At 59.0% G+C, this 211,160-nt stretch carries 196 protein-coding genes and 9 pseudogenes (1 of these 205 cut by a window edge); 113 read left to right on the plus strand and 92 right to left on the minus strand.

All coding sequences use genetic code 11. The features are described 5' to 3' along the window. From NCHU2750_RS26975 to NCHU2750_RS26990, 4 genes are all read left to right on the plus strand, one after another. Nucleotides 1–1,691, plus strand: the 3' portion of a protein-coding gene (locus NCHU2750_RS26975) for a PAS domain S-box protein (RefSeq protein WP_119944890.1). The gene continues 127 nt to the left of window position 1, outside the view; the window shows 1,691 of its 1,818 coding nt (coding positions 128–1,818); its start codon lies beyond the left edge, outside the window; the stop codon is at nucleotides 1,689–1,691. A gap of 61 nt (nucleotides 1,692–1,752) precedes the next feature. Then, on the plus strand, nucleotides 1,753–2,880 hold the full coding sequence (locus NCHU2750_RS26980) for a PAS domain-containing protein (protein WP_119944891.1): 1,128 nt from the start codon (nucleotides 1,753–1,755) through the stop codon (nucleotides 2,878–2,880). Next, a complete protein-coding gene (locus NCHU2750_RS26985; protein ID WP_119944892.1) occupies nucleotides 2,877–3,302 on the plus strand; it encodes a response regulator in 426 nt (141 codons plus the stop codon). The genes NCHU2750_RS26980 and NCHU2750_RS26985 overlap by 4 nt, the downstream gene beginning before the upstream one ends. A 48-nt stretch (nucleotides 3,303–3,350) precedes the next feature. Beyond that, nucleotides 3,351–3,560, plus strand: a complete 210-nt coding sequence (locus NCHU2750_RS26990) for a hypothetical protein (RefSeq protein WP_162939817.1) — start codon at nucleotides 3,351–3,353, stop codon at nucleotides 3,558–3,560. A 41-nt stretch (nucleotides 3,561–3,601) separates the two neighbouring features. Here NCHU2750_RS26990 and tkt read toward each other — a convergent pair whose 3' ends face one another. The 3 genes from tkt to NCHU2750_RS27005 all read right to left on the minus strand — a co-directional run bounded on the left by tkt (nucleotide 3,602) and on the right by NCHU2750_RS27005 (nucleotide 6,886). Beyond that, nucleotides 3,602–5,629, minus strand: a complete 2,028-nt coding sequence (tkt, locus tag NCHU2750_RS26995) for a transketolase (protein ID WP_119944894.1) — start codon at nucleotides 5,627–5,629, stop codon at nucleotides 3,602–3,604. Between the two features lie 168 nt (nucleotides 5,630–5,797). Further along, nucleotides 5,798–6,505 carry an MgtC/SapB family protein gene (locus tag NCHU2750_RS27000; protein ID WP_502703884.1) on the minus strand — a complete coding sequence of 236 codons (708 nt, stop codon included), beginning with the start codon at nucleotides 6,503–6,505 and terminating at the stop codon, nucleotides 5,798–5,800. Between the two features lie 66 nt (nucleotides 6,506–6,571). Continuing rightward, nucleotides 6,572–6,886, minus strand: coding sequence for a plasmid stabilization protein (locus NCHU2750_RS27005; protein WP_119944895.1), 315 nt, complete (start codon nucleotides 6,884–6,886; stop codon nucleotides 6,572–6,574). 165 nt (nucleotides 6,887–7,051) lie between these two features. Between NCHU2750_RS27005 and NCHU2750_RS27010 the strand changes: the two genes are divergently transcribed. Continuing rightward, the gene (locus tag NCHU2750_RS27010) at nucleotides 7,052–7,300 is read left to right on the plus strand and encodes a DUF2934 domain-containing protein (RefSeq protein WP_119944896.1); all 249 of its coding nucleotides are present in this window, start codon (nucleotides 7,052–7,054) and stop codon (nucleotides 7,298–7,300) included. Nucleotides 7,301–7,382: 82 nt separating this feature from the next. On the opposite strand, the gene NCHU2750_RS27015 is transcribed toward NCHU2750_RS27010, so the two are convergent. Beyond that, a complete protein-coding gene (locus tag NCHU2750_RS27015; RefSeq protein ID WP_119944897.1) occupies nucleotides 7,383–7,589 on the minus strand; it encodes a hypothetical protein in 207 nt (68 codons plus the stop codon). 26 nt (nucleotides 7,590–7,615) lie between these two features. Then, on the minus strand, nucleotides 7,616–8,473 hold the full coding sequence (locus tag NCHU2750_RS27020) for an SDR family oxidoreductase (protein ID WP_119944898.1): 858 nt from the start codon (nucleotides 8,471–8,473) through the stop codon (nucleotides 7,616–7,618). A gap of 229 nt (nucleotides 8,474–8,702) precedes the next feature. On the opposite strand from NCHU2750_RS27020, the gene NCHU2750_RS27025 reads away from it, so the two are divergent. Both NCHU2750_RS27025 and NCHU2750_RS27030 read left to right on the plus strand, forming a co-directional pair. Then, nucleotides 8,703–9,053 carry a response regulator gene (locus NCHU2750_RS27025; protein WP_162939818.1) on the plus strand — a complete coding sequence of 117 codons (351 nt, stop codon included), beginning with the start codon at nucleotides 8,703–8,705 and terminating at the stop codon, nucleotides 9,051–9,053. Nucleotides 9,054–9,207: 154 nt separating this feature from the next. Beyond that, entirely contained in the window at nucleotides 9,208–9,357 is a 150-nt protein-coding gene (locus tag NCHU2750_RS27030) for a hypothetical protein (protein WP_162939819.1), read from the plus strand. A gap of 88 nt (nucleotides 9,358–9,445) precedes the next feature. Here the strand turns inward: NCHU2750_RS27030 and NCHU2750_RS30715 are convergent, their stop codons facing one another. Next, nucleotides 9,446–9,685 (minus strand): hypothetical protein, encoded by a 240-nt coding sequence (locus NCHU2750_RS30715; RefSeq protein ID WP_205583930.1) that lies wholly within the window; start codon nucleotides 9,683–9,685, stop codon nucleotides 9,446–9,448. A gap of 406 nt (nucleotides 9,686–10,091) precedes the next feature. Between NCHU2750_RS30715 and NCHU2750_RS27035 the strand changes: the two genes are divergently transcribed. From NCHU2750_RS27035 to NCHU2750_RS27080, 8 genes are all read left to right on the plus strand, one after another. Then, on the plus strand, nucleotides 10,092–11,750 hold the full coding sequence (locus NCHU2750_RS27035; RefSeq protein ID WP_162939821.1) for a sensor histidine kinase: 1,659 nt from the start codon (nucleotides 10,092–10,094) through the stop codon (nucleotides 11,748–11,750). Nucleotides 11,751–11,753: 3 nt separating this feature from the next. Continuing rightward, entirely contained in the window at nucleotides 11,754–12,134 is a 381-nt protein-coding gene (locus NCHU2750_RS27040; RefSeq protein WP_119944902.1) for a response regulator, read from the plus strand. Nucleotides 12,135–12,275: 141 nt separating this feature from the next. Continuing rightward, nucleotides 12,276–12,536: a hypothetical protein gene (locus tag NCHU2750_RS27045; protein ID WP_119944903.1), complete on the plus strand. Its 261-nt coding sequence runs from the start codon at nucleotides 12,276–12,278 to the stop codon at nucleotides 12,534–12,536. A gap of 1,144 nt (nucleotides 12,537–13,680) precedes the next feature. Next, nucleotides 13,681–13,941, plus strand: a complete 261-nt coding sequence (locus NCHU2750_RS27060) for a GCG_CRPN prefix-to-repeats domain-containing protein (RefSeq protein ID WP_119944906.1) — start codon at nucleotides 13,681–13,683, stop codon at nucleotides 13,939–13,941. A gap of 72 nt (nucleotides 13,942–14,013) precedes the next feature. After that, nucleotides 14,014–14,430, plus strand: a complete 417-nt coding sequence (locus NCHU2750_RS27065) for an EF-hand domain-containing protein (RefSeq protein WP_119944907.1) — start codon at nucleotides 14,014–14,016, stop codon at nucleotides 14,428–14,430. A gap of 29 nt (nucleotides 14,431–14,459) precedes the next feature. Beyond that, the gene (locus NCHU2750_RS27070; protein WP_245480550.1) at nucleotides 14,460–15,014 is read left to right on the plus strand and encodes an RNA polymerase sigma factor; all 555 of its coding nucleotides are present in this window, start codon (nucleotides 14,460–14,462) and stop codon (nucleotides 15,012–15,014) included. Then, nucleotides 15,007–15,408 (plus strand): hypothetical protein, encoded by a 402-nt coding sequence (locus NCHU2750_RS27075; protein WP_119944909.1) that lies wholly within the window; start codon nucleotides 15,007–15,009, stop codon nucleotides 15,406–15,408. Before NCHU2750_RS27070 ends, NCHU2750_RS27075 begins: the two co-directional genes overlap by 8 nt. A gap of 3 nt (nucleotides 15,409–15,411) precedes the next feature. Beyond that, entirely contained in the window at nucleotides 15,412–15,858 is a 447-nt protein-coding gene (locus NCHU2750_RS27080; protein WP_119944910.1) for a periplasmic heavy metal sensor, read from the plus strand. Between the two features lie 271 nt (nucleotides 15,859–16,129). Here the strand turns inward: NCHU2750_RS27080 and NCHU2750_RS27085 are convergent, their stop codons facing one another. After that, a complete protein-coding gene (locus NCHU2750_RS27085; protein ID WP_119944911.1) occupies nucleotides 16,130–17,149 on the minus strand; it encodes a LacI family DNA-binding transcriptional regulator in 1,020 nt (339 codons plus the stop codon). Between the two features lie 229 nt (nucleotides 17,150–17,378). Here NCHU2750_RS27085 and NCHU2750_RS27090 point away from each other — a divergent pair, with 229 nt between their 5' ends. The 11 genes from NCHU2750_RS27090 to NCHU2750_RS27140 all read left to right on the plus strand — a co-directional run bounded on the left by NCHU2750_RS27090 (nucleotide 17,379) and on the right by NCHU2750_RS27140 (nucleotide 28,279). Beyond that, entirely contained in the window at nucleotides 17,379–18,671 is a 1,293-nt protein-coding gene (locus NCHU2750_RS27090; RefSeq protein WP_119944912.1) for an ABC transporter substrate-binding protein, read from the plus strand. Between the two features lie 101 nt (nucleotides 18,672–18,772). Then, nucleotides 18,773–19,648: a carbohydrate ABC transporter permease gene (locus NCHU2750_RS27095; protein WP_119944913.1), complete on the plus strand. Its 876-nt coding sequence runs from the start codon at nucleotides 18,773–18,775 to the stop codon at nucleotides 19,646–19,648. 11 nt (nucleotides 19,649–19,659) lie between these two features. Continuing rightward, nucleotides 19,660–20,487: a carbohydrate ABC transporter permease gene (locus NCHU2750_RS27100; protein ID WP_093004475.1), complete on the plus strand. Its 828-nt coding sequence runs from the start codon at nucleotides 19,660–19,662 to the stop codon at nucleotides 20,485–20,487. A 5-nt stretch (nucleotides 20,488–20,492) separates the two neighbouring features. After that, nucleotides 20,493–21,491, plus strand: coding sequence for an alcohol dehydrogenase catalytic domain-containing protein (locus NCHU2750_RS27105; protein ID WP_245480551.1), 999 nt, complete (start codon nucleotides 20,493–20,495; stop codon nucleotides 21,489–21,491). A 3-nt stretch (nucleotides 21,492–21,494) separates the two neighbouring features. After that, nucleotides 21,495–22,571 carry an ABC transporter ATP-binding protein gene (locus tag NCHU2750_RS27110; protein ID WP_119944914.1) on the plus strand — a complete coding sequence of 359 codons (1,077 nt, stop codon included), beginning with the start codon at nucleotides 21,495–21,497 and terminating at the stop codon, nucleotides 22,569–22,571. After that, nucleotides 22,568–23,509, plus strand: a complete 942-nt coding sequence (locus NCHU2750_RS27115; protein WP_119944915.1) for a sugar kinase — start codon at nucleotides 22,568–22,570, stop codon at nucleotides 23,507–23,509. The genes NCHU2750_RS27110 and NCHU2750_RS27115 overlap by 4 nt, the downstream gene beginning before the upstream one ends. Next, nucleotides 23,493–24,539 carry a tagatose 1,6-diphosphate aldolase gene (locus NCHU2750_RS27120; protein WP_119944916.1) on the plus strand — a complete coding sequence of 349 codons (1,047 nt, stop codon included), beginning with the start codon at nucleotides 23,493–23,495 and terminating at the stop codon, nucleotides 24,537–24,539. Before NCHU2750_RS27115 ends, NCHU2750_RS27120 begins: the two co-directional genes overlap by 17 nt. A gap of 75 nt (nucleotides 24,540–24,614) precedes the next feature. Beyond that, the gene (locus NCHU2750_RS27125; RefSeq protein WP_119945080.1) at nucleotides 24,615–25,349 is read left to right on the plus strand and encodes an SDR family NAD(P)-dependent oxidoreductase; all 735 of its coding nucleotides are present in this window, start codon (nucleotides 24,615–24,617) and stop codon (nucleotides 25,347–25,349) included. An 18-nt stretch (nucleotides 25,350–25,367) separates the two neighbouring features. Next, nucleotides 25,368–26,522, plus strand: coding sequence for a mandelate racemase/muconate lactonizing enzyme family protein (locus NCHU2750_RS27130; protein WP_119944917.1), 1,155 nt, complete (start codon nucleotides 25,368–25,370; stop codon nucleotides 26,520–26,522). Continuing rightward, nucleotides 26,522–27,274: a TSUP family transporter gene (locus tag NCHU2750_RS27135; RefSeq protein ID WP_119944918.1), complete on the plus strand. Its 753-nt coding sequence runs from the start codon at nucleotides 26,522–26,524 to the stop codon at nucleotides 27,272–27,274. Before NCHU2750_RS27130 ends, NCHU2750_RS27135 begins: the two co-directional genes overlap by 1 nt. A gap of 66 nt (nucleotides 27,275–27,340) precedes the next feature. After that, nucleotides 27,341–28,279, plus strand: coding sequence for an SUMF1/EgtB/PvdO family nonheme iron enzyme (locus tag NCHU2750_RS27140; RefSeq protein WP_119944919.1), 939 nt, complete (start codon nucleotides 27,341–27,343; stop codon nucleotides 28,277–28,279). A gap of 7 nt (nucleotides 28,280–28,286) precedes the next feature. Here NCHU2750_RS27140 and NCHU2750_RS27145 read toward each other — a convergent pair whose 3' ends face one another. After that, the gene (locus NCHU2750_RS27145; RefSeq protein WP_119944920.1) at nucleotides 28,287–28,958 is read right to left on the minus strand and encodes an SDR family oxidoreductase; all 672 of its coding nucleotides are present in this window, start codon (nucleotides 28,956–28,958) and stop codon (nucleotides 28,287–28,289) included. A 145-nt stretch (nucleotides 28,959–29,103) separates the two neighbouring features. Here NCHU2750_RS27145 and NCHU2750_RS27150 point away from each other — a divergent pair, with 145 nt between their 5' ends. Beyond that, on the plus strand, nucleotides 29,104–30,600 hold the full coding sequence (locus NCHU2750_RS27150; RefSeq protein ID WP_119944921.1) for a sulfatase family protein: 1,497 nt from the start codon (nucleotides 29,104–29,106) through the stop codon (nucleotides 30,598–30,600). Nucleotides 30,601–30,604: 4 nt separating this feature from the next. Here the strand turns inward: NCHU2750_RS27150 and NCHU2750_RS27155 are convergent, their stop codons facing one another. Then, on the minus strand, nucleotides 30,605–31,675 hold the full coding sequence (locus NCHU2750_RS27155; protein ID WP_119944922.1) for a LacI family DNA-binding transcriptional regulator: 1,071 nt from the start codon (nucleotides 31,673–31,675) through the stop codon (nucleotides 30,605–30,607). Nucleotides 31,676–31,867: 192 nt separating this feature from the next. On the opposite strand from NCHU2750_RS27155, the gene NCHU2750_RS27160 reads away from it, so the two are divergent. The 4 genes from NCHU2750_RS27160 to NCHU2750_RS27175 all read left to right on the plus strand — a co-directional run bounded on the left by NCHU2750_RS27160 (nucleotide 31,868) and on the right by NCHU2750_RS27175 (nucleotide 35,944). Further along, complete coding sequence (locus NCHU2750_RS27160; protein WP_119944923.1) at nucleotides 31,868–33,304, plus strand: sulfatase family protein; 1,437 nt, start codon at nucleotides 31,868–31,870, stop codon at nucleotides 33,302–33,304. Nucleotides 33,305–33,418: 114 nt separating this feature from the next. Then, entirely contained in the window at nucleotides 33,419–34,153 is a 735-nt protein-coding gene (locus NCHU2750_RS27165; RefSeq protein ID WP_205583932.1) for an ABC transporter permease, read from the plus strand. Next, the gene (locus tag NCHU2750_RS27170) at nucleotides 34,150–34,923 is read left to right on the plus strand and encodes an ABC transporter ATP-binding protein (RefSeq protein ID WP_119944925.1); all 774 of its coding nucleotides are present in this window, start codon (nucleotides 34,150–34,152) and stop codon (nucleotides 34,921–34,923) included. The genes NCHU2750_RS27165 and NCHU2750_RS27170 overlap by 4 nt, the downstream gene beginning before the upstream one ends. 46 nt (nucleotides 34,924–34,969) lie before the next feature. Beyond that, the gene (locus NCHU2750_RS27175; RefSeq protein ID WP_502703886.1) at nucleotides 34,970–35,944 is read left to right on the plus strand and encodes an aliphatic sulfonate ABC transporter substrate-binding protein; all 975 of its coding nucleotides are present in this window, start codon (nucleotides 34,970–34,972) and stop codon (nucleotides 35,942–35,944) included. A gap of 267 nt (nucleotides 35,945–36,211) precedes the next feature. Here the strand turns inward: NCHU2750_RS27175 and fhuB are convergent, their stop codons facing one another. The 5 genes from fhuB to NCHU2750_RS27200 all read right to left on the minus strand — a co-directional run bounded on the left by fhuB (nucleotide 36,212) and on the right by NCHU2750_RS27200 (nucleotide 43,313). Beyond that, entirely contained in the window at nucleotides 36,212–38,197 is a 1,986-nt protein-coding gene (fhuB, locus tag NCHU2750_RS27180) for a Fe(3+)-hydroxamate ABC transporter permease FhuB (protein ID WP_162939823.1), read from the minus strand. A gap of 29 nt (nucleotides 38,198–38,226) precedes the next feature. After that, a complete protein-coding gene (locus NCHU2750_RS27185; RefSeq protein ID WP_162939824.1) occupies nucleotides 38,227–39,144 on the minus strand; it encodes an ABC transporter substrate-binding protein in 918 nt (305 codons plus the stop codon). Nucleotides 39,145–39,154: 10 nt separating this feature from the next. Further along, nucleotides 39,155–41,608 carry a TonB-dependent receptor gene (locus NCHU2750_RS27190; protein ID WP_162939825.1) on the minus strand — a complete coding sequence of 818 codons (2,454 nt, stop codon included), beginning with the start codon at nucleotides 41,606–41,608 and terminating at the stop codon, nucleotides 39,155–39,157. Between the two features lie 130 nt (nucleotides 41,609–41,738). Further along, nucleotides 41,739–42,689, minus strand: coding sequence for a FecR family protein (locus tag NCHU2750_RS27195; RefSeq protein ID WP_119944929.1), 951 nt, complete (start codon nucleotides 42,687–42,689; stop codon nucleotides 41,739–41,741). A 108-nt stretch (nucleotides 42,690–42,797) separates the two neighbouring features. Beyond that, entirely contained in the window at nucleotides 42,798–43,313 is a 516-nt protein-coding gene (locus tag NCHU2750_RS27200) for an RNA polymerase sigma factor (RefSeq protein ID WP_119944930.1), read from the minus strand. A gap of 301 nt (nucleotides 43,314–43,614) precedes the next feature. Between NCHU2750_RS27200 and ku (NCHU2750_RS27205) the strand changes: the two genes are divergently transcribed. Then, nucleotides 43,615–44,421 (plus strand): non-homologous end joining protein Ku, encoded by an 807-nt coding sequence (ku, locus tag NCHU2750_RS27205; RefSeq protein WP_119944931.1) that lies wholly within the window; start codon nucleotides 43,615–43,617, stop codon nucleotides 44,419–44,421. Nucleotides 44,422–44,424: 3 nt separating this feature from the next. Here the strand turns inward: ku (NCHU2750_RS27205) and ligD are convergent, their stop codons facing one another. From ligD to NCHU2750_RS27220, 3 genes are read right to left on the minus strand one after another with little or no spacing between them, the layout of a single operon-like run. After that, a complete protein-coding gene (ligD, locus tag NCHU2750_RS27210) occupies nucleotides 44,425–46,956 on the minus strand; it encodes a DNA ligase D (RefSeq protein WP_119944932.1) in 2,532 nt (843 codons plus the stop codon). A 3-nt stretch (nucleotides 46,957–46,959) separates the two neighbouring features. After that, nucleotides 46,960–47,808, minus strand: coding sequence for a non-homologous end joining protein Ku (gene ku / locus NCHU2750_RS27215; RefSeq protein WP_119944933.1), 849 nt, complete (start codon nucleotides 47,806–47,808; stop codon nucleotides 46,960–46,962). A gap of 1 nt (nucleotide 47,809) precedes the next feature. Next, nucleotides 47,810–48,076 (minus strand): hypothetical protein, encoded by a 267-nt coding sequence (locus tag NCHU2750_RS27220; RefSeq protein ID WP_245480524.1) that lies wholly within the window; start codon nucleotides 48,074–48,076, stop codon nucleotides 47,810–47,812. A gap of 278 nt (nucleotides 48,077–48,354) precedes the next feature. On the opposite strand from NCHU2750_RS27220, the pseudogene NCHU2750_RS27225 reads away from it, so the two are divergent. Next, nucleotides 48,355–49,262: pseudogene (locus NCHU2750_RS27225) on the plus strand (3'-5' exonuclease). A 15-nt stretch (nucleotides 49,263–49,277) separates the two neighbouring features. Here NCHU2750_RS27225 and NCHU2750_RS27230 read toward each other — a convergent pair. The 4 genes from NCHU2750_RS27230 to NCHU2750_RS27245 form a co-directional block, all read right to left on the minus strand. Then, on the minus strand, nucleotides 49,278–49,802 hold the full coding sequence (locus tag NCHU2750_RS27230; protein ID WP_119944935.1) for a 2'-5' RNA ligase family protein: 525 nt from the start codon (nucleotides 49,800–49,802) through the stop codon (nucleotides 49,278–49,280). A gap of 389 nt (nucleotides 49,803–50,191) precedes the next feature. After that, a complete protein-coding gene (dinB, locus tag NCHU2750_RS27235) occupies nucleotides 50,192–51,298 on the minus strand; it encodes a DNA polymerase IV (RefSeq protein ID WP_119944936.1) in 1,107 nt (368 codons plus the stop codon). Between the two features lie 121 nt (nucleotides 51,299–51,419). After that, a complete protein-coding gene (locus tag NCHU2750_RS27240) occupies nucleotides 51,420–52,193 on the minus strand; it encodes an SOS response-associated peptidase (protein ID WP_119944937.1) in 774 nt (257 codons plus the stop codon). A gap of 38 nt (nucleotides 52,194–52,231) precedes the next feature. After that, on the minus strand, nucleotides 52,232–52,798 hold the full coding sequence (locus NCHU2750_RS27245) for an ATP dependent DNA ligase (protein ID WP_119944938.1): 567 nt from the start codon (nucleotides 52,796–52,798) through the stop codon (nucleotides 52,232–52,234). Between the two features lie 281 nt (nucleotides 52,799–53,079). On the opposite strand from NCHU2750_RS27245, the gene NCHU2750_RS27250 reads away from it, so the two are divergent. From NCHU2750_RS27250 to NCHU2750_RS27260, 3 genes are read left to right on the plus strand one after another with little or no spacing between them, the layout of a single operon-like run. Next, nucleotides 53,080–53,856, plus strand: coding sequence for an ImuA family protein (locus tag NCHU2750_RS27250; protein WP_119944939.1), 777 nt, complete (start codon nucleotides 53,080–53,082; stop codon nucleotides 53,854–53,856). Beyond that, nucleotides 53,777–55,288 (plus strand): Y-family DNA polymerase, encoded by a 1,512-nt coding sequence (locus NCHU2750_RS27255; protein WP_119944940.1) that lies wholly within the window; start codon nucleotides 53,777–53,779, stop codon nucleotides 55,286–55,288. Before NCHU2750_RS27250 ends, NCHU2750_RS27255 begins: the two co-directional genes overlap by 80 nt. After that, nucleotides 55,285–58,542, plus strand: a complete 3,258-nt coding sequence (locus tag NCHU2750_RS27260) for an error-prone DNA polymerase (protein ID WP_119944941.1) — start codon at nucleotides 55,285–55,287, stop codon at nucleotides 58,540–58,542. The genes NCHU2750_RS27255 and NCHU2750_RS27260 overlap by 4 nt, the downstream gene beginning before the upstream one ends. Before the next feature lie 45 nt (nucleotides 58,543–58,587). On the opposite strand, the pseudogene NCHU2750_RS31325 reads toward NCHU2750_RS27260, so the two are convergent. From NCHU2750_RS31325 to NCHU2750_RS27270, 3 genes and pseudogenes are all read right to left on the minus strand, one after another. Beyond that, nucleotides 58,588–58,704, minus strand: a pseudogene (locus NCHU2750_RS31325) (hypothetical protein); the annotation flags it as partial. Nucleotides 58,705–58,801: 97 nt separating this feature from the next. Further along, a complete protein-coding gene (locus NCHU2750_RS27265) occupies nucleotides 58,802–59,599 on the minus strand; it encodes an IS3 family transposase (protein ID WP_119944942.1) in 798 nt (265 codons plus the stop codon). Next, nucleotides 59,596–59,958: a transposase gene (locus tag NCHU2750_RS27270; protein WP_119944943.1), complete on the minus strand. Its 363-nt coding sequence runs from the start codon at nucleotides 59,956–59,958 to the stop codon at nucleotides 59,596–59,598. Before NCHU2750_RS27270 ends, NCHU2750_RS27265 begins: the two co-directional genes overlap by 4 nt. 229 nt (nucleotides 59,959–60,187) lie before the next feature. Here NCHU2750_RS27270 and NCHU2750_RS27275 point away from each other — a divergent pair, with 229 nt between their 5' ends. The 3 genes from NCHU2750_RS27275 (at nucleotide 60,188) to NCHU2750_RS27285 (ending at nucleotide 62,172) form a co-directional block, all read left to right on the plus strand. Then, complete coding sequence (locus tag NCHU2750_RS27275) at nucleotides 60,188–61,369, plus strand: Fic family protein (RefSeq protein ID WP_119944944.1); 1,182 nt, start codon at nucleotides 60,188–60,190, stop codon at nucleotides 61,367–61,369. A 129-nt stretch (nucleotides 61,370–61,498) separates the two neighbouring features. Beyond that, nucleotides 61,499–61,753, plus strand: a complete 255-nt coding sequence (locus NCHU2750_RS27280) for a type II toxin-antitoxin system Phd/YefM family antitoxin (protein WP_119944945.1) — start codon at nucleotides 61,499–61,501, stop codon at nucleotides 61,751–61,753. Beyond that, nucleotides 61,750–62,172: a type II toxin-antitoxin system VapC family toxin gene (locus NCHU2750_RS27285; protein ID WP_119944946.1), complete on the plus strand. Its 423-nt coding sequence runs from the start codon at nucleotides 61,750–61,752 to the stop codon at nucleotides 62,170–62,172. The genes NCHU2750_RS27280 and NCHU2750_RS27285 overlap by 4 nt, the downstream gene beginning before the upstream one ends. 341 nt (nucleotides 62,173–62,513) lie before the next feature. On the opposite strand, the gene NCHU2750_RS27290 is transcribed toward NCHU2750_RS27285, so the two are convergent. The 6 genes from NCHU2750_RS27290 to NCHU2750_RS27315 all read right to left on the minus strand — a co-directional run bounded on the left by NCHU2750_RS27290 (nucleotide 62,514) and on the right by NCHU2750_RS27315 (nucleotide 69,512). Then, nucleotides 62,514–63,842: a four-carbon acid sugar kinase family protein gene (locus NCHU2750_RS27290; RefSeq protein ID WP_119944947.1), complete on the minus strand. Its 1,329-nt coding sequence runs from the start codon at nucleotides 63,840–63,842 to the stop codon at nucleotides 62,514–62,516. Next, the gene (locus tag NCHU2750_RS27295) at nucleotides 63,839–65,113 is read right to left on the minus strand and encodes a ribulose-bisphosphate carboxylase large subunit family protein (protein ID WP_205583929.1); all 1,275 of its coding nucleotides are present in this window, start codon (nucleotides 65,111–65,113) and stop codon (nucleotides 63,839–63,841) included. Before NCHU2750_RS27295 ends, NCHU2750_RS27290 begins: the two co-directional genes overlap by 4 nt. Beyond that, the gene (locus NCHU2750_RS27300; RefSeq protein ID WP_119944949.1) at nucleotides 65,113–65,670 is read right to left on the minus strand and encodes a VOC family protein; all 558 of its coding nucleotides are present in this window, start codon (nucleotides 65,668–65,670) and stop codon (nucleotides 65,113–65,115) included. The genes NCHU2750_RS27295 and NCHU2750_RS27300 overlap by 1 nt, the downstream gene beginning before the upstream one ends. 24 nt (nucleotides 65,671–65,694) lie before the next feature. Continuing rightward, nucleotides 65,695–67,569 carry a TRAP transporter large permease gene (locus NCHU2750_RS27305; protein WP_119944950.1) on the minus strand — a complete coding sequence of 625 codons (1,875 nt, stop codon included), beginning with the start codon at nucleotides 67,567–67,569 and terminating at the stop codon, nucleotides 65,695–65,697. Then, nucleotides 67,569–68,594 carry a TRAP transporter substrate-binding protein gene (locus NCHU2750_RS27310; protein WP_119944951.1) on the minus strand — a complete coding sequence of 342 codons (1,026 nt, stop codon included), beginning with the start codon at nucleotides 68,592–68,594 and terminating at the stop codon, nucleotides 67,569–67,571. The genes NCHU2750_RS27305 and NCHU2750_RS27310 overlap by 1 nt, the downstream gene beginning before the upstream one ends. A 111-nt stretch (nucleotides 68,595–68,705) precedes the next feature. Beyond that, nucleotides 68,706–69,512, minus strand: coding sequence for an SDR family NAD(P)-dependent oxidoreductase (locus NCHU2750_RS27315; RefSeq protein WP_119944952.1), 807 nt, complete (start codon nucleotides 69,510–69,512; stop codon nucleotides 68,706–68,708). A 117-nt stretch (nucleotides 69,513–69,629) separates the two neighbouring features. Between NCHU2750_RS27315 and NCHU2750_RS27320 the strand changes: the two genes are divergently transcribed. Then, complete coding sequence (locus NCHU2750_RS27320) at nucleotides 69,630–70,691, plus strand: LacI family DNA-binding transcriptional regulator (RefSeq protein WP_119944953.1); 1,062 nt, start codon at nucleotides 69,630–69,632, stop codon at nucleotides 70,689–70,691. A gap of 220 nt (nucleotides 70,692–70,911) precedes the next feature. On the opposite strand, the gene NCHU2750_RS27325 is transcribed toward NCHU2750_RS27320, so the two are convergent. Then, on the minus strand, nucleotides 70,912–73,266 hold the full coding sequence (locus NCHU2750_RS27325; protein WP_119944954.1) for a hypothetical protein: 2,355 nt from the start codon (nucleotides 73,264–73,266) through the stop codon (nucleotides 70,912–70,914). A gap of 201 nt (nucleotides 73,267–73,467) precedes the next feature. On the opposite strand from NCHU2750_RS27325, the gene NCHU2750_RS27330 reads away from it, so the two are divergent. Further along, entirely contained in the window at nucleotides 73,468–74,574 is a 1,107-nt protein-coding gene (locus tag NCHU2750_RS27330; protein ID WP_119944955.1) for a Fic family protein, read from the plus strand. 124 nt (nucleotides 74,575–74,698) lie between these two features. Here NCHU2750_RS27330 and NCHU2750_RS27335 read toward each other — a convergent pair whose 3' ends face one another. Further along, the gene (locus tag NCHU2750_RS27335; protein WP_119944956.1) at nucleotides 74,699–75,598 is read right to left on the minus strand and encodes an Abi family protein; all 900 of its coding nucleotides are present in this window, start codon (nucleotides 75,596–75,598) and stop codon (nucleotides 74,699–74,701) included. 665 nt (nucleotides 75,599–76,263) lie between these two features. On the opposite strand from NCHU2750_RS27335, the gene NCHU2750_RS27340 reads away from it, so the two are divergent. The 4 genes from NCHU2750_RS27340 to tnpA all read left to right on the plus strand — a co-directional run bounded on the left by NCHU2750_RS27340 (nucleotide 76,264) and on the right by tnpA (nucleotide 78,444). Further along, the gene (locus NCHU2750_RS27340; protein WP_119944957.1) at nucleotides 76,264–76,545 is read left to right on the plus strand and encodes a ribbon-helix-helix domain-containing protein; all 282 of its coding nucleotides are present in this window, start codon (nucleotides 76,264–76,266) and stop codon (nucleotides 76,543–76,545) included. Continuing rightward, nucleotides 76,535–76,846, plus strand: coding sequence for a type II toxin-antitoxin system RelE/ParE family toxin (locus NCHU2750_RS27345; protein ID WP_119944958.1), 312 nt, complete (start codon nucleotides 76,535–76,537; stop codon nucleotides 76,844–76,846). Before NCHU2750_RS27340 ends, NCHU2750_RS27345 begins: the two co-directional genes overlap by 11 nt. 102 nt (nucleotides 76,847–76,948) lie before the next feature. Further along, the gene (locus tag NCHU2750_RS27350; RefSeq protein ID WP_119944959.1) at nucleotides 76,949–77,899 is read left to right on the plus strand and encodes a HEPN domain-containing protein; all 951 of its coding nucleotides are present in this window, start codon (nucleotides 76,949–76,951) and stop codon (nucleotides 77,897–77,899) included. A 194-nt stretch (nucleotides 77,900–78,093) separates the two neighbouring features. Further along, a complete protein-coding gene (tnpA, locus tag NCHU2750_RS27355; RefSeq protein WP_119944960.1) occupies nucleotides 78,094–78,444 on the plus strand; it encodes an IS66-like element accessory protein TnpA in 351 nt (116 codons plus the stop codon). Nucleotides 78,445–78,470: 26 nt separating this feature from the next. Here the strand turns inward: tnpA and NCHU2750_RS27360 are convergent. From NCHU2750_RS27360 to NCHU2750_RS30990, 3 genes are all read right to left on the minus strand, one after another. Continuing rightward, a protein-coding gene (locus NCHU2750_RS27360) for an IS3 family transposase (protein ID WP_119944961.1) occupies nucleotides 78,471–79,597 on the minus strand; the annotation gives its coding sequence in 2 pieces (ribosomal slippage) (nucleotides 78,471–79,360 and nucleotides 79,360–79,597; 1,128 coding nt in all). A gap of 133 nt (nucleotides 79,598–79,730) precedes the next feature. Beyond that, entirely contained in the window at nucleotides 79,731–81,044 is a 1,314-nt protein-coding gene (locus NCHU2750_RS27365; RefSeq protein WP_162939826.1) for an amidase, read from the minus strand. 113 nt (nucleotides 81,045–81,157) lie between these two features. Continuing rightward, nucleotides 81,158–82,189, minus strand: a complete 1,032-nt coding sequence (locus NCHU2750_RS30990; RefSeq protein WP_245480525.1) for a response regulator transcription factor — start codon at nucleotides 82,187–82,189, stop codon at nucleotides 81,158–81,160. Nucleotides 82,190–82,377: 188 nt separating this feature from the next. On the opposite strand from NCHU2750_RS30990, the gene NCHU2750_RS27375 reads away from it, so the two are divergent. The 7 genes from NCHU2750_RS27375 to NCHU2750_RS27405 are packed head-to-tail and all read left to right on the plus strand — an operon-like array spanning nucleotide 82,378 to nucleotide 89,742. Next, the gene (locus NCHU2750_RS27375; RefSeq protein ID WP_162939827.1) at nucleotides 82,378–83,511 is read left to right on the plus strand and encodes an ABC transporter substrate-binding protein; all 1,134 of its coding nucleotides are present in this window, start codon (nucleotides 82,378–82,380) and stop codon (nucleotides 83,509–83,511) included. Between the two features lie 31 nt (nucleotides 83,512–83,542). Next, a complete protein-coding gene (locus tag NCHU2750_RS27380; protein ID WP_162939828.1) occupies nucleotides 83,543–84,274 on the plus strand; it encodes an aspartate/glutamate racemase family protein in 732 nt (243 codons plus the stop codon). Beyond that, complete coding sequence (locus NCHU2750_RS27385) at nucleotides 84,274–85,185, plus strand: ABC transporter permease (protein WP_162939829.1); 912 nt, start codon at nucleotides 84,274–84,276, stop codon at nucleotides 85,183–85,185. The genes NCHU2750_RS27380 and NCHU2750_RS27385 overlap by 1 nt, the downstream gene beginning before the upstream one ends. After that, entirely contained in the window at nucleotides 85,182–86,009 is an 828-nt protein-coding gene (locus NCHU2750_RS27390) for an ABC transporter permease (protein ID WP_162939830.1), read from the plus strand. Before NCHU2750_RS27385 ends, NCHU2750_RS27390 begins: the two co-directional genes overlap by 4 nt. Continuing rightward, nucleotides 86,006–87,097, plus strand: a complete 1,092-nt coding sequence (locus NCHU2750_RS27395; protein WP_119944967.1) for an ABC transporter ATP-binding protein — start codon at nucleotides 86,006–86,008, stop codon at nucleotides 87,095–87,097. The genes NCHU2750_RS27390 and NCHU2750_RS27395 overlap by 4 nt, the downstream gene beginning before the upstream one ends. Nucleotides 87,098–87,124: 27 nt before the next feature. Continuing rightward, nucleotides 87,125–88,207, plus strand: a complete 1,083-nt coding sequence (locus NCHU2750_RS27400; protein WP_119944968.1) for an S-methyl thiohydantoin desulfurase family protein — start codon at nucleotides 87,125–87,127, stop codon at nucleotides 88,205–88,207. Continuing rightward, nucleotides 88,204–89,742 (plus strand): hydantoinase/oxoprolinase N-terminal domain-containing protein, encoded by a 1,539-nt coding sequence (locus NCHU2750_RS27405; RefSeq protein ID WP_119944969.1) that lies wholly within the window; start codon nucleotides 88,204–88,206, stop codon nucleotides 89,740–89,742. Before NCHU2750_RS27400 ends, NCHU2750_RS27405 begins: the two co-directional genes overlap by 4 nt. A gap of 144 nt (nucleotides 89,743–89,886) precedes the next feature. Here NCHU2750_RS27405 and NCHU2750_RS27410 read toward each other — a convergent pair whose 3' ends face one another. Genes NCHU2750_RS27410 through NCHU2750_RS27430 form a run of 5 tightly spaced genes read right to left on the minus strand, consistent with a single transcriptional unit; the run spans nucleotide 89,887 to nucleotide 94,519 of the window. Further along, complete coding sequence (locus tag NCHU2750_RS27410) at nucleotides 89,887–90,687, minus strand: ABC transporter permease (protein WP_119944970.1); 801 nt, start codon at nucleotides 90,685–90,687, stop codon at nucleotides 89,887–89,889. Between the two features lies 1 nt (nucleotide 90,688). Further along, nucleotides 90,689–91,483, minus strand: a complete 795-nt coding sequence (locus NCHU2750_RS27415; RefSeq protein WP_119944971.1) for an ABC transporter ATP-binding protein — start codon at nucleotides 91,481–91,483, stop codon at nucleotides 90,689–90,691. Between the two features lie 24 nt (nucleotides 91,484–91,507). Further along, nucleotides 91,508–92,224: a M24 family metallopeptidase gene (locus tag NCHU2750_RS27420; RefSeq protein WP_119944972.1), complete on the minus strand. Its 717-nt coding sequence runs from the start codon at nucleotides 92,222–92,224 to the stop codon at nucleotides 91,508–91,510. Between the two features lie 4 nt (nucleotides 92,225–92,228). Continuing rightward, complete coding sequence (locus NCHU2750_RS27425) at nucleotides 92,229–93,218, minus strand: ABC transporter substrate-binding protein (RefSeq protein ID WP_119944973.1); 990 nt, start codon at nucleotides 93,216–93,218, stop codon at nucleotides 92,229–92,231. Further along, entirely contained in the window at nucleotides 93,215–94,519 is a 1,305-nt protein-coding gene (locus tag NCHU2750_RS27430; protein ID WP_119944974.1) for a hydantoinase/carbamoylase family amidase, read from the minus strand. The genes NCHU2750_RS27425 and NCHU2750_RS27430 overlap by 4 nt, the downstream gene beginning before the upstream one ends. A 175-nt stretch (nucleotides 94,520–94,694) precedes the next feature. Between NCHU2750_RS27430 and NCHU2750_RS27435 the strand changes: the two genes are divergently transcribed. The 3 genes from NCHU2750_RS27435 (at nucleotide 94,695) to NCHU2750_RS27445 (ending at nucleotide 97,050) form a co-directional block, all read left to right on the plus strand. Continuing rightward, a complete protein-coding gene (locus NCHU2750_RS27435; RefSeq protein ID WP_119944975.1) occupies nucleotides 94,695–95,300 on the plus strand; it encodes a cupin domain-containing protein in 606 nt (201 codons plus the stop codon). 83 nt (nucleotides 95,301–95,383) lie between these two features. Then, on the plus strand, nucleotides 95,384–96,154 hold the full coding sequence (locus NCHU2750_RS27440; RefSeq protein WP_119945083.1) for a glutamine amidotransferase: 771 nt from the start codon (nucleotides 95,384–95,386) through the stop codon (nucleotides 96,152–96,154). Between the two features lie 65 nt (nucleotides 96,155–96,219). Continuing rightward, nucleotides 96,220–97,050, plus strand: coding sequence for a nitrilase family protein (locus NCHU2750_RS27445; protein WP_349509044.1), 831 nt, complete (start codon nucleotides 96,220–96,222; stop codon nucleotides 97,048–97,050). 122 nt (nucleotides 97,051–97,172) lie between these two features. On the opposite strand, the gene NCHU2750_RS27450 is transcribed toward NCHU2750_RS27445, so the two are convergent. Continuing rightward, nucleotides 97,173–97,556 carry a type II toxin-antitoxin system VapC family toxin gene (locus tag NCHU2750_RS27450; protein ID WP_119944976.1) on the minus strand — a complete coding sequence of 128 codons (384 nt, stop codon included), beginning with the start codon at nucleotides 97,554–97,556 and terminating at the stop codon, nucleotides 97,173–97,175. After that, nucleotides 97,553–97,753: a type II toxin-antitoxin system VapB family antitoxin gene (locus NCHU2750_RS27455; protein ID WP_119944977.1), complete on the minus strand. Its 201-nt coding sequence runs from the start codon at nucleotides 97,751–97,753 to the stop codon at nucleotides 97,553–97,555. The genes NCHU2750_RS27450 and NCHU2750_RS27455 overlap by 4 nt, the downstream gene beginning before the upstream one ends. Nucleotides 97,754–97,904: 151 nt before the next feature. Between NCHU2750_RS27455 and NCHU2750_RS27460 the strand changes: the two are divergent. From NCHU2750_RS27460 to NCHU2750_RS31000, 11 genes and pseudogenes are all read left to right on the plus strand, one after another. Continuing rightward, nucleotides 97,905–98,264: pseudogene (locus tag NCHU2750_RS27460) on the plus strand (transposase); the annotation flags it as partial. 158 nt (nucleotides 98,265–98,422) lie between these two features. After that, nucleotides 98,423–99,337 carry a MurR/RpiR family transcriptional regulator gene (locus NCHU2750_RS27465; RefSeq protein WP_119944978.1) on the plus strand — a complete coding sequence of 305 codons (915 nt, stop codon included), beginning with the start codon at nucleotides 98,423–98,425 and terminating at the stop codon, nucleotides 99,335–99,337. A 40-nt stretch (nucleotides 99,338–99,377) separates the two neighbouring features. Beyond that, the gene (locus NCHU2750_RS27470) at nucleotides 99,378–100,472 is read left to right on the plus strand and encodes an ABC transporter substrate-binding protein (RefSeq protein ID WP_119944979.1); all 1,095 of its coding nucleotides are present in this window, start codon (nucleotides 99,378–99,380) and stop codon (nucleotides 100,470–100,472) included. Nucleotides 100,473–100,482: 10 nt separating this feature from the next. Next, nucleotides 100,483–101,610: an ABC transporter ATP-binding protein gene (locus tag NCHU2750_RS27475; protein ID WP_119944980.1), complete on the plus strand. Its 1,128-nt coding sequence runs from the start codon at nucleotides 100,483–100,485 to the stop codon at nucleotides 101,608–101,610. Next, nucleotides 101,607–102,455, plus strand: a complete 849-nt coding sequence (locus tag NCHU2750_RS27480) for an ABC transporter permease (RefSeq protein WP_119944981.1) — start codon at nucleotides 101,607–101,609, stop codon at nucleotides 102,453–102,455. Before NCHU2750_RS27475 ends, NCHU2750_RS27480 begins: the two co-directional genes overlap by 4 nt. Beyond that, complete coding sequence (locus NCHU2750_RS27485; RefSeq protein WP_119944982.1) at nucleotides 102,452–103,243, plus strand: ABC transporter permease; 792 nt, start codon at nucleotides 102,452–102,454, stop codon at nucleotides 103,241–103,243. The genes NCHU2750_RS27480 and NCHU2750_RS27485 overlap by 4 nt, the downstream gene beginning before the upstream one ends. Nucleotides 103,244–103,261: 18 nt before the next feature. Next, nucleotides 103,262–104,380, plus strand: coding sequence for a M24 family metallopeptidase (locus tag NCHU2750_RS27490; RefSeq protein ID WP_119944983.1), 1,119 nt, complete (start codon nucleotides 103,262–103,264; stop codon nucleotides 104,378–104,380). A gap of 134 nt (nucleotides 104,381–104,514) precedes the next feature. Continuing rightward, nucleotides 104,515–105,213, plus strand: a complete 699-nt coding sequence (locus tag NCHU2750_RS27495; RefSeq protein WP_119944984.1) for a type 1 glutamine amidotransferase — start codon at nucleotides 104,515–104,517, stop codon at nucleotides 105,211–105,213. 93 nt (nucleotides 105,214–105,306) lie between these two features. Then, nucleotides 105,307–105,834: pseudogene (locus NCHU2750_RS27500) on the plus strand (IS6 family transposase); the annotation flags it as partial. 453 nt (nucleotides 105,835–106,287) lie between these two features. After that, nucleotides 106,288–106,524 carry an IS110 family transposase gene (locus tag NCHU2750_RS30995; protein ID WP_245480526.1) on the plus strand — a complete coding sequence of 79 codons (237 nt, stop codon included), beginning with the start codon at nucleotides 106,288–106,290 and terminating at the stop codon, nucleotides 106,522–106,524. Between the two features lie 140 nt (nucleotides 106,525–106,664). Then, nucleotides 106,665–107,030 (plus strand): transposase, encoded by a 366-nt coding sequence (locus NCHU2750_RS31000; RefSeq protein WP_245480527.1) that lies wholly within the window; start codon nucleotides 106,665–106,667, stop codon nucleotides 107,028–107,030. 309 nt (nucleotides 107,031–107,339) lie between these two features. Here NCHU2750_RS31000 and NCHU2750_RS27510 read toward each other — a convergent pair whose 3' ends face one another. The 3 genes from NCHU2750_RS27510 to NCHU2750_RS27520 form a co-directional block, all read right to left on the minus strand. Further along, nucleotides 107,340–108,017, minus strand: a complete 678-nt coding sequence (locus NCHU2750_RS27510) for a DUF1028 domain-containing protein (protein ID WP_119944985.1) — start codon at nucleotides 108,015–108,017, stop codon at nucleotides 107,340–107,342. Between the two features lie 118 nt (nucleotides 108,018–108,135). Beyond that, a complete protein-coding gene (locus tag NCHU2750_RS27515) occupies nucleotides 108,136–108,549 on the minus strand; it encodes a RidA family protein (RefSeq protein WP_119944986.1) in 414 nt (137 codons plus the stop codon). Between the two features lie 70 nt (nucleotides 108,550–108,619). Continuing rightward, the gene (locus NCHU2750_RS27520; RefSeq protein ID WP_119944987.1) at nucleotides 108,620–109,870 is read right to left on the minus strand and encodes a flavin-containing monooxygenase; all 1,251 of its coding nucleotides are present in this window, start codon (nucleotides 109,868–109,870) and stop codon (nucleotides 108,620–108,622) included. Between the two features lie 215 nt (nucleotides 109,871–110,085). Between NCHU2750_RS27520 and NCHU2750_RS27525 the strand changes: the two genes are divergently transcribed. The 6 genes from NCHU2750_RS27525 to NCHU2750_RS27550 all read left to right on the plus strand — a co-directional run bounded on the left by NCHU2750_RS27525 (nucleotide 110,086) and on the right by NCHU2750_RS27550 (nucleotide 118,457). Beyond that, nucleotides 110,086–111,030, plus strand: coding sequence for a LysR family transcriptional regulator (locus NCHU2750_RS27525; protein ID WP_119945085.1), 945 nt, complete (start codon nucleotides 110,086–110,088; stop codon nucleotides 111,028–111,030). Nucleotides 111,031–111,197: 167 nt separating this feature from the next. Next, a complete protein-coding gene (gene argE, locus NCHU2750_RS27530) occupies nucleotides 111,198–112,379 on the plus strand; it encodes an acetylornithine deacetylase (RefSeq protein WP_119944988.1) in 1,182 nt (393 codons plus the stop codon). Between the two features lie 275 nt (nucleotides 112,380–112,654). Beyond that, nucleotides 112,655–113,752 (plus strand): ABC transporter ATP-binding protein, encoded by a 1,098-nt coding sequence (locus NCHU2750_RS27535; RefSeq protein ID WP_349509039.1) that lies wholly within the window; start codon nucleotides 112,655–112,657, stop codon nucleotides 113,750–113,752. A 67-nt stretch (nucleotides 113,753–113,819) separates the two neighbouring features. Next, on the plus strand, nucleotides 113,820–114,890 hold the full coding sequence (locus NCHU2750_RS27540; protein ID WP_245480528.1) for an ABC transporter substrate-binding protein: 1,071 nt from the start codon (nucleotides 113,820–113,822) through the stop codon (nucleotides 114,888–114,890). Nucleotides 114,891–114,921: 31 nt separating this feature from the next. Further along, entirely contained in the window at nucleotides 114,922–116,892 is a 1,971-nt protein-coding gene (locus tag NCHU2750_RS27545) for an ABC transporter permease subunit (RefSeq protein WP_245480557.1), read from the plus strand. A gap of 233 nt (nucleotides 116,893–117,125) precedes the next feature. Further along, complete coding sequence (locus tag NCHU2750_RS27550; protein ID WP_119944989.1) at nucleotides 117,126–118,457, plus strand: LLM class flavin-dependent oxidoreductase; 1,332 nt, start codon at nucleotides 117,126–117,128, stop codon at nucleotides 118,455–118,457. 281 nt (nucleotides 118,458–118,738) lie between these two features. Here the strand turns inward: NCHU2750_RS27550 and NCHU2750_RS31330 are convergent, their stop codons facing one another. After that, nucleotides 118,739–119,119 carry a transposase gene (locus NCHU2750_RS31330; RefSeq protein WP_162939832.1) on the minus strand — a complete coding sequence of 127 codons (381 nt, stop codon included), beginning with the start codon at nucleotides 119,117–119,119 and terminating at the stop codon, nucleotides 118,739–118,741. Nucleotides 119,120–119,192: 73 nt separating this feature from the next. On the opposite strand from NCHU2750_RS31330, the gene NCHU2750_RS31015 reads away from it, so the two are divergent. Both NCHU2750_RS31015 and NCHU2750_RS27570 read left to right on the plus strand, forming a co-directional pair. After that, on the plus strand, nucleotides 119,193–119,627 hold the full coding sequence (locus NCHU2750_RS31015) for an oxidoreductase (protein WP_245480529.1): 435 nt from the start codon (nucleotides 119,193–119,195) through the stop codon (nucleotides 119,625–119,627). A gap of 270 nt (nucleotides 119,628–119,897) precedes the next feature. Continuing rightward, on the plus strand, nucleotides 119,898–121,832 hold the full coding sequence (locus NCHU2750_RS27570; protein WP_162939833.1) for a methyl-accepting chemotaxis protein: 1,935 nt from the start codon (nucleotides 119,898–119,900) through the stop codon (nucleotides 121,830–121,832). A gap of 422 nt (nucleotides 121,833–122,254) precedes the next feature. Here NCHU2750_RS27570 and NCHU2750_RS27575 read toward each other — a convergent pair. From NCHU2750_RS27575 to NCHU2750_RS27610, 8 genes and pseudogenes are all read right to left on the minus strand, one after another. Then, nucleotides 122,255–122,518: pseudogene (locus NCHU2750_RS27575) on the minus strand (DNA polymerase thumb domain-containing protein); the annotation flags it as partial. 150 nt (nucleotides 122,519–122,668) lie between these two features. Beyond that, nucleotides 122,669–123,022, minus strand: a complete 354-nt coding sequence (locus tag NCHU2750_RS27580; protein WP_119944991.1) for a cupin domain-containing protein — start codon at nucleotides 123,020–123,022, stop codon at nucleotides 122,669–122,671. A 62-nt stretch (nucleotides 123,023–123,084) separates the two neighbouring features. After that, on the minus strand, nucleotides 123,085–124,419 hold the full coding sequence (locus NCHU2750_RS27585) for an NAD(P)/FAD-dependent oxidoreductase (protein WP_119944992.1): 1,335 nt from the start codon (nucleotides 124,417–124,419) through the stop codon (nucleotides 123,085–123,087). A 19-nt stretch (nucleotides 124,420–124,438) separates the two neighbouring features. Beyond that, nucleotides 124,439–125,314 carry an ABC transporter permease gene (locus NCHU2750_RS27590; protein WP_119944993.1) on the minus strand — a complete coding sequence of 292 codons (876 nt, stop codon included), beginning with the start codon at nucleotides 125,312–125,314 and terminating at the stop codon, nucleotides 124,439–124,441. Continuing rightward, entirely contained in the window at nucleotides 125,311–126,315 is a 1,005-nt protein-coding gene (locus NCHU2750_RS27595) for an ABC transporter permease (protein ID WP_119944994.1), read from the minus strand. The genes NCHU2750_RS27590 and NCHU2750_RS27595 overlap by 4 nt, the downstream gene beginning before the upstream one ends. Further along, on the minus strand, nucleotides 126,312–127,415 hold the full coding sequence (locus tag NCHU2750_RS27600) for an ABC transporter ATP-binding protein (protein ID WP_119944995.1): 1,104 nt from the start codon (nucleotides 127,413–127,415) through the stop codon (nucleotides 126,312–126,314). The genes NCHU2750_RS27595 and NCHU2750_RS27600 overlap by 4 nt, the downstream gene beginning before the upstream one ends. 100 nt (nucleotides 127,416–127,515) lie before the next feature. After that, complete coding sequence (locus tag NCHU2750_RS27605; protein ID WP_162939834.1) at nucleotides 127,516–127,920, minus strand: extracellular solute-binding protein; 405 nt, start codon at nucleotides 127,918–127,920, stop codon at nucleotides 127,516–127,518. 29 nt (nucleotides 127,921–127,949) lie between these two features. Beyond that, nucleotides 127,950–128,684: a substrate-binding domain-containing protein gene (locus NCHU2750_RS27610; RefSeq protein WP_119944997.1), complete on the minus strand. Its 735-nt coding sequence runs from the start codon at nucleotides 128,682–128,684 to the stop codon at nucleotides 127,950–127,952. Between the two features lie 231 nt (nucleotides 128,685–128,915). Here NCHU2750_RS27610 and NCHU2750_RS27615 point away from each other — a divergent pair, with 231 nt between their 5' ends. Continuing rightward, on the plus strand, nucleotides 128,916–129,641 hold the full coding sequence (locus tag NCHU2750_RS27615) for an IclR family transcriptional regulator (protein ID WP_119944998.1): 726 nt from the start codon (nucleotides 128,916–128,918) through the stop codon (nucleotides 129,639–129,641). A gap of 48 nt (nucleotides 129,642–129,689) precedes the next feature. Here NCHU2750_RS27615 and NCHU2750_RS27620 read toward each other — a convergent pair whose 3' ends face one another. From NCHU2750_RS27620 to NCHU2750_RS27640, 5 genes are all read right to left on the minus strand, one after another. Further along, on the minus strand, nucleotides 129,690–130,637 hold the full coding sequence (locus NCHU2750_RS27620) for an NAD(P)-dependent oxidoreductase (protein ID WP_119944999.1): 948 nt from the start codon (nucleotides 130,635–130,637) through the stop codon (nucleotides 129,690–129,692). Between the two features lie 9 nt (nucleotides 130,638–130,646). Then, entirely contained in the window at nucleotides 130,647–132,122 is a 1,476-nt protein-coding gene (locus NCHU2750_RS27625; RefSeq protein WP_119945000.1) for an aldehyde dehydrogenase, read from the minus strand. Between the two features lie 51 nt (nucleotides 132,123–132,173). Then, entirely contained in the window at nucleotides 132,174–133,244 is a 1,071-nt protein-coding gene (locus tag NCHU2750_RS27630; protein ID WP_119945001.1) for an AbrB family transcriptional regulator, read from the minus strand. 100 nt (nucleotides 133,245–133,344) lie between these two features. After that, nucleotides 133,345–134,721 (minus strand): aminotransferase, encoded by a 1,377-nt coding sequence (locus NCHU2750_RS27635; protein WP_245480530.1) that lies wholly within the window; start codon nucleotides 134,719–134,721, stop codon nucleotides 133,345–133,347. 324 nt (nucleotides 134,722–135,045) lie between these two features. Next, entirely contained in the window at nucleotides 135,046–136,299 is a 1,254-nt protein-coding gene (locus NCHU2750_RS27640) for an ATP-binding protein (RefSeq protein ID WP_119945003.1), read from the minus strand. A gap of 566 nt (nucleotides 136,300–136,865) precedes the next feature. On the opposite strand from NCHU2750_RS27640, the gene NCHU2750_RS30725 reads away from it, so the two are divergent. The 4 genes and pseudogenes from NCHU2750_RS30725 to NCHU2750_RS27655 all read left to right on the plus strand — a co-directional run bounded on the left by NCHU2750_RS30725 (nucleotide 136,866) and on the right by NCHU2750_RS27655 (nucleotide 143,976). Next, nucleotides 136,866–137,078 carry a hypothetical protein gene (locus NCHU2750_RS30725; protein WP_162939835.1) on the plus strand — a complete coding sequence of 71 codons (213 nt, stop codon included), beginning with the start codon at nucleotides 136,866–136,868 and terminating at the stop codon, nucleotides 137,076–137,078. Next, the gene (locus NCHU2750_RS27645; protein WP_162939836.1) at nucleotides 137,075–138,112 is read left to right on the plus strand and encodes a DUF3991 and toprim domain-containing protein; all 1,038 of its coding nucleotides are present in this window, start codon (nucleotides 137,075–137,077) and stop codon (nucleotides 138,110–138,112) included. Before NCHU2750_RS30725 ends, NCHU2750_RS27645 begins: the two co-directional genes overlap by 4 nt. 64 nt (nucleotides 138,113–138,176) lie before the next feature. Next, nucleotides 138,177–138,781 (plus strand): annotated as a pseudogene (locus NCHU2750_RS27650) (DUF1419 domain-containing protein). A gap of 89 nt (nucleotides 138,782–138,870) precedes the next feature. After that, complete coding sequence (locus tag NCHU2750_RS27655; protein ID WP_119945004.1) at nucleotides 138,871–143,976, plus strand: helicase-like domain-containing protein; 5,106 nt, start codon at nucleotides 138,871–138,873, stop codon at nucleotides 143,974–143,976. Nucleotides 143,977–144,156: 180 nt separating this feature from the next. Here the strand turns inward: NCHU2750_RS27655 and NCHU2750_RS27660 are convergent, their stop codons facing one another. Both NCHU2750_RS27660 and NCHU2750_RS27665 read right to left on the minus strand, forming a co-directional pair. After that, nucleotides 144,157–146,598, minus strand: coding sequence for a S8 family peptidase (locus NCHU2750_RS27660; RefSeq protein ID WP_245480531.1), 2,442 nt, complete (start codon nucleotides 146,596–146,598; stop codon nucleotides 144,157–144,159). Beyond that, the gene (locus tag NCHU2750_RS27665) at nucleotides 146,504–147,586 is read right to left on the minus strand and encodes an AAA family ATPase (protein ID WP_119945006.1); all 1,083 of its coding nucleotides are present in this window, start codon (nucleotides 147,584–147,586) and stop codon (nucleotides 146,504–146,506) included. Before NCHU2750_RS27665 ends, NCHU2750_RS27660 begins: the two co-directional genes overlap by 95 nt. A 469-nt stretch (nucleotides 147,587–148,055) precedes the next feature. Between NCHU2750_RS27665 and NCHU2750_RS27670 the strand changes: the two genes are divergently transcribed. The 7 genes from NCHU2750_RS27670 to NCHU2750_RS27700 all read left to right on the plus strand — a co-directional run bounded on the left by NCHU2750_RS27670 (nucleotide 148,056) and on the right by NCHU2750_RS27700 (nucleotide 154,424). Then, nucleotides 148,056–149,810: a ParB/RepB/Spo0J family partition protein gene (locus tag NCHU2750_RS27670; protein WP_119945007.1), complete on the plus strand. Its 1,755-nt coding sequence runs from the start codon at nucleotides 148,056–148,058 to the stop codon at nucleotides 149,808–149,810. After that, complete coding sequence (locus NCHU2750_RS27675; protein WP_119945008.1) at nucleotides 149,807–150,751, plus strand: DUF7007 domain-containing protein; 945 nt, start codon at nucleotides 149,807–149,809, stop codon at nucleotides 150,749–150,751. Before NCHU2750_RS27670 ends, NCHU2750_RS27675 begins: the two co-directional genes overlap by 4 nt. Continuing rightward, nucleotides 150,696–151,007 carry a hypothetical protein gene (locus NCHU2750_RS27680; protein WP_119945009.1) on the plus strand — a complete coding sequence of 104 codons (312 nt, stop codon included), beginning with the start codon at nucleotides 150,696–150,698 and terminating at the stop codon, nucleotides 151,005–151,007. Before NCHU2750_RS27675 ends, NCHU2750_RS27680 begins: the two co-directional genes overlap by 56 nt. Nucleotides 151,008–151,401: 394 nt before the next feature. After that, the gene (locus NCHU2750_RS27685; protein ID WP_119945010.1) at nucleotides 151,402–151,989 is read left to right on the plus strand and encodes a hypothetical protein; all 588 of its coding nucleotides are present in this window, start codon (nucleotides 151,402–151,404) and stop codon (nucleotides 151,987–151,989) included. A gap of 84 nt (nucleotides 151,990–152,073) precedes the next feature. Beyond that, nucleotides 152,074–152,226 (plus strand): hypothetical protein, encoded by a 153-nt coding sequence (locus tag NCHU2750_RS30730; protein WP_162939837.1) that lies wholly within the window; start codon nucleotides 152,074–152,076, stop codon nucleotides 152,224–152,226. A 310-nt stretch (nucleotides 152,227–152,536) separates the two neighbouring features. Next, nucleotides 152,537–153,463, plus strand: a complete 927-nt coding sequence (locus tag NCHU2750_RS27690) for an ArdC family protein (protein ID WP_119945011.1) — start codon at nucleotides 152,537–152,539, stop codon at nucleotides 153,461–153,463. A 652-nt stretch (nucleotides 153,464–154,115) separates the two neighbouring features. Beyond that, complete coding sequence (locus tag NCHU2750_RS27700) at nucleotides 154,116–154,424, plus strand: DUF736 domain-containing protein (RefSeq protein ID WP_119945013.1); 309 nt, start codon at nucleotides 154,116–154,118, stop codon at nucleotides 154,422–154,424. Nucleotides 154,425–154,484: 60 nt separating this feature from the next. On the opposite strand, the gene NCHU2750_RS27705 is transcribed toward NCHU2750_RS27700, so the two are convergent. Further along, nucleotides 154,485–155,060, minus strand: coding sequence for a hypothetical protein (locus tag NCHU2750_RS27705; RefSeq protein WP_119945014.1), 576 nt, complete (start codon nucleotides 155,058–155,060; stop codon nucleotides 154,485–154,487). A 133-nt stretch (nucleotides 155,061–155,193) separates the two neighbouring features. After that, nucleotides 155,194–155,607: a hypothetical protein gene (locus NCHU2750_RS27710; protein WP_119945015.1), complete on the minus strand. Its 414-nt coding sequence runs from the start codon at nucleotides 155,605–155,607 to the stop codon at nucleotides 155,194–155,196. A 424-nt stretch (nucleotides 155,608–156,031) separates the two neighbouring features. Between NCHU2750_RS27710 and NCHU2750_RS27715 the strand changes: the two genes are divergently transcribed. Next, nucleotides 156,032–156,487, plus strand: a complete 456-nt coding sequence (locus NCHU2750_RS27715) for a hypothetical protein (protein ID WP_119945016.1) — start codon at nucleotides 156,032–156,034, stop codon at nucleotides 156,485–156,487. Between the two features lie 100 nt (nucleotides 156,488–156,587). On the opposite strand, the gene NCHU2750_RS27720 is transcribed toward NCHU2750_RS27715, so the two are convergent. Continuing rightward, nucleotides 156,588–156,845 (minus strand): WGR domain-containing protein, encoded by a 258-nt coding sequence (locus tag NCHU2750_RS27720; RefSeq protein ID WP_119945017.1) that lies wholly within the window; start codon nucleotides 156,843–156,845, stop codon nucleotides 156,588–156,590. A 437-nt stretch (nucleotides 156,846–157,282) separates the two neighbouring features. Beyond that, complete coding sequence (locus NCHU2750_RS27730; RefSeq protein ID WP_119943808.1) at nucleotides 157,283–158,239, minus strand: LysR family transcriptional regulator; 957 nt, start codon at nucleotides 158,237–158,239, stop codon at nucleotides 157,283–157,285. Nucleotides 158,240–158,513: 274 nt separating this feature from the next. Between NCHU2750_RS27730 and NCHU2750_RS27735 the strand changes: the two genes are divergently transcribed. The 6 genes from NCHU2750_RS27735 to NCHU2750_RS27760 all read left to right on the plus strand — a co-directional run bounded on the left by NCHU2750_RS27735 (nucleotide 158,514) and on the right by NCHU2750_RS27760 (nucleotide 163,592). Then, a complete protein-coding gene (locus NCHU2750_RS27735; RefSeq protein WP_245480532.1) occupies nucleotides 158,514–159,464 on the plus strand; it encodes an agmatinase in 951 nt (316 codons plus the stop codon). Between the two features lie 30 nt (nucleotides 159,465–159,494). Continuing rightward, nucleotides 159,495–160,358, plus strand: a complete 864-nt coding sequence (locus NCHU2750_RS27740; RefSeq protein WP_245480461.1) for a transporter substrate-binding domain-containing protein — start codon at nucleotides 159,495–159,497, stop codon at nucleotides 160,356–160,358. A 77-nt stretch (nucleotides 160,359–160,435) separates the two neighbouring features. Next, nucleotides 160,436–161,098 (plus strand): amino acid ABC transporter permease, encoded by a 663-nt coding sequence (locus NCHU2750_RS27745; protein ID WP_119945019.1) that lies wholly within the window; start codon nucleotides 160,436–160,438, stop codon nucleotides 161,096–161,098. A gap of 10 nt (nucleotides 161,099–161,108) precedes the next feature. After that, nucleotides 161,109–161,825, plus strand: coding sequence for an amino acid ABC transporter permease (locus tag NCHU2750_RS27750; RefSeq protein WP_119945020.1), 717 nt, complete (start codon nucleotides 161,109–161,111; stop codon nucleotides 161,823–161,825). Further along, nucleotides 161,822–162,592: an amino acid ABC transporter ATP-binding protein gene (locus NCHU2750_RS27755; protein WP_119945021.1), complete on the plus strand. Its 771-nt coding sequence runs from the start codon at nucleotides 161,822–161,824 to the stop codon at nucleotides 162,590–162,592. Before NCHU2750_RS27750 ends, NCHU2750_RS27755 begins: the two co-directional genes overlap by 4 nt. Nucleotides 162,593–162,617: 25 nt before the next feature. Next, on the plus strand, nucleotides 162,618–163,592 hold the full coding sequence (locus tag NCHU2750_RS27760) for an arginase family protein (RefSeq protein WP_119945022.1): 975 nt from the start codon (nucleotides 162,618–162,620) through the stop codon (nucleotides 163,590–163,592). A 109-nt stretch (nucleotides 163,593–163,701) separates the two neighbouring features. Here NCHU2750_RS27760 and NCHU2750_RS27765 read toward each other — a convergent pair whose 3' ends face one another. Continuing rightward, nucleotides 163,702–164,676, minus strand: a complete 975-nt coding sequence (locus NCHU2750_RS27765; protein ID WP_119945023.1) for a LysR family transcriptional regulator — start codon at nucleotides 164,674–164,676, stop codon at nucleotides 163,702–163,704. A 403-nt stretch (nucleotides 164,677–165,079) separates the two neighbouring features. Here NCHU2750_RS27765 and NCHU2750_RS27770 point away from each other — a divergent pair, with 403 nt between their 5' ends. From NCHU2750_RS27770 to NCHU2750_RS27805, 8 genes are all read left to right on the plus strand, one after another. Further along, on the plus strand, nucleotides 165,080–165,874 hold the full coding sequence (locus NCHU2750_RS27770) for an ABC transporter ATP-binding protein (protein ID WP_119945024.1): 795 nt from the start codon (nucleotides 165,080–165,082) through the stop codon (nucleotides 165,872–165,874). A gap of 27 nt (nucleotides 165,875–165,901) precedes the next feature. After that, nucleotides 165,902–166,759 carry an ABC transporter permease gene (locus tag NCHU2750_RS27775; protein ID WP_119945025.1) on the plus strand — a complete coding sequence of 286 codons (858 nt, stop codon included), beginning with the start codon at nucleotides 165,902–165,904 and terminating at the stop codon, nucleotides 166,757–166,759. Next, nucleotides 166,663–167,799, plus strand: a complete 1,137-nt coding sequence (locus tag NCHU2750_RS27780; protein ID WP_245480533.1) for an ABC transporter substrate-binding protein — start codon at nucleotides 166,663–166,665, stop codon at nucleotides 167,797–167,799. The genes NCHU2750_RS27775 and NCHU2750_RS27780 overlap by 97 nt, the downstream gene beginning before the upstream one ends. Before the next feature lie 35 nt (nucleotides 167,800–167,834). Then, the gene (locus tag NCHU2750_RS27785) at nucleotides 167,835–168,611 is read left to right on the plus strand and encodes a cysteine hydrolase family protein (protein ID WP_119945027.1); all 777 of its coding nucleotides are present in this window, start codon (nucleotides 167,835–167,837) and stop codon (nucleotides 168,609–168,611) included. Nucleotides 168,612–168,811: 200 nt separating this feature from the next. After that, a complete protein-coding gene (locus NCHU2750_RS27790; protein ID WP_119945028.1) occupies nucleotides 168,812–170,086 on the plus strand; it encodes an MFS transporter in 1,275 nt (424 codons plus the stop codon). Continuing rightward, nucleotides 170,083–171,426: an amidase gene (locus NCHU2750_RS27795; RefSeq protein WP_119945029.1), complete on the plus strand. Its 1,344-nt coding sequence runs from the start codon at nucleotides 170,083–170,085 to the stop codon at nucleotides 171,424–171,426. Before NCHU2750_RS27790 ends, NCHU2750_RS27795 begins: the two co-directional genes overlap by 4 nt. 21 nt (nucleotides 171,427–171,447) lie before the next feature. Next, nucleotides 171,448–171,924, plus strand: coding sequence for a RidA family protein (locus NCHU2750_RS27800; protein ID WP_119945030.1), 477 nt, complete (start codon nucleotides 171,448–171,450; stop codon nucleotides 171,922–171,924). 204 nt (nucleotides 171,925–172,128) lie between these two features. Beyond that, nucleotides 172,129–173,028: a LysR family transcriptional regulator gene (locus NCHU2750_RS27805; protein ID WP_245480534.1), complete on the plus strand. Its 900-nt coding sequence runs from the start codon at nucleotides 172,129–172,131 to the stop codon at nucleotides 173,026–173,028. Nucleotides 173,029–173,345: 317 nt separating this feature from the next. Here the strand turns inward: NCHU2750_RS27805 and traG are convergent, their stop codons facing one another. Genes traG through NCHU2750_RS27820 form a run of 3 tightly spaced genes read right to left on the minus strand, consistent with a single transcriptional unit; the run spans nucleotide 173,346 to nucleotide 175,732 of the window. Beyond that, complete coding sequence (gene traG, locus NCHU2750_RS27810; protein WP_119945032.1) at nucleotides 173,346–175,262, minus strand: Ti-type conjugative transfer system protein TraG; 1,917 nt, start codon at nucleotides 175,260–175,262, stop codon at nucleotides 173,346–173,348. Next, entirely contained in the window at nucleotides 175,252–175,464 is a 213-nt protein-coding gene (traD, locus tag NCHU2750_RS27815; protein WP_119945033.1) for a type IV conjugative transfer system coupling protein TraD, read from the minus strand. The genes traG and traD overlap by 11 nt, the downstream gene beginning before the upstream one ends. 4 nt (nucleotides 175,465–175,468) lie before the next feature. Then, nucleotides 175,469–175,732, minus strand: coding sequence for a TraC family protein (locus NCHU2750_RS27820; protein ID WP_119945034.1), 264 nt, complete (start codon nucleotides 175,730–175,732; stop codon nucleotides 175,469–175,471). A 255-nt stretch (nucleotides 175,733–175,987) separates the two neighbouring features. On the opposite strand from NCHU2750_RS27820, the gene traA reads away from it, so the two are divergent. From traA to NCHU2750_RS27840, 4 genes are read left to right on the plus strand one after another with little or no spacing between them, the layout of a single operon-like run. Further along, a complete protein-coding gene (traA, locus tag NCHU2750_RS27825) occupies nucleotides 175,988–179,314 on the plus strand; it encodes a Ti-type conjugative transfer relaxase TraA (RefSeq protein ID WP_119945091.1) in 3,327 nt (1,108 codons plus the stop codon). Next, nucleotides 179,311–179,877, plus strand: a complete 567-nt coding sequence (gene traF / locus NCHU2750_RS27830) for a conjugative transfer signal peptidase TraF (protein WP_119945035.1) — start codon at nucleotides 179,311–179,313, stop codon at nucleotides 179,875–179,877. Before traA ends, traF begins: the two co-directional genes overlap by 4 nt. After that, complete coding sequence (locus NCHU2750_RS27835; protein WP_119945036.1) at nucleotides 179,867–181,033, plus strand: conjugal transfer protein TraB; 1,167 nt, start codon at nucleotides 179,867–179,869, stop codon at nucleotides 181,031–181,033. The genes traF and NCHU2750_RS27835 overlap by 11 nt, the downstream gene beginning before the upstream one ends. 13 nt (nucleotides 181,034–181,046) lie before the next feature. Beyond that, nucleotides 181,047–181,718, plus strand: a complete 672-nt coding sequence (locus tag NCHU2750_RS27840; RefSeq protein WP_119945037.1) for a TraH family protein — start codon at nucleotides 181,047–181,049, stop codon at nucleotides 181,716–181,718. On the opposite strand, the pseudogene NCHU2750_RS31335 reads toward NCHU2750_RS27840, so the two are convergent. The 7 genes and pseudogenes from NCHU2750_RS31335 to NCHU2750_RS27875 form a co-directional block, all read right to left on the minus strand. Continuing rightward, nucleotides 181,678–182,811 (minus strand): annotated as a pseudogene (locus NCHU2750_RS31335) (Fic family protein). The gene NCHU2750_RS27840 and the pseudogene NCHU2750_RS31335 overlap by 41 nt on opposite strands. Nucleotides 182,812–183,229: 418 nt before the next feature. Beyond that, nucleotides 183,230–184,075 carry a lysine/arginine/ornithine ABC transporter substrate-binding protein gene (locus tag NCHU2750_RS27850; RefSeq protein WP_119945038.1) on the minus strand — a complete coding sequence of 282 codons (846 nt, stop codon included), beginning with the start codon at nucleotides 184,073–184,075 and terminating at the stop codon, nucleotides 183,230–183,232. A gap of 28 nt (nucleotides 184,076–184,103) precedes the next feature. Beyond that, nucleotides 184,104–185,264 carry an alanine racemase gene (gene alr / locus NCHU2750_RS27855; RefSeq protein ID WP_245480535.1) on the minus strand — a complete coding sequence of 387 codons (1,161 nt, stop codon included), beginning with the start codon at nucleotides 185,262–185,264 and terminating at the stop codon, nucleotides 184,104–184,106. Beyond that, complete coding sequence (locus NCHU2750_RS27860; RefSeq protein ID WP_119945039.1) at nucleotides 185,261–186,019, minus strand: ABC transporter permease; 759 nt, start codon at nucleotides 186,017–186,019, stop codon at nucleotides 185,261–185,263. Before NCHU2750_RS27860 ends, alr begins: the two co-directional genes overlap by 4 nt. A 10-nt stretch (nucleotides 186,020–186,029) precedes the next feature. Further along, nucleotides 186,030–186,677: an ABC transporter permease gene (locus NCHU2750_RS27865; protein WP_349509041.1), complete on the minus strand. Its 648-nt coding sequence runs from the start codon at nucleotides 186,675–186,677 to the stop codon at nucleotides 186,030–186,032. Between the two features lie 26 nt (nucleotides 186,678–186,703). Continuing rightward, the gene (locus NCHU2750_RS27870; protein ID WP_119945041.1) at nucleotides 186,704–187,513 is read right to left on the minus strand and encodes an ABC transporter ATP-binding protein; all 810 of its coding nucleotides are present in this window, start codon (nucleotides 187,511–187,513) and stop codon (nucleotides 186,704–186,706) included. Between the two features lie 532 nt (nucleotides 187,514–188,045). Continuing rightward, the gene (locus NCHU2750_RS27875) at nucleotides 188,046–188,825 is read right to left on the minus strand and encodes a substrate-binding domain-containing protein (RefSeq protein WP_119945042.1); all 780 of its coding nucleotides are present in this window, start codon (nucleotides 188,823–188,825) and stop codon (nucleotides 188,046–188,048) included. 189 nt (nucleotides 188,826–189,014) lie between these two features. Between NCHU2750_RS27875 and NCHU2750_RS27880 the strand changes: the two genes are divergently transcribed. Then, nucleotides 189,015–190,394, plus strand: coding sequence for an MFS transporter (locus NCHU2750_RS27880; RefSeq protein WP_349509042.1), 1,380 nt, complete (start codon nucleotides 189,015–189,017; stop codon nucleotides 190,392–190,394). 43 nt (nucleotides 190,395–190,437) lie between these two features. On the opposite strand, the gene NCHU2750_RS27885 is transcribed toward NCHU2750_RS27880, so the two are convergent. Next, a complete protein-coding gene (locus NCHU2750_RS27885) occupies nucleotides 190,438–191,610 on the minus strand; it encodes a LysR family transcriptional regulator (RefSeq protein ID WP_119945043.1) in 1,173 nt (390 codons plus the stop codon). Nucleotides 191,611–191,812: 202 nt separating this feature from the next. On the opposite strand from NCHU2750_RS27885, the gene NCHU2750_RS27890 reads away from it, so the two are divergent. Then, nucleotides 191,813–192,547: a PIG-L deacetylase family protein gene (locus tag NCHU2750_RS27890; protein ID WP_119945044.1), complete on the plus strand. Its 735-nt coding sequence runs from the start codon at nucleotides 191,813–191,815 to the stop codon at nucleotides 192,545–192,547. A 45-nt stretch (nucleotides 192,548–192,592) separates the two neighbouring features. Further along, the gene (locus tag NCHU2750_RS27895; RefSeq protein ID WP_119945045.1) at nucleotides 192,593–193,264 is read left to right on the plus strand and encodes a 4-carboxy-4-hydroxy-2-oxoadipate aldolase/oxaloacetate decarboxylase; all 672 of its coding nucleotides are present in this window, start codon (nucleotides 192,593–192,595) and stop codon (nucleotides 193,262–193,264) included. A 390-nt stretch (nucleotides 193,265–193,654) separates the two neighbouring features. Here the strand turns inward: NCHU2750_RS27895 and NCHU2750_RS27900 are convergent, their stop codons facing one another. The 3 genes from NCHU2750_RS27900 to NCHU2750_RS27915 all read right to left on the minus strand — a co-directional run bounded on the left by NCHU2750_RS27900 (nucleotide 193,655) and on the right by NCHU2750_RS27915 (nucleotide 197,457). Then, nucleotides 193,655–194,545 (minus strand): helix-turn-helix domain-containing protein, encoded by an 891-nt coding sequence (locus NCHU2750_RS27900; RefSeq protein WP_119945046.1) that lies wholly within the window; start codon nucleotides 194,543–194,545, stop codon nucleotides 193,655–193,657. A 680-nt stretch (nucleotides 194,546–195,225) separates the two neighbouring features. Continuing rightward, entirely contained in the window at nucleotides 195,226–196,413 is a 1,188-nt protein-coding gene (locus tag NCHU2750_RS27910) for an MFS transporter (protein ID WP_119945047.1), read from the minus strand. A gap of 108 nt (nucleotides 196,414–196,521) precedes the next feature. Then, nucleotides 196,522–197,457 (minus strand): AraC family transcriptional regulator, encoded by a 936-nt coding sequence (locus NCHU2750_RS27915; protein ID WP_245480536.1) that lies wholly within the window; start codon nucleotides 197,455–197,457, stop codon nucleotides 196,522–196,524. 215 nt (nucleotides 197,458–197,672) lie between these two features. Between NCHU2750_RS27915 and NCHU2750_RS27920 the strand changes: the two genes are divergently transcribed. Together NCHU2750_RS27920 and traR are read left to right on the plus strand one after the other, a co-directional pair. Beyond that, on the plus strand, nucleotides 197,673–198,674 hold the full coding sequence (locus NCHU2750_RS27920) for a class I SAM-dependent methyltransferase (protein WP_119945048.1): 1,002 nt from the start codon (nucleotides 197,673–197,675) through the stop codon (nucleotides 198,672–198,674). Between the two features lie 191 nt (nucleotides 198,675–198,865). Then, complete coding sequence (gene traR / locus NCHU2750_RS27925; RefSeq protein WP_245480537.1) at nucleotides 198,866–199,570, plus strand: autoinducer-binding transcriptional regulator TraR; 705 nt, start codon at nucleotides 198,866–198,868, stop codon at nucleotides 199,568–199,570. 11 nt (nucleotides 199,571–199,581) lie between these two features. Here the strand turns inward: traR and NCHU2750_RS27930 are convergent, their stop codons facing one another. Beyond that, entirely contained in the window at nucleotides 199,582–199,878 is a 297-nt protein-coding gene (locus tag NCHU2750_RS27930) for a transcriptional repressor TraM (RefSeq protein WP_119945050.1), read from the minus strand. Between the two features lie 242 nt (nucleotides 199,879–200,120). Here NCHU2750_RS27930 and NCHU2750_RS27935 point away from each other — a divergent pair, with 242 nt between their 5' ends. The 3 genes and pseudogenes from NCHU2750_RS27935 to NCHU2750_RS27945 all read left to right on the plus strand — a co-directional run bounded on the left by NCHU2750_RS27935 (nucleotide 200,121) and on the right by NCHU2750_RS27945 (nucleotide 201,211). Further along, a complete protein-coding gene (locus NCHU2750_RS27935) occupies nucleotides 200,121–200,270 on the plus strand; it encodes a hypothetical protein (protein WP_162939838.1) in 150 nt (49 codons plus the stop codon). Between the two features lie 91 nt (nucleotides 200,271–200,361). Next, nucleotides 200,362–200,670 carry a type II toxin-antitoxin system TacA family antitoxin gene (locus NCHU2750_RS27940; RefSeq protein ID WP_119945052.1) on the plus strand — a complete coding sequence of 103 codons (309 nt, stop codon included), beginning with the start codon at nucleotides 200,362–200,364 and terminating at the stop codon, nucleotides 200,668–200,670. Further along, nucleotides 200,670–201,211 (plus strand): annotated as a pseudogene (locus NCHU2750_RS27945) (GNAT family N-acetyltransferase). The gene NCHU2750_RS27940 and the pseudogene NCHU2750_RS27945 overlap by 1 nt, the downstream one beginning before the upstream one ends. 21 nt (nucleotides 201,212–201,232) lie before the next feature. Here the strand turns inward: NCHU2750_RS27945 and trbI are convergent. From trbI to trbB, 11 genes and pseudogenes are all read right to left on the minus strand, one after another. Beyond that, nucleotides 201,233–202,534, minus strand: coding sequence for an IncP-type conjugal transfer protein TrbI (trbI, locus tag NCHU2750_RS27950; RefSeq protein WP_119945053.1), 1,302 nt, complete (start codon nucleotides 202,532–202,534; stop codon nucleotides 201,233–201,235). A 15-nt stretch (nucleotides 202,535–202,549) separates the two neighbouring features. Beyond that, nucleotides 202,550–202,996 (minus strand): conjugal transfer protein TrbH, encoded by a 447-nt coding sequence (trbH, locus tag NCHU2750_RS27955; RefSeq protein ID WP_119945054.1) that lies wholly within the window; start codon nucleotides 202,994–202,996, stop codon nucleotides 202,550–202,552. A gap of 2 nt (nucleotides 202,997–202,998) precedes the next feature. Further along, nucleotides 202,999–203,816: pseudogene (gene trbG, locus NCHU2750_RS27960) on the minus strand (P-type conjugative transfer protein TrbG). 22 nt (nucleotides 203,817–203,838) lie between these two features. After that, nucleotides 203,839–204,501 (minus strand): conjugal transfer protein TrbF, encoded by a 663-nt coding sequence (locus NCHU2750_RS27965; RefSeq protein WP_119945055.1) that lies wholly within the window; start codon nucleotides 204,499–204,501, stop codon nucleotides 203,839–203,841. A 24-nt stretch (nucleotides 204,502–204,525) separates the two neighbouring features. Continuing rightward, entirely contained in the window at nucleotides 204,526–205,704 is a 1,179-nt protein-coding gene (trbL, locus tag NCHU2750_RS27970; protein ID WP_119945056.1) for a P-type conjugative transfer protein TrbL, read from the minus strand. Further along, the gene (gene trbK, locus NCHU2750_RS27975) at nucleotides 205,698–205,901 is read right to left on the minus strand and encodes an entry exclusion protein TrbK (RefSeq protein WP_119945057.1); all 204 of its coding nucleotides are present in this window, start codon (nucleotides 205,899–205,901) and stop codon (nucleotides 205,698–205,700) included. The genes trbL and trbK overlap by 7 nt, the downstream gene beginning before the upstream one ends. Then, nucleotides 205,898–206,707 carry a P-type conjugative transfer protein TrbJ gene (gene trbJ, locus NCHU2750_RS27980; protein ID WP_119945058.1) on the minus strand — a complete coding sequence of 270 codons (810 nt, stop codon included), beginning with the start codon at nucleotides 206,705–206,707 and terminating at the stop codon, nucleotides 205,898–205,900. The genes trbK and trbJ overlap by 4 nt, the downstream gene beginning before the upstream one ends. Next, nucleotides 206,700–209,135, minus strand: a complete 2,436-nt coding sequence (locus NCHU2750_RS27985; protein WP_119945059.1) for a conjugal transfer protein TrbE — start codon at nucleotides 209,133–209,135, stop codon at nucleotides 206,700–206,702. The genes trbJ and NCHU2750_RS27985 overlap by 8 nt, the downstream gene beginning before the upstream one ends. Nucleotides 209,136–209,145: 10 nt before the next feature. Next, complete coding sequence (locus NCHU2750_RS27990) at nucleotides 209,146–209,445, minus strand: conjugal transfer protein TrbD (RefSeq protein WP_119945060.1); 300 nt, start codon at nucleotides 209,443–209,445, stop codon at nucleotides 209,146–209,148. Then, entirely contained in the window at nucleotides 209,438–209,827 is a 390-nt protein-coding gene (locus NCHU2750_RS27995) for a TrbC/VirB2 family protein (protein ID WP_119945061.1), read from the minus strand. The genes NCHU2750_RS27990 and NCHU2750_RS27995 overlap by 8 nt, the downstream gene beginning before the upstream one ends. Then, complete coding sequence (gene trbB, locus NCHU2750_RS28000; RefSeq protein WP_119945095.1) at nucleotides 209,817–210,782, minus strand: P-type conjugative transfer ATPase TrbB; 966 nt, start codon at nucleotides 210,780–210,782, stop codon at nucleotides 209,817–209,819. The genes NCHU2750_RS27995 and trbB overlap by 11 nt, the downstream gene beginning before the upstream one ends. Nucleotides 210,783–211,160 lie beyond the last annotated feature (378 nt).

Raw genomic sequence — 211,160 nt, forward strand, 5'->3', positions numbered from 1 at the left:
TCGATATCATGCTTCCCGCGATGGCCCAGATCGTAATGTTCTGGGGCCCCGATCTGGTTGCGCTCTACAATGAGCCCTACGCTCCGACGATCGGCCAACGACATCCCAGGGCGTTCGGCCGTCCGGCGCGCGAGAATTGGCCCGAGCTCTGGGATGATCTCGAGCCGCTTCTGCGCCGGGTAATGGAGACCGGCGAGACGCTGGCGGCAAAGGATCGTCCCTTCTACATCGAGCGGCACGGCTACCCGGAGACCGTCTATTTCGACATTTCGTACTCAGCCATTCGCGATGAGTATGGAGCAGTCCGCGGCGTCTTTTGCATCGTCAACGAAACGACCGACCGTGTCCGAGCCGATCAGGCACTGCAGGCCAGCGAGGAGCGGCTTCGGGCAGTCATATCCCAGTCGGCTGCCGGCATTGGTCAGGGCAGCCTTCAAGGCGAGATCATGCACGTTAATCGACGGTTCTGTGAGATCGTCGGCTATGAAGAGGGAGAACTTCTCGGGAAAAACATCGCCGACATTACCTATGCCGGTGACATGCCCGAGCAAACCCGCCTGTTCAGCCGGCTGGCCGCGACCGGCGAAAGCTTCGATATGGAGAAGCGCTACGTCCGGAAGGACGGTGGCCTCATCTGGGTGAACAATACGGTTTCCGCGCTGCGCGATGACCAAGGGCGAATCCATCAGGTTGCCGTCATCTCGGTCGACATCAGTGAGCGCAAGAAAGCTCAGGAAGCCGAGCGCCGCCTGGCTTCTATCATTGCATCCTCTAACGATGCGATCCTTGCCATCGACCTGGACATGACGATCACGGCCTGGAACGGAGGCGCTAAGCGGCTCTATGGATACACGGCCGAGGAGATTGTCGGTCAGTCTGTCTTGATGCTGGTGCCGAAAGACAGGGTCGATGAAGAGCCGGCTTTGCTCGAGCAGGTCAAAGCTGGCTTGGTGATTGAGGCCTATGAGACCAAGCGCCGCCACAAGGACGGCCATCTGGTCGACGTTCTATTGAGCGTCTCACCCATTCATGACACCGCCGGCAAAGTTGTCGGGGCCTCGAAAATCGCTCATGATATTTCCGCGAAAATGGAAGCTGACCGGCTTCAGGCGGTGCTGATCGGCGAGTTGCATCACCGGGTCAAGAACGTATTCGCGACGGTGATCGCCATTGCGCGTCAGACTTTCGCGAAGGCGACCGATACACAGGACGCGGTCGCCGCGTTCGAGGCGCGCCTCTCGGCAATGGCCCACGCTCACGATCTGCTTGCGGAAGGTGACTGGCAGAGCGCGGACCTCGCTGCGGTGGTGGAGCAGGCCGCTGCCCCTTACCCGCCAGAGCGATTTACGATCTCCGGTCCATCGGTTCTTCTGCCGCAAAAGGCTGTTGCAACATTCTCGCTCGCCCTCCATGAACTTGGAACGAACGCGGCCAAATATGGCGCGCTGTCCGTCCCAACGGGACGGGTGTCGATCATCTGGACCTATGACCCTGAAACCTCGGCTCTCAGTCTCCGGTGGCAGGAGAGCCACGGGCCGAAAGTGGATATCCCGACCAAGAAGGGCTTCGGATCGCGACTCGTCGAGCGCTTACTAGCGGCGGAGCTTAACGGGGCATCGACCATCATCTACGACCCTGCCGGGGTCATCTGCGAGATCGAGGCATTGCTCCCGCCGCATGGCAGAGCATAACCAGCAGGAACGAATTCTACCGCCATGACTTCTGTCGTGACGTAACGCAATCAGGACCGCTATGCAGGAAAAGGATCAAAATCGACACGACGCGCGCAACGCGGGTGATCGCCTGGTCGCCGGACATGTGAGTGAAGATCCATTCGCGGCGGCGTTCAAAGCCACGCGCATGCCGATGATCGTCACGGATCCCAGCCAGCCCGATAATCCGATCATTTTTTGCAATGAGGCATTCCGGAAACTGACCGGCTACAGTGATGACGAAGTGATCGGCCGGAATTGTCGCTTTCTGCAGGGGCCGGAGACGGACCGGGACACCGTCGCTAAAATTCGCGACAACATTGCCGCCGGCCAGGATGTGGCAGTGGATATTCTGAACTACCGCAAGGACGGCAGCACGTTCTGGAACGCCGTCTTTATCAGCCCCGTGCGGGACGAAGCGGATAAGATCATCTATTTCTTTGCCTCCCAGCTTGATTTCACGACAGTCAAAAGCCGGGAAGCGGATCTCGCAGCGGCTCGACATCAGGCCGAGGCAGAGGTGGCAAAGCATACCGCCAACCTTCGCGCGGCGCTGGATGCGCGTACACTGCTCGTCCACGAGGTTGATCATCGGGTGAAGAACAACCTGCTGACCATGGCCTCGATCGTTAAAATGCAAGCGCGCGTCACCAAAGACGATCGGCAGAGGCATACACTGATGTCGGTCCTCAATCGCATCGAAGCGCTCAGCACGGTGCAACGCAAGCTGTTCACGCTCGATGACGTCTCCAAATTCGACATGTCGGAATTCACCCGAGAGCTGGTGACGGATCTGGTGGATGCCACCGGCCGCAAGGACATCCGGTTGTCTCTGGATCTCTCCCCGCTTCTCGTACCGGCCGTGAAGGCAACGCCGCTGTCCCTGATCGTCAACGAGCTTGTCGGGGATGCCGTCCGGCGTGGTTTGAGCGATGGCGGCGGCGATATCCATGTTGTCGTTCGGCGCCTGAACGGTCATTTCCTGATCCGTGTCGAAGACACGTCGGAACCAGTCGAGCCGGACAGCGAGAGCGCTGAGCTCGGCAAAATGTTGCTGGAAGCATCGGCCTTGCAGTTGGGCGCTGAAATCGAACGGAAACAGGACGGTCGAAAGACCGTCGTCGATGTGGTGCTGCTCGTTGGCGACCACCAGGAGAATGCGCATTGAAAGTCATGATTGTCGAAGATGAAATGCTGCTTGCCATGGAGCTTGAGAGCGAAGTGGAAATGGCAGGCCATCAGGTGACAGGTCTTGCCATGAGCAGCACTCAGGCACGCGAACAAATCGATGCCTCGAAGCCCGACTTCGCGTTCGTCGATATCCACCTGATGGACGGTCCGACCGGAATCGACGTGGGGCGCGAGCTTGCGGCTGCCGGTATCCCCTATGTCTTCGTCAGCGGAAATATCAAACGGATACCGCAAGATTTTGCCGGCGCGCTTGGAGCAATCGAAAAGCCCTATACGATGAACGGCATGAAGAATGCCCTCGCCTATATGTCGGCGATTATTGGAGGTGAAGAAAGCGGCGCGCCGCCAGCGAGCCTGGTCCTGGCGGAGGATGCGAACGCAGGAAAGCGCTTCGGCTAATGCTTGGAGGAGCATTTGCCAGAGGCGGATAACACGTGGGAGGAAATAATGAGCCAAAATCAGAACATTCTGAAAGAGGTCAAGCCAAAGCTTCTGGCTCTGGTTGATGAGCTCGTCGCCAGGGGTGCCGAGCGGTCTGCGGTTATTTATATGATCGAGCAAGAATCTGCCCAGCTGCGTGACGGGTTGGACAATCGATCCGATCATCAGGTTGAGGAGCCCTCAAACGATTGGCCGGCGGCAGGCAGATCCCAGTAGATCTTGCCTGCCATTCGATTTTGGCGGTTTGGTCCGGGCGATCAGACCCGGGCCAATGTTTTTCGCGCTGCGCGCACCACGGCGTCTGTCGTGATGTCGAACTTGGCGTAGACGTCGCCGATTTTGCCCGATGCGCCGAACTCATGCATGCCGACGAATTCGCCATCGAGACCAAGATAGCGATCCCAGGAATCGCGGACAGCCGCTTCGACTGCCACACGCGCGCGGGTTTCGCCAAGCACCTGGCGCTGATAACCGGCATCTTGCCGTTCGAACACGAGACGGCACGGCATCGACACGACAGCTGTTGGAATCCCGTCTTTCTGCAGGGCATCCCGCGCCCCGACCGCCAAGTGAAGCTCCGAGCCTGTTGCCAAAATCGTCAGCTGCCGCTCACCGCCCTCCGCCTCGAGCAAGACGTAACCACCTTTCGCCGATTGGTTTTCCGAGGAAGAGTCCCGGCGGAGGAGCGGCATAGGCTGGCGAGAGAGGGCGAGCAGCGCTGCCTCACGCGGGGTATCGAGGATCGTCTCCCAGCACTCTGCAGTCTCGATCGGATCTCCTGGTCGGTAGACGGCCAGCCGCGGAATTGCCCTGAGCGCGCTGAGATGCTCGATCGGCTGGTGGGTCGGACCATCCTCACCAAGTCCGATGGAATCGTGGGTCATGACGAAAATCGAACGGATTTCCATCATCGCAGCCAAGCGGATCGAAGGACGGCAGTAGTCGGAAAATGTCAGGAATGTACCGCCATATGGGATAATGCCACCATGTAGCGCCAGACCATTCATGGCGGCCGCCATGACATGCTCACGGACGCCGTAATGAATATACGAACCCTCGAAATTCCCGGGCCTGATTTCAACCTGGTTTTTCGCCTTGGTGTTGTTCGATGGCGTGAGATCTGCCGATCCGCCAAGAAGTTCAGGGATCGCGTCGAATAGATGGTTTAACACGATGCCGCTGGCCTGTCGGGTCGCCAGATCCTTCTCGGATGCGAGAAGCTCGGTCTTGGCTGCGCCGATCGCCGATTTCCAGTTCTGAGGCAGCTCGCCTTTCATCCGCCGCTCGAAGTCGCGGTTTCCGCTTCCCTCAACCCTGCTTGCCCAGGCCCCGCGCTCTGTGCCACCCTTTCCGCCGATCTTCCGCCATGCTTCGAGCAGGTCCTTCGGAATCTCGAAAGGCGGAGACGTCCAGCCTAGGATTTCCCGGGCTCCGGCGATCTCGTCTTCGCCGGGCGCATCACTATGGGCTTTCTGCGTGCCCGCCTTGGTCGGGAATCCGAACCCGATGACCGTTTTGCACGCGATCAGCGATGGGCGGTCTGTCACCTTCTGGGCTTCGATAATGGCTGCCCGAATGGCGTCGGTATCATGACCGTCGATCTCCTGGACATGCCATCTGGCTGCCCGGAAGCGAGCAGGCTGATCGTCGGACTCGGCGAGGCTTGTCGCGCCATCGATCGAAATCGAGTTGTCGTCCCAGAATGCGATGAGCTTACCGAGCTTCAGGTGGCCTGCCAGCGAAATGGCCTCGTGGCTGATGCCTTCCATGAGGCAACCGTCACCTAGAAAGACATAGGTGTGGTGATCCACCAGCTCATCGCCGAAAGAAGCGTTCAGGATCCGTTCGCCGAGCGCCAGGCCGACCGAATTCGCGATGCCCTGGCCAAGTGGCCCGGTCGTCGTCTCGATACCGGTCGCATGATGATATTCCGGATGGCCAGCGGTGCGGCTGTCAATCTGGCGGAAGCGCTTGATCTCCTCGATCGTCATATCCTGATAGCCGGTCAGGTAGAGCAGGCTGTAAAGCAGCATCGACCCATGGCCGTTGGAGATGAGAAAGCGATCCCGGTCGAACCAATGCGGATCGGCGGCGTCAAACTTCAGGAAATCGGAAAACAGCACCGTTGCGATATCGGCCATGCCCATAGGCATGCCGGGGTGACCGCTTTTGGCCGCCTGAACCGCATCCATCGACAGGAACCGGATGCAATCGGCCATATCGCGCAAATGTTGATCTTTGGGTGTGGGGACGGTTTTGCGGGTCTGGTCAGCGATGTCGGACATGATCACTCCTCTTACGTGCCTTACCCCGCGTGCGAGCCGCGGGTTAAAGGCATCTTTCTTGGAAGGGTTTTGTCGGTACGTGTTTGAAAACGACAGGATAAGCGGCAAGTTCCTTGGCCAATAACGCTCACCCGTGCATCACCTTGCAGCCGGCGCTGTTGCTCTATGTCAGGTGACGGTTGTGCGATGTTCAAAGCTTTTGACGTCATGATGAGCGCGAATGGCAGTCACGAGCTCGGTCGACGTGGGCTTGCCTGCATTCGTCTTCCAGCGCAGTTCGAACAGGACTTCTTCGTGATGCGTATCGATCGGACGAATAGCGATAAAACAGGCCTCGGCGCCGGGTGGCAGTGACGAAGCAATGTCTGGGAGCTTGTCGCCCGCCGGGACCTTTATACCGACCGATCCCTTCTGCTCGCTGGATAACCAGAGACCGAACGCCTTCAGTGGAGAAAGCGTGACAAAGGCGATCGCCGAGGCGATAGTGCCGATGATCAGCTGCCCACCACCGAAGCACAGGCCAATGGCCGTCATCAGCCAGAGCGTGGCTGCAGTCGTCACGCCCGTCGCGACATCGCCACGCCTCAGAATGGCCCCGCCGCCGATGAAGCCGACACCGGTCAAAATGCCGAGCGGCAGTCTCAGAGCGTCCATCGACCCATTCGCCGCCTGACTCGTCGACAGGAGCAGATTGGCCTGAAGCATCGAGATACACGCCGCTAATCCGACTAATACTGTGGTCCTGAGGCCTGCTGCATGACCGCCGCGTTCCCGGTTGATGCCGATAAGGACGCCGGCAACCAAAGTGGCGGCGATCCGCAAGCCAAGATCCGGCCAAGTGGGTATGATCGGCATCAGCTCGTCGAAGAACATCATCGTTACCGTCGTTCGGGCGGTGTCTGTCCAAATCGGCGTGGACGTGTATCAGCGCCGGCTGCTATGTCAGTGATGCGCATGGTGCTCGTGGCGCTTGCGCGTTGCAGCAGCCTTCTTTGCCGAGGCGGATCGCTCTTCCTTCGTTCGCGCAGCAGAAGCCTGGCCTCCTTTGCGGCCCCCTCTTTCCGAAGAGGCATGGTTTTCGGCATGACCGCGACCGGAACCGAACTTGTTGCCACCACCGCTCTCCTTGTTCACGGTCGCCCAAGCGCGACGTTCGGCCTCTTTTTCCGGGACACCGCGATCCTCATAGCCTTCCTCGATGTGTTCGGCTTTTCGTTTTTGCTTGTCGGTGTAAGCGGACTTATCGCCACGGGGCATGAGGACATCTCCCAAGTTCATCAGACGCAAGAAAAACTTTGAAGGCCTGATGAAGTTCCGCGATGCAGAGTGAGCAAGTAGGATTGATCCTTGGCGCAACAAAAGGATGCCCTAATTTAGTTGGTCCGCGGAGGAATTCGGTAGCCAAAATCAGGAGGAGATCTAATGAGTAAAGAGGAAATCAGCAGACAGGCCTATGCACGATGGGAGGCAGAGGGCCGGCCGGATGGCCAGCATGAGCGTCACTGGCGTGAAGCTGAGGAAGCGACGCGATCAACTGGGATGCCGCAGACTTGGTCTTCCGATCACGCTGGCGGGGTGTCTCCAAAAACAAAGGTCTCGAAAAGAAATCCGGCAAAGCCCGCCCGCACCGCAGCAAAATCGAAGCCCGGCGATCAAGCGACCGCTGCATAGCCGCAACGAAATCCTGAGCCATCCACCCGAAAGAGACATGTCGGGCGGATGCTAATACGGTGTAGCGGACGACGATCTATCGTTATCTTTCGTCCGTGCCGCTGGTCTCGGTGGGATCATAGTTCAGATCAAAGTCTTTCTCTTTTTTCTCGCCGGGCGGGGTGCGGTTGACCGTCGCGTCCTCGGATCCGGTCACGACGGTTGGCTTGGCACTATGAACGCCAGTGGCCTTCCGGTCCGCTTGTGACGGCGCGTACTGGCCCTTTGCATCATCTTCTGGCTTGCCCATCGCTTCCTCCTTGTTCGACTAGGTGATCAGAGAATTGGTTTGCCGCCCGTGACGGCAATAGTTGCGCCCGAGACGTAGCTCGACAGCGGATCGGCGAGCATCACATAGGATGTTGCGAGCTCCGCCGGCTGACCCGGCCTCTGCATCGGGACCTGCTTGCCGAAATTCTTCACGTTTTCATCCGGCATGGTCGACGGAATGAGCGGCGTCCAGATCGGACCCGGCGCGACAGCGTTCGCGCGGATGCCCTTGTCGGCCAGCATCTGCGCAAGGCCTGCGGTAAAATTCTGGATCGCGCCCTTGGTGGTCGCATAAGCGAGCAGGTGAGGGCTTGGGCTATCTGCATTGATCGAGGCGGTGTTGATGATCGCACTGCCTGGTTTCATATGGGGAACCGCTGCCTTCGTCAGGTAGAACATCGCGTGGATGTTCGTCCGGAACGTCAGCTCCCATTCCTCATCGCTGATATCGCCGATCTCGGAGAAGCTCGCCTGGTGTGCGGCATTGTTGACGAGGATATCGATCCCTCCGAGCTGCGAGACGGCGCTATCGATGATTTCCTTGCAGTGCGGCGCGTACTGGATATCACCCGGTACCAGGATCGCCTTGCGCCCAGCCTTCTCGACCCAGGCTTTGGTCTCCTCGGCATCTTCGTCCTCGTCGAGATAGGATATCAGGACATCGGCGCCTTCACGCGCATAGGCGATGGCAACGGCGCGACCAATCCCGCTATCGCCACCGGTAATGACCGCCTTCTTGCCGGCAAGCCGCCCTGACCCTTTGTAGGTTTCTTCTCCGTGATCCGGGAGCGGCGACATCGCACGTGTCGAGCCTGGCATAGGCTGACGCGGCGTGTCGAACGGGGGTGTCGGATAGGTCGTCATCGCTTTTCCTTCCTGGAAGCGGTTTCCAATCATTACCGGCCATCAGCGCTCTCATCCTGCGGGTGAAATGCCGTGGAGCGCAGTCGGTTCGCAGGCCGGTTTCACAAACTGGAAAACCGACGGCGCAAACGGAATGTTCCAGGCGTCTCCAAAGAGGCCGTGACATCAGCAGGAAGCGTCCTAAATTATCGGGCCGAGACGTGTTTTTGGACAGCGAGCGGAGGAGCCGGTGACATCACGCATCCTGATCGTCGACGACGAGCCTCTGATCGCGCTGACCGCGGTCGATATGGTGGAGGCGCTGGGTTACGAGGCAATCGAAGCCCATTCGGGAGCTGAGGCCCTCGAAATCCTCGGCCAAGGACAGAAGATCGACCTGTTGATCACAGACCATTCGATGCCCGGGATGTCAGGTGCCGCGCTGGTGCGTGAGGCACGACTGATCAAACCCGAACTCGCCGTCATGGTCTCCACGGGCTATGCGGAATTGCCAGAAGGGTTTGAGGAAGGGACACAGTTCCTCAGCAAGCCTTACTCCGAGTTTGATCTGTCTGCGAAAATCGAAGCGGCTATCCGGTAGATCCAGCACGAACACTGCATGAACGATGTGCTGGATCACAGCATGCATCTGATAGATGTCGGCAATATCGTCTATTGTCGTAAACGCAGGATGCCGCTACCGTTCCAGCATGCGTGGACGACTGCCAGCCAATGTTATCCTCAGGCCTGCCGATTTGGCGATGCTCGAACGCGTTTTTGCCCAGGTTATACCGGAACATGATACCCACCCCGATGAGTTGGCCATGTTGCTGGTTCGGCTGTTCCAGGACGGCATTACGGATGAGCAAGAACTGCTGACCGCAGCCGAAAAATGGTTTCGGTGATTTTCTGCCCGTCGGTGAGCGATAAAGAGCGCTGTGTCTGCGCTGCTTAGCAGCGAGGGCTGGGCGACGAAAAAGATGTTGCAAGCCGCTACAAAAAGACCGAGATGCCTTCGGTGTTGACGACATAAATGAACTCGTCCAATGCTTCTTGATCGGAAGAGAACGTTTCATTCCAGTCTGTCAGCTGGTCTTCCAAACTCGTCACTTCCATCCGCCAAGCGACGCTTTCTAAACGGCGGAAGATTTCCACGATGACCGTAGTGCCGTTCTCAGTGTAGCGACCGGAGAGCTGTGAGCGTTCAGGCGAGGGTCTGTATGTCGGGTCCATGGGGGTGTTCTGATTGATGGATGAGCGGGGATTATTGTGAGTATTCCAGAGGGTTGCAAGCTCGGCGCGCGCATTATGATACCGATCCCGAGCACCAGACATGCTCAAATGCTGACAAATCTAATCGGCCGCCCGCTCAAGGGCGACAGCAATCAAAGAACCATTCGTGGCAATGAGACGAGGGAAGCGGGTGATACCCCGTTTCAACTAAAGGTATGCTTCTCTCAGAAGCCACCACAACGGCAGGGCGCTCACAACGACAGCCGCAACCAATGCCAGAGAAAGTTTTATCATACTTGTCCGGTGGGCTTTGATTGGATCCCATTGATAGACCACGAGATGCTCCTTCCAGTTGTAGGCAGGAAAACACGGCCATCTCGAAGAGTCGAGCGACGGACGGGCAACAGTGGCGGTAAATGCGACTTCGCCGCGACCAACGAAACAATCCACGAGCTTAGGAATTATTTTAGAAGTTTTGCACAGACGTTCTCGAGATGCGTGTCGGCTGGTTCATAATTCTCCAGCTTACTTTCGTCTTTCATTGAATGCGCCGGAGTCCGCGCTATTTAAAAGTCTCTATCGGGCGGGTGCCGGACGCCCGCATGTTCATCGGGATCAGGACTGTCGATTGGAAGCTCATAGTAAGACGCTGTCGCCTGCGCCAATGCAGCAGGTCGTCGCCGAATTCGACTGGTCGAAGACATCCCTCGGTGCAATGGAGAACTGGCCGATATCCCTGAAGACCATTGTCGATATGGCCCTCGCTTCCAGCTTCCCGCAGGCGGTGATCTGGGGACCAGATCTGATCACCATCCACAATGATGCCTTCCTGCCTATCCTTGGTGAAAAGCCGCTCGCGATCGGTCGGTCATTCGCAGATATCTGGTCGGAGGCCTGGGAGCAGATCGGGCCGATCGCGACGGAAGCGTACCAGGGAAGGCCGACCTTCATCGAGGACTTCCCGCTCGTCATCAATCGCCATGGCTATGATGAGCAGGCCTATTTTACATTCTGCTACAGCCCCTTGCGCGATGATCAGGGCAATATCGCCGGCATGATCGATACCGTGGTCGAGACAACCGACACGGTCTTAGGTGCCGAACGTTTGCGACAGAGCGAAACGCGTTTCCGGGCATTCACCACGGCGACCAGCGACGTCATCTATCAGATGAGCGCCGATTGGAAGGAAATGCGACGGCTCGATGGCCGCAGCTTTTTGGCCAATACCCATGAGCCAAGCGTGCAGTGGCAGGATGCCTATCTTCTCTCAGAAGACGTCCCATCAATCCAGGCTGCGATCGATCGGGCGATTTCCGAGAAAGATGTGTTCGAGTTCGAGCACCGCGTCCGGCAGGCCGATGGCCAGATCGGTTGGACATTATCCCGCGCTGTCCCTGTTCTGGACGAGCAGGGGGCCATCATTGAATGGTTTGGCGCCGCGACCGACATCACCGAGCGGAAGCGGGCCGAGCAGCAGCAGAGCGTGATCAATCGCGAAATGGGCCATCGGCTCAAGAACACGCTTGCGATGGTTCAGGCGATCGCCAAACAGACGCTCAAGCCGGTGAAAGAGCGTGAGCCGGTCGAGGCGCTCGAAAAGCGCGTGCAGGCGCTGAGCTCCGCCCACGACATTCTGTTCGATCAATATTGGCATACGGCGCCGATCGGGTCACTGATCGCTGCGACGCTGCAGCGCCTCGTGCCGAGCGAACGGCTCCATGCCAGCGGTCCAGATATCGCAATCGGGCCGAAGGGCGCGCTATCGCTTTCGCTCGTCCTGCACGAGCTGGCCACCAACGCGCTCAAGTACGGAGCCCTGTCCAATGACGTTGGAGGGATCGACCTGACATGGAGCGTGGTTGGCGGCAATGATGGCGAGATATTCAAGCTGAGATGGGAGGAAAGTGGAGGCCCTCTAGTCCAGCCTCCGTCGGGAAGCGGTTTTGGCTCCAAACTCATTCGCATGGGCCTGATTGGAACCGGCGGGGTGACCGTGAGTTATGAGCCGGCAGGGTTCAGGGCCGAAATGACGGCCGGCCTTCACCAGATACAACATACGGAATGATGGATGGGGCAGTTGAACCAGCCAAATGGGAGGGCTGTCCTTGTCGTCGAGGACGAACCGCTCTTGCGCATGATGGCCATGGATATGGTCGAGGATGCCGGCTTCGAACCCGTCGAGGCGCGCGATGCCGACGAAGCAATCGCGTTGCTGGAAGCCAGAACCGACATCACCATCGTGTTCACCGACGTCGATATGCCCGGCTCGATGGACGGCCTGAAATTGGCGGCCGCAATACGCGACCGCTGGCCGCCAATCGAAATTGTGATCACATCCGGGCATTTCAGGCTGGACGATAGCGCAATCCCGGCCAGAACGGTGTTCTTCCCAAAGCCGTATGATCATCAGGAAGTGGTGGCAACGCTCCGCTGGATGGCCGGTGTCTGAGTACAGCCAGTTCCATTCAATGCCTGAGCGACATGGTTGACCTCATGTGATCAAATTAACGTCAGATCTCAATCGTTCGGCCCGAGCTTGAATTCCAGCTCGTGTCCACCACATGGCTTTGCGCCGTGAAGGAATACCGAAATGCCATCCTTTTTCGAAACCACGTTCGGCCCGGTCGAACTGGAAATCATCGACATCGCCTTGAAATTCTGGAGAAGCCGACACGGGTTCTCCAAGGATGATCCCGACACGGTAATCGCTGCCGAAATCTGCCTCAACCTTTTCCGTGAAGGCCACAACACGCTACCGGCTCTGCTTCAGGCCATGGACGCCCACAAAGCGTTAGCCGACATTGCTGCGGCTCATGACCTGACCGAGATTCGCAGGCTTGCGACCGGGTAATGAGACGTCGACCACGCTTTGAACTGGCTCGATCATCGGCTCCTCGATATGGGGTTTCGAGAAGATTCAGCCTCCGCCGGTCAGAAATCAGCTGGATCTTCGAGATGGTTACAGACGGCGATAATCTTGATCTGTTGGAACCGTTCTCGCTCACCGCAGGTTAGCGGTCCACGTTCTCTGTGAACGCAACGCTAGCGACAGTACACCAGGACATGACTCAGGAACTTGACCCGACCAGCGACGCCGCGCGGACAAGCGAAGATGCTGATGCAAATCGCGAAACGCTTGTGAAAAATGCCGACGCTGCTCTGCATCGGGTCGATCACTGTGGCGAGCAGACCTTCCGATCATCGTCCGATGTCCCTGACCTCGTAGAGGTCAGGGAGTTCTCACGCAGTTCGAACGGCGATACCTGGTCGATCGGGAAGGATCGTCAGGGCTCGATGATGGTGCTCCACCGTGGAAACTTGCCATCCGCGGCCATCAGACGGTGAAGCCAGTCAGCGCTTTCCTCAATACCGGCCCCAGAGGTCCCCAGCATGATGCTCTGGTCGTGACGCTGAGGAACACCGAAGACCGTGGAGACGTCGAGCGAACTGGGGTAATGAGCAGCCTATTGACTGAACTGGGATTAATTTCGCCTGACACCCGGAGAGGATAGCCTAGCGGTCAATCGGATGGCGGTCGTTGAAGCTTATCGGTTAAGCGATACAGACATGGAAACGTTGTCTGACATCGGTGTCAGTCGTCGCTGATCAGTTTCTCGCAACCCATCGCGGCCATCCTCCGCAACCGGGCGAAGGTAATCCCGGCGCCATGCTTACGAACAAGGACTTTGCGCTCCAGTTCGTCTGAGCGCTTGCACAACCGGCATTCCACCGCAATGACAGGCACCCTCACCTGCCGGAGCGTCGTGGTCAGATCAAGTGTGTGGGGTGGATCGCGTTTCAACGGGCAACGTCGCCATCTGTATTGTGCCCTATCAGGTCGTCGAAATTTTCTTGCAACCCTGATTAAACGAATGGGCGCTTGCCCATCTTTCTCGGAAAAATCCTCAGTTGACGCGACGGAAACGGCGGTGGCTGCCGTGTAACGGATATGCCCGGTCGTAAGAGTGTCGGGCTATGCGAAAGTGAGGATACCCATGAAGAAGTTTATTTCGTTGGCCCTGGCGGGTCTCGCAGTCTCTGCTGCCGTCTCTGTTGCGCCGGCTGAGGCGCGCCAGGGATGTGGTGTCGGTTTCCATCGCGGCCCGGCCGGATACTGCCGCCCGAACCGTCCTGCTGTCGTCGTCCGACCCGGTCTTCCCAGGGTCGGTATCTTTTACGCCGGGCGCGGTTACTGGGATGGTCATCGCTACTGGGCGCATCGCTATTGGCACCAAGGCGGCTGGCGCTATCGCTGAGCATACTGCCATCACATCTGCTGTCTGGTCTCATGGCCGGACAGCAAGAGGATCACGACTGAGGAAATTTCGATGATGAAGCGATTGAACCTTATCCGCGTTGCCGGGTTGAGGACTGGATCTGCCGCGGCCCTTCTGCTCATCGCAGGCCACGGGGCCCTGGCGGCAGACGGTAATGGATCGAAGGAAGTGACCCGTGCGCAGTTCGAAACCCGTCAGCAAGCGGTTTTCTTCAAGGCTGACAAGGACAACAATCATCTCGTCAGCCGGGACGAATTTATTGCGGCGCGGCCGGCCGGAGACCCCACCAAGCTGGGGAAACGTTTCGACCGCATGGACGCAAATCACGATGGATCCGTTGATGCCGGGGAACTTACGGCGATGCTCGACCGTCGGTTCAAGCGGCTCGATAAAGACGGGAATGGCGTGCTGTCCGTTAGCGAGCGTGCGGCTGGACGAAAGCAGGTCGACAAACCGACAGACGGTTGAAACAACGTATCGTCCGAAAGCGGTCGCCTTTGCGTGATATCGATCCGGACCTTGACTTGATGGGGCGCATCGCAGCTGGAGATGCCGGCGCGGTGCGCCAACTGGTCTCAACCTCAACCCCGCGAATATGGTTGCTCGCGTGCCGTGTACTGCATGATCAGGCGGCGGCAGAGGACATCGTACAGGAGACGTTGATCCGCGCGGTCCGCACGGCGCCGAAATGGAAAGCAGGAAGCGCGAGGCTTGATACATGGCTCCACACGGTGGCGCTCAATTTGTGCCGCGACACGTTGCGGCGACGAAAGGAAGTTGCCATGCCGGAGCTTCCCGAACGGGCAGATCCGGCCTCCGGAGCGGAGGCATCGCTGATCGACGCCGAGCGTTCTGCTCAGGTAGCAGTTGCGATTCAGGGCCTGCCTGATCGTCAAAGAGAGGCGATTATCCTCGTGCATTACCAAGGGCTTTCATCCAATGAGGCAGCGACCATCCTCGAGGTCAGCATCGAAGCGCTGGAATCGCTTCTCTCGCGTGGTCGCAGACATTTGAAACAGCAATTTTCAAAGCAGGAGCATGACGATGCATGACGGCCTCGATATTGAACGCTTCCGCGATCTCGCCGAATGCTATGGTGCCAATATCGATTGCTGGCCGCAGGAGATCAGGCGGCCGGCCGCCCGACTTATCGCCCGCCTGCCTGAAGCCCGCGATATTATCGCTGGGGAGAAGGCGCTCGATATCACGTTATCCGCGTGGTCGGTCCCCGCGATTCCTCACGACCTTGAAAGGCAGATGAGCAGGATCGCGACCGCGTCCGGGCAGCAGTTCATACGCAAAATGAAAATCTGGTGGGCAAGCATCGGAATAGCGGCCGCCCTGTCCGGTGTCACCACCGGAGCGATGGCGACCGTGCTGTTCTCGCAAGCACCCCAATCTTACAGCAGCACGGTTTTCGGCGATGTCGATGATGGGGACAACTGATACATGAACAAACCTGGTCTCGCACTCACTGTCTCGATCATCGTCAACCTGTTCTTGATTGGAGCCATCGTCGGAAACCTGTCATGGCAACGGTTCGGGCACCGCATGATCGCTGCCGGATCGCTCCGTGTCGCGGGTGCTGAACTGCCCGCGGAGGACGGAAAGGCGTTCCGCTCGGCGATCCGGGAGGCTCGGACAGGGCTTGCGGAGACGATCAAGAAGAGCCGAGAGGCCAAGGCCCGGGCTGCCGACTTTCTTAAGGCGCCACAGGTTGATGGGGCGGCCGTGCTCGACGCTTTACAGGAGGCGCGGGCTGCCGATTTTTCCGTGCGGGAGGGTATCGAGAAGCGGGCTGTCGCGTTCGCCATTGGCCTTCCGGCGGACGATCGCGCGCGACTGGCCGACGCGATCAATGATCGGCTCCAGCGAGCGATGGAAAGGTCGCAGTAAACCGGCCAAATCCGGCTCGGCTGAAGGGACCACACTATGGACGGCACTTCGGAATTTGATCACAGTCGAAAACGACGATGCCGAATAAAACAGCCTTTATCTTGATCCGCTCTTTTAATCCCGAGAGAGTTGTTTTCTCGTGTCATCCGCGAAGTGCCGCGTTCCAACAGCAGTTAGGGTCGTGTTATTTCAGAGGCTTGCCCGTAGTCTCGTGGTGAAACGCCGCGGTCGACAGTTCGGATCTGTTCAAGAGCGGGATGTCGCCTGTCACTTAGACAGGAGCCGAAGTCGATTCACGGACAATGAGTGAATAGTCGATCTCATAATGGTTGGGCACCCTGTGCCCATCCAATCTGGCAAGCAGATATTCTCCGGCGCCGCGCCATGTGACATCGGTCGGCACATGCAAAGTGGTGAGGGCAGGTCTCAGGTGGCGGCTCCAGTCCAAGTCGTCAAAGCCAACGACGGAAAGATCTTTCGGCAGTTGCATGCCTCGCCGTTCGGCTTCCAGCATAACGCCATAGGCAAGCACGTCGTTGCCACAGGCGATTGCGGTCGGAGTGGTCTTCCCTGTGAGAAGTTGGCGAGCGGCCTCGCGCGCATCATCCAGAGTGTAGCGCACCTCGATATGCCATTCGCCCGGGACGTCTAAACCGTTTTCCGCCAAGGCGCGCCGAAAGCCACGGATACGGGCGCTGGCCCGGTCGTTGTTTCGCTGGAGCGCGCTGACGATGCCGATTTTCTTATGACCGAGCGAGATCAGGTGCATCATCGCCCGGTGGGCGGCCGCCTCGTTGTCGACGCCGATGCTCGCCGCCGCTCCATTCGGGTTGTAGACGCCGACATTGATCGAGGGCATGTCGCGCGCGACGAGCAGGTCCCTCAAAACCTGATGATGACAGTCGCCACGCAGGATCAGTCCGTCTATGCCGCGGCCGATAAGGTTGCGCGCCTGCTCCAGCTCCACATCTATGTCGTATTCGTTGGTGGCGAGGATCAGCATGTAGCCGCGCGAAGACAGGAATTTCTGCAGCGCCTCTATGCCGCGTGCGAACATGGCATTGTCGATGGTCGGGATGATGGCGCCGATCGTGCGCGTACGGTTGCTGGAAAGCGCCCGCGCCATGCCATGCGGCACATAACCCGTCTCTTCGACGATAGATTGGATGCGCAGTCGCAGCTCTTCGCTGACGCTTTGCGGATTATTGAGCGCGCGCGAAACGGTTGCAGTGGAAACCCCTGCCAGCCGCGCGATGGCTCTTATCCCGGTCTTCTCTTTTTCAGCGCTCATCCGTGCACTCGTCTGTAACGTTACATAGCTTAGCAATGCTTTCCGCGCGGCTGTCAAACGAATAATACGCCGCAATGCAACCAGAATTTATATATTTGATGCGGTTGACAGGGTCGAAATAGAGGGTCTATGTAACCGGTTACATGATCTAAGCTTGGGAGAAGCAAGGTTGTGTCGCTCGAGGAGGAGCGCTGGAACACCGCCTTTGGGCGGCCAAGTGGAGGAAAGCATGCCAAAAATCTCCGCAGCCCGTATTCTGATTGCATCCTGCGTGCTTGCCGGCGCCACCAGCCCTGCATTTGCGTTCGACTGGAAGGCGCATGACGGCGAAACGGTTTCGTTTCTCGCCAACAACAATCCCTGGTCCCAGGCCGTGCTCTCCTACAAGGACGAGTTCACCAAACTGACCGGCATCGAGCTGAAGGTCGATTCCTATCAGGAACAGCAGATGCGCCAGCGTCTGGTGACCGTGATGAATTCTAAGAGCGACGAAGTCGACGTCTTCATGACGCTGGCATCGCGCGAAGGCGAGCAGTTTGCCGCTGCCGGATGGTATGCCGACCTTACGGCCTCCGCACAGAAAGATGTCTCGCCTGACTATGATTTCGCCGGCATCAGTCCGGCGCTGGTCAAGGCTGCCACCTTCGGCGGCAAGCTGACCAGCATTCCGCTCAATCTCGAAGGCCCGCTGCTTTATTACCGCACCGATATCTTCGAAAAGTGCAAGATTGCCAAGCCGACGTCGCTCGCCGATGTACAGGCGGCGGCCAAGACGCTGAAAGAGTGCGACAGCAGCATCACGCCCTTTACATCGCGTGGCCTGAAGGCGGCGATCGCCTATACGTTCAGCAATGTCCTGCATAACATGGGTGGCAAGTATATTGTCGACGGCAAGTCGGCCCTGTGCTCGCCGGCCAGCCAGAAGGCGATCGGCTATTACGGTGAGCTGCTCAAGGATTATGGCCCGCCCGGCTCGTCGAATTACAGCTTTTACCAGATCTCGGCGCTCTATCGTGCCGGCCGCGCGGCGATGGCGTTCGAATCCTCGAACGAGCTGCGCACCATCATGGAAGGCGGCGAACGTCTGAAGGATACGGATGTGATCCCGCTGCCGGCGGGTGACGCGGGCAGCGTGCCGACGGCGATCGGCTGGGGCCTGTCGGTCTCCGCCAACAGCGCCCACAAGGATGCCGCCTGGTATTTCGTGCAATGGGCATCCAGCCCGGAAATGCAGAAGCGTCTTGCCATCCAGGGTGTTGCCGCGCCGCGTGCCTCGGTCGCCGATGATCCGGAATACAAGAAGTGGATTTCCGAGGCGCCGGTGCGCGCCAGCTGGCAGTCGGCGCTTGGCGAGCTTGCAACGAAGGGGTCTTCCGAAGTCGGTTACCCGATCATCGCCAACCCGGAATCGCGTGATTACATCGGCCAGGCCGTGCAGGATATTCTCCTCGGCCAGAAACCGGTCGCCGAGGCCTGCGCCGCGGCAGACAGCGCGCTCGATGGGCTGATCGCCCGCAAATAATCCGGTCTGATTTTCGACCGATACCAAACTTAAGTCGCGACCCCGATCGTCGGGGTCGCCAGTCCCCAGATCCTGCCCCGATACCGATTGGAGAGCCCTCCATGAAACCAGGCTTGAACGACAGCCAGGGACGGCAGCTTGCTGCCTTGTCCGCACCGGCGGTGATTTTTACCGTCGCGATGATCGCCTTCCCGGTCGTTTATACGATCTGGCTCGGTTTCCGGTCGTTTTCCAGCACCGGCGCCTCCAGCTTCACGGGGCTTGCCAACTACACGGCGCTGATCAAAGACGGCGAGTTCTGGAACGGGCTCTATGTCACCTTCGCGCTCTATATCCTTTCCATGGTGCTGCAGCTCGTTTTCGGCATCTATCTCGCCATGCTGCTCTTCCATTCCAAGCGGCTTTCCGGCTTCCTGCGCTCGCTTCTGATCTCGCCTTTCATGATGCCGCCGGTTGTGGCCGGCATGATGTGGCTGGTCATTCTCGATCCGTCGCTCGGCGCTGCCAATTATATCCTTCAGTCGCTCGGCCTGCCGCCGTCCGAATGGCTGGCCTCGCCGACCTGGGTCATCCCGACCGTGGCCTTGATCGATACCTGGCAATGGGCACCCTATGTGGCACTGATCGTGCTCGGCGGCCTGCAGTCACTGCCACCCAGTGTCTATGAAGCCGCACAGATCGACGGCGCCTCGCCGGCCCGCATTTTTCGCCGCATCACGTTGCCGCTGCTCCTGCCGACCATCGTCACCGCCGCGGTGCTGCGCAGCGTCGATCTGCTCCGCTTCTTCGACATCATCTACATCACCACCCAGGGCGGGCCGGGCAATGCGTCGAACACGCTCAACATCTACGGTTTCCGCGTCGGTTTCGAGTTCTTCAACATCGGTTACGCCAGCGCCCTGATGATCACGCTTTCGGCCATCGTGCTGGTCGCCGTGCTGATGCTCAACCGCCTGCGCTCTGCCGTGGCCTGGTGAGGGAGACAGCCATGAACGCTACCCAAAATTCAGATCGCTGGCTCCACTGGCTGAACACGATCCAGCTCACCATTGCCGGCATCCTGATCCTCGCGCCGACCGTCTGGATGGTTCTCTCCTCCTTCAAGCCGTCCTTCGAGGTCACGTCCTATCCTCCGACGCTGTTTTTCCAGCCGACCTTCGAAAACTATGAAACGCTGTGGCAGACAACGCCGTTCTTCTCCTATGCGTTCAACAGTTTCGTTGTCACCATCGGCTCGACCCTGCTCGGCCTGATCTTCGGCATTCCGGCCGCCTTCGCGGTCTCCTGGTCACGGGTCACCTGGCCAGCGATCCTGACGCTCGCCGCGCGCATGGCGCCGGGCACGCTGTTTCTTCTGCCCTGGTACATCATGTTCCGCGAGGTCGGTCTCATCGGCTCCTATACGGCGCTGATCCTCAGCCATGCGGTCATCACCATGCCGATCGTCATCTGGGTCCTGCTGCCTTTCTTCGACAACATTCCGCGCAGCGTGTTCGAGGCGGCGCAGATGGATGGCTGTTCGGTGACACGGGTGCTCTGGAAGATCGCGCTGCCGCTGGTCGGCTCCGGTGTCGCCGTCTCCTCCATTCTCGCCTTCGTCTTCTCCTGGAACTTCTTCCTCTTCTCGTTGATCCTGTCGAATTCCGACACGAAGACACTCATCGCAGCCGCATTCAATTTCGTCGGAGAGGGTTCTACGCAATGGGGATCGCTGATGGCCGCCGCAACGCTGATCGCGCTGCCGCCACTTGCGCTCGCCATTCTGGTGCAACGCTGGCTGGTCGCCGGCCTCACTCTCGGCGCCGTTAAAGGATGATCATCATGAGCGACAGACAAAACTCACGCATGCGGGCCTCGGTTTTTCACGGAGACCGCCGCATCACCATCGAAGACCAGGATATTCCAGCCGTCAGTGAGGGCGAGGTTCTGGTCAAGGTCAGCCGCACGGCTCTGTGCGGCTCGGATTTCAAGCTCTGGCACAAGGGCGCGGAATTCACCGCCGGCCACGAGATCTTTGGAACGGTCGAACAGCCGGGCCATCCGCGCCACGGCCAGCGCAATGTCGTTTATATCCCGCTGCATTGCGATCACTGCGAGGCCTGCAAGGCCGGTGACACGCAGATGTGCCTGGAAGTGTCGAGCCTGATCGGCTGGAACCGGCCGGGCGGTTATGCGGAATATCTGCCGGTGCCGGAAAACTGCCTCCTGCCGGTCCCCGACGATATCGAGGATGATCTGGCGCCGCTTCTGCTCGATACGATCGGCACGTCCGCGCATGCGGTCCGTTTCGCCATGCCGCTGGTGCCGCCGGAAGAGAATGCGCCCGTGCTCGTCATGGGTGCCGGCCCGGTTGGCCTCGGCGTTCTTCTGGCGCTGCAGAGCCTCGGTTACACCGACATTCATGTCGCCGATCCCATTGAGGAACGGTTGCAGATCGCGCTTTCCTTCGGTGCCAAGGCCCACCCGGTCGGGTCGCGGGAAAAACGCTTCAAGCTGATCTTCGAATGCTCGGGTGCGCATGCAGCCCGTAATCTCGGCATCGAACTCGTCCTGCCGCGCGGCGCGCTGATGCTGGTCGGCGAGAATGCCCAGCCCTGGACGATCGAGGAGGGCAAGATCTTTCGCCGAAAGGATTTTTACATGATCCGGACTTTCTATTTCCCGATCCGGGATTTCGAGCCGAATATCGAGCTGCTCAGGAGGAACAGGGAGAAATACCGGCGCTTCGTCGATGCAGCCTTCGGGCTCGACGCGCTGCCGGAAAATTTCGCCCGCTTTGCCGAAGGCAAGCTGATCAAACCTGTCCTGTCCTTCGGGTGATCCATGGCCTCCATCAGCATCAAGAACCTGTCCAAAAAATTCGGTGAACTCACCATCATTCCGGGTCTCGACCTGGAGATTGCCGATGAGGAGTTCGTGGTTTTCGTCGGCCCATCGGGCTGCGGCAAGTCCACGCTTCTGCGCATCATCGCCGGGCTCGAGCCGTCGAGCGGCGGTGACATTTTCATCGGCGATACCAAGGTCAACAACGTGCCGGCCTCCAAGCGCGATATCGCCATGGTCTTCCAGGATTATGCGCTCTATCCGCATATGACGGTCTACGGCAACATGGCGTTTGCGCTCGAACTGCGCGGCATGACAAAGCCGGAGATCGACCAGCGCGTGCGCCGCGCCGCCGGCCTTCTGCATATCGAGCCCTTCCTTGAGCGCAAGCCGAAGGCGCTTTCGGGCGGCCAGCGCCAGCGTGTCGCCATGGGCCGCGCCATCGTGCGCGATCCAAAGGTTTTCCTGTTCGACGAACCGCTGTCCAACCTCGACGCAAAACTGCGCAACCAGGTGCGCGCTGAGATCAAGGCACTCTCCCAGGAACTCAGGACGACGATGATCTTCGTCACCCACGACCAGGTCGAGGCGATGACGATGGCGGACCGCATCGTCGTCCTGAAGGGTGGCGAGATCCAGCAATATGGCCGACCGGAAGAGGTTTATGAAACGCCGGCCAACCAGTTCGTCGCGGGTTTCATCGGCTCTCCGGCCATGAACTTTTTCGACATCCGCCGCGCGGGTGACGGTTTTGCTCTCGTGGGTGCGGACGGGCTGAAGGCACCGGTGCCGGATGCCGCAAAGGTGGGACTGGGCGCGATGGAGGAAGCCGTCATCGGCATCCGCCCCGAACATTTCCTGCATGCGCCCGATGATCCCGCGGCCTTTGCCGTGACCATCGATCTGGTCGAACCGCTCGGCTCCGACACGCTGGTGCATTTCAATCTCGCAGGCGTCAGGACGGTGGCAAGGGTCAATCCCGAACTGCGTCCGAAGGTTGGCGAACAGCTGAAACTCGCCGCCCAGCCGGGCAAGGCGCATGTCTTCGACAAGGCGTCCGGAAGGGCGATCCGATGATTGGAGAGATCACAATTCCCGATGCGAAGGTGCCGAAGGTCGTCTGCCTCGGCCTTTCCGCCCTCGACCGCATCTGGCGGGTGGAGACGGGATTTTCCGGCGGCGGCAGCGAGAAGATTAGGGCGGCCGAACATCTGACCGAGCATGGCGGGCTGGCGGCCAACGCTGCCGTCACCGTTGCCAGACTGGGCGGCACGACCGCGTTCTGGGGCAGGGCGGGCGACGACGATGCCGGACGCTTCATGGCCGGTGCCTTTGCCGCCGAAGGCGTCGATGTCGAACATTTCCGTCTCTTAGAGGGCGGAGCCTCCTCGGTTTCCGCCATCATTGTCGACGGGAATGGCGAGCGGCAGATCGCCAATTTCCGCGGCGCCTTTCCGACAGACCCTTCCTGGCTGCCGCTCTCCACGCTCGATGCCGATTGTGTTCTCGGCGATCCGCGCTGGCCGGACGGGGCGGATGCCTTGTTCCGCAGCGCCCGGCAAAAGGGCATTCCGACGATCCTCGACGGCGAAGTCGCCGACAGCGAGATCTTCGAGCGTCTTTTACCGCTGACGGATCAGGTGATTTTTTCGGAGCCGGGACTGTCGGGTTTTGCCGGGCCGGACATAGCCTCAGCCCTTCAACACGCCGCTTCCTTCGGCAGCAAAATGGTGGCGGTGACGCGCGGCAACAAGGGCCTCGTCTGGCTGGAGGATGGCCGTATCCAGGAAATGCCCGCACCGAACGTGGTTGCGATCGACACCACCGCTGCCGGCGACGTTTTTCACGGCGCCTACGCCTTTGCGATCGGCGCCGGCGCCGCGATCGAAGACAGCCTGACCTTTGCCAGCGCGGTTGCCGCGCTGAAATGCACCCGCGCCGGCGGCCGCGCCGCCATCCCGACACTTGATGAACTCAGATCCTTTGAAAGGAAGACCCATGCTTACACTCGGTAAATCCCGCGGCCTTGCGCGCCTTGCCAATAAGGAAGGTCATTTCTGCATGGTCGCCCTCGACCAGCGCCCGCCGCTTTTCGAAGCGATCGCGGCTGCCCGCGGCATCGACAAGACGAAAGTGCCGTTTTCCGACGTCATCACTGCTAAGCGCCTGCTGGTGGAAAAACTCTCGCCGCATTGCAGCTCGATGCTGTTCGATCCGAACTATGCGATCCCGGCTGCGATCGATGTTCTGCCGGCCGATTGCGGCCTGATCGTCACGCTCGAAGATCACCGCACCGAAGAGACCGAAGGCGGCCGCAAGTCGAAGGTGATTGCCGACTGGAGCGTCGAAAAGATCCGCCGCCTCGGTGGCGATGCCGTCAAGGTTCTTGCCTGGTATCGCCCGGATGCTTCGCCGGATGTGCTCGAACATCAGAAGAATTTCGTCCGCCAGATCGGCGAGGACTGCAAGCGCTTCGATATCGCCTATGTGCTCGAACTGCTGGTCTTCCCCTTCCTCGGCCAGGCCGGCCATACGGCGGACTATGTCGAGTCTCCGACCAAGCTACCGGAACTGGTGATCGACAGCGTGCGCGAATTCGCCAAGCCGGAATATGGCGTCGATCTCCTGAAGCTGGAAAGCCCGCTTGCCGCAAACAGCCTGCCGGCCCGTGACGGCAGCGCGGCCGCCAAGGCTGCGCAGAACGAATTCGACATGGTCGGCAAGATCTGCGCCGATGCCGGCATTCCCTGGGTGCTTCTCTCCGGCGGTGCCGCGCCGGAAAAATTCGAACTCGTGCTGGAATATGCCTATGCGGCCGGCGCCGGTGGTTTCCTTGCCGGTCGGACGATCTGGCTCAATTCGATCCGCACGCATTTCCCCGACACGGCTGCCGTCGGCAAGTCGCTGGCGCATGAAGGGGTTGCTGTTCTCGATAGCCTCAGCCGCCTGACGGCGGAAAAGGCGCCGAAGTGGAAAGCACCGGCGCCGGCCTTCGAGGCGATCAAGAACGAAGGCGATTTCGCCCAGAGCTACGCCGCGGCCTGAGACCGAACCTGTCGGGCGCCGTGAGCTGATCATGGCGCCCGGTCAAAATTCCTAAAAAAATGCGAGGCTAGGATGATCCAGGACCCGTTCAGTTTTCCACCCGGCTTCCATGCCATCGTCATTGGTGGGGCGGGCGATATCGGCTCGGCCATCGCCGAACTCTTTCACGCCCGCGGTGCAACCGTCACCGTGACCGGCCATGACCAGCCCGCAGTCGATCGCTGCCGGCTGAATGGCATGCAGAGGATATCGGGCGCGGTTCTCGACGTCACGTCCGATGCCGATGTCACAGCCTTTGCCACTGGTTTCGAGCGGGTCGATGCCGTGGTCAATTGCGCCGGCATTCTGGCCCGCGACGAGGAATTCAAGATCGAGATGTTCCAGAAGGTGCTGGACGTCAATCTGACCGGCACGTTCCGTATCTGCATGGCCTTCAAGCCGCATCTCGCCGCCTCGAAAGGCTCGATCGTCAATATTGCTTCCATGAATGCTTTTGCCGCACTGCCGCGCATCCCCGCCTATTGCGCCAGCAAGGGCGGCGTCGTGATGCTGACCAAGGCGCTTGCACTCGCTTGGGCGGAAGAGGGTATTCGCGTCAATGCCGTCGCGCCCGGTTATATCGAGACGGCGATCAACGCCGAGGGACGCAAGGACAAGGCGCATCACGACAGGATTGCCGGCCGCACGGCGCTCAAGCGCTGGGGCAAGCCAGAAGACGTCGCGGGAATGGCCGTTTTCCTCTGCATGTCGGCCTCCGAATATGCGACAGGCACCGTTTATGCGATCGACGGCGGTTTTCTGGCAGGATGACGAGGGAAGGGGTTTTCCATGCAAGATGAGACTAGGATCATCTCGGCCGAAGCGCTGGTTTTTCGTGTGCCGCTGGCAAAACCGGTCTCGACCTCGTTCGGCACCATGCTCGACCGCCCGGCGGTCTTCGTGCGCCTCGAGGACGATCGCGGCACGGTCGGCTGGGGCGAGATCTGGTGCAACTGGCCGGCCTGTGGTGCCGAACACCGGGCGCGCCTGCTTGTCAGCGATATCGCGCCGCGTGTTATCGGAAAACCTCTGCCGCCTCCATCGGAACTCTTCCGGCAATTGACGGCGTCGACCGAAATTCTCGTCCTGCAGACCGGCGAGGTCGGCCCTTATGCGCAGGTTATTGCCGGTTTCGACATGGCCTATTGGGATCTGACGGCACGCCGTTCCGGTTTGTCATTGGCGAGGGCGATTAGCGACACGGCCACCGGCCGGGTACGCGCCTATGCCAGCGGCATCCATATTCTTGATGCGGAACGCATGGTGGCCGAGGCTCGCTCCGCTGGGTATCGCGATTTCAAGGTGAAGGTCGGTTTCGATTTCGACCGTGATCTCGATCTTCTGCGCCGCCTGCATGCTGATCTCCGCCCCGGCGAGACGCTGCATGCCGACGCAAACCAGGGTTTTTCCGCCGAACAGGCCCGCGCCTTTTTACGCGCGACAGACAATCTTGGCCTCGGCTGGATGGAAGAACCGGTGCGGGTGGACTCTTCCGAAACTCTCTGGGCGGATCTTGCCGGGTTCACATCGACGCCGCTGGCCGGTGGTGAGAACCTGATCGGCGAGGCGGCCTTCCATTCCGCTATCGAAGCCGGCAGCCTCGCCGTCATCCAGCCCGATGCGGCGAAATGGGGCGGGCCGAGCGGCTGTTTTGCTGTTGCGCAGGCCGCCCGCGCAGCCGGAAGACGGTATTGCCCGCATTTCCTCGGAGCCGGCATTGGGCTGGTAGCCTCAGCCCATATTCTCGCGGCTGCCGGTGGGGACGGCATGCTGGAGATCGACGTCAATCCCAATCCGCTGCGCGATGCCATCCAGCCACGCTGGCCGGTGGTTCACGACGGCTGGGTCGAGTTGCCGGAAGGTGAGGGGCTCGGTGTCGAGCCGGATCTGCAACAACTGGCGCCCTTCGAGACGATGCGGCTTGTTGCGGAACAGCGGACGTGATGCCTTCAGGCGGCATCGCCCTTTTCATCCTTCTGTCTTTCGTCGCCGCCTATATGCAGACGCTGACCGGTTTTGCCTTCGGCCTGCTTTTGATGGGTGCGGTGGCTTTGACCGGGCTCATCCCCCTGCCGGAAGCCGCGATCATCGTCAGCCTGCTGACACTCGCCAACGCATTGATGGTTCTGGTCAAAGGATGGCGGGAAATCGCCCGAAAACCGTTCCTGCTATCGCTTTGCGGCGCCATTCCGCTGATCTTGGTCGGCTATGTGCTTCTCGACTTGCTGGCCTCGTCGTCGCTCGCCGCCCTGCGGCTGATCCTCGGCCTCGTCATCATCGTCTCCAGCCTGCAGCTGATCTTCAGGCCCAGTCCGCGTGAAACCCTGTCCTCGGGGCCGAGCTTCGTGTTCTTCGGCGCGCTTGGCGGCATCATGGGCGGGTTGTTTTCCACCGCCGGGCCACCGCTCGTCTATCATCTCTATCGGCAACCGCTGCCGCACAGCACGATCCGTGAAACGTTGGTGGCGGTGTTTTCGATCAATGCCATGTTCCGCCTCGTGCTGGTAACGGCTTCGGGAGAGCTGCCGTCCCATGCGATCGTCTGGGCTGCCGCCGGCCTGCCAAGCGTGTTGATCGCCACCTATGCTGCCCGTCGCTGGCCGCCGCCTCTGTCACCAGCGGCTCTCCGGCGACTGGCTTTTGTCCTACTGCTGATGTCGGGATTATCGCTGGCCCTGCCGGTGATAATGGGATGAAGTGTTGTATCACGCGCCTCGACGGCTGATATAGGCCTCTGGTTGGAGTGCTTTCGGGAGATTGGCATGGAGGGATGTTGTTCAGGAGCGGCGCGAAATGGGCAAGGTTTAGCGCCGACCGAAACGGCAGGTTCCAGCATCCGTGGCCGGCCGGGCCAGACGATTGCAGTCAAGGGCGGCGAGAGCTTTGTCGGCACCGACGATCCGGTGATATCCGGCGATGGCGAAGGGCCGGCGCGAAAGATCCTGCTTCAGGATTTTCATCTTGAGGTCGAGACGGTGACGGTGCACCGTTTTGCCGAATTCGTCGAGGCAACGGGGCATGTGACGGAATCGGAACGGTTCGGCATGTCGGCCGTGTTCGCACCGCTCCTGAAGGATCAGGGCATGGTGACCGGCGGTGTCGTCAACACGCCCTGGTGGACCCGGATCGATGGCGCGAGCTGGAAGAAGCCGGAAGGGCCGGGCAGTTCGATCGACGACCGGCTGGACCATCCGGTAACGCAGGTTTCGTGGAATGATGCGGTCGCCTTTGCCACTTGGGTCGGCGGGCGCCTGCCGAGCGAAGCGGAATGGGAGCATGCGGCGCGTGGCGGCAACCGGCGCCGGCGGTTTGCCTGGGGTGACGAGGAACCAACCGACGAAAAGACTTTTTGCAATATCTGGCAGGGTGAGTTTCCGCGCCACAACACCCTTGCCGACGGTTATTTCGGCACGGCGCCGGCGCGCAGTTTCGAGCCGAGCGAGGCGGGCTTCTACAATCTGGCCGGCAATGTCTGGGAATGGAGCGCTGACGCCTTCAAGGTTCGCTCGCTCTCCAAGGCGGCAAAGCTGCGCAACGACCAGGCGAAAAAATCCGCCGACAAGGTTTTGAAGGGTGGCTCGTTCCTTTGCCACAAGAGCTATTGTTATCGCTACCGGATCGCCGCCCGCATGGGCCTCTCCGCCGATAGCGCGGGCAGCAATACTGGCTTTCGTGTCGCTTATGATCGCCTGCCGTTGTGAGCAAAATCTACCAGGGCAGGATCTGGCCGTTATAATTGTAGAATGTGCCGGTCTGGTGAGGTCCGGAATGGTCGATGACCTCGCGCATGCGGGAAACGCTTTCAGAGACGGTCATTCCACGGCCGCCGGTGGTAGCCACATTGCCAGGATGGATGCCGAGCACGCAGATCTGGCGCGGACCGAGATCGATCGCGAGGCTTTTCATCACCATGTTGAGGCCGGCCTTGGACGAGCGGTAGGCATAGGATTTTCCGGTATTGTTGAGGGAAATCGAGCCCATGCGGCTGGTGACGAAGGCGATCACCTTCTGCTCGCTGCCCGCCACATGCGCGGCAAACGCCTTCGAGATGACGAAGGGGGCAATCAGGTTGACCTCCAGTATCTGTCGCCAGAGTTCTGTATCCGTGCCCTCGAGCGGCGGATGCGGGCCGGGAATGCCGGCATTGTTGATGAGAATGTCGATTGCCGTCCCGTGCAGCCGTGTCGCGAGCGCAAGAACCGCGCTTTCGTCGGTTACGTCGAGTTTTTCGACTTCGATATTCGCAATGTTCGGATGGCCGGAGGAAAAAGCGTCAGGGTCGAGGCAGGTGGCGATCACCCGGTCTCCCTTTTCGGCATATTGAAGCGCGAATTCCTCGCCGAGGCCGCGGTCGCAGCCGGTGATCAGCACGGTTGCCATCGGTTCTCCCTTGTCCCTTAGGCCGGTGATGCCGTGTTAGAGGCTTTTCGCTGCCGGGCATAGCGGATAGTTGTGGGTGCAGGAGCGGTCGGGGAGGCCGTTATCGCAGGCAGGCATGGCAATAGGCATGAACGGGAGGAAAGACGTGTCAGACAGCAGCAAGAAGCCGAACATCATTTTCGTCATAACTGATCAGCAGCGGTTCGACACGATCGCCGCCGGCGGTTTTGCCTATATGAAGACGCCCAATCTCGACCGCATGGTGCGCGAAGGCACCTATTTCCGACAGACCTACGTCACCTCGCCCTCCTGCGCGCCATCACGCGCGAGCCTGTTCACCGGCGTCTATCCGCATACGAACGGTGTCTTTCGCAATGACGAGCCCTGGGCGTTCAGCTGGGTGCAGCTGATGGCGGATGCCGGCTATCGCTGCGTCAATGTCGGCAAGATGCATACGTCTCCGTTCGAAGATTCTTTCGGTTTCCATGAGCGGCATGTGGTGGAAAACAAGGACCGAGCCACCGCCCGCCTGCCGTTCTTTCTCGACCAGTGGGACAAGGCGATCTGGACGCGGGGTTTCGAAAAACCGAGCCGCGTCACCTATCGCCGGCGCGAGGATTACAAATCCTCCCTCGGCGCCTTCGTCTGGAGCCTTCCCGAAGACCTGCATTCCGACAATTTCGTTTCCGCGCTCGCCCAGATGTGGCTCGACGCCTATACCGGAAACGAGCCCTTTTTCCTACAGATCGGCATTCCCGGCCCGCATCCGCCCTATGATCCGACCCAGGAATACCTGGACATGTATGCGGATGCCGAGCTGCCGGAGCCGATCCTCAGTGCCGAGGATATCGAAGCCCAGCCAGCGGCGCTAAAGGTGCTGCGCGGCCAGCATCTTGCCGTCGATCACGATGCGGTCGTGCATCTGCCGGATCCGACGAAGGAGCAGACGCGCCGGCAAAGGCAGCATTATTTCGCCAATGTCTCGATGATCGATACGCAGATGGGCAAGCTGATCGAGGCGGTGGAGCGGCGCGGCGTCCTTGACGATACGATCATCATCTTCACCTCCGACCATGGAGACAGCCTGAACGACCACGGGCACAGCCAGAAATGGTCGATGTATGAACACAGCGTCCGGGTACCGGCGATCGTCTGGGCGCCGGGCAAGGTAGCGGAAGGCAGGGTGGTGGACGACCTCGTCTCGCTCTTCGATTTCGCGCCGACCATTCTGGACATGGCCGGCGTGCCGGTGCCGGACTGGATGGAGGCGCAGTCGCTGATGCCCTATCTCAACGGCGAGGACTGCACGCCCCGGAAATACGTCTTTTCCGAACATGCCGGCGACCGGATTTTCAGCGGCACCACATTCATGACGATGATCCGCAGCGAACGATACAAGCTGGTGCATTTCGTTGACAGCGATGAGGGGCAGCTGTTCGACATGCAGGCGGATCCGACCGAGGTGAACAATCTCTGGTCCGACCCGGCAGCTCGGGCGATAAAACAGGAGCTGATCAACGCGATCCTCACCTGGCGCATCGAAAGCGCGCTGAAGACGCAAGGGTGGACGCTCGCCAGCGTAAAACTCGGCGCCAATTCCAGCCGCACGCCGGAAAGCAGGTCTAGGCAGGGCGGGGCATGAGTGCCTAGGCTGGGCCCTGCCTTGTGCTGTCGCGCAACACCAGCTGCCAGTCCACGACCGTCGTCTGCGGTTCGCCGCCATTGATGCGGGCGAAAATCGCGTCGGCGGTGAGGCGGCCGATCTTTTCGCGGTCGGGGCGGATGGTGGTGAGCGGCGGGGTGACGCAGGCTGCCGCCTCGTTGTCGCCGAAAGCGATCACGCCGATATCTTCGGGCACGCGTCTGCCGCGTTTGCGCAGCGCTCTCAGGACACCGAAGGCGATGATGTCGCTGTTGCAGGCGATCGCATCGATATCGGGGTGGTTTTCGAGCAGGTCTTCGGCCAGCCTTTCGCCAAGATCCGGGCTGCCGCCCTGCTGTGCTGTGCGTTTGGCGATCGGCGCGAGGCCGGCCTTCTCGGCTTCCGTTTCCAGACCGATAAGACGTTTTTGCGCGCGCCGATCGTTTTCGCGCAGGCTGCCGACGAAGGCGAGTTTCTTGTAACCCTGGTCGATAAGGTGTCTCGCCTGTGCCGCGCCGACGGCGCGATGGTCGAAACCGATCGCGGTGTCGATTACGCTGCCGTCCGTATCCCACATCTCGATGATCGGAATGCCGGAGGCTTTCAGCAACTCGACGACTTTGGGTGGATGATCGACGCCGATGATCGCCACGGCCGCCGGCCGCCAGCTGAGGATCGAGCGCACCAGCTTCACTTCCTGCTCGGGATTGTAACGGGTATTGGCCAGCATGACCTGCAGGTCGCGTTCGAGCAGCGAAGATTGCAGCGTATCGATGATACTCGCGAATTCCGAATAATAGAGCGAGGTGACGACGACGCCGACGATATCGGTGCGCATGCCCGAAAGACCGCCGGCCAGCCGGTTCGGCACATAGTTCAGCTCTTCCATCGCCGTATTGATGCGCTTGCGCAATTCGGCGCGCACCGTGTTCGGCGCCCGCAAGGCCCGCGACACCGTGTTGACGGAGACACCGACCTTTTCGGCGATCGAGGCGAGCGTCGGCACAGGGCGGGTCTCCCGCTCAGTATCGGGCTTGTTCCCGTCAAGGCGCTTGTTATCCATGTCGATCGTCATAGGTCATAACCTGCCGGATACGCTTTTATTCGCAGACACGAGATTGATCGGAACGGTGAGAGTGATCGTTGCGTTAACGATAACTTTGTGCCATCAATTGCCGTGAGAGGCAAGTAAAAGGCGGGAAGAGGGCCTTTTGCCTGATGGAAATGGCCGTCGTAGGCACGCTTGCGACGGAGAGGAGCAGGATTGATGGCTGACAGGCCGAACATCATTTTGATCATGACCGATCAGCAGCGTTACGATTCCATCGCAGCGCTCGGTTACCCCTATGCCCATACCCCGAATATCGACGCGATGATCGAAAAGGGCGTGGCGCTGACCAATTGCCACATCACCGCGCCGAGCTGCGTGCCCTCGCGCGCGAGCCTGTTCACCGGCTATTATCCGCATACGACCGGCGTGCTCGCCAATGGCCAGAAATGGCAGCATACCTGGGTCGAGAGCCTGCGCGACGCCGGTTATCGCTGCGTCAATGTCGGCAAGATGCACACCATTCCCTACAATTCCGACAGCGGTTTTCACGAACGTTACGTGGTGGAAAACAAGGACCGCTACATGGAAGGGCGCTGGTATTTCGACGAATGGGACAAGGCGCTCGCCGCCAATGGTCTCGTTAAACAGCAGCGCGAATTTTATCGCGAGCGGGAGGATTATCGGGAAAGGCTCGGCTGTTTCGACTGGAAACTGCCGGAGGCGCTGCATTCCGACGCCTTTGTTGGCAATATGGCCAAGTGGTGGGTGGAGACCTATCCACCGACCGAGCCGCTTTTCCTGCAGGTCGGTTTCCCCGGTCCGCATCCGCCCTTCGATCCGCCGGCGCATTACACGGAGCGTTACCTGAAGCGCAACGACCTGCCGCTGCCGAAGCCGACAAAAGAAGAACTCGACAGCCTGCACCAGGAGCTGAAGGACAAACGTCAGCACGATGTCGAGGTCGATCACGATTCCGTCGTCTGGAGCCTCGATCCGACCGAAGACCAGATGCAGCGGCTCTGGGCGCATTATCTCGGCAATGTGACGTTGATCGACGAGAAGGTCGGCGAGCTGCTCGCGTCGCTGAAGGAGCGCGGTTATCTGGAAGATGCGATCGTCATCTTCACCTCCGACCATGGCGAGTGCCTCGGCGAACACGGGCTGATCCAGAAATGGTCGATGTATGATATCGTCACCCGCGTGCCGACGGTGATCTGGTCGACGTCGGGCCGTTTCGAAGGCGGCCGTACCGTCGATGGATTGTGCCAGCTTTTCGATCTCGGCCCGACCATTCTCGATTATGCCGGCATCACCCCGCCGAAGACGTTCGAGGCCAAAAGCCTGCGGCCGGCGCTGGAAGGAAAAGACTGGACGCCGCGCGCGCACGTCTTCTGCGAACAGATCGGCGATGTGGCCATGGCCGGCGGCGTCGAATTTATGACCGGGGTGCGCAGCGACCGATGGAAGCTCGTGCATTTCAAGGGTTCGGCCGACGGTCAGCTGTTCGATCTCGAAAACGATCCGAAGGAGGTGAAAAACCTCTGGAGCGATCCGGCTTACGATGATCGCAAGCGCGAGCTTCTCGACGTGATGCGCGACTGGCTGATCGAATCCAATTTCAAGACACGGGATGTCATGGCGGCGGCACGCTAAGCCGCTGCCGACGGACTGGCCAAAAGCTCGGGAGGAGTGATCTTGGCGGTGATGGAAAACGAAACGACACATCAAGGCGCAAGCGGGCTTTCCCCGTTATCGCGCCCCTTCGGCATGCTGACGATCAATATCGTCGCCGTCGTCGTCGGCATCTTGCTCTGGGCGCTGGTGACGTCCTTCGGCGTGGTCGGGTTGCCGACACCGCTTGCGGTCGCCAAACAGGCGGTGATCCAGGCGGAAAACGGGCTTTTGTGGTCGGATGCGCTGGCCAGCCTCGGCCGCGTCTTCACCGGTTTTGCGCTCGGCATCCTCGTCGCCATCCCGGTCGGTTTCCTGATGGGCTGGTACAGAATAGCCCGCGCCATCATCGAGCCTTATGTGCAGTTCTTCCGCACCATTCCGCCGCTCGCCATCATTCCCCTGGCGATCGTGACGATGGGGATCGACGAGATGCCGAAGATTTTCGTTATCTTCCTCGCCTCGTTCCTGTCTTCCGTCGTCGCCACCTATCAGGGCGTCATCAGCGTCGACAGGACGATGATCAATGCCGCCCGCGTGCTCGGCGCCAATGATTTCACCATCTTTCGCCGGGTCATCGTGCCGGCCTCGCTGCCCTATATCATGGTCGGCGTGCGCATCGGCCTCGGCTCATCCTGGTCGACCGTGGTTGCCGCCGAACTGATCGCCGCGCAATCCGGCCTCGGTTTTCGCATGCAGCAGGCGCAGCTCTATTACGACCTTCCGACCATTTTCGTCAGCCTGATCTCGATCGGCATTCTGGGCCTGATCATGGATCGGATCGTCATGGCGATCGATGGTGTTCTGACCGCATGGCAGGAGAAGCTATGACCCCGAAAATCTCGTTCAGAAACGTCCGCAAGACCTTCGACATCGCCGGCAAGACGGCGTTTACCGCGCTTGAAGGGCTCAACCTCGATATCGAGGATGGTGAGTTCATCACCGTTGTCGGCCCCTCCGGCTGCGGCAAGTCGACGGCGATGAATATTGCTGCGGGCCTCACCATGCCGACATCAGGACAGGTTCTCGTCGATAATGCACCGGTCAAGGGGCCGGGGCCTGAGCGGGGCGTGATTTTTCAGCAATATGCGCTGTTCCCCTGGCTGACGGTGCGCGAAAACGTCGAGTTCGGCTTGCAGATCTCGGGCAAGCCGAAGGCGGAGCGGCGGCGGATCGCCGATCACTTCATAGAGCTCGTCGGTCTCTCGGACTTTGCCAATTCGCTGCCAAAGACTTTGTCGGGCGGTATGAAGCAGCGTTGCGCAATTGCCCGCGCCTATGCGGTCAATCCGAAAATCCTGCTCATGGATGAGCCTTTCGGAGCACTGGATGCTTTGACCCGCGTCCAGCTTCAGGATCAGCTGCTTGCCATGTGGAGCAAGGAGCGGCGCACGGTGATGTTCATCACCCATGATGTGGACGAGGCGGTCTATCTCGCGAGCCGCGTCATCGTCATGGCGGCGCGTCCGGGCCGGCTGCACAAAATCGTCAATGTCGATCTGCCTTATCCCCGCACAGAGGACATGCGGCTTTCGACCGAATTTTCAGAATTGCGCAACGAGGTCTGGCGGTCGGTCTATCACCCGGCCGCTGCCGCCTGATCGCTGCGAAAGAATGCATCAGCCCGTCAAAGGAGGAATGACCATGCTGACGAGACGTAATCTTATGGTGACCAGCGCCGCTCTTGCCGGCGCAAGCGTGTTTTCGATCGGTGGCAAGGCCAGGGCCCAGTCCGCCGACATGAGCATCGGTTACATTGCCGATTTCCCGAATGCGAGCGTGCTGGCGATCGCCAAGGAACAGAAGCTTTGGGAAGCCGAAGGCATCGAGCCCTCGGTAAAGGTCTTCACCAACGGCCCGATCCAGATCCAGGCCATGGGCGCGGGCAGCCTGAATTTCGGCACGATCGGCCCCGGCGCGCTGTGGCTGCCGGCAAGCGGCCGCGCCAAGGTTGTCGGCGTCAACGATATCGGCTTTTCCGATCGGGTTATCGCGCAGGGCAGCATAACGTCCATGGCTGACCTCAAGGGCAAGAAGGTCGGCGTGCCGCAGGGTACTTCGGGCGACATGATCCTGCGGATGGCGCTGACCAAGGCCGGCCTGACCATCAACGATATCCAGATGGTGCCAATGGATCCGTCCACCGTGGTCGCCGCCTTCACCTCGAAACAGATCGAGGCGGCCGGCATCTGGTATCCTCTGATCGACACCATCAAGCCGCGTGTGCCCGACATGAAGGAATTGGCCTCCAACCAGGATTTCTACCCGCGAACCTCGTTCATCAACACCTTCGTGGCGCGCAATGAAGTGGTCGAGCAGAACCCGGATCTCGTCAAGAAATTCCTCCGTGTGATGAAGAAGGCGATGGATTATCGTGTCGCCAATCTCGATCATTCGATCGAGATCACCACGGCCTTCCTCAACGCACCGAATGAGGCGACCGACAAGGTGGCCCGCAGCCGCAAGATGCTGACCTCGAAGGAACTCGACGCCTTCACCAAGGACGGCACGGTCAACAAGTGGCTGACGGATTTCAACAAGATGTTCCAGGAGTTCGGAACGGTGAAGGAGCCGCTTGCGCCGGAGATGTTCTATACTGGTGATCTATTTATCAGCGCCTGATTGCCACAGCTGGTGACAATTAACGGAATCCCATCGAAGCGATGGTCGGGAATGGTTCCCGACCATTCCAATCCTCTGGTAATGCAATAAGAATTTTCTTTGAAAACAAAATCCCCTCGCTTACTGTCTCTCCTTTCAAAAGCTGAGGTTTTAGGGATCTCGAAGCAGAAGCTCTCGAGTAGTCCAGAAAATCAAACGACGAGTCAGAGGTTCCTATCTATTCAAGACCATCACTATTCCAGTGCCGTAGCAGCAGAGTTAAGACGCTCATCGTTTCGACTTTTGCATTAGCCATAGAAAGATCGGAGCACCGATAACGGCTGCGACAAGGCCTGCCGGGATCTGCCAGGGATAGACGAGGTTACGTCCCAGCCAGTCAGCGACCATGAGCAAGACAGATCCGATGGCCGCCGCGGAAGCAATTTCTTCGCGTGGCTTCCGATTGCCGGTGATCTTGGCGATATGCGGAGCAACGAGGCCGACGAAGGTGAGGGGGCCGACGATTACGGTCGCTGTCGCCGTAAGAACGCCCGCTATAATCAGGATGGCCGAACGTGCCTTCGATAGATCCACTCCGAGCGAGGTCGCAGTGCCATCGCCCAACGAGAGCAGTGTCAACCATCGGGACAGCATGCTTGCCAGCGGTATGGCTGCGAGCGCGCTTATCAAAGCTGCATAGGCCGCTGTCTCGCTAACGCGATAAGTCGATCCAGACATCCATGTGAGAAGAATTGCGGACCTTGGGTCGCCGCTGGTGAGCAGGACACCGGAGCAGGCGCTCAGCAGTGTCGCAAGTGAGATACCAACCAGAAGCAGCCGGTTGGGCGTGACGTGGGTGCGCTTGGTCAGCACGAGAAGTGCGGCAAGGCTGAGAATTGCCCCGGCGGTACTGGCGACAATCGACATCTGTGCCGAATAGCCGGAAACGCAAAGGAGCAGCATGATGACACCAAGTGCCGCACCCGAGGAGATTCCAAGCACTTCGGGACTTGCCATCGGATTTCCCGTCATCCGCTGCAGAAGCACACCAGAAATGGCGAGCATAGCTCCTGCGGATCCGGCGGCAACGACGCGCGGCAATCTCCAGGGCAAGATTTCGGCGGCCGTTTCAGGAGACAGCCATGCCCAGCCGGGAGGGGAGTGCCCGAAGCCGATCGCAAAGGCCAGAGCGGTCGCGAACAGAAGCATGGCGGGTTTCCTACCGGATACAACCACCCACGCATGGAAATGACCGCCCGGAGGCGGTTCGGGTGGCAAGGTCTCGGGTGCCCTGCGCGCAACGAGCAGGATCAGCAGACAGAGACTGCCGATCAGCGCCGTCGCCGTGCCTGTCGATATCTCCTGTCGCAGATGCAGGACCTGCACGCATTGATCGGTCAGCCACAGCAGAAGGCAACCGATCAGCGGCGACCAGATCAGGCGACGGCCAAACGTATTGGCCCCCATCAGGCGGGCGATCTGCGATGCCATCAACGCGACAAAGCCAAAAACCCCGACACCAGCAACACATAAGGCAGCAAGCGCCGAGGCAATCCCAAGTCCCGCGACCCTTACTAGGGAGACTCTCACTCCTCTGCTAGCGGCGATTTCGTCGCCGAGCGTGAGCATAGCGAGAGGGCGGGCGATCACGGCGATGACAATGGTCCCCGCCAGCATGCGCGGTGCGAGAAATTCAACAGTCCCCCAGCCGTTCTGGATCAGCGAACCGCTTTGCCAGATCGACAGCGAACTCAGGTAATCATGGTTGAGCACGGTCAGAACCGCGCCGATCGCGCCGAAGAACAGGTTGATCGTTAGTCCACCGATGACAACGGCATTCGGAGAAAATCGCTGCCGGCGGCAGATCGCCAGAACCAGGCCGGCGCTGATCAGGCCACCGCCAAGCGCAATCAGCCCCCCGCCATCAGCAAGCAGCGAAGGAAACCATAGCGACGTGACTGCAAGGGCGACGTAGGAGCCTCCCGAAATTCCGACGGTCGCTGGCTCGGCAATCGGGTTCTGCAAGACCTGTTGAAGGATCACGCCCGACAAGGCCAGGCCTGCCCCGACGATCCAACTGACGACGATACGCGGGAGTGCCACGTCGACAAAAACGAGCGCCGCGACATCCGCCTGCGGGTCGCGAATGCTTGAAAGCCACAGTGATGGTTCCTGGATGGCGGCCAGTGTCCCTAACGAAAGACCGATCGCCAGGCACACCGCCAAAATCAGCGCCGTCGCGGCGGACAAGCGCGGCGACGACGAGCCAAGCAAACGTACCCCTGAAGGCCTACCCGGTCGCATCATCTACCCTCGCCGGTTGACAGAGCAGCCTGGGCCAAGATCTCGATGAATCTCTGGACGGAGGGAACACCGCCCAGCGGATAGAAGACCGGGATGGGCCGAACACGTCCTGCCGCGACCATTGGGATGCCGTTCCACACAGTGCTCCCTGCAAGTGCGACCTCGGCCCGGCGAGTGCGCTCCCCCTGGTCCAAATAGAGCAACCGCGCCTGTGGCATTTCGGTCAGTTCGGCAATATCGATCAGGGCATTTCCGAAGCGGGACGTCGGCGCGCGAAGAGCATTGTTCAGCCCCAGGAGTACGATCATTTCATGCACCCAGCTGCCCGGGCCGTAGGCATAGATCTGACGACCATTTTCGTGGAGAACGCCGATTATCACATCCCGCAAATTCAGCATTTTTAGGCTTGCCGCGGCAGCCTGCTGCGTGCGGTCGAAGCCGGCGAGCCAGTGGCTTGCCGCCTCTTCCGCCGAGAGCAACCGGCCGATCTCGACAAGCGCCTTTCTCGCATTGGCAATCGGTGATGCAGGCGGATCAATGATGGTGACCGTCTGGACGGGGGCGATGCGTTCGAATTGCCCGATGAGACTGGTTTGCCAGTTGGAGATCAGGATCCTGTCGGGACGCAAAGCGGACAGAAGTTCGAGATTGGGTTCGGCGCGCGAACCCAGATCCGCAACACTTTCGGGCAGCGGGATAGTCTCCATCCATTGCCGGTAGACTGCCGTGTCCGGGACTGCGATCGGCACGGCACCTAGCGCCAGAAGGCATTCGGCCGCCGCCCAATCGGTTGTCGCAATCGAAATCGGCGTCGCGGCATGAGCCGTTCGCCACGAACCTGCCGCCAGAGCCGCACACGCCGCCAGCATCCGGCGGCGCGAGATTATTGTCAATCTGGTATCGGAATGCGGCCTCATTCCGCCTTCCTCAAAAGTCGAATGTCGTGGAGACCAGGAAGGTTCGCGGCGCGCCACGCGCGAGGCCGAAACTCGAAGAGGCCGCGGCCCAGTAGTCGCGGTCGAAGACATTTTCAACGCTGGCACGAACTGTGATCGGCTTACCGTTTTCCCGCTCGTACCTGTAACGTGCGCCGAGGTCGAAGCGCGTCCAGTCTGGTATTTTCTGCGTGTTGTCGACGCTGGCATATTGGGAAGAGGTATGGATGACCCGCCCCGATAGCGTTAGCCCGTCAATGAACGGGGTATCCCATTCCGCTCCCATGTTGAGCTGCACGTCTGGCACGCCGATCGCCTTCTTGCCATCGTTCGTGCCGCCTGCCGTCTTGGTCTGAACGCCGTCCATGAAGGCGACGCCGCCGAGAACGCGGATACTTTCCACCACTTCGCCGAAGACGTTGAGCTCGAGGCCGCGATTGCGGGTCTCGCCATCGACGCCATAGGCGTTCGAGGCATCAAGCGCACCGCTTGGCTGCTCGATCTGGAACAGGCTGGCGGTTGCCGTCACATCGCCGAGATCGACCTTTGCGCCGATCTCATACTGCTTCGACCTGAGCGGCGCAAAAGCCTCGCCTGCATTCGTCGCTCCGGTCGGCGCGACCGGCCCCTGGCTCAGGCCTTCGATATAGTTGGCATAGAGCGAAACGCTTTCCCAAGGTTTTACGACAATCCCGAGTGCTGGCGTGAAGGCGTCTTCGTCGTAATCGGCCGTCTGCACACCGGTTGTGACGTTCCACGCCTTTTGTCGCACTTTCTGCTGCCGGCCGCCGACGATCAACTGCAGCCTGTCGTCCAAGAAGAACAGACTGTCTGTAATCGCGAAACTCTGCAGGGTTACGGCATTGGTTTTGGGGGTCGTGTCGAATAGCCCCGACAGGTCCGGCTTGTCGATCCGGATGGGATCGTAAAGGTTCGAGGAGTAGCTGGAAAAATTTTGAGACCGGTTACCGAGTTCGCTATAGAGATCGGAAGCGCTCAGCGTGACTTCATGACGAACCGGGCCAGTTTCAAACTTTGCGTTTAAGCCGATTTCGCCCGTCACGACACGATTGTAGGTCGGCTGATAGAAATTTCTCGCGTCGAAGTCGCCAGCTGAGTTCTTTATATATTCGAAGTTATAAAGGCCGAGCAATTCGTTGCGATGCGCGCCGAATGTCGCATAAGCCGTCACATTGTCGGTGATATCGTACTCGGCCCGCAAAGACGCCAGATAGTCCTTGCCATGTGCGTAATACCAGTTCTGACCGAGATCGGCCGAGGCATCGGGCGCATGCGGTATTTTTACGCCGGCATTCGCATAGATGGGGCGCACCGGATTATCGGAATAATTCTTTTGGTAGACAAGGTCGGCCGACAGTCTCACTCTGTCGCCATTGTAGTCGAGGCCGAGCGAGGCGCTGCCAAGCTGATTGGATTGCCCGTCAACGGCCGTATGCCCGTCGGAATACGAGCCGTTGAAACGGATGCCGAAAGCGTTGTCATCCCCGACACGGCGGGCGAAATCGACACCCGTTCCGATCTGCCCGTCCGAAAGATAGCTCGTCGTCACCCGATTGATCGGATCATCTGGCGCGCGCTTGGGAACCAGATTTATGACGCCGCCGATACTGCCGCCCGGCGCCATGCCCGATAGAAGAGCGCCGGGGCCTTTGAGAACCTCGACGCGGTCGATCCAGGATGTTCCCGCCATCTGATAAGGTGCGAGACCGTAGAGTCCGTTGATCGCCATGTCAGGATTTCCGACCGGGAAGCCACGGATGAAGAACTGGTTGGAATAACTCCCGTCAGCCCAGGTCGTGCGGACCGAAGGATCGTTCTTGACCACGTCCCCGACGCTGCGCGCCTGCTGGTCCTGGATCGTTTTTGCTGTGTAGCTCGTTACGTTGAACGGCGTATCCATGACGTCGCGATTGCCGAGAATGCCGAGGCGCGCGCCGGTCGCCACTTGCCCTCCAGCATAAGCGACAGGTGGGGTGCCGAGCGGAGCATCGCCCTGCAGCACGATCGGTTGCAGTTCGGTTGCGCTTCGCGTCCCCGAACTGTCACCGGAGGCTGCCGGCTGGCTCGGATCGACGAGCACGACGGATCGGTCCGCCGAGACCCGGTAGCGGATGCCGGTGCCAGCAAGAAGCCTGCCGATCGCCTCCTGCGGCGTCATCGTTCCCGAAAGCGGCTTGCTGCGGCTGCCGGCCGGAAGCTTGAACGGATAGGCGATGCGCCAGCCGCTGACCGCGCCGACATCCGCAATGGCCGATGCGAGCGATTTAGAGGGAATGTCGAAGCGAAAGCTGGAGGCATTGGCGGAATTGCCATTGGCTGGCATCTGCTGACCGACGGCCGGTTGGCAGACCATCGCCAGCATTGCCGTCGTCGCCATCAGCAATGCGATCCCATGCACCTGTTTCGAAATTACGCGCCCCACCATCAACTTGCTCCCCTGCATCTTTGCGAGCGGGCCGCCCCCGGCAGTCCCTGATAGGTAGAACGGACGAGCGGGCCTGCGCCGTGTCTCCTCCGGCGAAAAACTTTCAGTTTAGGCACAAGTTTTTCGCTGATCAGTGCAGGATGGTAAGAAGTGGCGTGACCCGGGTGATCGAGCCATTGACAGCAGAGGCTATGGTGGCAAGCGACGCATCGACATCCGTCAGCGGGAAGGTGCCCGATATCTGGTGGTCTGCCAAACTTCCACGCACGACGATGCGGCTGGTGGTATGACGCTGCAGCGCCCGCACGACGTCGTCAATGCGGGCACCCTCGACGACAAGCCGTCCTGTCAGCCAGGACAGCACCAGCTCGGGATCGGCTTTACGGATGCCCGCAGTGCGGCCGGCGGCTATCGCCACCTGGTCACCCTGAAACAGGGTCATCGCGGTCGCGTCATGCGTCCCCATCACCTCGACGGCGCCCTCGGAAACTGTCACCTCGGTCTTGTCATCCTCATGCTCGACATTGAATTTCGTGCCGATATCGCGGATCCGGTCACCATCCACCAGGACGGTGAAGATGCCGTCCGCGCCGTGGCGGACCTCGAAATAGGCTTCGCCGCGGAGGAGCCGAACCTGTCTTCGCCCCGCGCTGAAATCCAGAGCGATGGCGGTGTCAGCGCCGAGGCGAGCGCTCGAGCCGTCGGGCAGGGCAACAACGGAGACGACATTGCGGTCGGTTACGACATCAGCCTGCCAGTTTTGGATGACGGTAGGATTCAGCCACCAGAGGCAACAGAGTATCGCCACACCGGAGGCAGGCGGGATCGTCCAGCTCCAGCGAGGCCGGAGCCAGACCGCCACCTTGCGCCGAAAGGGAGTCCTTGCGGCAAGACGCGCGGCCGGTGCTTCCAACTGCGCGTAAAGGACACGCAGTTCGTCGAAGGCGCGGCGATGACGAAGGTCTTCGTTCAGCCATGCATCAAATCTCTCGGCCTCCTGCTCTCTTAACGAGCCGCCGGTTCGTTTCGCAAGCCAAAGCGCCGCCTCATCGCGCTGTTCTTCTGTCGGTTTATCGCTCATCCTGCTCCGTCAGACCGGCATTTGGGTCGCGGCTTGTCGTTCAACTCCGCTTCTGTAGAGGATAACGGGCGAGTGTGGAAATGCCGTGTCTGCCCCTTCGCGAGAATTTCAGCTCTCGCGAAGGTGATCCGCGAGGCGAGCCTGGCAATGTCGCAAGGCACGGGCGATATGTTTTTCAACGCTGTTGATCGAAATCCCGTGCCGGCGGGCGATCTCCTCGTTCGAGACGCCTTCGACGCGTCGCAGGATGAAGATCTCGCGGCAGCGGGGCGAAAGCTGGGTCAGCGCTTGATCGAGCGCCGAAAGCGTCTGCCGGGCCTGCAGGGTTGCTTCCGGAGAGGCGGGCGGAGCCGCAAACTGTTCAGGTACCACTCGCGAGATGATCTCGCTGCGACGACGCTGGCTTCTATGGTGCTCCGTCGCCGCATTGCGTGCGGAGGCATAGAGCACACGTTGATCATCTGCCTCGGTGTGACGAGGGCCCGCCGCCAGCGTGCGGAGGAAAACATCCTGAACGAGATCGGCAGCAATTTCCGAATTCCCAACGCGCTTGCGTAGCAACGCTTCAAGCTTGCTATGGTGTCCTTGAAAGAGGCAGCTTACTTTTGTACGCCAATTCGACATTGCGATTCCAATATGCGGAGAGGACGCGTAAAGCGTCATGTACGGATCTACAGCTCATAGTCGCTCCTGCGACACACTATCGTCTGCTATCTGAAACAGACACTTTATTCTTGATAGTTAAAGTCAAGGTTTTTCTCGTGTTGCGACCGGGCAACAATATTTGCTCACGTAGGCGCCGGAAAGAGATTGGGATCAACCGACTAAGCACAGTGAGGCCCTCAACAGCCGGCCGCTCCTTCGATTCCATCACGAGCCCAACGTTATGCGCGGAACTCGAACATCGTTATCACGTTTCTGACGCATGGCGCGAAACACGTTCTGGAAAGGCTATCTCAAACTGTCGCTGGTCACGGCGGTGGTAACGCTGACGCCGGCGACGACCGAGAGCAACAAGGTGCGGCTTCATGTCTTGAACCGCAAGACGAATAACCGTGTCGAAAGCCGTTATCTCGACAGCGTGACCCACAGGCCGGTGGCCGAAAAGGATCAGGTTAAAGGCTACCCCAAAGACGATGGGGACTACGTACTGCTCGATGATGACGAGATCGATGCAGTTGGGCTCGAGAGCACGCGTTCAATCGAGATCGACACATTTGTCCCGCGTGGCTCGATCGATTGGATCTGGTACGACAAGCCGCATTTTTTGAGCCCTGCTGACAAGGTCGGGGCGGAAGCCTTTTGTGTTATTCGAGAGGCGATGGAAGCAAGTGGCGTTGTCGGCATTGCGAGACTAGTGCTCTATCGCCGCGAACGAGCGGTCCTTCTGGAGCCGAAAGGGAAGGGCATCGTGTTGTGGACGCTCCGCTATGGCGACGAGGTCCGCGAACCCGCCGATACGATCGATACCAAGGCAAAGGTAGACCGCAAGCTCCTCGCGCTGATGACCGGCATGGTGGAAAAGCGCACCGAAACCTGGTCGCCGAAGCTGGTACAGGATCCGGTCCAGAAGCGGATGAAGGCGCTGATAGGAAAAAAGCAGAAGACATCAAAACCAGCCAAGCGATCGAAGAGCCCGGCGCCAGTGAAGACGGAAGGCAATGTCATCAACATCATGGACGCGCTGAAGAAGAGTCTTGCCAAAGAAGTTGGAAAGCGCAGTTCAAAGTAACCTCTACCGGTTGCGAGCAGTCAGCGGTCTCGCTGCCGCAAAGAAGCCATCCCACGGATCTTTCGACAGCGCATCAAGCCGTGCCGGCGCATTGTCGATTGTGAAGCGCGCAGGACCGATCTCGGTACTCAGTTCATCCCAGGCAAGTGGCGTCGAGACAGCAGCCCCCGGTCGCGCCCGTGTCGAATAGGCCGCAACGGCCGTATTGCCCCGGCCGTTGCGTAGATAATCGATGAAGATGCGCCCCTTGCGTTTCGCCTTGGTCGCCGTGGCGAGGTAGAGACTGGGGTTATCAGCTGACATATCATCCGCGAGGCTTTTCGCGAAAGCTTTCATTTGCAGCCAGGTCGCCTTCGGTTTGAGCGGCGAGACGACGTGCAGGCCCTTACCGCCGGATGTCTTGACGAAGGCTGCAAGCCCCGCGGCCTCGATCCGCTCCTTCAACTCATATGCGGCGGCGATGACGTTTTCCCATGGCACATCGCCGCCTGGATCGAGATCCATGGTCAGCATGTCGGGCTTTTCCCAATGATTGACGGTGGTCCCCCAGGGATGGATCTCCAGGGTTGCCGACTGGACGAGAGCCGCGAGGCCATCGAAATCGACGATCTTCAGCAGCTTGTCGCCGGTCTTGTCCTTCGGATCAGTGACCTCGTGGACATGGGCATTCATGCCCTTCCAGCCATGTTTCTGGAAAAAGTGCTGGCGACCGGTGATGCCATCCGGCGCGCGCAGAAGAGACAGAGGTCGATTGACGATAAAGGGCGCCATGAAGCGCCAGACCTGCGCGTAATAATCGACGAGGCCCTGCTTGGTGACGCCGTCGTCAGGCCAGTAGATGCGGTCGGGATGGGTGAGTTTGACGGTAGAGGTCGGCGTTTTCCGCTTGGGCGCGGCACCTTGCGTCTCGCGAACCACATCCTTCGGCTTCTTGTCGTCTCGCAGCCCGCGGAACGAGGCATGCCGGAGGTTACCGTCGGCGGACCAGGCCCGGAACTCGACCTCCGCGACCAACTCCGGCTCTACAAAGACCAGATCGCGACGTGCCAGCGCACTGAGCTTGTCATCGAACGAGCTTGTCTTCTGTTCAAGCCTTTGGAGCTTGCCATAGAGATCCTGCGCCATGGCCGCGCTGTAGCCGGTCCCAACTCGGCCGACATGAATGAACTTACCGTTCTCGTAGACGCCCATAGCCAGTGAGCCGATTGCGTCAGGCATCGCGGTCGAGGGCGCATAGCCACCGATGACGAACTCCTGGCGCTCGGAGCATTTCGACTTGATCCATTGGCCCTTGCGACCAGAGACATATTTACCGTCACGCTTCTTCGAGACCACGCCTTCAAGGCTCAGCCGGCAGGCATGGGTGAGCACCAGGCCACCGCTTTCCCCGAAATGCGCGCTGTAGCGCAGGATGGAGCCTTCCCTTTGATCGCCGAGCAACTGTTCCAGAAGCGTCTTGCGGTCGATCAAGGCTGCATTGGCGAGATTGCGGCCATCGAGATGCAGGAGATCGAAGGCGTAGTAGGCAAAGCGATCACTGCGTCCTTCGCCCAGATCGTTTTGCAAGGCGGAGAAGTCCGATGCGCCATTGTCGCGCTCGACGACGATTTCGCCGTCGATGATCGCCGTCGAGACGGGCAGTGAGGCGAATGCTTTGCTGATCTTTGTGCCGAACCGTTCGGTCCAGTCGAGACCGCTGCGGGTCAGTAAGGTAACTCGGCCATCTGCGACATGCGCTTGCAAGCGGTATCCGTCGAACTTGATTTCGTGAAGCCAGCCATCGCCGGCTGGTGGCTTTGGTTTCAGCTTTGCCAGGGCCGGTTCGATGAAGCCGGGCATTTTTGCCTTACGCGCGCCCGTGGGCCACTCGACGTCATCGGACGTCTGGGTTGAGGGGCCGGATTTGCGTTTCGCGACCGGCTTGGCCTGTTTTGCTTTACCGTCGGTTTCCCAGACTGAATCGGGGTTCTTCGCGACCGCTTCGATCTTGCGGCCGGTCTTGGCGGATTTCGGCAGCTCGTCGAGAATGTCTTTGCCGCCATGTCGGGCTTCATCATCGTCGGCCTTAATCAGCAGCCAGTTCTCGCGCCTTTCTTCCGGCTTGCCGTGCATGCGCACCAGATGCCAGCGTCCTTTCAGCTTCTCGCCGTGCAGTTCGAATTCGAGGTGGCCTTTCCGATAGCCCTTCTTCGCGTCGCCGATCGGCGCCCATGTGCCGCGATCCCAGACAATGACCGTGCCGCCGCCATATTGGCCTTTCGGAATGATGCCTTCGAACTCACCGTAGTCGAGCGGGTGATCCTCGACATGGACGGCTAGTCGCCTTTCCTCGGGATCGAGGCTCGGGCCGCGTGTGACGGCCCAACTCTTGAGGACACCGCCCATCTCCAGGCGAAAATCGTAGTGAAGCCGCGTGGCGTCATGTTTCTGGATAACGAAGCTGTTGCCTTTCGCAGCGCCCTTGACCGCTCGGCGCCCCCGCGGCTCTGACGTTTGCTTGAAATCCCGTTTGGAATTGTAGGTCTGCAGCGCCATGGATCAGCTTGCCTTGCGCTGTTTCGTGGCAGACTTTCTGGCTGGTGTAGCCTTGCGTTTGCCACCCGATTTTCCGGCCATCCTGGCGCTTTCGCGCAGAGCATCCATGAGATCGATAATCTTGCCTTTCGGTTCGGCATTGCGTTTCGGCGGCTTGCGGCCTTCCATCTTGGCCTTGACCAGTTCGACTAGGGCCGCGTCATAGCGGTCATGATAATCCTCGGGCTTGAAGCTGCCGGACTTGGTCGAAATGATATGCTGGGCGAGCGTCAACATCTCCTTTTCGAACTTGATTTCGGGGATGTTCTTGAAGGTGGTCCCCGCCGAGCGCACCTCGTAGTCGAAGTTCAGCGTTGTCGCGATGATCGCACCGTGCCCGTCGGGGCGGATCAGCAGCGTCCGGTTCCGTCGAAACAGAACACCCTCGGCGATCGCGGCGACATTCTCGTCCGTCATTGCCCTTGCCAGCAACCGCAATGCCTCCGCGTCCTCCGATTCGACGAGTGCAAGATAATAGGGCCGATCGAAATACAGTTTGTCGATGTCATTGCACTCGATGAAGCTCGAAACGGTCAGCAACTTGTCGCTTTCCGGCATCAGGTCGGCGATCTCGTCAGGCTCGAGCACGATGTGACGACCGCCTTCAATCTCATAACCCTTGACCTGGTCCTCGCGATCGACCGGCTTTCCCGTTTCGCTGTCGACAAACTGCCGCTCGACACGATTTCCGGTCTTCTTGTTGAGGATGTTGAAGGACAATTTTTCGCTGGTGGAGACCGCGGTGTAGAGCGCAACGGCACAGCCGATGTCGCCGATCTTCAGGTGGCCCTTCCAGCTCGCCCGCGCTGCCATCTCAGTGCCTGTCTGTTGGGGCTGCCATGTAGTGCAGCGACAAGGCCTGCTCGATTGCCGCAAGATCCTCGCTGGTAACGCCATCGCCCGTCATTGCAGGGACCGGATCGCCCGCCATTGCTTCCAGCACCTCGCTGAAGGTGGCGCCGTTGCGGATCGCGAGTTCGATGGCCTCACGGGTCTCGCGTTCGGCTTTCAACTGAGCGAAGAGTGCTGCGATGACGCGGTCGCGCGGATCAGTCGGCTTTGAAGGGGTTGGATTGCTCACGTGATGGAACGCCATAATAGCCACCGATTTTGATGTTTGGATCAGCCGGAGTAACAGGTGAGCACGGGTATTGGTTCCCCGCCGGACAGAGAGCTGTGGGGTAACAAGCGTTGGAGCATGCCCGGCAATGACGTGATGGCGACCCTTGTGATAGGCATTCGATGATCAGGAAGCAAGGATCGGACGCAATGAAGGCGCAGTACGACATGTTTGCGAGCGACAATGCGCCGGCGGAAAAGCCTCTCGTTGAACGGCTATTGCCCATGAAGCCCAGGGAGATGGAAGGCAGGCTGGCTGCGGCCCCCGGCATAAGCGAAGAGCAGATGGCTGCCCATTTGACCGAGACCGGGCGCTACCGCATCCTGCGGAAACTCGAACCCCGGCCTGTCGCCACATCGATCAGGCCTGAATTTCCGCTGAGGGGCGTGATCCTCGATACGGAAACAACGGGGCTCAACCACCGCAAGGACGAGATCATCGAGATTGGCGCCATCGCTTTCACCTTCAACGATCAAGGTGTGATCGGCGATGTTACAGGCGTCTATGCCGGGCTTCAGCAGCCGACAGTGTCGATCCCCGCGGAGATCACCAGACTGACCGGCATCACCGACGCCATGGTGGCGGGTCAGGTGATCGACATTGCCGGACTGCGGACTCTGATTGATCCCGCAGATCTCATCATCGCTCACAATGCCGGCTTCGACCGGCCGTTCTGCGAGGCGTTTTCGCCGATTTTTTCCGACAAGGCCTGGGCCTGTTCGAACACCGAAATCGATTGGTCCGCCCGCGGCTTCGAAGGCACAAAGCTTGGCTATCTGATTGGGCAGGCGGGGTTTTTCCACGACGGGCATCGCGCGGTCGACGACTGCTTTGCGCTATTGGAAGTGTTGGCCCGCCGGGATGAAGCCCAATCGTCGACCGCTTTTGCCGAGCTTCATTTGGCAAGCCAGCGCTCGAGGGTGCGGATCTTCGCTGAGAACAGTCCCTTCGATCTCAAGGACCATCTGAAGGCGAGGGGGTATCGCTGGTCGGACGGGAGCGAAGGACGACCAAAATCGTGGTGGGTCGAAGTCGATGAGGCCGCGCTTGCCGAGGAGCTCCATTATTTGCGCACGGACATTTATCGTACCCGGAAGCCGATCCACCGACCCGGCCCCTCACCGCCTTCGACCGGTTCAGGGGCTGAGATCAGGGTTTCTGATCACGCTTGAGGCCTGGAGCCGAAAGGCGCAAAAGCCAGATGCTGCCACGGGCCGCCGAGATAGGCCCAGAGATCAAGCCCGGCAATTAAAATGGACCAAGGTTGGAAGCGCGCGCACAGGTCACGGTGAAGTTCATCTGCCTTAGCTCGCGGCACCTTGTTCTGGATCGTAATATGTGGCCGCCATGTCTGCATGTCCTGTGAGCCGAGCCAGGATACAAACGCGCTCTTCAACGCTCCACGGATTGCCTCAAGGGCCGGGCAAGCAATCATGTAGGCGACACCTGCGCCGAGATGCCTGACGCCGCTGACCTCGGCTGTCGAGGCAGGCATCCTTTCTGCCGCAAGGTTGAGTGCGTTGACAATCCGCGCTTCATATTCACCGGGCAACCGATGAAACATCGTCAGATGGGCGCGCAGGAAGTTTCGATCCGAGGGGAAATGCGCCTGTCGCAGCCGGTCGAATGGCTCGAGGTCTTCTTCCGCGATCCGGGCTGTAAGAATGAGCGGATGGCCTGTCTTCAATCGATGCTCCTGCTTCGGCGTGTGCTTGGTGAAACTTTCCTACCTACGCACAGAAATCTATCGCTATCCGGAAGCGGATCCGCCCACCAAGCATTTAACCGCCTTCGACCGTTTTTTCGCTTAATGGCGTCAAATTAGGCGGCCTTGATGCTCGGCTTGCATCCAGCGCATGGCTGAACTGCGGTGATGCCGCTAACTCACCTGAGAGGATGTTTGTATAGATCATCCCAACGAAGCGATGCACCTCCTCCCGCAAAGCTTCGTTCCTCAGGCGGCCCACTCCTCCTCCCAAGGGTAGCCTGAATGGACAGCGGCACTCCTCCTCCCAGCCGATGTCCAATCATTTCGAAAAGCCTGCGCTCCTCCCGCGCAGGCTTTTTCGTTTTTGGCTACATCCCGAAATCCAGTTGCGACTGACCCTCAGGGCCCTCTTCGCCCTGATCATTGGTGAGCGACGATAGCGTGACGCCGAGCAGACGCACGGCCCGCTTGAACGGATAGGCGGTCGCAAGCAGCCCGGTTGCCGCCTCAAGGATCTCATTGCCATTGGCGAACGGCAGGGCGGTGGTCCTGCTGCGCGTCGCCTGGGTGAAATCGGAATATTTGATTTTCACGGTAACGGTCTTGCCGCTAAATCCCTTTCCCTCGCAGTAACCCCATACCTTCTCGGTCAGTGGTCTCAGTTCGGCCGCCGCGAGATCAAGGTCATCGATGTCCTGCATGAACGTATCCTCGGCGCCGATGGATTTTCGCACTCGGTCCGGCCGGACCTGGCGATTGTCGATGCCGCGGGCGATGCCATAAAAATAGGGCCCGGATTTGCCAAAATGCTGCGTCAGAAACGCCAGCGACTGAGCCTTCAGGTCCGCCCCAGTCTCGATCCCGAGCCGGTGCATCTTCTCGGCGGTCGCCGGCCCAACGCCATGGAATTTCTTGACGGCGAGCTGTTCGACAAAGACCGGGCCGATCTTTGGCGTGATCACGGCTTGGCCGTTCGGCTTGTTAAGATCCGACGCCATCTTGGCGAGGAACTTGTTATAGGAAATTCCGGCGGATGCGTTCAGGCCGGTCACGGCCTTGATCCTAGCCCGAATTTCCAGCGCGATCTCCGTGGCGATCGGCATGTCCTTGAGGTTTTCCGTCACGTCGAGATAGGCCTCATCCAGCGATAGGGGTTCGATCAGCGGGGTATATTCGGCAAAGATCTCGCGGATCTGCTGCGACACAGCCCGATAGACCTCGAATCTCGGCTTCACAAAAATCAAATCCGGGCACTTGCGGGCCGCCGTGACCGACGGCATGGCGGAATGGACCCCGAACTTGCGAGCCTCGTAGCTGGCGGCAGCCACCACACCGCGGGCGGCGGCACCACCGACGGCCAGCGGTTTGCCGCGCAGCTCCGGATTGTCCCGCTGCTCGACCGAGGCGTAGAAGGCGTCCATATCGATATGGACGATTTTGCGAGTGGTCTCTACTGCCTGGATCGTGTCTGTCATGGTGCTGCCGGAAGGTCCGGTGTGAGGCTTGATTAATCGGAACGGAAAGTGAACATATCACCGTTTCCGACAATCGCAAACCGCTGGATTAGGCCTCGAACCGCCCGCCGACCATGCCGATTTAAAGGAGGCTACCCTGCGTGACCGGCTCGCCCGATTTCGAGACGATTGAGGAGCCATAGGGCTCGCGCGACGAAATGATCAGCGCATCGTCGGGCAGGGGCCGGGCGAGATCCTTTGCTTCGTCCCATGGCGCCCGCAGCCAGGTCGCGGTTGCCTCTTTGGTTAGCAGCAGGACCGGCATGGCCTTCTCATGGATCGGCTTCACAAGCCCATTCGGGTCCGTCGTCAGAAAACCATAGAGGTCGTCGGTGGTCAGGCCGTCTTTCACCTTGCGGACACTTTGCCAGCCGAGCACATGGATGCCGGCAAAGAACATCAGGGACTTTTGCTCGTCGCGCGCAAACCAGGCGTTCGGCACTTTGCCGCCGGGCTCCTGGGCTCCAGGATCAGGTTCGGCAAAGCTGGTGACCGGCACGATGCAGCGATGCTCGACGCCCAACCAGCGCTTCCAATGGGGAAGGGTCAGCTTCCGGACATTGGTGACGCCGCGATCCGGCTCCATGCGGATCAGCGCGTCCATATCGACAGCCTGGCCCTTTGCCCTCATCTTGTCGGCGCGTGCCTCTGCCGCCTTCTTCTGGACGAAGATCGGGGAGGGCAGGCCCCAGCGTGCATTGGTGAGTTGCCGGCGGCCGTCGGCCGTATTGCGGATGATCGGCCCGGACTGATCCGGGTTCATCTGATAGGCGGGCATGAGGTTGATCAGGCTCTCGACATCCTTGGCCCAAGCCGCAACATGATCCTTGTCTTCCATCCGAAAAAGGTTACACATCGCGGGCTATCTACTCCGACGAGATTGTACATGATAATCTAACGCCGGCTATTGGTTTGGCCAGCCTGGACGAGACTTTCCAGCCGGAAGACGTCGGCATTGTCCTGCCGCGATGCCAATCCTTGATAGGTCGCCTGTTCGACCATCCCTCCGTCGGAGAAACCCCGAAACGCGATCTCGGCAATCAGCGTCGGATAGGCCCAGAAGATGTCGGCGCCACCGAGTTTTGCGATCTCGCAGATCACCGGCGGCTTCTTCTGCTTCCAGCGCAGCGTGTCCAGCATCTTTCTGAGCTTGCGTGCCTCGGCGTCGTTCAGTACGGGTCGGACGCTCCCGACATGAATGAAGTCGTGCCCTTGGCAGGCGGCCAGCAGCAGCGTTCCGATTTCAGATGGCGCATCGGGTGCCCGCTCGTATCCGGCGATGAAGAAGGCGCCGCGGAGAGACTGCGCCGGTGGTGCCGGCGCGTTCGCTCGATCATCGTCATCGGGTCCGAGATCGTGGAAGATCTGGGGCGCTTCGATCTGAAGCGCCTTGCGCGGCCGCGGGCGACTAGGCGCATCGGTCCTGGATGTGAGGGGCTGCGATCGCAAAACTTTCGTCATGGTGCCAACTCAACAACAAAACGTATGAACACTGTGACGGAGCCGCATTTGTCCCCGTTATCCACCAAACGTGGTGCTTTGGCGGAGAAATGCCAAAAATATTTCTGCCTCTTGTACGTCCCTGATTCCCAATGGATTCTTCTAAATGGTCAAGTCGAGGAAGATATTCCCAGGGCCTGCCCCGCTTGACTCTCTGCCGTCAACGGAACAGATAGTGAACATATAAGCCTTTTGCGACATGACGTCGAGGTGCAACACGACCTTGCAGGGAGCCGTGAAAGATGACTGCTGCCCGCGCCCCAAGGGGGGCCGTCGGTGTCTCCGATGTGATTGCCGATCTGCGCGAGCGGATTTCAGCCTTGGAAGGATCGAGCGCGCGGAAAGCCGGCTGTCTGGCCTTCGGCGTGCCGGAGATCGACGAGAAACTCCCCGGCGGCGGCCTTGCCTATGGCGCCCTGCATGAATTTGCCGGGGGTGGTGCCGGGACGGTCGATGGTGCTGCGGCAGCACTTTGCGCCGCCGGCATCGCCGCGCGCACCAAAGGCCCGATCGTTTGGTGCCTGACGCGCCCGGATCTGTTCTGCCCGGCGCTGGCACAGGTCGGGCTACATCCGGATCGGGTCATCTTCGTTGAATCCGATCGGGATGAGGATGTTCTGGCCAATATGGAGGAGGGGCTCTCCTTCGGCGGCCTCGGCGCTGTTGTCGGCGAGCTGGTCCGCCTGCCGATGGTCGGCTCGCGCCGGCTGCAGTTGGCGGCCGAAAAGACAGGGACAATGGCACTGGCCGTCCGGCGCTGGCGCCGACAGACGGAGGCCAATGATTTTGGCCAGCCGACGGCTTCGACCACGCGCTGGCGTGTCAGCGTCATGCCGTCGGAAGAATTACCGGTACCGGGCGTGGGGCGGGCCCGATGGTTTCTGGAGTTGATGCGGTCGCGTGCGGGCGAGTGTGCTGAGTTTCTCGTGAGGGCATGTGATGACCAGGGTCGTCTCGATCTATCTTCCGGATCTGCCGACGGATCGCATTCGTCGCGCCGATCCGTCCATTCCGCCTGAACAGGCGATCGCCGTGATCGCCAAAAGCGGATCGAAGCGCTGGGTTTCGGCCGCAGATACCGCCGCACGCAAGGCCGGCGTCCATGTTGGCATGCCGGCGGCGAAAGCGCAGGCGCTGTTCCGAGGCCTGATGCTGGTCGATGCCGATCCGATTGCGGATGCCGCAGCGCTGGAGCGCATCACCCTCTGGGCTTTGACCATCTATTCCCCGATCGTTGCCGTCGATGGGACCGACGGGATCGTCATGGATACGGAGGGCGCCGATCATCTTCAGGGTGGCGAGTTGCCGATGGTGACGATGATCGCGAATCGCTTCCTGTCCAGAACGCTGACGGCACGGGTTGCCGTCGCCGATACGTGGGGCGCGGCCCATGCCTGTGCCCGCGCCATTAGCCGCGAGACGGTGATCGTGCCGATCGGCCAGACCGTGAAGGCCGTCGAAAAGCTGCCAATCTCCTTACTGCGCCTTCCGCCCAAGATCATTGGTGATCTGCGAACCCTCGGCTTCCAGACAATCGGCGAATTGGCCAATACGCCGCGTGCGCCGCTGACCCTGCGTTTCGGGCCAGAGATCGGCCGTCGGCTCGACCAGATGTTCGGCCGCGCGGCCGAGCCGATCGACCCGATCCGCACGCCGGATCTCATCGAGGTCAGCCGCGCCTTCTCCGAACCGATCGGGGCGGCAGAGACCATCAACAAATATGTCGGCCGGCTGATCGTCCAGCTGATCGATGAGTTGCAGAAGCGCGGGCTCGGCGTGCGCCGCGCCGATCTGATCGTCGAAAAGGTCGATGGCACGAGGCAGGCGATCCGGGCCGGTACGGCCAGGCCGGCGCGCGATGTTGCCTGGCTGACAAAACTGTTTCGCGATCGGACGGAAAAGATCGAGCCGGGCTTCGGCATCGAGAAGCTGACATTGGTCGCTGTCATGGCCGAACCACTGGAGGAGACCCAGAAAGTTTCGTCGCTGGTCGAGGACGAGGTCACCGACGTCACGCCGTTGATCGACATTTACGGCAATCGCGGTCAGCGGGTCTATCGATGGGGACCGGTTGCCTCCGACATCCCCGAGCGGTCCGTCCAGCGCATTGCCGCTGCGGCGGACCCGATCGCTGCCGTCTGGGTGGGCCATTGGCGCCGGCCGGTCCGGCTTCTGGCCAGACCGGAGCTGATTACCGCGATCGCGCTTCTCCCCGATCGGCCGCCGGCATCGATCGTCTGGCGCGGCAAGCGCCGCAAAGTGGTGCGCGCCGACGGGCCGGAGCGGATTTTTGGCGAGTGGTGGCAGCGCGACGCCGAGATGGAGGCCGTGCGGGATTATTTTGTCATCGAGGACGAGGCAGGCGAGCGCCTCTGGGTTTACCGGGCTGGCGATGGTGTCGACCCCGAGACCGGTGATCGACGCTGGTTCTGCCACGGTATCTTCGCATGACCTATGCCGAGCTCCAGGTCACAACGCATTTCTCGTTCCTGCGTGGTGCATCGTCGGCGCAGGAGCTGTTCGAGACGGCGGTGGCATTGGGCATCGAGGCAATCGGCGTCGTCGACCGCAATTCTCTGGCCGGGATCGTCCGGGCGCTGGAAGCGTCGCGCGCCACCGGCCTGCGGCTCGTTGTCGGCTGTCGGCTCGATCTGGCCGACGGCATGTCTCTCCTCGTCTATCCAATGGATCGCACCGCCTATTCCCGGCTGACGCGGCTGATCACGCTCGGCAAGAGCCGCGGCGGCAAGAACAACTGCATCCTCCACTGGGACGACGTCATCGCCTATTCGGCCGGCATGATTGGAATCCTCGTGCCCGATCTTGCCGACGAGACCTGCGCCATCCAACTTCGGAAAATGGCGCAAGTGTTTGGCGACCGCGCCTATGTTTCGCTCTGCCTGCGCCGGCGGCCGAATGACCAGATGCGGCTCCATGAGATCGACGGTCTTGCTGCCCGCTTCAGGGTAAAGACCGTCGTCACCAATGACGTCCTGTTCCATGAGCCCGGCCGGCGGCAGCTGCAGGACATCGTCACCTGCATTCGCAAAAACACGACTATCGACACCGTCGGTTTTGATCGCGAGCGGCATGCCGACCGCTACCTGAAGCCGCCTGAGGAGATGGAGCGGCTGTTTTCGCGCTATCCGGAGGCATTGGCCCGGACAATGGGGATCGTCCGCCGTTGCACGTTTTCGCTCGAAGAGCTGACCTACCAGTATCCCGAAGAGGCGATCGTGCCGGGCAAGGATGCCCAGGCCTCGCTCGAGCACTACGTCCGGCAATGTATCCCCGATCGCTATCCGGAGGGTCTGCCACCGGACGTGCTGAAAACCGTGCGCCACGAGCTCGATCTTATCCGCACCATGAAATATGCGCCGTATTTCCTCACCGTCTTTTCGATCGTCCGGTTTGCCCGAAGCCAGGGGATCTTGTGCCAGGGCCGCGGCTCGGCGGCCAACAGCGCCGTCTGCTATATCCTCGGCATTACCTCGATCGATCCGATCGGTGGTAACCTCCTCTTTGAGCGTTTCGTCAGCCAGGAGCGCGATGAACCGCCCGATATCGATGTCGACTTCGAACATGAGCGGCGCGAGGAGGTGATCCAGTGGATCTATAAAACCTATGGGCGGGAGAAGGCAGCGCTCTGCGCCACCGTCACCCGCTACCGCGCCCGCGGTGCCATCCGCGATGTCGGCAAGGCGCTCGGCCTGCCGGAAGACGTCATCAAGGCACTGTCGTCTGGCATGTGGTCCTGGTCGGAAGAGATCTGCGACCGCAATGTCCGCGAGCTCAACCTCAATCCAGAAGATCGGCGCCTTGTCCTGACACTGAAGCTCGCGCAGCAGCTGATGGGCGCGCCACGCCATCTCGGTCAGCATCCAGGTGGCTTTGTTCTCACCCATGACCGGCTCGACGATCTCGTGCCGATCGAACCGGCTACCATGAAGGACCGGCAGATCATCGAATGGGACAAGGATGATGTCGAAGCCCTGAAGTTTATGAAAGTCGATGTCCTAGCGCTCGGCATGCTCACCTGCATGGCCAAGGCTTTTGACCTGATCCGCGACCACAAGGGCGAGCCGATCGATCTGGCATCAATCCCGCAGGAGGATCCGGCGACCTACGCGATGATCCGCAAAGCAGACACGCTCGGGACTTTCCAGATCGAGAGCCGGGCACAGATGGCCATGCTGCCGCGTCTCAAGCCCCGAACATTTTACGATCTGGTGGTCCAAGTTGCGATCGTCAGGCCCGGCCCGATCCAGGGTGACATGGTCCATCCCTACCTTCGCCGGCGCGAGGGAAAGGAACCGGTGGACTATCCAACGCCGGAGCTGGAGGCGGTACTCGGCAAGACGCTCGGGGTCCCGCTTTTCCAGGAAAGCGCGATGCGGGTGGCGATGGTCTGTGCCGGCTTTACCGGCGGCGAAGCCGACCAACTGCGCAAGTCGATGGCCACCTTCAAGTTCACCGGTGGCGTCAGCAAGTTCAAGGGCAAACTGGTCTGCGGGATGGTCAAGAACGGCTATACGCCGGAATTTGCGGAAAAGACCTTCTCGCAGCTGGAAGGCTTCGGGTCCTACGGTTTTCCGGAAAGCCATGCGGCCTCGTTCGCGCTGATCGCCTATGCGTCGAACTATATCAAGCGGCACTATCCGGAGGCCTTCTGTGCGGCCCTGATTAATTCCCAGCCGATGGGTTTTTATGCACCGGCCCAGATCGTCGGCGACGCCCGTGCCCACGGCGTCGAGGTCCGACCGGTCTGCATCAACCGGTCCCGGTGGGACTGCACATTGGAGAAGGTTGGGCATACCGGCCGCCACGCGGTTCGGCTCGGGTTTCGAAGGGTCGCCGGCCTGGCTGTCGCCGATGCGGCGCGGATCGTCGCTGCCCGTGGGACTGGATCGTTTGCCTCCGTCGATGACATATGGCGCCGATCGGGCGTGCCATCGGAAGCCTTGGTGCAGCTTGCCAAAGCTGATGCCTATCTGCCGGCCCTCAAGCTCGAACGACGCGACGCGCTCTGGGCAATCAAGGCTTTGCGTGATGAACCCTTGCCGCTATTTGCTGCGGCTGCCGAACGTGAAGCAACAGCGATCGCCGAGCAGAATGAGCCCGGTGTCGCCCTTCGCCAGATGACCGACGGGCACAACGTCATCGAGGACTATAGCCATATCGGACTGACCCTGCGGCAGCATCCAGTGTCCTTCCTGCGCAAGGATCTTGCCACTCGCAACATCATCACCTGCGCCGAGGCGATGGGCGCGTGGGACGGGCGCTGGGTTTATACGGCCGGCCTCGTCCTGGTCAGGCAAAAGCCGGGCTCTGCCAAGGGCGTCATGTTCATCACCATTGAGGATGAGACCGGGCCGGCCAACCTCGTCGTCTGGCCGTCCTTGTTTGAGAAGCGCCGGCGGATTGTGCTGGGATCGTCCATGCTGGCGATCAATGGCCGAATACAGCGGGAAGGCGAGGTGGTGCATCTGGTGGCGCAGCAGCTGTTCGACTTGACGGCTGATCTATCGGGCCTCGCGGACCGGGATGCCGAGTTCAAACTGCCGGCGGGCAGGGGCGACGAGTTCGCCCATGGTGGTGGGCCGGATCCGCGTGATACGCCGCGTCCAATTCCGCGGGCGAAGGAGATGTATGAACCTGACAGGAGAATTGAGACGCTGAAGGTGAAGGCTCGGAATTTTCAGTGAAACCTAAGCCGGATAGCGGGTCGAGGGCTCTATATGGTTCAAGCCTTATTGTTCTGGCGCAAGCGCAATGCTTGTCCGCGGCTTACCCCTCGCGAGCAATCGCTGCAGTGTCCGTCGGTGCATGTTCAAACGCTGAGCCGTTTTCATAACGTTTTGCCCGTAGATCTCGAAGATCGCTGTGACGTGCTGTTGATTGCCACTGAGAACTGACCCGGCGTTGGAGTGAACCCCTCGGGCTGGACCAGCGAGGCGTCTCAAACTAAGCCGCCTGCTGGGCGAGTTGAGTTTCGAATTCTGCTGGCGACAAGTAGCCAAGGGCTGAATGCAGCCGCTTGGCATTGTAAATCTGCTCGATGAATCTAGGCAAGTGTTCGGCAACCTCAGCGAACGTTTCGTAGCCTGCGGGGTAGATATCCTCGACTTTCAGGGTCTTCATGAAGCTCTCTGCTTGAGCATTGTGATAGGGGTTGCCGACGGCGCTCATGGAACCCTGCAGACCGGCGGCATCGAGAGCTCGTCGATAGGTTTCACTCGCGTATTGGCATCCGCGGTCCGTGTGGTGGATGCAGCCGGGTGGAGGTTTTCTGTTCTCAAGCGCCGAACGCAACGCTGCCAATGCCAGCGGCGTATCCAGGCGTTTTGACAGGCCATAGCCGACGACTTTCCGGCTGCAAGCGTCGAGAATGACGGCGAGATAGCAAAAGCCGACGGCTATGCGGATGTATGTGAAGTCAGCCACCCAGACCATGTCAGGCCGCGACGGGATCACATTACGATAAAGGTTTGGGTAGATCGGTGAATCGTGGTTGCTATCCGTCGTGCGAACATACCTCTTGCGAGGCTTGATCCCAAGGCCATTGGCCCGCATGACGCGGGCTACCCGCTTATGGTTGACGACGTGCCCTCGCCTCTGGAGCTCGTGCGTTACGCGTCGGTAACCGTAGCAGGGCAGCTCGTCCTGAATGTCCTCGATGATTGCAACTAGTTCCGCATCCCCAAGGTTCAACGCTCTCGCAGTTGATCGGTAATAGTAAGTGCTTCTCGGCAGATCGATCATTTTGCACCCCCGTCTGACAGAGCAGGTCGAGGACCGGTTATGATGGAGGAGCTCCCGCTGTCGCCGGCGATCTGCTGGCGCGGTGTTTTTTTAACCAGGTCCAGCTCCATCGTGAGCTGTCCGACTTTGCGTTCCAGCGCCGCAATGTGGGCCTCATACTCAGCAATGACGCTGGCCTCGGCCTCCTCATCATTCAGCTCCCCACGATCGAACTGCGTGAGCCATAGCTGGATGAGGTTGGCCGAAACACCGTAGGTGCGCTGCGCGTCGCGCCGTCCGATGACACCGTTTCGGATATCCTCGCAAAGCTGCAATTTGAACGGCGTCGAATGCCGTCGATATGGACCTCGGGACTTCATGAGCCTTCTCCGATTGAGGCCCGCAGAGTGTATCAGTTTTTCCGTGTCCCGTGGTCCAGCCCGAGGGGTTCACTCCAACGCCGGGTCAGTTCTCAGTGGCAATCAACAGCCTGGATCAAATCTCAGGAATTCAGTGTCAGCGCGTTAATTAAGCGCGCTTATCTAAGTCTGCCGCTTAATTAAATGAAGTGCCCCTTGTTTAAATAAGGCGCGCGCCTGATATTGGGTTATGTCTGATTCCCAACCTAAAAACCGCCTGAGTCGCTTCGTCGAAACGGTTGCTGCCAATGAAACAGTGCGGGCGTTCGTGCCTCCACCATTGCCACCCGAGCCAGCGATTGATGTGCTTTCTTTGCTTGAGCGCCTCAGCCTAGCAGAGCGAGCGCTAGGACGCCTGGATGGTATCACAATGCTACTGCCGCGACAGGAGCTGTTTCTCTATATGTATGTGAGAAAGGAAGCTGTTCTTTCCTCGCAGATTGAAGGTACGCAGTCGACGCTCTCCGATCTTTTGCGGTCCGAAACTGAAGCTCAGGCTGGGCAGCCGGTTGATGATATTCGTGAAGTCTCCAACTATGTCGACGCCATGATGTATGGTTTGGAGCGGCTGGAAACGCTGCCCATGTCGTTGCGTCTGATCCGCGAGATGCATGCAAGACTCCTGCACAGTGGGCGAGGAGGCACCAAGGATCCCGGAGAGTTCCGCCGCTCGCAAAATTGGATTGGTGGCACGCGGCCCGGTAACGCACTTTTCGTGCCACCACCCGTCACTGAAATGGCAGGTTGTCTGGATGCGTTCGAGCGCTTCATGCATGATGATCAATCGCGGTTGCCGGCACTCATAAAGGCTGGCCTGCTGCATGTGCAGTTCGAAACAATCCATCCGTTTCTCGATGGTAACGGTCGTATCGGCCGCCTGCTTGTAACCCTGTATCTTTGTATGAACGGCGTGCTGCAAAAGCCGCTACTCTACCTCAGCCTCTATCTGAAGTCCCATCGGAGAGAATATTATCGGTTGCTGCAGGAGGTTCGCGAAAACGGAAACTGGGAAGCCTGGTTGGACTTTTTCCTCTCCGGCGTCGCCGACACTGCCAATCAGGCATTTGAGGCTGCCACTCAGATCGTCGATCTTTTCAAGGAAGATCGGGAGAAGATCACGATGGAAAGTGAAAGAGCAGGGTCGGCCCTTCGCATTCACGAGCTATTCCAGAAAAACCCCTTTCACACGGCGAACCAGATTGTTCAGATAACAGGTCTGTCCGCACCAACGGTCAACGCCGCACTCGCAGATCTGGAGCGACTGGGCATCATCGATGAGGTCACTGGCCGCAAGCGTGGCCGTGTGTTCAGTTATCGACGATATCTTGCAATCCTGAGCGAAGGCACTGATCCACTACCGCTCAGTTCATGACGAATAAGGGGGCCAAAGGTTCGATCTTCATCAAGAGCTTGAAAGGCTGGGCAGCCGCGGTGCCAGAAAGGGATTGCGCGATAAGAACGTAGGCACTATATGTAGGTATGTTCCTACATGGAGGCGCCAATGGCTACTACTAGCTTGACCAGCCGTGAACTGAACCATGATGTTGGCAGAGCGAAAAAAGCTGCTGAGGCCGGACCTGTCGTCATTACAGATCGAGGCAGGCCTTCGCACGTGTTGATGACGTATGGCGAGTTTGAGCGTCTGACAGGTAAGCGTCACAATCTTGTCGATGCGCTTTCAATGCCGGGATTGTCGAACATCGATTTCGATCCGCCTCGGTCTGTCATTGCAACTCGCGAAGTTGATCTCTCTTGAAATATTTGCTCGACACAAACGTTGTCTCCGAGCTCCGTAAAGTGGGTGACGGTAAGGCTGATCCGAACGTGACGGCTTGGTTAAGCGCGCAGGATGCTCGTGATCTGTATGTGTCTGCGATAACAATTTTGGAGCTTGAGCGTAGGATACTCAGCATCCAGCGGCGTGACATTGAGCAGGGCTCTCGCTTACGAGCCTGGATGGATAGCCGCGTTCGTCCGGAGTTCGCTGAGCGTATCATCTCTATCGATGAAGCAATTGCCACGCGATGTGCCCACTTGCATATTCCGGATCGCCGCAATGAAGCAGATGCACTCATCGCTGCGACAGCGATCGTGCATGGGCTCGTGGTTGTCACACGCAACATTCAAGATTTCCAAGGTACAGGCGTTGTTCTCGTAGACCCGTGGCGTGCCTGAGAAACGGCATGCGGGGCGCCTCGACATTGTTTCTGCCAATTCAGCAAGAACCTATTTGAGTTCTTCGCAATGTGGAGGTCGGCCGTTGAGATCCTATCAAGAACGTAAAGGGCGGAACTAGGGTACCGGGAAGGACGATCATGGCGGCCTCTCCCTCTCCCGACCCGAAACCTTTTCGGAACCGCTCCGTTAGGCGTGGCTTCGTCAGGCAGTAGCGTTCTCCGACAACGACCTCGATCGCCGGAACAAAGGGGTGCTTGCTCATCGTTCTTTACACACTTTGACGCGTTGTTCGCGCCAACGCCTTCAGTCGTGATCCTGCCACCTTAGCAATGCGCTATTTACCGCACACCGCCCAGTAACTTTTCAAATAGATCCGGGCCGCCCATCTGGCCACCTTTCAGCATCAGTTCGAGGCCGTCGATGCGTATGTCTTCGGAGTTGGCCCTAGTCAGGGTGACGCCTTTCGACAGTGTTCCGGCAAACCCGAGCGCCCAGATGTCAAGGGCCTCGACTGCAAGGCTCGACGTATCGCCGCCTGCTACACCTGCCCTGCGAACGAAAGGCGCACGCTTTAGCACGTCGGCGAGCAGCCGGCCCCCGGCTTGCGCGACCGAAAGCTGCGACGGGCCGCCGTCCATCATCCTGCCCGTATGGGCAATGACCGAGTGGCCCTGCCGCAACAGGCTCGCACACTGTTCGGCGGTGGTGGCTACAGCGCCGCCATCTGATACGATCGACGGGATATCGAGCGCCACCGATCGGTAGCGTGCATTTGATCCACCGGCGAGTGCGGCCTCCACCTGGACTGCGGTCAAAGCGGATTGGCTGCCTGCGAGCACGAAGACCGGATCGCGCGCCGGAGCGATTTCCAGCGCAGGCACGTCTGCGTTGCAGAGCCCGATCTCGCGCCAGTGCGCAATCACGGCTTCCGCAACGCTGCTCGCGCCGACCACAAGCAACGGGGCCAGATGTGCCGACTGCCAAAGTTGCCTGCCAATGCGCTGGAGATGCCCAGTCTGGAGCACATCGAACAGGGTGGCGCGGCCCTCTCTTACGGTAATCCTCGCATCGAGCGCTTCGTCTGACTTGCCATCGAGTTGGCGCCAGTCCACCAGATCGATATTCGGCACGCCCTGCTTTGACAGATGCAGCCGCAGATCGGCTTCCGACATCGGCGTGACGGGATGATGGGCCATGGTCGGATGGCGGTCGATGCGAAAAACCTCGCCATCCGTGCCGGCGCCGGCAAACAGGTTGCCGAAGGCACAATACCGCCCAAGGCTCGGCTGTCCGCCGACGATGGCGCGGAGCGGATTCGGCATGTAGTGCTCAAGGGTCCGAATAGCCTCGCCAAGACTGCCAACTGTTGGAGAACTGTCGAAGGTCGAACAGCATTTGTAATGCAAGAGCGGAACCCGTAGGACTTGCGCAAACCGGCCGACCGGATCGACTTCCCGGCGGAGCGCCTCTGGCGACATAGATCGGGCGGCGCCGGCAATACCCAGCGCGTCAAGCGGTCCGACGGCAGCCAGGTGCGTGGCATCCGGCACGCCGAGGCAGAGCAGAGCCTTCAGGCCGGCAATGGCGAATGTCGCCAGCGTGTCGGACGCACCGGTAAAGTCATCGCCATACCAGAGGTATTTGATGGCTTGCCCGCCGCCAGTCACTTCGACCTCCCGAAGAACGATAGCGCCGCAGCAAGGCTGGGCGCGTCAACTGCCGCCGCCTCGGCCAGCGTCCGACCTGCCGCGAGCGCTGCCCAGGCCTCGTGCAGGCTCCTGACGCCTGCCGTCGGGCCGTGGGGATGGGCGAGGATGCCGCCGCCGCACATGAAAAGAAAGTCGCCGCTCGGCACGGCTTTCGCCGTCTGGGGCAGGGTGCCTGCCCACTGGCCCGAGGAAAAGGCGGGCATGACGATGTCGTCGCTGTCGGCTGGATCCGCCAGGGGCGCCAGACTGTTATGCGCGCCCTCGATCACTTCCGAATTCGGCTGCGAGAATTTGCCGTCCAGACCGTGGACATGCATGTGATCGGTGCCGGTCAGCCTCCACAGCGTCTGATAGGGCTGGAAATCCATGCCGAGCGCTGGGTGGCGGGACATCATGCCGAAACCATTGCGGTGCCCGTGGATAACGAGGTCGGTGTGCCGCCGCAGCGCCTGCACGGACGAAAACCCGGCCCAGTTCAGGCTTACCATCACACAGGTGCCGCCTTCGCGGGCGACGAGATCCGCATGCCTCAGCATCGCCTCGTGCTCATCGCTGATGTTGAAGGCGACCATGACCGCCTTGCCTGTCTTGTCCTGCCAGCGCCGGACGTGATTCATCACGGCCGGGATGCGCTGAGCGATCGGGGCATGCTCGGAATCGGCGTTGCACTCGTCGTCCTTGATGAAGTCCACACCCGCTTCACAGAGTTCACCAACGAGCGTACCCGTCTCCTCCGCAGACAGTCCGACATTCGGCTTGATGATCGTTCCAATCAGCGGCCGTCCCTCGACCTGCGTCAGCATGCGCGTCCCGCGCACGCCGTGGCGGGGACGTTCGAAGCGGTTGCGGAACTCCGACGGCAGATCGATATGCTCGAGGCGCAAGCCCGTCGTCTCACCGAGATCATAAAGGTTGCCAGCAAGTGTCGCCGCGAGCGTCGGCAGGTTGCGGCCGATATTGGCGGGCGGGAAGGATACGGTTACGCGCGCCCGCCGCCAGGGTCCGCCACGCCCCTGCCGGGAAAGAAGAGCATTCGGCAAGCTCTGCTCGGACAAGGGTTGCAGTTCCTCGATCGCCTCGACCGTGGCACGGGTCAGGGCCTTGAGATCCTCGCTCTCGTTGGCAACCCTCACGAAGGTTCCGCTGCTCTGCTCGCCGGCCAGAACCTCGGCAACATGCATCGGCTCATCGGGCGTCTCGATGAGATAACGCGCCCTGATCCTTTGCATCAGAGCGTTCCCAGATCCGGGAATGCCCGCACCGGGTCGGAACCATCCCATCCGATGGAGGCTTCGCGGATCAGGTTGAAAAGGCGCCCCTTCGGACCTGCAACTTCAGAGAGTTCGATCACCGTGCCGGGATAGACGTTATTGTCGCCAGGCGTCTTCTTCTCGAAATAGACAAAGCGACCGTTGCTTCCGACCTCGCCGCTCATGCAGACTTCGAAACCTTCCTCTGCCGCGTGGGCCAGATCGGCATCGAAATCCTCGGTCCAGTAGGCGAAATGCTGCACGCCGGTAAACCCGGCACGTTGAAAATCGCGATACATGGAGGGCACGTCGTTGCGGGTCTGGAGCAGCTCGATCTGCAACCCGCCGGCATTGGCAAGTGCGACGGAATTGTGCGGCTCATGGGGCTCGCCACGATAGGTGTAGTTTACGATCGGAACCTTGGGATTGTAATAGAAAGGCCCGACGCCGAGCACTTCCGTCCAATAGCGCATCGCTTCCTCGATATCCGGGACGAGATAGGCTACCTGCCGAATTTCACCAAAAAACCTGCTCATGCGTAAATCCAGTTCTGTAAAATGTCAGAGAAATCCGATGGAAAGCCAGGGCCAGGCGGCGATCACGACGATGCCGATCGCAAGTGCTGTCATGTAGCCCCAGATGGGCCGCATCCCGAGGCTCGGATCGACCTTGCCGATGGCGCAGGCGGTGTAATAACCGACACCGAATGGCGGCGCGAAAAGCCCCAGACCCATCGAAAGCACAACGACGATTGCATAATGCACCTCGTGCACCCCCACTTGATGGGCAATCGGGAACATCAGCGGGCCGAACAGCACGATCGCCGGAATGCCTTCCAGAAGGCTGCCGAGAATGACGAAAACGAGGATCGACACCGCCATGAAGGTGACCTGTCCGCCGGGCAGGCTGGCGATGAAGGTCGCCAGGTTCGAAGCAAAGCCGGATTGGGTCAGAGCCCAGGCCATGCCTGTCGCCGCGCCGATGATGAAGACGATTGCTCCGGAAAGAGCAGCGGTCTCGATCAGCATCGGGATGAGCCGTTTTGCGTCGAAGCAGCGATAGACGAAAATCCCGACGATCGTGGCATAGGCGATGCCGATGGTCGAAACTTCGGTCGCGGTCGCGACACCCTCGACCACCGCCGTGCGCACGATGATCGGAAGTGCCAAAGCCGGAAGCGAATAGAGGAAGCTCCACCAGATTTCCTTGCGGCTTGCGCGGACGATGCCGGAGAGATCTTCCTTGCGGCACCGCCACCAGACGACGAGGCAAAGGGCCAGTCCCAGCAGCAGACCCGGAAGCATGCCGCCGGTGAAAAGTGCCGCGATCGATACGCCGGTGACCGAACCGATGGTAATCAGAACAATCGATGGAGGCACTGTTTCGGTCTGCGCCCCGGTTGTTGCGAGAAGTGCAACGAGATCGCCCTGGTTAGCGCCGCGTGCCTTCATTTCCGGAAACAGGACCGGCGCAATGGCCGCCATGTCGGCGGCCTTTGAGCCTGAAATGCCGGAGACCAGATAGATAGCGCCGATCAGCACATAGGAGAGGCCGCCACGCACATGGCCGAGAAGATTGGCCAGAAAGCGTATCATGGCGCGCGCCATGCCGGTCATTTCGATCAGCAGACCGAGAAAAACGAATAGTGGCACGGCAAGAAGGATCATGTGCGACATGCCTTCGTCCATACGCCCGACCAGCACGACCATGGGGGTGCGGGTGGTCAGAGCCAAGAAGCCGAAGGTCGACAGCGCAAAGGTGAAGGCGATGGGCACGCCGGCAAACACGCCTGCGCCGACGATAACCACGAAGAAAACGATGAGATTGAGCTTGCCGAGCGGGACCAGAATGGGGCTGGCGAGCCACATGGCGGCGCACAGCACTGCGACCAGGCTCACCGCCTTGGCGACGGTGGTAAGATCGGCGCGCGTGACAAGCCGCAGAACGGCAAGAACAATCATCAGGCCGACACCGACGGGCAGGGCGGCTGCACGCCAGGCATTGCTGATCTCGAGTGCCGGCGTGGAAACGATCGCCTCGCGGCCGGCATATTTATAGGCCGGATAGGCGATCAGCAGGAGAAAGGCGAGTGCAGCACCCTGCGCCACTATTTCCAGAAACACGCGCGTCTGAGGTTTTGCATAGGAGACGAAGGCCGTCATGCGCATATGTTCGCCGCGCCGCAAGGCGACGGCGGCCCCCAGCATGGACAGCCACAGGAAGAAGATCCCCGCCAGCTCGTCCGACCAGACTATGGGTGCGCGAAAGATGCATCGCGCAACCACGCCGCTCAGGAGAATCGCGATATCGCCGAAGGCAAGCGCCGCGGCTGCGATCTCCACGCAGCCGCCGACGCCCCGTTCCACCTGGCCGATGACAGCCCGCCATCCCGAGGCGGGCCGACTGCCGGCTTCAAGCAAGATCCCGCCGCTCATCAGAGCTTCTTGCCTACGCTGGCTTCCAGCAGTGCCCAGGCTTCGTCACCGAACTTGCCCTTCCATTCGTCGTAGAACTTGGCCTTCTGGAGCTTTTCCTGAAAACTGTCGGCGGACGGTGCGTTGAAGACCACGCCCTTGGCGGAAAGATCGCCTTCGATGCCCTTGTTGATCTTCTCGAGATCGGCGCGCTGCTGGATGCCTGCCTCGTTGAAGGCGCGTTCGATGATCGTCTGCAGATCGTCCGGCAGCGAGCTCCAGGTGTCGCCGTTGAAGGTGAAATGATAACCGTCCCAGCTGTGATTGGTCTTTGAGCAGTATTTCTGCACTTCATAGAGTTTGGCCGTCTGCATGATGGCCAGCGGATTTTCCTGTGCCTCGACGATCCTCGTCTGCAGCGCCGAATAAACCTCGCTGAATTGCAAGCTGGTCGGTGAGGCGCCGAGCGACTTGAACAGCGAAACGCCCATGGCGCTGACCGGAACGCGGATCGTCAGACCGGAAAGATCGGTGGCATTGGTGATCGGCTTGCTGCTCGTGGTGATCTGACGGAAGCCGTTGTCCCACATTTTCGAGAATGTATGCAGGCCGATCTTGGTGAAGGCGTCGCGGATATGATCCCCAAGCTTGCCGTCCACCGCACCCCAGATCTGGCTGTAGTCGCTGAAGGCGAAACCGACCGCCGTGATGGCGCTGATCGGCGCAATGGTGGCGATCACCATCGTGCCGGGCGTGAACATGTCGACGCCTCCGCTGCGAACCTGGCCGAGCATATCGGTGTCGCCGCCGAGCTGGTTGTTCGGGAATATCGCGATTTCCACCCGGCCATTGCTTTCCTTGGCGACACGCTGTGCAGCCTCGGCGGCACGAATGTTCAAGGGGTGGCTGAGCGGCAGGTTGTTGGCGTATTTCAACGAGAATTCAGGTGTCGCTGCAAGGGCCAGATGTGGTGCGCCGAGCACCATTCCGGCAACCGGCAGGGCTGCCATCTGCTTCAAAACCGTGCGACGGGTAAACGTGGTCATCTTAATCCTCCTCCAAAGATCACATTTTCAATTCGGATGATCCGCCGGAATGGAAATCTCCTACCCACATTCCAACGGAAACCATCAATCTAAATCAAAAACCATCAATGATCAGCCGCACCTTGCATGCATGCCGCCATCGACCAGCAATTCAACGCCATTGATATATTTCGCCTCGTCGCTCGCGAGGAAGACCGCGGCATGGGCAACATCCCAGCCATCCCCCATGCTGCCGGTTGGCGAAAGCCGGTTACGGGCGGCGACCATCTCGTCGCGGTCAGCATAAAAACCCGAGATCTGACTATATATATGCGGGGTATCCATCACGCCCGGTAGAATGCAGTTGGCGCGAATGCCCTTTGCTGCATATTGCAGGGCAACGCTCTGGGTAAAGCTGTTCACGGCGCCCTTGCTGGCGGCATAGGCGCAATAGGCATAACCGGTCCAGCGAACCCCGCCGAGAGCACCGATATTGACGATCGCGCCGCTTGCCTGAGCTTCCATCACAGGCAAAACTGCCTTGCAAGTCAGGAACATGCTCTTGACATTGACCGCCATGACCTTGTCCCAGGTGGCCTCTTCGGTCTCGACCGGGCCGCCTTGCGACGTGATGCCGACATTGTTGTGCAGGATATCAATCCGCCCAAACGCATCGAGCGTCTTGTCGATGCATGACTTGATGTCCGAAAACGAAGTCGCATCGGCGGCCATGGCCTGAGCGGTGCCGCCTTCTTCCCGGATAATCTTCTCGGTGACGGCGGCCGCATCGCCATTCACGTCGATCACGGCGACTTTGGCGCCCGCCCTCGCAAATGCAACGGCAACCGCCTTGCCATTGCCCCATCCCTCTCCAATCGAGCCGGCACCGAACACTACGGCAGTTTTGCCGCGCAGCCGCCCCGCAAGCGCATTTTCCACCGCAAGCCTCCTCGCCTATTTGGTGAAACATAGATATCTTGTTGATTGAAATAACAGGCTTGAAATGCAGAAGCAATCAAATTATTTGATGTAATTTGATTGAATTAGAGGTGAGAGATGACGACTGAACCCGCTGGCGCCGAGATATTGGGACGCAAGGTGAATATCGCCGAGCTTGCGGCGGCTGCGGGCGTTTCCACCGCCACGGTCGATCGCATCCTCAATCAGCGCGGCGGCGTACGCCAGCCGACGATCGACCGCGTCGTTCTGGCGGCCGACCAGCTTGGCTTTGCGCTGCCGGCAACAATGCGCAGGCAGGCACCGGCAATGCGTCTGTCCTTCGTGCTGCCTGTCGCCAACAACAAGTATCTCCGGCTCCTTGCTGACACGATCCGGCAATCGGTCGAGGAGCTGGAGCAGTATAATGTTCGCTGTCAGGTTATCCCGATCGAAAGCTTCAATCCTGCCGTGCTGGCCGAGCATCTGATGCAACTCGCAGCGACGGAGGATGGCATCGCCTTCATGGCGCTGGAGCATCCGCTTGTACGCGAGGCGGTGAAAACTCTCTCGGGCCGCGGCATTCGTCTGCTGACCCTCATATCCGACCTCTCCAATGCGCCACGGGCAGCCTTTGTGGGTATGGACAATCGTTCCGCCGGCCGCACCGCGGGCCTGCTTCTCGGCCGTTTCGTGGGAACTTCCACGCAGGCTGGAAACAAAGTAGTAATGTTTGCAGGCTCGCTCAGCTATCGCGGCCATGAGGAACGCGAGATGGGTTTCCGGCATATCCTGACAGAGGCCTATCCGAGACTTGAGATCATTGGGTTGCGCGAGGGGCATGACGATGCCAACAGTAATTACAAGATCGCATCGGCTCTGCTCGAGCAGCACCCGGAAATTATCGGTATCTACAATGTCGGGGGCGCCTCGGAGGGTATTGCGAAGGCGCTGGTGGAGGCGAACCGCCAGCAAGATGTTGTCTTCATCGGCCATGGTCTGACAGCAGAGACCCGTGCGTTGTTGGTACAGGGAACGCTGGATGCCGTGATCAACGTGACGCCGCTGACACTGATGCGAAATGCCATACGAATCTTCAACAATCTGCGCGACGGCCGCGAACCAACGGTTGGCGTGGAGGCAGCGCCGATCGGTATCGTACTACGGGAGAACCTGCCTTGAGCCTTTGCGAATTGACATCCGCAACCCCGCATCGTTGTTGTGGGTGACCGACGATATGCGCGGTGCCGGAACGAAGGCTTAATCGGTCAGTCATCTATAAATCACCTTATTGATTAGGCCTTCGCCGTGTCGACAGCTCGGTTCCCTTCAAGACCGAAACGAGGACGCACGGCTCAGTCGCAACATGGTTTGCGCGCCCGAGCCGGCACCTCATTCGAGCCTACGCAGCCTCCCAAACCTGGTTGAGGATTTTTGCAGCCAGAGCTGCCTTGTCCTGTGGCAAGAAGCGACCATAGTGTTGTTGAACGACATCAGGCGTGTCCTGAATGGCGTAGCTCGCCTGCTCGTATGATCCGGTCTGCTTCAAAATATGCGTCGCAAGAATGTCTCGCAGGTTATGGGGTCCGTGCGGTAGCAAGCCCCTGATCGCACCGCGTCCGGTGTAGGGATTGTAGATGCCGTAACGTTGGATGACAGTCCGCCAAGCCTCGTAGAACGTAGTCGAGTTGTAGGCAGCATCGATGCTGGTTGTCTTCACCGTCTTGACGAAGAATGTTCCAGGGTCTCTGGCACCGCTAAGCAGAACGCCGCGATGGCGGTCGATGTAAGCGTCGAGGTATTTGTAGAGATCTAGCAGGTCTGGCAGGATCAGCCGGAACGGCTTTTGACCGAAAAAGGATGAGCCGGAGTTCTTGAATGCGACCGACGGGATAAGGACCTCCCATCCATTGTCACGATCGCTCCAGCGCAACTCGCTGCATTTCATATTTGCAAGCCGGCGTTCCGACGTTGGATAATGTCCACGCGGGCAAACACGCAGTTGACGAGGGTTTTTTTGCCGCAGCCCGAAGTGCAGGCCAAGCCGAAGCAGCATGAATGATCTGACGGCCTCAGCCGCCGGCCGTGGATATCTTCTTTCATCCGGCATGCGTGCAAGGATCTCGTCGGTGATTTTGCGATATTCCGCCAACGGGCTCTCGGCTTCGAGGACACACATGATCGGCTCGAACGGGTCGCGATGAACACGCATGACGCGTTGGATTTCTTTGGATCTGTTAGCGGCATGTCGATGAAACGCATCACAGGCGCCATGCCAATCGCGGGCTGCGAATTCGATTTCTTCCTGTTCAATCAAGCCTGCGATGGGTCGGACATTCTGAAGCAGCTCCGGGTGCTGCCGTATCCAGCCTACATCCGCGCGGGAAAGGGCTTGGGCAACCATCAGCATGTCTTCTTCCCATTTGGTATAGAAGCCACGCCGCTGTTCCCGCCACTGCAGGTACCAGTCCCAAACACCGGGAAAGATCAGAAGGCCAAAGCTCAGTTGGCTGAGTGGAACGCCGTAGCCCTTTACTGCACTATTCGGTGACGCGGCCAAAGCGCCGAACATCAGGCCAAGGTGCCCGATCTTCTGAGAAGCCGTTTCCTCTCCCCAAACGCCATTCCGCTGAAATCCAATTGCCGTTAACGTCGAGGTTTTGAAGCGGATAAGATCTGCCATTTCCATGGCAAGCCGCGGCGGCGCGTCGACGACGCCGGAGAGCAGATCAGGATCATCGAACTCGGCCGCTTGATTCTGATTGGCGCCGGCCACGGATGCCAAGGATCTGGCCGACAAAGCTCTTCCGCCATAAGTGACGCCGGGAAAGCGGATCGCATAACGTTGCTTGCTGGCCGCCGCCTGATAGCGACGATACTCTGTCGATCCGGAAATGATCACCCGGCGCACCCAATCGAGGATCTCTTCGCGCTTGGTGAAGTCATCCGGAAGGTGTAATGAGATCCTGCGCCGCTCAGCGGGGCTAACATCACCGAGATCGTGACCGTGAAGCGAACGTGCCTGATGCGGCAGTTTATCTTTGAAATATCCCTCCGAAAGTCGATAGCGCCGCTCGATCCTGCGAAGGATATCGAAACTGGCGATAGATCGTGGCATACGCTCGCCCTGGACCCAGGAAAGCAGCGTCTTGTTGTCGAAGGTCTCGTTGAGATGAACAACGGCGCGATAGAGCTGCCAATATGTGTCGCCGAACCGCCGCATGTGATAGGTCAACGCGTCCTGAAAGCTCGCTGGATCTTCTGTCGCTTCGAAAAGCGGCTCGGGGTAAGGGCTGATCGGCTTCGGTGCAGGTCCAGGCCGTGTCGACTTAGACCGGACAAAGGAACCGTCGGCCGCTTTGAGTTGCCGCTTTCTGGTTTTGGACGCCGCAGCTGCTTTATCGGCTGTTTTTGTTTCGGTCTTTTTCGGGCGAACGGCCCGTTTCGGTGGCCGTCGCTCTTCGGCTGCCGGTGGTGCGCCGAGCCATCGGATGATTGCATTCAAGCCTGGCTGGAGCTGCTTTTTCAGTTCTGCCGTCAACTCGGTTTCAATCCCGCAGGCCTGACCAATCGTCATCCAATCGATATGGCCATTCAAGAGCGGTGGTGATTTTCGGTAGATAATCAAACTGGCCAGGTAGGGCCGGATATTCTCCAACACCCGCCAGGATGCGATTGGCGCGATACGCAGCTCGCAGAATTCGGATATCTTTCTCTGAAAATGACGTGATCCAAGTTCGTTTTTGGTCATGCTCATTCCGTTTCTCTCGGCGCCAATGCCGAGGGCGAGCGGGAATATGAGGCGAGCTTTAAGAAAATATGTTCAGGCTAGGTCGATAACCTTTCGATCGCTGCTGCTTGGATCGAGAGCTACAGATGCTGTGTTGAGCGATAGACGGGCTTGCAATAACTCATTTATGGCGGTAATCATGAGCTATAGAAAGGCTGGCTATAGCTCATGAAATGGAACTGGCAGAATGCCGAATGGCCAAATTTCAGGTATGACGCAGCACGCGTGATACCGTTGGAGCAGAAATTCCTGCAGTCCGCCGGCGAGGTCATTGGTGCCGTCCGGCATTTCAATGAGGACGACAGCAACCAACTTCGTATTGAACTGCTGAGCGACGAAGCGATCAAGACCTCAGAGATCGAGGGGGAGTATCTGGATCGCGCAAGTGTTCAATCCTCGCTCCGCCGGCAGTTCGGCCTCAACACTGACGATAGGCAGATCCGCCCCCAAGAACGTGGGATCGCGGAGATGATGGCAGATGTCTATCGAAACTGGCATAAGCCGTTGGATCGTGAAGAATTGTTCCATTGGCATTCGATGCTGATGGCCGGAAATCGATACATTGAGACGATTGGTGATTACCGCAAGCATGAAGACGCCATGCAGATCGTGTCAGGTCGATTAGATAAGCCCACAATCCATTTTGAGGCTCCACCATCTCGCCAGATTAAAGCTGAAATGGACACCTTCATCGCATGGTTCAATCAATCCGGTCCAGATGGCCAAACGTCCCTTCAAGCTCTAACGCGCGCGGCAGTAGGCCATCTCTATTTTGAAAGCATTCATCCATTTGAGGATGGTAATGGTCGAATTGGGCGCGCGCTCGCCGAGAAATCCTTGGCCCAAAACATTGGGCAACCAAGCCTCATTTCACTCGCCTTCACAATCGAAAAGAACCGTAAGTCCTACTATTCCGAGCTTGAGCGCCACCAGCGCACGCTTGATATCACCGACTGGATCATTTTCTTTTCAGAGACGATCTTGGATGCTCAACGGGCAACGCTTGAGCGCATAGATTTCTTCATTCAGAAAGCAAAATTCTACGACCGGTTTCGAGCCAAACTGAACGAGCGGCAAGAAAAGGTGGTCGCGCGCATCTTCAAGGAAGGCACAGCGGGCTTCAAGGGCGGCCTAAGTGCAGAAAACTACATCTCGATCACAAACACATCCCGCGCGACAGCGACACGCGACCTTCAGCAACTCGTGGAGATTGGTGTCCTCATGCGTACGGGTGAACGTCGGCACACCCGTTACTCGCTGTCGTTGCAGAAATAAATCTCCTGCCAAAGCAATGAATTTCATTAACGTCATTATTTAGGTGAACGGCAGTTCGATTTCTCTCAAGCGCACGCTCGAAAATCGGACCTATGGTGGAAGGCTATCCGACACTCCTGGCCAGTCAATTCCAAGCAGGCAGATTCTTCCAATTGGACGGGAAGCCCATCGCGGCCTTGTCTGCCAGAGGGCATGAATCCATCAGTCCTGCAATCTGCTCGCGCCATTGGTTGTTCGGTGCAACGATATCCATGAGATAGCCGAGAACTGCAATGGTATTGTAGACTCGCCCTTGTGCATTTCCATTCATAGCCAGCTTTAAGCTCGCAGGAGACGTCGGCACAATCATCTTTACCGTCACCTGCTTGTTCCAAAGTCGGCCGTGATGGGCACAAATATTGCGGATGTATGTCAGGTGATGGGCGAGCGATACCAAAACCGTTTCATCCAACCCGTAAACCTTGGCGATCGCCTGTCGATCCGGCCGGTTCTTGAGATTATTATACCACATCGAGAGTTGCCCCAACGATATCACTTCGGCTGTCATCCAGATCGGTGGGTGCTCTGGATCGTCGTATCTGCTCCTGTAATGAAGTATGAAGGTATCTTTCGACCTTTTCAGATCCTCGATCAATTTGGCGAAGGCTTGGGCATATCGATCGGGCCGGTGATAGAGACCAGGATCGAGATAGCCGTGTGGCCCGTATTTCATGGCAAGGTGATGTGCCCAGCTACCTCGCAAGGATACTTCAATCCTTTCGATCGCATCCATCACGAGGAGGCGCAGCCGCCGATCAAAAATGTAGAGCTCCAAGACTTGGTCGAAGGAGGTTCCAGCTTGAAACCCATGCGCACCACTAGCCTGTGGCGCGTCCTCCAATGGCAACCAGTAGGCCCTTAGCCGATAATAGCTTATATGCTGGAGGCAATGGGCAGCGTGGGCATAATCTGGCACAGCCATTCCCCTTGCTTCCAGCAAGGCGATTTGGTCGGGGATGGAGACGGAAGGCTTTTCGAACTTCATGCCATTTCATAGGCGGATCCGAATAGCTAGAAAACAAAAAAAACCCGCCGGGGTGCGCAGTTTCGGAACCGAGGTTCCGTCCGAGGCGTGGCGGGTATTGTTGAGCAACGATATGGAGCAATCCTGTTAAGAAAGCAACAATGGAACGGTAAAAAAATGTACCCATCTATGTGTGTTGCAGGCCAAGCCGTTGATGCTGAATCAAGATTTCTTGCAAGCGGCGAACTGACCAAAATCGAGCGTATCCTCAGGGTTTGGCTAACTACAGCTTCAGGTGGCTGCTAATTGTTCGATTGAACTGTTGTCAAGCGAGAAGCCGCCTAGCACGCCCTCGGCCGGCCGAGAATCATGACAATCCTCAGTAAGTATCTGTTTTCAAGAGCACTCGTTCTCGATGAGCGAAGGCTGCATTAACGAGGTCTGCGGTTCGAGTCCCTATCAAAGCCTGATATGCAACCCATTCAGCCTATCCGCGAGTGTTGGCAGAAAACGGGCGAGGGAACTTTCCTCTTGGTCCACCTCTGATGCTTTGCTCAAGGCAAAAGAGGCTATCGGGCGTGCCGCGATCTGGCTGGAGGTTTCAGCCGATCGCAAGCGAACGCACAAAGCTTGGCAGAGCTCTGCTGCAGTGGTAATCTATACCACCAGCAATTTTGGAGATTCCGATGTCCAATGTCGAAAAGATAAGCGTGTCGATGACTCCGCAACAGGCAAACTTGGTTCGAGCCGCCGTCGAAAGTGGCGCCTACGCCAGCGGGAGCGAAGTCATTCGCGAAGCGATGCGCGATTGGACCGCCAAGTGGGAAGTTCGCAAGGATGATATTGAGCGTTTGCGCCAGCTTTGGGATGAAGGTAAGGCAAGCGGCACTCCAGTCGCTGTCGATTTCGACACCATGCGTCAGGAGGCACGACTCCAGTTGAACGCCGCCAAGACCAATGGCCGTTGATCTCGTTTGGTCGCCACAGGCGCTTGTGGATGTGCGCGAAATCTACGTGCAGATTGGCCTCGAGAATCCAAGGGCAGCTGAGCGTTTCTTCGATAATTTCGAGCGGAAGGCGACGCTTATAACTGATCAACCTCGTGTAGGTGTTCGTCGTCCCGATATACGGCAAGGAGTTAGGATGATCGTCGAACCACCATATATCATTCTTTATGAGACCATTCCGGACACCGATACGGGTCCAGTCGATCGCGTAGAGATTGTCCGACTGGTAGACGGCAGGCGTGACCTTAGAGCGCTTTACTAAAAGTTGAGAAATTCTTTCAAGGGAACGTCGAAATCGCATGTTGCGAAAAACGACACAGACTCATAAAATTTCGCAGGACCTTCTTAACAGCGAGCCGCTAGGATGGATGCGATTGGCGCCGAAGGCTTTGATGCTGCTTTGACTTTGACAGAAAATCTCGATCATCTCCCGGCCGCGAAAAGGCGCGAACTCGCACGCGTCGTAGAGGTCATTTTCGAGGAGGTGGAACGTTATCAAGCCACCAAAACCTCCGACTACAAAAAGCGCGGAAAAATCCTCAAGGTCATCCTATTCGGCAGCTATGCCCGAGGTGATTGGGTGGAAGATCGGCTGAGCGGCTACCGGTCCGATTACGATCTGCTGATCGTCGTCAACGATCATAATTTTGCGGAAAGCGAAGATCTCTGGCTCGACCTCGACGATCGCCTTATCCAGTTGCAAATCGCCGGCCATATCAAAACGCCAACCAACGCAATCGTCCACAGCCTGCATGACGTCAACGATCACCTTGCTCGAGGCAGACCCTTCTTCATCGACATTTTACGGGATGGCAAGGTGCTGTATGAAGCGGACGGGCATCCGCTCGTGGAACCGAGGCCGTTGACTCCGGACGAGGTCGGTGTAGAGGCGCACCGGTATTTCCTTCAATGGGTAGGTAAAGCGCAGCGGAGCCTGGAGACGGCCGAGGATCAAATCGGCAAGGTCGAACGCGACAGCAGTTGGACGAATGATGCGGCTTTTACGCTGCATCAAGTTACTGAGCAGTTATATCATTGCCTCCTTCTCACAATGACGCTTTACAGCCCGAAACTGCACAGAATCAAAACACTGCGGTCGAAGGCGGAAGACATCGACGCCCGGTTGATCGCTGCCTGGCCGCGCGACAATCGTATCGCCCGCCGTCGTTTCGAGCTCCTGTCCCGCGCCTATGTTGAGGCGCGCTATTCACCGAAATTCGAAATCGCGGTCGAAGAGCTCCAGTGGTTGATGGAACGTGTCAAAATCCTGCAGCAGCTTGTCGAGCAAGTCTGCAGTGAGCGACTAACGCAGTAACGACATCGCCGTATTTCTCCTGAAGTTGGTTCTTGATGCGGCCAGACGTGTCGTCGCGTATGTGGATTGCCATGATGCATCGGAGATCGGTAAACTAATTCGATCGTGGCATGAACGGTAAGCGGTGTTTTGACCGCACCTTCCGGATCAGTGTGTGATTGACGATGTTGAGGCCCAAACGAGGGCTTGGACATATGTCGATTTCACAGCTTACGCTTACATCCAGCGATGAAGAGCCGGTGCGCCGGTTCGAGGTTTTCACTGGTAGTGGTCGACGCCGCGAGTGGAGCGACGAGCGCAAGGCCCAGATCGTTGCCGAAAGTTACGTGCCAGGCGTGACGGTATGCACGGTCGCGCGGCGTCATGGACTGACCCCACAGCAATTGTTCACCTGGCGTCGTCTCGCCCGCAAGCCACCAGAAACGGTGCCCGATCTCGATAGCGTTCCGATGTTTGCGCCGGCAGTCCTGGATGTGCCAACGAAGCCAGCGGTGAAGGAGCCTGAACCCAGGCGTACGTCGAGAAAGAAGCCGATAAGTGAATAGCCCCGAGTTTCGTAGACACCCTCGGGTTAGATTTTCTGCTGCTTCTCAAACTCGACGGGCGACAGCATTCCGTTTCTGACGTGCTTGCGTTTCGGGTTGTAGAACATCTCGATGTAGTCGAACACATCCTGGCGAGCTTCATCGCGTGAACGGTAGACCCTGCGACGTATCCGCTCTCGCTTCAGAAGATTGAAGAAGCTCTCTGCCACCGCATTGTCATGGCAGTTGCCACGTCGGCTCATCGAGTGAACCAGATTGTGGTGCTTGAGGAACGATGCCCAGTCCATGCTGGTGAACTGCGAACCCTGATCCGAATGAACCAGCACCTTGTCCTTCGGCTTTCGCCTCCACACCGCCATGAGCAGAGCCTGTAATACGACGTCCGTGGTCTGTCGGCTCTGCATCGCCCAACCGATGACCCGGCGGGAATAGAGGTCGATGACAACCGCAAGGTAAGCGAAGCCCTCGCAGGTTCGGATGTAGGTGATATCCGTCACCCAGGCCTTGTCCGGAGCCGCTACGTCAAATTGCCGGTCGAGCGTGTTCTCGATAGCGACGGCAGGCCTGCCGCCATAGATGCCGGGGCGGCGTTTGTAGCCGATCTGCGCCTTGATCCCGGCGAGACGCGTCAGACGCGCGACCCGGTTCGGGCAGCACATCTCTCCCTGATCGAGAAGGTCGTCGTGCAGCTTGCGATAACCGTAGACCTTGCCGCTCTCTTCCCATGCCTTCAGGAGTAGATCGGTCTGTCGCTTGTCCTCGTTGGCTCGCCTGCTCAGCGGGTTCTTCAGCCAGGTGTAAAATCCACTCGGGTGAACCCGCAGGAGACGGCACATCGTCCGCACCGAAAACTGCAAGCGATGCAGAGCAATGAACGCGTACTTCACTTTGCATCCCTGGCGAAATACGCGGCCGCTTTTTTCAGGATGTCTCGCTCCTCGGTGACGCGAGCCAATTCCTTCTTCAGCCGCCTGATCTCCTCGGCCTCGTCGTTGCCCTTGGCGTTCGACGCGGCAAACTTCTTCTTCCATTCGTAGAGCGAATGCTGGCTGACGCCGAGGCGCTGAGAAACCTCCGCAACCGGATAGCCTCGCTCCGTGATCTGACGCACGGCGTCGCGCTTAAAATCTTCGCTGAAATTCGATTTGCTCATGATGCTCTTCCTGCCTCAAAATTAGGAAAGAAGGCGTCTACAAATCTAGGGGCTATTCAAGGTTGTAGGTTCACATCCGCTCAAGAGCATTTACGTGGAACTCTCATTTCTAAGTCGACCAAAGATCAGTCCGCTATTGGAGAATTTGCTCAACAAGCGCAGCGGCAAATAGGAGTCTCTCGTCGGATCCAACCAAGCCGGTGAGTTGCAATCCAACGGGCAGGCCGCCATACTGGCCGCAAGCGATGGATATGCTCGGTGCGCCGGTCAGATTGGCGTGCGAGAGCGCGATGATCTCGTCGTCGCCATCCGCGGAAAGCGCGGGGTCGCTGGCAGGGGCTACGAATGGAATGGTGGGGGCGATGAGTGCATCCACCTCAGCCATATGCCCGGCCAATTGCATCTTCGAAGCGGCCTGGTAGCGGGTCGCCTGGATATAGGTGATTGCCGGGATCTGCATTCCCGCAGAGAGCAGGTCGCGGGTGCCGGGCGCGTAACCAGTCGGATTTTCGGACATCGTCCCTTTGTGGATGATTGCTGCCTCCGGCATCAGGATATTCAGGAGATGCCGTGCCATCTCTTCCGGCGCGGGAAGGTCGAGCATGACGAATTCCACGCCGGCTTGCAAAAGCTTGGCCCGAGCGGTCTCTATGACATGGCTAACGCCTGGGCGAACCGCGGAATGGTTCCATTGGTTCGATACTATCCCGAGCCGCAGGCGGCCGGTGATGTTTGATGCCTCAGGGGCCGATCCCGCCAAGGCATGGAAAAGCAGTGCCGCGTCATCGACGCTGCGTGCCAGAACGCCGAGATGGTCGAGAGACCGCGAGAGCGGAAACACGCCACTCAACGGGAGAGTGTCGAAGGAGGGCTTGAAGCCGACAATCCCGCAATAGGCGGCGGGCGCCCTGACCGATCCGCCCGTATCGGTGCCGATTGCAAGCGGCACAATGCCTGCGGCCACGGCTGCCGCCGACCCGCCGCTCGATCCCCCGGCAGTGAGTGCCGGGTCAAACGGATTGTTCGTCTGGCCGAAATCGCGATGCTCGAAGCCGGCTGCAAATTCGAGCAGGTTGGTCTTGCCGAAGATGATCGCCCCGGCCGCTCGAAGGCGGCGGACGCATTCGGCATCGTTTTGGGCCATTTTCGGCCGAACCGCCTTGGTCGCATAGCTCGTCTCGATGCCGGCGACATCGATAATGTCCTTGATGGCCACAGGAATGCCATGGAGCGGCCCGCGGTCCTCGCCTTTCTTGAGAGCTTCTGTGGCCCGCTCTGCCTGTTCCACGACATCCTGAGTCATCGGTGTGATGAAAGCGTTCAGCTCGGGTTCGAGGCGAGCAAGTCTCTCCTGCGCCTGCCGACAGACATCAGCGGGCGAAAAGGCGCCGGAGCGATATCCTGCCGCAAGCTCGGTGACGGAAAGGAAGGATGTCTCGATCGGCATGGGGCAGGGCATCTCCGGTTGGCTGCGGCCAAGCGAACACGTTGCGCCTTCCGTTGCAATGATGGCCGCGGTCACCAATGCAACGGAAGGGCTCCTGGGGCCGACTTCCTTTTTCAGAAATGAGAAAACACGGCGGACATCAGTTCGCGTTCGCTGGTTATGTCCAGTTTCTCGTAGAGCCGGAGCTTGTGGTTCTTCACGCCGCCCACCGAGATGCCCAGCCTTTCGGCGATCGAGGCGTTCGGATGGCCCTGCAGAGACAGGACGAGGATCTGTTGCTGACGTTCCGTCAGTTGGTGCAGGCGCGAAAATTCGGAAACACGATCGCCGAGAGCAGTCGTGTTCCTGCGCAACAGATAGACATCTGCGCCGGCGAGGATCGCATCACTCGATTGTTCCTGTAGCCTCACCAGCGACCAGCCGTTGCGTCCGCTTGTCTCGGCCACGCGGCCGCAAGACAGTTCTTCGGGCCGCAGTTCCCGCTCGAAAGCTTCCAGGGCTGCATTCGACCAGGTGTCCGACTTGTAGAGCACGGTGTGATCAGAGCCTACGATCAGGATTTCCGGCTTGCCAAGGCCGTTATTGTAGAGAAACAGCGAGACCTGCCTGTCGATCGCCCGCAGCACATGCTGATGGTGCATTTCCACCAGCACGGCCTGCAGCTCGCGTGCGAAGGCCAGTTCCGCTTCGGAAAAGACCTGTTCCTGCCTGTCGAGGCAGAGCGCGAGGAAACTGCCGTCGCTGATCGGGAAAAGCAGTGCCAGCTCATCCTCGATGCCAAGCGCGCTTTTCAGGTAATGCGAGTAGACCGTGTCCAGCGCGCCGTTGCTGCGAAGCTCCTGCAGGCTGACGACGCGTGCTGGGCTTGCGGTCGCGTGACCGGGCAGGGGGTCGCGCCGCCAAAGCCGGTCGGAATAGATGGTCTTGGCATGGCCGTTCATGCCGGTTTCGGAGAGGATCAGCGGCTTGCTGCGCGCATCGTAGCGGGCAATGATCCAGAAATCGCAGGGGATGACCTGACGGACCACTTCGACGATGCTCTCATAGAAGCTCGACGTGCCCATGCTTCTCAGCGCCTGCGCGAGCAATCCTCCCATCCCGATCGGGAAACTCGGCGCTTGCGCCAGGGGAAGACCGTCACTCATCACACCATACTCAAGTTTTGTCGTTCGCCTTCAGGGATGCAAATTTCATGCCGTCGATTGCGGTAGGTGAAAATGCCCATGACTGCAGTCACTATAGCGCGGATAAGCCGCGATCCCCTATTGTTCCTGCGAGTTTTCTAATCAAAAAGAGGCCTTCAAAAAAGGCAGTCAGCTCAGGGGACCGCGTAATGTCGAATGATGCCAGTAAGACCGCAAAGCCTTTCAATCTGTCGCGCCGGGACCTTTTGCGACACGGTGCCAATGCCGCCATGTTCGCGGCCGTCGCCTCGCAGGTGGATTTCGCCAAGCCTGCCTTTGCCAATGAGCAGAAGCTGACCGGTCCGCTCAATGTTCTGGCCTGGGCCGGCTACGACGACCCGGAGCTGATGAAGGGCTTCACCGAACTGACCGGCGTCGAGCTGAACGTCAAGGAAGCCGAAAGCAACGGCGCCCAGCTGAGCCTGGTTCAGGCCGGCACCGTGAAATTCGACGTGATCAATCCCGATGCCGTCTGGACATCGAAATTCGCAGAGGCCGGGCTGACCCTCCCGATTGATACGGCGCAGCTTTCCTCGCTCGAGGAAACCATTCCGATGTTCCGCAACCGGCCGGAAACGATGTTCGACGGCAAAGTCCATGCGATCCCGACCCGCTTCGGCGTGAACGGCTTCGTCTACTGGCCGGACAAGATTTCGGCCGCGGCCGCAAGCGATGCCGAGCTTGCCTGGGATGCTTCGCTGAAGAACCGTGTCGAGATCATCGACTGGCCTGAACTCTATCTCTGGATGACCGGCCAGTGGCTCGGCATGAAGACGCCGGAAACAGCAACCGGCGACGACCTCAAGAAGATCCTCGACAAGATGATCGGCTTCCGTCCCAACATGCGTGCGCTTCAGGCGGACATGGGCACGGTCAAGGCCGACCTTGCCAACCGCGAGGCCTGGATGGTCTGGGGTTCTTCGAGTGACAACGTCCGCACCACCGCCCGCCTTGCCGGCGCCAATGTCGACCTGACCATTCCCAAGCAGGGCGGTGCCATGTGGATGGAAACGCTGCAGATCGTCCGCGGTACGGAAAATCTTGCGTCAGCTCTGGCCTATGTGAACTACATGACTAGCGCCAAGGCGATGAAGCAGATGGCCTGGGGTGCCGACAAGTTCGCGGTCACCAATGCCAAGGTGAAGGATCTCCTTACCGCCGAACAGGTGAAGGCGCTCGGCCTCGACATGATGGAAGAGTGGGTTTCCCAGTGCAAGATGAGCCTGGCACCGGTGGATGACATGGCCTGGGCCGACGCCTGGCAGACCTTCAAGACCAGCTGATCCGGCGCAGACGCCAAAAGGGACCGAAACAATGCATATTCGCGTCATCGTACCGGTGCTCGACAGCGACGAACTCGTTGGCAAGGCCGAGAAGGAATACCGGTCCTTCGCCGGTGATGGCGTGACGATCTCGGCCGTGCCGCTTCGGCGTGGCACTGCCTCGATCGAATGCGGTTTCGATTCGACGCTGGCGGCGCCCGAGGTCATGAAACTGGCGCTGGAGGCGGAAGCCGATGGCGTCGATGCCTGCACGATCGCATGTTTCACCGATCCGGGGCTCGTCGGCGCACGCGAACTGGTCTCCATTCCGATCGTCGGTGAGGGCGAGGCGGCCTTGCATATGGCGGCGATGCTCTCGACGCGCTTCACCGTCGTGATTACCGAAAAACCCTTCTTTTCCCTGATCCGCCGCACCGTCGGCCATTACGGTCTGTCTTCCAGCCTTGCCTCCGTGCGTTCGGCCGAGGCGAGCGTGATGGATCTCAACGAGAGCCATCTCGATCACATCATCGCCGAATGTATCGACAGCGTCGAGCGTGACGGGGCCGAATGCTTCGTCATGGGTTGCACTGGCACGGGGTTCGACATGGCGCTCTCGATCGAGGAAGCGCTGAAGAAGCGGTTCGGCATCTATGTTCCGGTCATCGATCCCGGCAAGGTTGCTCTGCATTTCGCCAGAGCGATGGTGGCGACCGGCCTCAGCCATTCCAAGCTTGCCTATCCCAAGCCGGCCTCGAGCCGCAGCGAATACAGGTTCGCGTGATGTCTGCGGCGTCGGTCACGGATAAGAGCCCCGTTTCGCTCCAGGTCGGGCGTAGCGAGCGCAAGAGAAGGTTGTTCGCCGCAGCCGGCCTGGCGCCGCTGATCCTGTGGCAATTCATCTTCTTTGTCGTTCCGGTTCTGCTGCTTCTCGTGATCAGCTTCTGGCGCACCAAGAGTTATCGCATGGTGCCCGACTTCACCTTCGACAATTACATTGCAGTCTTCACCAATGGCGCGATGTGGCGGGCCTTGGCCCTTTCGGTCCAGACGGCCGCCTTCGTCACCGTCGCCTGCGCGCTGCTCGCCTTTCCTATCGCCTATTTCATCGCCAAGAAGGCCGGGCGGCTGAAGGGCCTGCTGCTCGTCGCCGTCATTGCGCCCTTCTGGATCAGCATCGTCATGCGCGTGGCGGCCTGGCGCCTGCTGCTTGGCGAGAACGGCGTCATCAACAAGGCGCTGGTTTCCATCGGGCTGGTCGACGCGCCGGTGAGCTTCCTGCTCTATTCGCCGGTCGCCACCTCGATCGGGCTGATCTATGCCTATCTGCCGCTTTACGTCCTGCCGCTCTATGCCTCGATCGATGCGATCGAAGACAACTGGATCGCTGCGGCCAAGGATCTCAATGCCGGTCCGTTTCGCGCCTTCTGGGAAGTGACCCTTCCGCTGTCGCTGCCTGGCCTGATCGTCGGTGCCGTCTTCTGCTTCATCTTCGGGCTTGGCGAATTCGTCACGCCGGCACTGCTTGGCGGCGGCAAGCAGCTTATGGTGTCGCAGATCATCCAGGATCAGTTCCAGCGCCGTCTTGACTGGCCTGCCGGTGCCGCGATTGCGATTGTGCTGCTGCTGATCGTCTTCGTGCTCCTTGCCCTTTCAATGAAATGGTTCCGCAAGGCGAGTGGAGAAAAGCTATGAGCGTGCATCTCGCCAGCGCCGGTGAAACGGGCAGGAAAACGCTGCTCTGTCTCTATTCCACGCTGATCTATCTTTTCCTCTATCTGCCGATCGCCGTCATCGTGCTTTTCGCTTTCGATGCGAAGCCGATCCCGGGAATGCCTCTGACCGAACTGACCACGAGCTGGTTCGGCGAGATGCTGAAGGACCAGAAGCTCGTTGGCTCGCTCATCACCAGCCTGCGCCTGGCGATCATCTCGGCCATTCTGTCCACCCTGCTCGCCATGCCGGCGGCGATGGTGCTCGCCTGGCTGCCGATCCGCTTCAAGTCGCTGGTCATGAGCATGGTGCTCGGGCCTGTCGTTCTGCCGCAGCTCGTGCTTGGTCTCGGCCTCGTGATCCTGATGCGTGCGGCGCCCGCCACGGTCGGCGAACCGGCGATCATCCTCGCCCACACTACGATCACCTCGAGCTATGCGACGCTCATCCTCTACTCGCGTTTCCTCGGCTTTCGGCGCAGCTATATCGAGGCGGCCATGAACCTCGGCGCCAACGAGCTGACTGTCTTCCGTGAGGTCGTCCTGCCGCTGATGCGCCCGGCACTGATCTCGGTCTTCCTGCTCGCCTTTACCGATGCCTTCGGCGAATTCGTCGTGGCCTGGTTCGTCGCCGGCTTTACCGAAACACTGCCGATCAGCATCTGGACCTCGCTGCGCCAGGTGATCTCTCCCAAGGTCTACGCGCTCTCGTCGCTGATCATCATCGTGACATTGGCGCTCAGCCTCGTGTCGCAGCTATGGGTCATTCGCCAGGCGCGCCTAACCAGTAAAGTTCGATCCGCATGACAGACCGCCCGATCCACGCCGTCGAAATCGACGACATCACCAAGACCTACGGAGACGCGGTCGCCATTCGCGGCGTGTCGATGACCGTTCGCGATGGCGAGTTCGTCACCATTCTCGGCCCAAGTGGCTGCGGCAAGTCCACGCTTTTGCGGATGATCAGCGGCTTTGCCGATCCGACGACCGGCGACGTGAGGATTGCCGGCAAGTCGGTGGTGGGCCTTGCACCCTACAAGCGCGATACGGCCATGGTCTTTCAGGACTACGCGCTCTTTCCGCACCGCACGGTCGCCGAAAACATCGGTTTCGGCCTTCGCATGCGCAAGGTCGACAAGCGCGAGATCGAACGGCGTGTCGGCGAAATGCTGGAACTCATCAACCTGTCGGGCTTCGGTAACCGGCGCGTCAGCGAGATATCCGGCGGCCAGGCGCAGCGTGTGGCGCTAGGGCGTGCGCTGGTCGTTCGCCCCTCGGTACTGCTGCTCGACGAACCGCTGGGTGCACTTGACCTGAAGCTGCGCAAGCAGATGCAGACCGAACTGAAGAAGATCCACCGCGAACTGGGCCTGACCTTCGTTGCCGTGACCCATGACCAGGAAGAGGCGTTGACACTCTCCGACCGGATCGCGGTGATGAATGCCGGCCGTATCGAACAGTTCGATGCTCCCGAAGCGCTCTACCGCCGGCCGGCCACGCGTTTCGTGGCGGATTTCGTCGGCGGTGCCAACCTTCTGGACGCCGAAGTCACCGAAGGCGGCGCCCTGCTGGTCAACGGGCAGCGTTTTGCGGGCATAGGGCCGGCCGTCATCGGAGACTATAGGGCAAGGGATAAGGTCTCGATCGTGGTCCGTCCCGAAATGGTCTCCGTTGCAGCGTCGGCAACGACCACCGATGGAGAGAGCGGTTCGGCCTCCGTCGAGGCAGTCGTCTCGGAAGTGCTGTTCTCCGGCGCGGTCCAGCAGATCGTCGGCCAGCTTCCGGATGGCTCCAGTTTCACCGCCCATGAGCCGGCTCTCAAGCCACCACCAGAACGTGGGTCACGGGTAAGCTTCCACTGGGACGGCTCGCTGTCCTGGCTGGTCTCTCGCTGATCCAGAGCTTTTCGAACGGATAGAAGAATGCGTGAATTCGAATTCGATGAATTGGAGGCGCTGGCTATTGGCGCCGGCGTTCTTGGCACCGGGGGCGGCAATCACCCCGATCTGGAACTCATGTGCGCCCAGGCCGAATATCGTCGCGGCCGTCGGGTAACTCTGATCGATCCGCAGGAGCTTGCCGATGACGCCCGCGTTGCCGTTGTCTGCATCATGGGGGCGCCTCTCGTCACCAAGGAGCGTCTGCCGGAACCGGTCGCCATATGCAAGGCCGTGCGGTTGATGGAAGCCCATTGTGGCAAGCCCTTCGATGCGATCATGTCGATCGAGATCGGTGGCGAAAATGCGTTCTTCGCCATGCTTGCCGGCATGGAACTCGGTCTGCCGGTTGTCGATGCCGACACGATGGGCCGAGCGTTCCCGGAGGCGCAGATGGCGAGTTTCGCAATCCGCGGCCTGTCTGTCGCACCCTTTGCGATCGCCGATATCCGCAACAATTCCGTGCTGATACCCGAGGCGGAAAACGCCACCCGCATCGAACGAATCGGCAGAAAGGCCGTGGTCGAACTCGGCTCGATTGCCGGCACCTGTGCTGCCCCGCGGTCCGGTCGTGAGGTTAAGGATCATGCAATCCTGAATTCGGTCGGGCGTGCGCTGAAAATCGGCAATGCGGTTCTTGCAGCCCGACACTCGGGACATGACCCGGTAGATGCGGTTCTTGATGCGGAAGAGGGCGCGCTTCTCTTCACCGGCAAGGTTCAGGATGTAAGCCGCCGCACGACCGATGGCTTCGTGCGTGGCAAGGCGGTGCTCGCGGGCCGCGGCGGTTTCGAGGGGCAGATGCTGGAGATCGACTTCCAGAACGAATTTTCGGTCGCGCGGCTCGATGGTCGGCTACTGGCCTGCGTACCCGACCTCATCACCGTGCTGGACGAAGAGAGCGCCGAGGCGATCGGAACGGAAGTGCTGCGTTACGGGCAGCGCGTCGTCGTCGTCGCCTTGCCGGCCGACCCGATCATGACGAGCGCTGAGGGGCTTACGGTCGTCGGCCCGCGCGCCTTCGGCTTCGATTTCGATTACACGCCCTTTACGGAGCAGCCCGCATGAAGCGCATCGGCATAGACGTTGGCGGAACCAACACGGACGCGGTGCTCCTTGATGGCGACAGGATACTGCGGTCGATCAAGACAGCGACCACATCCGACGTGATGAGCGGCATCAGCACGGCGATGGCCCATATTCTCGGCGACGACCAGGCATTCGAGGCCGGCGGTGTCCGCGCGATCATGATCGGCACGACCCATTTCACCAATGCGGTGATCGAGCGCCGCGGCCTGTCGAAGGTGGCCGTGATCCGTATCGGCCTGCCGGCCGCCCACAGCATCCTGCCGATGCAGGCCTGGCCGGACGATCTTCGGCGCGAGGTGGAGGGCCCTGTCTTCCTCGTGCGTGGCGGCCACGAATTCGACGGACGCGAGATCGTGCCCTTCGATCGCGAACACATGCAGGCGATTGCCTCGGAGATACGCGACAGCGGCGTCAAGGCGGCGGCGATCACGGCGGTCTTTTCGCCCCTGACCTCCGCCTGCGAGGAAGAGGCTGCGGCTATCCTGACGCAGATGGTGCCGCATATCAGCATCACCCTCTCCAGCCAGCTCGGACGTATCGGCCTGATCGAGCGGGAAAACGCGACGATCATCAACAGTGCGCTGCATGGGCTTGCGCGCGAGACGGTCTCGGCGTTTGAGGCGGCAATCAGCAAGAGCGGCATCGCGGCCCCTCTCTATCTCACCCAGAATGACGGTACGGTGATGCAGGCGTCGCATGCTGCTCGTTTCCCGGTTCTCTGCTTTGCCTCCGGTCCCACCAACAGCATGCGCGGCGCGCGGATGCTTTCGGGCCTCGATGAAGCCATCGTTCTCGATGTCGGTGGAACCACCACCGATGCAGGCATGCTCGTCTCCGGCTTTCCGCGTGAGGCGAATTCCAAGGTCGACATCGGCGGCGTATCGACTTTCTTCCGCATGCCTGATGTCATCGCCATCGCGCTTGGCGGCGGCACGATCGTCGATGCGGAAAATGGTCTCGTCGGCCCGAAGAGTGTTGGATACCTGATCTCGGAAAAGGCAAGGGTCAAGAATGGCGACACGCTGACCCTGACCGATTTTGCAGTTCGCGCAGGGCGGATGGAATTCGGCGACGCCGCTCTTGTCGCTGATCTGCCCAATACACTGGCTGATCACGTCGATGCTTGGAGCCGGCAGAGGCTTGCAGATCTCGTCGATCGGATGAAGACCAGTGCTGCCGATGCGCCGGTCATCGTCGTCGGCGGAGGAGCCTCGCTGGTCCCCGACGAATTGCCGGGCGTCTCGCGTGTCATCAAGGTTGAACATGCCGGAGTGGCCAATGCTGTCGGCGCGGCGATGGCACAGGTCAGCGGCGAATGCGACCAGGTTTTCTACGACATTGGGCGCGAGGAGGCGCTTGAAAGGGCGCGGAAAATCGCCGAGCGGCGTGCGATCGATGCGGGCGCGGATATATCTAGTTTGGAACTACTCGATATCGAAGACATCCCGATGTCCTACATACCCGGCAATCCCTTGCGCGTGCGATTGCGCGTAATCGCTGACCTCGCATTGTAGTGCCTTAGCGAGCTGGATCCCACCCCTTAGCGAGGACAGGTGTGGAACACCTGTTGGAGGGTAATGACCGTCGCAGTTCGGAAAGCTTCAGAAATTGTGGTGCGAGAGTTCTGGTTACATCAAGAGCTTAACGCGGGCTATGCTCTAACCCTTCCAATAAGCTCGCGACCAGGGCCTTGCCTTAGACGATGATTTCCATGGGGTCAGCAGCCATTCCGTGAATACGACAAGCAAGAAGGCGACGACCCCGAGCGCGGCGAGGAAGACGATCGCGGAGAACGTACCGGCGGTATTGAGGCGGGAATTGGCCTGCAGCAGATAGGCGCCGATCCCCCCGCTTGTGGATGCAGTCCACTCGGCGATAACCGCGCCAGTTACCGAGAACGTTGCGGATAGCTTAAGTGCGGAGAACAGCGGTGTATAGGTTGCCGGAAGTTTCACGTGCCTGAAAATCGAAAGGCGTGAGGCACCCATGGATCTGACGAGATTGAGGATGTCCTTGTCAACCGAGGACAGGCCGTCGAGCACGTTCACGACAACGGGAAAAAAGACAACCAGCGCTACAATGACAAGCTTTGGTGCCAGTCCGAAACCGAGCCATATCGTCAGTGCGGCAGAAATAGCTATGATCGGGACAGCCTGGCTTGCGATTAGAACCGGATAGAGGATGCCACGCACCGGACCCGATGAATCCATCAATATTGCAAAGATGAAGCCTGCGCCGGCACCAATGATAAAGCCGAGCAGAAACTCCATGAATGTCATGGCGAAACCGGCGACGAGCGTTTGCCAGTCTTCAACTATATGCATGGCAACCGCTTGCGGTGACGGCATGACGTAACGAGGGATTGCATAGAAATCGACAGCGAAAGCCCAGAATGCCACGACCAAGGCAAGGGCGAGGACTGGATACAGAACACGCAGCAAGGGAGAGGAATTCGGCATGTCAGGCCTCCGTTGCCTGGATGCACGGTGCCTCGCCATCCTTGTCATAAATGAGATGCATGACGCGTTCCTTGATCTGGCTGAATAACGGGGTGGTCAAACAGGCCACCGGTCGAGGTCGATCGATCGGCACGTCGATTATTTCGCGGATGCGGCCGGGGCGCGGTGACATGACGATCACGCGATCGGCAAGGAAGATTGCCTCGTCGATATCGTGTGTAACGAACACGATGGTCCGCTTCTCCTGTTCCCAAACGCTAAGCAGCCATTGCTGCATCGAAAAGCGCGTTTGGGAGTCCAACGCGCCGAAGGGTTCATCTAGCAATAGAACATCGCGATGCATGGCGAGTGTTCTCATCAGCGCCACTCGCTGTCTCATGCCGCCGGATAGAGCTGACGGAAAATGATTTATGAAATCGCCGAGGCCATAACGCTTTGCGAGTGCAACGCCTGCTTCCCTTTGAGCCTGACCGGCCTTGCCTTTCAACAGATCACCGAGGACGATGTTTTCGAGCACAGTGCGCCAAGGAAGCAGCAAGTCCTTCTGCAACATGTAACCGACTTCGCCTGCACGCGCGGTGACGTCTCGTCCGTCGATGGAAACCTTTCCGGCGGTTGGCCTGAGAACGCCTGCGATGATGTTGAACATCGTGCTCTTGCCGCAGCCGGACGGGCCGACGATGGAAACAAACTCGCCTTCTTTGATGGAAAGGTCAGTCGGAGCCAGCGCGAGCGTGTCACCGAAACGCTGCGATATGCCCAACAGGTCGAGCTTGTTAGAGGTAGCCTCAGTCATGGAAACGTTACCCTTGGCATCGTGTCAAAGGACAGTACAGACATGACGGCCGAACCAGACAAGGTCTTCAACCTTGACGGCGATGTCGTCGCGAGCGGCGAAAGGTTCAATCGCCCACGCACCCCACATCGGGCTGTCATTGCCTGCATCAATGAAGTGATGGAGATAAGCGGCACCCGGTGCCAATGAATGGCCGATATTGCCAAGTTGATCGAGCAATACGAAACCTTCCGAAACGAGTTTCTCATGGCTGATCGCGAAAAGCTCACTTGCCGTCATGCCGGGACGGCAGAACGCAAGCGTCTCACGATGGATGCGCTCCAGATCTGCCAGAGCCTTGTCCGCCTGGGGATAGTCGCCAATGATCTTACAGCGCGTACAGTCGCCCCAGAAACCAACGGCCGTGATGGGATGCACATCAAGCATCAGTACATCCCGGTCCGCGGCTTTCAGATTTGAGGGATGTTTGGTCGGAAAGCAGATTTTTGTGTTTTCTCCCAAGCCGACATTGGTGATCGTCCAGACATGTTCGACATCGTTTGCCCGCAGAAAATCGCTGACGGCAAGATCAACGGCCTCCTCGGTTACACCTGGACCAATCTTTGCAAAGCCGGCTTCGATTGCACCCTTCGCCAGCGCCTGTGCATGGATGAGTCCGGGCGGCGGAGCTTCCGATACGTCCGCACCTGGCCGATATGGCCAGGCGGGCATCACTCGTCGTTCAAGCGAATTCCCAGCCATCGGATCATTTCCCGAGATAGGCGTTGCTGAAATAAGTCGATGGCGCCTGCGGGGCCTTTACGACGTCGAATTTCTTCAAGGCCTCGAGCAGTTTGGTCCAGTCAGCCTCCTGGTTGACGAGGAGATCATCACCGATCTTGCCGAATTGCGGAACGGTGTCTGTCCATTGCTGCGTGATGAAGGCCTCGTCATAGGCCTTGCCATATTTTTCCTTGAACGCATCGACTGATTCCTGCGGATGCTCCGCAGCATAGGCGATGCTCTTTGCTGTCGCGCGCAGGAATGCCTTGGCCTGATCCGGGTGTTCCTTCAGCCAGGTGTCATTGCCTGCCAGCATGAAGATTGGGGTATTCGGTACGCCGTGTGCGGTTGCCGGCAGGAAGGACGCCGTCTGGTTGCCTGATGTCTTCATCGCTGTGCCTTCGGCATTTGTGATGCCGGTGATCGCGTCGACCCGGTTCTGAAGAAGAAGCGGGACAGTGTCGTCCGTCGCAGCAACAGTTTCGATGTCGTTTAGCGTGAGGTTAGCATCGGCCAGCATCATGCTCAGCTGGGCCTTGGTCCAGGCGTCATTGTAGATGCCAATCCGTTTGCCTTTTAGTTCGGCAACCGTCAGCGGCTTACCTTCGGCGCTGAGGATGCCCCAGTTGTTGCCGGTGCCATACCGGCCGATGGCCGTGACTGGTGCTTCTTCTGAACGCGCGAAGATGACGTCCATGACGGTCGTGAAGGCGACCTGCGCGCGACCGGTCCCGAGAAACTTCATCGTATCGGCCACAGTTGGCGGTACGACGATGTCGAGCTCAAGGCCTTCTTCCTTGTAGAATCCCTTCTTCGAGCCGATGATCCACGGAATCCAGAAGCCATCCGGCGTCGGCCATTCCTGCACGAACGTGAGCTTGGTGAGCTCCTGTGCAGAAGCGCCAAGCGGTGCGCTGATCGAGAATGAAATAGCAGCTGCGGCTGCGAGAAGCATGCGACGTGTCAGATTCATAATGCTGTTCCCATCTTTTTTTGGTTGCCGGTTTGCACTTCGGTTTCATGCAGGCGCGCGATCTTTGTGATCGCATTCAGTGTCGACTGAAGCAACGTGGCGGCTCCAGCCACGCAGTTCACAGGCTCGACGAATTCCTTCTCATTGTGGCTGATGCCATTGCGGCATGGCACAAAGATCATTGCCGAGGGGGCCAGAGGTTGCACCGACAGAGCATCATGGAACGCTCCGGAAACCATTCGCTTCACCGAGAACCCGAGTTCGATGGCCGCCTCCTCGATGCAGGAAACAATCTCCGGATCGAACTCCGCCGGCGGCATGTCGAAAATCCGGTCCAGATGAGCCGTACAACCGTTTGACCGCGCATATTTGTTCAATGTGGACTGTAGCAACTCCTCGATAGTGTCGAGGTATTCTGTCGATGGATGGCGAATATCGATATTCGCCGTTGCTACTGCGGGAATAGCGTTGATGGATGCAGGCTCGACCGCAATGCGCCCGACAGTGAATCGGGCATCGGCATCGCGGGGCATGATGGTGGCCTGCAACTCGGCCAACGACTGGATCAGCGTCGCTAGAGCATCACGCCGCGAAGTGAGCGGCGTCGTCCCCGCGTGCCCGGTTTCTCCTTGAATGCGAACATCGAACCAGCGCGTGCCCTGTATGCTGGACACCGCGCCTATCTCTACATTTTCCGCCTCCAGGATGGGGCCCTGCTCGATATGCAGTTCAAGATAAGCTGCTATTGGTTTGCCAAGCCCGACCACTGAAACCTCCGGAAGTGCGGCGAGCGTCGCAGCTATCTCGGATGACAGTGGCTTGCCTTCGCCGTCCTTGAGTGTCTCGATATCTTTCGGAAGGCTACCGTCTGCAAAAGCCCGTGACCCCATTGTGCCGGGGGCGTAGCGGCTTCCCTCTTCATTCGACCAGATGACAAGTTCAATCGGCAGCGAATAGTCAAGGCCGGCATCGGCGATCGTTTCGATAACCTCGAAAGCGGCAAGTGAGCCGAGCGCACCGTCAAAACGGCCACCGCTCGGCTGGCTATCGAGGTGACTACCAATCAAGACCGGTTTCTCATGCTCGCGTCCAGGAAAGGCGATGAACAAATTGGCCGCCTGATCTTGTGTGACTTTCAGCCCTCTGGAGAGTGCAAGATCGGCAAGTTTGCCACGAGCTTCGCGATCCTCCATCGAAAAGGCCTGACGATTGACGCCACCGGCCGCAGTGCCGCCGATCGTCGCAAACTCAGCGATACGGCGCACAAGCCTTTCGCCGTCAATGCGGAGCCTTTTCGTCATCGAGTTTCCGTTCTTGTATCTCGTGCGGTGATGTTTTCACCCGCGCGTTCAGGTCTTATGTACTATAATTCAAGAGACTTGAATTTATGTCAATCCTATTGAAATACGATTTGGAGGATTTATTGTAGGCATCATGTAAATTGCCGACGGGGCGCGCGCCCCTCATGAGGACGATATGAAACCGAACAAAATAGAAGCCGACGCTGAAAGCGGCCAAGCCGCCAGCGGTAAGCTCGGTACGCGCCTCAAGCTTGCGCGCCAGATGCGAGGGTTAACGCTGAAAGCTCTTGCCGACGCTGCGCATTGCTCGGAGAGCCTCCTCTCCAAAATTGAAAATGGCAAAGCCTCTCCATCACTGCCAATGCTCCATCGTCTAGTTGAGGTTCTTGATACGAATATCGGCTGGATGTTCGAGGAAACGCATGGAGAAGAGGGAATAATCTTCAGGGCGGGCACGAGGCCTCTCATCGCTCTTGATCCTTTACGGCGCGGCGACGGGATAACGCTTGAACGCATTATCCCCTACTCGCCGGGCCATCTGCTTCAATGCAATATCCATCACATCGAGAAAGGGGGCGAGAGTGCGGGTGCCATTCGCCACGATGGTGAAGAGGTGGGATATGTTCTTGCCGGACAGGTGGAGTTGAGCGTTGGGGAGCAAAGCTTCAATCTTACGGTCGGCGACACATTCGTCTTCGATTCAAACCTGCCGCATCACTACCGCAATATCGGCGAAGAGCGTGCCAGTATATTTTGGGTGAACACACCTCCGACGTTCTGAGTGAATTTTATTCAAGTAACTTGACAATGATGAATTTGCATTGAATTTTGCCCGCAATGCCAATCATCGATCAGGAAATGTACATGACCGGAAAAAAAATCCTCCTCGCTGGAGAGTCCTGGGTTTCGACCGCAACGCATATTAAAGGCTTCGACCAGTTTCCGACCGTGACCTATCACACGGGTGCCGACGAGCTCCTTTCGGCACTCAAGGGCGGTCCCTACGACGTTAAGTTTATGCCTGCACACGAAGCCCAGAGGGACTTTCCGCAGTCGATTGAAGCGCTTCGCGACTACGAAGCGATCATCCTGTCGGATATTGGTGCTAATACGCTCCTACTTCACCCGGATACCTGGATACATTCCAAGACGACGCCGAACCGGCTCAAGCTCCTCAAGCAGTACGTGCTCGAAGGCGGCGCGCTTCTGATGTTCGGCGGCTACTACAGCTTTCAGGGCATCAATGGTGGTGCGCGATATCGCAACACGGCCGTCGAAGAGGTTCTTCCGGTTTCCTGTTTGGCATTCGACGATCGGGTCGAGGTCCCCGAAGGTTTCACGCCGGCACTGACGGCTGATGAGACACACCCCATACTCGCAGGACTTGGTTCCGATTGGCCGGTTCTGCTTGGCTTCAACGAGGTAGAGCTTAAGCCAGGAGCTGAAGTCCTTGCTACGGTCGGCGACGAATATCGTGACCTGCCGCTTCTCGTGACTGGAAAATTCGGAAAAGGGCGCTCGGTCGTCTGGACGTCAGATGTCGGGCCACATTGGTTGCCGTCCCAGTTCATTTCCTGGGAAGGCTACAAACCCTTGTTTGAACAAATGCTCGATTGGGCGACAGCCCGGGACTGAGCAAAACGGAGTTCGTCATGCCGAAGCGTATTAAGGAAGCAGCCGTAACTGTCGCCAGTATCCAGATGGAGCCGGTTTTCGGTGAAACAGAAAAGAACGTCGCCCGCACCATCGCTTTGATGGAGGAGGCGGCCTCCAAGGGAGCGGAGCTCGTTGTCCTGCCCGAGCTCTGCAACACCGGATACGTCTTCCAGAGCCGCAAGGAAGCAAGGGCTCTCGCCGAAGAGATCCCCGCTGGCCCAACGACACGCGCCTGGATAGAGGCGGCCAAGAGACTGAACCTTCATGTCGTCGCCGGGATTACCGAGAAGGATGGTGTGAAGCTCTATAACTCAGCCGTCGTCATCGGCCCGGACGGATTGATCGGGCGCTACCGCAAGGTCCATTTGTGGGGTGACGAGGCGCTTTACTTCACTCCCGGAGATCTCGGCTTCCCGGTCTTTGATACGCACCTCGGCCGGATCGGCTGCCATATATGCTATGATTGCTGGTTCCCGGAAAGCTTCCGGCTCGCAGTTCTTCAAGGTGCCGAGATCATGTGCGTCCCGACCAATTGGGTGCCGATTCCGGGACAAGATCCGAACCGCGAAGCCATGGCGAACATCATCGTCATGGGAGCTGCGCACAGCAATTCCCTTTTTGTCGTCGCGGCAGATCGTGTAGGCACCGAGCGTGGACAGCCATTTATCGGCCAAAGCTTGATCGTGGCGCAGACCGGTTGGCCGGTTGCCGGCCCGGCCAGTGCCGACAAGGAAGAAATCCTGATTGCCGAGATTAACCTCGCGGATGCTCGGCGGAAACGCAACTGGAACGATTTCAATCAGGTTCTGAGAGATCGCCGTCGCGACGTGTACGATGAAATGCTTGGGAGTGCTCACACACCTGGCTGGCATTGATAAGGTCTTCGTGTGGTCTCTAGCTGATTGCAGATCTAGAAATCTTCCTGGAAAGGGTGTCTTCGGTTCACATCCCTTCAAGAGCTCAAGCTATCAGCGCTCGAAAGCTCCACGCTCAATATCTAGTGAGGAATATTCGCGGACGGATAAAGCGCCGCGCCAACCTTCTGAGCCGCAGCCGCCAGGCGTTTATCCCTCGTCCACAAGCTTGATCGTCGATCGAGGAGGGTTGACGTTAACAGATGTGCGTCAGTATAGCCGATCCCCATGCTAAAGATCGAATAACGATCAATGACGGTCATTACCTCTGCATGGGTCGCGACCACTGTCTCACGCTGAGCTGCAAGAAACGCTAATACCGCATCCCGATCTCGCAGACTGCCTAGGGCCAGTTCGCCGACAACGAAAGGGTGGCAAAGCAACCGATCATCTCCGATGATTTTGGTCAGCTCCGAGTCGCCGTGTCGAAAATGATCAATCCAGATCGAGCTATCGACAAGGATCACTTGCTCACTTCGCTCCGGCGGCGAGGTGCTACCTCGGCCTCGGGCATCGTCCCGCCAAGGGCGATCAACCGTTTACCGGATTCGACTCGTACCAAAGTCTCGAGTGCTTGACGCACAAGAGCCGCCGTTTCCTTTGTGCCTGTAAGGGACTTGGCCCGTTCCATGAGGTTGTCGTCGAGACTGATAGTAGATCGCATAGGTAGCTCCAGATGTTGAAAAGCTCATAGCACCAATTGGTGCGATAATCTACGCTTCTTGAGCCGACCATTGCCATCACGTCTATCGCGGGTCGCCGGTTCGATTCCCAATCAAATGCTTGGGATTAAACATCGATCGATAGACCGTCGGCAGTTCACCCCCGACGACGCCTATGACGGCAACCCGACCTATGATGCCGTCACCAGGCACAGCGTCGACGCTTCGGTAGTTATCCCGCCCCGCGCCAATGTGGAGGGACGGCCAGACAGCTATCCCTCACATCAGCGAGACCATTATATTGCGGCGATCAATGCCGGTGGCCGGATGACGTGGCAAGTCGCCACCGGCTACGGCAAACGCTTACTGGTCGAGACCGCGATCGGACGTTACAAATCGATCATCGGGCGGCAGCCGTGGGCGAGCTCATTCGCGGCACAGCGGACGGAAGCCGCCCTCGGCTGCGTTGTCCTCAATCGCATGCTGGCCTACGCACGCCGGAAGTCCGTCCGCTCCAAGACCGTCACCGTATATTCCTGGCATCAAAGATGGAAGTTCGACCTTTCATCAATCGATGTACCAGCGCCCGGCAATAGCGTTAAATCCGCCGATGGCACGGCGCTTGCTTTTGTGTGAATGTCGCGTATGCTACATATGATTTATAAAATGTAATGGATGCAACATTGCGGACCGCAGATCGGATTAAGTCTCATTTCGGGGGCCTTACGAAAGCTCAGCAGAACATCGCTCAATACATTGTGGAGCGGTCGGATGCTGTCGCATTCATGACTGCCAAGCAGCTTGCCGTTGCCGTTGCGCAGAGCGATGCAGCCGTAGTCCGCTTCTCCAAGGCTGTTGGCTTCGCGGGCTTTCTTGAGATGCGCGAGGCGTTGCGAGGGGAGATGCTGGACGTCGAAGGGTCGAGCGGGATGGCCCAGAAGGCTGGCGGTTCGACAACCATCAGCGTGCGTGAGGAAGTGCAAGCCATCTCCACAGAGCTCGTCGAGCGCACCGGAGAGATGAATTCGGGCGAGGCCTTCGAAAAGGTTGTTGATGCCCTTGTTGATGCCCGCAGAATTCTGGTCAGCGGCCATGGCACGTCTTATCCATTGGCAGCCTATGTCTCGATGCACCTCAACCAATGCCTGGACAAGGTGGAAATCCTCAATGTCGACCAGGGAGATCTCGCCGAGCGCTTTCGTTCTATCGGCCCGGGTGATGTCGTCATCGGCATCGGTTACGTCCGCTATCTGCCGTTTACAGTCGATATTCTCACGGTCGCTAAGCAATTGGGAGCAACCGTCGTCGCCATTACAGACAAGCTGACCTCGCCTCTCGCGCATGTCGCGGACCATTCGTTGTTCGCCGCCCGCAGTACGTCGGCGATCTGGTGGAGCCAGGCCGGAACCTTCGCAATCGCGGACGCCCTGACCGCCATGTGCATGGCCAAGGATTCGCAGAGCACGGAGCGACTGCGGCAGGCCGACGAGATGCTGGCAAAGCTCGGCCTGTGGAACCGGGGTCTGCCGTCGAACCGATCGCTCAACGTCTCTGCCGGCGACACCGACGCAGACGTGTCGGGCTGATACCCAGGCAATTTTCACCGATCCGACAAGGGGAACAAGAATGAACAAGAAATCCGATGAACTATTCAGCATGGCATCAAGCCGGCGCAGCTTTCTGAAGTCTGCCGCCGTGCTCGGCACCGGCGCCGCGGGGCTCTATGCACCCTACGTGCGCGCAGAAGCCGGACAGGTCGTGGTGCGTGGCCTGGGCGGCGCCTATCAGGACGCGATGACCAAGGCGGTGTACGAGCCCTTCACCGCGGAGACGGGCATCAAGGTTGCCGTCCTTCCGGCGACTGCCGCGCAGGTTCGCGCTATGGTTGAGGCTCGCCAGGTGCGCATCGATGTCGTTGACCTCGTCGATGTCGCCCTGATGTCGCTTGACCGCATCGGCGCGCTTCAGCCGATTGCCTATGACAAGATGAAATTCACCAAGCCGGACGACATCCAATCGACGGTTCGTCGCCCCAACATGGTCGGCAACCTCTTCTTCGCGACGGTGCTTGCCTATAATACTGAAGCGTTCGCGACGGGAACCCATCCGCGCGGCTGGAAGGAATTCTGGGACGTGCAGAAGTTTCCGGGCGCGCGCACGCTAGCAGACCAGAAGTCGGGTGCTGCAGAACTGGAATTCGCGCTGCTTGCCGAGGGCGTCGCCAAGGATGCTCTCTATCCGCTCGACATTGACCGTGCCTTCGCCTCGCTCGACAAGATCAAGCCCAGCATCGTCAAGTGGTGGGATACCGGTGCTGTGTCCGCGCAGATGCTTGAACTCAAGGAAGCCGTCCTCGGTGGCATCTGGAACGGCCGCGCCCAGGCGCTGATCGACGGCGGCGCCCCCATCGCCATTGACTGGACGGAAGCCAAGCAGCAGGTTCAGTATTGGGGCGTTGTCAAGGGCGCGGCCAATTCCGAAAATGCCCAGCTTTTCATCGATTTCGCTCTCCAGCCTGAGGTGCAAGGCAAGCTGACGCAGTTCATCGCCTATGGTCCGACCAATACCAAGGCATTCGCCCATGTGCGCAAAGAGGATCTGGCCAAGCTTCCGAGCAATCCCGAGTTCTTTGCCAACACCTTCGAGCAGAGCCCCGAATGGTGGACCGACAATTTGACGACCGTCGGCTCCCGCTGGCAGTCGTGGATACTGAGCAAGTAATCGAGCGATCATGAGTGAACTGGTAATGGAAACAGGCTCAGAACTCCAACTCTCCGGCGTGACCAAGCTTTACGGCCAGTCTGCCGCAGTGAAGGATCTTGATTTGCACGTCCAGCCCGGCCGTTTCGTCACCCTTCTGGGAGCAAGCGGTTCGGGCAAGACGACGACGTTGATGATGCTGGCGGGGTTCACGTTCCCGAATTCCGGACAGATCCGTATCGGCCGCAAGGACGTTACCGGCCTGCCGCCGGGTAAGCGGAATCTCGGGGTCGTTTTCCAGAACTACTCGCTTTTTCCTCATATGACAGTGGCCCAGAACCTCGCATTTCCGCTGGAAATGCGGGGGAGATCCAAGGCCGATATTGCGCGTCTCGTAGGCGGGACGCTCGACATGGTCCATCTCGGCAAGATGGCCGACCGCTATCCGCGTCAACTGTCGGGCGGCCAGCAGCAACGCGTCGCACTGGCCCGGGCCATCATCTTTGAACCGCAGGCGCTGTTGATGGACGAGCCGCTCGGCGCACTCGACAAGAACCTGCGCGAGCACATGCAGATCGAGATCAAGCGCCTTCACGCCTCTCTTGGTGCGACGATCGTCTTAGTCACCCACGATCAGGAAGAAGCGCTGACCATGTCGGACAAGATTGCCGTCATGCAGGATGGAAGGATTGCCCAAATAGCCGATCCCAAGACGATCTACGAGCGGCCCGATAGCCGTTTCGTTGCGAGCTTCATCGGCCAATCCAACTTCCTCAAGGGTATCATAGAAACCAGCGGCAATGGTGCAGCATTGCGCCTTGCTGATGGCAGCGCTATTCCCTGTAACGGCCGGCCGGACCTCAAGGCCGGCGAGGCGGTACTTGCGGTTCTGCGGCCGGAGCGGATAGTTTTCGGCGGCCAGGGGTCTGGCGGGCGGGAATCCGGCGTGCCGGGCGCCGGCCTCAAGGGGCGTGTCAGCGACGTCCTCTATCTTGGCCATACGATCAAGATTTCCGTCACGTTGTCCGACGGTACCGAGATCATGACGCAATCGAGTGCCGGGACCTTCGGCGGCGCGGCTCCGGAGACAGGCAGCGACGTGACCATCGGCTGGGGTTCTGAACCGCTCTGGTGCGTCGCAGCGGGAGCGGCTGCATGAGCAGCGTAAACACATCCGATAGATCGAGGATCTGGCTCCTGCTGTTGCCGGCGCTCGCAGTGCTGTGTGTGTTCTTCCTTTACCCGCTCGGCGCGATGCTGTCGCGCAGCATCTACGATCCCGGCTTCACCCTGCATCACTACCAGCGGCTGCTGGCAGAACCGGCATATCTCCAGGTGCTCCTGGCGACATTCGAAATTGCCGGCCTAGTCACCGTGGCATCGCTTGCCCTCGGCTACCCGCTCGCCTACCTCCTTTCGCAGGTCAAGCCGCGCCTCTCGGGGCTCTTGATGATCATCGTCATCGTGCCATATTTCACAAGCGTTCTGGTGCGTACCTATGCGTGGATGGTCATTCTCGGCTCGCAGGGCATCGTCAACCAGTTCCTCCTCTGGGCCGGGATCATCACCACCCCGCTGTCAATCATGTATACGCGCACGGCGGTGACGATCGGTATGACCTACATCATGCTGCCCTATATGATCCTGGCACTCTACAGTGTCATGCGCGGTATCGACACCGGCCTGCTGCTGGCGGCCGAAAGCCTTGGTGCAGGCAGGGCGCGAGCCTTCTGGCGCATATTCGCGCCGCTGTCGCTTCCCGGTGTCGCCGCCGGATGCCTTCTGGTCTTCATCCTCGCGCTGGGTTTCTTCATCACGCCGGCCCTGATGGGCAGCCAGCAGGACAGCATGATTTCTATGCTTGTGGAAAGCCAGGTGGAAACCTATTTCGACTGGGGTTTCGCATCCGCGCTTGCCACCCTGCTTCTGATCTGCACCCTCGTGCTGTTCATCATCTATGAACGTTTTGTCGGGCTCAATCGGCTATTCGAGGCCAAGCTATGAACGGACGCACCATCGGCCTCAGCACGAGTATCATCTCGTTCTTCGTGCTCCTGTTTCTCGCTATTCCCATTCTGATCATCGTGCCGCTCGCGCTCAACAGTGGCAACTATCTGCGCTTCCCGCCGCAGGGCATATCATTACGTTGGTTCAATGTGATCCTCGGAAGTGCCGATTGGCTCGATTCCGCCTGGACGAGCCTCAAGATCGCGCTCGGCGCCACGGTCTTTTCGATCGTTCTCAGTCTTCTTTCCGCAATCGCCCTGGTCCGTGGCCGCTTTGCCATGAAACAGGCCGTCTACGCCTTGATCCTGCTGCCGATGATTGTGCCGAACATCATATCGGCTATCGCGATGTTCTTCTTCTTTGCCAACATGCCGCAGGTCCCGCCATCGCTTGCGATCGTCATCGGCCATACCGTCCTGGCTATTCCGATTGCGACGATCATTCTCTCGGCGACCCTTCAGGGTGTCGACGGCAGACTCGAGAATGCGGCCCTCAGCCTTGGCGCCGACAGGATCACAGCATTCCGGCGGGTGACACTCCCGCTCATCGCGCCGGGCATCGCCTCGGCCTTCATCTTCGCGTTCCTGTCGTCATTCGATGAATTGCTGATCGCGATGTTCATGGCTGGCACGTCGAGCCAGACGCTGCCAGTGCGGATCTGGAATTCGGTCCTCTTCCAGCTCGACCCGTCGATCGCGGCCGTCAGCGTCATGCTGATCATCGTGTCGATCATCTGCCTTCTACTCGCAAATTTCCTCGCCGCCCGCAGCAAGGGCCGCTCTTAACAGCATCCGGTTGAAATCATGATTTTTACGTTGGAAGAATACAAGACGCGCCTGGAGCGCGTTCGAGCCGACATGGCTGCCCGCAACATCGACCTGCTGATCGTTGACCAGAGCGAATTCCTCATTCATCTGACGGGTTTTTCGATTTCGGAAAACATGTACAGGGCTTGCCTCGTGCCACTGGCGGGAGAGCCGGTCATGGTGCTGCGCGCCGTCGATCTCGGACCGTTTCTCGACAGTTCGTGGATCACGCAGTCCGTTGCTTTCGCAGATTGGGAAGATCCGATCGAAGCCGTGGCATCAACGATCACCAGGCTCGGATTCGGCGATAGGAGCATCGGTGTCGACGAAGAATCGTACTGCATGCCTATCCGGCGTTTCAGGCAGCTGAAGGCGAAGCTCCCGGCCGCAGAGTTCCGCGATTTCTCGGGCGTTCTGGAAGTGCTGCGGATGTGCAAGTCACCGGCTGAAATCGCGCTGCTCCGAGAGGCTTCGCGGATCGGCGATCTCGCTATAGCAGCCGCCGTTGCTAGTGCCGGGGAAGGGCGTTCTGCTCGTGACGCTGCCGCCGAAGTCCACCGTGTCTTCATGGAGGAGGGAGCCGATACCGCTCGCGCAGGCATCATCACGGCCGGCATCGGTAACAACTTCCTTCATGGGTACATGACGGGCACGCCGCTGAAACGTGGCGACATCCTGCATCTCGAACTGCTGCCCTTCAAGGATGGCTACAGTTCGCGCATCATGCGCCCCGTCGTCATAGGGCCAGCGGATGAACGCAAGGCGATCGCCGAGCGGCTGCTCGCGATCCAGGATAGGCAATTTGCTGCGATGAAGCCGGGTGCTGTCGCGAGGGATATCGACGCGATTGCCCGCGATGGCGTACTCGCTGCCGGTCTTCGCCCCGACTATCTCAACATTACCGGATATACGATAGGCGCCTTCCCGCTTCACACGCCCCGCACCAGCGATTTCAGCCGAGTCTTCCTTCCCAATGCCGAATGGACACTCGAGCCGGGCATGGTATTTCACATGTATGTCTCGGCAGAGGGAGTAGCCTTCAGCGAGACGATGCTTGTCACCGAGACCGGCTCGGAACGCCTTACCCTGGCGGAACGGCGGATCTTTGAAGCATAATCGGCCGCCCTCACTCGTCGGCGATTATCCGTGCGACGGCGGAGATCGCGACGAATGGCGGCCGATTCCGTATATCCGAGGACATAGAATGTCGTTCGCGCATCCGCTCGGATGCACGGCGATCGGGAAATGTGATGATGAAGACGAGAATTGGCATTCTGAAGCCGGGCGCGGCGCCGGAAAATCTTGCCGCCGTCCAAGGCGACTACGACTTTCTTTTTCGGCAATTGCTGGGTGAAGACGACTTTGACTATGTCGCCTATGACGTCGAGAAGGGGATTTTCCCGCCAAATGCAATGGTGACGGATGGATGGATTATCACGGGGTCGCGCCACGGCGTCTACGAGGACCATGCCTGGATTGCGCCGTTGGAAAGGCTTATTCGCGACATCCAGGCGGCCGGTCGGCCGCTGGTTGGGATCTGCTTCGGCCACCAGATCGTCGCTCAGGCGCTCGGCGGCCGCGTCGAGCGGGCAGCCTCCGGCTGGATTGCAGGACCGCAGACATATACCGATACAACCGGTCGCGAGTTTCACGTCAATGCATGGCATCGCGATCAGGTCGTGGAAGCGCCCCCTGGAGCTGAGGTTTTTGCAAGCGGCGCAGAATGTCCGATTGCTGGCCTTCGTTATACGGGTCCGATCTTGACGCTCCAGCCGCATCCCGAATTCAGCATGCCATATCTCGCCGGCCTCTTCGAAGAAAGAGGGGCAGCGCTGCCCGAAGCCGTCCAGGCAGCGACCTTGACGAGCATGCAGTATGGCTTCGTCGATCAGGTCTCCATGGGACAAGTTCTCAGAGAGATATTGAAATCCGGTGCCAGAGGTCGATAAGCGGATCAGAAGTCTTACAAGAGAAACTGCTCCCCCATGGCTGTGAGGTATTGCCAAGTTGTTTGATGTTGGCGTCTCTGGTATCGAGGAGCAATGAGATTACCAAGCGCATTTCCCTGGCTGAAGGGTTTCCGTCTCCCACGTGAGATCGTGGCTCATGCGGTTTGGGCTTATCACCCGGTTTGCCCTGGGTAGGCAGATGTGGAAGACCCGCTCGCGGGGCGCGGGTGATTGTTAGCGGGGAAACTGCTGGACTATGGATTAATCGTTTTGGTCAGCATATTGCCACTTGCATTCGCAGGGACCGACCAAAGCCGAATGACAAGTGGCACATCGATGAGGCCGTCATCACCATTGGCGGCCAGAAATTCTGGCTCTGGCGGGCAATCGATGCTGACGGTGATGTTTTCGACATTTTGGTTCAGCCTCGCCGCAACACTAAGGCAGCAAACGCTTCTTTTCCGGTCAGGCAATTGGCAAACCGAGTGTCGTCGTGACCGATTAGCTTGGCAGCTAAGTCAAGCCAATACAGACACCCTGGCGCCAGATGCCGATCATCCGGCGCACAAGGGCCTGAACAATAGAATTGAAAACTCGCACCGTCTCACCCGAAAACGGGAGTAGATCAAGGGTCGACTACACCGCTGAAATGATCGTCTAAAATACCCGAGCCATCATCGCGCGCGACCAGCCGCAAACAACTTGGCAATGGATCGCCTCAGCTAATCAATCATCGGGTAATTTGTGGCTGCCTCCCTCGGACCCGAAAGATGGGTCACACTTCTGGCTATCCAAAGCTAAAGGAAGGACGCAGCCATAACGTACTATGCCGGACTAGACCTGTCGATGGACTCCACGCAGGTCGGCTTGTGGACGAAGCTGGTAAGAAGGTCGCCTCGATGAAGGTCCTGAGCAGTCCTGATATGATCGCATATGCATTACGCGAAGTAGGCGGCGTCGGACGAGCTGCCATAGAAACCGGACGTATGTCGCCGGCGACGCCATGGCTTGCGTACTGTGGATATTCCCATTGTCTGCATCGATGCCCGGCAGGCACACCAAAGCCTATAGGCGTTGAAGGCCAACAAAACTGACCCGCATGACGCAGCCGCCCTGGCACAACTGGCCAGAACCGATTTCTATGAGGTGCACGTCAAATCTCCGGCGGCACACGGCGTGCGAAGCATCATTACGACACGCAACCATCTGGTCGAATCTCGAGTTCGCCTCGGCGACATGATCCGCGGCCTGTGCGCGATCTTCGGCTTCAAGCCCGGGCCTAGCCAAGGTAAGGCATTTTCGATCGGGTGATGGAGGCTGCCAAAATCCCCGGTTTGGAGCAGAGCATCACCGCACTACTCGCAGTGAGAACAGGCCTGACTGCGCAGTAAAAGGAGATAGATCGTGTTTTACGTGAGCTCGCCCATCGATCCCAATCCTGCCGGCAACTCATGAGCATCCCCGGTGTCGGTGTGCAAACGTCTGCTGCTTTTGTCGCTGCCGTTTATGAAGTCGGCCGCTTCCGACAATCGCGCACTGCCGGTGCCTACTTTGGCCTCGTCGCCAAACGTCATCAATCTGGAGAAATTGATTGGACGGGGAGGATCACCGAACAAGGTGACAGCACGATCCGGAAACTCCTCTACGAAGCGGCCAACTCGATCCTCACGCGCAGTCGCGGGAGCTATGCGCTCAAGGGTTGGACGATGAAGATCGCCAAGCGGCGTGGACTGCGGAAGGCACGGGTGGCGCTCGCGCGTCGTCTTGCCGTCATCATACATGCCATGCTGCGCAATGGCATTTTGTTCCAAGCATAGGATGAGGTATAATCTGTTTGCCAGTGGTGAAGCCAGATAGCTGATCCGAGGCGGTGTCCCGAGAGGGAACGCAGGGACGAATGATCTGCGAAGGTTACCGGATGGGCCAGAGAGCCCGCTTCAAGTCAATGCAACGTTCGACCTTGTGAAACCCCACACAGTACGATCGCTGCCTGCAGCCATCAGTGCGGACAGACCCTTGAAGCCCTACGATCTAAAGCACCGTTCGAAGCAATTAGGCAACTCAGCGAGACAAAGCCTGAGATCTTCATTCGAGTACCAACCCATGACATGTTGGGACCAAACACCTTAGGCATCTCCAGGGACACCATAAGATGGTGCGGATTGGGGATCGAGCGCACGCGTTATGTAGTCGTCAGCCTCGGGCTGGTAGATTTCCCAGGCCCGGCTCACTGCCGCCACGGGGCAGGTGTCGTCGACCCAGTCGATACGCAGCTCTGCATAGGGCCAGCTTTGCCGATCGACGATCAGCAGGCCTGCCGAATGGACGGGACCCGCTTCGCCGCCTGCCTCCACGGCCGCCTTGAGTGCCACGATCAGCCTGTCGCCCAGGCTGCCGTCTGATGACTCGAAGGCGGCAATCATGGCGGAGGGGATGCCATCGTTCGCAAGCAGGTTGCCTCCGGCAACACAATCTTTGCCGGTCGCCGATGTCCAGATGCCGAGCGCCCGTGTGCCTGAATGGATCGACGTTTCGCCCTTCGCATCGACGGCGAGAACCTGCCGATAGTCGGGATAGGCATCATGCCGGCGGGCGGCATCGACGGCTTCCGCCGCGGTGGCACCACTTTGCAGCTTTTCCAGCACGAAGGCGCCGAGCGCAGGATTGGTGACGTTCTGGGTGGAGACAGCGCCGACGCCAGCCTTCGCCCATGCACAACGCGCGGCCACAGCAGGTGACGATGACGAAATCGCAACGCCGAACTGGCCAGTCTTTGCGCAGCGGGCGACGATGGAAAATGTCATGCGGAAATCTCCTGTGGCAGGCGGTTGGCGGTTTTCAAACCTAAGAGGCAAACAAGCCTCCGGCGCCGGCCAGAACATGCTGTGCCGGAGCCTGGGCGTGATAGAAGATCGGCCCCGTTCAGTCCGGGATCACGGCCGTTGCATCGATCTCGACCAGCCACTCGGGACGGGCAAGGGCTACGACGACGAGGCCGGTGCAGACCGGAAACACGCCTTTGATATATTCGCCCATCGTCCGATAGACCGCCTCGCGGTGGCGCACATCGGTGAGATAGACGACAAGCTTGGTCACGTGTTCCATCCTGCCTCCGGCCTCCTCGACCAGCTGGCGGATATTCTGCATGACCTTATGGGTCTGATCGACCGGATCGTGGCTGTCGATGTTCTTCGCCGTGTCGAGGTCCTGAGGGCACTGACCGCGCAGGAAGATGACGGTGCCGCGTGCGACGACGGCCTGGCAAAGGTCGTTATCGAGCTTCTGCTCGGGATAGGTTTCCTTGGTGTTGAATTTGCGGATGCGGGTATGCGCCATTGTAGTCTCCGTCGGATCAGGCAGGCAGTGGGACCGGGCTCGCCATCAGGCTGGCCATCGGTCGGGATAATCAGCCATGTGGTGAGTAGTTCAGATAGTTTTCCTGGATAAGGATATGATCGGCGATATGCTTTGCGTCATGCCACACGCCCCAGATAAAGCTCGAACCGCGGCCGGAAAGCCAGGGCAGGCCTAAGAAATATATGCCTTTTTCGGGAGAAACCCCGCGCTGGTGCTTCGGCCGGCCGGCCTCGTCGAAAGCATCGACCTTCAGCCAGCGATAGTCGGAGACGAAGCCCGTTGCCCAGATGATGGTCGTGACCCCGGCTTGGGCGAGATCAAGTTCGCCAAGCGGATTAGTGACGCAGTCGACCTCAGGGCCCAGAACGCGCGCTGCCGGCTCTTCGGGCAGGTCCAGTGCATTTCGCTCGATAAATGCATCGGCTTCGTCGAGGAGCGACAGGTAATTATCGTCACCCCGGTTGAGATTGCGGCCGAGATCGCCAGCGAAGGAAATCTTACCGTCGGCATAGCCGCCCGTCATGCCGACCAGAATCATGCCCTCCGCAGCCAGACGGCGGAAATCGATGGTCTTGCCGCCGTTTGCGCCGCTGACAGCAATCGTCACATGTTCCGTCCCGGGCGCTTGCGGTTGGGCATCCCACTTGCCGAGAACGCCCAGCCACCAGACGAAGTCACGGCCGCGATAGGAGCGTGGCGGGCGGTCGTGGGGGCCGACCGAGAGATAGACCTGTCGTCCGGAACGCATAATCTCCTCGGCAATCTGAACGCCCGAGGAGCCGGCGCCAACCACGAGTACGGCGCCCTCGGCGAGCTGCGCCGGATTGCGATATTCGCTGGAATGCATCTGGCGGATGCCGGAATCTGCGGCGACGATCGGCGGAATATTCGGCTTCTGGAAGGGGCCGGTCGCAGAAACCACGTTCTGCGCTTCGAACGTGCCCTCAGAGGTCTCAACCCGAAAGCCGGGGCGTCCTTCCAGCCGTTCGACGCTGGTCACGTCGACGCCACAGCGGATCGGCGCTCCATGCTTCTCTGCATAGTCGGCGAAATAGTCGGCAACCCCGTCCTTGCCAACAAAGGCATCCGGATTTCCGGGAAAGTCCATGCCGGGAAACCGGTCGTGCCAGGCAGGCCCATTGGCAACCAATGAGTCCCACCGCATCGAGCGCCACCGCTCAGCGATGCGACCACGTTCAAGAACGAGATGCTTAACGCCATTCTTGCTGAGATGCTCGCTCATCGCGACCCCGGCCTGACCGGCTCCAACCACGAGCGTGTGGATCTTTTCGACTGACATCCATTGGTCCTTCCTGTTTCGACAGAGCCCGAAAACATCGTCGAATGCTTGCCTCCGATTTAGCGAAGCGCCTGATGTCGGAAAATTATGATTTCCTGCAGCACTGATTAGGATCGCCGAAAGTAGCTTCGTTCCCACGAGTGGAAACAGCCGGCTCAAATTGACAGGTGACAAGTCCGGCAAGAACATCCTAGAAACTGCCCATGGCACCCCAGATGCGCTTCACACTTCGCCAGCTCGAATATTTCATCGCGACCGCGGAAGCTGGCTCGATCACACTTGCATCCGAGCGGATTCATGTCTCCCAGCCATCGATCTCCACCGCTATATCGCAGCTGGAAATCGAGCTGAACACGCAGCTCTTCCTACGCCGCCATGCGCAAGGTCTTTCCCTGACGCCAGCCGGCCAGAAGCTGCTGCTACAGGCAAAGACCGTGATGGAACAGGTGCAAAATCTGTATACGACAGCATCGGAGGCCACAGAGCAGGTTCGGGGAACCTTGTCCCTCGGTTGCCTTTTGACATTTGCCCCCATGCTGCTGCCTGAAGTCAGCCAGAGCTTTCACGCCGCATACCAGGCGGCCCATGTCCGGCCGACGGTCGCCGATCACAGCACGCTTCTTTCGAAGCTCGAGCGGGCCGAGTTGGATATTGCTCTTTCCTACGATTTGTCGGTTCCGGAGGACTTCGAGTTCACGCCGCTTGCGGAGCTGCCGCCCTATGTCCAGGTGGCTGAAACGGACCCGCTGGCTGCCCGTTCGGCTGTGACGCTCGCCGAACTGGCGGAGCGGGAATTCATTCTTCTCGATCTGCCGCTGTCACGCGACTATTTCCTTGCCCTGTTTGTCGCTGCTGGAGTGACGCCGAATATCGTCGCGCAGATCCAGCATCAGGAAGTCATCCGCACGATGGTCGGCAATCGCTATGGCTATACGCTTGCCAATGTCCGGCCCAAGAACAAGGCGGCACTGGACGGGCGGCGCCTCGTTTCGCTGCGGCTCGCAGGCGAGCACAGACCGATGCGCATCGGGCTCATCCGGGTCGGCCAGCAGGTGACGACCCGGCTTGTGCGCAGTTTCGAAGATCATTGCCGCCAGCTGATCTCGGACAATTATGTTCCGGGCATGGACGCACCGGTCCTCAATCTGCGTCGGACCTGACCGGGCAGCGGGCTCGTTTTTTGCTAAGCACCAGTTCCGAATATCCTACTTTGATATCTCACGGCCCGATGCGAATATTCCCGCATGGCCCTTGCGGGGCCGCGGATTGTGCCTCTGATGACCGCTGATCCCATGGAAATGATAACTGTTCCCGGAGATGACAGATCATGACTGAGACTGAAAACTGGCTCGGTCGATTGATTGCGCATCCCGCCGTGAGCGCCGACACCAATCTGCCCCTGATTGATGAAATAGAGACGCATCTCGTGGCGGCCGGCGCGATCTGCGAGCGCTTCCCCGACGCAACGGGAACCAAGGCGGCACTCCTGGCTCGGTTCGGGCCGGATGCGGCCGGCGGCCTGATGCTGTCCGGCCATGTCGATGTTGTGCCCGCAATGGGGCAGGCCTGGACGGTGCCGCCCTTCGAGGCAACATGGCTCGAAGGGCGCATCTATGGCCGCGGCTCGACCGACATGAAGGGCTTCGTTGCATCCGTCATGGCGCTTGTGGAAAGGCTGGAGCCAGAGACCCTGACGGCGCCGCTCTGGCTGGCGATCTCCTACGATGAGGAGATCGGCTGTGTTGGTGTGCGCCCGATGCTCGAGGAAATCGCCGATCGAGGCATTCGCCCTGATCTCATCGTGGTCGGCGAGCCGACCTCGATGCAGCTTGGCCTCGGCCACAAGGGGAAGATGGCTTTCAGTGTTGCTGCTACCGGCACGCCGCGACATTCATCCGAGGCGCCTCTCGTCGTAAATGCCTTGCATCTGGCAACGGATTTCGTCGTGGGCCTGCGCGGGCTGCAGGATGAGATCGAGGCGAAAGGTCCCCGTGAGGAGGGCTATTCGGTGCCTTATGCAACGGTGCATGTCGGAAAACTCGCCGGCGGAACGGCGGTCAATCTTGTTCCCGATCGGGCCGAACTGCTGATGGAGTGCCGCATCATGGCGGCAGACGACCCTCTCGCCCTCGTTGAACGAATTCGCAAGATCGCATCCGCTGCCGCGAGGCCCTACCAAGCGCGATTTGGCGAGGCCGACATCACGGTGGAGGATACCGGCAGTTATCCCGGCCTTGCCACGGAAGTAGATGATCCGGCGGTCGAAGCGTTCAGGGGATGCCTGCCCGAGGGAACGGCGGATTGTCGCGTCAGCTTCGGAACGGAAGGCGGACTTTTTGCGCAGTCGCTCGATGTGCCGGTCGTCATTTGTGGTCCGGGAAGCATGGAGCAGGGCCATCGGCCGGATGAGTTCATCGAACGGAGCCAGCTGATCGCTTGCGATCGGATGCTGCTGGAGGCCGTCCATCGCTTCTGCCGACAGGAGCCGTCGGCCGACCAGGATTTTTGAACAGCGCGTCGGGGTCGGCTTGATAAAAGCCAAATTAACTTCTCCGCCGGGAGTGATTGGTATTTGCCTAAAGAATGAGCTTTGCTGCAGGAGTCCCCTGTGACTGGCCTGTTTTGGAATCTTGATAAATGGGCAATCCGCTCAATTTCTGGTCGCCACCTTCTGCTTAGGTAGCGTCTAATCATAAGCCTCGAAATCCGTAATTTACCCGTGGACAGCCGGGAGGCTTACTGATCGAAAGGCGGGAAACGCAAGTTTTATCGGAGAAAGACAAGATGACAGACATGCCGGAAAACCTCGTCCCGTCCGGCGGTACGTCCAGCGCAATGCAAAAGCCGAAGCTCCATGCGCAGGGGCTGAGCAAATCCTACGGCGATAGCGTGGCGCTGCATCCGATAGAGCTGAAGATCCAGACAGGTGAATTGCTGACGCTGCTGGGGCCTTCCGGCTCTGGCAAGACGACGCTGCTGCAGATGATCTGCGGCCTGGTGGAGCCGACCGGTGGCCGGCTGGTGATTGATGGCAAGGATTTCACCAATTCCTCCGCCAACCAGCGCGACATCGGCGTCGTGTTCCAGAACTACGCGCTATTTCCACATCTGACGGTGATGGAAAACGTGCTATTCCCGCTGGAAATGCGCAGAGTAGGCGTGCCAGAGGCGAAGAAGAAGGCTGAGGCGGCCCTCGACATGGTGGGGCTCGCCCAATACGGCAAGCGCTTCCCGTCCGAACTTTCCGGCGGCCAGCAGCAGCGCGTGGCGCTGGCTCGATGCCTCGTTTACAGCCCCTCAATCATCCTGATGGATGAATCCCTGTCGGCGCTTGACCGCAAGCTCAGAGAAAGCATGCAGATCGAGATCAAGCGCATCCATCGCGAAACCGGAGCGACGATCGTGTTTGTCACACATGACCAGGAAGAGGCGCTGGCGCTGTCGAACCGCATCTGCCTGATGAACGGCGGGAGGATCGAGCAACTCGGTTCACCGGAAGACATTTACGAGCGTCCGCGGACCGCTTTCGTCGCCGAGTTTATCGGCATCACCAACCTGTTGCGCGGCAAGCTCGGTTCAGGCGGCTTCGAGATTAAGGGCGCCACCGTTCCGCTACCCTGTGATGTCGCCGCGAAGTCTGGCGACCGGGGTGCGTTGGCGATCAGGCCGGAGAAGATGACGCTTGCGGAAGCAGGCGCGGGGTTCATCTCTGGCGTAGTCACCGAGACCATCTATGCCGGTTCGGAAACGCGCGTTCTCGTGGCACTCGGCGACGGTACGCCAGTAACGATCCGCCGCCCAGCTGGATTGACGCCCATCCGCATCGGCAGCCGTATCGACCTGTCATGGAGCGCCGACGACGCACGCTATTTGACGAACTGATGGTAGTCCTGGTGAGACCGTCGCCCCGATCATCCAACCCGAGGCTTAAGCAAAAAGGGGAACTTGCATGCCGATCATGAAAACTCGACTTACACGCCGCTCTGTTCTGAAAGCCGCGGGTGGAACCGCCGTCGCACTGGCGGAACCTGCTATTTACACCAAGGGCGCCTTTGCGGCGGATCAGATAACGGTTGCTGATGTCGGCGGATCGCCAGGCGCAGCGATCAAGTCCGCCTTTTACGAGCCATTTGAAAATGAAACCGGTATTAAGGTGGTCGGCGTGGCGCAAAATACCGACCCAGTTTCACAATTCAAGCTGTTGGTCGATACGCAATCTTATATCTGGGATGTCTCAATGGTGACGCCGGCCGCTACTGCGCGCCTTACAAGCGACAAGAACTATCTCGCACCTCTTGGGATCACCAAGGAAGAAAGTACCAATATCCTTCCCGGTATGCTGACCGAAAATTGGCTTGGCTTTTCGGTCTTCGCTATAGTAATGGCCTATCGCGGCGACAAGTTCGGTGGAAAGGAACTGACGAGCTGGGCCGATTTCTGGGACGTCAAGAAATTCCCGGGCCGACGTGGTCTCTACAAGCAGGCCTGGGGCCTCTTGGAAATCGCATTGCTGGCAGATGGCATGAAGCCGGCCGACATTTATCCAATCGACGTAGAACGTGCCTTTGCCTCACTCGAAAGAATCCGGCCCGAAATCGCTGTATGGTGGTCGAGCGGCGCGCAGAATACACAGATGCTGCAGAGCGGCGAGGTTGACCTGTCGGACACCTGGTCTGCGCGTGCGAATGCGGCGATCGCCGGCGGCGCGCCGCTTAAGCTGGTGTTTCAAGGCTCATATAGCGTCGATGGCTGGTCCATACCTGTCGGTACACCGCGTCTTGCTCTCGCGCAAAAGTTCATCAAATTCTGCCTTCAGCCGGAAAACCAAGCAAATTACGCTAAAATCACGACCAATGGCCCCTCGAACACCAAAGCGTTCGATTTCATTCCCAAAGAGCGTGCAGCGCTCCTGCCGACTGCACCTGAAAACTTCGGCAATCTGTTCGCGTTGAACAGCGAATGGTGGGGCAAGAATTACGACGCTATGGCCGAACGCATGGAAGAATTTCTACTCCAGTAGTCGTTCAGAGACGGTTTCGCTTTTGGCAGACGTGGCACGATCGCGGCGTTTGCCCAATGCAAAGGCCCGATTTGGAATGCATCAAGCATCACGACTTCTGCCCGAAGAGACAAAATGCGGTCTGTTCTCTATGGCCGGTTGGGTCACGAAATTGATTTACGACGAAAATCGAGAGCAGGTCTGTGGCAGCAAGCAAATTCAATCGCAGACGAGAAAGTTAAAAAATATGGCGGATGTTGCGACAACCGGGCCGGGTGAAATAGCACTTCGAAAGCGGCGGTCGTTGGACGTGTTCTGGTTTGCGGGACCAGGCATCGTCTTTCTCGTCGGTCTGTTCCTGATCCCTACGCTGCAGATGCTTTCGGTCAGCTTCTATGCGAAGACGGGTAACTTTGACCTTTCGGCATTTGGGCGCCTGTTCGTCTCCACCGTTTATTTGAGGGTCATGGCGACAACTTTCCTGGTCGCGATCGAAGTCACAATCCTATGCCTGCTGCTTGGCTATCCGCTGGCATATTGGCTCTCCAGCCGCAAACCTCGAACACAGCGCATATCGCTCACCTTTATCCTCATCCCATTTTGGACGAGCCCTATCGTTCTGAACTTCTCCTGGTTGGTGCTTCTCGGTCGCTCTGGACTAGTGTCGAAGGTTGCCTATGTCTTTGGCTACAATGATGGAGTCGATCTGCTTTTTAATCGCGGTATGGTGATCTTTGCGATGGTCCATACCATGACGCCGCTTACGATCGTCACTCTACTGCCGATCATGAACAAGATTGATCCGCGACTGGCAATGGCCGCGAGAACCCTTGGGGCCAGCGGACCGCAGGCGTTCTGGCAGATTTATCTTCCACTCTCCATGCGAGGCGTTGCAACGGCCTGCCTGCTAACTTTCATCTCGTCCCTCGGCTTCTTCATAACTCCCGCTATCGTCGGAGGCCGTCAGGACACGATGATAACGCAGATCATCATCCAGCAGATCAACCAGCTCCAGAATTGGCAGATGGGCAGCGCACTTGCCGTCGTCCTTGTGCTCGGTTCGCTCATTGCCATCTTCATTTATGATCGCCTGTTCGGACTTTCGGCGATCTCCGGGGGAGAGGCACACAACAAGGCTGACAGCTGCAAGCGACTGATCGCGGTTCTATCAACGCGCTGTTTGGGAAGCTTCTTCGCGGCGATAGGGAGTGTTTATGAAAGAACGTTCAAAGGACTTCGGGGACACAGGCTCCTGTCGGTTTATTGCTGGTTGATCATTTGTCTGCTTCTCTTCCCTATAGTCGCGTTCATACCAATGGCCTTCACGACCAGCGACTTCATGAGCTTTCCGCCTCCCGGCTATGGCTTCAAATGGTTCAACGAATACGGCAATTCGACACTTTGGGTGTCAGCCACGATACGATCGGTGGGGATAGGTGTCGCGTCTGCGTCACTGACGCTAGTCATCGGAGCCTTCGCCGCCTTCGCAATCGCCCGATCTGCAAACAAACTGGTGGGGATTACATTTCTTCTATTCGTGATGCCAATGATCGTTCCTCCTATCGTCATTGCTATCGCTATGTTCTACCTGTTCGCCAAGCTGCAATTGGTTGCGACGGATATTTCGATCATCGTGGGCCATACGGTGATCTCATTGCCGACCGTCTTTGTGTTTCTGCTAGCGACGTTCAAAGCGCATGATTGGCGGCTTGATCAAGTGGCGTCGACACTTGGCGCCTCGCGAATCCAAACCGCTCTGCGCATAACCCTTCCACTCATGAGGGGTGGGCTGGCAGTCGGCTTCATTACGGGCTTTCTGCACTCTTTCCAGGAGCTCACCGTGGCGATGTTCCTTGGTGGGGGACTGAAGACCACTCTGCCGCTACAGATGTGGAACAACATCGTCCTGCAGGTCACACCAACCCTTGCTGCGGCCTCCGTTGTGGTGCTCGGAGTTACAATCCTAATGTTCGTGGCTATCGAATTGCTCCAGCCAAGGCGTAGCGGAGAAGGATCTCGATAAGATTGAAGCGGTGCGCGACCACAGCATCGATTGGTTGATCGTCGCTTGGCGGGCAATGCCGTAAACCGAAGACCCCATTGGTAAGCCTGAGCCGGTGTTGAAGCGCTGTTTCATATTAGGCGATCACTAGGCAATAAGCCGAAACATCATCACTTACTCCGCTCTCGCCGAGCGACCACCCATCATTTGACATCCGGAGAACAATAGCGTCCGGCATTGAGAGAGCGCAAAAAATGAGTAAAAAGCAGATCCGTCTAAGCTGCCTTTTTCAGGCTAACGGTAATCACAGAGCAGGTTGGCGCCTGCCGGAAGCAGAGCCTGATGGCGACACAAATATCGATGTTTATATCCGCGCAGCAAAGCGCCTCGAAGAAGGTCTCTTCGACCTGTTCTTCATCGCTGACACACCGGCCACCCGCACCGAGTATCTCGATACCTGGACGAAGTCGCCGATCTATCAGAATGGGCTTGAGCCGATTACGGTTTTGACCGCCGTAGCGGTGAATACACAGCATATCGGCCTTGGCGGGACGGTCTCAACGAGCTTTTTCGAACCCTTCAACATTGCGCGGCAATTTGCGGCCCTCGACCACATCTCGAAGGGACGTGCAGCCTGGAATGTCGTCACGTCAGCAAACGACTACGCGGCGCGTAATTTCGGCCTGGAAAGGCTGCCACCCCATGGCGAACGCTATGAGAAGGCCAAGGAATGCGTCGAGCTGGTGAAATCCTATTGGGACACTTGGGAAGACGACGCCTTCGTTTTTGACAAGGCGAACGCCATGCAGTTCGACCCAAAAAAATACCATGTGGTCGACCATCAGGGGAAGTTCTTCAAGGTCTATGGCGGCCTTAATGTGGCCCGCTCCCCTCAGGGACACCCGGTGATCATCCAGGCAGGTGCCTCCGATGCCGGCAAGGAACTGGCGGCGGAAACGGCCGAGATAGTCTTCGGTACCGGTTCCAGTATGGAATCGGCCAAGGCCTTCTATGGGGATCTCAAGGGACGGATGGAGAAATTCGGTCGCGATACGAACCAGCTCAACATCCTGTCCGGCTTTGATGCCGTCATCGGCGATACCGAAAAGGATGCGGAAGACAAATTCCAGTATCTGCAATCGCTGGTGCCGCCGGAACTGGCCGTGCTCTATCTGAGCATGGACCTGGAAACCAACCTTCTCGATCTTCCTCTCGACGAGCCGGTACCGCTTGACAGGATCCCGAAGACTTCCAACAACCATACCGTCTATTTCAACCAGATTTCGGAACTGATCCATTCGGGCAAAACATTACGCGATATCGGCACGACCTACCGACGTGGCAACCGCGTCATGCGTGGGACAGCCGAACAGGTCGCCGACTTCATGGAAAACTGGGTCGAAGCGGGATGCAGTGACGGGTTCATGATACCAATCGGCTATTATCCCGGCAATCTCGACGACTATATCGATAAGGTGATCCCGATCCTACAGGAGCGTGGTTCCTACAAGACGGAGTATACGGCAACGACGCTTCGCGAAAACCTAGGATTGGTCCGCCCGAAAAACCGCCACGTCCGCAGCTGATCTCACTCAGGCAGCCAACGTGCTGTAGATTCTGCCGCAAACTTTAGCTGGCCGGCGCATATGGGCGTATGCGGCCGCGTTGCATGGAACAGCGGGTGGCGGCGTCGCTCTTCCTGGACCGCAAAATTCACGCGGGGATCCCGCTTTCAATCGGCAGGAGGTGCCGCCTCACACTCGCCAAGACACTTCTGGCCGAGGGGAGAAGCTGAGCCATGGCATCGATGAAACTTGAAGCCGTGAAAAATGCAGCAGCCACGTAAGCCTACGGTGAGGACCGCAGATCAGGCCGCTTGAGCGTTGACGGTCGGCGGTATCCAATTCCACGGAAGCAACTGCTCCAGCTTGGTAATCGGCGTGTCCGCGATGCGGGCAAGAACGTCGGCAAGCCACGCCTGCGGATCGATGTCGTTGAGCTTTACCGTCATGATGAGCGTGGCCATGAAGGCTGCGCGATCTGCACCGCGGTCTGATCCGGCGAAGAGCCACGATTTTCTGCCGAGTGCGCGCTCCGGCAGATCTCGCCAAGACGAACCAGTCCTGAAACGCCATAGCATGCCGTTGATCACACGGCGGTCATCGACACGTTCAACTCCACGGGTATTGTTCGGCAGAAGTGGTGCGATGATGTCCCATTCTTCGTCGCTCAATTCGTGACGGTGCATGGCAATCTCCTTTCACGGAGAGTGAATCACATACCGTAAATAAGATGAACCCCTTTTATGGGGACGCGCCTAGTTGGGACATTCGGTTGAGAACACGAATGCCGATGTAGGCCTCGGTCTTCTGATTGCCGAGGCTACGGGCTTGCAGCTTGGGCCCGCTGACGGTCTTTCATCGGCCCATCTGGGTTTCTATCCGGCAGTGTTGATTGTAACCCGTCGAAGTTTGCCACGCCAACCGAGATTGCTTTGCAATCTCGGCAATATGGCAATCACGAACAGTTGGGTGCGTGGCATCGTCAGGACGCGTAACCGCGTTCCTTGGTGGTGGGATGACGATATGCGCATGCTCGCCAAAGTGGTCGGTTTTGATGAGATCGAACTGCATGCCGCGAACGGCTGTCTGGCAGATGCCTGCCTTCACAACGGGACCAACCGGCACACCGATTCCTACGGTGGTTCGATCATCGACCGGATGCGTTTCCCGCTGGAACATACTGAGGTGCTCTGATCCCTAAACACTGGAGGGACGATGGGTCTCAGGTCACGGGGCCAATACCTTCGAGGATTTGGCGCATAAGTACCATCAAATTTAATGGTTCCGTAAATCTCTTATATAAGAGTGCGTGCTGGCTGCTCTTGGGAGAGGTATGCGCAATGATCGCGCGAATATGTGGCCATCCTCCTTATTTCCATCATCGCCGTTCCGTCGCAGCCCGTCCGCCACGCACCTGCGAGGCGTGTCTTATTGGGTTGAATCTTAAATAGAGCTGGGGTCAGAATGAATATCCTGAAGAATTCGAAAATCAGGACAAAGATTGTTGCTGTCATTGCCTTGATGGGCATGATCGCCATCGGTGGTCTTGCTTACGTGAGTGTCCAGTTCAAAAGCGCGGATACCCGTTATTCGAACTTCCTGTCCCAGGAAAGCATGGCGGCCATGTTGAATGCGCGGGCAACGGGCGGTTTGTTGCAGCTTGGTTTCCAGCTCGGCCAGATCGTCATCAAGGATCCGGCATCCCCAGATTTCGCCGCCTCGCTCAAGATCTACAAAGATAACCTCGCCCTGATGAAGGACCGTATCGCGACGACGGGCCGGCTTGTTGCCGCCCGCGCGAAGCCGGCCGAAGAAATGCTCAAGGCTGTCGATGGTTTCGATGCGCTCGGCCAGACTGTCATCGCACTCGCCAAGGCCGGGCAGCGTGATGAAGCGGCCAAGGCGGCGCTCCGCGCCGGCAACGCGCTGACCGCAATCCTGCCGCTCTTCGCCGGCGCCAACGACCAGCTGATCACGGTGCTCGATTCCGGAACGTCTGAGCTGCGGGCCAAGACCAACAGTTCCATCCTCGTCGGCCTGGTGATGCTCGGCTTCGCCCTGATCGGCACGATCGTCCTCGGCCTGTTCGTTTCGTCGCGCGGCATCACCGGGCCGATCAACCGGCTGAGGGAGCATATGGTGACGCTGGCCTCTGGCGATACCGGCAGGGAGGTTCCCGGTCTGCTGCGCCAGGATGAGGTCGGACAGATGGCTGCCGCCGTCGCGGTTTTCCGGGACAACGCGCTTGAGCGTGTCCGTCTTGAGAAGGAAGCCGATGAGGGCCGGTCTCTGTCGGTGCGCGAGGCGCAGGCACGCGAAAATGCGAAGGCCAGGGATGCCGCCGACACCAAGGTGGCAGTTCATGCTCTCGCCCATGGTCTCTCGCGCCTTTCCGACGGGGATGTCTCCTATCGCATCAATGAACCATTCGTCGCGCATCTGGATGGTTTGCGGGAAAGTTTCAATGCCTCGCTCGAAAAGCTGAACGACGCGCTTAGCGCGGTAGCAGGCAATGCGAGCGTAATCAATTCCGGAGCCTCCGAGATCCGCAGTGCGGCGGATGATCTTGCTCGTCGAACCGAACAGCAAGCGGCTTCGCTGGAAGAAACAGCGGCGGCACTCGAGCAGATCACTACGACGGTAAAGGATTCCACCAAGCGTGCGGAAGAGGCGAGTGTTCTCGTCGAGCGCACCCGTTCCGGTGCCGAGCGATCCGGCGGTATCGTCCGCAATGCGGTGTCGGCCATGAACGAGATCGCAAAATCGTCCGGGGAGATCAGCAACATTATCGGCGTGATTGATGATATCGCCTTTCAGACGAACCTGCTGGCCCTGAATGCCGGCGTCGAGGCCGCTCGAGCTGGCGAGGCCGGCAAGGGATTTGCCGTCGTTGCTCAGGAAGTGCGCGAGCTCGCACAGCGCTCCGCGACGGCTGCCAAGGAGATTAAGCTGCTGATCAACACCTCTGAGAGCCAGGTCCGGACCGGTGTGGAGCTTGTCGGAGAAACCGGAGAGGCTCTTGGCCAGATCGAGCGCGAGGTGACCGACATCACCAGGAACGTGCAGGCGATCGTGGAGGCGGCGCGCGAGCAGTCTGTTGGCATTCACGAAATTAATACGGCCATCAACTCCATGGATCAGAGTACCCAAAAGAACGCGGCCATGGTCGAGGAGACTAATGCCGCAAGCCACAGCCTGGCGAAGGAAGCCACCTCGTTGAATGCCCTTCTGTCTCAGTTCCATCTTTCCGAAAGCGCCAGGAAAGCGTCAAAGCGGCCCGTGGCAGCCGCCACGAGCGATGTGCGCGCGGTCGCGTCGCCGGCAAGGGCTTTGAATAGCCGTGTTGCGCAGAGCTTCGGAAATGTCGCCGCCGCAGAAAAGCACTGGGAGAATTTCTGAACATCGCCTAAGGCGTCGGAGCGGGCTTTCGCAAAAGTGTAGTGTTCCAAGCGGAAATGAGGATCGGCGTAAATATTCGCCGCGCATTTCCTCTCAGCTTGGATGCCGCATCATCATTGTTGATGAGCGAGATATATACGCAGAATGCCTTGGCCGCCTAAAATCCAAACCTCGTCACGTTCGAAAGGAGTTCGCGATCATCCAATTTCAATGATCGCGAACTCCGATGGTCTTCGGCGTAGGCAGCGTCCTCGCGCTTCGGAAAACGTGATGGTGTGCTTCCCGCCTCAGCGCCTTATCATGCGAATCAGCAGATCGGCTGATCCGGATAAAGTGGGCACGAGGCTGGCGGCGGGTTACTTGGGGAACACGATGGTCCTACAAGCCAATCCGCTTGCCTCATGATCAACGCGCCAAAGCGTTCGCATGTGGTCTGGCTGGACCCGTCGGTTGTCGATCCCGCGGGCAATGCCATAGAAATACGGCCCGGACTTGCCAAAATGCTGACCAAGGAATGGCAGCGACTGCGCCTTCAGATCCGCCCCTGTCTCTATGTCGAGCCGATGCATCTTTTCGGCGGTGGCCGGACCGACGCCATGGAATTTCTTACCGGCGAGCTGCTCGACAAAGGACGGCCTGTTCTTTGGTGTGATCACCGCCTCGCCGTTCGGCTTGTTGAGGTCGGATAACGAGACTTTCGACTGGTCTATCCACGGCCCTTGCCTGGCCCTTAGTAACGCTATTGCCGTTTGCTTCATCCGCTATTCACGGCGGACGAAATTGGGACGAGCGGGGAGCTCCTGATGAGCAGGACTCGCGCTTAGCGCCGACACGCTTCAATCTGTGATGACGAAAATCTTCCGCACGGTCAAGATCGTCTTCCAGACGCCGGAGAAACCCGGCTTCATCACGAAACTATCGCCGGCCTTGTAGACAACCGGCTTCTCTCCATCTTCGGAGAGTTCCAGCATGCCCTTAAGGATGTGGCAATATTCGTAATTCTGCCCCTTCGCGATGGTGAAGGCACCAGGCGTCGCCTCCCATATACCGGTGCGGATGGCACCATTTCTGTCGTCGTCCTGACGCCAGACTTTGAATTCCGGATTGCCGGAAACGACTTTCTGCGGCTCGGGGATAACCAGTTTCGGCGCATCTTCCGGCGCTTCGAGAATGGTCTTCAGGAGTGTCATGGAATGTCCTTTTGTGAAGCGAGAGGAAGCTGGCCGAGACAATGGTTTGACGAAAGAATGGGTCAGACCCATCGATGCGCGGTATGAGCACGACCTTCGGCGAAACGCGAAAGCGCAAAGGGTGACGCATCCACGTCGGGCGTTTCGCCGGCAATCATGCTGGCGACGAGCCAGCCGGCGCCCGGCCCGAGCGCAAAACCATGACCGCTGAACCCGGTCGCTATGTGAATGCCGGGGTGTCCCGCAACATCACTGATGATCGGCACCATGTCCGGAGTGGCATCGATCAGCCCGCCCCATTTTTCCGCAACCCCGATATTGGCCATCACGGGGTATGCCTTGCGGAAAGCCTCCATACCGGCATCGACAAGCTTGTCGTCCGGCGCTGGATCGTAGATACGGCTGCGATCATTCTCGAAGGGGGATCGCTGGTCGTTGCGCCAGCGCTGCCAGGCGAAAGGCCCGTCGAAGAACGACCGCCCGATCGATAGCGACACCTCCCCCTTGCGGCGGAGGAAGAGCGGAAAGAATTCCCGCCATTGAAGAAGGCCCAGCGGCGACAATTCTACGCGACCGCGACCGCGCAAGCCGATCGTGTAGCCGCCATCCATTCGACGCCGATAGGAAAATAGCGGGCTGCCGACGCCACCGGGATGGACTTCGGCCGAAGCCTCCGTACGGAAGGCCGTCGCATAGACACCCGATTGCGGGATGGCGATACCCTGGTGGCGCAGCAGCATCGACGACCATGCTCCTCCCGCAACCAGAATCTGGCTGGTGCGAATGGAGCCCTTTTCGGTGATGACATGGGAAACCTTGCCAGCCTTGGTTTCCCAGCCGCGCACGGCGCAGTTCTGGATGATGAGGGCTCCCTTGCGCTGAGCGGCACGGGCAATCGCCGGCGCCGCCACCGCGGGCTCGGCCCATCCGTCGACGGGAGATTCGATGGCCGCGATCCACTTTTCCGAGGTAAGCGGCAGCCGCTCCTTCACTTGCGCGGCAGACAGGATGGAGCCGGGCATACCGTAATGCGCGGTATCATCCATCCATTTCTTCCAGTGGCCGACCTCTTCTTCGCTGACTGAGACCACCATCATGCCCGTCTGGCGAAAGCCGGAGGTCTCTCCGATCCGCTCATCCATGCCGCGCCAGAGCGCCATGCTTTTCAGCGCCAGAGGAACTTCGGGCAACGAGCGCAATTGCTCGCGGCACCACCCCCAGTTACGACTGGACTGCTCCCCGGCAATCCGGCCTTTCTCGATCAACGCGACCGACAGGCCGCGCTCGGCAAGAAAGAGTGCTGCCGCGCTACCGATGATGCCACCACCGACGATGACGACATCCACCGCCTCCGGCAGGGCAAGATCCGAGTTTACCGCTTCAACGCGAGGTGACATTCGATGTCCTTTCTGGAGATCACATTGGCTGGGCGAGTTCGGCGGCATCGGCCTCCCAGGCCAGCTTCAGCCGATACTCGCGCCGCCTGTCGTTGCGGCGTTTGATGATTTCGAACACGATCGCCGCGACGATGGTGACGACGACGATCAACGTGGCCAGAGCGCTGATGCTTGGCGAGGTGCCAAGCCGTACCCGTGCCGCCAGAACAGTGGTCAGCGTCTTGTCCGAGAGAATGGCGAACGTGGTGGCGTTGTAGTTCTCGAATGAACTGAGAAACGCGAGCATGGCCGAAGACGCCAATGCGGGTCGTAGGAAGGGCAGAAGCACGTCGCGGAACACCTGGGGATAGCTTGCGCCGAGATCCAGCGCCGCTTCCTCGAGCGCGGCATCGAAACGCTGCAGCCGGGCCATGATGATCAACATGCAATAGGAGGCAATGAAGCTGGATTGAGCCAGCACGGTCAGGACCGTGCCACCGTAAAGAAGGCTTCGCAGGCCGATCCAGCCGGAAAAATCGCGCCAGAAGACCACCGTTGCGATACCGATGACGATGCCTGGCGTCAGCACCGGTGCAACGACCACGAAATAGTAGAAAGACTTGGCGGTGCGGAAGACCTGCGTCATGACTATAGCGCCGGCAAGCCCGAGCGGCACCGACAGGATCACCACCCAAATGCCGATGACGACACTGGTCTGCAAGCCCTGAAGCATCTCCCGGTCACCGGCAAGCTGCCGGAACCAATTGAATGTGATGCCTTCGATCGGCCAGACTTGCGGATAGCTCGGCGTGTTGAATGCCGATATGCCCATGATGGCAAGCGGACCAAGCAGGAAGGCGAAGAAAATCACCATGTAGAAGGCGAGCGCAAAACGCGTGACGAGAGGCTGCTTCATTTGGCGATCTCCCCGAGCTTGAGGCCTGAGAGCTTCATGACGCCGAGGACAAAGAAGATGCAGGCGAGCAGCAGAACCAGGGCATAGGCCGCCCCCTGAGGCCAATCGAACAACTGGTAGAACCGGTCATAGACAATCGGTGTGAACCACAGGGAGTTGATACCTCCGAGAACGAGAGGCGTCGCAACCGCACCGGCAGTCAGCATGAAGCAGAGCGTCGCGCCGGAGGCGATGCCGGGCTTGGCATGCGGCATGACGATGAACAGATGGATATGCCACCAGGGCGCGCCGAGATCGCGGGCCGCCTCGATCTGGTTATGATCCTGGCTCTCGATGGCGTTGTAGAGAGGAAAGATCATGACGAGCAGATGCGAATAGCAGAGCGCGAGGAAGAGGGCCGTGTTGTTCGAGAGGAAATCGACCGGCGCGCTCGTCAGCCCGGATGCCATCAGCATCTTGTTCACGAAACCGCCATCCGCGAGCAATATACGGAAGGCGAAGGCCCGCAGGATATCGTTGACCCAATAGGGAATCACGAGCAAAAGAAGAACGAGGCGCAGTTTGCGGGCGGGCGCCGACTGAGCCATATAGTAAGCGATCGGATAGCAAATGGCGAAGTTGACGACGGTGAGGGCCAAGCTCGCCCCGATCGTGACGAAGAAGCTGCGAAGATGCAGCCAGTTCCATTGGGCCGTGCTCGTTGCGCTACCGAACAGGAAGAAGCGATAGTTGCGGAGCGTGTAGAGATCGTTCGGACCACCGACCTGCGAGGGCGGCAGCTTCTGATGGAAGGACAGATCGACCATGAACATCATCGGCATGATGATGGTGAAGATCGTCCAGAAGCCAACCGCGAGCACCAGGTATGAGCCGACGGCGAGACCGTTGCGCTGGAAAAATCCGATGCGGGTTCCACGCTCCTTGCTATCGAAACGGATCAGCAGCAGAAAAGTGCAGACCACAGCAACTGTGGCAAGTGTCGTAATGCCGAGATTACTCATGCCGCGCGACCTTTGTCCGACAGGATCACCGCATTCTGCGCCTCGAAGAGGGCGGAGAAGAAAGCACCGGGTTGCGGCAGATCGTCAGGATTTGCTGTGACGAGCGTTGCGGCAAGCGACGCACCGTTTTCCGCGCGAAGCTGAAGATGCGTAACATTGCCCTCGAATGCGAGTTCGTGGAGCTTGACATTGACGCCGCACGCATTGACTCCGGCAGACATAGCATGGTCTTCGGGGCCGATACGCAACTGTTCGGGACGAATGAACAGCGTTGCCTTTTCACCGCTCGCAAGATTGCCTGGATTACGCCCCTGCAGCGTGCCGAGGGATGTCTCGATGAGAGCCATCTGGCCATCCGTCGAGACGACCTTTCCGGCAATCGCATTGCTTTCCCCGACGAAGGAGGCAACGAACGGGGTGGCAGGCCGAGCATAAATGCTGCGGCCGTCGCCTACCTGCTCAATCCTGCCGGCATTCATCACCGCAATACGGTCCGACATCGTTAGAGCCTCGCCCTGGTCGTGGGTGATATAGATGAAGGTGATGCCGACACGCTGCTGGATCTCGCGCAGTTCACGACGCATGTGCTGGCGCAACTTGAGGTCCAGGGCAGAGAGCGGCTCATCGAGAAGCAGAACCTTGGGCTCGACGGCGAGCGCACGGGCGATTGCCACACGCTGCTTCTGTCCGCCTGACAACTCGCTGACTCGCTTGTCGGCATGCTGGGGCAGAGCGATCTGATCGAGGAGACGACGGACGGTCTCGTCACGCTTGCCACGCCCCACGCCGCGCACGCGCAATCCGTAACCGATGTTGTCGGCAACCGACATCATTGGGAAGAGGGCAAGATTCTGGAAGATCAGTGCGGTAGGGCGCTTGTTGGGACCAATCCCGCTCATGTCGCTTCCACCGATGCGGATACGACCGGCGGTCGGCTCGACGAAACCCGAGATCGCCCTCAGCAGGGTTGTCTTGCCGCAACCGGAAGGCCCAAGGAAACTGAAGAACTCGCCCGACCGGATTTCGAGGTCCGTCTCGTGCACGGCGGTAAAGTTTCCAAAGCTAATCCGGACTCGTTCAAGCTCTATTGCAGCAGTCATTCAGTCACCTTCTGCATCATATGGCGCCCGGCTGGACGCAACAGGAACACCGCGCCGCAGGAGGACGGCGGCACGGTATGGCTATTGGCGGGAAGTAGGGTCAGGCGACCTTGAATTTTTCCGCATATTCATTGCGGACGGAGAGGAACCACGATGGGCTCGGCGGATAGCGCCAGAGCTTGGACAGGGCATCTCCCGGATAGGACGACTGGAAGAGCTTTTTGTCGACGTCGGTGGTGAAATTGTCGGCGCCCTTGATTGACGAGTTGTAACTCGACACCGTAGCAACCTTTCCTCCGACTTCCGGCTTGGTCAGATAATCGAAGAAGGCGTAGACCTGATCGACATTGGCGACGGCCTTGGACAGGGCGAAGCCGTCGATCCAGGCGAGTGCACCTTCCTGAGGCGCCATAAAGCCGACCGGTTTGCCTTCCTTGACCATGCGCTTGACCGGGCCGTCCCAAGTTTGGCCTATGGCACATCCGTTTTCCGCAAAACCGGACATGATGCTATCGGACGAATCCCAGAATTGCTTCAGTTGCGCCGCCTTGTGCGCCACCGCATATTCAGGATCTCATCGTAGATCTTTCGCATCGTTGCCTCGTCCTTGTAGGTGTCGAGCATGCGGTTGGACGGCACCTTGCCGGTAGCATCGAGCCAGAGGCCGAGCCCAAGCAAGCCGGAGACCGGGCGAATCTGGGCCTTGGCGGCAAATTGGGGGTCCCAGATGAGCCCATAGCTCATCTTCTCATACGTGAGATCGGCGCGATCCGTGCGCCAAGCCATGCCTTCCGAGCCCCATACATGCGGCACGTGGTAAAGACCATCCCAGGTCCATAGGTCGGTCGAGGCCTTCAGCAGCGACGGATCGTAGTGATCGAGTTTCATGCGGTTCGTGTCGAAGGCCTTGAGAACTTCGAGAAACTTGAACTCGGGGGCACGATTGAACGAGGGCATGCACAAGTCATAGCCTTCACCGAAAGTCGCCTGCAGCTTGTTGACCAACTCCTCGTTGGACGAGAAAGGCGTCTTGTTGACCCTAATCCCCGTTGAATCGGTGAAATCCTTGATCACCGCATCCGGCAGCTCATCCGTCCAGCAGAGAATGTTCAGCTCGCCGGAAGAGGCCAACGAACGGCGGATGAAGGCTGGCCCGGTTGCTGCGACCGTTCCCACGGCGACAGCGGTCTTCAGAAAACTGCGACGATTGAATGCGCGGGCGGCGGTAATCGTCAACTGCGTGGCAGAAGCCTTTTTGGCATCAGTCATTGAAATTCCCCTGGTTGGCGTCCTAGTGGCAAATGGAGTCCTTCAATCTTTAGTATTCCCTCTGCCGATCTTTGCCGGCTTGTCGATTAGAATTCCGCAGAATGGAATTGCTTACCACCTGATGGAATGCTACTGTAGCAACCTAGGCTGGTCAAGCGAGAGGAGCGCGGGAAGGCGCATTTTTTTGCAGGCCGGAGTTCAGATTATTTTTTTTGCATCGGGAGAGACCCATTGACCGACCAACCGCCTCAATTGAAGACCAAAGGGGTCGAAGCTGTAGACAAGGCATTGCGCATATTGACGTTATTCAGCGTCGAAACACCTATCCTTTCGCTCCATGAAATCAGCATCAAGGCAGGCCTCGTCAAAAGCTCGACATTGCGTCTGCTCGTATCGCTCCAAAACGCCGGCCTGCTGTCGATGACATCTGACCGGCGATATGCCGTCGGCTTCGAAGCATTTCGTATCGGCAGCGTCTATCAGCGCACCTTCCACCTCAACGCGATCATGCGCCCGGCGCTGAAGGAACTTGTCCGAAATACTGGTGAAAGCGTTTCGTTTTTCCGCCGCGAAGGCGATACCAGAGTTTGTCTTTTCCGGGAGGATACGGATGCTCCCTTGAGAGAGCATATTGCCGAGGGCGACGCCGTTCCGATCGGCAAGGGGGCGGCAGGCCATGTCTTCCTGACCTATGGAGATCACACCGGCATGCAGCCGGCAACACTCACTGAACTTGCACTTCTTCCGATGGTGACGATCGGCGAACGGGGACCGGACATTGCCGGCATGTCTGTTCCGATCTTCGCTATGGAACAGGGAATGATCGGAGCCTTGACCTTATCGGGACCCGCCACTCGCTTCACGCCGGAAAAGATCGAGACGATGAAACCGTTGCTGATGCGCACGGCCGCAAACATTACCGGCGCGCTGCGCTCATCGTTCTTCGAGCGATACTGATCTCCGGCCAGCCGGCCTGCAATCTGAAGGCCGGCCGCCCTGACATGGTCAATACCCTCGTTGGAAATCAACCTGTTCGGCGAGCGGGCGTCCTTCGATATAGGCATCCAGATTGGCAAGGATGCGCGCGCAGAACTTGTCCAATTCGCTTATTCCACCCGCATAGGATATGTGCGGCGTCACGAATACGTCGGGACGCCCAAGCAAAGGATGACCTTCGGGAGGAGGCTCTGGCGTCATGACATCGAGCGTAGCAGAGGAGATCTCGCCAGCATCGAGGGCGGCGATCAACGCCTCCTGGTCCAGGAGCGCACCTCTGGAAATATTGATGAGATGCAGGCCCGGCTTGGCGCAGGAAAGCAGCTCGCGATTGACCATGCCGCGCGTTTGCGCCGTCACCGGCATGGCCAGCACGAGATGATCGCAAGAGGCAAAGAGTTCTTCTGCCGACGAACATGCCTGGAGGCCTGGGGGCGTATCCGCCCAGGCGCTCCGGCGTACAGCGCTGACGACCATGTCAAAGGCCTGCGCGCGGCGCATGATGGCCTGCCCGATCGCACCGAATCCAAGCAGCCCAAGGCGGCGGCCGGACAGCCGGCCCATGGGACGGCTGCGCCAATCGGAGGCCTTGCTGACACGGAAACTCTCGATATCCTTTTCCACCCGCATGATCGCGGCCATGACATATTCGGCGATCTGGTCGGAGGTCAGGCCACGACCGCAACTGACCAGACGATCGCGAAGAAGCCAGTCCGGATAGGCTTCGACGCCGGCCGAAAATGTCTGGACGAACCGTAACCGGGGAAGATCGGGCGCCACTTTCGGCGCAGTCGGCCACGCCTCGAAAAAGCGGGTCACCAATATCTCCGCCTCGGCAGGAATGTTCCACGGCGTACGCGTATCGAAGCACTCGATCACTTTCGGTTTCGACGGATGCGCTGCCAGCGGGCCGGTGAGCTCAGGCGAAACCTGATTGCAGATGACGGGACCTGTCATCGTTCCCCCTCAGAGTGGAAAATTGTAGGGCACATCATCGGTCAGATTGAGCCATACACTTTTCGTCTGCATGTAATCGGCAATCATTTCCATACCGCCTTCCCGGCCAAGCCCGGACATCTTGTAGCCCCCGAAAGGCGAAATCTGCGAAGTCACCTTATAGGTGTTGACCCAGATCGAGCCCGCCTGCAACAGCCCTGCCATTCTGTGCACACGCGAGACGTCCCGTGTCCACAGCCCGGCACCCAGTCCGAAAGCCGAGTCATTGGCAATGTTGACGGCATCGGCCTCGTCGTTGAAGGGTATGACGCTGAGAACCGGGCCGAAGACCTCTTCCTGGGCGATGCGCATGGAATTGTCCACGCCGGTAAAGATCGTCGGAGCAACGAAGAGACCCGGCCCGCCCCTTGGATCCGGCACCTGTTCGCCACCACAGGCGAGTGACGCACCGTCCTCCCTTGCCCAGCCGATGCAGGTCATGATGCGATCGAACTGCGTCTTGTTCGCGACAGGCCCAATGTCCGTTTCAGAGGCCATAGGATCCCCGAGGCGGATCTTCGACGTGAGTTCGACAAGGCGTGCGACGAAGGCATCGAGAATGGACCGGTGGACGAGCGCCCTTGATCCCGCAACGCAACTCTGGCCACCCGAGCCGAAGATACCGCCAACGACACCGCGCGCGGCATTTTCCAGATTGGCGTCGTCAAAGACGATGTTCGGCGACTTTCCGCCCAGTTCGAGGCTGACCGGCTTCATCTGCGCAGCAGCGCTTGCATAGACCGCCTTGCCGCCGGCAACGCCTCCGGTGAAGGCAACCTTGGCGACATCAGGATGGTTCGTCAAAGCCGCTCCGACTTCACTGCCAAGGCCGGTGACGACGTTAAGCACACCCGCCGGCAACCCGGCCTTGCCGACAAGCTCCGCGAACCTCAGCGCGGAGGCGGAGGTATATTCGGATGGCTTCACCACGGCGGTGTTGCCTGCGGCCAGTGCCGGGGCCAACTTCCACGCCAGAAGCATGAGGGGTGAATTCCAGGGCGTTACCATGGCAATGACGCCAAGCGGTTCATGACGGAGATAGTTCATGTGGTCGGGCCGGTCGGTCGGCAGAACCGAGCCGTTGATCTTGTCGGCCAGACCAGCATAGAACTGGTACCAGTCGGGAATGCGTTTGACCTGCCCCAGCATTTCCTTGAAGGTCTTGCCGTTATCGCGAACCTCGATCTTTGCAAGTTCTTCCGCGTTTTCAGCGATCACATCGGCGATCTTGCGCAACATTGCACCGCGCTGAGGCGCCGTGAACCTGGCCCAGGGGCCTGAGATGAAAGCCCGCCTGGCGGCGGCGACAGCCAGGTCGGCGTCGACCGCCTGCGATCTCGGAATGCGGCCCCAGGCTTCCTGGGTATAAGGATTGCTGGTTTCCAGATAGTCGCCACCGGCAGGTGCCGTCGCAGAACCGTCTATGTAATTATGCAGGGTTTCCATTGGGGCATCCTCATGTATCCGAAAGCATTGCACGACGTGATGTCAAACAGTCTAGGCGGGAGCAGTCACCCAGCGCAGGCGGCATGAGAGCCACCAGATCTGCTGTATCAACAGATTGCCGATCAGAATCCTGACGAGGTGAAAACTGAGAACGAGTGGCACCGCGACCCCGATCGTCTTCGCCGCGACGGTCATTTCAGGCATGCCGCCCGGCGACATGCCAAGAAGGACGGCCCCGTGGTCGAAGTCGAACAGATAGGCGATGAACAGGGCGGCGGGTGCAAGGATGGCACTCAGGAGCAAGGTCGACACAGCGGAAGCCAAGAGCAGCCTGCTGGATCCCCTTATGAAGTCGGGCGTCATCTGGGCACCGAGAGACACACCCAGAATGATCTGGCAGACGGCAACCAATCCATGCGGCATTTCTGCGGGCTGCAGGTCAAATCCGCCAAGCAGGATCGCCAGCATGCACGGCACGATCATCCAGGGATTGGGGATAAATGATTTACGAGCCCAATAGGCCAGAGCCCAGGCAACGACAACAAAGCCCAGCACTTTCCAGGCGTCTGCCAGCGGCGGCAGCAGCGCAGACGGGGTCAACGAAATGGATTGGGCCGTATGGCCAGGCAAAACCATGGCAATCAGCATCGGGTAGACGAGGACGACGATCATAAGCCGGACGGTCTGGGCCAGAACAACGTGCTTCTCCGAGGCTCCGGCATGTTGTGCCTGTACGGACATCAATACGACGCCACCCGGAAGCGCACAATAGAAAGCCGTCTTGGCGTCCAGCCCTGCCAATGACGAAAATATGCGGGTCATGACGATGCCGCTACACAAGGCGCCGAGGCTGCAGATCGCGATGATCGGCAAATTGCGCAGCATTTGCTCAAGAATGGCGGGTGTGAAGGTCTGCCCGAGCGACAGGCCGAGAACGATGAGCCCCGGTGGCCGCAGTTTGCGGAAATCCAAACGCGCTCCAAAAAATGCAAAAATTCCGCTGGCGACCATCGAACCGATCAACCAGGCGAGGGGAATGCCGATACGATTTGTGACCCACCCACCCAGCACCGCGCAGGTCAGAACGAGAAGGCGAAAAAGCAGATTGGCCGGTGTGTTCATCGGAGATTTCAAACCATGGGCCAAGGCCAGGAGACACTCCCCGGGCGGGAAGCGCCCCCTGAGACAAAAGGTGGCTATTGCGTGTGGGGGGAGTGCGCGGTCAGCCCGCGATCGCCTTCAGCGTGTCGTCCAAGGCTGCCCGCAGTCGGGCAAACATGTCCTCGACCTCGGCAGCCGTGATGATCTGCGGCGGCGACAGCGCAACGCGATTGACGATGATCCGGGTTATCAGGCCTCTTTCCATGGCCGCGTTTTCAAAAATCGTCATGACGTTGAGCGACGGATCGTGCATCGCTTTCGTTTCTTTGTCGGCGACGATCTCGAGTGCACCGATCAACCCCACTCCACCAGCATCGCCGACGAGCGGATGATCCTTGAGGGCTTCGAAACCGGCAAGGAACTGCGGCTCGAGTGATTTCACGTGGCCGACGACGTCCATCTCCTCATAGATCTTGAGCGTTTCGAGTGCGACAGCTGCGGCAACCGGATGGCCGGCATAGGTATATCCGTGGGTGAACGAGCCGAAGCGGTCGCTCTGTTCCTTCATGCCCTCGTAAACACGATCGCCGATCAGCACTGCAGAAATCGGCTGCATGGCGGCCGACAGCGCCTTGGCGCAGGTGATCATGTCCGGCTTCATGCCGTAGGTCTCACTGCCCCACATATTGCCGGTGCGGCCGAAACCGCAAATAACCTCATCGGCGACCAGCAGAATGTCATATTTGGCGAGCACCGCCTGGATCTTCTCGTAATACCCCTTCGGTGGCACGATCGCGCCGCCCGAGCCCAGCACCGGCTCCGCCCAGAAGGCGGCAATCGTTTCAGGCCCCTCTGCGATGATCATTTCTTCGAGTTCTGCCGCAAGACGGCTCGAATATTCCTCTTCCGTCTCGCCCGGCTTTGCCAGTCGATAGTAATAAGGCATCGCCGTATAAAGGAACCCGTCGAACGGTAGCCCGTAGCCCTGGTGGAAACGCGGCTTGCCGGTGAGGCACGATGTTATCGTGCTGGTGCCATGATAGCTCTGGTCGCGCGAGATCAGCTTGCGACGCTGCGGCTGACCCTTGGCGTTCCAGTAATACCAGACGAGCTTGATAGCAGTGTCGTTCGCTTCCGATCCGGAACATTGCAGAAGGACATGATTGAAGCCTTCCGGCGCGATGGACGACAGCTGCGCAGAAAGCTGTGCGGTCGGCGTGTTACTGGCACCACGGAAAATGTGGTAATAGCCGATTTCGGTCATCATCTCCTGCGCCACCTTGGCCAGACGCGCATTGCCGAAGCCGAGCGACGCGCACCAGAGACCGGCAGCAGCCTCAAGATAGCGATTGCCCTCGTCATCGACGACGAAAACGCCGTCACCCTTCATGATCATCAGCGGCTTCTTGTCGGGCTGAGTCCTGAGGTTGGTGTGAGGGTGAACCACGTGCTTTGCATCGAGCGCACGAGCGCTATTCAGGAGGGCCGTATCCATCATTGATCTCACTTGCTGACAAAAATTCTATCTAGCAGAACTATATTTCATTAAATAGAACACGCTGAGAATGCTTCGTCAAGCGCTGGATAGCACTGTAACTAAGTTTCGAGAGCGGCTGGTTTCTTACCCTTTGGCTTCTCCGGCATTCTTTGATGTACCGCCCTTATATGAGAGGCGGGCGACTTCGTTAGGTGGCGGCACCGAAGAAGCAGCATCCATCAATGAAACGAATTGGTCGGGATTTTCGAGAGTACCGTAGCTAAAAATAGAGATCGCAACTCGACCTAATCACAATCATTGTTCCATAATTGTTATTATGTGATGTTATAACATCCACAGTGTAGAGATTGGAACCGCTGAGATGTTGTCTTCGAACGGCGTGATCCGATCGTGATCGTGCAGAACGAGGCCACGCAGGAAGCGGTCTCCTGTGGCCGCCTTGAGTTGCTGCAGTCCCTTGATGTCGGAGGGGCGCACAGTGGCTGAAGCCTTCACTTCGATGCCGACGATGCGGCCACGGCGGTCCTCGATCACGAGATCGACCTCATCCTGATCCTTGTTGCGATAGTGCGAAAACGTTAACCGGAGATCCGTCCAAGTGGCGGTCTTGAGAATTTCCGAGACGACGAAGCTTTCAAGTAGCGGACCGAAGCGCCCGCGATCGCGACGCAGTCTCTCTTCGTCGTCGTCTCGTACGGCGGCCAGCAGGCCGCTGTCGACGAAATGCACTTTCGGCGTTTTGATGAGGCGGCTGAGGCTGTTCGTCGACCATGGGGCGACGAGCTTGAGAAGGTAGAGCCGCTCCAGGATCCCAACATATTTCTGGGCAGTGACGCTGGAGAGGCCGAGGGCCGATCCGAAGCTTGAATGGTTGGTGAGTTGGCCGGCATGTTCGGCGAGAACGCCAAGCAGCCGTGGCAGGCGATCGAGTTGATCGATGTTGGCGATATCGCGAACGTCGCGGTCGAGGATCAAGGAGACATAGTCATCGAGCCAAGCGCGGCGACGGCCTGGACTTTTTCGCCGCAATACCTCTGGATATCCGCCCCGCAGAACGATCTCGACGAGGTCGTGGGCTGCTTCATGGCGCGTCGGCAAGGCAAGCGGCTCTTCAGAAAAGGCCTGCCGCAGGAATTCGCCGGGCGCACCGACAATCTCGGCCTGTGCCAGCGGGAAAAGTGAAATGACCGCCATGCGCCCTGCCAGAGAATCTGCGATGGCGGGAACGGCGGCGAGATTGGCGGAGCCCGTAATAAGGAAGCGACCCGGGCGGGTGTCGGTATCGATACTTTCCTTAAGTGCCAGCATTAGTTCCGGCGCTCTTTGGATCTCATCGATCACGGCACCCTTCATCCCGCGGACAAAACCGACCGGGTCATTGCGTGCGGCCGCAAGGGTGCCTATGTCATCGAGCGTCAAGTATGGCCGGTCGTCGGAAACGAACTGCCGTGCGAGGGTAGTTTTGCCAGCTTGCCGTGGGCCGGTAATGAGGACGACGCGGGTATCGTCCAGCGCCTCTGCGATTTTGCGGGTAACCTTGCGGTCATAGTAGCGGGGCGACGAGTTCTCAGTCAACATTCGACCATTCTTAAATCAAGATGCGACCAATTTAAAGTGTATATTCGGCTGATTCAAACAAACCAACGAAAGATATCTACATTTGGCTTATGGCGATATTCCCATCGGCGTCGCCAAAAAGACATTGATCTTGGTGACTTAGGCCAGATCGGCTGACATCAGCAATAAGCAAACCATCGGACTGGGCGTGGCAGCAGCCCAGATCCGGGCAAGCCTTTACGCATCCACAGAAGCAACAAAGTCGCGCCTTGGTATGGTGTCCTGGATCAGGTCCGGATCTCCGTCGATCAACCCTCAAGGGGTCGGTGAGCCAAGCTGCCGCCGGTCCGCCTTCGTCTTCTCGGTGATCGCGACCGTCCCTCTTCCTTTGAGGAGCCATCAGCGGGAATTGGTCCGCTTCGGATGGAGCACTCGAACATGGCACACGATCTTTCCCTCGCTCAGTCTCACGCCTTCGACCTCCGCAACGATCTGATGGTCCCCATCACCCTCTTCAAATCCAGAAACGAATTCGGCGTCCTACCCGTCCGACGAACTCGATGACGAAGACGATCTGGAGATCGTGCATGAATATTTCCCGCGCGGGTTTCATTGAGACCCGCGGATGCCTGCCGCTGGCGATCTGTCGGCCGCAAGGGAAGCTCACGCCGCGGCCGGTGCAAATTTGCATCTTGATTGCCGCGCCCTTGCCCCCTCCGCTCTTCGCGGCGGGCGGAATTATGCCCGCGATTTGCGGGAAGGAAATAGGGACGGCCGCGCTGCGGCCGAAGGAAAAATGAAACGAGAAGAATTGGAGGCGCTTCGCGCCAAAGTCAGCTGCGAAGCCGTGCTCGAGAAAGTCGGCTTCGAAATGGACGTGAAAGAAAGTTCGCGCCGCTCGATCAAATATCGGAATGGCAGCAATATCGTCATCGTTACGCACAGTGGACGCGGTTGGTTCGATCCGCTCAGTGATGAGAAGGGCGATGTTTTCGACCTTGCGATGTTTGTCAGTAAGGTCACTTTTCCGATCGCAGCGGAATCCGTCGCATCGCTTGTTGGCTACCAACTCTCACGGCCAGAATGGCGGTCGCCTCGTACCACCGTTCCGATCGGGGATATTGGCGACCGATGGCAAGAAAAGCGGATGCTATCTCCCGGATCCGGTGCTTGGAAATATCTGTGTTGGTCGCGCTGCATCCCGGCGGCCATTGTCAGGCAGGCGGTTCTGGAAGGCGTCCTCCGGCAAGGACCATTTGGAAGTATGTGGGCGGCCCATTTGGATGGCGACGGCGCTGTCGTCGGTTGGGAAGAAAGAGGTCTTGAGTGGCGCGGCTTCTCGAGCGGTGGGTCGAAGATCCTATTCAGGCTTGGACCAGCCGGTGCCCCCCGGCTCTGCATTACCGAGGCAGCGATCGATGCGATGAGCCTCGCGGCGCTCGAAGGGCCACGCGAGCAGACGCTCTATATCAGCACCGGCGGCGGATGGTCCCCTACTACAGACAGCGCCCTCGCCGCGCTGGCGGTCCACCCGGAATCCAGGCTTGTCGCCGCCACCGACGCCAATTCCCAAGGCGATGCCTATGCGGCACGGCTGCGCGTGATTGCGGAAAAATCCGGCTGTGATTGGCAGCGCCTCCGTCCGCCGGCAGAGGATTGGAACGCAGTTCTCCAGAATAGAGAAAGGGAAAAACGAGAATGGAGAGAAGGGAAGCGGAATGAGGCCTGCCGCATGCGTGCCGGCCGCATCAAGGGAAGCTTCGCCCGGCAAGAGCCGGCCCTTGACCCGCCCGGACACGAGGCCGGCCGCTCGGGAGGGGTGATAAAGGACTGAAGAGATGGGTGAGGTCGAAAGGACAGCGCCAGCTTTGGTTCCAACCCCCGAAAGGATCAAGCTGATGACCTCGACATCCCTCCCTCGTAAAATCTTCCAGGGCGTCGCCAAGCGCTCCGACATGTTCCGGCTATTCGATCGGCATCGTGATCGCCCCAATCGTTTCGATGGTGACCAGTCGGGCGTCTATGCTGGCGAGTGGTTGGAAATCGACGAGACCTCCTACACCTACATGCTCGATATCCTGCCGCCGCTGTGGATGCGCGGTCCAATCTTTGCCATGCGCGAATTCATGACCGGCTCCGTGACCTCGGTCTTCTACGCCATCCTGATCGACGGTGTTGTCCGCCATTTCCACGCCTATTGCGACCTATCCGATCCGAGTTCAGTCGAGGCGATGCGCTCGGCGATTGTCGCGCGCGAAAGCCGGCCGGTCCCGGCCATGAGCCGCGAAGAACGGCTCGAGCATATCTGGAGCACCAAAGCCGCCGAGTATCGCGGCTATGCCGGCGACCGTTGGCCGAGGCCGATGCAGGGCCATCGAACGGTCATGCTCTTGGCGGCAAGGAGGGAAGCTTCCTCAAGCTTCTCGACACCCTGACCGACGACGAGATCGCCGCCAAGCTGCCGGTGCATCTGCGCTACCTCCCTTCCACCCTGGCCGCCTGAGCCAGACTAATCCCAGCCAAAACGGTGTTGCAGCCGGTCGATCCCTTCGACCGGACGATGACGCACGCCTGCTTTCCAAGGAGATTTTCATGAGCAATGATCCCTTCACCTTCGACATGTTTGGCTCGAGCGCACTTTCGTCAGGCCTCGGTCTGGGCGTGACCGCCTTTGGCGGGTTCTCGCCCGCTGCCGCCGCAAACGACGACGATCCTGATCCTGTACCGCCTGCACCGGCTCCCGCTCTGCCGGCCAGCGCCACCCCTGCTCGGCGCGCAGGACTTCGCGCAAATTTCTATCTCGACGGCGACCGCGAGCTTGGCGCATCCTGGAAGGATCGCGCCCGCGCCAATGTCGCGGCCATCCTCGTCGCCGACGGTATTGCCAATCAGGACCGGCCGGCGACCCCAAAGGAACGGGCCCAGCTGATTCGCTTCACCGGCTTCGGCACCGGTGAACTGGCCAACGGGATGTTCCGCCGTCCGGGCGAGGTCGATTTCCGGAAGGGATGGGACGATCTCGGCTCCTCGCTTGAGAGCGCGGTCTCCGACGCAGACTATGCATCGCTCGCCCGCTGCACCCAATATGCGCATTTCACGCCCGAGTTCATCATCCGGGCGGTATGGGCCGGTGTTCAAAGGCTCGGCTGGCGCGGCGGCCGTGTGCTGGAACCGGGCATAGGCACTGGCCTATTTCCGGCCCTGATGCCGGAGCCCTATCGTGACGCCGCCTATGTCACCGGGATCGAACTCGATCCGGTCACGGCGCGTATCGTCGGCCTGCTGCAGCCGAAGGCCCGGATCATCAATGGAGACTTTGCCCGCACCGATCTGGCGCCGATCTACGATCTCGCCATCGGCAATCCACCCTTTTCCGATCGCACTGTCCGTTCGGACCGCGCCTATCGGTCGCTCGGCCTTCGCTTGCACGATTACTTCATCGCCCGGTCAATCAATCTCCTGAAGCCCGGCGCGCTGGCCGCCTTCGTGACCTCACACGGCACGCTGGATAAGGCCGATACGACGGCGCGGGAACATATCGCCAAATCCGCAGATCTGATCGCCGCGATCCGGCTACCCGAGGGAAGCTTTTGCCGCGATGCCGGCACGGATGTCGTCGTAGACATCCTTTTCTTCCGCAAGCGCAAGCCCGGCGAGCCGGAAGGTGACCAGCTGTGGCTCGATGTCGATGAGGTCAGGCCCGACACCGAGGACGAAGGTGCGATCCGCGTCAACAGGTGGTACGCCCGGCACCCCGACTTCGTACTCGGCGCTCATGCCCTGACCTCGGGACCGTTCGGCGAGACATACACATGCCGGCCCCGCGACGGCGAGGATCTTGAAACGGCACTTGCTGCTGCCATCGAGCTTCTGCCGGCCGATCTCTACAACGGCGAGCCAACGCCCGTCGATGTCGATCTCGAAGACGAACTCGCCGAGATCATCGATCTGAAGCCGAAGACCGGGCCGGTTCGCGAGGGCAGTTTCATTCTCGACCGCTCCAAGGGCCTGATGCAGATGCTCGACGGCGCGGCTGTGCCGGTCACAGTCCGAAAAGGCCGCTCCGGCGATGGGATCTCGGAAAAGCATGTGCGGATCATCAGCAAACTCATTCCGATCCGGGATGCCGTCCGCGAGGTGCTCAAGGCGCAGGGGACCGATCGGCCCTGGCGCGATCTCCAGGTGCGGCTGCGCATCGCCTGGTCGAGCTTCGTGCGCGATTTCGGGCCGATCAACCACACGACCGTCTCGATCCAGGAGGATGCCGAGACCGGCGAGGTGAAAGAGACCCAGCGCCAGCCCAACCTTGCACCGTTTCGCGACGACCCGGACTGCTGGCTGGTGGCGTCGATCGAGGACTACGATCTGGAGACCGACACGGCAAAGCCCGGTCCGATCTTTTCTGAACGCGTGATCGCGCCACCGGCGGCGCCAACCATCACGTCTCCGGCAGATGCGCTCGCCGTTGTGCTGAACGAATGTGGTCACGTGGATATCGACTATATCGCGGAGCTGCTGCACAGTGATCCCGCTGATGTGGTCGACGAGCTGGGCGAGGCTATCTTCCGCGACCCGGCAGATGGATCGTGGCAGACAGCCGACGGGTATCTTTCCGGTGCTGTCCGCACCAAGCTCGCGGCAGCGCAGGCGGCGGCCGAGCTTGATCCGACCTATGAGCGCAACGTTCGCGCCCTGACTGACGTCCAGCCGGCCGATCTTCGACCCTCAGACATCACCGCGCGTCTCGGCGCCCCATGGATCCCGGCCGCCGATGTCGTGGCCTTCGTCAAAGAGAAGATGGACGCCGATATCCGCATTCACCATATGCCGGAGCTCGGTTCCTGGACGGTGGAGGCCCGCCAGCTTGGCTACAGCGCCGCCGGCACATCCGAGTGGGGCACCAGCCGCCGCCATGCCGGCGACCTGCTTGCCGATGCGCTCAACAGCCGTGTCCCCCAGATCTTCGACGTGTTCAAGGATGTCGACGGCGAGCGTCGGGTCTTGAACGTCGTCGATACCGAGGCGGCGCGCGACAAGCTGCAGAGGATCAAGCAGTCCTTCCAGGATTGGGTCTGGACCGATCCCGATCGCACCGATCGGTTGGCACGCGATTACAACGACCGTTTCAACAATATCGCGCCGCGCAAATTCGACGGCTCCCATCTCAAACTTCCCGGCGCCTCTGGCGCCTTTGTTCTTTATGGGCACCAGAAACGCGGCATCTGGCGGATCATCGCCGATGGCTCCACTTATCTCGCCCATGCCGTCGGCGCCGGCAAGACGATGACCATGGCCGCCGCCATCATGGAACAGCGCCGGCTCGGCCTCATCGCCAAGGCGATGCTCGTCGTGCCCGGCCATTGCCTGGCGCAGGCGGCCCGCGAGTTTCTGGCGCTCTACCCGAACGCCCGCATTCTTGTCGCGGACGAGACCAACTTCACCAAGGATAAGCGTGCCCGGTTCCTGTCACGCGCGGCGACCGCGACTTGGGACGCGATCATCATCACGCACTCTGCGTTTCGCTTCATCGCTGTTCCCTCGGCCTTCGAACAGCAGATGATCCAGGACGAGCTGCAGCTTTACGAGGACTTGCTAATCAAGGTCGGCAGCGAGGACCGCGTCTCGCGCAAGCGCCTCGAGCGGCTGAAGGAGGGATTGCAGGAGCGGCTCGAGGGTCTTGCCACTCGCAAGGATGATCTTCTGACGATCTCGGAGATCGGTGTCGACCAGATTGTCGTCGATGAGGCGCAGGAATTTCGGAAGCTTTCCTTCGCCACCAATATGTCGTCGTTGAAGGGCATCGATCCCAACGGCTCGCAGCGTGCCTGGGATCTTTATGTCAAATCCCGCTATATCGAGACGCGCAACCCCGGCCGAGCACTGGTTCTTGCTTCCGGCACACCGATCACGAACACGCTCGGCGAGATGTTCTCCATCCAGCGCCTGCTCGGCCATGAGGCACTATCAGAGCGCGGGCTCCACGAGTTCGATGCCTGGGCGTCCTGCTTCGGTGACACGACGACCGAACTCGAAATCCAGCCGTCGGACAAATACAAGCCGGTCAGCCGCTTCGCCTCCTTCGTGAACGTGCCCGAACTGATCGCCATGTTCCGGTCCTTCGCCGATGTCGTGATGCCGGACGATCCCAGGCAATATGTGAAGGTGCCGAATCTTTCGACTGGACGCCGTCAGATCCTGACGGCCAAACCGACGGCGCTGTTCAAGAGCTACCAGCAGATGCTCGACGGCAGGATCAAGGTGATTGAGAAGCGCGAAGGTCCGGCCAAACCCGGCGACGACATCCTGCTCTCCGTTATCACCGATGGCCGCCATGCGGCGATCGACCTGCGCTTCGTCTTGCCGGTGGCCGAGAATGAGGCGGATAACAAGCTCAATCTGCTTGTCCGTAATGCGCATCGGATCTGGATGGAGACGGGTGACGCTATCTATCGCCGCCCTGATGGCAAGGAGTTTGATCTGCCGGGCGCGGCCCAGATGATCTTTTCCGATCTCGGCACGATCAATGTCGAGAAATCCCGCGGCTTTTCGGCCTATCGCTTCATTCGCGACGAGCTGATCCGGCTCGGCGTGCCGGCATCACAGATCGCCTTCATGCAGGATTACAAGAAGACCGAAGCCAAGCAGCGGCTATTCGGCGATGTTCGCGCCGGCAAGGTACGCCTCCTGATCGGTTCGTCGGAGACGATGGGCACCGGCGTTAACGCTCAGCTGAGGCTGAAGGCCCTCCACCATCTCGACGTGCCGTGGCTGCCATCGCAGATCGAGCAGCGCGAAGGCCGGATCGTGCGCCAGGGCAACCAGCACGATGAAGTCGATATCTTCGCCTATGCCACCGAGGGAAGTCTCGATGCCAGCATGTGGCAGAACAACGAGCGCAAGGCCAGGTTCATTGCCGCCGCGCTCTCCGGCGACACCTCGATCCGACGGCTCGAAGATGTCGGCGAAGGTGCTGCCAATCAGTTTGCGATGGCCAAGGCCATTGCGTCGGGCGATGAGAGGCTGATGCAGAAGGCTGGGCTGGAGGCCGATATCGCGCGGCTCGAACGGCTTCGCGCCGCCCACGAGGACGATCAATACGCCGTCCGTCGGCAGATGCGAGATGCGGAAAATGAGATCGCTGTCTCGACCCGGCGCATCGATGAGATCGGTCAGGACATCGCACGACTGCGGCCGACTACCGGCGACACCTTCACGATGACGGTGCTCGGGCAGAACCACAGCGAGCGCAAGGAGGCGGGTCGCGCGCTGATGAAGGAGATCCTGACGCTCCTCCAACTGCAGCAGGAGGGTGAGATGTATCTGGCCACGATCGGCGGCTTCGATCTCGTCTATGAGGGCGAGCGCTTCGGCAAGGGCGATGGCTATCGCTTCGAGACCCTTCTTCAGCGGACCGGCGCCGAATATGAGGTCGATCTCTCCATCACCGTCACGCCGCTCGGCGCGATCTCGCGTCTGGAGCATGCAGTTGACGGCTTCGACGAGGAGCAGCGCCAGTATCGCCGGCGGCTTGGTGAGGCAGAGCGCCGGCTGGCCTCTTATCAAACACGTACCGGCAGCCTGTTCCAGTTCGCCACGGAGCTGGATGCCAAGCGCAAACAGCTGCGTGAGGTCGAGGATGATCTGGCCGCGGACGTTATCGCAGAGGCAGATGAGGCGAGGACCGCGCCAGCCGCATAGCTGCACTGCACAATAAATGGATGCCTGGTGATCAAAAAAAGTTCATAACGCACTCAGCTGATGCACATGGCGACCTCCCAGTCGCGCAGCAGCTGTTCCCCTCTGGAGGTTCAAGATCTCCACACTTCATGGCCGCGGCTTTTGCCGGCGGCCATTTTTTTGGCCACTCGCCACCTCGAGTCAGACAGCAACGATAGCGGCCGCCATATTGTCAATCACCGTTTGAACTTCTGCGTATAGTTCCGCATTGAGTGTCCCGGCGTCGATTTCGACAACAAGCGCGAACCGTGCAACGTGGTTTTCCGGATCGGGGATGTTCTTCGCCTTCCACCACCCTGCAACGGGATGGACGGCGATGAGGTTGCGTCGTGCCAGGTCGGAAGCTGCACAGGTGAGCTGATCTATCTGCAGCGAACCGACATCACGGCGGTTTTGCCCGAACTGCCATCCGTCGTTTTCATCGACCGTGGGCTCATCAGACTGTTCTGCAACCTTACTGATGCGCTGAATGAAGGCTTTGACCTTCTCGTTCGGCCTGTTCAACTTGAAACGTAAATTATGCGAGGCATAGCGGTATTTCGAGCCGCGGGCGGGCTCCGAAGGGTTGGGTGACATAAATGTGCTGAGGCTGATGCGCAGCTTGACGTTCGCGGCACCAAGGCGGCGCAATTCCGCCACGGGCCACGGGAGTTCGAATAGCTTCAGCTCGTTATGAATATGCTCAGCATTCTTCGTGGCGCTCTTCTTGTAAGGCTGGATCGTATCCTCGACGATAAGCGTAAGGGCGTTTGACGCACTGCGCCTTGCCCTCTCCATGTCGGGCACGCCGTAACCATAGCGTCGGAACAGAATGCCAAGGTCAGTCTTCGACGGTTGCTGCGGGACATGGCTGAGCATCTGGTTAGTCCATCGGGCCGAGGACACGAAAATAGCACGAATAGTCTCCGGCCAGAGATCCGGGTAGTCCGCCCACAGGCGGGTGATGTCACGCGACGCAAGCGCTGTTGCTGCACTCGTCTCCCCGCATGTGGTGAAAGCGCGCTGAGGGTATTGATGATCCGTCGTCAGCGGAGCAAGTGCCGGATGCTTCATCGGCGGCGGAGCGCCATGGATAAACCAGTTGCCACCTTCGTAGACGATTTCAGGCTTGAGAGGCCAGTAGGACTGCCAGCTCGCCGTGCGCGAAGACGGCGACAGGTCGCCCAACGGGGCCACGCATGATCCCGGCTCGCCCGGCGGGAGGGTTACCTTTTCCGTATAGGCACCCACACTGATCGCATTCCATGCCTGCGCCGGCGATTCCAGTTCGTTATTTGGATCATCGGAAACGGTGAGATAGCTGGTGCCATTGAAGGCATTCTGATCACTGTTACCCGCAGACACCAGGATGAGGCGCTGACGGGTCTGTAGTCCCGATGCGCCTGACGCGAGTTGATCGATTTCGCTCGACCAGGAGGTTGGCGCCCCGTCGTGCGGTGTGTCGTCTTCAGTCGTGCTTGCCAGGCAGAATGTTCGCCGCCGCTCGGCGGATACCTCGACGGCGTCAATGCCGCGGCGCGTTACGGTTCCCAGGAGATGATGAGGATTGTGCCCTGCGTCTGGCATGATTTTGGAAGATTCCAGCCGATGCATGACGTTGATCGACAGGGTCGTCTGCAGCGCAGCGCTGAGGTCTCCGAAGAGCGCAAGACCTGCGAGCTGGGTGCCATGTCCGACGGTATCATTCACGTCCCACGCCGGTTCCGCCGCATGCCTGTCGGCCGCGGCCAGAGCCGGTTGGATCAGCGGATGTGCCCGGCTGACACCACGATCGAGAAGGGTGATGAAGTTCGGATCCGGGTTGGCCGTGAATGTGGTGCGCCCGACCAGGTCATCGACCCACTGATGCTGCTCATCGATCGGCATCGCATCAAAATCGTCAGCCGTGCGCGTCGGCGTCGCGAGCGCGCGCACTTGGCCGATATTTCTCACGGCGGCTGCGAGCTCGATTGCCGTTGCGACCGCAATCACCACGACATCCTCGGGAAACTCAAGCCTATCAGTCCCGACCGAAACGCCGTATTCCAAAGCGCCCGCGATAAAACCGGCCGAGCCCGCCCTATCGAGCCAGACTTCCCATGCAACTTTTCCAGAATCTGTCGGAAACCTGCTGATCGGGCTACGCCACAAGGCTCGAAGCCCAGCCTCTGAGATCGCTCCGATGCTCTGCACCAAGTCAGCGTTCTTTGGCGGTTTGAAGCTTCCGTCTTCGTTGACGGGAAGTTCGCCACCAAAATCCTCGATCTTCTTGCGAAGCTTCTGCAGTCCCATTTCGGACGCAAACACGGTTGCTTCCGAGGGCCCTCCGGGCAGCTTTTCCACCTTGAGAAGTGTTAGCCCGCTAGCATTTAGGCTTTTGGTGACCATAACTTCGTGTGGTCGACCTTCTATCGAAAGGTAGACACCAGGAAGATTGTTCTCGGTGATATGGGGGAGATGATCGAGGGCCGAAAGGAGCGCCTGCGCGTGCGCTTCTCGATGATTGACGTCACTTGGGTGCTTTGACGATCCGCTGGTTTTTGCCACGAACGGGCGAGCTTTTCCGATTCCGCTCAGCGTGAAGTGGCGCCGATCTCGAGCCATGCTTGTCTGTTCCTATGCCTTGCAGCGAACGTCTACGCTCCAGCGATGCCAAAACGGCCGACGTCTCGATCGCGCCTGCATCGCGGATGACTGCGCGCCGCGCTGCATCCTCGGCCGCCGCGATCACGTCTGCGGTCGACAGTCCATCGGCGTGACCGGCGATTTGGTCCCAATTTATATTGTCGACTTCAAAGCCGTGCAGGCGCCGTCGCATCGCCTTTTCGATCGCGTCCTCGTTAGGAAGACCATACGAGAGCACGAGGTCGAAACGACGCAAAACGGCGCGATCCAGCAACTCTGGGAGGTTGGTTGTCGCGATAATGATCGACGGTCCGGTGTCTTCATCAAGGAATTGCAGAAACGAGTTCAGAACGCGCCTTGCCTCGCCAATGTCATTCTCGTTACCGCGGCTTGATGCGAGCGCGTCGATCTCATCGAACAGGTAAACGCCGCGTGTCGTCTTGATGGCGTCGAAGACCATGCGGAGCTTCTGGGCGGTCTCGCCCATAAACTTCGTGATCAGCCCATGAAGAAGAACCGTGAACAGTGGGTAACGGAGTTCTGCAGAGAGTGCTGCTGCTGTAAGCGTTTTGCCCGTCCCGGGTGGACCGGCAAGCAATACTCGCCGTCTCGGGCGCAGCCCACGCTCTTCGAGCTTTTCCGCATGATGGATCTCTGCGATAAGGTGCTCAAGCTCGTCTTCGATTACCGGCGGCACGATGACGTCCGCCATACGAGCCGTCGGATAACTCGCACCCAGAAAACCGGATAGCTCGCCTCGCGGGGCAGCGAGTGGCGTCAAATTCGGGCGCTTCTGCTCAGGTGCACTTGCGCCGGCCTCAGCCCATTGGCGAAGCTGCTCTGCTAGGCGGCCATGACCTTTCTGGGATTCGGCGGCAGCCAGCTGCATCGCAAGGTCGTAGAAACGATCCTTGTCGCCTTCAGCATGACTCTTCACGAGCCCGATGATCTGTTGTGCCGATGCCATGGTCTAACTCTACGGTAGTTGCCAGGATTGGGAAGCCCGACACAAATATATAGGAACATTCTGAACAGTTTTACCTATCGTATGCACTGCAACTCGCCCCAACCTTTCGTTTGGAGGTTGTGCGCGGATACACTCCCTCTGCGCAGCATTGTTCGCAGGCCCATAGCAGGCGAGCATTTCTAACGCCACCCGATTGCGGGAGACGTAAATAAGAAGGGGCTGAAAAGAGGAAAAGGAGGAAACCCGATCGCCGATCGGTCCTCCTGCCGCCGCTGTCGCTCAACCGCGGCCTGCGCGATCCCGGCCGCTTATCCTTCGCTGGGCATATGCCCCGCTTGTCCGGCGCAGCAGGGATGCTCGGCCGCAGTTGCGGCAGTCGGGCCGCTCGGCGGTCCGGGGGGTGTCTTCGAAAAAAAGAAGACAGGAAGGGCTGGCAAGGCGCCGGTCCGAACCCGAAAGGACAGATCCCATGCAGATCATGAAGGTTGACCCACGCGCCCTGAAGGAAAACCCCGACCGGATGCGCCAGTCGAAGTCGTCGCCGCAGGCCGACGCGCTGATGCTAGCAACGATCAAGGCCGTCGGTATCGTTCAGCCGCCGGTCGTCGCGCCGGAAACCGATGGTGGCAATGGCTATATCATCGATGCCGGCCATCGCCGCGTCCGGCTTGCGATTGCCGCCGGCCTCGACGAAATCGAAATTCTGGTGGCTGATGCCGCCAACGACAACGGCGCAATGCGTTCGATGGTCGAAAACTCTGTTCGCGAGCCGCTCAACCCCGTAGACCAGTGGCGGGGTATCGAGCGGCTCGTTGCCCTTGGCTGGACCGAGGAAGCAATCGCCGTCGCTCTCGCTCTTCCCGTCCGCCAGATCCGCAAGCTCCGGCTTCTCGCCAATGTCCTGCCGGCCATGCTCGAGCAGATGGCGCTCGGCGACATGCCGTCCGAGCAGCAGCTGCGTATCATCGCGGCCGCCGGCCAGGCCGATCAGAAGGAAGTCTGGAAGGCGCACAAGCCGAAGAAGGGCGACACGGCGCCCTGGTGGCAAATCGCAAATGCACTGACCAAGAAGCGCATGTATGCCAGGGAGGCGAGCTTTGGCGACGATCTCGCTCAGGCCTATGGCATCGAATGGGTCGAAGATCTCTTCGCACCGGCCGACCAGGACGGGCGCTATACGACGAATGTCGAAGGCTTCGTCGGCGCTCAGCACGAATGGATGACCAGCAACCTGCCGAAGCGCGGCGGGATCGTCGAGGTCAACAGCTGGGGTCAGCCCGAATTGCCGAAGAAGGCCAGCCAGGTCTACGGCAAGCCGTCGAAGTCCGACCACACGGCAATCTATCTCGACCGCGACGGCAAGGTCCAGACGGTGCATTACCGCATGCCCGAGGCGACGAAGCCGAAGGGAGCCGGTGGTAACGAACCGATCACCGGCGGCGATGACGCTGATGCAATTGCGGCGCCGAAGGCCCGGCCGGATGTGACCCAGAAGGGTCATGACATGATCGGTGATTTCCGCACCGATGCCCTGCACGATGCACTGGGTCGCGCACAGATCGAAGACGACATGCTGATGGCTTTGATGGTGCTGGCCTTTGCCGGAAAGAATGTCCGCGTCGACTCCGGTGCGGACGGGACTTTCTACGGCGGGAAGCGCTTCTCGCGCCATGCTGTGGGTCTGTTCGACGAACATGGAAGGCTCGCTTTCGATCAGGATCAGCTTCGGGTCGCCGTCCGTTCCGTGCTGATCGATGTTCTCTCGTGCCGCCGTGGCATGTCGAACAGCGGCATGATCGCGGGCATCGCCGGCGATGCCATCGGCGCCGACGAATTCCTTCCGAACATGGGCTCGGAGGATTTTCTCTTGTGCCTGTCGCGCCAGGCGCTGGAAGCGTCCTGCGCCGAGGCATCGGTCCAGCTGCGCCAGAAGGTGCGGGAAACCCGCGCAGCACTCGTCGAGCATTTTGCAAACGAGCATTTCGTCCATTCCGCCGGCCGCTTCGCGCCGCCGGCCGACGAATTGCTTGAATGGATCCGGGCAGGTGCTGCTGCGGATGTGATCGGCGCTGGCTCGCGGAGCAACGACGGAGATGCCGACGAGGCCGTTGAAGAACAGGCAGGGCAGGTCGAAGAGGAGGCGGATCAGGGCGACCCGCATGAAACTGACGGTGCAGCTGACGAAGAACACGACCAGGATTTCGATCAGAGGGCAGCAGCATGACCGCGGCCTTCCAGTCGAACATGGCAGCACCCACCCCCGATCTCTCGGGGGTGGAGTTTGCCACCAGCGCGGACGGATTGCCGGTTGCCCGCATAGATGATCTGGTCCTGGGCATGGTGACCTCGCCGAGTGGATTTGCTTATCTCGCGAGCACGGTCTTCGTTCGCCGGCCGTTGGCAGAGCTCACGCGTGCCGACTTCATCGGGCATGATGGCCGGGTGGCCGGCGAGGCCGAATTCCGCGCGCGTGTTGCCGAGACGGCCAGTCACAAACGCGATCTGGCGAAACTGAAGCGCGTGCAGACCCGCATGTCGGCGAGCACGCCCTGGGGAAGCTCGCAGATGGCGGTCATCTATGCCGAGGGCGTCGTCGCCCATAGCACGGCCGGCCACGGAGGCTTCCATCTATCGGCCGACCGCAATGCCAAAATCCATCCGCCGCTGCGGAAGGGCACCCCATGGTACGAGGAAGATTGCGAATGGGCGATCGTGGCGCTCACATTTCCGGATCTGTTCACTGCCTACGAGCGATCTCTGGCCGACAAGACCTTTCGAAACACCTGGCCGGATGAGTGGGAGGCAATTCAAGGTGCCAAGCTGGCCGAGGGCGAGAGCTGGACGAAGGATCGCCGTGCGTTCGATGAAAGTCATGCTGCGGACTATATCGTCATGTCGGCAATCTTCTCCGATCAGCACCCCGGCATGACCGAGGTTGTGGCGGTTCTCGGCGGTAAACGGCAACCAGACCACGATGAGCGCCGCTTCCTTGTGCCGAGCGACGAATATGCCGGGCGCGGCCGCTTCGGCTTCGTTATCGATCCAGACCGTCATGCAGAATATCATGGGCCGTCCTCCTTCATCGGCTGGCGAGGACGGGGGATGGGTCATGATCGATGTTCGCGTTCCGAAACCGCTGGCGAAGGCAATCGGCGCACGGCGTGAGACGCAGCGGCATCTCGATTGTCTGACCCGCCAGATAGCAGCGCGCGCCGGACGGCAGGCGATCACGGTGAAGGTCCGGAGCCGGGCGCGCCGTCGGTCCGGTCCCCGACTCTACCATCAGGAGCTTGCCGACCGCCTGGCCTTCGAACGGTGGCGCGAACTCGACACGCTCGCATCAAGGCTGGCGGTGCAAGAGCAGATCATCGACGCGCTCGAGCATTGCGGTGATGCACCTGTTTCGCCAGTGGCGAGATAGGCAGACCTCTAGCGGGCTTTGCATTCGGCGGAAGCTGTTCATCTTGCGGCCACGTCATCTCCCAGGATGGCTCGCTCGGCCATGTCGTCCCCCGTTAGCATGCATCTGACATCTGATCCGTGCCGGACTGCCCTTCTTTTCGTTGCGGTCTGAACCGGCGGCCGGTCGTTTCAAGGCCGCTGGCGCGCCGCGGAGCGGCCGACCCAACCTCACTGCGCGAGGGCAGGCCCGCGGTCCCAAGCAGGTCAAAACCTGCTGGCCCGCAACCCTGCCCTGCTGGCTTAGTCGGATCGGACCTGTGAAGCCGCCCGTCCTTTGCCGATTCTGGTCGTCCGCATCGAAGGGCAGACCGGCACGGGCCGGAACCGCTTCGGCAGAAACGGAAGGAACAGACATGGCCAAGCCCGCCAACCCCAATCGCTCCACCGCCAGATCGGCGCAGTCGCGCCGCGGCACCACACTCGAAATGGTCCGCCTCTCCTGCCCGGACGCCGTCCAGGCACTTAAGATCGCCGAAAGCTTCGGCACCGCGGTCGTCGACAGCGATGGCATCCGCAGCCTGCATGAGCGGCTGATCGTCGAGACCGCCGACAGCCTCTCTGAAGGGCTAGGCGAAAAGGCCATGCAGATCCATCTGCAAAGGATCGTCGGAGCCTTCGTCGGATCGGCTCACGGCGCCGGACGGTTCTACTCGCGGGCCGTCAGCGAGGCGCGCGACGCAACGGCCAAGGCATCGAATGATGCCCGCGACGAGGATCTCGACGGGCCGGTCGGCTACGATAGCGCCGCCCAGCGCAAGCGGGAATTTGCGGCCGACATGGGTGTCCAGTCCCACGCGCTGCGCATGGCAGCCGAGGGCGCCGTGGCAGCCTACGAACAGGTTGTCGGCGAGACCTGGAAGCCGTTCGACCGTCCGGTCGAGAACCCGGGCGCCTCGCTCGACCGCAAGGCAGCGGAGGCTCAGCTGGCTGCCTTCGGCTGATCGGGTCCGCGGGGCGACAGCCCCGCATCCCATTTTTCAACTTCGAGGCTTGTATCCCGAGCCAGAGCACCGGAGAAATACGATATGCTTTTTTCCATCCAGCTCGTTTGCGTCGCGCTCTCGCTGATCTTCGCCGCCACCATGTCGGTCGATCATTTCCGGGCGCGCGCTTTCCTGAAATATCGCGATGGCATCGTCGCTATGCGATGTTCAGCTTCGTTGTCCTCACCTTTGTGATGTGTTTGCTGATCGCGATCACACGGCCCTAATAATTCCGACTCCTAGCTTTCATACGCACAGACTTAAAAGGCTGACACCATCAGGTGTCGGCCCTTTGTCGGTTCACCTCTGATGGAAAGAAAGGCAGGGCGCGCCGCTCGCGGCCTGTCCCGTTCAGCGGCCCTGCCGGAGCCGGGATGTCGATGCAACGGCTTTGCCGTCCTCCACGCTGTTGCGGCCGTTCCGGTGCATCACCATCCGATCGGCCCCGGCTTTTGGCCTCCGTGACGGACCGCGAATGGCGCGGTCCTGGAAACGGAGAAAAGATATGGGAAAGAAACCGGAAGCGGATCGTACCGACATCTACACGAAGATCACGGATCGTATTGTCGAGGATCTCGAACGCGGCGTGCGTCCCTGGCTGAAGCCATGGAGCGCTGCCAATACGAATGGCCGGATCTCGCGGCCCTTGCGGCACAACGGACTGCCCTATTCTGGCATGAATGTGCTGCTCCTCTGGTCTGAGCAAATGTCGCGCGGCTTCGCCTTGCCGATGTGGATGACATTTCGACAGGCGCTCAAGCTGGGCGCGGCCGTACGCAAGGGCGAAACCGGCTCGACCGTGGTCTTCGCCAGCCGTTTCACCAAGTCCGATGCGGACGGGAATGGCGGCGAGATCGATCGAGAAATTCCGTTCCTGAAAGCGTACTCTGTATTCAATGTCGAGCAAATCGACGGATTGCCCGACAGCTACCATGCACCGGTGACCGAGGTGATCGATCCGGTCGAGCGGATCGAAAATGCCGACCGCTTCTTTGAGAATACCGGTGCCACGATCCGGCACGGCGGAAATCAGGCATACTATTCGCCCGTCACCGACCACATCCAGATGCCGCCATTCGAGGCGTTCCGTGATGCAGCCGGCTACGCGGCTGTCCTCGCGCATGAGTCCACCCATTGGACGGCTTCCAAGGATCGCGTCGGGCGAGATCTCTCCCGCTATGCCAAGGACCGGACGGACCGCGCGCGCGAAGAGCTTATCGCCGAGCTCGGCAGTTGCTTCCTCTGCGCCGATCTCGGCATCGCCCCTGAGCTGGAGCCGAGGCCGGATCACGCGTCCTATTTGCAGTCGTGGTTATCGGTGCTTTCCAACGATCGGCGGGCGATCTTCCAGGCGGCCGCGCATGCGCAGCGGGCGGTGACGTTTCTGCATTCCCTTCAGCCGGCGGCGGATGAACTGAAGCATGCGGCATAAGCCGGCATTCGCATGTTCGATCAGGTGCGGTCGTCACCATCGGCGGCGGCCCGCCGATCCGTGTCTTCCTGGTCCTTGAGACCTTGCGAGATGTCAGCGCCCAACCTTCCCCATATCGACGGCTTTTCGGGATCTGGCCTGGGCTTGCGGGATGGTTTTCGTTCAACGACGAACGGTTTGGTCGGTTGGCGCATGCGGGTTCTGGATCCTCCTGGGCGACGAATCGCACACGACGATACCGCACAGAGTATCGGTGGCAATGCCCCTCTCCAGGGATATTGATAGGGGCATTCCGAGGCGGACATGTCTGTGCATGGTTCAGTTTGGGGCTGGTGAAATGCGGGTTCCATGGCGCCAATCCGACGCCAGCCATTGTGGTGTTCCTTCAATCTTGTCCTGGGGCTCCATCTGCGGGCTCGATGGGGCATGTCTGACCGGAAACCGGCTGCGCCTCGATCGTCCTCCCGCAACGGCAGGTCTCGGATTTCTCACCCCGGCCGTCGAGCCGCCCTCCTCTCCCTCCAAGAAATCCGACCCCTGCCGCCTTCCACTGCGTTTCAGCCCTTTGGGTGCGGTCCGATCGTTCCCGGATCTTGTCGACAGCCATCGAGGTCGCACTGGAGCGGCCCGAAACAGCGAAAGGAACGCAAAAATGGCTACCATCGGCACCTTCACCTGCGAAAAGAACGGCTTCACCGGCTCGATCCGCACCCTCGCCCTCAACGTCAAGGCTCGCATCACCCGCGTCGAAAATCCTTCGGAAAAAGGCCCGCAGTTCCGCGTCTACGCGGGAACGGTCGAACTCGGCGCCGCCTGGCAGAAGACTTCTGAGCAAGGCCGCGACTACCTCTCGGTCAAGCTCGACGATCCGAGCTTCCCGGCCCCGATCTACGCGACGCTCGCAGAGGTCGAAGGAGAGGATGGCCTTCAGCTCATCTGGTCCCGCCCGAACCGAGACTGATGTGGATCACGAGGCTCCGCCACCGGCGGGGCCTCATCCTCATTGAAGAAGACGTCGCGCTTATCGCGCGTCGAACCTGGCAAGCATCTTGCGCAATTGCGCATTCTGCTCCGTGAGCTTTTTTGCGAGTTGGCGTCGCAACTCAGCGACATCCGCATCGAGTTCAGCCATCTCGTCCAGGATCGATTTGGGGCCGGCTGCCAGCGCACGCCCAGCCTCATCGGCTTGGTTTTTAAAGTCCGCCGGTTCTGTGACCGGCGCAATCTTCTTGGCGCGCGTCGGCGCTGGCTCGCCCTCTACCTCGACAGGCTTGATCGGGGCATGGATCGGCTCGACAGGTGCGGGCGCTGCCGCGGTCACCACCACTTCGTTTGAAGCCTTGGGAACCTCTTCTGAAATTGCAGGTGTTGCCTCAGGGGGCTCGGACACAGGTTCCGGATCGGACGGTGGTTCGGGCGCAACGTCTCCTGCCGGCGCCGCGGGCGGCTCAACAGATTGCACGGTGTCAGGCGCCTCGGTCGCAGGATGTGCCTCTTCAACGTCCGGCTTGTACTCGAGAGCGATTGTCTTGATCGCGACGGCGGTGGACTCGTCGTTGCTTTCTGTCTTCGGCTTACGCGACACCAGGTCAGCCACAAATCTCCATGGTGTTCTCATCGCGCCAAACCTTTCAAGCATTGTGGCGGATCATTGCCACAGACATTTCAATATCGAACGCATAATCAGCGGCGCCTCGCCTGTAGTGTGAGGCGCCGCCGGAAGGCGGGTATCAGGACTTGCCGAGACGTTTGCGCAGATCGGCATTTTCGGATCGCAGCTTTTCGGAAAGCTCCTTGCGAAGCTGCTTGTTCTCTTCCTCCAGCTTGATCAGGTCGGCGATATCGTCAATCGCTTCGATCAAAGCGGCAGGGGGCGTCGCTGCAGTTTTGGCGCGCGGCGCGCGGGTGGCGGTCTTCTTCCGTTCGGCGGCAGCCTTTTCAGCCCTGACCGGAACGGTCTTGGAGCCGCGTTTCGCACGCGTCTTCTTGGCAGGCTTTTCGGCAGATGCAGCCGTAGTGTCGACCGGGCTGGCTTCAGCAGCGACAGGCTTCGGCGCACGTGGCTTGCGGGTCTTCTTCTCAACGGGGGCTGTGGCCGGTGCTACGGGCGTTGCAGCTGTCTCAATCGTGGTTTCGTCGGCCATCAGTGTTCTCCTCTGTCAGGCGGACAAGCATTTGTTTCTCGGTAACTTAAAGTCAATGCAGCAAGCCCCAATTTCGGATCTAATCGGCGTCTGAAACATCGCCATGTCCGAATTCCTTTCATTGCGCAACGAAGGGTCGGTCCAAGGCGAGCTTGATGGGGTATGTCTGACCGGAAACGGGTTTCGCCTTGCTCGTCCCTCCGAGGTTAGCCGCCACCACTGAGATGACAGGAGCCGTCAGATCCAGACCGAACTTGAGGCGGCAGAGCCGCAACACGCGGCCGGAAAGTCTGAATTCGAGACGATGCTCAACTCAGAGCCGCCACGTTGAGGGTGGCATCTCGATCCACAGTCTAGCTTCGATCGAGCACCGACGATATATCTCTTATTGCATAGCGTTCACTCATGAAGTTAGGGCTCCGCAATGGTGGCAGATGACGAGCGATTTATCTCATTCGCGGAATTTAAGCGTGGCCTATCTGAAGCACGTCGACCTTGGACCGCAGAGAGGATGGCGTACCAAAGATTCACCATGCTCTACTTGGTGCCAACATTCTTTTTGATCGCAACTCTCATCGTCATCGTTGGTGGCATCGCGAAGTGGCCTGGCCTCGACAGCCTGGGCAAAATAATTGCTGCCGCGACCCTGACTTATCTGGCAGGCATTATCGCCTTTGTCCTTGCCCGCATCGATCGGGGACACGGATTTGGCGTCTTGCTCGGTCGGATCATATGGCCTTTGCCTATCTTCTCAGATGTGAAGAAGAGACTCAGGACCCAGGCCGAATTCAGGATGAACGCCGACCCGAGAGAACTTTATGAGCATGAACGTGCCCGCTACGAGCGTTTTGCAAAAAGGATGGGCGCAAAACGACATTGAATTTTCAGTGGGGATTGGTTGGCTACGCATTCGCATAGCACGGTCTGAAATGACCAAATTGAAACACTAGTTGCCATTCGTTAAAGTGATCCTAGTCGCACTAACGTTGGGTGCGCAAAACTGTCCCATAACCCTTGCCACGTTTCTGACGAAGCAGATCGAGGAAGAGGATCACTGCATCCTTCTCTCGTTCGAAATGATGGGTCATCATCTGTCCCTTCGTCCCAATCCTTCCCCAGCGGCGCGTCAGGCACGCTTCACCAAATAGGTTCGGCTCGATGGACATCGCATAGAAACGGGCCATATTCCGGCTGGCGTCGGTTCGCTCGATATAGAGTTGGTAGCGCTGGCTGATCATGGCGACAGAATCGCGCGCCAGGTTTCTCCCGTCCAATGACTGTTTTGAATCGGTGGCAGGTCAGCGATTCATTTTCGTGAATAATCCTTCGAAGGCGTTCGGATGGTCATTCGTCGGCGTACCGCTCTTGCCGAGACTTGCCTCCTCCTCGGCTAAGAACAGTGCCCGGCCCTTCGTCGCGCCATCGCGATCATAGATTGCGTTGAATTCGAGCCCGCGATGCCGCGGGGCAAGCGGGGATGCGTCTCCAACGTCTTCGGGTCGGTCTTGCCGACGGCTATGTCGTTGTTCGAAAAGCTTGAGATTGACACACTGTATCCGCTTACACTCCGATCGCTGCACCAACGCCATCCCAAAGCCTAGCAGGGTCCATGTCGTGTCATCGGCGTTAAAATACTGCGCCATCAATTGAGGAACAACGCCTTTGGCTATGGCTTCTACGGATCGACTACGAAGCTGAGCTTGGAGAAGAGTTCCGGATGCTGGTGGCGGGTTCTGAGCAACTGGCTATCGAAAACCTGGCGGGCGCCCTGCTGGATCAAGTCGGTCAGGGCGCCGAGTTCGTATTGTCTCGTGGCCAGTGTGATCCTGCGCGAAATGGCAGACTTCTCAATGGGCCTGATATTGACCTGATGGCGTTCAGGCGTTTCTCGCAAAAGCAGCAAGGATGGCACCAGAGCCCATCCAAATCCATGAGCCACCGTCATCAATACGGAATCAAGAATGTCGAATGTGGCTGTCGGCGTCGCGTCTATCTTGAGGCGGGACAGATAGGCAGCAACCAGCCGGCCGAAACCGGAATCGCGGTTTGCGCCCACCATCGGCACGCCCGCGGCCAGCTCACCGAGCGACAAATGGCTGAGTAGCGGCGGCGTGATTAGAACGACGGATTCTGTTAGCAGGTTGAACTTCGTCGCACCATCACGCCGCTCGTCATCGTCAAGCACGATGAGTGCCGAGAGTTCCCTGGCATAAAAACGTTCCCACAGTTCGGCATTGCTGCCGCTGGCAACCGTCCAGGAGCGCGAGTTTGCGGCAAGTTGCTCGATGAGATTTGTGGCAAACCACGTACCCAAAGTTTCGATAACGCCGATGCTGAGATGGGCATGCTTTACCCGGCCTTTGGTTCTCAATTCCTGATTTATACCTGTGGCGTCCTGCAGTAGCTGCTGCCCTCGGCTAAAAAGTTGTGTCCCTAGAACCGTTGTCTTGAGGGGGCGAAACGAGCGGTCGAACAGCGTGACGCCCATCCGCTTTTCCATGCGACGGATCAGATGTGAAACGGCAGATTCCGTCAAGCCCAGCCGTCGCGCGGCCTCCGTCATACTGCCGGTCTCGCAGACTGCTATGAAAGCATCCAGATCGGCCAAGTCAAAGTCGCGTGTCGTCTGCATTGAAATCGCATTCCAAAAAATAGGCAATTGCGGCCTGACTATGCAGCTACAATGAATTTTTTTCAAGGTTGACGGTTAGTTTGACCATCAAGCCAAGCCGGAGCTCCACGCCCCCGTGCACCGATCCGCCTCAAACACTCACGTTTTCATAGGCTTACTTTGAAGCGCCGTGGATGCTCACGCTAGTCATCAAGTAGAAATCGCTTAAATAACCTGATTGCAACGTGGCTCATTCTCCTCATGCTATCGCCAATATTGAGAAAAGGAGAATGCCTTGCTTACCGCCAGACCCGCACCCGTGCACGATACGTTGCTCTATTCCGCGCCGTGCCACGATCTCGATCAACTCGATGCCGATATCGCCTTCCTCGGTATCCCCTATGGTGCGGCCTATGACCAGTTCGCGGTTTCGAGCGAACAGTCCAAATTCCCCGATGCACTGCGCCGGGCAACCGACCGCATCGTGCGCGGCCTCGATCATTTCGACTTCGACTTGGGCGGCACATTGCTCGACAACCAGCCGATCAAGATGGTCGATTGCGGCAATGTCGCCGGCCACCCCTCAGACCCGACGGTGCATCAAAAGAATGCCGAACTGGCCGTACGCCAGATCCTGAAGGCAGGAGCGATGCCTATCGTTCTCGGCGGCGATCATTCCACACCGATCCCGATCTTCAAGGCCCTGGCTGAACTGGGCAAGCCGGTCACGCTTATCCAGGTTGATGCGCATCTCGATTGGCGCCAGGAAATCAACGGTGTTACCGAGGGCCTGTCCAGTCCGATCCGCCGGGCATCCGAGATGGATCATATTGGCGAGATCTTCCAGATCGGCCTGCGCGCTTCCGGCAGCGGCCGCACGGAGGAATATGAAGCGGCGATGGCGTATGGCGCAAACCTTATCACGGCGCAGGACGTTCATGACGTCGGCATGAAGGCGATCCTCGACCGCATCCCGGATGGCGGAAACTACTACCTCACTGTCGATGCCGACGGTATGGATCCGTCTCTGATGCCGGCGGTTCTCGGTCCGGCCTTTGGCGGGTTGCTCTATCCTCAGATGTTGACCCTCATCAAGGGCCTGGTTCAAAAGGGCAACATGATCGGCATGGACATTGTCGAGATCGCTCCTGACCGGGACCACAACCGCCGCACGCTGATCGCCGCTGGCCGCTTCATCTTCAATCTGATCGGCACGGCCGTTCGGGCGGGATACTTCAACAAATAACGATAAAACAGACCACCACAGGAGAACATCATGGCATTTTCGAAATTCATGAAGGCAGCCGGTATTGCGGCTGCCCTCCTTGCCCTGCCGGTCACCGCGTTTGCCGGCCCGGTCATGGACAAGATCAAGGAAACCGGAAAGATCACGGTTGCCACGGAAGCATCCTACCCTCCTTTCGAATTTGTCAAGGATGGAAAGATTACCGGCTATGGCAAAGATCTTCTCGATCTGCTGGTTCAAGCCCTCTCGAAGCAAGTCGGTAAGGAGGTTCAGCTGGAGCAGCTCGATCTACCGTTCCAGGGCATTCTGCCTGGTCTCAGCGCTGGTCAGTTCGACTTCGTCGCAACCTCGGTTGGTATCAACGCCGAGCGCGCCAAGCGTTACGCCTATACACGTCCCATCGCTACGTCTGCCCAGACGGTGATGATCCGTGCCGGCGACGCCGACAAGCTGAAGACGCCCGAAGATCTGAATGGTAAGATCGTCGGTACACAGATGGCGTCCGCAAGTGAGCCTGTTGTTCGCGGCTTCGATGAAAAAATGAAGTCCGCCGGCAAGCCGGGCGTTGCCGAACTCAAGCTCTTCACATCCTATCCGGAGAGCTATGTAGCACTTGCCAACGGATCGATCGACGCCGTCGTTCAATCAGGGCCAGCCTTGGCCGTTCTCGTAAAAGAACGTCAGGGAGTGTTCAAGCTGATGGGACCGCTGACTGACCAGAAGAGCTATCTGGCCTGGGTAGCACGGCCGGAAGACAGCGATTTCCGCGATTTCGTCAACAAGTTCTTCATCGATCTCAACAAGAGCGGCAAAATGGGCGAACTCCAGGAAAAGTGGTTCGGCTTCAAGATGGATACGCCTGACAGCGGTTACCTGCCGGAAGGCGCCCTCTGACATTACCGCCAACTTCTGAGCAGGGGGCGGATCTCGGGTCCGGCCCTTGCGTTTTTTGTCTACCGCGGAGCAACACCATGGAATTCAGTTTTGGGTTCATGCTTTCAACCATACCGGCGTTGCTTTCGGCGGCAGGCGTAACGATCCGCGTGGCAGCGCTGACCATTCTTCTGTCGATCAGCGTCGGTACTCTTCTCACCATCATTCGGGCGTTCAAGATCAGGCCCATCAACTGGGTGATTGGGCTCTACATCAGTTTCATCCGTGGAACTCCACTTCTCGTCCAGATATTCTTGGCGTTTTACGCACTTCCGGCAATTGGTATAAAGCTTGGCCCGGTTACAGCAGGCGTTCTCGCCATCACCGCCAATAATGCCGCTTTTATGACTGAAATTTTTCGCGGCGCGCTGGCGAGCATCCCGCCAGGCCAGATCGAAGCCGCCGCGTCACTCGGCCTCAATTCACGGGCAATCTGGCTCAAGGTCATCCTGCCGCAGCTTTATATACGCTCGCTGCCGGCAATCATCAACGAATGCACGATCGTCGTCAAAGGCACGGCGCTGCTGGCAGTCATCACTGTCGTGGAAGTGTTTCGTACCGCCCAGCAAATCGGCTCAAGCAGCTTTCGCCCCTTCGAGACGTTTGTCGCCGCTGGACTTGTCTTCCTGGCCATGAGCCTTGTCATCAGCCAGACCGGCCTCTGGCTCGAGCGCCGTTTCTCGCTGCGACGTGGCGCCTGAGGAGAACGATATGGACTATACCGTCGTCACCAACAATTGGCAGCTGTTCGCAAAAGGCATCTGGATGACCATCCAGATCTCGATCGCCGCCATCCTTTTTGGCTTCATCATCGCTTTCGCTGTGGCATTGATCCGGACCAGCCGCTTCCGCGCGCTTAAGGTTGCTGCCGCAGTCTATGTCGAAGTGCTGCGAAATATCCCCTTCGTCATTCTGCTTTTCATATTCTTCTATGGCCTACCCTTTGCCGGCATCAGGCTGCCGGAACAATTTGCCGGAACGGTCGCGCTGTCCTTGTTCGCTTCGGCCTATTACGGCGAGATCATTCGTGGAGCGATGGCATCAGTCGCGCGCGGGCAGGTGGAAGCGGCGCGGGCGATGGGTTTCACTTGGGGCCAAACTTTAAGAGACGTCATCATCCCGCAAATGTGGAAATTCGCGCTGCCACCGATGGCTGGCACCACCACCATGGCGATCAAGGAATCCTCGATCCTGAGTACCATCACGGTTGCCGAGCTAACCTATCAGGGGCTCGTTGTGCAGGGCATGACATTCGCGCCTTTCGAAGTGTTTTTTGCCGTGGCGGGACTTTACTGGATCTATACGGCCATCATCTCACAGCTCTTCCGCCAGGCTGAGCGCCGGCTTGGTGCCTCGGAACTGGCTGCCGCCCACCGTAGCCCTGTTGCTCGCAAATACCTGACACTTGACGCCGGGAGGCGCGCATGAAAGCCCCGATCCTGACAATCGACAATTTGGTCAAATCCTATGGGCCGACCCGCGTACTGAACGGTGTCAGTCTGGATATCCGGCCCGGAGATGTCGTCGGTATCATCGGCAGGAGCGGTTGTGGCAAGAGCTCGCTTCTGCGCTGCATCAACGGCCTTGAGAAGATCGACGACGGGTCGGTCAACTTGCGTGGCGAATTCATCGGTCGCGTGCCGCAAACGGAGGGCCGTTGGCGCTACCAATCCGAACGGGAACTGACGAAACTCAGGGCGCGTATCGGTTTCGTCTTCCAACAGTTTAACCTGTGGTCCAACAAGACGGCGCTCGACAACGTCGCGCTGCCGCTCGTCAGGGTGCAGGGAAGGTCCTGGACCGAGGCACGCCAGAATGCGGCGGATATGCTGACCAAGCTTGGCCTAGGCACCAAGACAGGCTCGTATCCGAGCGAACTATCCGGCGGTCAGCAGCAGCGCGTCTCTATCGCTCGCGCCCTGGTTATGAAGCCTGAACTGATGCTGCTCGACGAGCCGACATCGGCGCTTGATCCGGAACTAGTGCGGGAAGTGCTTGCCGTTCTGCAGGATCTCGTGACCGACGGCATGACGATGCTCTGCGTCACCCACGAAATGGGTTTCATCCGCAATTTCGGCAATCACCTCATCTTCATGGACAAGGGCAAGATCGTCGAGGCGGGGCCGCCCAAGGATGTGATGAGCGCGCCGAAGACCGAGCAGCTGCAGACGCTACTCGGCATGATGGCCCATTGATACCCGTATCCATCTGGAGAATCACATGAATATGCTTGGCGAAGACGGCCGTCTCAACCGCGGCTATGTTGGCATACCGACCTTCCTGCGCAGCAATTATTGCGCCGATATCGATGCATTGGATGCCCGATACGCGGTTTTCGGGGTTCCCTATGACGAAGGTTCGCCCTTTCTGCCGGGCTCGCGCTTCGGGCCGCGTGCAATCCGCGAGCATTCACTGCGTTTTAGCCCGGACGGCATTTTCGATCCGGCAACCGAGACATCTTTCCTGACTGAGGTCATCCGTCAGGGCAAGCTGGTCGACATCGGTGATATCGACATCGTTCCGAGCAGTCCGTCGCGCACTTTCGCGGGCCTGACCGACACGGTGAAAAAGCTGCGTCGCCGTGGTACGATACCGGTCATGCTCGGTGGTGATCACGCCGTCAGTTTTCCAGCCGTGCGCGCTTTCGAGGAGGATATCTACGTCATCCAGCTCGATTCCCACATCGATTACGGCAAGTATGACGACGAGTTCCGTTATGGAAACGGCCAGGGTTTCCGGCAGATCAACGAGTTGCGGAACGTCAAGGGTCTGACGCAGATCGGCATTCGCAGCTACCGCACCAATCCGGCCGATTTTCACAAGGCCAAAGCGGATGGCAGCCGGATTGTCACCATGCCGGAATTGCGCGAACGCGGGCCGACTGCGGCCGTGTCGCAAATTCCAGAAGGTGCCTCTGTCTATCTGAGCATCGACATTGATGCGTATGATGGACCAATGGTGCCTGGCTGTGTATCCGCTGAACCGGACGGCCCCTCGTTTGCCGAAATGCGGTCTATTCTGGAGGTGATTACCGACAGCTTCCACATCGTCGGCTGCGATCTGGTTGAAGTCAACCCGCCGCTGGACGTCAAGACCGGCGCGACATCCTATCTTGCTGCTCTTACAATCGCTCTTCTGCTAGGCCTGATCGACAAGAAGGATGCGCATGGGGCACAGCCGTTCGCAGCGCCATGATCTGCTTGCGGGATCTGGCTTTCCACAACAAAGCGAACGAGGTGAAGGCCTTGATGAGTTTCAGCAGCTCCCTCAAAGGTTTCGCCCCATTTGTTGCGAAGAGCCTGATTCACATGACGATGGGCAGAAGTTCAGACGGCACAAGTGGCATCAATCCCATCAAAACCTCCCGATTCAGATGGGATCGGCAACTGGCCGCGAGATCTGCCGGCATATTGGCAAATCGGTCGCGCTTCGCAATCAGATTGATCGTTCGATGTGGCGCTGGCGGCGGCAAAGCTCGCACATCGATCTCGCGTTCACAGAGGTTGGCGCCCCACAGGCAAAAGGGTGTGGCAATTCCCCATCCCGCCCGGCGGCGTATGGCGTCAATCATCGTGGCAGTCTGATCGAATTCAAGTGAACGAGGAATAAAACCTAGAACCCGCATCAGATAATCACTTGCTAGCGCGCCAATTCGACGGCGACTGGAGAAGTGGGCGAAGGGCAGGCTGCGGGCCAGTTCCGCAAGGTCGTCCGGCGCCGATTGGGTGAGATAACCGTTTGGCGCCAACAGGACCAGTGGCTCGCTAGCTATATGGTGGATCTCATAGATCTCCGGATCAAATGGAAGGGCCGATAGTAGGATATCCGTTCGGTCGTTCAGGATTTCCTGGTCGTGGCGCAGGCTGACGGATGTGTTGAGATGAATCTTCTCCACCTTGCCGTCCAAGGCCTCGATAATCGGCGGCGAGAGGATCTTACTCATCGTGTTCACGATCGTCACCGAAAGGCTTGGATAGGCATAGCCGCTGAAGCGATGTAGCGATTGCTCGCACAGGCGGACGTCCTGGAGGATTCTTCGTGCATGAAACAGGAGGTTTGTTCCGGCAGGAAGTATCCGAAGCTCCCGTCTGTGCCTGTCGAAGAACTCCAGTCCGAAATTGGCTTCCATCTTGGCGATCTGCTGTGACACCGCGCCCTGGCTAATGCCGAGTTGCGCGGCGGCTTTCGACATGCTGCGCAAATTGGATACGGCGACAAATATCTGCAAAGCTCTGAAATCAAGGTGGCCCGGGGCTTCCTTCACCTCCGTCGTCTTCATTCGACCGTCCTTTCTCAGCAGCTGGTGAATAGGTGATCAACTGGTGCAGCAGATCATTAGTAAAACTAATATGTAAAGTTAACTTATTGATTAAAATCAATTATGAAAGTTACATTCAGCCGCATAAATGCCTATATTCGAGGCATCCTGCCATTCGACGGGTATGAAAATTTTGCCGATATGCGTGCCTACTGCCAACCACGATAGTGCACAAGCCAGACGACGTTGGGTCTATCGACGCATCTGGTTGTTTTTATTTGAAAATGCCATTTGGCACGGAGCTTGCTGATACGTGTTCGATGAATTGGCCTGGGCATAAGCGAAGCCGGATAGACCCGTGACATCGACGACTGCGCGCCAGTTTCAGCCCAAGGCCGTTTGCCCCTGTTTGAAGGAAATTTTCATGTCCCGTGCGCCGAAACTCAAGCTTGAAGACCTGTCGATGGCCTTCACCACACCCACGGGCTCCTTCCAGGCACTGGCGCCGGTCAATCTCGAGATCGAAGCCGGAAAGTTCATCAGCCTCATCGGGCCATCGGGCTGTGGCAAGAGCACTATCTTCAACATCGTTGCGGGGCTTCAGATCCCGTCTGCCGGTAAGGTTCTGATTGACGCCGAAGACGCAACTGGCACGATCGGACGTGTCGGCTACATGCTGCAGAAAGATCTCTTGCTACCCTGGCGTACCGTACTCGACAACATCGTGCTTGGAATGGAAATCCAGGGCGTACCGGCCCGCGAAGCCCGCGATCGGGCTCTTCCTTACATGAAGCGCTACGGGCTCGGAGGGTTTGAAAGCCAGTATCCGAGTGCACTTTCCGGCGGAATGCGTCAGCGCGCGGCCCTTCTGCGGACCTTGCTTCTCGACAACGATATCGTTCTCCTCGACGAACCGTTCGGGGCACTCGATGCCCAGACCAAGGCGCAGATGCAGGAATGGCTGCTGCAGATCTGGGGGGACTTCGGCAAGACCGTCATCTTCGTCACGCACGATGTCGATGAGTCCATTTACCTCTCGGACGAGGTCTGCGTGATGGGTACGCGGCCTGGCCGGGTTATTGAAAGAATGACTGTCACGCTTCCGCGGCCGCGGCCCCGGTCTATCGTCAACCATTCCGATTTCATCAGCATGAAACAAAAATGCATGGATCTTCTGAACCAGCAATACGCCAAGCCCGAGCTTGCAGATGCCGTCTGATCCCAAATCTAGCGCAGGACACCGAAAATGACGGACACGACCACCTCCATCCCTGTAGCGATCAATCAGCCTTCAGCGAACGCGAATGTGCGTCCTAGAAAATATCGTCGACTCCCTGTTGCGCGGCAGTGGCCCACCTGGGTCATCGTGCTGGTACAGATCGGGATCGTTGCCGCGATCGTTGGCTACTGGGAAGTCGGCGCGCGGACTGGCCTGATCGATTCCTTCTTCTGGTCGCAGCCATCATCGATCTGGGAGACGGCGAAGATCTTCTTCTCTTCCGGCAATGCCTATACCGATATCGCCTTTACGTTCCGCTCGACGCTGTTGGGATTTTTCCTTGGCACGTTTGCCGGCTCGGCACTCGGGCTTTCATTTTGGTGGTCGAAGAATTACGCGGCGATCGCCCAACCCTACATCATTTGCTTTGAATCGTTGCCGAAATTGGCCCTCGCCCCGCTTGTCGTGCTGGTATTCGGCATGGGACTGGCCTCCAAGGTGGCGATCGCCGTGGCTCTGACCGTAGTCGTATCGACACTGACGACTTATGCCGGCGTGAAGGCGGTGGACAGAGATTCCGAGCGGCTTTTCTACTCGCTCGGCGCCAGCCGATGGCAGGTTTTCGTCAAACTCGTTGTACCGTCATGCTTGCCATGGGTCATTTCGGTCCTGCGCGTCAATATTGGCCTTGCGTTGACCGGTTCCATCGTTGGTGAATTCATCTCCTCCCAATATGGCCTCGGCCGTACGATCCTTTATGCCGGCCAAACCTACGACATTGCGCTCGTATGGGTTGCCGTCACGGTTCTCTCCCTTCTCTCGATCGCCATGTACGTCGCGGTGTCCTGGCTGGAAAAAAAGCTGAGAAAAGGCGTGATGCACTGACTTCCTTTTTGTCTCAAAACCTTGAACGCATGGAGCACTCAATGAAAAGAATAACGGGAATAGCCGCCGCACTCATGATCGGACTGACCGCTTTTGCTGGCACGTCTCGCGCCGAAACCAAGGATGTCGTGGTTGCCGAGCCAATGCACAGCCTGGGTTATCTGCCCCTCTATGTCGCAATTCGCAAGGGATACTTTAAGGACGAAGGCATCAACGCAACAATCTTGACAGTGGAAGGCGGAGGCGCGCACACCAATGCTGTGCTGACAAAGCAGGCTTTTGCCTTCATCGGCGGCCCCGAGCATGATGCGTTTGCAAAGGCAAAAGGTGCGGAATTGCGCGCAGTCGTCAACGTCGTCAATCGCGGCAACGTCTACTTCGTTGCGCGAGCCGGCCTTAAGCCGCCGACGGATGGCAATATCAAGGACTTCCTCAAAGGAAAGAACATTGCGACCGGGGCCTTCGGCGGTACGCCGAATTCGATTACGCGTTATGTGCTCGACAAGGTTGGCCTCGATTTCAAAAAGGACGTGACGGTTCAGGAAATCGCAGCGACAGCCGGCACTCTCGCTGCTTTGAAAACCAAGCAAGCGGATATCGGCGTCGTTACCGAACCGATGCTGACTGCTGGCATCCGCGCAGGTCTTTGGGGCGAGCCCTTCTACAACGTACCGAAGGAACTCGGTCCTTACGCCTATTCGACGCTCAATGTCCGCAAGGAGTCGATCGATAAGGACCCCGAACTGGTCCGTGGCTTTGTCAAGGCCGTGGCGCGTGGGCTCAAGTTCACCAACGACCACCACGACGAAGCAGCCGAAATTGCGCATCTCGAATTCCCGACCATGCCGCTTGAGGATGTGAAGGCGACGTTGGATCGCTCCTTTGCCGACAATATCTGGAGCGAAGATGGCTCGATTACGCCGGCTTCCTGGACGACCGCCAAGTCCGTCGTCATGGATGCTGGCATTCTGAAACAGGATGTTCCTTATTCCGATGTCATAGACACCAGCATTTTCGAAAGCGTCAAGCCCTCGCTCTGAGCCGTAAGGCATGGCAATCAACTGAGGAGAAAGACATGACCGAGCGGATTTGGGACCAGTTTCTCACCGAACGCGACAAGGCGGTGTTTGCCGCATCCGGCTACGGCGCGCGTGGCGGCTTCGGCAAGCGACCGGCGCTGATCATCATCGACGTCAACTGGGCCTTCTGCTCCGAAAAGCCGGAGCCGATCCTGGAGGCAATCAAGCGATGGCGCAATTCCTGCGGCGAGGATGCATGGGAGGCCATGCCCTATCTGCAGGCATTGATCAACAAGGCTCGCGAGCGTGAAATACCGGTCATCTACACAACCGGCATCCGGCGTGACGACAATTGGGATGCAGGTTCCTGGAGTTGGAAGAACAACCGTTCCAAGGAGGATACATTGCCGCCGTCTAATCTCGACGGCAATGACATCGTCGCCGATATCGCGCCGGGCCCGCGAGACATCGTGGTCTACAAGCAGAAGCCTTCCGGGTTCTTCGGTACGAATCTTGCGTCCTACCTCACCCTTCTGGGGTGCGACAGCGTGATCATGACCGGTACGACCACATCGGGCTGCGTGCGCGCCAGCGTGCTCGACGCCTTCAGTCTCAACTATCGTGTGGCGGTTGCGGAAGAGGCCTGCTTCGACCGCAGCCAGGCAAGCCATGCGATCAACCTCTGCGACATGAACGCAAAATATGCGGACGTAGTGAAGACCGGGGAGATCCTCACCTTCTTCGATACGATCGAAAAAGGCCAGTTTAACCTGCCGCAGGGATCGTCGGTCAGGGTGCCTGATTTGACGCCTGCCCTGGCAAAGTCCGCCTGAGGCTTTTCACCGCTCGGGACACCTCCCAAACCGGCTCTCGCGCCAGTGCCCCTGCAAGGCTGCACTGCGCTTTCGCCCACGAAAACAGGTGCTGCGCTCGTCAACGCGGCACCTGCCTCCGCGATGATCTTGCCGGAGCAAATTCGCGAATAGCCGTGCCGGGTCATATTCACCAGTGCCGGCCGATCGATAGAGTGACCATGCGCCAGATAGTGCTTTTTCTCTCGCCTCTTTGGCGTAACCCGCAGATCGCAGCCATGGTGGTTCTCACGACCTTCATCATGTCAGGCGTCGGGCTGGTCTCTCCCATTCTTTCCGTCTACGCGGCCACTTTCTCCGCATCGGCGACGATGGCCGGCATGATCATCACGCTCTTTGGCGTCGGCCGTCTGATCATCAATCTTCCGGCGGGCATCCTGTCCCAGCGGTTCGGGCACCGAATTCTGCTGATGGCCGGCCCCTTCATTCTCGTTGTTGGTTCGATCGTTGCAGCACTTGCCACAAATCTGGATGTGCTGCTTCTGGCACGTTTCGTTCAGGGCATCGGCTCCGGCATCTATATGACCGTGTCGAGTGCCGCGATCGCGACACTCGCAGAGCCCGGAGAACGCGGTCGCCTCATGGCCCTCTATCAGGGGGGCATGCTGATCGGCACCGGTCTCGGACCAGCTATCGGCGGCCTTCTGGCCAGCCACTTCGGATATTCCGCACCATTCTGGGCCTATGCCCTGGTCTGCATAGCCGCGCTCTTCATCGCATGGTCATCGGTCGGCCATGACGACAATGTCATCGACACTGTAAAGCAGGCAAAACCGGCTGCCGCAGCATATACGACGTCCTTGTCGATCTTGCGCGACATGCCCTTTCTTCTCGTCTGCATCATCAACTTCGGCGTCTTTTTCACCCGCACCGCCTCGCAATGGCAGGCAATTCCCCTTTTGGCCCATCAACGCTACGCGATGGGTGTTGACGAGATCGGATTGGCGCTCAGCATGCTGGCGGTGATGAACTTTGTCAGCCTGCCGCTGACCGGAATGCTGGTCGACCGTTATGGCGCCCGCCGCCTCACATTCGCCTCGACGATCGTCACCGCAATCGCGCTTGTGTGGATCGGGTTCGGCGATAGCGTTCACATGCTGTGGATCGGTGTCGCTGTTCTCGGTATTGGCGGGGGACTGAACGGGCCGGCGACTGCAGCCTATGCAGCAGAGATCGTACCGGTCAGGCAATATGGTCCGGCCATGGGATTGATGCGCACCTTCGGAGACGCGGGTTTCGTCATCGGCCCGATCATGATCGGCAGTCTTGCGGATTTCGGCTCGTTCGGCTCGACCGGCGGACTGCTTGCCAACGCGCTGCTGATGGCAATCGCCGGCCTCGCCTTCCTGACCGTGGGAAGTCAGAGAAAATCACGAACCACGCCTGTTCAGGCAATTCCGACCAGTCACGACAGCAACAAGGATCAGATCGCATGACCTCGTCTTCCTATGTTTCCCTCGCACCCGATTTCCTCAGTGGCAAAACATCGCCCGCGGAGTTTCTTGAGACCTGCCTGTCCAAAATTGCCGCAAGCGAGGACGTGGTCGGCGCATTCGTGACGATCGACATCGAAAGCGCACGCCGCAAGGCAGAGGAATCTACCGCCCGCTGGAAGGCCGGCCAGCCGCTGTCTGCCATCGACGGCATGCCAGTCGGCATCAAGGACATTATAGAGACGGCCGACATGCCGACAGGTCAGGGTTCTCCGATGTGGGAAGGCTTCGAAAGCGGGCGTGATTCCGCCACGGTCCAGGCTTTGCGCGATGCCGGCGCCATCATCCTCGGCAAGACGACGACCACGGAATTCGCCTCGTCGCCGACATTCGCACGGACGACCAATCCGCATGATCCCAAGCGGACACCCGGCGGCTCCAGCAGCGGCTCGACGGCTGCGGTCGGTGCCGGCTTCGTGCCGCTCGCACTCGGCAGCCAGGTCGTCGGTTCGACATTGAGGCCGTCGAGCTTTTGCGGTTGTGTCGGCTTCAAGCCGAGTACCGGTGGCATCAACCGCAGCGGCTCCTACGATCACCTGAGCCACAGCTGCGTCGGCGTGATCGGCACGAACTTGGAAGACGTCTGGCTGTCGGCAAAAGCGATCGTCACCCGGGTCGGCGGCGACCCCGGCTATCGTGGCCTGACGGGCCCGGCAAACCTGCCGGGCGCACAGACACCGAAGCAACTTCTCGTGCTGCAGACCGACGGCTGGAGCAGAGTGACGCCCGGCGCACGCGCAGCCTTCGAAAGCGTGATCGCAGCGCTTGCGAAATCCGGTATCGAACTGATCGATCGCAGCACCGATGCAGAGGTCGAGGCCTTCGAGCGGATGATCGAGGATGTACGCTCGCTATCCAACGTGATCCTGTCCTGGGAGAACCGCTGGCCGACCGCGGGCTATCTGCGCAAGAACGCAGGTAAGGTTCACCCGGTCACTGCAGCGCGCTTCAATGAGGCCAGGACGCTGACCCAAAACGATTATGCCGAGGCACTTGCACACCGTCAGGCGCTGCGTGACGCCTATGCGCTCATAGCCGCAAAAGCGGACGGCGTCGTTACGCTTGCGGCCACCGGCGCGGCACCCGTCGGTCTTGTCAGCACCGGGGATCCGGGCTTCAACATCCCCGCATCGATCATCGGTGCCCCGGCACTTTCCCTTCCCCTGCTTGCCGACGAAGGCTTGCCGCTCGGAGTGCAGGTCATCGGACGCAGAGATGAGGATGCAGCGCTTTTCGGTCTGGCGGCATGGCTGACCCAATGGCATGCTTCGGCCATCAACTGAAACAGAGGAGGCGCGGGCAAGATGACCTCAAGCAGTAGCCGGATAGAAGATCGACTGGCGGCGATGGGGTTGTCCCTGCCGGATAGCGCCCCTTCCCGTGCGAATTTTCTTCCCTTCAGGAAGAGCGGCAACCTGCTCTTTCTTGCCGGTCAGATCTGCGAATGGAATGGCGTGCCGCAATATTCTGGTCCGGTCATGCCGGGCTACGATCTTGCCACAGCCAAGAAGGCCGCGGAAATGTGCGCGCTCAACCTTCTCTTCGGCATCCGCGCGGCGACCGGATCGCTCGATAGCGTCTCAGCCGTCTTACGGCTTGGCGCATTCGTCTCCGCGCCGTCGGGCTGTGCCGATGGCCCTAAGATCGCCGATGGCGCCTCCGAACTCTTCATTAATCTCTATGGCGATGCGGGCCGGCACGCCCGCACCGCCGTCTGCGTATCCGGCCTGCCGGCCAATGCCCTCGTGGAGGTGGACGCCATTATCGAGGTGAACGACTAACTCAATCGGTCGCAATCTCAGGCGTGACCAATCTCCATTTGCATGCCCAGGGGACACGTCTAGGTACGTTGCGCGGCACACATCGCACGGGTATCGTCGCGACATAAAGATGGCCTCCGAAAGACCTATTCCCCGATGAGGACAGGCGCGTCACTCGACACACGATCACTGCAGATATTCCTGGCCGTTTGCGATGCGAGCGGAATGGGATCAGCTGCTCGCGATTTGGGCATCTCGCAGAGTGCAGTCTCACAGCAGATCAGCCGGTTGGAAACGATGCTCGACCTCAAGCTTATCGATCGCGATGCCAAAGGCTTCCGCCTGCTGCCTGCCGGGCGAACGTTCGAGCATCATGCCCGCCGTGTTATCCGCGAGCTGGATGCGACCGAGCGAGCGATGCAGGAGTTCCACGGCTTCAAGTTTGCCAACCTGTCGATCCGCATCATGGATTCTCTCAGCAAGACCCTGTCAAACGAAGTCGTGAAGGCACTTCATGGTGCCGTCGAACAGATGCAGATCGGAGCAGCCGCCGTGCACCGGCATCGCGAGGACTTTCTTGCCGGCACGGTCGATATGCTGATCACCTCGCTGGATTTTGATCCAGATACTTTCGAGATCCACCATATCGCCACCGAACCGCTGGTGCTGATCGCTCCGAAAGGTGCGGTCTCTGCCGACAGTTTTGAACTTGATGATCTCGCAAGTATGCTGCCGTTCGTTCACTATGCGAACCAACGCTATCTCGGGGTGATTGCTGACCGGTATCTTGCGCGCCAAATGGTCAATGTCGTGCGTTCCATCGAGGTGGATCAGGCGACGGCGGTTATCGACACAGTCCGATATGGCCGCGCCTGGGCGATAACGTCACCGTTCAGTCTTCTCGATCAGTCATTTGACGAGCAGGACATTGAGGTGCTGGCATTGCCGAAGCCGGTGCCTACACGACCAATCGATCTCGTTATTCGTCCGGGTGCGCTATCCGATTTAGCAAGGACGCTGGCGACGCGATGTCGGCAGTATCTGATGCAGCAGATGAAAATGGATCTTTGCCGTATCGTTCCGGCTGAGGCGATGCCCATCGTCTCAAGCGAGACCGGTAGATAGATTGCTTGAAGCGACAACATTGTCCCGTGGAACAATCAATACCGGCGCATGATTTCGGATTTGTTCTCTTCTGATACGGCAGAGCGAGCCTTGTGTGGGCAGTTGTCATCAAATCCATGGGTCTTATTCAGATCAACGCTGCTGCATTTGATTAAATCTGACGGGACGCCGAATACCTATCTATTTTGTCACCGGCCACGGCATGGTTGGTGTCTCGCAACCTCTAGCACGACAACGCTATGCCTCGATCATTTGGACGTCCGCAATGGCAGCTTCCACGCTTGCCAACGTTGTACCGTGCGCGGCAAACCCGACGACTAAGCGTTGTCACGTACCCGATCTTTGATGACGCAGGACTTCATGTCTACCCGGCGAAACCAGATCGCACGCCCGCAACGCAGCGGCGCGTTGCCGGCCGTGAAGACGATCTGTTCGTCGGCGCGCATGCGCAGCACCTCATGCGGCTGGATCAGCGGCCTCGACGCCAGTTGCTTGGATCGCGTGCGCGAGGATCCGCGCGCCTGGAAACTGCGACTGACCTGATCGATCTCGACCGTGGTCGTCCCGCAGCGCCGTGAGATATAGTCAGCGGTCTCCGGATCGTTGATGGCAGCGAACGAGATCCAGCTTGCGCTCTCAAACCATTTGCTCGAAGCGTCCCGTCCGCCATAGGTCTCGCGCATCTGGCCGATAGACTGATAGATCATCGTCAGCGTGATCCCGTACTTGCGGCCGGCATCCCTCGCCGTCTCCAGAATTCGCATGTAGCCGAGCCGTGCCACCTCATCGAGGAGGAAGAGCGCCCTGCCCTGCATCGCACCATCCCGATTGTAGATTGCGTTCAGAAACGAGCCGATGATGACGCGCGCCAGGCCGGCATGCGTCTCCAGGGTTTTCAGGTCGATATTGATGAAGACGTCGGTCTTTCCGGCGGCGATGTCGTCGGTCGAGAAGCTCGATCCCGACACGAGCGCCGCATAGTTCGTATAGGAGAGCCAATGGGTTTCCTTGATGGCATTGGCATAGACGCCGGAGAAGGTTTCCGGCGTCATGTTGACAAAGGCGGCGACGTTTTCTTTCACAAAGTCGGAGCCGGAATTGTCGTATATGTCCTGCAGGCGCTGGCGCAGTTTCGGCTCGGGCTCCGAGAGGTTGGCCCGCACCTGGCGAAGGGTTTGGTCCTTCGGGTCCGTATGACCAGACAGGCAGACATCCGCGATCATCGCCGTCAGCAACTGCAGGCCGGAGGCGCGGAAGAAATCATCGCGGACGCCGCTTGCCCTTCCGCTCTCGCTCATGATCCAGGATGCGACCGAGGCGATATCCTCCTCCTTCGTTCGGCCATGCTTGCCGATCCAGTCAAGCACGTTCATGCCGGTGCCCGGCCGCTTCGGGTCAAGCACATGGACATCGCGCGCAGCCTTATGACGATGCTCCATCACCATCGGCGCCACTTCGTTGGAAGGATCCAGGACGATGAGCGTCCCGCCCCATTTGAGCGCCGTCGGCACGGTCACTGAGGTCGTCTTGAAGCCGCCGGAGCCGGCAAAGACGATGCCATGCGACGAGCCGAACGAGCCGTTGAAGCAGAGCAGCGGCGCCTTGCCACCCCTGCCCCAGCTATCCGGCTGATCGGCTCGGAACGAGACCGTTGCCGTGCTGTCACGATCGACACGATAGCCCTCGCCAACAACGATGCCGCCGGCCTCTCCGAAGAGCTTCATCGCCTCCGGCATTTTCATCCAATCGGCTTCGCCGTGGATCGCACGCTTGCCGCGGATGCGTTTGGGCTCGGCTGAGGCAAAGGCTGCATTGCCGGAGATCGCAACCCGCAGCGCAAAGCACGTTGCCATCAGTGCCAGCGCGGCACCGATCATTGTCGCCGGATCGAGATAGGACAAAACCGATTGGCCAGCCGGAACATTGTCCTTCAACGACAGGAGCCGAATGAATTCTCTCCCGCATGCAATCACGATCGTGATGATGCCGCCCGCGAACACCCCCCATCCGGCGAACCGAATGCTCCGGGAGCCTGCGCTCGCAAACAGAAAGACGATCCCGGCGCCCGCAGCCAGAACATAGGGAGCGGCAATGCCGGCACGGCCCAGCATCAGGCGGGCCCTGTCGCTTTTTCCGATCGCCGCAAGCGCGTGCTCGAACCCCGACAGGCCGATGGTGATCGCCGCCATCAGCGCGATTGGAGCGGCGAACATCATGACCTTACTAGCTGTCATCGCCGAACGCCTCCGCTCCGATGGCTGTCAGCCGCTTCCGCTCTTCCGCATCCGCTTTCAGGCGGCGGCTGAGGTCGACAAGGGCGCCAAGTAAGAGCGCACGCTTCTCGTAGCGCAAACCGGCTTTGACGATCAGGCCACCCAGCTCAATTTTCTCACGCGTGGCCTTTTTACGGGCCTCGGATGTCGTCAATCGTGCCATCCGTTCAAGCCTCAGGAGACTGGCCCGCAGCCTCGCCAGTGCCGAGTGTCGCCGTCGCAAATGGGGTGGCTGCTTTGCTGCCGTTTCGAAACCGGGTTGCGATCTCCTCGAAGGCCGATTGCAGCGCGTTGGGCTCGACCTCGAAATCGCCGAGACCCGCCTTTAGCGCGATACGGCCAATGCGTTCTGCGTCTCGGGTTTCGGCATGCCTGAGCTCCTCTTGAAGGCGGGCGAGCTCGTCGCGCAGTTTGGCGGTTGGTTTTCTCATGATTGCAAGTCTCCGATATTCCTGCTCGAGGAGGTCGAGGTCTCAAAGGTTCTTCGATTTCCTTCCGAGCGAAAGGTGCAAATCTGCACCTCGCCAAAGCGCCAGCTTTTGGCGAATGATCCCGCCGGTTCGAAGAAGCGGATTCAAGGGCGCAATTATACGTCGCTGGCACGACGTGTTGCTAAGAGCACCCTGGCGGGGCCGAGACCTCCTTCGAACGCATTGAATTTGTTCGATTTCAGGAGCTGGTATCTCGTGGCCGTCCCGCATTTCTCAGTCAGCATCGTTGCCCGTGGCTCCGGCCGCAGCGCCGTGCTGTCGGCGGCCTACCGTCACTGCGCCAAGATGGAATACGAGCGGGAAGCAAGAACCATCGACTACACCCGAAAGCAGGGTCTGCTTCACGAAGAGTTCGCCATCCCCGAGAACGCGCCGGAATGGATCCGGGCGATGATCGCCGATCGGTCCGTGTCCGGTGCGTCGGAGGCGTTCTGGAACAGGGTCGAGGCCTTCGAGAAACGATCCGATGCCCAGCTCGCCAAGGATGTCACCATCGCCTTGCCGATCGAGCTGTCCGCCGAGCAGAACATCGCGCTCGTCCGGGATTTCGTCAGCCGGCACATCACCGCTGAAGGAATGGTCGCCGACTGGGTCTATCACGACGTCCCAGGCAATCCGCATGTCCATCTGATGATGACGCTGCGCCCCCTGACCGAGGACGGTTTCGGCTCCAAGAAGGTCGCGGTCATGGGGCCGGATGGAAACCCGATGCGGAACGATGCTGGCAAGATCGTCTATGAGCTCTGGGCCGGCGGCACCGACGATTTCAACGCCTTCCGGGACGGCTGGTTCGCCTGCCAGAACCGGCACCTGGCTCGCGCTGGTCTCGATGTCCGTGTCGATGGCCGCTCCTTCGAAAAGCAAGGAATCGAGCTGACGCCGACCATTCATCTCGGCGTCGGGACCAAAGCGATCGAGCGGAAGGCAGAGGTGCGCAAACCGGGGGAACGCGAGCAGGAGATTTCGCTCGAGCGGTTAGCGCTCCAGGAAGAGCGACGCTCCGAGAATGCCCGCCGTATCACGAACAATCCCGAGATCGTCCTCGACCTGATCACGCGGGAGAAAAGCGTCTTCGATGAGCGCGATGTGGCCAAGATCCTGCATCGCTATATCGACGATGCAGTCCTGTTCCAGAGCCTGATGGCGCGCATCCTGCAAAGCCCGCAGACGCTGCGTCTCGACTGCGAACGGATCGACTTCACCACGGGTACCAAGGCACCAGCCAAGTACACCACGCGCGAGCTGATCCGGCTCGAAGCCGAGATGGCCAATCGCGCCATCTGGCTATCGCAGCGCACCTCTCACAGGGTCGATGCGACGGTCCTCGATACCGTCTTCTCGCGTCATTCCCGATTGTCGGATGAGCAGCGAACGGCGATCGAGCATGTCGTGGGATCCGAGCGGATCACCGCAGTCATCGGTCGTGCCGGGGCCGGCAAGACGACGATGATGAAGGCCGCCCGCGAGGCATGGGAAGCGGCGGGTTATCGGGTCGTCGGGAGTGCCCTTGCCGGCAAGGCGGCCGAGGGTCTCGCGAAGGAAGCCGGTATCGCTTCGCGGACGCTTTCATCGTGGGAGCTTCGATGGAGCCAGGGTCGAAACCACCTCGATTATAAGACAGTTATTGTGCTCGACGAGGCCGGTATGGTCTCGTCCAGACAGATGGCGCTGCTGGTCGAAACAGCTACAAAGGCGGGCGCCAAACTCGTGCTGGTCGGCGATCCGGAACAGCTCCAGCCGATCGAAGCGGGTGCCGCCTTCCGCGCGATTTCCGATCGCATCGGTTATGCCGAACTGGAAACAATCTACCGCCAGCGCGACCAGTGGATGCGTGATGCCTCCCTCGATCTCGCGCGTGGCCGTATCGGAAAAGCCATCGCCGCCTACGAAAACCACGGCAGGATGATCGGCGCGAAGCTGAAGACGGATGCGGTCCAAAACCTCATTGCCGATTGGGACCGCGATTACGATCCGGCGAAGTCGTCATTGATCCTCGCTCACCTGCGCCGTGATGTCCGCATGCTCAACGAACTCGCGCGCGCAAAGCTCGTCGAGCGGGGCTTGGTCGATGAAGGGTCGGCCTTCAAAACCGCCGACGGCGTCAGGATGTTTGCAGCCGGCGACCAGATCGTCTTTCTCAAGAACGAGGGATCGCTTGGGGTCAAGAACGGCATGCTGGCCAAGGTGGTCGAAGCCGCCCCCGGCCGCCTGACCGCCGTGCTCGGTGAGGGTGCTGACGCCAAGCGCGTTACGGTCGAACAGCGCTTCTATAACAATGTCGATCATGGTTATGCGACGACCGTTCATAAGAGCCAGGGGGCGACCGTCGATCAGGTGAAGGTGCTCGCTTCCCTGTCGCTGGACCGCCACCTTACCTATGTCGCCATGACCCGTCATCGCGAGGATCTCGGCGTCTATTACGGCACCCGTTCCTTTGCCAAGGCCGGCGGGTTGGTCGAGCTTCTATCACGCAAGAATTCCAAGGAAACGACGCTCGATTACGCGGGCGGATCGCTCTACCGCCAGGCGCTCCGCTTCGCCGAGGCGCGGGGTCTCCACCTCGTGAATGTCGCCAGAACCGTCGCCCGGGATCGGCTGGAATGGACGGTGCGGCAGAAGCAGCGGCTGGTCGATCTCGCAGGCCGCCTCGCCGCCATCGGAGCCCGCATCGGTCTCTCCTCATCGCAGCCCCATTCGTCCACGCAATCCACCGCAAAGGATGCAAAGCCCATGGTCGCAGGTATCACGACTTTCCCGAAATCGATCGACCAGGCGGTCGAGGACAAGCTGTCCGCCGATCCCGGTTTGAAGAAGCAATGGGACGATGTCTCGACCCGCTTCCATCTCGTCTATGCCGATCCACAATCGGCCTTCAAGGCGGTCAATGTGGACGCCATGCTGGCGGACAAGTCCGCTGCTGCCAACACCTTGTTCAAGGTCGCGAATGACCCGGAAAGCTTTGGAGCCTTGAAGGGCAAGACCGGGATCTTTGCCGGCAAGGCAGACAAGCAGGATCGCGACACCGCAATCCTTAACGTGCCCGCTCTGGCCCGCAATCTCGAACAATATCTCAAGGCCCGCGCCGAGGCCGAGCACAAGCACGAGGCCGAGGAGCGTGGGGTCCGCGCGAAGCTCTCGATCGACATCCCGGCACTCTCGGCCAATGCGAAGACCGTCCTCGAGCGGGTCCGCGATGCCATCGATCGCAACGACCTGCCATCAGGGCTGGAATGTGCGCTCGCCGACAAGATGGTGAAGGCCGAATTGGAGGGGTTTGCCCGCGCCGTTTCGGAGCGGTTCGGCGAGCGGACGCTCCTCGGCATCGCCGCCAAGACGGCAGATGGAGAGGCGTTCCAACGCGCGACAGCAAGCATGGCGCCCGGCCAGAGAGCGGAGGTCAAGGCAGCCTGGGATCAGATGCGGACGGTCCAGCAGCTCTCCGCACATGAACGCTCAGTGACCGCGTTGAAGCAGGCCGAGACGATGCGGCAGACAAAGAACCAGGGGCTTACACTGAAATGAACCCTGCTCCCTCGGATGCCCGAAAAATCACACGCCGATCGCGCGGTCCGGCGCGGATATTGACGGCGGCAGCGATCGTCGGTGCCGGCACTTTCCTGGCTGGCCTTTACGGCGGATTGCGGATCAACACGACCGCAAGCGAACCACTGGGCATTTGGCGGATCATGCCGCTCGACCGGCCAGCCGCGAGAGGCGATCTCGTCTTTGTCTGCTTGCCGGAAAATGCCGACAGCGCGGTCGGGAAATCGCGGGGTTATCTACGGCCTGGATTGTGCCCGGACGGAGTTGGCCCGTTGATCAAAACGGTCGTGGCGGTCGCAGGCGAAAAGATCACCGTGGGCGGTTCCGTCACCATCGATGGGATCGCGCTCGCCGACTCCCGTGTCGTCGAAATTGATGGCAGGGGCCGACCGCTTGTCCCCTACGCAGGCGGTGTCGTCCCTTACGGTCAGGTGTTCCTGCACTCGCCCTTCGCCGGCTCATGGGACAGTCGATATTTTGGCCCGCTCCCCGCATCGGGGATCCTCGGTCTCGCCCGCGAGGTGCTGACCTATGATCCGTGATCTCGCGCTGCCTATCACCCTTATCGGCGCCTCGGCGCTGGTAGGCTATGTCGGCTGGAGCGGAAGCGCCCTGACACTGCCCGTCAGCGTCGCCTTCCCCATTCTCTGGTCGTTATCGTCGAGCCGTCGGACGGCTGCTACGGTCTCAGCCGCCTACTTTCTCGCAGCGTCACGAGGATTGCCGCAAGGGGTCTCGGCTTTCTATCAGTCGGACATTCTACCCGGTATGGTGCTGTGGCTCGTTGCATCGCTCGGCTTCGTTCTGGTTCATACGGCCCTTTGGACGCACAAACTCGGATGGGCGCGGCCTATCCGCTATGTCCTGGCGATGGTGACCATGGCGGTGCCGCCCTTCGGCATTCTCGGCTGGGCCCATCCAATCACCGCAGCCGGCATTCTCTTTCCGGGATGGGGCTGGATTGGCCTCATCCTGATGGCAGCCGGCCTTGCGGCCTTGACGACCCGATACCGGCCGGCTGCAGCCATAGCCTTTGGTGGCCTATGGCTCTCGTCCGCCGCGTGCTGGACGTCGACAAACCTAGATCGAGACTGGCAGGGTGTCGACCTACAATTCGGCAGCAGCCTCGGTCGGGATGTGTCGCTTGCGCGCTATCATGCACTCGATTTGAACATTTCGGCGCAGCGGCACGCGGGCATATCGGTGATCGTCCTGCCAGAGAGCGCACTGGGCTTCTGGACGCCGACCACCGAACGATGGTGGATCGAGCAGCTGAAGGGCGCCGGGGTCTCTCTGGTCGCCGGCGCCGCCGTGGTGACCGACACGGGCTATGACAACGTGCTCATTCGCGTGACGCCTGCGGGCGGCGAGGTCGTCTATCGCGAGCGCATGCCGGTGCCCGGATCGATGTGGCAGCCATGGTCTCAGTTTACAGGCAGTGCAGGCGGTGCGCGGGCGCAGTTCTTCGCAAATCCGACCATCGACATGGATGGGCGCCGCGCCGCGCCGCTGATCTGCTACGAGCAGTTGCTCGTCTGGCCGATCCTTCAGTCGATGCTGTTCGATCCGGACGTGATCGTCGCCGTCGGCAATGGCTGGTGGACGGCTGGCACCTCCATCATCGCCATTCAGCGCGCGAGCGTCGAAGCCTGGGCCCGCCTCTTCGACAAACCCCTGGTGATGTCCTTCAATACCTGACGCGGAGACCCTCATGGATGCTGAGCTGCTGAAAGAATGCACCGATCCCTCACTCAAGCCGGCAGTGATCGAGCAGTTCATCGATCAGGCCGGATCGGCTGATCCTCTGGCGATCAGCGTGACGTCCGATGGCCGGCGCGTTCTCGTTCCGCGGCCACGATCGCCCGAGGAAGCCATGGCAATTGTCCGTGACTATGTCGGCAAGGCAGTCGTCCGCGTCGGGATCACCCAATATCCAGCAGGTGTCGGCGTGAAGGATGTCTCGGAAATCGATGATGGTCTCGTCGAACGCTGCTCGAACCTTCGCAATGGCACGGCCATGCTCGCCAAGATCATGCGGATTATCGCGCGATGGTATGGGGACCCCAGGGAGGACGACAAGCTGCCGCAGATCTTCGACGATGCAGTCGTAGCCTGGCAGACAGGGGAGTTTCAGGGGATTGGGGTGTTTCAGGCGGAGGATCCGCAGCCGGTCAAGATGCAGCGAATGGAGCAGGTCGTTCCAGATGGCCAGAAGGTTGTGGGGAATGAAGAAGACAGCGTCGGCGAAATCGCCCCGATAGCGAGCGCACCGTCACCATCTCAGCCGGAAATTCGGGATGCCAGTAGCATGGCCCCAGACAAGGCAGGCATACGGATCGATCTCACGCGGATCGGGGGGCGTGGTTCGTCGGAAAGTCGATGACCAGCTCATAGGCCGTGCAGCGGCCGCCAGCCTCCCCCTTGCGTAGGATTCCCTTTGCCAAAAGGTCGGCAATATCGCGAGACGCAGTATCCTGGGATGCGTTTGTCAGCTTCGCCCATTTCGTCGATGTGAGCTTGCCTTCGAAACCTCCTTCCAGCAGTCGATTGAGGACTTTCGCCTGCCGATGATTGAGATCCCGTGTTGCATGGGTGTGTCAGAAGTCATTCTTGAGCATGACGTTGTCGAGGGTCGACAACGCGTCGCCGACGGCATTGCCGAGGCGATCGATGAACCACTGGATCCACGTTGTAATATCGATAGCATCCTTAGCGGTGACCGATTGCAGTACTTCATAATAGCCGCTGCGGGACCTCTCGATGGCGGCCGACATGGAGTAAAGCCTCTGTGCACCGCCGCCACTGCGGGCGAGCGTCATGTCCGCGATCGCACGGGTTATGCGGCCGTAGCCGTCGCCAAACGGATGAATGGCGACGAACCAGAGGTGGGCGATGGCTCCCTTGACCAGAGGGTCAAGATCTTGCGATCCGTTGAACCATTCGAGGAAGGCTGACATCTCTGCGTCCAGGTGCTCAGCGGGCGGAGCCACATAGTGGACCTTCTCGTGCCCAAATGCGCCCGAGACGATTTCCATGCGGCCACCGGCATCATCGCGCCAATCCCCGACCCGAAGCCTATGGCCCCATTCGTCGCGTCCGGTTAGAAACAGGGCAGAATGCCATTGAAACAGCCGTTCCGCCGTCAGCGGTTCGAAGCAATTGATTGTGGCGTCGAGCGCAATTGGACGATGCCTTCGATCGAGCGGTTTGGTGTCACGTAACCATCGATATCGATGCCGAGCCGCCTTGCCAGCGATGACCGGACCTGCTGTTCATCCAACTGTTCCCCTTCAATCGCCGATGACTTGACGACATCGTTGGTCAACGCCTGCAGGAACGTTGTCTCGCGAATGCGCAATCCAAGGCCCTCAACGCGGCCGACCCTGATCGAGGCGAACGGCCGCAAGCCGGGCCGAGAACTGCTCGATCTTCCAACTGAATGTCGGCCAACCCGGAGATCGCCATATAGAGGTCATGCCCGGCAATGAGCCTGACATGCCGGGAATAGCAATGTTTATTTCCGCAAATATGCGGAGATAATGGGCTCCAATCTCCGCAACATTAATATCAATGAAGCAAGGAAGGCCCAAGCATTCGTGGCGAGGCCAGAAAGACCATCTCCTCGATCATCCGCTCCAGCGCGAACAGACCAAAGCCCGGCGGAATGGAGCTTAGGCAGAATAGCGCCGAGCATTTTCGCCAAGCCAGACAGAGCGCGTGCTCCCATTTCACAAACACTTATCACTGCTCTCACATCCGTGGGCACATGAACGAAAAGAGCGACGAAAGATACGGTCCCGTGAACACGCATGACCAAAGGACCGGAATGTTGAGGCGGCATAGAACAGGATCGTCGATCAGCTCGAAAGTCCATGCCACCAGGATTGATGGATCCTACTCAGATACTAGATCGGCATGGAACCACTGAATGCTGATTTGCCGAAGAGTTCCATCTGCTCGAGCGGCGTCAATGGCGGCGTTTAAGCGGTCGACCAAAGCGCTGTCCTCCTTTCGCATTCCTATGCCGACGCCAGGACCAAAGATCCCTCCCGAAATGCGCGGACCGTAAATTTCTGCAGCGGCCCCCTCATTGGATTGGAGGAATTCCTGCCAGACCGAATAATCGGCCAATCCCGCATCGATGCGGCCAGCCGACAAATCGAGATTCAGATTGTCCTGCGTATCATAGCTTCGGACATCGACCGCATCGCCGAGATATTGGCGCACGAAAGCTTCCGCATTGGTCGAGCCCTGCACACCGATGACCTTGCCCTGGAGATTATGCTTCAGGGTCTGCAACAAAGTCTTGTCGTTATCGGATGATGACGAAAGATCCAATCGCGCATCACCGGCAAGACTGGGCAGAGCCGCGGTCTTGGCGACAACGAAATAGTTCGAAGTCAGGGCATAGGGCTCGGAGAAGGCGATGACCTCCTTGCGTTTGTCCGTTATCGACATGCCGGCCATGATCGCATCGAATTTGCCAACCTTTAGGGCCGGGATGATCCCGTCCCATGCCTGCGTGACAAACGTGCACGTCAACTTCGCGCGTTCGCAGAGCGCCTTGCCCACGTCGATGTCGAAGCCGATGGGCTGGCCGGCGGTATCGACGGCATTCCAAGGCGGAAAGGCCCCTTCCGTGGCGATTGTGATTGCCTTTGCTTGATTGTCTTGAGCCGGCGACTGCCCAGACCAGACGAGTACCGCAAGAGCGGCGAATGCGAGAATACGTGCTTTCATTATCTTCCCCTTTTTGTGGATTGGATTTTTAGACATGGACCCTTGGGACGTGATCCCTGAGGCCTGCATAGAGACCGATAAGATCGGTGTTCCAGCGGGACATGATCTCGGCATGGGTGATTGCCTCTTTGCCCTGACGCCCAAGCAGGACGACCTCATCGCCAAAGCGCGCATCCGGTATACCCGTGAGGTCAATGCGGATATGTTCAAGGTGGGCGGGGCCGATGAGCCGGGCACGCTGGCCTCGGACAAGTCCGACCGAACCGCACGGGGTTTCCCTCGGCAGGCCGTCTCCCCAACCCATGGCGAGAACGCCGAGCACCATTCCAGGCTTCATGCCGGGGATATCAGGGAGCGGGCCGAGTGACGCATCGATGCGCTTAACCGAAACCAGTCTCGCGGTGATTGTCATCAACGCTGGTTGCAGCATGATCGGGCGAACGTGCCTTGTCGTCTCAGCAATGCCGAACAGGAGCGCGCCCGGGTCAACTGCATCAAAGTCCATTTCCGGATGGCTCAATACACCCTCCGTGCTGGACATCATGATCATCGGCAAATCGTGGCCGAGTGTCTGGATGCTCCTGAGGGCGGAGTGCATACGCGCGAGTTGTGCCTGAGCCTGGTCCGGTTGAGAGGACGGAAGCTCACTCATGTGAGCGTAGATGCCCACTACCTCAGCGCCCGGGTCACATTCTGCTGCATCAAGGAGCTCCGGCAACCGGGCTGGCGTGACGCCAGCGCGAAAGAAGCCGAGATCGAGTTTAATGAAGGCTCGCGCTCTGGGCAGAACCGAGCGCCATTGCCTCAATTCGTCGATACTGGAAACGCTGACCGTCAGGTCCAAGGCTTCGATGATCGGCGCGTCAGCAATGCCTGCTCCCGGATAGAGAAGGATCGGTCGCGAAACGCCAGCCCGACGGATGGCGACCGCGTCGTCGATCGCCGATACTGCAAATCCGTCGATGCCCTCCTGTGCCAAAGTCATGGCAGTCTGGCCTGCACCGCAGCCATAGGCATTGCGTTTGAGGCAGCCAAAAATCTTCACATCCGAGGGCACGTTTCGGCGCAGCTGGCGATAATTGTCGCGGATGGCGCCGGTGTCGATCTGATACCAACACCCTCTCGCGCGGGCTTCATTCGTCGGTTCAGCGGCATCTTTGGGGGTGTTTCGAGCGACCATCCGGTTCATCTCCGGGCCTCCCGCGGACGAGGTTTTATCCACGCGAAACGGCGCGGATATGTGCAACGCTTGAGAGGGCTGGATCGTGTTTCGCTCGTCGAAAAAGAGGCCTCGACCAACCTGAAGCCCTGCATAATTACAAAGGATAGGCCAAGGTAGATCACGGCCGCAGCGATAAAGACCTCGTATGGCGCAAAGGTCTGGGCGACAATTTTTCGGGCACTTCCGGTGATCTCCATGATGGTGATCGTGCTCGCCAGCGAGCTTGATTTCAGCAGCATGATGACTTCGTTGGCATACATCGGAAGCACCAGTCGGATTGCTCTGGGCAGAACCAGCCGCCTTGTCCTCAACATGTAAGACATGCCGACAGCCTTTCCGGCTTCAACCTCGCCGACGGGAACAGCACGTATGCCGCCGCGGAGGATTTCGGTCGCGTAGGCTGCGTGGTTCAAGACAAAGGCAATGAGGGCACACCAGATCGGATCCCTCAGGATCATCCACAGCATGCTGGAGCGAACCCAACCGATCCGGCTCGCCCCATAATAAATCAGGAACAGCTGGACCAGCAGAGGCGTCCCGCGGAACACGTAGGTATAGAACAGCACCGGATAACGCAGGGCCGCCGAGGACGATGCCCGCATCAGGGACAATGGTAATGCGACGGCGGCGCCGATGACGACGGCGGCCAGTGTCAGGCAGATGGTGAGGATCATGCCATGGACCAGTTGTGGCATGATGTCGACAATCAGAGAGACGTTCATCGCATCGACCTCACGAGACAATCCGGATGCCGCGGCTCGCACGGTGTTCCAAGAGGTTCAGGCCGATGATGGAGATCGAGGTGAATAGCAGATAGATGAGGGCTGCGGCGCTGTAGAATGTCAGCGGATCATGGGTCACGCCTGCCGCAACCGTCGTTTTTCGCATGAGGTCGTCAAGGCCGACAACGGAGACGAGTGCGGTGTCTTTGAGCAGAGTGAGCCAAAGATTGCCGAGTCCTGGAATTGCGTATCTCCACATTTGCGGGAAAATAACGAGGCGCCATATCAATGCATCTCGCAGACCGAGTGCTCGTGCCGCTTCGAGCTGTCCGCACGGCACGGCTCCAATCGCCGCTCTGAAAACTTCCGTGGCATAGCCGCCGAAAACCATTGTCAGCGCGAAGACGCCGCTGGCAAACGCATTCACCTCGACATACCTCCCGGCCATCGCGGTCAAGGCAACCGTTCCTCCGAAATAGAGGATGAGGATGATCAGCAGCTCGGGCACGCCACGAATGATTGTCGTATAAAGATCTGCCAGAATTCTCGTCGCAGACGACGCGCTCTGCTTGGCAATCGCCCCGCAAATACCGACGCAGATGCCAAGAATGAGACTGGTTACGGCCGTTTTCAGGGTGACAATCGCGCCGGCCGCCAATTGATCGGCAAAGCTGTACAGTCCGATCATAGGTTTCGTCCCTGGAGGCGATGAGCAAGGAACTGAGCCAGCCTCGGTGAAGATGGTTGCAGCAGGATCTGATCTGGTCTGCCTTCCTCCTCGATCCGACCCGCATGCAGAAAGATGATGCGATCGGAGACCTCCCGAGCAAACCCGACCTCGTGGGTTACAATCAGCATTGTTCGTCCCTCATCGGCGAGCGTGCGAATCACCTTCAGGACCTCGCCGACCAGTTCCGGATCAAGTGCAGAAGTCGGTTCGTCGAAGAGGAGGATGTCCGGCTCCATCGCCAGGGCACGTGCGATTGCGATCCGCTGCTGCTGTCCTCCAGACAAATGAGTCGGATAGGCATTGCGATGTTCGACCATTCCCACTGTATTGAGCAATGCCAACGCACGCTCAATTGCCACCTTTTGTGGCAACCCAAGAACGTGGATCGGTCCCTCGATAATGTTTTCGATCGCGGTCTTGTGTGGCCAGAGGTTGAAATGCTGGAATACCATGCCGAGCGACGTGCGCAGGGTGTTGATCTGACGCTGGCTTGCAGAGCGGCGATGCGCGGAGACTTGTCGACCCCGGATCCAAATCTCTCCGCCGCATGGTTCTTCGAGAAAGTTCAAGCAGCGTAGGAAGGTGCTCTTCCCAGAGCCGCTGCTGCCCAGGAGGGAAATGACCTCGCCACGCTTCACTGAAAGGGAAATGCCCTTTAGGACCTCAACCGGCCCGAACCGCTTTTTGACGTCAATGACACGGAGGGTGGTTGATGGGTGATGCGGACCTGACCGGCTGGTTCCGGCATGACTATTCTGTTTCATGTGCCCCTCATTTTTCTTAGAGGGTGCCTTGGTTACCTAGAGGAACGCTTGCATCGGATTGACGCAGTTGAAGCATCTGATCATGAAATCAATGAACGTCAGTCTCGTAATCTTACTAGGAGGCCAGAGCCTCGGCGACCAATTTGAGTAATCCCGATTTTCGTAGACGCACTGGGTGATAGCTTCTCCGATGCTTCCCAGGCTCGATGGTGGACAGTATAATACCCCAATCAAAAGATGCTCTCAATCAGGGGACGGAAGTATCGGATGTGGTGGGCGGCCAATGCGATACTTGCGTTCTAGAGGCGCTGCTACAAAGCCGACGAAACATGCGGGGAGCCCTCGGTAGACAGGAAAGCTGCAGAAAGGTCAGGGTGCCGCCCCGCGGGCGATAAAGACCAAAAAGCTGTCTTATTCTGCAGCAACGTCCATATCTTCGGAGGCTTCTGAAAGCCGGTCAATGGGTGTCGTTTTCCTTGGGCATATTCAAGGCTACGCCACCCACCAACATCGTGATATCGCCGAGCGAAGCCTACCTAGGAACAGGTATTGCTTCCATACCGCTTGCATTGATGATGGGCGCCGCCTCTGCATTAGTCATTGCGTCGATCAGAGCCTTGGCGGCCTGCCGGTTCTTGGCCGTTGTTGGAATGCCGACCGAAAAAACCGTGACCAACTGAACGCTGTCCGGAATGGGGCCGACGATATCGATCCCTTTAACAGGCTTGAGCTCACTTATCTGTTGGAGCGCTACATCCGCTTCGCCTCGTGCAACCACGACACCAGCTGGCTCATCTGCGCTCACCCTGCCGGTGGTCTTCAATCGCTCTGCGATTCCGAGTTTCGGGAACAGGGTGGTTGTCAGATAGACACCGCTTGCACTGGTCGAATAGACAACGCCATTTGCGGCAAGTAATGCCGACTTGAGCCCGTCCTTCGTTGAAATATCTGGTTTAGGAGCCCCGGCCTTTACTGCCAGACCGATTCTCGATTTCGCGAGATCGACAATCGATGAGCCATCGATGGCGCCTGCCTTGACAAGATCCGAAAGTGCAGGTGACGCAAGGATGACCAGATCAGCGGCTTCACCTCGAGCCAGCCGATTGGGTATGGATGTAGGCGTCGAACCCATCGATGCACCATGGACGGTTACGACATGCACGCCCGTTTTCTCTTCGAACGCCGCCACGAGAGGTTCGTAAGCGGCGCTGAAACCTCCCGAGATCAGCACGTTCAAATCATCAGCTTTCGCCGTGTTTCCCATCAGCACAACGACAAGAGCGATGCGCCCTAGTTTCCCTTGCACAAACATCTCTCGATCCTCCTGTGCCACCACCTCGTTGAGGCATGTCTAGGGCAGACCGAGCAATCTGGCACTCCATTATAGCAAAAACTTATCCAAGCACACTAAATTTAAATTAGCACGATTTGCGGGCGTGGCGCCAAATAGCACCTACTGGAAGGAGGATCCAATGCAGATCTATGACAATTCCGGACGCCCATGCTTCGTTTCGTACGGCTGGACGGCCACCACTTCAATTATCATTTTGAAAGCACGATTGCAGGCGCAGTATTCTATCGAGGGGAGTGCGGCATGAGGCTCGGTTGGTATTCCGATCTTAATACGACCGAGCGCCGCACATACTGGGCATGCTTTGCGGGCTTTGGTCTCGATTCCATGGACTCGACGATCTATGCGCTGGTGATCCCCGCGTTGATCGCTACTTTGGGCATAACGCGCCCCGAAGCCGGCTATCTGGCGACTGCGGCGCTCGTTGGCGCAGCCGCTGGCGGATGGGGCGCAGGTATCTTGGCGGATCGTTTCGGCCGCATTCGCATCCTGCAATGGACCATTTTCTGGGTCGCATTCTGGACAGCGGCATCCGCGCTGGCAAGCAGTTTCTCGCATTTGTTTATTATTCGTTTCCTGCAAGGTCTCGGCTATGGCGGAGAAGCTGCCGTCGGTGGCGTCCTCATCAGCGAGGTGATCAGGCCAGCGTTGCGCGGTCGGGTAGCAGCGTCGATCCAAAGTAGCTACGCGGTTGGCTATGCAATCTCGGTCGGCCTGCTGCCGATCATATCATCAATTTTTCCCGAGGAGATAGGTTGGCGCGTTTTCTTTGCGATCGGCATATTGCCTGCGTTCGTCGTCTTCGTGATCCGGCGGTTGGTACCGGAATCAGAGATATTCACGAAGACCAAAACCGCACATGATGGCGATCCGCAGCCATTCTGGTCGATTTTCGAGAAGGCTCACCGCAGCCGCACGATAACGGCTGCAATCATGTCGACCGGTATCTTCGGCGGTGCATATACAATGATCACGTGGTTGCCGACCTACTTGCGCACGGCGCTCGGCATGTCGGTGACCACGAGTGCCGCTTATCTCTGCCTCAATATTCTCGGCTCGCTGGTCGGGCCGCTCTTGTATGGTTGGATGGCTGACCGGATGGGGCGGCGCGGCGCTTTTATCACATTCCTTATCTTGCAAGCAGTCAACGCAGGCGTTTACCTGCTCGCGCCGATCGGGCCCGGCCTCACGATTGCACTCAGTTTTTTCCTCGGGGCATTCCAAGCCGCGTTGGCCTCAGGGATGATTCCAACCTTCTCGGAATTATTTCCAACGCGCATCCGGGCAAATGGTCAGGGGTTTTGTCTGAGCGGTGGGCGCGGTTTCGGTTCCGTTGTTCCTGCGACGGTTGGAATGGTCGCTGCAACCTTGCCGTTGGGAACGGCGATGGGAATTTGTGCGCTATGTTCTTACGGCGTGGCGTTCCTCGCTGCCATTGCCTTGCCTGAAACTCAAGGAACCAATTTGGCTGACAATGCGCTGGAAGCGCAGGGAGGCACCAGAAAAGACGAAGGTCATCCTGCTTTATAAGAAATCGGCAGTCCGTTGCGGATCGAGGTATTCAACGGACTGTCTAGTCTGCGGCGGTGCAGGCATCAGACACCAGCGCCAGGAACTGCGTCTGGGCCTTGGTTGGCATCCAGTCCAGACGCCGTGTCAGCCCAATAGGCCTCGCGGTGTGGCTGAGATCAAGTGGCAACGCCTTCAGCAACCCGCGAGAAAGCTCGGCTTGAGCCTGAAGATAGGAAATACATCCCAGATGATCGGTGATGCTCAATAATTCACGCATGAGGATCAGTGAACTGGACTCGATAATGCTCGCAGCCACGTGCCCAGCCGTTTCGAATAGCGCATCGAAGTGTCCGCGAAGTGGAGTTCCTTTCTGGCCGACTATCCATGGGTAGGACGCCAGTAGCTCGATCGAAATATTATCTTGGGCGGCCAGCGGATGATGGTTTCCCGCTACGACGGCCAGTGTGTCGCTGAATAGCTCCGTCTGCTCGACATCCCCAATAGGCGCCGGAAACCGTAACGCCCCGATCAGGAAATCGATCTCGCCACAGCGGAGGCGAGCGAGCAGGTCGGCATACGGTCCTTCGACGATATGGACTGGAGTTGTTGGGCGGACCTGCCGGAATGCTGCAATCGCTCGCGGCAGCAAAAAAGAACGTGACAGCGGCATTGCTCCGACAACGACCCGACCGGCCTCCTCCTGCAGACTGTCGGCAAGATCGACTTCGGCCTGTGACAACTCGCCAAAGGCAAGTTGGGCGGCCTGTGCTAGTGCTTGTGTCAAACGCGTTGCAACGATGCCATATGCGGTTCGCTCGAAAAGAGGACGCGCCGCTTCCTGCTCCAACTGGCCGATCGCTCGATGGACAGTCGGTTGTGCCAGCCCCATACGCCTAGCAGCTAGCGTGAAGTTTTGGCTCTCGCGGACTGCGATCAATGCCTGCAATTGTGAAGCTGTGGCAACGATATGCAGTCGGGGACCGAGCTCCTTCAATGCAGGATCAAGATAGTTGAAGGCTCGGCGTACACGTCTGGCAAGAACGTTTCCCGAAGGCGTGACGAACAATCCCTGCGGTGTACGCGTGAACAGGCTGACGCCCAGAGATCCTTCTATTTTTGAAAGGCCTTGGGTCACCGCAGGCTGTGAGAGGTTACAGATCTCTGCCGCGCGAGTGACGGAGTGGTGATCGACGACCTCGAGAAAAACCCTGAGATGACGCAGGTTATACAACACGGATTGCTCCCAACATGGTCGAGTGGTCAGGCGAAACTATCGACTACACTGACGCGCGCGATAAGAAGAAGCTATAGATGCTGCCACGCATAGCAAGGCATTCCAGAATGCTATAGCTAAAAATTATCGGGATGCGGTGATTTCGAATTGTGAAAGACGAGGACGGGGGATCTAATTCTAGTCGTTCGCGAAGGAGAATTTCATGGCCGAAAAGAAAACCGCTCTGGTCATCAGCGCGCATGCCGCCGACTTTGTCTGGCGCTGTGGAGGCGCGATCGCGCTGCATGCGGCGATGGGTTATGAGGTGACTGTCGTTTGCCTTTCGTTCGGCGAACGAGGTGAATCCGCCAAGCTGTGGAAGGTGCCGGGTATGACACTCGAAAGGGTAAAGGCGGCACGCCGTGCGGAATCTGAGAAAGCCGCAAAGGCATTGGGGGTTCATAAATTGATCTGCTTTGACCTCGGGGATTATCCGTTGCGCATGACGGATGAAAACAAAGACCGCTTGGTGGATGTCATCCGCGACGTGCAGCCATCCTTCATGCTCAGCCACTCGCAGTATGACCCCTATAATACCGATCACATGTATGCCACTCAGATCGCGCTTGAAACGAGGATGATTGCGCAGGCTTGGGGGCATAACCCCGGGCAAAAGGTGCTCGGCGCGCCGCAACTTTATCTGTTTGAGCCGCACCAGACCGAGCAGATGGGGTGGAAGCCGGATGTGTTTCTCGACATTAGCGACGTCTGGGAGAAGAAGCGTGCCGCCATCGAGTGTATGGAGGGACAGGAACATCTTTGGGAGTTCTATACACGCGTGGCGCAAAACCGTGCCAACCACTTCCAGCGCAATTCCGGCGGGCAATCTGGGGGGCGGGCAACAAAGTACGCGGAAGGGTTTCAGTCCGTATTCCCGCGGACTGTGGATGAACTCTGAAGATCTCACAACAAGACAGAGCTATATTGATATTGGAGCAGTGACATGGGTGTCGTCGTCCAGAACATCGTTCGCGCCGAGCAAGGTTTGATAGACAGGCTGGCGAAAGCCGGTGTGGCAACGGTGCATGAAGCGCAGGGCCGTAAAGGCATGTTGGCAAGCTATATGCGCCCCATTTATGCTGGCGCACAAATCGCTGGCTCGGCCGTAACGATATCGGTGCCTCCGGGAGACAACTGGATGATTCACGTTGCCATTGAGCAGTTGAAGTCGGGCGATATCCTTGTGCTGGCGCCGACCTCTCCATGCGACAATGGTTATTTCGGCGACCTTCTGGCCACGTCGGCCGCCGCACGTGGGTGCCGCGGTCTGGTTATCGATGCAGGCGTGCGCGACATCCGTGATCTCAAGGAAATGCAGTTTCCTGTTTGGTCGAAGGCGATCTCTGCACAGGGTACGGTGAAAGAGACGTTGGGGTCGGTCAACATTCCAGTCGTTTGCGCAGGAGCGTCGGTGGATGCAGGCGACATTATCGTCGCAGATGACGATGGCGTCTGCGTCGTAAAACGTGCGGAGGCCGACGAAGTTGTGATAGCGGCTGAGAAACGCGTCGCCAACGAAGAGGCCAAACGTAAGCGGTTGTCTGCCGGAGAACTTGGCCTCGACATATATGACATGCGTCCAGCCCTGGAGCGCAAAGGGCTCAGGTACGTCTAAATAACCAGTCCTGGTTTGGTCGATTGGAAGGCGTGTCATATAAGTCGGATGTCAGGGACAGATTCTTATATGCGTTGGCATTAAAACGCGTGTGATCAGTGACAACCCTATCGTTATCCCTCCGCAAAACATTACCTTTGTGCTGTGGCTTTCTTGTCGAACTGATGATTGGTCGAGGGGGCGGCGATCAAGCGTAGGTTCGTCGTTTCCTTCAGAATGAACCGGCGATGGCAATCGAAATTTCCGCGTCGCGATCCACGTTCGACGCATCTGGACAGTCGTAGAATTGAGTATAAGCGCGACGCCACGGCACGGCCTCAGCGACGACGGGTGAACTGCGCTGATACCGTCAAATCCAGTTGGCCGCCATCCGCGCAATTGTTCTGTGAGCTACCAATTCCACCTACTTCGATAATCCAGAGGTGTCATCCCGGTTATGCGTCTGAAGGTATTGGAAAAATGGCTCGAGCTCGAAAATCCGCAGGACAGCGCAATGTCCGTTATGCTCAATGCCGTGCTGCGGAGATGACCCTGGGCCCGTTCGATCCTTCGTCGGACTATGAACGTGTGCGGAGGATAGCCAACGGACTGCCGGAATGCCCGGCAAAAATGTGGAACGCTGAGACCGAGTTGGTCAGCCATCTCTGAAAGCGAGAGTTCCGATATTGCATTCTCATCGATGAGTTCGAGGATGTGATGGAGGTGTGATCTTGTCAGGCCGCCCTTCTGCATAGAAACAGTATGCCGGTCTTTCCGGAGCAACTGGGCGAAGATCGTCGCGATATAGGCTTCGGTCACCATCATGCTGAGCGGGTTTCGGGTGGTGATTTCTCCGGCAATACCTTGGGCGGCGTTCATGATCACAGGATCCTCGAAGCCAAGATCGGGCGACAAGGTCAAAGCCGAGCGATCAGGCAGATCGGCGCAGAGGGTGGCGATCAACGTTGGATCTATCGAGATCGAAAGATAGGCGGCTGTCGATGCGCCTGCCTCCCAGCCCCGCCAATCGCATCCGGCGGGGATGAACAGAAGAGCGCCTGGTCGCCGCTGAACGAACGTCGCGCTCCGACCATTCAAGGTATATTGGCCCTGCTCGGAAGCGCCTTTTAGGTTGAGAACAACGAGGTGTCGGTCCGACAGGACGGCGGTCTCTTCTTTCCCGAGCCCGGTTCGCTCGACGATTTCGGCGTCGATGAACCGCCAAGTACGGCTTCGGCGTGAAATTGTCCGGCACGATCCGCGTTTGAGGTTTGAATGTTGCATCGCGAATTGACCGGTCATAGACTTGCCTCCATGACGAAGTGAATCCGGTAGCGGAATGATAGCTTTCCTGCCGCCTTGCGGTCGCAACGCTGTCGATCGATCGCAGGCGCCGATGGAGTGCGTTGTCGAACACAACGTGTGAGATGTGGTCGAGTACGCGTGCCAAACCCGGAAGTATTACCAGCCACATTCAGCTGTGATCGTAGGTGCCCAGAAATATGAGGGCGCCGGACGAGAGATCCAGTCGCGCAGGACGTTCCCATCGCGGCTTCCAGTGGATGCGGCCGCTGGTTCTGAGAGATATTATGGTGTTTCATCATGCACTCCCCGTCGAGAGAGTTTGTCGCGGTGCGTCCCCGCGATAGACTCACTAAACCTCCGAATGATCGGGGAGTTTGCAACTGTACAAGACAGCCCTGAGGCCTTTAGTTCCGGAGAACCTGGACATACGCCACAGGCTCCCCGACCCGAAAGGTCAGAGAGTTTGATGCTGTATCGACCAGCACCAGTCGCTTGTAGGGGTTGCAAAGCCCCAAGGCAGTACGTGCTGCCTCGTGTATAGAATAGTCTATGCTGGCAGCTGTCGCCAGTTCTTTGTGACAGAAATGACAGCTACTGCGACTATTTAGCGCCAGCTGTAAGACGAAAGCTGCGTATTCCAGGTGTCGGGAAAGCGGCCCCCCGGTGGCTTCAACTTCTCAGCCTGCTTTGCCGCCGTCCGGGCGGTACGCAGCCAGGAAAATAGCCGCCGTCAACAGGAGTGCCCCGTAGAGCATGAACACCGTTGACGGAGAGAAACGGTCTACACTCAGGGTGATGACGAGGAATAGTGCCAACCCGAGAGCAACGCCGGCACAATGAAATGTGCCTTTCGCGCGTCCAAGTGCCGAATGCGGGACGGTTGCCTGCAGGGTCACTTCGATCGCGACGCGGCCAAGGTTATAGAGCGTACCGACGCCGGCAAAAATGAGAAGCGACGCCGGCAAGCCCGACCATCTCAGGCTCGCAAACAGTACCGCAGTGAAGGCCAGAATGATGATCAGCAAGGACGGGCGTCGCGCGAAGGCTGCCAAGGGGATGAGCAGAATGGCACCGAGAATCGAGCCGACCGACCAGGCGCTTTCGAGCCCTCCGAATTCCAGTGCACCACCCGAAAGTTCGTCGGCAACAAAGCTGGCTGCGAGGATGCTGACGAGTGTGCCCGCGCCATAGAGAAGTGCGAAGATCGACCCCAGACGGATGAATTGTCGTTCGATCCGAAGCGATATGGGTGGGGAAGAAGTCGCAGAACGCGCCACGGCCGAAACATTAGTCACGGCTAGCATGCAGATAGCCGACAGAAGAAAGGCCGCACTGATTGCGCCGAATGCAGCCGTCTCCCAGCTCATCGACAGAAATATTCCGACAAGGCCGGCCGCAGTCAGGCTTCCAGCCTGCATGCTGAAGAAGCAAATCGAGTTGGAGGTGTTGGATGGGAGATGTCTACCCAGGGAAGGAATCATCGCCTGCGATGTCGTGAGAGCGGCGCGATCGCAGGCCGCAAATACGATCGCCGACAACCAGATAGCCCATTCGACATTGGTGACGGTCAGCAAGGCAACGGTCAGCATCCGGATACTGTCTGCTGCGATGAAAACGCCACGCCGGTCAAAACGATCGCAGATCCATCCCGCTATCGGGCTAACGAGCAATTCGGTCAGGCTGATGATTGCGATGAAGGCTGCAACGGCTGAACTTCCACCGTCAGCGACGAGTATCCAGGTGCATGCCACTGCATAGCCGTTGCGCGCCATGGAAGAAATGAACGTGCATGCCAGAAACCAGCGGAAATAATGGCATCCAAAGATATCAAGAATGTTGGCCGATATCCGGCGAAGCCGAGCCATCTATAGCCCTTGAAACTAGATCGTGCCTCGCAGACTATTGCGTGGCGATAGTAACCGCTTTCGAAATCGTGCCATTGTTGCCAATTCGTGCCAAAACTTTGCGCATTGTCAGCGCCGCCAGTTTCGGCGAAATTCAATTGGGCTTGTCGCGAAGGCATTCCTGAACACCGTCGTGAAGTGGCTCGGGCTTGCGAAGCCACATTCCAGGGCAATATCGATAGCCAGGCGATCGGTTGTTCGAAGAAGATCGGCAGCACGTTCAAGCCGATGTTCGAGCATATAGGCGTGTGGCGTCTTTCCGGTTGATTGTTTGAACGCCCGGAAAAACTGGCGTTGGCTGAGACCAATCTCTTGGGCCAGTTCGTCCAAACTCGGTGGATCAGCCACCCTGCTCTCTATGGTCGCCACAGTGCGCCGCAGATCAAAACTTGACAGTCCGCCCTTTGCCGGCTCGAGGGCAAGCAGGCGCAGCCGTGCCAGATTCACGAACATCTGGATGGCCTGGCTTTCCACCATCATCCTGCTGATGGGATCCGGATGGGCGAGTTCTGCTGCAATCAGTTGGAGTGAGGATTCGATCGCTGGATCGCGCACACCAAGGACAGGTTTCAGATCAGGGAAATGATCAATCCCGAAAAATTTCGCGACGAAAGCTCGGCGGATTGCCACCATCAAATAGGAGCCAGTCCTGTCTCCTTCATCCCATCCCCGCCACTCGCGGCAGGCCGGCACGAAGACGATGGAACCGGGGCGGCGGGGTGTAAAGGTGACCCTTTTGCCATCAATGAAATCCTCGCCGACTTTTGCGTCACCCATCAGATTGATCATGATCACGTGGTGCTTGGGCGCAAGCAATGTTTCCTGGCGAAATAAGCCAGTCCGCTTGACGAGATCGGCTCGGACCGTACCCCAATCCATATATCTATGGACCAGTGTTCGCTGCGTGGCCCGGCGAACGTCCTCTGGCCGGAACTCGTCTGTCTGTGACACTATCTGCACGGCCTCGGGAAAATGTGTTGGCAATCCAATCATATAAGAGCGCATCTGAGGTTGTCCGGCAACAAGACATGAACCGCGAGCTGCGATGATGGCACTTTTGTGACATAATGGCAGATCCTCGAAAGCAGGAGTTTTCTCGCGGGTCTAGCGTCCGAATGCACGCTGCGTGTCGGGCGGATCGGCCTCGCTCATAGACGAGGAATTCCACAGATAACTGGACCAGCGTCGCACCGTGATGTCATTCGAACAGGTGTATTGCGATGCAGGATTTCAGCGATTTTTTTCAAGAATGCGATAATGGCCCGCGACTGAACGAACTGACGGGTTTCTTCTCCGATACTGCGGCGGGTAAAAGTGGCTTCCCCTCGCGCAAGCCAGCAGTCGATATGCGGCTTCTGCCCAATGACGATCTTCTTCACCGGCTCATCCAGCTTCATTCGCGCCGCCAGGGTTTTTTCGATCAGCACTATCACGCGAGCATACCCTATCGTCTGGAGGAGGAATGCCGCATGGCGCACGCCTTGCTCCGATACAGCCAGATGCGGTCAGGTGATCTGCAATTTTACAGCCTCGGAACGGCTGAAGGGACGATGGCTCGGGTCGTATCCGAGATGAGCGGCGGCAAGATCCAGTCCCTCGCCTGCAGCCCAAACGAAGAGAACTACAAATGCTTCATGGCATTTGGCGAGCCTCTTGGAGCAAGTTTCTTCCTCGGGCCGTTTCATCGTCTGACCAAGGAGCATCTGCGATCAACCGCCGACCTGGCCCACTTCGCCGATGGGTTCGACATTATTCTGGAGGATACGACATTTCAGATGTACTCCCCCAATCGCCTTGCGCAGATCGAGTTTGTCTCGCAGCACCTCAAGCCCGGGGGCATCTTACTGTTCCTGGAAAAATTTCGAGCTGCCGATCCGCTCGATTATCAGGCACGCGAAGAACAGAAAAACCTCGGCTTCAAGGCCCATTACTTCGGTGCGGACGAAATTGCCCGCAAGACCGAGCTTGTCCTCAACACGATGCACGAGTGCGAGGTGTCGCTGACCGAAATGGCCGAGGCGATATACGCTCAGTTTGATCACTGCCTCGTGACGTGGAATAGCGGCAACTTCTATGGGCTCGCAGCAAGCAATGACGGGGACAACCTTGGTCGGTATCTCGCGGCCATGATGCAGCCGGCGATACCGGTGGAATACGTCTACGAGCCCAGACCCTATTGCGATCTCGCAAGCTGGATGAGGCGCCGCCGTCTGCCAACGTAACAAACCGGTTCGGTGTTTCAGAACGGTCGGCGCTCTCCTTTCGCGGATCCGCCTCCTCGTTTGGAGGCATGAAAGGGGGGCGTCCGCGCCGCCGTGACCACAGACCTCACAGCAGGGAACGTTGAAATCCCGGCCGCGGGCATCCGCTTGCGGATATCTCTGCTCGATCTGGATTTTCCATGGAGCATTGGATGGATCAGTTGATTGGTAACCTCTTGGACTTGAGTGCCGTTGTCCGAAGCCAGGCGACGCTGAAAACGTCGCTGGCAACTCTGGCGGAAAAGTCCGGCTTCAGCGGATATGGCTTTCTCAACCTACGCCCGGGGGATCTCTACGCAATCTCCAACTTCCAGGAGGAATGGCAGATGCGCTATTTTCATGAATCGCTGAGATTTATGGATCCTCGGGTCAGACAGGCTCGAAAGCAACAGTGCGCATTTGTGTGGACAGGAGACCCGAGCCGCGGGCAGCTCTCAGGCGAAGACAAGCGGTTTTATGCCGAGGCCGCACGATATGGCATACGCTCGGGCATCTCCATTCCGGTCCCGATCGCCAACGGGGCACTGGCGATACTGACATTTGCCTCTTCCGAGCCCGTCCAGACGAAACAATGGAGAATCGATTCCGTTGCGGCAGCATCTGCGGCTGCCCAGTTACACATGCTGATCGGCTATCTTCGAGTAACACCTTCCGTTGAGGAACAGATTTACCTCAGTCCAAAGGAAGCAACCTATGCGCGATGGCTTGAGCTTGGCAAGACGGTCGAGGACACAGCCCTGATCGAGGCCGTCAAATATAACACGGTTCGGATTTCGCTTGCCGAGGTGCGGCGGCGTTATGATCTCTGTAACAATACCCAGCTCGTCGCGCTCGCCATTCGACGAAAGCTGATTTGATTGAGTTACCCTCATACGGTCGGGACGCGACCGAGAATAGCCAGGAGGCTCGTCAGGGCTGACATTTGCGCATGCATCGCAATGGTTGCTTCGAGATAGGCGACATGGGCGTCGATACTGGCCTCTGTTTCGGACCCGACATTTTCCGGTAAATTTTGAAAAAGCTCCTCGGCTGTTGCGACCAAAGCACGGTGCTGTTTCATCGCGTTGATCGTCAGCCGTTCCTTGATCGGCTCCGAAGTGTCGGCCAATAAACCAACCAAGGGCCTGAGGGTCGCATCCTGGATGTCCTTGTTTTCTAGGATCATAATTCCTTCCGAAGCTGTTGGTTGTTCGGTTGAGTTGGAACGTTTCGCGCGGTTCCGTTGTGGTAAGCAGCCACGTCTCAGGCGTTTGGCATTCGCAACTATCGACCGGAGGCGCCGTACTCTGCGGGTGTAATTATCTATAGTCGTGAGGCTGCGGCCATTCCACTGCAGTCTTGCACGAAGACATTTCACATTCGGCGACCAGTGAGAATGCCGGCCTGAATGCTGTCATCGCCATGCCCATGGATATCGAGCCCTACTGGCCGAAGGATTGGCAATATTCCTCTCAATTCGAATTCGTGGATTGGCCGCAAATCGTGCTGGATATCGTTGATCCGACCGAGACGAAACTGTTTTTGTGGCAGTCGCCACGAGTGGTGATTTGGCTGTGAGACTGTCATCGGAAAGACAATCTGCCCCTCGCTTAAATTGTAAGGCTATTTGACGTACGTATGCGCCGTAGTTTCAGGACTGGAGGGATCCATGCATTCTCTCAAGGATATCACGGGAGATATCGACGAACCGAATAATGCCCGGATGAATTTCCGAACGAAGGCACGCATCAAAGACGCTATCCATCGGGCAGCAGCATTGTCCGGCATGGACGATTCTACCTTCACCATGAATGCGGCATACCGCTCTGCCATCGAAACGATCGCCGCTCATGAAGCGACTGTTCTCAAGTCTGCAGATCATGCAGCGTTTTTTGCGGCTCTCGACAATCCTGCTGACCCGACAGAGCAATCGAGGGACGCCTTCACGCGTCACCGCGAGACTGTCGTTTCCCGCTGATGTCAGAGCAAGCGCAGCCCAAGCTTATCATCGAGCCGCTCGATCCGTCCAAGCACGACCAAGCGGCTTTTTCGTGTGGCGTGACCCCACTCGATAACTTCATCAAGAAAACGGCCAACAAGCTCACAAAGGCCGACAATCTTCGCGTCTGGGTCATGACAGGGGACGGGATCTCCATCATCGGCTTTTATGCCATCAACGCTCATTCTATCGACTATCAGGATCTCCCGGAGACATTTTCCCGGAATTGGCCAGGACACGGCTCTATCCCTGCCGCCTATATTTCGATGATCGGCCGCGACCAGCGATTTAAGGCGGTGGATATGGAGGTGTTCTCCTTGCCGACTGCTTGCAAAGGATAGCGACCGTTGCCGATCACATCGGCACGGTGATTACCGTCCTTGACGTGCTCGATTGTGGTGACGTCGAAAGAACACAACGGCGAATGCAACTCTACACTGGATACGGTTTCCTGCCGTCTCCATTAGACCCGACGCGTTTGTTCCTGTCCGTGGCGACGATCAAGCGGCTGCTTACATGAATTTCTGCGGGTCACCTTCGACTATTGAGTATAATTCCCAGGAAAGATGATGTCCTGGTCGACAAGGACGTTGAAGCGGTAGCCTGGCCTGATCTTGATTGTCGGCTGGACATTGAGGTTCTTCGAGATCGTCTGTTCTGCGACACGGCCGAAAGTCTCGGCGAAGTTCCGGCGCGCGGCGTCGGAAGCCGTGTCCTGTGTGGCAAGGGTCGAACTCTGTGGCATCGACATATCAATACCCGCACCGATCAAGGCGACCAGGGCTGCCGACCCGAAGGTCCTCAAATAGTGGTTGTCGACCTGGTCTTTAAATCCACCATATCCTTCGGAGTCGGTTCCCGCCATCCCACCGATCTGCAGGGTCGATCCGTTCGGGAAGATGATGTCGGTCCAGACAACCAGCGCACGGCTCTGGCCGAACGAGACCTTGCTATCGTAGCGGCCGAACAGCTTCGTCCCCTGCGGGACAAGCAATAGGTGGCCGGTGGCACTATCGTAGACATTCTGACTGACCTGCGCCGTGATCCGCCCGGGGAGATCGGAGTTGATGCCTGAAATCAGAGTTGCCGGGATGACCGAGCCTCGCTTGAGTTCATATTGCGACTGCTGCGGCACGACCTGATTGGGCAGATAGCCGAGGTCCTTGATGTCGGCGTTGAAGAAATCCTCCTTGGAGGCCTGGCCGTTCTGGTCGACCGACTGCCCTGCAATGCCTGCCCGCAAAGCAGCAGCGTAAAGGTCGGACGCCTCACCCCCGGGTTGGGCCGGCTGCATTCGATTTGATGCCCCACTTGTCGCCGTCGCCTTGCTCTCAACTTCCGAAATGTCGACCTTCAGCGGAGAATCTAGTGCTGCACTTTTAGCCTGCAGGCTCGCCATACGCTGCCTTTGCTGTTCGCGGGCGATCTGCTCGCGTTGCTCGCGCAGCATGCGTGCGTTCCATTCCTCATCCGATTCCATCTGCGGGCGCTGTGCCTGACGAGGCTCAGGCCTCGCTACCGCAGGAGCGGGATGCGTCGGAACGGCTGCGGGCGGTATCGGGGCCGGCTGGAAGGCCGGAGGATCGTCCCGGTCGCCTATGATGCCGTCTTTCACGCCACGCTTCATCTGCTCAGCGAAGTTTGAGGCCGGCGCATTTCCACCTGCCTCCTCTGGCGCCTGCTGGCCAAACCGAAACCCGCGGGAGGACAGCCCGTAAACCAGAACGGCGAGGAACAGGACGGCGATGCCGATCCCGACAAACAGAGGCACGCGATTGAGGCGCTTCATACCCTTGTCGTCGGCGGAAGGATTGGGATTGCCGAGTTGCAGCGATTGGACCATGAACCTCTTCCGCCTTCAATTGCGCTTCAGGAGAGAAAGTGGGCTTGCGGGGACCGCGACGCCGTTGGTGATGGAATAGGCTCGGCCGAGTTCGAGATCATCTGTCGAGAGGCGTGCAAGGACCTGCCCATCCAGACTGGCGATCGAATATGCAAGCTCGATAGGCTTTGCCGCATCCTTTCCGGATGTCGCTTTGTCCTCGGTGACGACGGAATAGCCCCAGCCCTTCAATGCTGCCTCGAGTGCGACCGCAAAGTCCGATGTGTCCTTGTGCAGTCTGATCGGTGTCGAGGTCGATCCGGCCTGCTCGGCGAAGCGTCCAGCCATATCGCCGGCGATCGCACTGGCGGCAGGACCGGTAATCTCGGGAGGTGCCGCGCTGGTCGTCAGGCCGTCAGTCGCCGTCTGGCACCCTGAAAGCCCGATCAGGCATACGACCGGGAAGAGGATTTGCGGGCGCATGGTTACCCTCCCCTTCTGATCGTAATCTTTTGCTGGTGCCAGCCAACACCGGACACAAGCACTACCTTGTCGATATTGTAGTCGACGATCATCATGTTGTTCTTCATGCGGTAGTTGACGATCCGGTTCTGCCCGCCGGAAACGACAAAGAGGACAGGGGCATCCTGGCCGGAGATCGCGCGCGGAAACTGGATGTAGGTCTTTTGGCCATCCGAATAGACGCGGCTCGGACGCCACGGCGCACTTCCGCTCAGCGAATAGGAGAACGCAAGCTGTTCGGGTGGAACGCCACCGCCGGGGCCGGTCATCGCCTGGATGCGGGCATTGATGTCGGAAAGCTTCGTTGCAGCGTCCTCGGGGTATTCAAAGCCGACACGCGCCATATACTGGGTCGGATGGGACTTGAGCTGGATGTGGTATGTGCGGCGGGATGTCGTGACCACCATCGAGGTCACAAGACCCGGTTCCGACGGCTTGACAATCAGATGGATCGCCTGCCCGCCAGCGGCCCCTGAGGTGGCCGGTTCGACTTTCCAGCGGACCGTATCACCGACGAGAACGTCACGGACGATCTCGCCGCCCTGCAATTCGATATCCAGACCTGCAGGGGTGAGCAGACCACCGGCGGCTGCGTCTCGCCGAAGAGGAAGACCACCTTTCCGTCCGGCCCGCGTGTGACGAGCCCCGTTTGTCCTCGCCATTGCCCTGACAGCGTCGTTGCCTTGACCTCATTCCGGTTCAGGCTCTGGGATGCTGCCGGCGTTGATGCAATCGTCGCAGCGGTCGCCAGCAAGATGCCAGCCAGCGCCTTTCTGTTCATTGTCCCCGTCATTGCCCTGCCCTTACAGCTGTGCGGTCCAATCGAAATCGGTGACGTAGACACCGATCGGATTGAGCCGGATTGTTGCTTCATCTTGTGGTGAGGTGATCGCAATGGTCGCGATCCCGCGGAAGCGGCGGGTTGCCGTTTCTTTGCCTTTCCGGTCGCGCTCATATTCGGTCCAGTCGATCTGATAGGTCTGGTTGGACAGCGCGACGATATTGTTGACCTCGATCGCCACGGTCGCGTTGACGGCCTTCTCGAATGGCGAGTTGGCGCGGAACCAGGCGTTGATCTTCTGGGTCGAAGGATCGGAGGTGCGAAGGAGCGCATAGGTCCGATCGATATATTGCTTCTGAACCACGGCATCCGGCGTGATCGACCGGAAGTTGGATGTGAAATTGCCGAGCGTGGCGCGGACGACGCGCGTATCGGCGTACTCGATTTGCTGCGGGAAGCCGCCGGAGACCGTGTTGCCGAGCTTGTCGACCTCGACGATGTAGGGGACGAGCTTGACCTGGGTGCTTAGATAGAGCGCATAGCCAAAGCCGATCACGGCCATTCCAAGGCTCAATATGCCGACGGCCCGCCAGGCTGAGGCCGCCTTTACATAGGAGCCGTATCGTTCGGACCATTCCTGCCGGGCGGCAAGATACGGGTTATCCGATGCGCGTGGCGCTGCCATGGTGACCTTCCTGTCTATGAGTGACTATTTGTCGGAGCGCTCGGGCGGCGTTGGCGACGAGGAAGACTTGCCACGCGCCTGATCGAGCTTGGCGTTCGCCAGCCCGAGGATCGACCCTGCATAGGCACCGGGAGAGCCGATCGCCTTTTCCTTGGCGGCCGATCCTGCCGCTGCGGCACCCGATCCAAAGCTCGCCTCCATGCCGCGAAGGGCGGCTCCCGCAACTGAGGAGCCCCCTGCCCTTGCCGATTGGGCGGCTGCAAAGCCAGCGCCAACGGCGCCAGCTGCAAGGAAGGCCCCGCCAGCTGCAAACGACGCGGCCTGGCCCCCGTGGCGGATGACTTCCATTCCGCCCGAGACCGAGGCGCCTTGAACCACGCCCTGGATGATGCTCGGCACATACATGGCGATGATGAAGACGACGACGGCGATGCCCGCTATTGAAAGCGTCGTGATGAACTGATCTGTCTCAGCCGTTGGTGCACTGGAAAGCCCAAGCATGACGGTCGAACCGATCTTGGCGATCATCACCAAGGTCATCAGCTTCATGCCGATACCGAAGGCATAAATCAGGTAGCGGATAGCAAAATCCTTGGTGAACGACGAGCCGCCCAGGCCCAGCATGATCATGCCTGCAAGCAGGCCGACATACATCTCGACCATGACGGAGACGAAGATGGCAGCCACCAGCGAAAAGCAGATCACGACGACGCACATCGACATGACGGCTGCGATCGCCAGCGCATTGTCCTCAAAGACACCGAACTTAGCCTGTTGCGACATTTGCGATGCAACGCGAACCCCGGCATCAAACACCTCGGCTGGCGATGCTGAACCTCCTCCGGCGCCGATCTGATAAAGACTGTCGATGACAGCCTTCGCGAAAGCTGGGCCTTGAGTCAGCACGAAGGCGAAGAAGCCGATATACATGATGCGCCGAACCAGCTCGGCGAACCATGTTTCTAGAGAGGCAGCCTGGATCGCCAGCCAGACGGCAGCAATGCCGACCTCGATCGCAGCCAGGATCCAGAACAGCGATTTCGCGGCATCCATGACGGTGGTTTCCCAGCCTTTGGCGGCTGTTGAAACCTGGTTCTCCAGTTCTGTCAGAACTTGCCCCTGCTGCGCGAAGGCTGGCTCCGCCAAAAGCAAGCAGGCGACACCGGCGGCCAGCGAAAAGCGGATCAGTCGATGCCTCACCATTTTGGTCGCATCTCCTGCCCTTTCGGGATCGGGGCGGGCTCCTTCGCGGTCCCGAAGAATTTCTCACGGGTGGCGCGTTGCTCCTCGCTCATCTGAGGAGCAGAAGGCGCCTGGTTCCGCGCTATGACGACGGTGGTGACCGCAGCCAGGACCGCGATGGCGGCCAGAAGTGAAATGATCGTTGTTGTACGGGTCACCACTTCGGCTCCATCTTCTGACCATCGGGGATGGTTTGAACATCGGCATTGAAGAATTTCTCGCGACGGGCCTGGGCAAGATCCTTGTCCGACTGCTCACTCTGCAGCCATGTCCCCATCAGTGTCGCCTGTTGCGAGACGATACCGCGCAGCTTCTGCATCTGGGCCACCTGCTGCGCGGCGATCTCATGCCCGACCTGCAGCGCCTTCATCTGCCCGTCGGCCGACTGCGACATCGAGCGCAACTGGCTCATCGTATCCTCTTCGCTGTCGAACTGCTCCGCCGTCAGGCTTGCAGCCTTCAGCGTGCTGGCGATCGTGTCGCGGTTCGTGTTCGACCAGGTCTGATAGGTCGAGGAGAAGGTCTCAGCGTTCGGGAGATTGGTTTTCAGATCCGCATAGCTCTTAAAGCGCTGCTTCAGCAGGTCATCGGCATTGCTCATCGAGAACGAGATACTCTGACTCTGATTGACGATGCTGCGAAGCTGAGTGAGATCGCCCTCGACCTCGCCCCAGACATGGCTCGGCAACTGCGCGGTGTTCTGCAGCATGTTCTGATAGATGTTGAGCTGGTTCTGGATCTGCTGGGCAAGCTGCGTGATCTGGGTGATCTGATTTTGGATTTGCGTGCCGGACTGACCAACCAATGAGATGAGCTCGCCATTGTTGAGGAGCTGCGTCATTTCGGTAGCACCGGTGACAGCGCCGCCGGCAAAGGCTTGATGCGGCAAGGCCGCCAAGCCGAGAGCCGAGACAAACGATAAGACGATTGAACGCTTCGTTCGATCTGAGACGAGATTATGCATCACGATTGATCCCCCTTTCGATGAGCCATTCCTGCGGCCAGTCTTTGCCTTGAGTGGTGCGTAGCGCCCTGATGCGGGCCAGATCCGTCTTGCCGGACGCGCCGACGAAGGACAGCGTGACCGGGCCGAGCGCCATGTCGAACAACCGCCGCCCATCCGGTGAGGTGACGTAATATTCGCGCTTGGGAATGGCGTTTGCGACGATCTCGATCTGCCGCTCGTTGAAACCGATCCGCTCGTAGAACTCCCGAGTGCCGCTCTCGCGGGCGGCCCCGTTTGGCAGGCAGACCTTCGTCGGGCAGCTTTCCTTCAGGACGTCGATGATCCCGGAGCGCTCAGCGTCCGAAATCGACTGGGTCGCGAGGATCACGGCACAGTTGGCTTTGCGCAGCACCTTCAGCCATTCCCTGATTTTGTCCCTGAAGACCGGATGGCCGAGCATCAACCAGGCCTCATCGAGAATGATGAGACTCGGCCGACCGTCGAGACGCTTTTCGATGCGTCTAAACAGGTAGGTGAGGACAGGCACGAGATTGCGCTCGCCCATGTTCATGAGCTCCTCGATCTCGAAGCACTGGAAACGGCCGAGTGTCAGGCCATCGGCCTCCGCATCGAGGAGCTGTCCCATCGGCCCGTCGATAGTATAGTGATGAAGCGCATCCTTGATCTCGCGCATCTGGACGCCACTGACGAAGTCGGACAGAGAGCGGCCGGGTGCTAACGCCATCAGTCCGACCTGTCTGGAGATCGCATTGCGATGATCTGGCGTGATCGTCACCCCCTGCAGAGAAACTAGGGTCTCGATCCACTCGGATGCCCAAGCGCGGTCGCCGTCAGTCGAGAGTTCAGACAATGGGCAGAAGGCCAGATTGGCCCCCTCCCCCGCTTCGCCGCCGATCTCGTAATGATCACCGCCAGCCGCAAGCGTCAGCGGCAGCATCGAATTGCCCTTATCGAAGGCAAAAATCTGCGCATTCTCATATCGGCAGAATTGTGCTGCGATCAGCGCCAGCAAGGTCGATTTGCCCGAACCCGTCGGCCCGAAGATCAGGGTGTGGCCGACATCGTCGACATGCAAGTTCAATCGGAACGGGGTCGACCCGGAGGCCACCTGCATGAGCGGCGGCGCGTCCGGTGGATAGAACGGGCAAGTGGCGGTCGGGCTGCCGGACCAGACGGAATTGAGTGGGACAAGGTCGGCGAGATTGCGGGTGTTGATCAGCGGTTCTCGAATGTTGCAATACCAGTTGCCCGGCAGGCTGCCGAGATAGGCATCGGTGGCATTCAGCGTTTCGATCCGGGCACCGAAGCCCTCGGCCTGGATCAGCCGACGGACGGCTTCTGCCTTTTCCTGAAGGACCGCACGGTTCTCATCGAAAAGTACGATGACAGGCGTGTAATAGCCGTAAGCGACGAGTTGAGACGACGCTTCGGCGATGGCATCTTCCGTCTCAGCCACCATGGACATGGCGTCCTGATCCACTGACCGAGATTGCGTCTGGAAAAGCTGGTCGAAGAACGGCCGCACCTTCTGCTGCCACTTCTTGCGCGTGCGTTCGAGCCGCTGTTTGGCTTCCTCGGCATCGAGAAATATGAACCGCGTGGACCAGCGATAGGTGAGTGGCATCAGATTGAGGCTATTGAGGATGCCCGGCCAGCTTTCGGCCGGCAGTCCGTCGATCGCGATCACGCCGAGAAACCGGCTTTCGACACGCGGCGTCAGTCCATGCTCCAGTTCGGCTGTCGCCAGCCAATCAAGGTACATGGGAATTTCCGGAAGTCGGACCGGATGGTTCTCGCCGGTGATTGCAAAGCGGATGAACTGAAAGAGCTCGTCGTATCGAGCGATCCGCTCCCCTCCCCGCTCGCGGACGTTACGCGTTTGCATGCGTTGGACCGAAACGATGTTGCCAAGATACTGCTCTATCTCGCGGATCGACCGCCGGAAGGAATCCAGGACCGTTTCCGCGTAGCTGGCGGTCCGGCTCTCGGTATCGGCGTAGATATAGCGAGTGAGGCCGCCGCGCCGCCGCTCAGGCGGCCGATAGGTGAGTATCAAGGCCTGTCGGCTCTCGAAATGGCCCTGCTCGCGGCCAAAATGCCGACGGCGTTCGTCATCGATCAATGCGGTGACCGTGTCTGGAAAGTGGCTCCGTTCGGCGGACGGATATTCGGTGGTCGGGACTCGCACGGCCTCAACCTGGATCATCCACCCAGTCCCGAGGCGTGAGAGAATGGCGTTGATCTGCCGGGAAAGCTCGTTGCGCTCGGAATCCGTCGCGCTCTCCGAATCCGGGCCCGCGAAATACCAGCCAGCCATCAGGCTTCCGTCTTTCAGAAGAAGGATGCCGTTGTCGACCAAGCCGGCATAAGGGACTAGGTCGGCGAAGGATGGGCCGGTTGATCGAAATGCGCGCAATGCCACCATCTTGGAAACCTCAGAAGCTCCGCCAGGGGGATGACGTGGGCAGGTAGTCGGCGCGATAGCGCATGTGCCGCACATAGACCTGCCGCATCAACGGATCGGATTTTGCCATCATTCGGAGCGCGCCAACGACGACGATCCAGATCGCGACGCCAAAGACAGCGGAATAGACAGTCAGAACGACGAAGATCAGAATGACCGAGGCGAGCCCGGCCAGAAGAACCAGTTCCCGGTCCGCCCCCATCAGCAGGTTGGGACGCGACAGGGCGCGATGGATCCGGTTTCGATGGAGTGCGGAGCCGGCCTCAGCCATTGGTCCCCTCCCCTCTGGTCGTCATGGAGGGTTGTGAGCTTTGCTGATCGGCAATGGTCGCGATGCCGATCGACGCACCGGTAGCGCCAAAGAGGCCGACGATCGTCGTTGCGCCGAGAAGGATGCCGGCAACCAGTACCACATACATCAGGCGACGCGCGAAATCGTTGAGTTCGCCTCCGAAGATCAACATGCCCCCGGCAATCGCGACGGCGGCCAGCGCGATGTAGCCGGCCACCGGTCCGGTAATCGATTCCTGGATCTGCTGAAGCGGCGCTTCCCAGGGCAGGCTTCCCCCGGAACTGGCAAGCGCCGGGGCGGCATACGATGTGCCGAGAATGGCGGCGGGGAGTCCCAAACGGAGCAGACGATTATGCGGCATGGCTGTCCTCATCGATGTGCGGATAGTGTCCAGTCTGGTAGCGGGATCCATTGAAGCCCTCGACATGCAGGACTTCTCGCACCCGCCTCCCCGCGCCGGCGCGTTCGATCGAAATCACCAGATCGACGGCCTCCCCGATCACGGCCTGCATTGGCTGCTGGCTCGCCTCGGCGGTTAGCTGTTCGAGCCGGCGAAGCGCCGACATCGCGGTGTTGGAATGGATCGTCGTCACGCCACCCGGATGACCGGTGTTCCAGGCCTTGAGCAGGGTAAGTGCTGCGCCATCGCGCACCTCACCGACAATGATGCGGTCGGGCCGCAGGCGCATCGTGCTCTTGAGCAGCCGGGCCATATCCACGGCGTCGCTCGTATGGAGACTGACGGCGTTTTCGGCCGCGCACTGGATTTCGGTCGTATCCTCTAGGATCACCATGCGGTCATCCGGCGCCGTCTTGGCGACTTCGGCGATGACAGCGTTGGCGAGTGTCGTCTTGCCGGATCCCGTCCCGCCGGCAATGACGATATTGAGCCTGTTGGTGATGGCGCTGCGAATGATCGAGGCCTGCGCCTCCGTCATGATCCCCGTGCTGACGTAATCGTCGAGCGGGATCAGCTGCGAGGCGCGTCGGCGGATCGTAAAGGTGGGCGCATTGACGACGGGGGGAAGCAGTCCCTCGAAGCGATGCCCGCCGATCGGCAGTTCGCCGGAAATGATCGGACGATCTCCGTCGGCCTCGGATTGCAGGGAATGCGCTACCGAACCGATCACGGTCTCAGCCGCCGCCGGTTGCATTTCCCCTGCCGGAGCGACGCCATGCCCGAGGCGCTCAATGTAGAGCTTGCCGTCAGGATTGAGCATGATTTCGACGACGGTCGGGTCGTCAAGGGCGCTACATAAGCGCTCACCAAGCGCGTCCTGCAATTTGCGGACAAGGCGGGAGTGCGACTGAAGCATGGATGACATCGTCCCCTCGTTTGAGCACGTGGGAAGAGAGACTGCGTGTGGGTGGAGATGTCGAGGTGCAAATTTGCACCTCGCGCTGGCTCGGTGATTCCGTCAGGCTAACAGCGGTTGCCCGGGCTGATCCGCGCCAACAATCGCCAAAGGCGGTTTAAGTCACAGGAAAGGCGACGAGCGGGTGGCAGCTTTATTGATGTCAATGGGTTGGATTGTAAGGGAGATATCTAGTTCTCGTGGTGTTTACCCACCGCCTTTAGGTTTTCGTTAACTAAAAATCTCTTGCTCGGCCAACAGAATCGGAGCTTATTGCCGGAGGCGGAATTTTGGTGATTTCTCGAAAAAAATCGCCACTGGCAGGAAATGGATCTTGAG

Origin of the sequence: Neorhizobium sp. NCHU2750, assembly GCF_003597675.1 — a bacterium.
Lineage (GTDB): Bacteria > Pseudomonadota > Alphaproteobacteria > Rhizobiales > Rhizobiaceae > Neorhizobium.

Bases quoted from the DNA above. Each gene is read 5' to 3' on its own strand.
- NCHU2750_RS26980 (WP_119944891.1), top strand. From the start codon at position 1,753: ATGCAGGAAAAGGATCAAAATCGACACGACGCGCGCAACGCGGGTGAT.
- NCHU2750_RS26990 (WP_162939817.1), top strand. From the start codon at position 3,351: ATGAGCCAAAATCAGAACATTCTGAAAGAGGTCAAGCCAAAGCTTCTG.
- tkt (WP_119944894.1), bottom strand. From the start codon at position 5,629: ATGTCCGACATCGCTGACCAGACCCGCAAAACCGTCCCCACACCCAAA.
- NCHU2750_RS27000 (WP_502703884.1), bottom strand. From the start codon at position 6,505: ATGATGTTCTTCGACGAGCTGATGCCGATCATACCCACTTGGCCGGAT.
- NCHU2750_RS27005 (WP_119944895.1), bottom strand. From the start codon at position 6,886: ATGCCCCGTGGCGATAAGTCCGCTTACACCGACAAGCAAAAACGAAAA.
- NCHU2750_RS27010 (WP_119944896.1), top strand. From the start codon at position 7,052: ATGAGTAAAGAGGAAATCAGCAGACAGGCCTATGCACGATGGGAGGCA.
- NCHU2750_RS27015 (WP_119944897.1), bottom strand. From the start codon at position 7,589: ATGGGCAAGCCAGAAGATGATGCAAAGGGCCAGTACGCGCCGTCACAA.
- NCHU2750_RS27020 (WP_119944898.1), bottom strand. From the start codon at position 8,473: ATGACGACCTATCCGACACCCCCGTTCGACACGCCGCGTCAGCCTATG.
- NCHU2750_RS30715 (WP_205583930.1), bottom strand. From the start codon at position 9,685: ATGGACCCGACATACAGACCCTCGCCTGAACGCTCACAGCTCTCCGGT.
- NCHU2750_RS27040 (WP_119944902.1), top strand. From the start codon at position 11,754: ATGGGGCAGTTGAACCAGCCAAATGGGAGGGCTGTCCTTGTCGTCGAG.
- NCHU2750_RS27045 (WP_119944903.1), top strand. From the start codon at position 12,276: ATGCCATCCTTTTTCGAAACCACGTTCGGCCCGGTCGAACTGGAAATC.
- NCHU2750_RS27060 (WP_119944906.1), top strand. From the start codon at position 13,681: ATGAAGAAGTTTATTTCGTTGGCCCTGGCGGGTCTCGCAGTCTCTGCT.
- NCHU2750_RS27065 (WP_119944907.1), top strand. From the start codon at position 14,014: ATGATGAAGCGATTGAACCTTATCCGCGTTGCCGGGTTGAGGACTGGA.
- NCHU2750_RS27075 (WP_119944909.1), top strand. From the start codon at position 15,007: ATGCATGACGGCCTCGATATTGAACGCTTCCGCGATCTCGCCGAATGC.
- NCHU2750_RS27080 (WP_119944910.1), top strand. From the start codon at position 15,412: ATGAACAAACCTGGTCTCGCACTCACTGTCTCGATCATCGTCAACCTG.
- NCHU2750_RS27085 (WP_119944911.1), bottom strand. From the start codon at position 17,149: ATGAGCGCTGAAAAAGAGAAGACCGGGATAAGAGCCATCGCGCGGCTG.
- NCHU2750_RS27090 (WP_119944912.1), top strand. From the start codon at position 17,379: ATGCCAAAAATCTCCGCAGCCCGTATTCTGATTGCATCCTGCGTGCTT.
- NCHU2750_RS27095 (WP_119944913.1), top strand. From the start codon at position 18,773: ATGAAACCAGGCTTGAACGACAGCCAGGGACGGCAGCTTGCTGCCTTG.
- NCHU2750_RS27100 (WP_093004475.1), top strand. From the start codon at position 19,660: ATGAACGCTACCCAAAATTCAGATCGCTGGCTCCACTGGCTGAACACG.
- NCHU2750_RS27105 (WP_245480551.1), top strand. From the start codon at position 20,493: ATGAGCGACAGACAAAACTCACGCATGCGGGCCTCGGTTTTTCACGGA.
- NCHU2750_RS27110 (WP_119944914.1), top strand. From the start codon at position 21,495: ATGGCCTCCATCAGCATCAAGAACCTGTCCAAAAAATTCGGTGAACTC.
- NCHU2750_RS27115 (WP_119944915.1), top strand. From the start codon at position 22,568: ATGATTGGAGAGATCACAATTCCCGATGCGAAGGTGCCGAAGGTCGTC.
- NCHU2750_RS27120 (WP_119944916.1), top strand. From the start codon at position 23,493: ATGCTTACACTCGGTAAATCCCGCGGCCTTGCGCGCCTTGCCAATAAG.
- NCHU2750_RS27130 (WP_119944917.1), top strand. From the start codon at position 25,368: ATGCAAGATGAGACTAGGATCATCTCGGCCGAAGCGCTGGTTTTTCGT.
- NCHU2750_RS27135 (WP_119944918.1), top strand. From the start codon at position 26,522: ATGCCTTCAGGCGGCATCGCCCTTTTCATCCTTCTGTCTTTCGTCGCC.
- NCHU2750_RS27140 (WP_119944919.1), top strand. From the start codon at position 27,341: ATGGAGGGATGTTGTTCAGGAGCGGCGCGAAATGGGCAAGGTTTAGCG.
- NCHU2750_RS27145 (WP_119944920.1), bottom strand. From the start codon at position 28,958: ATGGCAACCGTGCTGATCACCGGCTGCGACCGCGGCCTCGGCGAGGAA.
- NCHU2750_RS27155 (WP_119944922.1), bottom strand. From the start codon at position 31,675: ATGACGATCGACATGGATAACAAGCGCCTTGACGGGAACAAGCCCGAT.
- NCHU2750_RS27160 (WP_119944923.1), top strand. From the start codon at position 31,868: ATGGCTGACAGGCCGAACATCATTTTGATCATGACCGATCAGCAGCGT.
- NCHU2750_RS27165 (WP_205583932.1), top strand. From the start codon at position 33,419: ATGCTGACGATCAATATCGTCGCCGTCGTCGTCGGCATCTTGCTCTGG.
- NCHU2750_RS27170 (WP_119944925.1), top strand. From the start codon at position 34,150: ATGACCCCGAAAATCTCGTTCAGAAACGTCCGCAAGACCTTCGACATC.
- NCHU2750_RS27185 (WP_162939824.1), bottom strand. From the start codon at position 39,144: ATGAGGCCGCATTCCGATACCAGATTGACAATAATCTCGCGCCGCCGG.
- NCHU2750_RS27190 (WP_162939825.1), bottom strand. From the start codon at position 41,608: ATGGTGGGGCGCGTAATTTCGAAACAGGTGCATGGGATCGCATTGCTG.
- NCHU2750_RS27195 (WP_119944929.1), bottom strand. From the start codon at position 42,689: ATGAGCGATAAACCGACAGAAGAACAGCGCGATGAGGCGGCGCTTTGG.
- NCHU2750_RS27200 (WP_119944930.1), bottom strand. From the start codon at position 43,313: ATGTCGAATTGGCGTACAAAAGTAAGCTGCCTCTTTCAAGGACACCAT.
- ku (WP_119944931.1), top strand. From the start codon at position 43,615: ATGGCGCGAAACACGTTCTGGAAAGGCTATCTCAAACTGTCGCTGGTC.
- ligD (WP_119944932.1), bottom strand. From the start codon at position 46,956: ATGGCGCTGCAGACCTACAATTCCAAACGGGATTTCAAGCAAACGTCA.
- ku (WP_119944933.1), bottom strand. From the start codon at position 47,808: ATGGCAGCGCGGGCGAGCTGGAAGGGCCACCTGAAGATCGGCGACATC.
- dinB (WP_119944936.1), bottom strand. From the start codon at position 51,298: ATGACAGACACGATCCAGGCAGTAGAGACCACTCGCAAAATCGTCCAT.
- NCHU2750_RS27240 (WP_119944937.1), bottom strand. From the start codon at position 52,193: ATGTGTAACCTTTTTCGGATGGAAGACAAGGATCATGTTGCGGCTTGG.
- NCHU2750_RS27245 (WP_119944938.1), bottom strand. From the start codon at position 52,798: ATGACGAAAGTTTTGCGATCGCAGCCCCTCACATCCAGGACCGATGCG.
- NCHU2750_RS27250 (WP_119944939.1), top strand. From the start codon at position 53,080: ATGACTGCTGCCCGCGCCCCAAGGGGGGCCGTCGGTGTCTCCGATGTG.
- NCHU2750_RS27255 (WP_119944940.1), top strand. From the start codon at position 53,777: ATGACCAGGGTCGTCTCGATCTATCTTCCGGATCTGCCGACGGATCGC.
- NCHU2750_RS27260 (WP_119944941.1), top strand. From the start codon at position 55,285: ATGACCTATGCCGAGCTCCAGGTCACAACGCATTTCTCGTTCCTGCGT.
- NCHU2750_RS27265 (WP_119944942.1), bottom strand. From the start codon at position 59,599: ATGATCGATCTGCCGAGAAGCACTTACTATTACCGATCAACTGCGAGA.
- NCHU2750_RS27270 (WP_119944943.1), bottom strand. From the start codon at position 59,958: ATGAAGTCCCGAGGTCCATATCGACGGCATTCGACGCCGTTCAAATTG.
- NCHU2750_RS27275 (WP_119944944.1), top strand. From the start codon at position 60,188: ATGTCTGATTCCCAACCTAAAAACCGCCTGAGTCGCTTCGTCGAAACG.
- NCHU2750_RS27280 (WP_119944945.1), top strand. From the start codon at position 61,499: ATGGCTACTACTAGCTTGACCAGCCGTGAACTGAACCATGATGTTGGC.
- NCHU2750_RS27295 (WP_205583929.1), bottom strand. From the start codon at position 65,113: ATGCAAAGGATCAGGGCGCGTTATCTCATCGAGACGCCCGATGAGCCG.
- NCHU2750_RS27300 (WP_119944949.1), bottom strand. From the start codon at position 65,670: ATGAGCAGGTTTTTTGGTGAAATTCGGCAGGTAGCCTATCTCGTCCCG.
- NCHU2750_RS27305 (WP_119944950.1), bottom strand. From the start codon at position 67,569: ATGAGCGGCGGGATCTTGCTTGAAGCCGGCAGTCGGCCCGCCTCGGGA.
- NCHU2750_RS27310 (WP_119944951.1), bottom strand. From the start codon at position 68,594: ATGACCACGTTTACCCGTCGCACGGTTTTGAAGCAGATGGCAGCCCTG.
- NCHU2750_RS27320 (WP_119944953.1), top strand. From the start codon at position 69,630: ATGACGACTGAACCCGCTGGCGCCGAGATATTGGGACGCAAGGTGAAT.
- NCHU2750_RS27325 (WP_119944954.1), bottom strand. From the start codon at position 73,266: ATGAGCATGACCAAAAACGAACTTGGATCACGTCATTTTCAGAGAAAG.
- NCHU2750_RS27330 (WP_119944955.1), top strand. From the start codon at position 73,468: ATGAAATGGAACTGGCAGAATGCCGAATGGCCAAATTTCAGGTATGAC.
- NCHU2750_RS27335 (WP_119944956.1), bottom strand. From the start codon at position 75,598: ATGAAGTTCGAAAAGCCTTCCGTCTCCATCCCCGACCAAATCGCCTTG.
- NCHU2750_RS27340 (WP_119944957.1), top strand. From the start codon at position 76,264: ATGTCCAATGTCGAAAAGATAAGCGTGTCGATGACTCCGCAACAGGCA.
- NCHU2750_RS27345 (WP_119944958.1), top strand. From the start codon at position 76,535: ATGGCCGTTGATCTCGTTTGGTCGCCACAGGCGCTTGTGGATGTGCGC.
- NCHU2750_RS27350 (WP_119944959.1), top strand. From the start codon at position 76,949: ATGGATGCGATTGGCGCCGAAGGCTTTGATGCTGCTTTGACTTTGACA.
- tnpA (WP_119944960.1), top strand. From the start codon at position 78,094: ATGTCGATTTCACAGCTTACGCTTACATCCAGCGATGAAGAGCCGGTG.
- NCHU2750_RS27365 (WP_162939826.1), bottom strand. From the start codon at position 81,044: ATGCCGATCGAGACATCCTTCCTTTCCGTCACCGAGCTTGCGGCAGGA.
- NCHU2750_RS30990 (WP_245480525.1), bottom strand. From the start codon at position 82,189: ATGAGTGACGGTCTTCCCCTGGCGCAAGCGCCGAGTTTCCCGATCGGG.
- NCHU2750_RS27375 (WP_162939827.1), top strand. From the start codon at position 82,378: ATGTCGAATGATGCCAGTAAGACCGCAAAGCCTTTCAATCTGTCGCGC.
- NCHU2750_RS27380 (WP_162939828.1), top strand. From the start codon at position 83,543: ATGCATATTCGCGTCATCGTACCGGTGCTCGACAGCGACGAACTCGTT.
- NCHU2750_RS27385 (WP_162939829.1), top strand. From the start codon at position 84,274: ATGTCTGCGGCGTCGGTCACGGATAAGAGCCCCGTTTCGCTCCAGGTC.
- NCHU2750_RS27390 (WP_162939830.1), top strand. From the start codon at position 85,182: ATGAGCGTGCATCTCGCCAGCGCCGGTGAAACGGGCAGGAAAACGCTG.
- NCHU2750_RS27395 (WP_119944967.1), top strand. From the start codon at position 86,006: ATGACAGACCGCCCGATCCACGCCGTCGAAATCGACGACATCACCAAG.
- NCHU2750_RS27400 (WP_119944968.1), top strand. From the start codon at position 87,125: ATGCGTGAATTCGAATTCGATGAATTGGAGGCGCTGGCTATTGGCGCC.
- NCHU2750_RS27405 (WP_119944969.1), top strand. From the start codon at position 88,204: ATGAAGCGCATCGGCATAGACGTTGGCGGAACCAACACGGACGCGGTG.
- NCHU2750_RS27410 (WP_119944970.1), bottom strand. From the start codon at position 90,687: ATGCCGAATTCCTCTCCCTTGCTGCGTGTTCTGTATCCAGTCCTCGCC.
- NCHU2750_RS27415 (WP_119944971.1), bottom strand. From the start codon at position 91,483: ATGACTGAGGCTACCTCTAACAAGCTCGACCTGTTGGGCATATCGCAG.
- NCHU2750_RS27420 (WP_119944972.1), bottom strand. From the start codon at position 92,224: ATGGCTGGGAATTCGCTTGAACGACGAGTGATGCCCGCCTGGCCATAT.
- NCHU2750_RS27425 (WP_119944973.1), bottom strand. From the start codon at position 93,218: ATGAATCTGACACGTCGCATGCTTCTCGCAGCCGCAGCTGCTATTTCA.
- NCHU2750_RS27430 (WP_119944974.1), bottom strand. From the start codon at position 94,519: ATGACGAAAAGGCTCCGCATTGACGGCGAAAGGCTTGTGCGCCGTATC.
- NCHU2750_RS27435 (WP_119944975.1), top strand. From the start codon at position 94,695: ATGAAACCGAACAAAATAGAAGCCGACGCTGAAAGCGGCCAAGCCGCC.
- NCHU2750_RS27440 (WP_119945083.1), top strand. From the start codon at position 95,384: ATGACCGGAAAAAAAATCCTCCTCGCTGGAGAGTCCTGGGTTTCGACC.
- NCHU2750_RS27445 (WP_349509044.1), top strand. From the start codon at position 96,220: ATGGAGCCGGTTTTCGGTGAAACAGAAAAGAACGTCGCCCGCACCATC.
- NCHU2750_RS27455 (WP_119944977.1), bottom strand. From the start codon at position 97,753: ATGCGATCTACTATCAGTCTCGACGACAACCTCATGGAACGGGCCAAG.
- NCHU2750_RS27465 (WP_119944978.1), top strand. From the start codon at position 98,423: ATGGATGCAACATTGCGGACCGCAGATCGGATTAAGTCTCATTTCGGG.
- NCHU2750_RS27470 (WP_119944979.1), top strand. From the start codon at position 99,378: ATGAACAAGAAATCCGATGAACTATTCAGCATGGCATCAAGCCGGCGC.
- NCHU2750_RS27475 (WP_119944980.1), top strand. From the start codon at position 100,483: ATGAGTGAACTGGTAATGGAAACAGGCTCAGAACTCCAACTCTCCGGC.
- NCHU2750_RS27480 (WP_119944981.1), top strand. From the start codon at position 101,607: ATGAGCAGCGTAAACACATCCGATAGATCGAGGATCTGGCTCCTGCTG.
- NCHU2750_RS27485 (WP_119944982.1), top strand. From the start codon at position 102,452: ATGAACGGACGCACCATCGGCCTCAGCACGAGTATCATCTCGTTCTTC.
- NCHU2750_RS27490 (WP_119944983.1), top strand. From the start codon at position 103,262: ATGATTTTTACGTTGGAAGAATACAAGACGCGCCTGGAGCGCGTTCGA.
- NCHU2750_RS27495 (WP_119944984.1), top strand. From the start codon at position 104,515: ATGATGAAGACGAGAATTGGCATTCTGAAGCCGGGCGCGGCGCCGGAA.
- NCHU2750_RS31000 (WP_245480527.1), top strand. From the start codon at position 106,665: ATGAGCATCCCCGGTGTCGGTGTGCAAACGTCTGCTGCTTTTGTCGCT.
- NCHU2750_RS27510 (WP_119944985.1), bottom strand. From the start codon at position 108,017: ATGACATTTTCCATCGTCGCCCGCTGCGCAAAGACTGGCCAGTTCGGC.
- NCHU2750_RS27515 (WP_119944986.1), bottom strand. From the start codon at position 108,549: ATGGCGCATACCCGCATCCGCAAATTCAACACCAAGGAAACCTATCCC.
- NCHU2750_RS27520 (WP_119944987.1), bottom strand. From the start codon at position 109,870: ATGTCAGTCGAAAAGATCCACACGCTCGTGGTTGGAGCCGGTCAGGCC.
- NCHU2750_RS27525 (WP_119945085.1), top strand. From the start codon at position 110,086: ATGCGCTTCACACTTCGCCAGCTCGAATATTTCATCGCGACCGCGGAA.
- argE (WP_119944988.1), top strand. From the start codon at position 111,198: ATGACTGAGACTGAAAACTGGCTCGGTCGATTGATTGCGCATCCCGCC.
- NCHU2750_RS27535 (WP_349509039.1), top strand. From the start codon at position 112,655: ATGACAGACATGCCGGAAAACCTCGTCCCGTCCGGCGGTACGTCCAGC.
- NCHU2750_RS27540 (WP_245480528.1), top strand. From the start codon at position 113,820: ATGCCGATCATGAAAACTCGACTTACACGCCGCTCTGTTCTGAAAGCC.
- NCHU2750_RS27550 (WP_119944989.1), top strand. From the start codon at position 117,126: ATGAGTAAAAAGCAGATCCGTCTAAGCTGCCTTTTTCAGGCTAACGGT.
- NCHU2750_RS31330 (WP_162939832.1), bottom strand. From the start codon at position 119,119: ATGCACCGTCACGAATTGAGCGACGAAGAATGGGACATCATCGCACCA.
- NCHU2750_RS27570 (WP_162939833.1), top strand. From the start codon at position 119,898: ATGAATATCCTGAAGAATTCGAAAATCAGGACAAAGATTGTTGCTGTC.
- NCHU2750_RS27580 (WP_119944991.1), bottom strand. From the start codon at position 123,022: ATGACACTCCTGAAGACCATTCTCGAAGCGCCGGAAGATGCGCCGAAA.
- NCHU2750_RS27585 (WP_119944992.1), bottom strand. From the start codon at position 124,419: ATGTCACCTCGCGTTGAAGCGGTAAACTCGGATCTTGCCCTGCCGGAG.
- NCHU2750_RS27590 (WP_119944993.1), bottom strand. From the start codon at position 125,314: ATGAAGCAGCCTCTCGTCACGCGTTTTGCGCTCGCCTTCTACATGGTG.
- NCHU2750_RS27595 (WP_119944994.1), bottom strand. From the start codon at position 126,315: ATGAGTAATCTCGGCATTACGACACTTGCCACAGTTGCTGTGGTCTGC.
- NCHU2750_RS27600 (WP_119944995.1), bottom strand. From the start codon at position 127,415: ATGACTGCTGCAATAGAGCTTGAACGAGTCCGGATTAGCTTTGGAAAC.
- NCHU2750_RS27605 (WP_162939834.1), bottom strand. From the start codon at position 127,920: ATGTCCGGTTTTGCGGAAAACGGATGTGCCATAGGCCAAACTTGGGAC.
- NCHU2750_RS27610 (WP_119944997.1), bottom strand. From the start codon at position 128,684: ATGACTGATGCCAAAAAGGCTTCTGCCACGCAGTTGACGATTACCGCC.
- NCHU2750_RS27620 (WP_119944999.1), bottom strand. From the start codon at position 130,637: ATGACAGGTCCCGTCATCTGCAATCAGGTTTCGCCTGAGCTCACCGGC.
- NCHU2750_RS27625 (WP_119945000.1), bottom strand. From the start codon at position 132,122: ATGGAAACCCTGCATAATTACATAGACGGTTCTGCGACGGCACCTGCC.
- NCHU2750_RS27630 (WP_119945001.1), bottom strand. From the start codon at position 133,244: ATGAACACACCGGCCAATCTGCTTTTTCGCCTTCTCGTTCTGACCTGC.
- NCHU2750_RS27635 (WP_245480530.1), bottom strand. From the start codon at position 134,721: ATGATGGATACGGCCCTCCTGAATAGCGCTCGTGCGCTCGATGCAAAG.
- NCHU2750_RS27640 (WP_119945003.1), bottom strand. From the start codon at position 136,299: ATGTTGACTGAGAACTCGTCGCCCCGCTACTATGACCGCAAGGTTACC.
- NCHU2750_RS30725 (WP_162939835.1), top strand. From the start codon at position 136,866: ATGAATATTTCCCGCGCGGGTTTCATTGAGACCCGCGGATGCCTGCCG.
- NCHU2750_RS27645 (WP_162939836.1), top strand. From the start codon at position 137,075: ATGAAACGAGAAGAATTGGAGGCGCTTCGCGCCAAAGTCAGCTGCGAA.
- NCHU2750_RS27655 (WP_119945004.1), top strand. From the start codon at position 138,871: ATGAGCAATGATCCCTTCACCTTCGACATGTTTGGCTCGAGCGCACTT.
- NCHU2750_RS27660 (WP_245480531.1), bottom strand. From the start codon at position 146,598: ATGGCTCGAGATCGGCGCCACTTCACGCTGAGCGGAATCGGAAAAGCT.
- NCHU2750_RS27665 (WP_119945006.1), bottom strand. From the start codon at position 147,586: ATGGCATCGGCACAACAGATCATCGGGCTCGTGAAGAGTCATGCTGAA.
- NCHU2750_RS27670 (WP_119945007.1), top strand. From the start codon at position 148,056: ATGCAGATCATGAAGGTTGACCCACGCGCCCTGAAGGAAAACCCCGAC.
- NCHU2750_RS27675 (WP_119945008.1), top strand. From the start codon at position 149,807: ATGACCGCGGCCTTCCAGTCGAACATGGCAGCACCCACCCCCGATCTC.
- NCHU2750_RS27680 (WP_119945009.1), top strand. From the start codon at position 150,696: ATGATCGATGTTCGCGTTCCGAAACCGCTGGCGAAGGCAATCGGCGCA.
- NCHU2750_RS27685 (WP_119945010.1), top strand. From the start codon at position 151,402: ATGGCCAAGCCCGCCAACCCCAATCGCTCCACCGCCAGATCGGCGCAG.
- NCHU2750_RS30730 (WP_162939837.1), top strand. From the start codon at position 152,074: ATGCTTTTTTCCATCCAGCTCGTTTGCGTCGCGCTCTCGCTGATCTTC.
- NCHU2750_RS27690 (WP_119945011.1), top strand. From the start codon at position 152,537: ATGGGAAAGAAACCGGAAGCGGATCGTACCGACATCTACACGAAGATC.
- NCHU2750_RS27700 (WP_119945013.1), top strand. From the start codon at position 154,116: ATGGCTACCATCGGCACCTTCACCTGCGAAAAGAACGGCTTCACCGGC.
- NCHU2750_RS27710 (WP_119945015.1), bottom strand. From the start codon at position 155,607: ATGGCCGACGAAACCACGATTGAGACAGCTGCAACGCCCGTAGCACCG.
- NCHU2750_RS27715 (WP_119945016.1), top strand. From the start codon at position 156,032: ATGGTGGCAGATGACGAGCGATTTATCTCATTCGCGGAATTTAAGCGT.
- NCHU2750_RS27720 (WP_119945017.1), bottom strand. From the start codon at position 156,845: ATGATCAGCCAGCGCTACCAACTCTATATCGAGCGAACCGACGCCAGC.
- NCHU2750_RS27730 (WP_119943808.1), bottom strand. From the start codon at position 158,239: ATGCAGACGACACGCGACTTTGACTTGGCCGATCTGGATGCTTTCATA.
- NCHU2750_RS27740 (WP_245480461.1), top strand. From the start codon at position 159,495: ATGGCATTTTCGAAATTCATGAAGGCAGCCGGTATTGCGGCTGCCCTC.
- NCHU2750_RS27745 (WP_119945019.1), top strand. From the start codon at position 160,436: ATGGAATTCAGTTTTGGGTTCATGCTTTCAACCATACCGGCGTTGCTT.
- NCHU2750_RS27750 (WP_119945020.1), top strand. From the start codon at position 161,109: ATGGACTATACCGTCGTCACCAACAATTGGCAGCTGTTCGCAAAAGGC.
- NCHU2750_RS27755 (WP_119945021.1), top strand. From the start codon at position 161,822: ATGAAAGCCCCGATCCTGACAATCGACAATTTGGTCAAATCCTATGGG.
- NCHU2750_RS27760 (WP_119945022.1), top strand. From the start codon at position 162,618: ATGAATATGCTTGGCGAAGACGGCCGTCTCAACCGCGGCTATGTTGGC.
- NCHU2750_RS27765 (WP_119945023.1), bottom strand. From the start codon at position 164,676: ATGAAGACGACGGAGGTGAAGGAAGCCCCGGGCCACCTTGATTTCAGA.
- NCHU2750_RS27770 (WP_119945024.1), top strand. From the start codon at position 165,080: ATGTCCCGTGCGCCGAAACTCAAGCTTGAAGACCTGTCGATGGCCTTC.
- NCHU2750_RS27775 (WP_119945025.1), top strand. From the start codon at position 165,902: ATGACGGACACGACCACCTCCATCCCTGTAGCGATCAATCAGCCTTCA.
- NCHU2750_RS27780 (WP_245480533.1), top strand. From the start codon at position 166,663: ATGGGTTGCCGTCACGGTTCTCTCCCTTCTCTCGATCGCCATGTACGT.
- NCHU2750_RS27785 (WP_119945027.1), top strand. From the start codon at position 167,835: ATGACCGAGCGGATTTGGGACCAGTTTCTCACCGAACGCGACAAGGCG.
- NCHU2750_RS27790 (WP_119945028.1), top strand. From the start codon at position 168,812: ATGCGCCAGATAGTGCTTTTTCTCTCGCCTCTTTGGCGTAACCCGCAG.
- NCHU2750_RS27795 (WP_119945029.1), top strand. From the start codon at position 170,083: ATGACCTCGTCTTCCTATGTTTCCCTCGCACCCGATTTCCTCAGTGGC.
- NCHU2750_RS27800 (WP_119945030.1), top strand. From the start codon at position 171,448: ATGACCTCAAGCAGTAGCCGGATAGAAGATCGACTGGCGGCGATGGGG.
- NCHU2750_RS27805 (WP_245480534.1), top strand. From the start codon at position 172,129: ATGGGATCAGCTGCTCGCGATTTGGGCATCTCGCAGAGTGCAGTCTCA.
- traG (WP_119945032.1), bottom strand. From the start codon at position 175,262: ATGACAGCTAGTAAGGTCATGATGTTCGCCGCTCCAATCGCGCTGATG.
- traD (WP_119945033.1), bottom strand. From the start codon at position 175,464: ATGGCACGATTGACGACATCCGAGGCCCGTAAAAAGGCCACGCGTGAG.
- NCHU2750_RS27820 (WP_119945034.1), bottom strand. From the start codon at position 175,732: ATGAGAAAACCAACCGCCAAACTGCGCGACGAGCTCGCCCGCCTTCAA.
- traF (WP_119945035.1), top strand. From the start codon at position 179,311: ATGAACCCTGCTCCCTCGGATGCCCGAAAAATCACACGCCGATCGCGC.
- NCHU2750_RS27835 (WP_119945036.1), top strand. From the start codon at position 179,867: ATGATCCGTGATCTCGCGCTGCCTATCACCCTTATCGGCGCCTCGGCG.
- NCHU2750_RS27840 (WP_119945037.1), top strand. From the start codon at position 181,047: ATGGATGCTGAGCTGCTGAAAGAATGCACCGATCCCTCACTCAAGCCG.
- NCHU2750_RS27850 (WP_119945038.1), bottom strand. From the start codon at position 184,075: ATGAAAGCACGTATTCTCGCATTCGCCGCTCTTGCGGTACTCGTCTGG.
- alr (WP_245480535.1), bottom strand. From the start codon at position 185,264: ATGAACCGGATGGTCGCTCGAAACACCCCCAAAGATGCCGCTGAACCG.
- NCHU2750_RS27860 (WP_119945039.1), bottom strand. From the start codon at position 186,019: ATGAACGTCTCTCTGATTGTCGACATCATGCCACAACTGGTCCATGGC.
- NCHU2750_RS27870 (WP_119945041.1), bottom strand. From the start codon at position 187,513: ATGAAACAGAATAGTCATGCCGGAACCAGCCGGTCAGGTCCGCATCAC.
- NCHU2750_RS27875 (WP_119945042.1), bottom strand. From the start codon at position 188,825: ATGTTTGTGCAAGGGAAACTAGGGCGCATCGCTCTTGTCGTTGTGCTG.
- NCHU2750_RS27880 (WP_349509042.1), top strand. From the start codon at position 189,015: ATGCTTCGTTTCGTACGGCTGGACGGCCACCACTTCAATTATCATTTT.
- NCHU2750_RS27890 (WP_119945044.1), top strand. From the start codon at position 191,813: ATGGCCGAAAAGAAAACCGCTCTGGTCATCAGCGCGCATGCCGCCGAC.
- NCHU2750_RS27895 (WP_119945045.1), top strand. From the start codon at position 192,593: ATGGGTGTCGTCGTCCAGAACATCGTTCGCGCCGAGCAAGGTTTGATA.
- NCHU2750_RS27900 (WP_119945046.1), bottom strand. From the start codon at position 194,545: ATGACCGGTCAATTCGCGATGCAACATTCAAACCTCAAACGCGGATCG.
- NCHU2750_RS27910 (WP_119945047.1), bottom strand. From the start codon at position 196,413: ATGGCTCGGCTTCGCCGGATATCGGCCAACATTCTTGATATCTTTGGA.
- NCHU2750_RS27915 (WP_245480536.1), bottom strand. From the start codon at position 197,457: ATGCGCTCTTATATGATTGGATTGCCAACACATTTTCCCGAGGCCGTG.
- NCHU2750_RS27920 (WP_119945048.1), top strand. From the start codon at position 197,673: ATGCAGGATTTCAGCGATTTTTTTCAAGAATGCGATAATGGCCCGCGA.
- traR (WP_245480537.1), top strand. From the start codon at position 198,866: ATGGATCAGTTGATTGGTAACCTCTTGGACTTGAGTGCCGTTGTCCGA.
- NCHU2750_RS27930 (WP_119945050.1), bottom strand. From the start codon at position 199,878: ATGATCCTAGAAAACAAGGACATCCAGGATGCGACCCTCAGGCCCTTG.
- NCHU2750_RS27935 (WP_162939838.1), top strand. From the start codon at position 200,121: ATGGATATCGAGCCCTACTGGCCGAAGGATTGGCAATATTCCTCTCAA.
- NCHU2750_RS27940 (WP_119945052.1), top strand. From the start codon at position 200,362: ATGCATTCTCTCAAGGATATCACGGGAGATATCGACGAACCGAATAAT.
- trbI (WP_119945053.1), bottom strand. From the start codon at position 202,534: ATGGTCCAATCGCTGCAACTCGGCAATCCCAATCCTTCCGCCGACGAC.
- trbH (WP_119945054.1), bottom strand. From the start codon at position 202,996: ATGCGCCCGCAAATCCTCTTCCCGGTCGTATGCCTGATCGGGCTTTCA.
- NCHU2750_RS27965 (WP_119945055.1), bottom strand. From the start codon at position 204,501: ATGGCAGCGCCACGCGCATCGGATAACCCGTATCTTGCCGCCCGGCAG.
- trbL (WP_119945056.1), bottom strand. From the start codon at position 205,704: ATGGTGAGGCATCGACTGATCCGCTTTTCGCTGGCCGCCGGTGTCGCC.
- trbJ (WP_119945058.1), bottom strand. From the start codon at position 206,707: ATGCATAATCTCGTCTCAGATCGAACGAAGCGTTCAATCGTCTTATCG.
- NCHU2750_RS27985 (WP_119945059.1), bottom strand. From the start codon at position 209,135: ATGGTGGCATTGCGCGCATTTCGATCAACCGGCCCATCCTTCGCCGAC.
- NCHU2750_RS27990 (WP_119945060.1), bottom strand. From the start codon at position 209,445: ATGGCTGAGGCCGGCTCCGCACTCCATCGAAACCGGATCCATCGCGCC.
- NCHU2750_RS27995 (WP_119945061.1), bottom strand. From the start codon at position 209,827: ATGCCGCATAATCGTCTGCTCCGTTTGGGACTCCCCGCCGCCATTCTC.
- trbB (WP_119945095.1), bottom strand. From the start codon at position 210,782: ATGCTTCAGTCGCACTCCCGCCTTGTCCGCAAATTGCAGGACGCGCTT.